At 65.9% G+C, this 230686-nt stretch carries 208 protein-coding genes and 1 other RNA gene (2 of these 209 running past the window's edge); 81 read left to right on the forward strand and 128 right to left on the reverse strand.

Annotated features, from left to right (window positions below; all coding sequences use genetic code 11):
• A protein-coding gene (locus THITHI_RS0106695; RefSeq protein WP_018232305.1) for a VTT domain-containing protein crosses the window boundary here: on the forward strand, window positions 1–108 show its 3' portion. The gene continues 591 nt to the left of window position 1, outside the view; 108 of the gene's 699 nt are visible here — the last part of the coding sequence; the start codon falls outside the window, past its left edge; its stop codon occupies window positions 106–108.
• A gap of 73 nt (window positions 109–181) precedes the next feature.
• Here the strand turns inward: THITHI_RS0106695 and THITHI_RS0106700 are convergent, their stop codons facing one another.
• From THITHI_RS0106700 to THITHI_RS0106710, 3 genes are all read right to left on the reverse strand, one after another.
• Window positions 182–910 carry a DUF3581 family protein gene (locus THITHI_RS0106700; protein WP_026186121.1) on the reverse strand — a complete coding sequence of 243 codons (729 nt, stop codon included), beginning with the start codon at window positions 908–910 and terminating at the stop codon, window positions 182–184.
• 102 nt (window positions 911–1012) lie between these two features.
• Window positions 1013–3250 (reverse strand): EAL domain-containing protein, encoded by a 2238-nt coding sequence (locus THITHI_RS19750; protein WP_018232307.1) that lies wholly within the window; start codon window positions 3248–3250, stop codon window positions 1013–1015.
• A gap of 134 nt (window positions 3251–3384) precedes the next feature.
• On the reverse strand, window positions 3385–3597 hold the full coding sequence (locus THITHI_RS0106710) for a hypothetical protein (protein ID WP_018232308.1): 213 nt from the start codon (window positions 3595–3597) through the stop codon (window positions 3385–3387).
• Between the two features lie 284 nt (window positions 3598–3881).
• Here THITHI_RS0106710 and THITHI_RS0106715 point away from each other — a divergent pair, with 284 nt between their 5' ends.
• On the forward strand, window positions 3882–5102 hold the full coding sequence (locus THITHI_RS0106715; protein WP_018232309.1) for an MFS transporter: 1221 nt from the start codon (window positions 3882–3884) through the stop codon (window positions 5100–5102).
• Between the two features lie 190 nt (window positions 5103–5292).
• On the opposite strand, the gene THITHI_RS0106720 is transcribed toward THITHI_RS0106715, so the two are convergent.
• Entirely contained in the window at window positions 5293–5721 is a 429-nt protein-coding gene (locus THITHI_RS0106720) for a GlcG/HbpS family heme-binding protein (RefSeq protein ID WP_018232310.1), read from the reverse strand.
• A gap of 126 nt (window positions 5722–5847) precedes the next feature.
• Here THITHI_RS0106720 and THITHI_RS0106725 point away from each other — a divergent pair, with 126 nt between their 5' ends.
• Window positions 5848–6813, forward strand: a complete 966-nt coding sequence (locus THITHI_RS0106725; RefSeq protein ID WP_018232311.1) for a 2-hydroxyacid dehydrogenase — start codon at window positions 5848–5850, stop codon at window positions 6811–6813.
• A gap of 73 nt (window positions 6814–6886) precedes the next feature.
• On the opposite strand, the gene THITHI_RS0106730 is transcribed toward THITHI_RS0106725, so the two are convergent.
• The 5 genes from THITHI_RS0106730 to THITHI_RS0106750 all read right to left on the reverse strand — a co-directional run bounded on the left by THITHI_RS0106730 (window position 6887) and on the right by THITHI_RS0106750 (window position 9806).
• Window positions 6887–7168: a peptidylprolyl isomerase gene (locus THITHI_RS0106730; RefSeq protein WP_018232312.1), complete on the reverse strand. Its 282-nt coding sequence runs from the start codon at window positions 7166–7168 to the stop codon at window positions 6887–6889.
• Between the two features lie 81 nt (window positions 7169–7249).
• A complete protein-coding gene (locus THITHI_RS0106735; protein WP_018232313.1) occupies window positions 7250–7621 on the reverse strand; it encodes a glyoxalase/bleomycin resistance/dioxygenase family protein in 372 nt (123 codons plus the stop codon).
• Between the two features lie 78 nt (window positions 7622–7699).
• Window positions 7700–7942, reverse strand: a complete 243-nt coding sequence (locus THITHI_RS0106740; protein ID WP_018232314.1) for a hypothetical protein — start codon at window positions 7940–7942, stop codon at window positions 7700–7702.
• Between the two features lie 8 nt (window positions 7943–7950).
• On the reverse strand, window positions 7951–8688 hold the full coding sequence (locus THITHI_RS18585) for an FHA domain-containing protein (RefSeq protein WP_156820490.1): 738 nt from the start codon (window positions 8686–8688) through the stop codon (window positions 7951–7953).
• Window positions 8689–8792: 104 nt separating this feature from the next.
• Window positions 8793–9806 carry a LysR family transcriptional regulator gene (locus THITHI_RS0106750; protein WP_018232316.1) on the reverse strand — a complete coding sequence of 338 codons (1014 nt, stop codon included), beginning with the start codon at window positions 9804–9806 and terminating at the stop codon, window positions 8793–8795.
• 206 nt (window positions 9807–10012) lie between these two features.
• Here THITHI_RS0106750 and aceB point away from each other — a divergent pair, with 206 nt between their 5' ends.
• A complete protein-coding gene (gene aceB, locus THITHI_RS0106755; RefSeq protein ID WP_018232317.1) occupies window positions 10013–11602 on the forward strand; it encodes a malate synthase A in 1590 nt (529 codons plus the stop codon).
• A 68-nt stretch (window positions 11603–11670) separates the two neighbouring features.
• On the opposite strand, the gene rraA is transcribed toward aceB, so the two are convergent.
• Together rraA and aceA are read right to left on the reverse strand one after the other, a co-directional pair.
• Window positions 11671–12165: a ribonuclease E activity regulator RraA gene (gene rraA / locus THITHI_RS0106760; RefSeq protein ID WP_018232318.1), complete on the reverse strand. Its 495-nt coding sequence runs from the start codon at window positions 12163–12165 to the stop codon at window positions 11671–11673.
• Window positions 12166–12230: 65 nt separating this feature from the next.
• Entirely contained in the window at window positions 12231–13550 is a 1320-nt protein-coding gene (gene aceA / locus THITHI_RS0106765; RefSeq protein ID WP_018232319.1) for an isocitrate lyase, read from the reverse strand.
• A gap of 241 nt (window positions 13551–13791) precedes the next feature.
• Between aceA and aceK the strand changes: the two genes are divergently transcribed.
• Both aceK and THITHI_RS0106775 read left to right on the forward strand, forming a co-directional pair.
• Complete coding sequence (aceK, locus tag THITHI_RS18590) at window positions 13792–15546, forward strand: bifunctional isocitrate dehydrogenase kinase/phosphatase (protein ID WP_018232320.1); 1755 nt, start codon at window positions 13792–13794, stop codon at window positions 15544–15546.
• A 164-nt stretch (window positions 15547–15710) separates the two neighbouring features.
• The gene (locus tag THITHI_RS0106775) at window positions 15711–16199 is read left to right on the forward strand and encodes a nucleoside deaminase (protein WP_018232321.1); all 489 of its coding nucleotides are present in this window, start codon (window positions 15711–15713) and stop codon (window positions 16197–16199) included.
• A gap of 40 nt (window positions 16200–16239) precedes the next feature.
• Here the strand turns inward: THITHI_RS0106775 and THITHI_RS0106780 are convergent, their stop codons facing one another.
• Entirely contained in the window at window positions 16240–17874 is a 1635-nt protein-coding gene (locus THITHI_RS0106780; protein WP_018232322.1) for an HD-GYP domain-containing protein, read from the reverse strand.
• Between the two features lie 279 nt (window positions 17875–18153).
• On the opposite strand from THITHI_RS0106780, the gene THITHI_RS18595 reads away from it, so the two are divergent.
• Window positions 18154–20613 (forward strand): S8 family serine peptidase, encoded by a 2460-nt coding sequence (locus THITHI_RS18595; RefSeq protein ID WP_018232323.1) that lies wholly within the window; start codon window positions 18154–18156, stop codon window positions 20611–20613.
• Between the two features lie 230 nt (window positions 20614–20843).
• Here THITHI_RS18595 and THITHI_RS0106790 read toward each other — a convergent pair whose 3' ends face one another.
• Complete coding sequence (locus THITHI_RS0106790; protein ID WP_018232324.1) at window positions 20844–21167, reverse strand: hypothetical protein; 324 nt, start codon at window positions 21165–21167, stop codon at window positions 20844–20846.
• Window positions 21168–21299: 132 nt separating this feature from the next.
• On the reverse strand, window positions 21300–21677 hold the full coding sequence (locus THITHI_RS0106795) for a hypothetical protein (protein WP_018232325.1): 378 nt from the start codon (window positions 21675–21677) through the stop codon (window positions 21300–21302).
• A gap of 252 nt (window positions 21678–21929) precedes the next feature.
• Between THITHI_RS0106795 and THITHI_RS0106800 the strand changes: the two genes are divergently transcribed.
• On the forward strand, window positions 21930–23453 hold the full coding sequence (locus THITHI_RS0106800) for a CoA-acylating methylmalonate-semialdehyde dehydrogenase (protein ID WP_033336917.1): 1524 nt from the start codon (window positions 21930–21932) through the stop codon (window positions 23451–23453).
• A 115-nt stretch (window positions 23454–23568) separates the two neighbouring features.
• On the opposite strand, the gene THITHI_RS0106805 is transcribed toward THITHI_RS0106800, so the two are convergent.
• From THITHI_RS0106805 to THITHI_RS0106830, 6 genes are all read right to left on the reverse strand, one after another.
• A complete protein-coding gene (locus THITHI_RS0106805) occupies window positions 23569–23841 on the reverse strand; it encodes a SelT/SelW/SelH family protein (protein WP_018232327.1) in 273 nt (90 codons plus the stop codon).
• 5 nt (window positions 23842–23846) lie between these two features.
• On the reverse strand, window positions 23847–24869 hold the full coding sequence (locus tag THITHI_RS0106810; protein ID WP_018232328.1) for a class I fructose-bisphosphate aldolase: 1023 nt from the start codon (window positions 24867–24869) through the stop codon (window positions 23847–23849).
• Window positions 24870–25249: 380 nt separating this feature from the next.
• Window positions 25250–26824: a lipoyl protein ligase domain-containing protein gene (locus THITHI_RS0106815; RefSeq protein ID WP_018232329.1), complete on the reverse strand. Its 1575-nt coding sequence runs from the start codon at window positions 26822–26824 to the stop codon at window positions 25250–25252.
• Window positions 26821–27714, reverse strand: a complete 894-nt coding sequence (ubiV, locus tag THITHI_RS0106820; protein ID WP_018232330.1) for a ubiquinone anaerobic biosynthesis protein UbiV — start codon at window positions 27712–27714, stop codon at window positions 26821–26823. Before ubiV ends, THITHI_RS0106815 begins: the two co-directional genes overlap by 4 nt.
• Complete coding sequence (gene ubiU, locus THITHI_RS0106825; RefSeq protein WP_198005633.1) at window positions 27711–28706, reverse strand: ubiquinone anaerobic biosynthesis protein UbiU; 996 nt, start codon at window positions 28704–28706, stop codon at window positions 27711–27713. The genes ubiV and ubiU overlap by 4 nt, the downstream gene beginning before the upstream one ends.
• 11 nt (window positions 28707–28717) lie before the next feature.
• Window positions 28718–29719 (reverse strand): TIGR01212 family radical SAM protein, encoded by a 1002-nt coding sequence (locus THITHI_RS0106830; protein ID WP_018232332.1) that lies wholly within the window; start codon window positions 29717–29719, stop codon window positions 28718–28720.
• A 348-nt stretch (window positions 29720–30067) separates the two neighbouring features.
• On the opposite strand from THITHI_RS0106830, the gene ubiT reads away from it, so the two are divergent.
• Window positions 30068–30616 (forward strand): ubiquinone anaerobic biosynthesis accessory factor UbiT, encoded by a 549-nt coding sequence (gene ubiT / locus THITHI_RS18600; protein WP_018232333.1) that lies wholly within the window; start codon window positions 30068–30070, stop codon window positions 30614–30616.
• Window positions 30617–30710: 94 nt separating this feature from the next.
• Window positions 30711–31394: an alpha/beta hydrolase gene (locus THITHI_RS0106840; RefSeq protein ID WP_018232334.1), complete on the forward strand. Its 684-nt coding sequence runs from the start codon at window positions 30711–30713 to the stop codon at window positions 31392–31394.
• Window positions 31395–31400: 6 nt separating this feature from the next.
• On the opposite strand, the gene THITHI_RS0106845 is transcribed toward THITHI_RS0106840, so the two are convergent.
• Window positions 31401–31742, reverse strand: coding sequence for a hypothetical protein (locus THITHI_RS0106845; protein WP_018232335.1), 342 nt, complete (start codon window positions 31740–31742; stop codon window positions 31401–31403).
• 291 nt (window positions 31743–32033) lie between these two features.
• On the opposite strand from THITHI_RS0106845, the gene nosR reads away from it, so the two are divergent.
• The 6 genes from nosR (at window position 32034) to THITHI_RS0106875 (ending at window position 39782) form a co-directional block, all read left to right on the forward strand.
• Entirely contained in the window at window positions 32034–34190 is a 2157-nt protein-coding gene (gene nosR, locus THITHI_RS0106850; protein WP_018232336.1) for a transcriptional regulator NosR, read from the forward strand.
• A 29-nt stretch (window positions 34191–34219) separates the two neighbouring features.
• Window positions 34220–36112, forward strand: coding sequence for a TAT-dependent nitrous-oxide reductase (gene nosZ / locus THITHI_RS0106855; protein WP_018232337.1), 1893 nt, complete (start codon window positions 34220–34222; stop codon window positions 36110–36112).
• Between the two features lie 64 nt (window positions 36113–36176).
• Complete coding sequence (locus tag THITHI_RS0106860) at window positions 36177–37475, forward strand: nitrous oxide reductase family maturation protein NosD (protein WP_026186124.1); 1299 nt, start codon at window positions 36177–36179, stop codon at window positions 37473–37475.
• Complete coding sequence (locus THITHI_RS0106865; protein WP_018232339.1) at window positions 37472–38404, forward strand: ABC transporter ATP-binding protein; 933 nt, start codon at window positions 37472–37474, stop codon at window positions 38402–38404. The genes THITHI_RS0106860 and THITHI_RS0106865 overlap by 4 nt, the downstream gene beginning before the upstream one ends.
• Window positions 38397–39227, forward strand: coding sequence for an ABC transporter permease (locus THITHI_RS0106870; protein WP_018232340.1), 831 nt, complete (start codon window positions 38397–38399; stop codon window positions 39225–39227). The genes THITHI_RS0106865 and THITHI_RS0106870 overlap by 8 nt, the downstream gene beginning before the upstream one ends.
• A gap of 45 nt (window positions 39228–39272) precedes the next feature.
• On the forward strand, window positions 39273–39782 hold the full coding sequence (locus THITHI_RS0106875; protein ID WP_018232341.1) for a nitrous oxide reductase accessory protein NosL: 510 nt from the start codon (window positions 39273–39275) through the stop codon (window positions 39780–39782).
• A 277-nt stretch (window positions 39783–40059) separates the two neighbouring features.
• Here the strand turns inward: THITHI_RS0106875 and THITHI_RS0106880 are convergent, their stop codons facing one another.
• The 4 genes from THITHI_RS0106880 to mog all read right to left on the reverse strand — a co-directional run bounded on the left by THITHI_RS0106880 (window position 40060) and on the right by mog (window position 42688).
• On the reverse strand, window positions 40060–40566 hold the full coding sequence (locus tag THITHI_RS0106880; RefSeq protein WP_018232342.1) for a copper chaperone PCu(A)C: 507 nt from the start codon (window positions 40564–40566) through the stop codon (window positions 40060–40062).
• Between the two features lie 4 nt (window positions 40567–40570).
• Complete coding sequence (locus THITHI_RS0106885) at window positions 40571–41200, reverse strand: SCO family protein (RefSeq protein WP_018232343.1); 630 nt, start codon at window positions 41198–41200, stop codon at window positions 40571–40573.
• A gap of 6 nt (window positions 41201–41206) precedes the next feature.
• Window positions 41207–41686 carry a hypothetical protein gene (locus tag THITHI_RS0106890; RefSeq protein WP_018232344.1) on the reverse strand — a complete coding sequence of 160 codons (480 nt, stop codon included), beginning with the start codon at window positions 41684–41686 and terminating at the stop codon, window positions 41207–41209.
• Window positions 41687–42133: 447 nt separating this feature from the next.
• Window positions 42134–42688, reverse strand: a complete 555-nt coding sequence (gene mog, locus THITHI_RS0106895; protein ID WP_018232345.1) for a molybdopterin adenylyltransferase — start codon at window positions 42686–42688, stop codon at window positions 42134–42136.
• Between the two features lie 432 nt (window positions 42689–43120).
• Between mog and THITHI_RS0106900 the strand changes: the two genes are divergently transcribed.
• The 4 genes from THITHI_RS0106900 to THITHI_RS0106920 all read left to right on the forward strand — a co-directional run bounded on the left by THITHI_RS0106900 (window position 43121) and on the right by THITHI_RS0106920 (window position 47490).
• Entirely contained in the window at window positions 43121–43738 is a 618-nt protein-coding gene (locus THITHI_RS0106900) for a TatD family nuclease-associated radical SAM protein (RefSeq protein WP_018232346.1), read from the forward strand.
• 606 nt (window positions 43739–44344) lie between these two features.
• On the forward strand, window positions 44345–46405 hold the full coding sequence (locus THITHI_RS0106910) for a ribonucleoside triphosphate reductase (RefSeq protein ID WP_018232348.1): 2061 nt from the start codon (window positions 44345–44347) through the stop codon (window positions 46403–46405).
• A 17-nt stretch (window positions 46406–46422) separates the two neighbouring features.
• On the forward strand, window positions 46423–46590 hold the full coding sequence (gene nrdD / locus THITHI_RS21085; protein WP_018232349.1) for an anaerobic ribonucleoside-triphosphate reductase: 168 nt from the start codon (window positions 46423–46425) through the stop codon (window positions 46588–46590).
• A 180-nt stretch (window positions 46591–46770) separates the two neighbouring features.
• Window positions 46771–47490: an anaerobic ribonucleoside-triphosphate reductase activating protein gene (locus THITHI_RS0106920; protein WP_018232350.1), complete on the forward strand. Its 720-nt coding sequence runs from the start codon at window positions 46771–46773 to the stop codon at window positions 47488–47490.
• Between the two features lie 63 nt (window positions 47491–47553).
• Here THITHI_RS0106920 and THITHI_RS18605 read toward each other — a convergent pair whose 3' ends face one another.
• From THITHI_RS18605 to rluD, 6 genes are all read right to left on the reverse strand, one after another.
• Window positions 47554–48360, reverse strand: a complete 807-nt coding sequence (locus THITHI_RS18605; protein ID WP_156820492.1) for a TorD/DmsD family molecular chaperone — start codon at window positions 48358–48360, stop codon at window positions 47554–47556.
• Window positions 48361–48363: 3 nt separating this feature from the next.
• Complete coding sequence (locus tag THITHI_RS0106930; RefSeq protein ID WP_018232352.1) at window positions 48364–49197, reverse strand: ethylbenzene dehydrogenase-related protein; 834 nt, start codon at window positions 49195–49197, stop codon at window positions 48364–48366.
• A gap of 11 nt (window positions 49198–49208) precedes the next feature.
• A complete protein-coding gene (locus THITHI_RS0106935) occupies window positions 49209–50336 on the reverse strand; it encodes a 4Fe-4S dicluster domain-containing protein (RefSeq protein ID WP_018232353.1) in 1128 nt (375 codons plus the stop codon).
• Window positions 50337–50347: 11 nt separating this feature from the next.
• The gene (locus THITHI_RS0106940; protein ID WP_018232354.1) at window positions 50348–53851 is read right to left on the reverse strand and encodes a molybdopterin-dependent oxidoreductase; all 3504 of its coding nucleotides are present in this window, start codon (window positions 53849–53851) and stop codon (window positions 50348–50350) included.
• Between the two features lie 340 nt (window positions 53852–54191).
• Window positions 54192–55409 carry an IS256 family transposase gene (locus THITHI_RS0106945; RefSeq protein ID WP_018232355.1) on the reverse strand — a complete coding sequence of 406 codons (1218 nt, stop codon included), beginning with the start codon at window positions 55407–55409 and terminating at the stop codon, window positions 54192–54194.
• Between the two features lie 139 nt (window positions 55410–55548).
• On the reverse strand, window positions 55549–56517 hold the full coding sequence (gene rluD, locus THITHI_RS0106950; RefSeq protein WP_018232356.1) for a 23S rRNA pseudouridine(1911/1915/1917) synthase RluD: 969 nt from the start codon (window positions 56515–56517) through the stop codon (window positions 55549–55551).
• 215 nt (window positions 56518–56732) lie between these two features.
• Between rluD and THITHI_RS18610 the strand changes: the two genes are divergently transcribed.
• Both THITHI_RS18610 and THITHI_RS0106960 read left to right on the forward strand, forming a co-directional pair.
• Window positions 56733–57497 (forward strand): outer membrane protein assembly factor BamD, encoded by a 765-nt coding sequence (locus tag THITHI_RS18610; RefSeq protein ID WP_018232357.1) that lies wholly within the window; start codon window positions 56733–56735, stop codon window positions 57495–57497.
• A 40-nt stretch (window positions 57498–57537) separates the two neighbouring features.
• Complete coding sequence (locus THITHI_RS0106960; protein WP_018232358.1) at window positions 57538–58059, forward strand: nitroreductase family protein; 522 nt, start codon at window positions 57538–57540, stop codon at window positions 58057–58059.
• Between the two features lie 77 nt (window positions 58060–58136).
• Here the strand turns inward: THITHI_RS0106960 and THITHI_RS0106965 are convergent, their stop codons facing one another.
• The 6 genes from THITHI_RS0106965 to THITHI_RS0106990 form a co-directional block, all read right to left on the reverse strand.
• The gene (locus THITHI_RS0106965) at window positions 58137–58475 is read right to left on the reverse strand and encodes a P-II family nitrogen regulator (RefSeq protein ID WP_018232359.1); all 339 of its coding nucleotides are present in this window, start codon (window positions 58473–58475) and stop codon (window positions 58137–58139) included.
• Between the two features lie 216 nt (window positions 58476–58691).
• Entirely contained in the window at window positions 58692–60332 is a 1641-nt protein-coding gene (locus THITHI_RS0106970; protein WP_018232360.1) for an NAD+ synthase, read from the reverse strand.
• A gap of 115 nt (window positions 60333–60447) precedes the next feature.
• Window positions 60448–61314 carry a succinate--CoA ligase subunit alpha gene (gene sucD / locus THITHI_RS0106975; RefSeq protein WP_018232361.1) on the reverse strand — a complete coding sequence of 289 codons (867 nt, stop codon included), beginning with the start codon at window positions 61312–61314 and terminating at the stop codon, window positions 60448–60450.
• Between the two features lie 62 nt (window positions 61315–61376).
• Window positions 61377–61793: a four helix bundle protein gene (locus THITHI_RS0106980; protein WP_018232362.1), complete on the reverse strand. Its 417-nt coding sequence runs from the start codon at window positions 61791–61793 to the stop codon at window positions 61377–61379.
• 56 nt (window positions 61794–61849) lie between these two features.
• Window positions 61850–63010 (reverse strand): ADP-forming succinate--CoA ligase subunit beta, encoded by a 1161-nt coding sequence (gene sucC / locus THITHI_RS0106985; RefSeq protein ID WP_026186130.1) that lies wholly within the window; start codon window positions 63008–63010, stop codon window positions 61850–61852.
• A 400-nt stretch (window positions 63011–63410) separates the two neighbouring features.
• Window positions 63411–63851 carry an REP-associated tyrosine transposase gene (locus THITHI_RS0106990; RefSeq protein ID WP_026186131.1) on the reverse strand — a complete coding sequence of 147 codons (441 nt, stop codon included), beginning with the start codon at window positions 63849–63851 and terminating at the stop codon, window positions 63411–63413.
• Between the two features lie 252 nt (window positions 63852–64103).
• Between THITHI_RS0106990 and THITHI_RS0106995 the strand changes: the two genes are divergently transcribed.
• The 9 genes from THITHI_RS0106995 to zapD all read left to right on the forward strand — a co-directional run bounded on the left by THITHI_RS0106995 (window position 64104) and on the right by zapD (window position 74205).
• On the forward strand, window positions 64104–64343 hold the full coding sequence (locus THITHI_RS0106995; RefSeq protein WP_018232365.1) for a PP0621 family protein: 240 nt from the start codon (window positions 64104–64106) through the stop codon (window positions 64341–64343).
• Window positions 64344–64355: 12 nt separating this feature from the next.
• Window positions 64356–65954: a sensor histidine kinase gene (locus THITHI_RS0107000; RefSeq protein WP_018232366.1), complete on the forward strand. Its 1599-nt coding sequence runs from the start codon at window positions 64356–64358 to the stop codon at window positions 65952–65954.
• A complete protein-coding gene (locus THITHI_RS0107005) occupies window positions 65951–67291 on the forward strand; it encodes a sigma-54-dependent transcriptional regulator (RefSeq protein ID WP_018232367.1) in 1341 nt (446 codons plus the stop codon). The genes THITHI_RS0107000 and THITHI_RS0107005 overlap by 4 nt, the downstream gene beginning before the upstream one ends.
• Window positions 67292–67776: 485 nt before the next feature.
• Window positions 67777–68223 (forward strand): pilin, encoded by a 447-nt coding sequence (locus THITHI_RS0107010; RefSeq protein ID WP_018232368.1) that lies wholly within the window; start codon window positions 67777–67779, stop codon window positions 68221–68223.
• A 393-nt stretch (window positions 68224–68616) separates the two neighbouring features.
• Window positions 68617–70332, forward strand: coding sequence for a type IV-A pilus assembly ATPase PilB (gene pilB / locus THITHI_RS0107015; RefSeq protein ID WP_018232369.1), 1716 nt, complete (start codon window positions 68617–68619; stop codon window positions 70330–70332).
• A 4-nt stretch (window positions 70333–70336) separates the two neighbouring features.
• Window positions 70337–71548 carry a type II secretion system F family protein gene (locus THITHI_RS0107020; RefSeq protein ID WP_018232370.1) on the forward strand — a complete coding sequence of 404 codons (1212 nt, stop codon included), beginning with the start codon at window positions 70337–70339 and terminating at the stop codon, window positions 71546–71548.
• A gap of 91 nt (window positions 71549–71639) precedes the next feature.
• Window positions 71640–72506, forward strand: a complete 867-nt coding sequence (locus THITHI_RS0107025) for a prepilin peptidase (RefSeq protein ID WP_018232371.1) — start codon at window positions 71640–71642, stop codon at window positions 72504–72506.
• A gap of 201 nt (window positions 72507–72707) precedes the next feature.
• On the forward strand, window positions 72708–73346 hold the full coding sequence (gene coaE / locus THITHI_RS0107030) for a dephospho-CoA kinase (protein WP_033337112.1): 639 nt from the start codon (window positions 72708–72710) through the stop codon (window positions 73344–73346).
• A gap of 16 nt (window positions 73347–73362) precedes the next feature.
• Window positions 73363–74205, forward strand: a complete 843-nt coding sequence (gene zapD, locus THITHI_RS0107035) for a cell division protein ZapD (protein WP_018232373.1) — start codon at window positions 73363–73365, stop codon at window positions 74203–74205.
• Between the two features lie 307 nt (window positions 74206–74512).
• Here the strand turns inward: zapD and THITHI_RS0107040 are convergent, their stop codons facing one another.
• From THITHI_RS0107040 to THITHI_RS0107055, 4 genes are all read right to left on the reverse strand, one after another.
• Window positions 74513–75493, reverse strand: a complete 981-nt coding sequence (locus tag THITHI_RS0107040) for a Nudix family hydrolase (RefSeq protein ID WP_018232374.1) — start codon at window positions 75491–75493, stop codon at window positions 74513–74515.
• 40 nt (window positions 75494–75533) lie between these two features.
• On the reverse strand, window positions 75534–76745 hold the full coding sequence (gene argJ / locus THITHI_RS0107045) for a bifunctional glutamate N-acetyltransferase/amino-acid acetyltransferase ArgJ (protein ID WP_018232375.1): 1212 nt from the start codon (window positions 76743–76745) through the stop codon (window positions 75534–75536).
• Between the two features lie 201 nt (window positions 76746–76946).
• A complete protein-coding gene (secA, locus tag THITHI_RS0107050) occupies window positions 76947–79730 on the reverse strand; it encodes a preprotein translocase subunit SecA (RefSeq protein ID WP_018232376.1) in 2784 nt (927 codons plus the stop codon).
• Between the two features lie 138 nt (window positions 79731–79868).
• On the reverse strand, window positions 79869–80780 hold the full coding sequence (locus THITHI_RS0107055) for a M23 family metallopeptidase (protein ID WP_018232377.1): 912 nt from the start codon (window positions 80778–80780) through the stop codon (window positions 79869–79871).
• A gap of 99 nt (window positions 80781–80879) precedes the next feature.
• Here THITHI_RS0107055 and THITHI_RS0107060 point away from each other — a divergent pair, with 99 nt between their 5' ends.
• Window positions 80880–81320: a DUF721 domain-containing protein gene (locus THITHI_RS0107060; RefSeq protein WP_018232378.1), complete on the forward strand. Its 441-nt coding sequence runs from the start codon at window positions 80880–80882 to the stop codon at window positions 81318–81320.
• Between the two features lie 193 nt (window positions 81321–81513).
• Here THITHI_RS0107060 and lpxC read toward each other — a convergent pair whose 3' ends face one another.
• The 18 genes from lpxC to rnpB form a co-directional block, all read right to left on the reverse strand.
• Window positions 81514–82428 carry a UDP-3-O-acyl-N-acetylglucosamine deacetylase gene (lpxC, locus tag THITHI_RS0107065; protein WP_018232379.1) on the reverse strand — a complete coding sequence of 305 codons (915 nt, stop codon included), beginning with the start codon at window positions 82426–82428 and terminating at the stop codon, window positions 81514–81516.
• Window positions 82429–82646: 218 nt separating this feature from the next.
• Window positions 82647–83816 carry a cell division protein FtsZ gene (gene ftsZ, locus THITHI_RS0107070; RefSeq protein ID WP_018232380.1) on the reverse strand — a complete coding sequence of 390 codons (1170 nt, stop codon included), beginning with the start codon at window positions 83814–83816 and terminating at the stop codon, window positions 82647–82649.
• Window positions 83817–83935: 119 nt separating this feature from the next.
• Complete coding sequence (gene ftsA, locus THITHI_RS0107075; protein WP_026186134.1) at window positions 83936–85171, reverse strand: cell division protein FtsA; 1236 nt, start codon at window positions 85169–85171, stop codon at window positions 83936–83938.
• 27 nt (window positions 85172–85198) lie between these two features.
• The gene (locus THITHI_RS0107080) at window positions 85199–85966 is read right to left on the reverse strand and encodes a cell division protein FtsQ/DivIB (protein WP_018232382.1); all 768 of its coding nucleotides are present in this window, start codon (window positions 85964–85966) and stop codon (window positions 85199–85201) included.
• Between the two features lie 19 nt (window positions 85967–85985).
• Entirely contained in the window at window positions 85986–86915 is a 930-nt protein-coding gene (locus tag THITHI_RS0107085) for a D-alanine--D-alanine ligase (protein ID WP_018232383.1), read from the reverse strand.
• Window positions 86912–87826, reverse strand: a complete 915-nt coding sequence (gene murB, locus THITHI_RS0107090) for a UDP-N-acetylmuramate dehydrogenase (RefSeq protein WP_018232384.1) — start codon at window positions 87824–87826, stop codon at window positions 86912–86914. Before murB ends, THITHI_RS0107085 begins: the two co-directional genes overlap by 4 nt.
• Entirely contained in the window at window positions 87826–89268 is a 1443-nt protein-coding gene (gene murC / locus THITHI_RS0107095; protein WP_026186135.1) for a UDP-N-acetylmuramate--L-alanine ligase, read from the reverse strand. Before murC ends, murB begins: the two co-directional genes overlap by 1 nt.
• On the reverse strand, window positions 89265–90350 hold the full coding sequence (gene murG, locus THITHI_RS0107100) for an undecaprenyldiphospho-muramoylpentapeptide beta-N-acetylglucosaminyltransferase (RefSeq protein ID WP_018232386.1): 1086 nt from the start codon (window positions 90348–90350) through the stop codon (window positions 89265–89267). Before murG ends, murC begins: the two co-directional genes overlap by 4 nt.
• Window positions 90347–91552, reverse strand: coding sequence for a putative lipid II flippase FtsW (ftsW, locus tag THITHI_RS0107105; protein ID WP_018232387.1), 1206 nt, complete (start codon window positions 91550–91552; stop codon window positions 90347–90349). Before ftsW ends, murG begins: the two co-directional genes overlap by 4 nt.
• Window positions 91549–92877, reverse strand: a complete 1329-nt coding sequence (gene murD, locus THITHI_RS0107110) for a UDP-N-acetylmuramoyl-L-alanine--D-glutamate ligase (protein WP_018232388.1) — start codon at window positions 92875–92877, stop codon at window positions 91549–91551. Before murD ends, ftsW begins: the two co-directional genes overlap by 4 nt.
• 20 nt (window positions 92878–92897) lie before the next feature.
• Window positions 92898–93980 (reverse strand): phospho-N-acetylmuramoyl-pentapeptide-transferase, encoded by a 1083-nt coding sequence (gene mraY, locus THITHI_RS0107115; RefSeq protein WP_026186136.1) that lies wholly within the window; start codon window positions 93978–93980, stop codon window positions 92898–92900.
• Window positions 93961–95340 carry a UDP-N-acetylmuramoyl-tripeptide--D-alanyl-D-alanine ligase gene (locus THITHI_RS0107120; RefSeq protein WP_018232390.1) on the reverse strand — a complete coding sequence of 460 codons (1380 nt, stop codon included), beginning with the start codon at window positions 95338–95340 and terminating at the stop codon, window positions 93961–93963. Before THITHI_RS0107120 ends, mraY begins: the two co-directional genes overlap by 20 nt.
• Window positions 95337–96842: a UDP-N-acetylmuramoyl-L-alanyl-D-glutamate--2,6-diaminopimelate ligase gene (locus THITHI_RS0107125; RefSeq protein WP_018232391.1), complete on the reverse strand. Its 1506-nt coding sequence runs from the start codon at window positions 96840–96842 to the stop codon at window positions 95337–95339. The genes THITHI_RS0107120 and THITHI_RS0107125 overlap by 4 nt, the downstream gene beginning before the upstream one ends.
• A complete protein-coding gene (locus THITHI_RS0107130; protein ID WP_018232392.1) occupies window positions 96839–98545 on the reverse strand; it encodes a peptidoglycan D,D-transpeptidase FtsI family protein in 1707 nt (568 codons plus the stop codon). The genes THITHI_RS0107125 and THITHI_RS0107130 overlap by 4 nt, the downstream gene beginning before the upstream one ends.
• Window positions 98546–98553: 8 nt before the next feature.
• Window positions 98554–98823 (reverse strand): cell division protein FtsL, encoded by a 270-nt coding sequence (gene ftsL, locus THITHI_RS0107135; protein ID WP_018232393.1) that lies wholly within the window; start codon window positions 98821–98823, stop codon window positions 98554–98556.
• Window positions 98820–99770 (reverse strand): 16S rRNA (cytosine(1402)-N(4))-methyltransferase RsmH, encoded by a 951-nt coding sequence (gene rsmH, locus THITHI_RS0107140; protein WP_018232394.1) that lies wholly within the window; start codon window positions 99768–99770, stop codon window positions 98820–98822. The genes ftsL and rsmH overlap by 4 nt, the downstream gene beginning before the upstream one ends.
• Window positions 99767–100219: a division/cell wall cluster transcriptional repressor MraZ gene (mraZ, locus tag THITHI_RS0107145; protein ID WP_018232395.1), complete on the reverse strand. Its 453-nt coding sequence runs from the start codon at window positions 100217–100219 to the stop codon at window positions 99767–99769. The genes rsmH and mraZ overlap by 4 nt, the downstream gene beginning before the upstream one ends.
• 531 nt (window positions 100220–100750) lie before the next feature.
• An RNA gene (rnpB, locus tag THITHI_RS19895) (RNase P RNA component class A) lies at window positions 100751–101100 on the reverse strand.
• A 243-nt stretch (window positions 101101–101343) separates the two neighbouring features.
• Here rnpB and THITHI_RS0107150 point away from each other — a divergent pair.
• Window positions 101344–101601: a hypothetical protein gene (locus tag THITHI_RS0107150; protein ID WP_018232396.1), complete on the forward strand. Its 258-nt coding sequence runs from the start codon at window positions 101344–101346 to the stop codon at window positions 101599–101601.
• A 282-nt stretch (window positions 101602–101883) separates the two neighbouring features.
• On the opposite strand, the gene THITHI_RS0107155 is transcribed toward THITHI_RS0107150, so the two are convergent.
• The 6 genes from THITHI_RS0107155 to rsmI all read right to left on the reverse strand — a co-directional run bounded on the left by THITHI_RS0107155 (window position 101884) and on the right by rsmI (window position 115551).
• Complete coding sequence (locus tag THITHI_RS0107155) at window positions 101884–103539, reverse strand: diguanylate cyclase (protein WP_198005585.1); 1656 nt, start codon at window positions 103537–103539, stop codon at window positions 101884–101886.
• Between the two features lie 703 nt (window positions 103540–104242).
• The gene (locus tag THITHI_RS20570; RefSeq protein ID WP_156820494.1) at window positions 104243–104998 is read right to left on the reverse strand and encodes a hypothetical protein; all 756 of its coding nucleotides are present in this window, start codon (window positions 104996–104998) and stop codon (window positions 104243–104245) included.
• Complete coding sequence (locus THITHI_RS0107165; protein ID WP_232199392.1) at window positions 104985–108032, reverse strand: transglutaminase-like domain-containing protein; 3048 nt, start codon at window positions 108030–108032, stop codon at window positions 104985–104987. Before THITHI_RS0107165 ends, THITHI_RS20570 begins: the two co-directional genes overlap by 14 nt.
• A 129-nt stretch (window positions 108033–108161) precedes the next feature.
• Complete coding sequence (locus tag THITHI_RS0107170; protein ID WP_232199393.1) at window positions 108162–111797, reverse strand: NF038132 family protein; 3636 nt, start codon at window positions 111795–111797, stop codon at window positions 108162–108164.
• Complete coding sequence (locus THITHI_RS0107175) at window positions 111794–114526, reverse strand: carboxypeptidase regulatory-like domain-containing protein (RefSeq protein WP_232199394.1); 2733 nt, start codon at window positions 114524–114526, stop codon at window positions 111794–111796. The genes THITHI_RS0107170 and THITHI_RS0107175 overlap by 4 nt, the downstream gene beginning before the upstream one ends.
• Before the next feature lie 164 nt (window positions 114527–114690).
• Window positions 114691–115551: a 16S rRNA (cytidine(1402)-2'-O)-methyltransferase gene (rsmI, locus tag THITHI_RS0107180; protein ID WP_018232401.1), complete on the reverse strand. Its 861-nt coding sequence runs from the start codon at window positions 115549–115551 to the stop codon at window positions 114691–114693.
• Between the two features lie 88 nt (window positions 115552–115639).
• Here rsmI and THITHI_RS0107185 point away from each other — a divergent pair, with 88 nt between their 5' ends.
• The 3 genes from THITHI_RS0107185 (at window position 115640) to THITHI_RS0107195 (ending at window position 119453) form a co-directional block, all read left to right on the forward strand.
• Window positions 115640–117571: a penicillin-binding protein activator gene (locus THITHI_RS0107185; protein WP_026186138.1), complete on the forward strand. Its 1932-nt coding sequence runs from the start codon at window positions 115640–115642 to the stop codon at window positions 117569–117571.
• The gene (locus THITHI_RS0107190; protein ID WP_018232403.1) at window positions 117568–117924 is read left to right on the forward strand and encodes a YraN family protein; all 357 of its coding nucleotides are present in this window, start codon (window positions 117568–117570) and stop codon (window positions 117922–117924) included. The genes THITHI_RS0107185 and THITHI_RS0107190 overlap by 4 nt, the downstream gene beginning before the upstream one ends.
• A 140-nt stretch (window positions 117925–118064) precedes the next feature.
• On the forward strand, window positions 118065–119453 hold the full coding sequence (locus THITHI_RS0107195) for an FAD-binding oxidoreductase (protein WP_018232404.1): 1389 nt from the start codon (window positions 118065–118067) through the stop codon (window positions 119451–119453).
• 25 nt (window positions 119454–119478) lie between these two features.
• Here THITHI_RS0107195 and THITHI_RS0107200 read toward each other — a convergent pair whose 3' ends face one another.
• The 6 genes from THITHI_RS0107200 to THITHI_RS0107225 form a co-directional block, all read right to left on the reverse strand.
• Window positions 119479–119868: a ClpXP protease specificity-enhancing factor gene (locus THITHI_RS0107200; RefSeq protein ID WP_026186139.1), complete on the reverse strand. Its 390-nt coding sequence runs from the start codon at window positions 119866–119868 to the stop codon at window positions 119479–119481.
• A 26-nt stretch (window positions 119869–119894) separates the two neighbouring features.
• Window positions 119895–120521: a glutathione S-transferase N-terminal domain-containing protein gene (locus tag THITHI_RS0107205; RefSeq protein ID WP_026186140.1), complete on the reverse strand. Its 627-nt coding sequence runs from the start codon at window positions 120519–120521 to the stop codon at window positions 119895–119897.
• A gap of 254 nt (window positions 120522–120775) precedes the next feature.
• Window positions 120776–121525, reverse strand: coding sequence for a cytochrome c1 (locus THITHI_RS0107210; protein WP_018232407.1), 750 nt, complete (start codon window positions 121523–121525; stop codon window positions 120776–120778).
• On the reverse strand, window positions 121525–122919 hold the full coding sequence (locus tag THITHI_RS0107215; RefSeq protein ID WP_018232408.1) for a cytochrome b: 1395 nt from the start codon (window positions 122917–122919) through the stop codon (window positions 121525–121527). The genes THITHI_RS0107210 and THITHI_RS0107215 overlap by 1 nt, the downstream gene beginning before the upstream one ends.
• A complete protein-coding gene (gene petA / locus THITHI_RS0107220; RefSeq protein ID WP_018232409.1) occupies window positions 122919–123515 on the reverse strand; it encodes a ubiquinol-cytochrome c reductase iron-sulfur subunit in 597 nt (198 codons plus the stop codon). The genes THITHI_RS0107215 and petA overlap by 1 nt, the downstream gene beginning before the upstream one ends.
• Window positions 123516–123716: 201 nt before the next feature.
• Window positions 123717–124469 carry a Nif3-like dinuclear metal center hexameric protein gene (locus tag THITHI_RS0107225; RefSeq protein ID WP_018232410.1) on the reverse strand — a complete coding sequence of 251 codons (753 nt, stop codon included), beginning with the start codon at window positions 124467–124469 and terminating at the stop codon, window positions 123717–123719.
• 58 nt (window positions 124470–124527) lie between these two features.
• Between THITHI_RS0107225 and THITHI_RS0107230 the strand changes: the two genes are divergently transcribed.
• The gene (locus THITHI_RS0107230) at window positions 124528–125679 is read left to right on the forward strand and encodes a Do family serine endopeptidase (RefSeq protein ID WP_018232411.1); all 1152 of its coding nucleotides are present in this window, start codon (window positions 124528–124530) and stop codon (window positions 125677–125679) included.
• A 62-nt stretch (window positions 125680–125741) separates the two neighbouring features.
• On the opposite strand, the gene hisC is transcribed toward THITHI_RS0107230, so the two are convergent.
• The 11 genes from hisC to THITHI_RS0107285 all read right to left on the reverse strand — a co-directional run bounded on the left by hisC (window position 125742) and on the right by THITHI_RS0107285 (window position 135315).
• Entirely contained in the window at window positions 125742–126833 is a 1092-nt protein-coding gene (gene hisC, locus THITHI_RS0107235; protein ID WP_018232412.1) for a histidinol-phosphate transaminase, read from the reverse strand.
• A 9-nt stretch (window positions 126834–126842) separates the two neighbouring features.
• A complete protein-coding gene (gene hisD, locus THITHI_RS0107240; RefSeq protein WP_018232413.1) occupies window positions 126843–128141 on the reverse strand; it encodes a histidinol dehydrogenase in 1299 nt (432 codons plus the stop codon).
• 233 nt (window positions 128142–128374) lie between these two features.
• Window positions 128375–129433, reverse strand: a complete 1059-nt coding sequence (aroG, locus tag THITHI_RS0107245) for a 3-deoxy-7-phosphoheptulonate synthase AroG (protein WP_018232414.1) — start codon at window positions 129431–129433, stop codon at window positions 128375–128377.
• A gap of 18 nt (window positions 129434–129451) precedes the next feature.
• Window positions 129452–130102, reverse strand: a complete 651-nt coding sequence (gene hisG, locus THITHI_RS0107250) for an ATP phosphoribosyltransferase (RefSeq protein ID WP_018232415.1) — start codon at window positions 130100–130102, stop codon at window positions 129452–129454.
• A gap of 15 nt (window positions 130103–130117) precedes the next feature.
• Entirely contained in the window at window positions 130118–131377 is a 1260-nt protein-coding gene (murA, locus tag THITHI_RS0107255) for a UDP-N-acetylglucosamine 1-carboxyvinyltransferase (RefSeq protein ID WP_026186142.1), read from the reverse strand.
• A gap of 94 nt (window positions 131378–131471) precedes the next feature.
• Entirely contained in the window at window positions 131472–131783 is a 312-nt protein-coding gene (locus THITHI_RS0107260; protein ID WP_018232417.1) for an STAS domain-containing protein, read from the reverse strand.
• Complete coding sequence (locus tag THITHI_RS0107265; protein ID WP_018232418.1) at window positions 131780–132445, reverse strand: MlaC/ttg2D family ABC transporter substrate-binding protein; 666 nt, start codon at window positions 132443–132445, stop codon at window positions 131780–131782. Before THITHI_RS0107265 ends, THITHI_RS0107260 begins: the two co-directional genes overlap by 4 nt.
• Window positions 132446–132482: 37 nt before the next feature.
• Window positions 132483–132941: an outer membrane lipid asymmetry maintenance protein MlaD gene (gene mlaD, locus THITHI_RS0107270; RefSeq protein ID WP_018232419.1), complete on the reverse strand. Its 459-nt coding sequence runs from the start codon at window positions 132939–132941 to the stop codon at window positions 132483–132485.
• A 20-nt stretch (window positions 132942–132961) separates the two neighbouring features.
• Entirely contained in the window at window positions 132962–133744 is a 783-nt protein-coding gene (gene mlaE / locus THITHI_RS0107275) for a lipid asymmetry maintenance ABC transporter permease subunit MlaE (protein ID WP_026186144.1), read from the reverse strand.
• A 1-nt stretch (window position 133745) separates the two neighbouring features.
• On the reverse strand, window positions 133746–134546 hold the full coding sequence (locus tag THITHI_RS0107280) for an ABC transporter ATP-binding protein (RefSeq protein WP_018232421.1): 801 nt from the start codon (window positions 134544–134546) through the stop codon (window positions 133746–133748).
• 151 nt (window positions 134547–134697) lie between these two features.
• Entirely contained in the window at window positions 134698–135315 is a 618-nt protein-coding gene (locus THITHI_RS0107285) for a DUF72 domain-containing protein (protein WP_018232422.1), read from the reverse strand.
• A gap of 154 nt (window positions 135316–135469) precedes the next feature.
• On the opposite strand from THITHI_RS0107285, the gene THITHI_RS0107290 reads away from it, so the two are divergent.
• The 15 genes from THITHI_RS0107290 (at window position 135470) to THITHI_RS0107360 (ending at window position 147180) form a co-directional block, all read left to right on the forward strand.
• Window positions 135470–136570 (forward strand): LLM class flavin-dependent oxidoreductase, encoded by a 1101-nt coding sequence (locus THITHI_RS0107290; protein ID WP_018232423.1) that lies wholly within the window; start codon window positions 135470–135472, stop codon window positions 136568–136570.
• Window positions 136567–137544 (forward strand): NAD-dependent epimerase/dehydratase family protein, encoded by a 978-nt coding sequence (locus THITHI_RS0107295; protein WP_018232424.1) that lies wholly within the window; start codon window positions 136567–136569, stop codon window positions 137542–137544. The genes THITHI_RS0107290 and THITHI_RS0107295 overlap by 4 nt, the downstream gene beginning before the upstream one ends.
• A gap of 76 nt (window positions 137545–137620) precedes the next feature.
• Window positions 137621–138592, forward strand: a complete 972-nt coding sequence (locus THITHI_RS0107300; protein ID WP_026186145.1) for a calcium/sodium antiporter — start codon at window positions 137621–137623, stop codon at window positions 138590–138592.
• Window positions 138593–138735: 143 nt separating this feature from the next.
• Window positions 138736–139713: a KpsF/GutQ family sugar-phosphate isomerase gene (locus THITHI_RS0107305; protein ID WP_018232426.1), complete on the forward strand. Its 978-nt coding sequence runs from the start codon at window positions 138736–138738 to the stop codon at window positions 139711–139713.
• A 135-nt stretch (window positions 139714–139848) separates the two neighbouring features.
• Complete coding sequence (locus THITHI_RS0107310; protein WP_018232427.1) at window positions 139849–140376, forward strand: KdsC family phosphatase; 528 nt, start codon at window positions 139849–139851, stop codon at window positions 140374–140376.
• Complete coding sequence (lptC, locus tag THITHI_RS0107315) at window positions 140373–140933, forward strand: LPS export ABC transporter periplasmic protein LptC (RefSeq protein WP_018232428.1); 561 nt, start codon at window positions 140373–140375, stop codon at window positions 140931–140933. Before THITHI_RS0107310 ends, lptC begins: the two co-directional genes overlap by 4 nt.
• Window positions 140914–141432 (forward strand): lipopolysaccharide transport periplasmic protein LptA, encoded by a 519-nt coding sequence (gene lptA, locus THITHI_RS0107320; RefSeq protein WP_156820495.1) that lies wholly within the window; start codon window positions 140914–140916, stop codon window positions 141430–141432. The genes lptC and lptA overlap by 20 nt, the downstream gene beginning before the upstream one ends.
• Entirely contained in the window at window positions 141429–142154 is a 726-nt protein-coding gene (gene lptB / locus THITHI_RS0107325; RefSeq protein WP_018232430.1) for an LPS export ABC transporter ATP-binding protein, read from the forward strand. The genes lptA and lptB overlap by 4 nt, the downstream gene beginning before the upstream one ends.
• Window positions 142155–142336: 182 nt before the next feature.
• A complete protein-coding gene (locus THITHI_RS0107330) occupies window positions 142337–143833 on the forward strand; it encodes an RNA polymerase factor sigma-54 (protein WP_018232431.1) in 1497 nt (498 codons plus the stop codon).
• Window positions 143834–143878: 45 nt separating this feature from the next.
• Window positions 143879–144202: a ribosome hibernation-promoting factor, HPF/YfiA family gene (hpf, locus tag THITHI_RS0107335; protein ID WP_018232432.1), complete on the forward strand. Its 324-nt coding sequence runs from the start codon at window positions 143879–143881 to the stop codon at window positions 144200–144202.
• Window positions 144203–144211: 9 nt separating this feature from the next.
• Window positions 144212–144682, forward strand: coding sequence for a PTS sugar transporter subunit IIA (locus THITHI_RS0107340; RefSeq protein ID WP_018232433.1), 471 nt, complete (start codon window positions 144212–144214; stop codon window positions 144680–144682).
• A 2-nt stretch (window positions 144683–144684) separates the two neighbouring features.
• Complete coding sequence (hprK, locus tag THITHI_RS0107345; RefSeq protein ID WP_018232434.1) at window positions 144685–145632, forward strand: HPr(Ser) kinase/phosphatase; 948 nt, start codon at window positions 144685–144687, stop codon at window positions 145630–145632.
• Window positions 145629–146489, forward strand: coding sequence for an RNase adapter RapZ (gene rapZ, locus THITHI_RS0107350; protein ID WP_018232435.1), 861 nt, complete (start codon window positions 145629–145631; stop codon window positions 146487–146489). The genes hprK and rapZ overlap by 4 nt, the downstream gene beginning before the upstream one ends.
• Before the next feature lie 26 nt (window positions 146490–146515).
• Complete coding sequence (locus tag THITHI_RS0107355) at window positions 146516–146911, forward strand: PTS sugar transporter subunit IIA (RefSeq protein ID WP_018232436.1); 396 nt, start codon at window positions 146516–146518, stop codon at window positions 146909–146911.
• On the forward strand, window positions 146911–147180 hold the full coding sequence (locus THITHI_RS0107360) for an HPr family phosphocarrier protein (protein WP_026186147.1): 270 nt from the start codon (window positions 146911–146913) through the stop codon (window positions 147178–147180). The genes THITHI_RS0107355 and THITHI_RS0107360 overlap by 1 nt, the downstream gene beginning before the upstream one ends.
• A 19-nt stretch (window positions 147181–147199) precedes the next feature.
• Here the strand turns inward: THITHI_RS0107360 and THITHI_RS0107365 are convergent, their stop codons facing one another.
• Window positions 147200–148333 carry a GGDEF domain-containing protein gene (locus tag THITHI_RS0107365; protein ID WP_018232438.1) on the reverse strand — a complete coding sequence of 378 codons (1134 nt, stop codon included), beginning with the start codon at window positions 148331–148333 and terminating at the stop codon, window positions 147200–147202.
• Between the two features lie 254 nt (window positions 148334–148587).
• On the opposite strand from THITHI_RS0107365, the gene THITHI_RS18615 reads away from it, so the two are divergent.
• Window positions 148588–149139, forward strand: coding sequence for a TIGR02444 family protein (locus THITHI_RS18615; protein ID WP_018232439.1), 552 nt, complete (start codon window positions 148588–148590; stop codon window positions 149137–149139).
• 26 nt (window positions 149140–149165) lie between these two features.
• Here the strand turns inward: THITHI_RS18615 and pepN are convergent, their stop codons facing one another.
• A complete protein-coding gene (gene pepN / locus THITHI_RS0107375; protein WP_026186148.1) occupies window positions 149166–151802 on the reverse strand; it encodes an aminopeptidase N in 2637 nt (878 codons plus the stop codon).
• A 233-nt stretch (window positions 151803–152035) separates the two neighbouring features.
• On the opposite strand from pepN, the gene THITHI_RS0107380 reads away from it, so the two are divergent.
• The 6 genes from THITHI_RS0107380 to THITHI_RS0107405 all read left to right on the forward strand — a co-directional run bounded on the left by THITHI_RS0107380 (window position 152036) and on the right by THITHI_RS0107405 (window position 155567).
• Complete coding sequence (locus THITHI_RS0107380) at window positions 152036–152257, forward strand: hypothetical protein (RefSeq protein WP_018232441.1); 222 nt, start codon at window positions 152036–152038, stop codon at window positions 152255–152257.
• Between the two features lie 164 nt (window positions 152258–152421).
• The gene (locus tag THITHI_RS0107385; protein ID WP_018232442.1) at window positions 152422–152742 is read left to right on the forward strand and encodes a BolA family protein; all 321 of its coding nucleotides are present in this window, start codon (window positions 152422–152424) and stop codon (window positions 152740–152742) included.
• A gap of 7 nt (window positions 152743–152749) precedes the next feature.
• Window positions 152750–152935, forward strand: coding sequence for a hypothetical protein (locus tag THITHI_RS0107390; RefSeq protein ID WP_018232443.1), 186 nt, complete (start codon window positions 152750–152752; stop codon window positions 152933–152935).
• A gap of 144 nt (window positions 152936–153079) precedes the next feature.
• Window positions 153080–153838 (forward strand): WecB/TagA/CpsF family glycosyltransferase, encoded by a 759-nt coding sequence (locus tag THITHI_RS0107395; RefSeq protein WP_018232444.1) that lies wholly within the window; start codon window positions 153080–153082, stop codon window positions 153836–153838.
• Between the two features lie 281 nt (window positions 153839–154119).
• A complete protein-coding gene (locus THITHI_RS20770; RefSeq protein WP_018232445.1) occupies window positions 154120–154404 on the forward strand; it encodes a PqqD family peptide modification chaperone in 285 nt (94 codons plus the stop codon).
• On the forward strand, window positions 154401–155567 hold the full coding sequence (locus tag THITHI_RS0107405; RefSeq protein ID WP_018232446.1) for a nucleotidyltransferase domain-containing protein: 1167 nt from the start codon (window positions 154401–154403) through the stop codon (window positions 155565–155567). Before THITHI_RS20770 ends, THITHI_RS0107405 begins: the two co-directional genes overlap by 4 nt.
• Before the next feature lie 4 nt (window positions 155568–155571).
• Here the strand turns inward: THITHI_RS0107405 and THITHI_RS0107410 are convergent, their stop codons facing one another.
• From THITHI_RS0107410 to THITHI_RS0107450, 9 genes are all read right to left on the reverse strand, one after another.
• Window positions 155572–156066 (reverse strand): DUF192 domain-containing protein, encoded by a 495-nt coding sequence (locus THITHI_RS0107410; RefSeq protein ID WP_026186150.1) that lies wholly within the window; start codon window positions 156064–156066, stop codon window positions 155572–155574.
• A gap of 11 nt (window positions 156067–156077) precedes the next feature.
• The gene (locus THITHI_RS18620; protein ID WP_018232448.1) at window positions 156078–157859 is read right to left on the reverse strand and encodes an O-linked N-acetylglucosamine transferase, SPINDLY family protein; all 1782 of its coding nucleotides are present in this window, start codon (window positions 157857–157859) and stop codon (window positions 156078–156080) included.
• A complete protein-coding gene (locus tag THITHI_RS0107420) occupies window positions 157840–158247 on the reverse strand; it encodes a DUF6165 family protein (RefSeq protein ID WP_018232449.1) in 408 nt (135 codons plus the stop codon). Before THITHI_RS0107420 ends, THITHI_RS18620 begins: the two co-directional genes overlap by 20 nt.
• Entirely contained in the window at window positions 158244–161414 is a 3171-nt protein-coding gene (locus tag THITHI_RS0107425; protein ID WP_018232450.1) for a tetratricopeptide repeat protein, read from the reverse strand. Before THITHI_RS0107425 ends, THITHI_RS0107420 begins: the two co-directional genes overlap by 4 nt.
• Window positions 161415–161497: 83 nt before the next feature.
• On the reverse strand, window positions 161498–162001 hold the full coding sequence (locus THITHI_RS0107430) for a hypothetical protein (protein WP_018232451.1): 504 nt from the start codon (window positions 161999–162001) through the stop codon (window positions 161498–161500).
• Between the two features lie 107 nt (window positions 162002–162108).
• A complete protein-coding gene (locus THITHI_RS0107435; protein WP_018232452.1) occupies window positions 162109–162327 on the reverse strand; it encodes a hypothetical protein in 219 nt (72 codons plus the stop codon).
• A gap of 453 nt (window positions 162328–162780) precedes the next feature.
• The gene (locus THITHI_RS0107440) at window positions 162781–163260 is read right to left on the reverse strand and encodes a hypothetical protein (protein WP_018232453.1); all 480 of its coding nucleotides are present in this window, start codon (window positions 163258–163260) and stop codon (window positions 162781–162783) included.
• A gap of 88 nt (window positions 163261–163348) precedes the next feature.
• Entirely contained in the window at window positions 163349–163567 is a 219-nt protein-coding gene (locus THITHI_RS0107445) for a hypothetical protein (protein WP_018232454.1), read from the reverse strand.
• Between the two features lie 123 nt (window positions 163568–163690).
• On the reverse strand, window positions 163691–164554 hold the full coding sequence (locus THITHI_RS0107450; protein ID WP_018232455.1) for a hypothetical protein: 864 nt from the start codon (window positions 164552–164554) through the stop codon (window positions 163691–163693).
• A gap of 107 nt (window positions 164555–164661) precedes the next feature.
• Between THITHI_RS0107450 and THITHI_RS18625 the strand changes: the two genes are divergently transcribed.
• Window positions 164662–165783: an NAD-dependent epimerase/dehydratase family protein gene (locus THITHI_RS18625; RefSeq protein ID WP_018232456.1), complete on the forward strand. Its 1122-nt coding sequence runs from the start codon at window positions 164662–164664 to the stop codon at window positions 165781–165783.
• 188 nt (window positions 165784–165971) lie between these two features.
• Here THITHI_RS18625 and THITHI_RS0107460 read toward each other — a convergent pair whose 3' ends face one another.
• Entirely contained in the window at window positions 165972–168143 is a 2172-nt protein-coding gene (locus THITHI_RS0107460) for an HAD-IIB family hydrolase (RefSeq protein WP_018232457.1), read from the reverse strand.
• Window positions 168144–168338: 195 nt separating this feature from the next.
• On the opposite strand from THITHI_RS0107460, the gene msrB reads away from it, so the two are divergent.
• Window positions 168339–168755: a peptide-methionine (R)-S-oxide reductase MsrB gene (gene msrB / locus THITHI_RS0107465; RefSeq protein WP_018232458.1), complete on the forward strand. Its 417-nt coding sequence runs from the start codon at window positions 168339–168341 to the stop codon at window positions 168753–168755.
• 143 nt (window positions 168756–168898) lie between these two features.
• Here msrB and THITHI_RS0107470 read toward each other — a convergent pair whose 3' ends face one another.
• From THITHI_RS0107470 to THITHI_RS0107485, 4 genes are all read right to left on the reverse strand, one after another.
• Window positions 168899–172015, reverse strand: coding sequence for an efflux RND transporter permease subunit (locus THITHI_RS0107470; protein WP_018232459.1), 3117 nt, complete (start codon window positions 172013–172015; stop codon window positions 168899–168901).
• On the reverse strand, window positions 172012–173094 hold the full coding sequence (locus tag THITHI_RS18630) for an efflux RND transporter periplasmic adaptor subunit (protein ID WP_018232460.1): 1083 nt from the start codon (window positions 173092–173094) through the stop codon (window positions 172012–172014). The genes THITHI_RS0107470 and THITHI_RS18630 overlap by 4 nt, the downstream gene beginning before the upstream one ends.
• 80 nt (window positions 173095–173174) lie before the next feature.
• Window positions 173175–174146: a glutathione S-transferase family protein gene (locus THITHI_RS0107480; protein WP_026186151.1), complete on the reverse strand. Its 972-nt coding sequence runs from the start codon at window positions 174144–174146 to the stop codon at window positions 173175–173177.
• Window positions 174147–174285: 139 nt separating this feature from the next.
• On the reverse strand, window positions 174286–174672 hold the full coding sequence (locus tag THITHI_RS0107485) for a DoxX family protein (protein ID WP_232199395.1): 387 nt from the start codon (window positions 174670–174672) through the stop codon (window positions 174286–174288).
• A gap of 124 nt (window positions 174673–174796) precedes the next feature.
• Between THITHI_RS0107485 and THITHI_RS0107490 the strand changes: the two genes are divergently transcribed.
• From THITHI_RS0107490 to THITHI_RS0107505, 4 genes are all read left to right on the forward strand, one after another.
• Entirely contained in the window at window positions 174797–175705 is a 909-nt protein-coding gene (locus THITHI_RS0107490; protein WP_018232463.1) for a LysR family transcriptional regulator, read from the forward strand.
• Between the two features lie 142 nt (window positions 175706–175847).
• Window positions 175848–176000 (forward strand): hypothetical protein, encoded by a 153-nt coding sequence (locus tag THITHI_RS20995; protein WP_232199396.1) that lies wholly within the window; start codon window positions 175848–175850, stop codon window positions 175998–176000.
• Entirely contained in the window at window positions 175997–178603 is a 2607-nt protein-coding gene (locus tag THITHI_RS0107500; RefSeq protein ID WP_018232465.1) for a protein kinase domain-containing protein, read from the forward strand. The genes THITHI_RS20995 and THITHI_RS0107500 overlap by 4 nt, the downstream gene beginning before the upstream one ends.
• A 174-nt stretch (window positions 178604–178777) precedes the next feature.
• Window positions 178778–180301, forward strand: a complete 1524-nt coding sequence (locus THITHI_RS0107505; RefSeq protein WP_018232466.1) for a methyltransferase regulatory domain-containing protein — start codon at window positions 178778–178780, stop codon at window positions 180299–180301.
• Between the two features lie 42 nt (window positions 180302–180343).
• Here THITHI_RS0107505 and gshA read toward each other — a convergent pair whose 3' ends face one another.
• Window positions 180344–181921, reverse strand: a complete 1578-nt coding sequence (gene gshA, locus THITHI_RS0107510) for a glutamate--cysteine ligase (RefSeq protein WP_018232467.1) — start codon at window positions 181919–181921, stop codon at window positions 180344–180346.
• A gap of 145 nt (window positions 181922–182066) precedes the next feature.
• On the opposite strand from gshA, the gene THITHI_RS0107515 reads away from it, so the two are divergent.
• Window positions 182067–182807 carry a M90 family metallopeptidase gene (locus THITHI_RS0107515; RefSeq protein WP_018232468.1) on the forward strand — a complete coding sequence of 247 codons (741 nt, stop codon included), beginning with the start codon at window positions 182067–182069 and terminating at the stop codon, window positions 182805–182807.
• Between the two features lie 146 nt (window positions 182808–182953).
• On the opposite strand, the gene THITHI_RS0107520 is transcribed toward THITHI_RS0107515, so the two are convergent.
• From THITHI_RS0107520 to THITHI_RS0107550, 7 genes are all read right to left on the reverse strand, one after another.
• The gene (locus tag THITHI_RS0107520; protein WP_018232469.1) at window positions 182954–183580 is read right to left on the reverse strand and encodes a MarC family protein; all 627 of its coding nucleotides are present in this window, start codon (window positions 183578–183580) and stop codon (window positions 182954–182956) included.
• A 198-nt stretch (window positions 183581–183778) separates the two neighbouring features.
• Window positions 183779–185668: an ATP-binding cassette domain-containing protein gene (locus tag THITHI_RS0107525; RefSeq protein WP_018232470.1), complete on the reverse strand. Its 1890-nt coding sequence runs from the start codon at window positions 185666–185668 to the stop codon at window positions 183779–183781.
• Between the two features lie 181 nt (window positions 185669–185849).
• Window positions 185850–186995 (reverse strand): NAD(P)/FAD-dependent oxidoreductase, encoded by a 1146-nt coding sequence (locus THITHI_RS0107530; RefSeq protein ID WP_018232471.1) that lies wholly within the window; start codon window positions 186993–186995, stop codon window positions 185850–185852.
• 126 nt (window positions 186996–187121) lie between these two features.
• Window positions 187122–187292 (reverse strand): rubredoxin, encoded by a 171-nt coding sequence (locus tag THITHI_RS0107535; RefSeq protein ID WP_018232472.1) that lies wholly within the window; start codon window positions 187290–187292, stop codon window positions 187122–187124.
• Window positions 187293–187375: 83 nt separating this feature from the next.
• Entirely contained in the window at window positions 187376–187870 is a 495-nt protein-coding gene (locus THITHI_RS0107540; protein WP_018232473.1) for a rubrerythrin family protein, read from the reverse strand.
• 268 nt (window positions 187871–188138) lie between these two features.
• The gene (locus tag THITHI_RS0107545) at window positions 188139–189068 is read right to left on the reverse strand and encodes a hydrogen peroxide-inducible genes activator (protein ID WP_026186152.1); all 930 of its coding nucleotides are present in this window, start codon (window positions 189066–189068) and stop codon (window positions 188139–188141) included.
• 94 nt (window positions 189069–189162) lie between these two features.
• The gene (locus THITHI_RS0107550; protein WP_232199397.1) at window positions 189163–189507 is read right to left on the reverse strand and encodes a DUF3301 domain-containing protein; all 345 of its coding nucleotides are present in this window, start codon (window positions 189505–189507) and stop codon (window positions 189163–189165) included.
• 52 nt (window positions 189508–189559) lie between these two features.
• Between THITHI_RS0107550 and THITHI_RS0107555 the strand changes: the two genes are divergently transcribed.
• From THITHI_RS0107555 to THITHI_RS0107575, 5 genes are all read left to right on the forward strand, one after another.
• Entirely contained in the window at window positions 189560–190411 is an 852-nt protein-coding gene (locus THITHI_RS0107555) for an inositol monophosphatase family protein (RefSeq protein ID WP_018232476.1), read from the forward strand.
• Window positions 190408–191868 (forward strand): adenylate/guanylate cyclase domain-containing protein, encoded by a 1461-nt coding sequence (locus tag THITHI_RS18635; RefSeq protein WP_051079919.1) that lies wholly within the window; start codon window positions 190408–190410, stop codon window positions 191866–191868. The genes THITHI_RS0107555 and THITHI_RS18635 overlap by 4 nt, the downstream gene beginning before the upstream one ends.
• 336 nt (window positions 191869–192204) lie before the next feature.
• On the forward strand, window positions 192205–194241 hold the full coding sequence (locus tag THITHI_RS0107565; protein ID WP_018232478.1) for a sodium-translocating pyrophosphatase: 2037 nt from the start codon (window positions 192205–192207) through the stop codon (window positions 194239–194241).
• A 358-nt stretch (window positions 194242–194599) separates the two neighbouring features.
• Entirely contained in the window at window positions 194600–195661 is a 1062-nt protein-coding gene (locus THITHI_RS0107570) for a hypothetical protein (RefSeq protein WP_156820498.1), read from the forward strand.
• Window positions 195662–195877: 216 nt separating this feature from the next.
• The gene (locus tag THITHI_RS0107575) at window positions 195878–197080 is read left to right on the forward strand and encodes a TraB/GumN family protein (RefSeq protein ID WP_018232480.1); all 1203 of its coding nucleotides are present in this window, start codon (window positions 195878–195880) and stop codon (window positions 197078–197080) included.
• Window positions 197081–197208: 128 nt separating this feature from the next.
• Here THITHI_RS0107575 and THITHI_RS0107580 read toward each other — a convergent pair whose 3' ends face one another.
• From THITHI_RS0107580 to THITHI_RS0107595, 4 genes are all read right to left on the reverse strand, one after another.
• Window positions 197209–198057: a pentapeptide repeat-containing protein gene (locus tag THITHI_RS0107580; protein ID WP_018232481.1), complete on the reverse strand. Its 849-nt coding sequence runs from the start codon at window positions 198055–198057 to the stop codon at window positions 197209–197211.
• A 180-nt stretch (window positions 198058–198237) separates the two neighbouring features.
• A complete protein-coding gene (locus tag THITHI_RS0107585; protein ID WP_018232482.1) occupies window positions 198238–198732 on the reverse strand; it encodes a Slp family lipoprotein in 495 nt (164 codons plus the stop codon).
• Between the two features lie 156 nt (window positions 198733–198888).
• Window positions 198889–199434, reverse strand: coding sequence for a Slp family lipoprotein (locus THITHI_RS0107590; protein ID WP_232199398.1), 546 nt, complete (start codon window positions 199432–199434; stop codon window positions 198889–198891).
• Between the two features lie 62 nt (window positions 199435–199496).
• Window positions 199497–200348 (reverse strand): dienelactone hydrolase family protein, encoded by an 852-nt coding sequence (locus THITHI_RS0107595; RefSeq protein ID WP_018232484.1) that lies wholly within the window; start codon window positions 200346–200348, stop codon window positions 199497–199499.
• A gap of 121 nt (window positions 200349–200469) precedes the next feature.
• Between THITHI_RS0107595 and hrpB the strand changes: the two genes are divergently transcribed.
• Window positions 200470–202983 (forward strand): ATP-dependent helicase HrpB, encoded by a 2514-nt coding sequence (hrpB, locus tag THITHI_RS18640; protein WP_018232485.1) that lies wholly within the window; start codon window positions 200470–200472, stop codon window positions 202981–202983.
• A gap of 54 nt (window positions 202984–203037) precedes the next feature.
• Here the strand turns inward: hrpB and THITHI_RS0107605 are convergent, their stop codons facing one another.
• Complete coding sequence (locus THITHI_RS0107605; protein WP_018232486.1) at window positions 203038–203364, reverse strand: hypothetical protein; 327 nt, start codon at window positions 203362–203364, stop codon at window positions 203038–203040.
• Between the two features lie 279 nt (window positions 203365–203643).
• On the opposite strand from THITHI_RS0107605, the gene THITHI_RS0107610 reads away from it, so the two are divergent.
• Both THITHI_RS0107610 and THITHI_RS0107615 read left to right on the forward strand, forming a co-directional pair.
• Complete coding sequence (locus THITHI_RS0107610) at window positions 203644–204165, forward strand: hypothetical protein (RefSeq protein ID WP_026186156.1); 522 nt, start codon at window positions 203644–203646, stop codon at window positions 204163–204165.
• Window positions 204166–204395: 230 nt separating this feature from the next.
• Complete coding sequence (locus tag THITHI_RS0107615; RefSeq protein WP_018232488.1) at window positions 204396–205187, forward strand: dienelactone hydrolase family protein; 792 nt, start codon at window positions 204396–204398, stop codon at window positions 205185–205187.
• An 88-nt stretch (window positions 205188–205275) separates the two neighbouring features.
• On the opposite strand, the gene THITHI_RS0107620 is transcribed toward THITHI_RS0107615, so the two are convergent.
• Complete coding sequence (locus tag THITHI_RS0107620) at window positions 205276–207069, reverse strand: response regulator (RefSeq protein ID WP_051079921.1); 1794 nt, start codon at window positions 207067–207069, stop codon at window positions 205276–205278.
• Window positions 207070–207260: 191 nt separating this feature from the next.
• On the opposite strand from THITHI_RS0107620, the gene THITHI_RS0107625 reads away from it, so the two are divergent.
• Together THITHI_RS0107625 and THITHI_RS0107630 are read left to right on the forward strand one after the other, a co-directional pair.
• Entirely contained in the window at window positions 207261–207587 is a 327-nt protein-coding gene (locus THITHI_RS0107625; RefSeq protein ID WP_051079983.1) for a hypothetical protein, read from the forward strand.
• Window positions 207584–208285, forward strand: a complete 702-nt coding sequence (locus THITHI_RS0107630) for an SDR family oxidoreductase (protein WP_018232491.1) — start codon at window positions 207584–207586, stop codon at window positions 208283–208285. The genes THITHI_RS0107625 and THITHI_RS0107630 overlap by 4 nt, the downstream gene beginning before the upstream one ends.
• 41 nt (window positions 208286–208326) lie before the next feature.
• Here THITHI_RS0107630 and THITHI_RS0107635 read toward each other — a convergent pair whose 3' ends face one another.
• The 3 genes from THITHI_RS0107635 to metH form a co-directional block, all read right to left on the reverse strand.
• Entirely contained in the window at window positions 208327–209613 is a 1287-nt protein-coding gene (locus THITHI_RS0107635) for an OmpP1/FadL family transporter (RefSeq protein ID WP_018232492.1), read from the reverse strand.
• Window positions 209614–209832: 219 nt separating this feature from the next.
• Entirely contained in the window at window positions 209833–211398 is a 1566-nt protein-coding gene (locus THITHI_RS0107640) for a GNAT family N-acetyltransferase (protein WP_018232493.1), read from the reverse strand.
• Between the two features lie 379 nt (window positions 211399–211777).
• The gene (metH, locus tag THITHI_RS0107645) at window positions 211778–215530 is read right to left on the reverse strand and encodes a methionine synthase (protein ID WP_018232494.1); all 3753 of its coding nucleotides are present in this window, start codon (window positions 215528–215530) and stop codon (window positions 211778–211780) included.
• Window positions 215531–215790: 260 nt separating this feature from the next.
• Here metH and THITHI_RS0107650 point away from each other — a divergent pair, with 260 nt between their 5' ends.
• Window positions 215791–216498, forward strand: coding sequence for an arginyltransferase (locus THITHI_RS0107650; protein ID WP_018232495.1), 708 nt, complete (start codon window positions 215791–215793; stop codon window positions 216496–216498).
• Window positions 216499–216859: 361 nt separating this feature from the next.
• Here the strand turns inward: THITHI_RS0107650 and THITHI_RS0107660 are convergent, their stop codons facing one another.
• Window positions 216860–217624 carry an inositol monophosphatase family protein gene (locus THITHI_RS0107660; protein ID WP_018232497.1) on the reverse strand — a complete coding sequence of 255 codons (765 nt, stop codon included), beginning with the start codon at window positions 217622–217624 and terminating at the stop codon, window positions 216860–216862.
• 196 nt (window positions 217625–217820) lie between these two features.
• On the opposite strand from THITHI_RS0107660, the gene THITHI_RS0107665 reads away from it, so the two are divergent.
• Window positions 217821–218366, forward strand: coding sequence for a hypothetical protein (locus THITHI_RS0107665; protein ID WP_018232498.1), 546 nt, complete (start codon window positions 217821–217823; stop codon window positions 218364–218366).
• Window positions 218367–218533: 167 nt separating this feature from the next.
• On the opposite strand, the gene THITHI_RS0107670 is transcribed toward THITHI_RS0107665, so the two are convergent.
• The gene (locus THITHI_RS0107670; RefSeq protein ID WP_018232499.1) at window positions 218534–218962 is read right to left on the reverse strand and encodes a secondary thiamine-phosphate synthase enzyme YjbQ; all 429 of its coding nucleotides are present in this window, start codon (window positions 218960–218962) and stop codon (window positions 218534–218536) included.
• A 44-nt stretch (window positions 218963–219006) separates the two neighbouring features.
• Here THITHI_RS0107670 and THITHI_RS0107675 point away from each other — a divergent pair, with 44 nt between their 5' ends.
• Window positions 219007–219618 carry a Crp/Fnr family transcriptional regulator gene (locus THITHI_RS0107675; protein ID WP_051079922.1) on the forward strand — a complete coding sequence of 204 codons (612 nt, stop codon included), beginning with the start codon at window positions 219007–219009 and terminating at the stop codon, window positions 219616–219618.
• 70 nt (window positions 219619–219688) lie between these two features.
• Window positions 219689–220111, forward strand: a complete 423-nt coding sequence (locus tag THITHI_RS0107680; protein WP_018232501.1) for a cytochrome c — start codon at window positions 219689–219691, stop codon at window positions 220109–220111.
• A gap of 136 nt (window positions 220112–220247) precedes the next feature.
• On the opposite strand, the gene THITHI_RS0107685 is transcribed toward THITHI_RS0107680, so the two are convergent.
• The 11 genes from THITHI_RS0107685 to THITHI_RS0107735 all read right to left on the reverse strand — a co-directional run bounded on the left by THITHI_RS0107685 (window position 220248) and on the right by THITHI_RS0107735 (window position 228926).
• The gene (locus THITHI_RS0107685) at window positions 220248–220829 is read right to left on the reverse strand and encodes a histidine phosphatase family protein (RefSeq protein ID WP_018232502.1); all 582 of its coding nucleotides are present in this window, start codon (window positions 220827–220829) and stop codon (window positions 220248–220250) included.
• Window positions 220830–220979: 150 nt separating this feature from the next.
• A complete protein-coding gene (ampE, locus tag THITHI_RS0107690) occupies window positions 220980–221870 on the reverse strand; it encodes a regulatory signaling modulator protein AmpE (protein ID WP_018232503.1) in 891 nt (296 codons plus the stop codon).
• A 490-nt stretch (window positions 221871–222360) separates the two neighbouring features.
• Window positions 222361–222861 carry a FixH family protein gene (locus tag THITHI_RS0107695; protein WP_018232504.1) on the reverse strand — a complete coding sequence of 167 codons (501 nt, stop codon included), beginning with the start codon at window positions 222859–222861 and terminating at the stop codon, window positions 222361–222363.
• A 109-nt stretch (window positions 222862–222970) separates the two neighbouring features.
• The gene (gene ccoG, locus THITHI_RS0107700) at window positions 222971–224368 is read right to left on the reverse strand and encodes a cytochrome c oxidase accessory protein CcoG (protein WP_018232505.1); all 1398 of its coding nucleotides are present in this window, start codon (window positions 224366–224368) and stop codon (window positions 222971–222973) included.
• A gap of 42 nt (window positions 224369–224410) precedes the next feature.
• Window positions 224411–224671 carry a hypothetical protein gene (locus THITHI_RS0107705; RefSeq protein ID WP_018232506.1) on the reverse strand — a complete coding sequence of 87 codons (261 nt, stop codon included), beginning with the start codon at window positions 224669–224671 and terminating at the stop codon, window positions 224411–224413.
• Window positions 224672–224686: 15 nt separating this feature from the next.
• Complete coding sequence (ccoP, locus tag THITHI_RS0107710) at window positions 224687–225601, reverse strand: cytochrome-c oxidase, cbb3-type subunit III (protein WP_018232507.1); 915 nt, start codon at window positions 225599–225601, stop codon at window positions 224687–224689.
• Entirely contained in the window at window positions 225594–225776 is a 183-nt protein-coding gene (locus tag THITHI_RS0107715) for a CcoQ/FixQ family Cbb3-type cytochrome c oxidase assembly chaperone (protein ID WP_018232508.1), read from the reverse strand. The genes ccoP and THITHI_RS0107715 overlap by 8 nt, the downstream gene beginning before the upstream one ends.
• Before the next feature lie 4 nt (window positions 225777–225780).
• Entirely contained in the window at window positions 225781–226389 is a 609-nt protein-coding gene (gene ccoO / locus THITHI_RS0107720; RefSeq protein ID WP_018232509.1) for a cytochrome-c oxidase, cbb3-type subunit II, read from the reverse strand.
• Between the two features lie 18 nt (window positions 226390–226407).
• Window positions 226408–227826, reverse strand: a complete 1419-nt coding sequence (gene ccoN / locus THITHI_RS0107725) for a cytochrome-c oxidase, cbb3-type subunit I (RefSeq protein WP_018232510.1) — start codon at window positions 227824–227826, stop codon at window positions 226408–226410.
• 198 nt (window positions 227827–228024) lie between these two features.
• Window positions 228025–228594, reverse strand: a complete 570-nt coding sequence (gene ampD / locus THITHI_RS0107730; protein ID WP_018232511.1) for a 1,6-anhydro-N-acetylmuramyl-L-alanine amidase AmpD — start codon at window positions 228592–228594, stop codon at window positions 228025–228027.
• On the reverse strand, window positions 228591–228926 hold the full coding sequence (locus THITHI_RS0107735; RefSeq protein WP_026186159.1) for a thioredoxin family protein: 336 nt from the start codon (window positions 228924–228926) through the stop codon (window positions 228591–228593). The genes ampD and THITHI_RS0107735 overlap by 4 nt, the downstream gene beginning before the upstream one ends.
• A gap of 135 nt (window positions 228927–229061) precedes the next feature.
• On the opposite strand from THITHI_RS0107735, the gene rep reads away from it, so the two are divergent.
• Window positions 229062–230686: the 5' portion of a DNA helicase Rep gene (rep, locus tag THITHI_RS0107740; protein WP_033336922.1), read on the forward strand. The gene runs 391 nt beyond the window's last position; the window shows 1625 of its 2016 coding nt (coding positions 1–1625); the start codon lies at window positions 229062–229064; its stop codon lies beyond the right edge, outside the window.

A 230686-nucleotide genomic window follows, 5' to 3' on the forward strand; every position in this document is an offset into this window, starting at 1 on the left:
AAATCCGGCATGGAGAACGAAGGCATCAGCCCGGCATCTCTTCTGCCCCTGCTGGCACTCGTTGCTTTACTGGCCGGCGGGCGCTGGCTGCGGGGCAGACTCGCGTAGGCCAGTGTCGTGTCCCACAAATAACTTGCCTTTCAGAGCCCCGCTGTCTGATTCATCCCTAATCCTTCAACCTTCATCCCTCATCCTTCATCCCTGACCTGCGGTTTGCCGCCTTCGACTCTGCATACTGGTCCACCAGCGCCTGCATCGTGGCGTCGTCATAGGGCCTCAATCCGCTCAGCACCAGCTTCTTGGCGCCGGTCCCCACCGCCCGACCCCCGGCACGGATTACGAAATCAAGGCTCACGTCGCCCCGCTTGCCGTTGACCATGAGCGACGAGTTCTCCAGCTCCAGCTCAGGCTCCCGGATGTCCAGATCTTCAAGATCGAAACTCATGCCCTCGTAGATCACCAGCGGCCGCTGCGGGTTGATCATCACGTCGTGCGCGCGCATCAGCGGCACCAGCACATGGGGGAAGGTCTGTCCGGAAAATGACACGTACGCCAGCGTGAATCGTTCCAGCAGCGACATGTCGCGTGTCCTGCGTCCCTCGCGCCGCACCTTGAGGCACACGCGGCCGGTCGCATCGGCGATCTCGAACGACGGCGCGTCGGTGTCGGGGAAATCCAGGTCGGTATCCGCACCCACCATGTCGGTGAAGGAAAAGGCCATGCATTCGCTGAGCCCATAGCGCTCCAGCACCAGGGAGAACAGGAGGTCGCCGGGCACAACGAAGCGTTTGGCGCCCGGATTGTGGATGGGATTGAAATCCCCGGCGATCTCCTTGGCGAACCTGCTGCCCTGTTGCGCGGTAATTCGGGTGAGTCCGTCCTGCGTGTCGTGGAAAGCATCCAGATACATGGTGATTGTGCGTCGCAATGGGGTGAAATGGCCCGGCATTCTACAACGGCCGAGGGGTGCCCGGTATCGGTGTCCATGCGGCGTCCTTTTCCGCCCCCGGGTTCAGTTTGTGCCCCGGTCCCGGAGCCAGCGGGCCAGTGCCTCGGGCGCCATGGGGCGGGCGATGTGGTGGCCCTGGGCGCTGTCACAGCCAAGGATCTCCAGGAGCTGGAGCACCTCGGCGTCCTCCACGCCCTCGGCCACCACCGAGTAGCCCAGGTTATGGGCCAGATCCACGGTGGAGCGCACGATCACCGCGTCGTTCTCATCCTGACACATGTCGATCACGAACGACTTGTCGATCTTGAGCGTATGCAGCGGCAGCTGCTTGAGATAGGCCAGCGAGGAATAGCCCGTGCCGTAGTCGTCGATGGCGATCCTGATACCCCGGCCCGCCAGGCGCTCGAGCACCGCGGAACTCGTGGCGATGTCGCTCATCAGCAGATTCTCCGTGAGCTCGATCTCCAGGCAGTCGGCCGGCGCGCCGATCTGCCCGAGCAGCACGCCGATGCGCTCGGCGAGATCGCAGTGGTGAAACGACAGCGCATCGTCGACGTTGACCGCCACGCGCAGGGCAAGGCCCTCGGCGCGCCAGGCCATGCACTGCGTGAGCGCCTCGCGCAGCACCCAGTCGGTCATGGGGTGGATCAGCCCCGTGCGCAGGGCCGTGGGCAGGAACTCCTCCGGATACATCAGACCGCGCCGCGGATGCGCCCAGCGCACCAGCGCCTCCACCCCGCTGACCCTGCCCGAGGCGAGATCCACCTTGGGCTGATAGTGCAGGCGCAGCTCATCGCGCTCGAGCGCGCCGCGCAGCTCCGCCGCGAGCCTGAGCCGCTTCGTGGTGTGGGGGTTGGTGCCTGCGTCGTAGAAACCGTAACCGAGCCCGGCACGCTTGACCTCGTACATGGCCACATCGGCGCGGCTCATCAGACTGTCCACGCTCTCGCCATGCTCCGGGAACATGGCAATGCCGATGCTCGCCCCCAGATAGAGATTCTGGTTGGCAACACAGAACGGCTCGCTGAAACAATCAAGCAGCTTGCCCGCCACCTTCTCGGCGGTGTCCCGGGCATGCTCCATCTCCGGCAGCAGGACCGCGAACTCGTCGCCGCCCAGGCGCGCAAGCGTGTCGGAGTCGCGCAGCTTCTCCGAGAGACGCGCCCCCACCCTGCGCAGGACCTCGTCGCCCACCGGATGGCCCAGGGTGTCGTTGATCTCCTTGAACTGGTCCAGGTCCATGAGCATCAGCGCCACCTGCCGGGGCACCCGCCCGCGCCCGGCCGCGGCAATCGCCCGCTCGAGCCGGTCGAGCAGCACCGTGCGGTTCGACAGCCCCGTGAGACTGTCGGTGGTGGCCAGCACATTCAGGCGTTCCAGATTGTGCTTGGCATCGGTGGCATCCTCCATGAGCCCGTCGATGCGCACCACGCGACCGCTCTCGTCGGTGAAGGGGTGAAACACGCGCCGGAACCAGCGCAACTCCCCGTCCGGCGCCCTGACCCGGCTCTCCACCTCTACCTGACGCCCCGCCAGCGCCTCGCGCCAGGCCTGGCGCACCGCCTCGCGGTCCTCCGCCACGGTCCAGTTCAGACAGGGAATCGGTGTGTCCACGTCCATGTCGCAGATCCGCCTGCTGCTGGGGCTCACGTACAGCGGCTCGTTGCGCACCACGTCCACCGACCACAGCACCTGGGGCAGATTCGCCAGCAGACTGGTGATCTGCTCGCGCAGCGCCTGCGCCTTGTTGCGCTCGTCCTGCACCTGGCGCACGGTCGCATCCCAGTAGCCCTCGAGCATCAGCCCCATGTCGCGGAACAGGAACTTCGTCACCGCGTTCTCCAGGGCGGTGCACTCGGGCTCCGGGACATCCGCCAGGCGCGCATGCAGGTGATCCCAGTACAGCAGGTAGGCCCCCATCACCCACACCGGCTCCACGCCAAAGCCGTAGTGCACGTCACCGATATGGGCCAGACGACGCGCCGATTCCCGGTCCACTCGCCCGGAGAGCAGCTGCCACAGGTGACCCAGCTGGGAGTTGATCAGCGCACGCAGCTCCCCGCCGCCTTTCTGGTATCGGGCCAGGATCTGTGCGGTGACCGGGTAGCTCAGCAGATAATCGTAGAAGATCTCGGCAAAACGCTCGCTCTCGCCGATCAGCACCTCGTGGTACCTGACCAGCAGCCGCTGATCCTGCTCCGTGATGCCCAGAAACTGCGCGAACGCCTCATGGATGGTCTGATCCGAATATACGCGCAGACGCGCTGATCCCGCCTCTTCACCGGAGGATTTCGAAGACAAATGAATACCCCTGAGCTTATATACGTAGTTTTTTCTGGTTATATGAACAAGTTATGATGATGTCAATGATCACTGTCCGGCCACGGCCGCGCACCTCCTGCCCATACTTGCCACGGACGCGCCGCACCGGGCGCTCAGGATCCCGACGATACCGTGCCGAACAGGTGCCAGAGCATGTAGCCGCCATAGACCGCCAGCATCACGCCCGCCAACAGGGTCACTGCCCGGGGCCCCTTCTGCTCGGGGACTTCCACCCCTTCCCGGCGTAATCGCCGGTGCCACAGATAGCGCCGGAACCGCCACCAGGCGAAGGCGAGCAACACCAGCAATGTCACGATCTTGAGCATCGTAAGAATCAGCCCTTGGCCATACGCATCCTGAATCGGCGCCCCATGATAAGGCATCGCCGTGCACACATCATGAGACGCCGGCCCTGAGGATCCGGCCGCCGCTGGTTCTCAGCCCGGGGAGAGGCCGAACGCCTCACGAGGACAGGTCTGTCGACGGGACCTTACCGGCATCGGCGTCCCGGCAGGCCGAAGACCGCCCGCATGACCCGCCCCTGGTCCATGGCGTAAAGTCCCCGCTAAACCATCACGCCGGAACAACACCTCACTTCACTGCTCTCCAGATGCCGACCCCCGCAGCCCAAGCAGGACCGCCCGCCGGCTGGATCGGCCGGCATCCCGTGACCGTGATCGTACTGGCACAGCTTTTCGGCACTTCGCTCTGGTTCAGCATCAACGGCGTGGCGGTCTCACTGCACCGGGAAACCGGCCTGACCGAAGCCGGCCTGGGCCTGCTCACCGTGGGCGTGCAGGCGGGTTTCATCACCGGTACGCTGTTGCTGGCGGGCACGGGCCTGGCCGACCGCGTCCGCGCCAGCCGGCTGTTCGCGGGGGCCGCGGTGGCCGGCGCGCTGGTCAATGCCGCCTTCATCCTCACCGCCCACGACCTGACCGTGGCATGGCTGCTGCGCTTCGTCACCGGCCTGTGCCTGGCGGGCATCTATCCCCTGGGCATGAAGCTGGTGGTGAGCTGGACGCCGAAACATGCGGGCGCGGCCCTGGGCTGGCTGCTGGGCATGCTGACCCTGGGCATCGCCCTGCCGCACCTCCTGCGCGGGGTCACCCTGGACCTGCCCTGGCAATGGCCGATGGCCATCTCCTCGCTGCTCGCGCTGCTGGCCGCGGTGATGGTGCATCGTCTGGGTGACGGCCCCCACCTGCCCGCCACCGCCGGCCCGGGACGCCCCTGGGCCGGCCTCGTCGCCTTCACCCGGCGCCCGTTTCGCGCCGCCGCCCTCGGCTACTTCGGCCACTGCTGGGAGCTGTTCGCCTTCTGGACCCTGGTCCCGCTGCTGGTCCTGCGGGAAATGCTGCGCCTGGAGTGGCCCCTGCCCTGGCTGCCGTGGCTGGCCTTCGCGGTGATCGGTGTGGGCTCCGCCGGGTGCGTGCTGGGTGGCCGCCTGAGCCGGCGAACGGGCAGCCTGCGCGTGGCCCGCTGGGCACTGGGCATCTCGGGCACCCTTTGCCTGGTCTATCCCTTCCTCGGACACCTGCCGCCGGCATTCCTGCTTCTGCTTCTGGCCCTCTGGGGCCTGACGGTGATCGCCGACTCGCCCCAGTTCACCGCGCTGGCCTCCCTCAGCGCGCCCGGGGAACGCCTGGGCGCGGCGCTGGCCATGATGAATGCCGTGGGTTTTGCGCTCACCATCCCGTCCATCGCCGTGGTCACCCGCCTCTGGCCGAGCCAGGAACTGGCCGTGCTGTGGCTGATGCTGCCGGGTCCCGTGCTGGGTCTGTGGGCGCTGGGCCGTGTACGGGCATCGGATTACGTCACGCGGCGCTGATCCTAGCCCGCATATCTCACCACCGTTCGTGGCGAGGGCGTCGAGGCGCCGCTGTGACGGGGCGCGCGGACCGGAGGACGGCGCAGGCGTAGCCGACACTACGTCAAGCCGGCTGGAGGGAGCACGCCCCGTCACAGCGAGCGGATCGGCGGCCGCAGTAGAAGGGTGGTGAGATATGCGGGCTAGCGGCCTACTTCAGGCCGGCGGCCTTGATGCCCGCCCGGGCACAGGTTTCGTCGTCATCGGATGCGGCGCCGGCAATGCCCACGGCCCCCAGGATCCGGCCCGCCTGATCGTGGATCAGCACGCCGCCGGGCAATGGCACAACCCGGCCGCCGCTCATGGCGTTCAGCCCGTCGATGAAACCTTGCTGAAGACCGCCCTGCTCGTAACGCTCCGCGATGCGCCTGGAGTCCACCGCCAGCCCCAGCGCACCCCAGGCCTTTGCCTGGCAGATGCGCACGCGCAGGAAGGACACCCCGTCCTCGCGCTGCAAGGCCTTGAGGTGCCCGCCGTCGTCGAGCACGGCAACCGCGATGGGCGGCAGGGACAGTTCGCGCGCCCTGGCAAGGGCCGCTTCGATCAATCTGTTCGCCTGTTCAAGAGTCAGTGGCTGCATGGAGGCTTCCGGTACGTAAAGGAATGATGGTGCCCCGGCGATCCCCCGACCACGGGCCCGGTGAACAATAGTTCCCGATCGGTCTATGATGGGTCAAACCCATCCTCGTCAAGGAGCTCAAGGATCATGACCGACAGACCGGCCGTTCTGGTGACCCGCAAACTCCCACGGGCCGTGGAGGAACGCCTGGCGCGTGACTACGAGGCGCACTTCAACCGGGACGACAGGGTCTATCCGGCCGATGAGCTCGTCGAGCTTGCCGCCGGCGCCTTCGCCATCATGCCCTGCCACACCGAGAAGCTCGACGCCGGGGTGATTGCCCGTCTGCCGGACACCGTGCGCGCCATCTGCAGCTACTCGGTGGGATACGACCACATCGATCTGGCGGCGGCCAAGGCCCGCGGGATCATCGTCACGAACACGCCGGAGGTCCTCAGCGACGCGACCGCGGAGGTGGCCATGCTGCTGCTGCTGGGCGCCGCCCGCCGGGCCTTCGAGGGCGAACGCCAGATCCGCACCGACACCTGGGCAGAATGGAGCGCCGTCCATCAACTGGGCGTTCAGGTCACCGGCAAGCGTCTCGGCATCCTCGGCATGGGGCGGGTGGGCCGGATCATGGCCCGGCGCGCACGGGGTTTCGACATGGAGATCCACTACTACAACCGCCACCGCCTTGCGCCGGAACTCGAGGCCGGGGCCACGTATCACGAGAGCGTGGAGGCGCTGCTGCCCCATTGCGACTTTCTCTCCATCCATTGCCCGGCCACCCCGGAGACACACCACCTGCTCGACGAGGCACGCATCGCGTTGCTCCCGGATTCGGCGGTGGTGATCAACACCGCCCGCGGCGCCGTCGTGGATGATGATGCCCTCATTGCCGCCCTGCGCTCGGGCCGATTGTTCGCCGCGGGACTCGACGTGTTCAACAATGAACCGAACATCGATCCGCGCTACCGGGCCCTGGACAACACCTTCCTGCTCCCCCATATCGGCAGCGCCACCCGGGAAACCCGCGACGCCATGGGGTTCCGGGCGCTGGACAATCTCGATGCCATCGTCGCCGGGCGCGAGCCCCGGGACCGGCTGGCCTGACGACACCTTCCCGCAACGAAAGGGGCCCGGCCGGACATGCGCCGGCCGGGCCCCTCGCGATGCCTCTTCAGGGTCAGTCCTGGCGGGAGGTCACCTCCAGCAGATGGTAGCCGAACTGGGTCCTGACCGGCCCCTGCACCTGGTTCACCGGCGCGGAGAACACGACCTGGTCGAACTCGGGCACCATCTGTCCGCGCCCGAAGGAACCCAGCTCACCTCCCTGCTTCCCGGAAGGGCAGGAGGAGTATTCCCTGGCCAGGGCGGCAAAATCCTCGCCCCCTTCAATGCGCGTCTTCAGTTCGTTGCACAGGTCTTCGGAATCCACCAGGATGTGTCGTGCGCTTGCCATGGCCATGGAATCTTGTCCTCGAAAATTGAATCGAGGGGCCATTGTGGTGGATACGCCGCCATCAGGGAACCCCCGGCGCCGGGGCGGCTATCCGGTGTCGGTGTCGCGGCACACCAGGTGGATGATTGAGGCCGGACTCGAGATCCAGAACCCCTCGAAACCCTCGGGCAGCGCCTCGATCTCGTCCCTCCGAACCACGCCGGAAGCCTGCAACGCCGACGCGGCGGCCGCTACATTGTCGGTATTGAGCTCCAGCCACACCTCCGCCTGGCTGAGGCCGTCGACGGAATCGATCCAGAGCCGGCTGGCGCCGAACTCGAACACCACCGACGGGGCCAGGTGTTCGATGACCGGCAGGCCGGCCACGTCCCGATAGAACCGGATGGTGGCGTCGTAGAGATGGGGCGGCACCTTCATGGCGATGTTGCGGCCGCCGGTAAAGCCCGGCTTGTTGCGCATGATGCACTCCTGGTCTGATCCGTCCGTGCCACCGCCCGGTGCCGGCCATCCGGCACCGGCACGCTCACCCCGCGCCCGTCACTCGAGCCAATCCAGCAGATAGAAAAGGTACTGCCCCTCCGACGATTTGGACGGGCCAAGCACCCGTGCGGGGAACCATTTTCCCTGCGGGTCCGCCGCCGCGACGGCCGCCTCCGCTGAATCCATCAACCGCACACACCCGGCGGGAAAGCGCTTGCGGGTACGGCCGGGCATGTAGACCAGCGCATGATGTGCGGCGGAGACGTCGGTCTCGGGATCGGGTGGAACAATGCCTCGCATGCTCTTCCTCACTCCAGGGTCCATAGCCCGGTATGGGCATCCGTCGGGTCCGGTCCAACGACTATCAGTATGCGCAGGTCGCCCACATGAATCACGTCGTTGTGCCTGAGCGGTACCGCTTCGGCTTCGAGTGCGACGTCGTTCACCCGTACGCGGCCCGGGTCACCCTGTACCTGCCGGATGGAGAGTTCATCGCCACTGCGCAGGAACACCACCACTTCCTGCCCGGGCTCTCCGAGGGCGGTCACCGGCCCCAGCAGGTCCAGTTGCCGCCCCTGGTTGCAGCCGCTCATGATGCGCAGGGCCATCTGGCGATCCGCCGCCTGCCCGGCCTGGCGGGCGGCGGCCCGCAACTGCCTGATCCGCCGGGTGCAATGCTCATCCGCCAACCCCGGCGGCATACCCGGGCGGTCGACCCGGAGGATCTGCGTGGGCGGGCCCGGATCCTGGACGACGACCTCGCCCCTGCCGAAGCCCAGGCGATAGTTGCCGATGGCGATCATGTCTCCGTCCCGCAGCGAATGCGTGGTCACGCGCCTGCCGTTGACGAAGGTACCGTTGGTGCTGTCGAGATCCTGGATCGTGACCTCGCCCCCGGTCAGTTCGATACGCGCGTGCCGGCCGCTCACGGCCCGATCACTCAGCACGATGTCGTTGTCCGGCCTCCGACCGATGGTGGTGACCCCGTCGGACAGATCCAGTTCGCCCAACGGCTTGCCGCGCTTTCGCAAATACAGCTTCATCATGGCCCCGTTGCGCATTCTTTCGAACGCCCGGACAACAGGAGAGCCCTGTCGGGCATTCACATAGCCGAAGGCGGAGGGAGCGTCAACTCCCGCCGCTGCCGGCCTCACGGCAGCGAGCGGTCATGGCCCGTGAAATCCACCCGCCCTTCCACGGCATCTGCGATCCGGCTGCCCGCCTGCGACCGGGCCCGGGCACCATCCGGGTCACGGGGAAAATCCGGATCCATCAGTTCCAGGAAGGAACAGGCCTGCGGCGACAGGAACTTGCCCTTGCGCATCACGACACCGTAGGTGCGCCTGGGGAAATACTCGCTCAACGGGATGGCCGCCAGCTTCTCCTGCCCGGTCAGGCAGATACTCGTGACGATGGACACGCCCAGGCCCAGTTCCACGAACTTCTTGATCACCTCCCAGCCGCCGGCCTCCAGAACCACGTGATAACTCAGGCCGTGCTGATGAAACACGAGATCCACGATCTGCCAGGTGGAAAGGTGGCGTGGCGGCAGGATCAGTCCACAGGGCGCCACCTCTTCCAGGGTCACCTTCTTCTTGCGCGCCAGGGGGTGGTCCAGCGAGGTGATCAGCATGGGCTCGTAGGTGAATATGGGGTGATAGCTCATGTCGTCGGGCACATCGATCATGGAACCCACGGCGAAATCCACCTCGCCGGCGCGCAGCATCTTCAGACCGTCGCGGCCCGTGACGTTGTGCATGTGCAGTTTCACGTTCGGATAGCGCTCGCTGAAGCGTTTTACGTAATCCGGCAGGAGATAGAGGATGGTGGATTCCCCGGCCGCCAGATCCAGCGCCCCCTGGCCGACCTCACCCAGACGCGCGGCGAACACCTCGGGCAGGTGGTCCATGCCCTCCACCAGCGGCAGGCTGGTCTCCAGCAGCACCTGACCCGCCGCGGTCAGATCGATGCGGGGGCCCCGGCGATCGAACAGGAGCACACCCAGATCCTTTTCCAGGGCCTTGATCAGCAGGGACACCGAGGGCTGGCTGACACACAGGCGCTCCGCGGCCTTGGAGATGCTGCCTGTCTGTGCCGCCTGGCAGAATGCGCGCAGCTGTCGCAGCCGGTTGGGCGTTGCGGCGAGTGAATTGTTGCGGGCCATGGACTAAACCTATAGTGAATGCCACCGGTGCCACGAAACCTCGCGGTCTCATTGTGGAATTTAATATTCATTATTTGGTTAATAACCTAGTCAAATACTACGCAGTTTTCTACCGTAGGGCCAGACAGACCCGGGCGGCCCGGGCGCCGATCCCGTAAAGATCAGACCGGCCCCGGTCCCGGGACACGCCACAGGAGGAGACGACCATGCCGAACTACAGCGACGCCGTCGCGTTCAACGGCCCCATCGAGGGCTTCGAGGACCTGCTCACGCCCGAGGCGGTGGAATTCCTGGTGTCGCTGCACGATCGCTTCGCCGAGCGGGTGGAAGCCCTGCTGCAGGCGCGCCGCGAGCGCCAGGCCCGCTTCGACGCAGGCGAATTGCCGGACTTCCTCCCGGAGACCCGCGAGATCCGCGAGTCCGACTGGACCGTGGCGCGCATCCCCGAGGACCTCCTTGACCGGCGCGTGGAGATCACCGGCCCCACCGACCGCAAGATGCTGATCAACGCGCTCAACAGCGGCGCGAAATGCTTCATGGCATGCCTGGAGGATGCCCATTCCCCCACGTGGCGCAACTGTCTCGAGGGGCAGGTCAATCTGCGCGATGCGGTCAACCGCACCATCGACTTCACATCGCCGGAAGGCAAGGACTACCGCCTCAACGACGATACCGCCGTGCTGATCGTGCGCCCCCGCGGCTGGCACCTGCCGGAAAAGCACATGGCCGTGAACGGCAAACCCATCCCGGGCGCCCTGTTCGACTTCGGCCTGTACTTCTTCCACAACGCTCGCAACCTGATCGACCGGGGCACCGGTCCCTACTTCTACCTGCCCAAGATGCAGGCGCACCAGGAGGCTCGGCTCTGGAACGATGTCTTCGAGTTCGCGCAGCAGGCACTGGGCATTCCCTCGGGCACCATCAAGGCCACGGTGCTGATCGAAACCCTGCCGGCGGTGTTCGAACTGGACGAGATCCTGTGGGAACTCAAGGACCACATGGCCGGCCTCAACTGCGGGCGGTGGGATTACATCTTCAGTTACATCAAGACATTCCGGAGGCACCCGGACCGCATCCTGCCGGATCGGGGACTGGTCGGCATGACCGTGCCGTTCATGCGCGCCTACTCCCTGCTGGTGATCAAGACCTGCCATCGCCGCGGCGCTTTCGCCATGGGCGGCATGGCCGCCCAGATTCCGGTGCGCGGTGACGAGGACGCCAATCGGGAGGCCTTCGACAAGGTACGCGCCGACAAGGAGCGGGAGGTGAAGGACGGCCACGACGGCACCTGGGTGGCGCACCCGGGCCTGGTGCCCGTGGCCATGGAGGTGTTCGACAGGCACATGCCGGACGCCAACCAATTGGCGCGCCAGCGGCCTGACGTGGACGCCGACCGGGACACGCTGATCAGACCGGCCGAGGGCGCCATCACCGAGGCCGGGCTGCGCAACAACATCAACGTCGGCATCCAGTACATGGCCGCCTGGCTGGGCGGACGCGGCGCCGTGCCCATTCACAACCTCATGGAGGACGCCGCCACCGCCGAGATCTCCCGCTGCCAGGTCTGGCAGTGGATCCGCCACCCCGGCGGCGTGCTGGACGACGGGCGCCGGGTGACGCTGGCGATGGTGGAACAGCTCATCCCCGAGGAGTTGGAAACGATCCGCAAGGAGGTGGGCAACGAGGCCTTCGAGTCAGGCCACTACAAGCTGGCCGCGAAACTGTTCGAGGACATCACGAGTGCGGAGGAGCTGGTGGATTTCCTCACCCTGGTGGCATACCAGCATTTGGAGTGAGGCGTCAGGCGTGAGGGGATAGGCGTGCAGATCGACCTTCAGGCCGTCCACGCCTCACCCCTGACGCCTCACCCCTCACCCTGCAAAACAATCACCCCGTCCTCGTCCGCGAACACCCGCTCGCCCGGCGTGAACGTGACGCCGCCGAAGGCAACCGGTACGTCCACCTCACCGCCGCCCCGCTTTTCGCTCCTGCGCGGATGGGTGCCGAGCGCCTTCACGCCCAGGGGCAGCGTCGAGAGCACGGCCGCATCACGCACGCAGCCGTACATCACCACGCCCGCCCAGCCGTTATCCAGGGCCAGCTGGGCGAGGTTGTCGCCGAGCATGGCGCAACGCGGTGAGCCGCCGGCATCCACCACCAGCACCCGGCCATGGCCCCCGGTCTCGAGGACCGTGCGCACCTGCGTGTTGTCCTCGAAGCAGCGGATGGTGGCGGCGGGTCCGGAGAAAGCGGTGACACCGCCGAAATCCCTGAACGGTATCTCACAGACACGGGCCGCCTCCCCGTGGGAATCGCACAGATCCGCGGTCGCGGTCAGTCCATAGGATGCGGGTTCCATGATCACCTCCTGGCCCGGGACTGAATGAACGGCGCCGGGGACTCCGTGCCCCCGGCACGCCGGTCTCACTCCTTGGCGTCGTCGAACTGGGCCTCCTCGGTGGAACCGGTCAGCGCCGTGACCGAGGACAGCCCGCCCTGGATGGTGGTGGTCACGTCGTCGAAGTACCCGGCGCCCACCTCCTGCTGATGGGATACGAACGTGTAACCCTTCTCGCGCGCGGCGAATTCCGGCTCCTGCACCTTCTCCACGTAATGGCGCATGCCCTCGCCCCGGGCATAGTCGTGGGCCAGGTCGAACATGTTGAACCACATGCTGTGGATACCCGCCAGGGTGATGAACTGGTACTTGTAGCCGTACTCGGAGAGCTTGTCCTGAAACCCGGCGATGGTCTTCATGTCCAGGTTCTTCTTCCAGTTGAACGACGGCGAGCAGTTGTAGGCCAGCAGCTGGCCGGGATGCTTCTCGCGCACCGCCTCGGCGAACTCCCGGGCGAAACCCAGATCCGGCGTGCCCGTCTCGCACCACACCAGATCCGCGTAGGGCGCATAGGCCACACCCCGGCTGATGGCCTGCTCCAGACCGTTCTTCACGCGGTAGAAGCCCTCGGCGGTACGCTCCCCGGTGATGAACGGCTTGTCGTTCTCGTCCACGTCGGAGGTCAGCAGGTTTGCCGCCTCGGCATCGGTGCGCGCCAGCAGCAGGGTGGGCACCCCCATCACGTCGGCCGCCAGACGGGCAGCCACGAGCTTCTGAACCGCCTCCTGGGTGGGCACCAGTACCTTGCCGCCCATGTGACCGCACTTCTTGACCGCAGCCAACTGATCCTCGAAGTGCACACCGGCCGCGCCGGCGACAATCATGTTCTTCATCAATTCGAAGGCGTTGAGCACGCCGCCGAAACCAGCCTCGGCGTCCGCCACGATGGGCAGAAAGAAGTCCACGCCGTTTTCGTCTTCCGGCGCGACACCCCGGCCCCACTGGATCTCGTCGGCGCGCTTGAAGGTGTTGTTGATCCGGCGCACCACGGTGGGCACGGAGTCGTAGGCGTACAGGGACTGGTCCGGGTACATGGTCTCGGAGCTGTTGTTGTCCGCCGCCACCTGCCAGCCCGACAGGTAGATGGCCTCCACGCCCGCCTTGGCCTGCTGCAGCGCCTGACCGGCGGTGAGCGCACCGAGGCAGTTCACGTAACCCTTCCTCGCCTCGCCGTTGACCAGCCGCCAGAGTTTCTCTGCACCCCGGCGGGCGAGGGTTTGCTCAGACTGAACCGAGCCCCTCAGCCGCACGACATCCGCGGCGCTGTATCCACGGGTCACGCCCTCCCATCGCGAATTCTCCGCCCAGTCACGTTCCAGGGCCTTGATCTGCTGTTCTCTCGTCATCTTCTCAATCCTCTCCGCGATGGTGGCTGGTCTGGTTATCGGATCCCGGGGTCCGGCCCCGGGACGGCTCGGTTCAATCTCCGGCCCATGTACGCTAACTGACCTTCAGGCGCAGCGAAAGGGCCTTAATTTCAATGATATGAATTGAAAAACTTAATATAGCGGCGTGGCGTGTACGCCATGATTGAATGGTATAGTGCAGGCACATGCAGTTGAGGGACGCGAACTTTCAGGCCTTGCCATGAGCGATCTTGCCCGACAGCTTGCCCGCTCGATACTGACCGGTTTCGAACGCCATTTCTCGTTCTTCCAGGAGATCACCAGCGTGGCCCGGGAACGTTTCGAGGAATCGGACTGGGACGGTGTGCGCACGGCTGCCGCCAAACGCATCAGTTTCTATGACAAACGGGTGCGCGAAACGATCCACAAGCTGCGCGACAGTTTCGGTATCGAGCGCCTGGACGAGCCCCTCTGGCAAGAGGTGAAAGGCATCTACACCGGGCTGCTGGCGCACCACAGCCGCCCCGAACTGGCGGAGACCTTCTACAATTCGGTGTTCTGCCAGCTCTTCGAGCGCAAGTATTTCAACAACGACAACATCTTCGTCGAATCCGTGGTGGATCGCCGGGCGCTGGCGCAACGCTATCGCGGGTTCATGTCCTTTCATCCGCGCGACGGGGGCCTGGAAACCAGCATCTGGGAGATCCTCTCGGCCTTCTACTTCAATGTCCCCTACGAGGACGTGGACCGGGATGCCAAGCGCATTGCAGACGCACTGCTCAGACGCTCGCGGTTCGGCTCCTCGGACATGGAAGAGTTGCGCATCGACGTGCTCGAGTTTCCGTTTTTCCGCAACAAGGCAGCCTACCTGATCGGACGTGTCGTGCGGGGCGAGGACTCCCACCCCTTCATCGTGCCGCTGGTCAACAACGAGCAGGGAGGCATCTACGCCGACACCCTGCTCACCACCGAGGACGAGGCCGAGGCGGTGTTCAGCTTTGCCCGGGCATACTTCCTGGTGAAAACACCGGTCCCCGCGGCGACCGTGGCCTTCCTGCAGGACATCATGCCCGAGAAGCCGATTGCCGAGATCTACATGAGCATCGGCTTCCAGAAGCAGGCGAAGAACGACTTCTACCGGGATTTCCTGAATCACCTGCAGGAAAGCGACGATACGTTCCAGGTCGCCCCCGGCACACGCGGGCTGGTAATGGCCGTCTTCACCCTGCCGTCCTATCCGTATGTGTTCAAGGTGATACGCGACCGCTTCCCGCCCCAGAAGCAGGTCACTCCGGAACTGGTGAGAAAGCGATACCTGCAGGTCAAGATGCATGACCGCGTCGGCCGCATGGCCGATACCCTGGAATACTCCGACGTGGCCTTCCCCCTGAAGCGCTTCTCGCCGGAGTTGCTGGCGGAGCTCAAGGAGCAGATCCCGGAGAAGATCGAGATCGAGGGGAACGTGCTTTTCATCCGGCACCTTTACATCGAGAAGCGCATGGCCCCGCTCAATGTCTTCCTGGAACAGGCCAACGAGGAGGAGGCCCGGGACGCCCTGGATGACTGGGGCCGCGCCATCCAGCAGCTCATGGCGGTCAATATCTTTCCGGGAGACCTGCTCTTCAAGAACTTCGGGGTGACCGGCAGCGGCAAGGTGGTGTTCTACGACTACGACGAGATCTGCTATCTCACGGAATGCAACTTCCGCAGGATCCCCGCGCCGCGCACGCCGGAGGACGAGCTGAGCTCGGACCCCTGGTATTCGGTGGGACCCCACGACATCTTTCCCGAGGAGTTCCCCACGTTCCTGACCACGGACGTGCAACAGAGGCGGCTGCTGAAGGAGCTTCACCCGGAGCTGTTCGATTACCGGTACTGGCAACAGCGCCAGAAGGAAGTCGAGCACGGCATATACGGAGATGTGTTTCCCTACCCGAGGCGACTGCGCTTCCCGCGCCCGGAAACCGTCCCGCCGGAACCGGCTACGGTCGAGTAGTTCAACCGCCCGTCGCGGGAGTCACCGGGCCACGGCGGGCCCCCTGGTCCCGCGGCCCGTGCCGATACCCGGTCACCGGCAGGCCCGAAGGCGGTTGGCGCGGACCCTGAAGGGGACAGTGCACAGGAGGCTGCCGCCACCCCGGCGACCCGAGGAGACCCCCGATGACGACCGACAAACCGAGGACACCCGAGGATTTCATGCGCCGGGCGATCGCCCTCAGCCGCGAGCGCATGCGCACGGGAGACGGCGGACCCTTCGCGGCCATCATCGTACGCGATGGCGGCATCCTCGCCGAAGGCTGGAACCAGGTCACCAGCCACAATGATCCGACTGCGCATGCGGAGATCGTCGCGATCAGACGCGCGTGTGATGCCATCGACGGCATCTCGCTCGAGGGCGCCGAGATCTACGCGACCTGCGAGCCGTGTCCCATGTGCATGGCGGCCATCTACTGGGCACGGATCTCCCGGCTCTACTACGCGAACACCACGGAAGACGCGGAGGCCATCGGGTTCGACGACGGGGCGATCTATCGCGAAATCGCCCTGGCGCCCGAACACCGCACGATGCCGGCCGAGCGCCTGCTGGGGGACGAGGCGCTGGAAGTCTTCCGGGAGTGGGAGGCATGGCCGGGCAAGCAGCGGTACTAGCCCGCATATTGCGTCTGCATTGTGCCCGAAGAAAGGGATCTCAACCGGCCAGCCAACCCGCCACCCGCAGCGACGCCGCGTCCACGTCGTCGATCTGCTCGGGCTTCAGGTGGGTTCGCGCATAATCGAGATAGACCTCCCGCTGCAGGAACACATCGAACAGCGCCGCATCCAGGTGCCCTTCGGCGGCCATGCGGGCCATGATGCCGAGCGTCTCCGACAGTTTCTTCGCCGGCTTGTAGGGGCGATCCCCGGCGGTGAGCGCCTCGAACACGTCGGCGATGGCCATGATACGGGCCTGGACCGACATCTCGTTGCCGGTTAGCCCCTTGGGATAGCCTTTGCCGTCCACCCGCTCGTGGTGGCCGCCGGCAAACTCCGGGACATTGCGCAGGTTCTTGGGAAAGGGCAGCCGCTCGAGCATCTGCAGGGTGACGTCGATGTGGCTGTTGATGATCTGCCGCTCGGCGGCAGTCAGGGTCCCCTTGGGAATCATGAGGTTGGCCAGTTCATCGCCATCAAGCAGGGCAACCCTGTGCCCCGCGTGGTCCAGGAAATGCCGCCGGGCAATACCGGCAAGGCGCGCCTGCTCCGCCGGCTCCATGTCCTCCCCCCCGGGATTGCTTCGCCGCACGAGCGCCTGTTCCTCGGCCAGGGTGGAAAGCGTCGCATGGAGTTCACGGTCGAGGGCGGCGGTATCGGGGACCAATCCCTCTCGGAGCGTCTCCAGTTCCCGCCGCAGCCGCGCGATCTCGGCATCTCGACGGAGCACTTCGAAGCGGGTATCGACTGCGTGAATGCGATCATAGATGGTTTCCAGCTTGGTCGCCTTGTCGATGACGTGCTCCGGCGTTGCGATCTTCCCGCAATCGTGGAGCCACGCCGCCGTCTCGAGTTCATAACGGTCGTCTTCGGTCATCACGAAGTCGCTGAACGGACCCTCACGGGTCCCGGCCACCGCATCAGCGAGCAGCATCGTGATGACCGGCACCCTTCGGCAGTGCCCGCCGGTATAGGGGGATTTCTCATCGATGGCATCGGCAATGAGCTGGATCAGGGAATCGAAGAGCCCCCGAAGATCACTGATCAGGCGCTTGTTGGTCAGCGCGATCGCAGCCTGGGAGGCGAGTGACTGGGCGAGCCGTTCGCTTTCGGGCGAGAAAGGCACGATGGCGCCCGTCGCCTCGTCCACCGCATTCAGGAGCTGCAGTACACCGATGATCGCGCCTTCGTGGTCCTTGAGCGGAACTGTCAGAAACGATTGCGATCGGTAGCCGGTCCGTTCGTCAAAGGCGCGGGTGCCCGAGAAATCGAAGACCTCGGTGTCGTAGGCATCGGGGATATTGACCGTGCGATCGTGGTGAACCGCATAGGTGACCACCATCGAGTCATCGGGACGGCCCGATTCGTCATAGAGGGGGATCGCCGGAAAGGGAATGGGCTCGCCGGTACTCCCGCCCATGGCGAACGCCATGGAGTCGGTGCGCACAATGGCCATGCGCAGTGACCGCGCTTCCTCTTCCATCAGGTAGAGGGTGCCGCCGTCGGCCCCTGTGATGGTCTTGGCGCCCATCAGAATCGTCTCCAGCAGCCGATCGGTATTCCCTTCGGCGGAGAGCGCGACACCGATTTCGACCAGACGTTCGATGCGCCCAAGGAGCGACTTCGAATCCATGCCGGTCTTTCTCATGAGTAGCCCGATTGCATTGTAGGCCGATTGGTTTGGTCGGGCAAAATGGCGCCGCCCGGGCCCATGACAGCCATGGAAAGGCCGGCAGAACCTCCAGCGGCCCGGCGGCGCGATGACCCGGGACACCTTGCCGGACCCCATGGTATAACAGTTTCCGACATGGTCAGGCCAGCGATTGTTGCGGTAATACTGAGCCTCTTTCTGGTTGCGTGCAGCGGCGGAGGCAGTGGCGGCGGGGCTGCGGTTCCTCCGTCAGGCTTCACCGTGACGGGCGTGATCCAGCCGGACGCGCTGAACCGCGTCGACGCCGACACGAATGACCCGGAGTCTCCCACGGACCGGAACAATCACCCGGACCAGGCACAGGTGGTCCTCACGCCGGCGATCATCGGCGGTTTCGTGGCCGCGCCTGGCACGGTCAGCCGCTTCGGTGCCGCGGGCGACGAGTTCGATTTTTTTGACGTGGAACTCCGCGCCGGTCAGCAGATCATCCTGCAGTTCCCCGACCCGTCCGTGGCCGACCTCGATCTCTACCTGGTGAATCACGAAGGTCAGATCATAGACGGCTCGATCGGCCTGGGTGCCACGGAAACCCTGTCGGCGCCGGCCGATGGCCGGTACTTCGTCGGCGTACACGCATTCTCGGGACATTCGAATTATTCGCTGCGGCTCGCCACCGACCAGGACCCGCGGGTCGAATCCCGCCGTGGTCCGCGTCTCTCCGATGATTTCGTGCCCGGCGAGATGATCGTCCGTGCGGACGCCGGTCCGGGGAAGTCGGACGCAGCCACCGATCTCGATGCGCAGAGCCTGGGCCTGCAGGCGGTGGCCGGGGCTCCGGACCGGGAACAGCTCTGGCGTATCCCGAAAGGCTACGAGGAACTGGTCATCAGCGTACTGGGTGTCATGCCGGGCGCGGCGGACACCCTCTCCTGGGCCAGCCCCGGTTTGCGCGAACGGCACCGGACGCTGGTGGCAATCAAGGGACTGCAGAGACGGCCCGGGGTGCTCGACGTTTCGCCCAATTTCCGCTTGCGGGCACAGTTGCTGCCGAACGATCCGCTCCACGGGCTCCAGTGGCACCACGCCACTCTCGATCTGCCTGACGCCTGGAGTATCAGCACCGGCCGTGCGCCGGATGCCGATGTAATCATCGCGGTTATCGACACGGGGGTGTTCCTGGATCACGAGGACCTGCGCACGCGGCTGGTTCAGGGCTACGACTTTATCTCCGACCCGAACATATCTCTCGATGGTGACGGCATCGATCCGAATCCGGATGACCCGGGCGACTCGACGCACCCGGGGGAGAGCACATGGCATGGCACCCATGTCGCGGGTATCGCCGCGGCTGAGAGCAATAATGCCATCGGGGTGGCGGGCATCTCCTGGGGCGCGCGCATCATGCCGGTGCGTACCCTGGGCAAGGAAGGGCTTGGCACGCAGTACGACACACTCCAGGGAATACGCTGGGCGGCCGGTCTTCCAAACGACTCCGAGACCGTTCCGGCACGCCCGGCCGACGTGATCAATCTCAGCCTGGGCGGCGGAACCTTTTCCACGATCGCGGCCGCCCTGACCCAGGAGATCCGCGACCGCGGGATCTTTATCATCGCGGCCGCCGGCAATAGAACGGGAACGGTGGATTTCCCCGCCGCCCATGATGCAGTGTTTGCCGTCGGGGCCACCGATGCCATCAACCAGCTTGCGCCCTACAGCGGCTTCGGCGACCAGTTGGATCTGGTCGCGCCGGGCGGAAACATGCGCGTGGACCACACCGGGGACGGCTACCCCGACGGCATCCTGAGCACTCTGGTCGATGACACCAGCGGCACCCGCCGGTCCGCCTATGCATTCTACCAGGGCACTTCCATGGCGACCGCCGTGGTTTCGGGCGTGGTAAGCCTGGCCCGATCCATCGACCCCGGCCTCACGCCGGACACCTTCGCCTTCCTGCTGGAGTCCGGCCGCCTGACCGACGACATGGGTCCGCCCGGTTGGGATCCGGAGACGGGCTGGGGGCAGATCAACGCATTAAAGACGCTGGGCGCCGTCAGGGGGCTGGCGGACGACGGCGAGATTCCACCGTTGTTGTCCGCCGCACCCCAGCGGCTGGAGTTCGGATTCACGGAGTCCGTGCTGGATCTCCTGCTGCGCAATTCCGGGGGAGGCACGCTGCAGGTGACCGGGGTCAGCGCCGATGCCTCATGGCTTTCGGTCACGACACAGTCCGTGGACGGGGACGGGCTTGGCACGTATCGCGTGCGGGCCTCGCGAGATGATATGGAAGCACGGGAACATTCGGCATCGGTCCGGATACAAAACGATGCCGGACCCGACCTGGTGATTTCCGCCCGCCTTCGGGTAGCGGCGCCCGAACTCGCCGTTGACACGGTCGGGCGCATCTATGTGTTGCTGGTGGATGAGACGGGCGATGCGGTTGCGGCACAAGGGGTGAACCCGGAGGACGGGCGGTACCGCTTCCGTTTCGATGAAGTGCCCGGAGGCCGGTACCGGATCGCTGCCGGTACGGACATGAGCGGTGACGGGCGGATCTGCGGCCCTGGTGAGGCCTGTGGCGCCTATCCCACACTGTCGGTTTTCGAAAGCATCGATGTGAACAGTGACCTGAGCGACCTGGATTTCTCCGTGGGGTTCCGCAGTCAGCCGGATATCTCGGACCTGCCCCGGGACACGCGGCAGACATCTGACGCCGCCCCTTGACCGGGTTTCACCGGTGGCGATCGAACACATGGTTCCGGGTCGTCCGGCAGCAGGCAAAGGCATCCGTATGACCGGCTTTGTGTGGATGTCCTGAGCCGGACCGGCCTGCCCGCGGTAATCAGGCCTTCAGCCCTCGCACGGCAGGACTCGGTTTGGGGGTCCCCGTACAGGGGTGCCCGTACAGCGGGGATCCGCGGCCTTACTTCAAATGACCCGCGCAGGACGGACGATCAGCGGTAACGCAGTTCGCTGTTGCGGATCTCTCCGGCGGTATCCAGCGTGAGCGTGTCCAGATCGGGGGCGCGGTTGAGAATGTAGGCGGCCATTACCCGGCCCATATCATGGTCCTCGCGTTCGAGCGCGGTGAGAAGCTTGTCGCCCACGATGCGGATCCGGTCCTCGAGTCCGGGGCTCTCCACCCAGTCCCGGCCCATCTGCCAGCCGTTGTCCAGTTCCCGGTCGATCCTGTCGAAGGCATCCGTCGCCCCCCGTACAATCTCCTCGGGTACGTTCAGCGTATACAGCTCGTCGTCGATGATGACTTTCAGATCCATGGTCTCGCGTGATTCCGGTCTTGCGCGTCCGGGCAACGGACGCCGGTGCATGTCTCGATACGGGAGAAGCATATCAGGATGCGCCTGGCAGGGTCCCCCGCAGCGACGTCCCGAACCTGGCCGACCGGTCCTTCAATAGGTGAGTATCCGGCACTCGTCATCCAGCATCTCCGCCACATACTCGGTGACGGCGGTGACCCCATCGCATTCGGGAATCAGATCGGCCTCGGTGAAACTGTATAGCTCGAAGGTGGAAGCGCACATCAGGAAACGTGCGCCCGCCTTGTGGCTCATGCGGATAAAATCACCCACCGTACGGCCCGACTCCGGCTTGATGAAGATGCCGTCAGCCACCCCCTTCTTCATCAGTGCCCCCGAGGCGCCGGCGCAAATGACGTCCACGGCATAGTCCATGGACGCCGCCGCGGCCGCCTGAAACAGCGGAGCACCCAGTTCGATGCTGCGTTCCGGATCGGTATTGACCAGAAGGATGACAAGCTTTTTCGGCATGACTGTGTCCGGTCCCCCAGCATCACTGGCCAGCGGCCGCGCATGGGCCTGTCTTTCAGACATAGCACATCGGGGGCGCCCGCGTCACTCGGCTCCGCGTCCGGCCGGATGACTGAACCGGCCAACCGCCTTGACCTGCCACGGATGCGGTGACAGGCTTCGAATCATCCAGAGGTCATGCATCGCATCCGCAGTTTCGCGGGTCCTGTGCGCGGCCAATCCGCGGCAGTGACGCCGCCACGGGAGCACACCATGACATCCAGACTCTATGACGAATCCACGCCACGGCAGCTCACCCATTTCATCGGGGGCGAGCCGCTTGCGGGCGCTTCCGGCAGGCTCGGCGACGTGTTCAACCCGGCCACCGGAGAAGTGACCGCCCACGTGCCCCTGGCGAGCCCGGGCGAGGTGGACGCGACCCTCTCGGCGGCGGCCGCCGCCCTGCCCGGCTGGGCCGATACCTCTCCCCTGCGCCGCGCCCGGGTGGTGTTCCGCTTCAAGGAGCTGCTTGAGAAGAACGCCGACGAGATCACGGCGCAGATCACCCACGAGCACGGCAAGGTGCTCTCCGATGCCCGGGGCGAGTTCACCCGCGGCCTGGAGGTGGTGGAATTCGCCTGCGGCATCCCTCACCTGCTCAAGGGCGAGTACTCGGATCAGGTCGGCACGGGAATCGACAGCTTCTCCCTGCGCCAGCCCGTGGGCGTATGCGTGGGCATCACGCCGTTCAACTTCCCGGTCATGGTGCCCATGTGGATGTTCCCGGTGGCCATCGCCTGCGGCAACACGTTCATACTCAAGCCCTCGGAGCGCGACCCGGGCCCCGCCCTGATGCTGGCCGAACTGCTGCGCGAGGCGGGCCTGCCCAACGGCGTGTTCAACGTGCTCAACGGCGATGCCGAGGCGGTGAACGCCCTGCTCACCGACCCGCGCGTGGCCGCCGTGAGTTTCGTGGGATCCACACCCATTGCGCAGCACATCTATTCCACGGGCGCCGCCCACGGCAAGCGGGTCCAGGCCCTCGGCGGCGCCAAGAACCACATGGTGGTGATGCCCGATGCGGACCTGGAACAGGCCGTGGACGCCCTGGTGGGATCCGCCTACGGTTCGGCGGGTGAGCGCTGCATGGCCATCTCCGTGGCGGTGGCGGTGGGTGACGTGGCGGACGAACTGGTGGCCCGCGTGGCGGACCGGGCGCGCAACCTGCGCATCGGCCCGGGGACGGACCCGGAGGCGGATATGGGACCGCTCATCACCCGCGCGCATCTGCAGCGGGTGACGGATTACGTGGACACGGGCGTCTCCGAGGGCGCGGAACTGGTGGTGGACGGCCGGGGGTTTCGGGTCGACGGCCACGAGGGCGGCTTCTTCCTGGGCGGCTGCCTGTTTGACCGGGTGGAACCGTCCATGCGCATCTACCGGGAGGAGATCTTCGGCCCGGTGCTCTCGGTGGTGCGCGTGCCGGATCTGGACCATGCCATCGGACTGGTCAACGCCCATGAATTCGGTAACGGGGTCGCCGTGTTCACCCGAAACGGCGGCGTGGCGCGCGAGTTCGCGCGCCGCGTCTCCGCCGGCATGGTGGGCGTGAACGTGCCGATTCCCGTGCCGCTGGCCTTCCACAGCTTCGGCGGCTGGAAGCACTCCCTGTTCGGCGACCACGCCGTCCACGGGCCCGAGGGCGTGCACTTCTACACCCGCCTGAAGACCGTCACCTCGCGCTGGCCGTCGGCGGGCGACCTGTCCGCCAACTCGTTCATCATGCCGACGCATTGAGTGGTTCGCTGTTTAACCGCGAAGCGCGCGACGTCCCGATCGGTGAACCCGGCCGCGCCAGCCGGACGAGGCGCAGATGGATCGCCGGGTCGCCCATGCGGGTCACCCGGCGGGTTCACCGGTCGCTGTGGCCCAGCGACCGTCCGGGGTCGATGTGATCACGCAGTCGCTGCTTGAGTTCCTTGGCGTCGGGGTGCCGGCCCTCGATCTTGCGCGACCACAGGGTCACGTCGTCACAGCGGACCTCGAAGACGCCGCCCGTGGACGGGACGAGGGCCACCTCGCCCAGATCCTCGCCGAAGGTGAACAGCAGCTCCTGGGCCAGCCAGCCCGCGCGCAGGGTGAAACGGCATGCAGTGCAGAACTCGATCTCGACGCGCGGCTTCATGGGGCTCAGGCAGCCTCCTCCAGCGATTCATCGTACCGGCCGAGCGCGGCGAGGCTGTTGCACTTTTCGCGATGCAGCAGCGCCGCCTGCGCGGCCTCGACGTTCTCCGGGCGGCCGGCCCATGCCTTGAGGCTCGGCTCCTGCAGCGCGCGGCCATAGGAGAAGCTGAGCGGCCAGGGCAGGTCGGGATATTTCCTGTTCATGGCATCGAGGTGCACTGTGGCATCGCGCGCGCTCTGTCCGCCGGAGAGGAACACGACCCCGGGCAGCGCCGCGGGCACGCAGTTCTTCAGGCAGCGCACGGTCAGATCGGCAACCTGCTCGACACCGGCCTGGTCCGGGCATTTCTTCCCCGGGACGACCATGTTGACCTTCAGGATCGTGTGTTCTGTGACGACACGCTGCCGGTGGAGCTCGCTGAAGACGGTCCTGAGCGTGAGCTCCGTCACCTCGTAGCAGCGCTCGATGGTGTTGTCGCCGTCCATGAGGGTCTCGGGCTCCACGATGGGCACCAGTCCGGCCTCCTGGCACAGGGCCGCGTAGCGGGCCAGCGCGTGGGCGTTGGCCTCGATGCAGCCCGATGAAGGAATGCCCTCGCCGATGGTGATCACGGTGCGCCACTTGGCGAACTTCGCGCCCAGTTGCGCGTATTCGGCCAGGCGCTCGCGCAGCCCGTCCAGCCCCTCGGTGACCTTCTCGCCGGGATGCCCCGCCAAGTCCTTTGCGCCGGCGTCCACCTTGATGCCGGGCAGGATTCCCTGATCGGCGAGCACCTGTACGAACGGCACGCCGTCACGGGTGTGCTGGCGGATGGTCTCGTCGAACAGGATCATGCCGCTGATGTACTCGCCGCCGCCCGGGACCGTGATCAGCAATTCCCGGTAGGCGCGGCGATTCTCCTCGGTGGACTCCACATGGACACTGTCGAAGCGCTTGCGGATTGTGCCCAGGCTCTCGTCGATGGCCAGGATGCCCTTGCCCGGGGCGACCATCGCCTGCGCAATGGATGCAAGATCGTTTCCGCTCATGAGCCACCTCCCGCGGTTGAGGCCCGCAGCGCACGGCCGATGGCGATTTGTCACGCGCTGCGGGTGGTTCGCCGACCGCCTTGCCCTGAGTGTATTGCCCCGTGCCGGCAATCGCCAGTGGTGCCATTCCGGCCAGGTTCAAGGGCAATCGAACTACGAAGAACACGAAGAAAGAATATGTCTCTCGCAACGCGCGCAAGGAGAATCGGGAATCAGGTAGGTTGGGGTGAGGATCGAACCCCAACACGCGATACCTGGTCCGGGCCAATGCTGTTGGGGTTCGCGCTGCTCACCCCAACCTACACACTCTGCAGGCGGTTCGCCGTCAGCGTCCTTTGAGTGTATTGCCCCGTGCCCTTCGTGGTTCAAACCAGACATTTTCACCGAACCCGCGGCACCCAGCGCATGACCTTCTCCACCACCTCGCCGTTGAGGCGCGCCTCGGCGGTGAACTGCCCGGCGTAGGCCTGGTCCTCCTGGCGCAGCTCGTAGCAATTGGCGCCGCTGATGTCCATGAGCACCGCGGGCATGCCGGCCTCCCGAAAGGCCTGCATCCGTTTGAGGTAGAAATTGCCGCAGCACATGCCCACGTAGGCGGGCTCGCCGTCCTGGCGCATCTCGTCCAGCACGGCGCACAGGTGCTCGTAGCGGGTAATGGTGACCACGCGCATGCCCCGTTCCCGGGCCATCCGATAGGCCTCGCCCACCTCGCACAGGCCGCATTCGGGGCAGCCGTCCCTGTGGCGCCACTTGCACCAGGCGGGCTTCGCGCAGTAAGGCACCAGCATGACCGTCGCACGCTCGAGAATCTGCCGCGTGGAATCGGTCGTGTTGGCAGGATGCACCATGAGGGTGTTCGCCTGCGCCGTGCTCAGACCCAGGCTCTGCTCGGCATCCCGGTTCAGGGCACGTCGCAGCAGTCGGTACAGATCTCCCGCCTCGAACCCGAGCAGTTGAGCCTTTCCGTCGCCCAGGTATCGACGCCAGCGCGCCTCGGCCGCACCGGGTGCTGCCACCGTCAGTTCCCGGGCCAGATTCGCGAGCAGGGTGGGCGGCGCTACGTGCACGGCACCCGCGAGGGTCGCGTGGCGGATACGGGCGCCGTCTGCGTCCGGGTTCAGGAGCAGGTGAAGCACCCCGCCGGGGGTGGCCTCGAAGGCCTGCCAGGTGCGATCCCGGATGTCATTCCAGTCCTCTTCGAGTTCGTCCGCCACGGGCTCCGGCGCGGGGCTCGGAAGCCCGGCTGCCTGCACGTCGCCCGGCACGGCCTGCAATGCGAACTCCTCGCAGAGCGCGGCCTTCAGGGCACCCTCCAGGTCGACCCCGGTCCCCGGCCGGGGCAGGCGGTGTTGTTCCACCAGTTCGGCGAGCGTGGTGAAGCGCTCCCGGGCGCTCTGCACACCGCGGGGACTCAGCTTCTCGCGGGGTGCACGCAGCACGGTGAGCAGGGTCTCCGTGTCCAACGGGTGCTCCAGGAGCACCGCCTGGTAGAGCACCGCGTCCGCCCGCAGACACAGGAAGCCGGCGCCGAGTTTGCGACCGCCCCCCTCCAGATCGTTGGGCATGGTTGCCTCGGCGGGTATCCCCAGGCGCCTCAGCGCGGCGATGACTGCGCCGTTGCAGCGGGCCATGAGGTCGCCCAGAGAGTGGGCGGTTTTCAACCAGACACGGGGGAGCACAAAAGTCAGGCAGCACTGCCCTGGATCCAGGTACAGGGCACCGCCTCCGGTGAGGCGGCGCACCACGGGAATGCCCGCTTCCCGGCAGTAGTCTTCGCGCACCGCGTGGCAGACGGCCTCGTCACGTCCGAGGCTGGCGGTGGGCAGATAGCGATGAAACCGCAGCCACGCCGTCCCGCGCGCCTCGCTGTCCGCAAGCATGGCCCTGTCAAGTTCCGCCTGTCGCGGCCCCGGCGCCGGGCCCTGTCGCAGGACCAGACACGTGCGCGCCGTCATGGCGCCAGCGCACCCCGCCAGTCCAGCCCCGCACCTCCGTGCCAGTAACCGTCGCAGAAACCCGCGAAAAGGGGCGCAATCCGGGCCAGGGCCTCCCCGGCCGTGGACTCCCCGTCGGCACATGCGCGAAAGGCGCGGACTACCGTCTCCGTACCCTCCGCCTCCGGGTAGATACGCAGCACCTCCACCCCGGCCTCGTGAAGGCCCGCCACCTCGGCGATCAGGTTGACCGGATCGGCGGACTGGAGCTGGATGCCGTTGACCGTGAGAAAGTTGCGCCCGTCCTGGGTCGCCAGGGGCATGCCGGCCGGATCATCGCGGCAGGCCAGCTCGCAGGCGTCCTTGGGGCGATCGTGCGCACGGGCGGTGAAGCACCGGGCGGAGAAGGTCAGCGGCAGTCGGCCGAACACCATGACCTCGGTCTCGAGCCCCGCGGGACGGGCCCCGTGCAGGGCGGTCAGCGTGTCACGGGGCAGTTCCACCGGCGCAACCCAGCGCACCGCACCCAGATCCGCCAGTTCCGCCAGGGTACCCGGGTTGTAGGTGTTGATATGCGGTCCGGCGATGAAGGGCCGGCCCGCCAGCAGTCCCAGGGCGGTGGCGTCGTTGCCCTCCATCGGAAAACGGCCCTGCTTCACCTGCCTGCGAAGCGTGAGGCGTTCGGAGTCCGCCTCCAGGAGCGCCAGTGACGAGAGCACCACCGACTTGCCGGCGGCGGCAAGGGATTCGCCCAGTGCCAGCCAGTCATCGAAGCGCAGTTCACGTCGCTTGGAACAGACGGTTTCGCCCAGGTAGACGATGTCCACCGGCCAGTCGGCCACGGCCTCGTAGAAGGCCAGCACCCGCTCCCGGGGCCAGAAGTACTGCAACGGTCCCAGCGCGAGCTTCATTGCCATGCCCTGTGAAAGGCGCCCAGGGTGTGGGTGCGTCCCTCGGCCATGTCGGCGAGCGCGGCGGTCCACTCCGGAAGGGGAACGAAGAGTTCCGGGTCCGCCTGGCAGGCATCCAGCGCCTCACGCATCACCCGGGTCACGCGGCCCACGTAGGCGGGGCTGCGCTGGCGTCCCTCCAGCTTGATGGCCCGCACGCCCAGGTTGAACAGCTCCGGCAGGATATCCAGGGTGCTCAGGCTGGTGGGTTCCTCGATGGCATAGAAGACCTGGTCACGAACCTTGAATCGGCCTTTGCATACCACCGGGTAACCGGCGCTCTCGCCCGGGCCGAAGGTGTCGATGAGCACACCGTTCAGGCGCGCCTCGCGTCCCGTCGGGGTCTCCTGCCAACGGACCGCATGGGCGGGCGAACACACGCCGCAGGAGTTGGGGGATTCCCCGGTGGCATAGGACGAGAGCATGCAGCGCCCCTCCACCATCACGCACAGGCTGCCGAAACCGAACACCTCCACGTCCACCCCGCAGCCGTCAATCACCTGCGCCACCTGCCTGATCGACAGCACCCGGGGCAGTACCGCCCGCCGGATGCCGTAGCGCTCGCGGTAGAACTCGAGTGCATCGCTGGTGGTGGCCGAGGCCTGCACCGAAAGATGCAGGGGCAGATCCGGGTGATGGTCGACCGCATAGCGCATGAGCCCCATGTCGGCCACGATCAGGGCATCCACACCTTCGGCCGCGGCGATGTCCACCACCTCGGTGGAGGATGCCCAGCCATCGGGCTGCGGATAGGTGTTCAGGGCCATGAACACCTTGACGCCCGACGCCCGGGCATACGCGATTCCCCGACGCAGTGTGTTGACGTCGAAGTTGAGCCCCGGGAAGTTACGCGCATTGCTGCGCCCCTTCAGGCCCACGTAGACGGCATCGGCGCCGTTGTCCACCGCGGCCCGCAGCGCGGGCAGTCCGCCCGCCGGACAGACCAGTTCCATGGGTCGGGTCGTCATAGGCTGGATACCTCGTGATTCGTGAATTCCGAAGGCCGGTTGAGGCGCGATCCCTGCCGGGTGCCGCGCCGCGCGAGCTCGGCCTCAATGGCATTGAGTACCTGCCACTTGCCGCTGCACCACTGCGGCGCCAGCAGCAGCGGGGCACGGGCGGTGGCCGTGAGTCGGTGGAAGATCACCTCGGGCGGCGTCATCTCGATCAGGTCGGCGGCCGTGGCCACGTAGGCCTCCCGCGACCAGGGACGGTACGCGCCGGCCCGCCAGTCCTGGGCGAGCCGGGTGCCACGCACCACGTGCAGGGGATGCAGCTTGATCCCCTCTGTACCGGCCTCCAGCACACGTGTCAGGGTTTCGCGGGCGTGACCATCGGTTTCCCCCGGCAGGCCGATGATCAGGTGGGTGCACACATCGAGACCCCGGGCATGGGCGCGGTGCACCGCATCCAGATACTCGCCGAAACCGTGTCCCCGGTTGACCCGCGCCAGGGTTTCATCGAAGGCGGATTGCAGGCCCAGCTCCAGCCAGATTGCGTGGCCACGGTCCCGGTAGGCCGCCAGCAGATCCAGCACCCGGTCCGGTACGCAATCGGGGCGGGTGCCGATGGCCAGACCGAGGACCCCGGGCTGCGCCAGGGCCTCGTCGTACAGGGCCCGCAAACGCTCCAGTTCCGCGTAGGTGTTGGTGTAGGCCTGGAAGTAAGCCAGGTAGTGCCGCGCACCGGTGCGCCGGGCGATCACCGCACGGCCCGAGGCCAGCTGCCGAGCCACGGCACCGCCGTCATACCCATGGGGAGAGAAACTGGCATTGTTGCAGAAGGTGCAGCCCCCGCGCCCGCGGGTGCCGTCCATGTTCGGGCAGACAAAGCCCGCGCTCACGGTGAGCTTGTGTACCCGTGTACCGTGGCGTACCCGAAGCGCGGCACCCAGGGTATGGATCCGATCGGTCAGCGCCATGGCGTCATGCCGGTCGCCCCGGAACCCGGATGGGGCCGGCGACATCGATGCAACGCTTGCCGGAGCGCGCATTGCCCGTCATGGTGTGCCTGCATTGATCCGCACTGAACATTTGATCCACTCTAATGGTCGGGTTCCTGATCCCGGCCATTCCAACCCGTCGGGCATACACCCGCCATGACTTCGATCAACTGAACCCGGGGCAACCTGCGGGCCGCGTCACTGAACCGGCCGCTTTGGGTGCATCATTGCAGGCGCAGGTGCCATCGTTCACGAGACACACGACACCGCGCGGGGCAGCCCCGGCAACTCGGCACTTGTGCGCGCCCCCCCGGATACAGCAGACTGCCGGGCGTCGGCAAAGTCGTCACGGCACTGATGAGGCGTCACTCCATGCAGCCACCCATACCCCTGAGCAGCCGTGCCCTGGCACTGCCCGTGGACACGGCGCTGCGTGTCCTTCCGGATGCGCTGCACACGCGATTCTTCTCTATCCTGATCAACCACTTGCTGAAGGGGCAAGCCCTCGCGGACGAACTCGGACCGCTGGAGAACAAGCGCATCTGCCTGTCGGTGGCCGACACCGGCAACGAGATCGCATTTCTGGTCCGCGCCAACCGGACGCACGCCTATCGTTGCCGGGATGACCGGGACTGGGACGTGCGCATTCGGGGCCGTCTGCGGGATTTCTGGCGCCTGGCGGCGCGCATCGAGGATCCGGACACCCTGTTCTTCCACCGGGATCTGGAACTGGAGGGCGAAACCGAGGCGGGGCTTTATCTCAAGAACCTGCTGGACGGGATGGAGTTCGACTGGGAGGGCCATGTACGGGCGGTGCTGGGTTCCGGGCCAGGCGGCGTGCTGATCGCGGCCGTACGCCGGGCAGGACTGGACCGCATGGCGCAGCGCCCGGGTATTCCGCCAGCCGTTACCCGCCGGTGAGGCCGACGCCCACCCCGGTTGCGTCGTGTCAAGGCACGCCGGTGCGGAGATCGGGCATAATCCCACCATCCCCGGAGCCCTTACAGGAGTGCGCATGAACAGGGAGCAGGAAGACCTCATCGAGCTGTACACCCGCCCGGAACTGGTAGCCTGCACCGTCTGGCTGCACGGACTCGGCGTGAACGCCACGGACATGGACGCCATCATCACCAACATGCAGAAGTCACGCGAACTGGGCCTGCATTACCTGGCGCCCAACGCGCCTCTGCGGCGCATCACCGTCAACAGGGGGCAACCCATGCGGGCCTGGTTCGACGTGACAGGGGATCCTGCGGAGGTGCCCGAGGACCGTGCCGGCATCGAGGAGAGTGCCCAGCGCATCACGGCGCTGCTGGATAAGGAACGGGCGCGCGGTATCGTATCGGAACACACGGTGATTGGCGGCTTCTCCCAAGGGGCATCACTTGCGCTGCACACGGCGCTGCGCTACCCGCACCGCCTGGGCGGGGTCATCGTGCTTTCCGGTGAACTGGTGCTGGCAGACAGCCTGTCCGGGGAGCGCCATCCCGCCAACGCTGACCTGCCCATCCTGATGATGCATGGCGCCGACGACGAGACCGTCCCCCTGGAGGACGCACGCCGCAGCCGGGACCGGCTGCGGGAACTGGGTCATGCAGTGGACTGGCACGAGTTTCCCATGGGCCACACGGTCTGTCCGGAGGAGATCGATATCCTCGATCAGTGGACCTGCCGCATCCTCGAGCCGGCGCGCGTATGAATCCCTTCAGACGAAATCGCGGTTCGGCAGCAGCCAGTTCACATCCGGCCGGTGCCCAGCCTTCACGGCGCTCTGATACCCCTCGGTAAAACCGTGAAGCACGTCGTCGAGCGCCTCCTCGCGAGAGCTGTAGCGCCCGGTCTCGGACACCACGGGCGAAGCCATCCCCGGCGTCTGCAGGTAATGGCTCTGCTCCATCTCGATCCATTGCTCTCCCACCACCCGGTAGAGGCGTACCCGGATCATCTCGGGGATACCCTCCAGCGAGAAGGCGTACTCATCCACCAGCCGCCTGGCCCAGTCGATCCCGGACCGCCTGAAAATGTCCCTGCCGACGTCGTCACTCACCCTCTCGCTCCCATGTCACAGGTGAAGTTACAGTTTATATGCATCTTTCCGGACAATGCTTGACCAGAATCAAGGCCGCCATGCATGTGCGCTGATTACGATGATCGCATGTTTGATACGCGGCGTCGCCATGACTCCGACACCGCCCCGAGGGAAACAGATGTCCCGCAGCCGTCTTTCCAGATTCTCCGCCACGGGCCGTGGCTGTCGTGCCGGTGCGAACCTCATGTCCTCCATCGCCGCCATACAGGTTGGAGCACCCCTTTCGGACAGCGCCAGAGGCCCACAGGCATGTTCCTGAAATGGCTGCCCACCTGGCTGTGCCTGGTGCTGCTCCTGATGGCCACGGGGGCACCCGCAGGAGCCGATTGGGAGCGATTCTTCGCGGAAGCGGATCGCCTCGGGGAACCCGCCGGGGATCCGCCGGCCCGGGCCGTCTACCGGGGTGAAGAGCAGATCGGGCTGCTGTTCGAGACCAACGACGTGGCCCCCATCCCCGCCTACTCGGGTGAGCCCGTGAACATGCTGGTGGCCCTGGACATGACCGGCATGATCGTCGGCGTGCGTGTCCTTGAGCACAGCGAACCCATCATGCTGGTGGGCATCCCGGAACAGCGCCTGGTGGACTTCGCCAACCAGTATCTGACGCGCACCATCAAGGATCGGGTGCGTGTCGGCATCTCACCGCGCCAGCGCGAGGGATACCAGTACGTGGACGCCGTCTCCGGGGCCACGGTCACGGTGGTGGTCATGGGCGAAGGCATTATGCGCAGCGCCCGGCGCATCGCCCTGGCCCACGGCCTGGTCGACCCCGCCGCACTGGCCGTCCGGGAACCGGCCAGCGTGCGCGAGGACGTGTTCGAACCCGCCACCTGGAACGAGCTGCTCGAAGCAGGCGCCGTCGGACGCCTGGATCTGACCCGCGGCGAGGTGGACGAGGCATTCATCGGCACCGAGGCCGAGGGCCGGGAGACCGCCCCACCGGGGGCCGAGGACGAGACCTTTATCGATTTCCACGCCGCCTATCTCAACGCGCCCACCGCGGGCCGCAACTTGCTCGGCGACGCCCATTACGAGCGGGTCATGGACCGTCTGGAACTCGATGAGCACGCCATCCTGCTCATGGCCTCGGGCCGTTATTCGTTCAAGGGCTCCGGGTTCGTGCGTGGCGGCATCTTCGATCGCATTCAGTTGATGCAGGGCGACCGCGCCATCCAGTTCCGCGACACCGACCTGATCCGTGCCCCGAGCATCGCCGCCGAAGGTGCGCCCCATTTCATCGAGCGCGACATCTTCGTGGTGCGCGCCGAGCACGGCTTCGACCCGGGACGCCCCTGGGAAGTCGAGCTGCTGGTGCGCCGGCAGGTGGGGGCCCTCGACTCCGCCTTCGTCAACTTCCCGCTCATGTATACGCCGCCGGAGGCCTGGTTCACCTATCCTGATCCGCCCGAGCCCGCCATCGCAGTCGACGAAGACCGGCCGCTGTGGGTGACGGTCTGGGAAGACCGCGTCATCCATATCGTGGTGCTGGGCATCGGACTCACGCTGCTGGTATTCATCCTGATGTTCCAGGACGTGCTGGCGCGGCGTCCGAAGCTTCTGCTGCGGATTCGTCATGTCTTCCTGATCTACACCGTGGTGTTCATCGGCTGGTATGCCCTGGCGCAGCTCTCGGTGGTCAACATCTTCACCTTCACCAACTCGCTGGGCCGTGATTTCAAGTGGGACACCTTCCTGATGGATCCCATGATGTTCATCCTCTGGACCTTCGTGGCGGCCACCCTGCTGCTCTGGGGGCGGGGAGTCTACTGCGGCTGGCTGTGCCCCTTCGGTGCCATGCAGGAGCTGATCAACGAGGTGTCGCGCAAGCTGAAGGTGCCGCAGTTCGAGTTTCCCTGGGCGGTTCACGAGCGGCTCTGGGCGATCAAGTACATGATCCTGCTCGTCCTGTTCGCCATCTCGCTTCATTCGCTCTCCACCGCCGAGGTCTATGCCGAAGTCGAGCCGTTCAAGACCGCGGTCACACTTCGCTTCCAGCGCGAATGGGGATTCGTGCTCTACGCAGGGATCCTGCTCGCCATCTCCGTGGTGAACCGCAAATTCTTCTGCCGCTACATGTGCCCACTGGGCGCCGGCCTGGCCATACCCGCGCGTATCCGCCTGTTCGACTGGCTCAAGCGCCACAAGGAGTGCGGGACACCCTGCCAGATCTGCGCCAATGAATGCGAGGTGCAGGCCGTCCACCCTGACGGGCGCATCAATGCCAACGAATGCCACTACTGCCTGGACTGCCAGGTGACCTACTGGAACGACCGCAAGTGCCCGCCCTTGATCGCCCGCCGCAAGCGGCGAGAGAAGGCGGCCAGCATCTCGGCGGGAAGGGCGAAAGGTGGCGAATATCCGGTCATCCGGATCGAGGAACAGGCTGCATCAACCGCAAAGAATTAGCAGCCTTTTAACCATAGAGAGGTGACGTCATGACAGACCGAAACGATGAAAATAAGGCCCTGGAAAGCCCGGGACGCCGGCGCTTTCTGGGGGCCACGGCCGCCGTCGGCATGATCGGTGCAGCAGGCGGAGGCGCCGCGCTCATGAAGAGCGGAGAGGCAACAGCGGCGCGCAACAGTGGTGGCGGGCAGAGCCCCCACGTTCCACTGGGCGAACTGGACGACTACTACGGCTTCTGGAGCGGCGGGCAGTCGGGTGAAGTGCGCGTCTACGGTGTACCGTCCATGCGCGAGATCATGCGCATTCCGGTATTCAACCACTGCTCGGCCACCGGCTGGGGCATGACCAACGAGTCCAAGCGCATCATGGGCGACAGCTGGCGCTTCACCAACGGCGATGCGCACCATCCCCACGTGAGCTACACGGACGGCAGCCACGACGGCCGCTACATGTTCATCAACGACAAGGCCAACACCCGCGTGGCCCGCATCCGCCTGGACGTGTTCAAGACGGACAAGATGGTGACCGTGCCCAACGTCCAGGCCATCCACGGTCTGCGGCTTCAGAAGGCACCGCGTACCGGTTACGTGTTCGCCAACGGCGAGTTCCTGATCCCGCAGCCCAATGACGGCACAGGCATGGACGATACGGAAAACTACCGGACGCTCTACAGCGCAATCGATGCCGACACTATGGAGGTGAAGTGGCAGGTGCTGGTGGACGGCAACCTGGACAACACGGATGCCGACTACACGGGCAAGTATACCGCCTCCACCTGTTACAACTCCGAGCACGCGGTGACCCTGGCCGGCAAGATGCAGGCAGAACGCGACCACGTGGTGGTGTTCAACATCTCCAACATCGAGCAGGCTGTGCGCGACGGCAACTTCACCACCATCGGCAATTCCGACGTGCCCGTGGTGGATGGCCGCAAGACGTCCGACCTCAACGTCACCCGCTATATCCCGGTGCCAAAAAACCCGCACGGGCTCAACACCTCCACCGACGGCAAGTACTTCATCGCCGCCGGCAAGCTCTCGCCCACCGTCACCATGATCGAGATCTCGCGGCTTGACGCCCTGTTCAACGGGGAGCTCGAGAACGAACGTGACGTGGTCGCAGCGGAACCGGAGTTGGGGCTGGGGCCGCTGCACACGACCTACGACGGCAGGGGTTTCGCCTACACCACCCTGTTCCTGGACAGCCAGGTGGTCAAGTGGCACATAGAAAACGCCGTGCGCCATTACAACGGCGAGAACGTGGACTACATCGTCCAGAAGATCGACGTCCACTACCAGCCGGGCCACAACCATGCCTCCCTGGCGGAGTCCAAGGATGCGGACGGCAAGTGGCTGTTCTCGCTCAACAAGTTCTCCAAGGACCGCTTCCTGCCGGTGGGCCCGCTGCACGCGGAGTGCGACCAGATGATCGACATCTCGGGCGACGAGATGGTGCTGGTGCATGACACCCCCACCTTCGCCGAGCCTCACGACGCGGTCATCGTGCGCCGTGACCAGATCCAGACCAGGCAGATCTGGGACCGGGATGACCCCTACTTCGCCGAGACCATCGAGATGGCCCGGCGCGACGGGGTCAACGTGGACACCGACAACAAGGTCATCCGCGACGGCAACAAGGTGCGGGTCTACATGACCGCGGTCGCCCCCGCTTTCGGCATGGACCAGTTCCGCGTCAAGAAGGGCGACGAGGTGACCGTGGTGGTGACCAACCTCGATCAAATCGAAGATCTCTCCCACGGCTTTGTCGTCATGGACCATGGGGTGAGCATGGAGATCAGCCCGCAGCAGACCGCCTCGGTCACCTTCACGGCCGACAAGGCCGGGGTGTACTGGTACTACTGCAGCTGGTTCTGCCATGCCTTGCACATGGAGATGGCCGGTCGCATGATTGTCGAGGCTTGACCACCCTGTAACGGAGGGCGTGGCGCGGGGGCGGTGCGAGTACGCCGCCTCCGCGCCCATCCCCATGAGAACTATCCGAATACTCGCCTTGCTGGCCCTGTTCTGGACCGGCAGTGCACATGCCGTTGACACCCCATTGCGCATCGCCCCGGGCCAGCTTGCCACGGCGCTTGCGGACGCGCGGCCGGGTGCCTGGCTGCACCTCGAATCCGGGTCCCACCCGGGCGGTGTGCGCGTCGAAACCCCCATGAGACTCACGGCCGAGGCCGACGCCGTACTCGACGGCGACGGAAAGGGCCGCGTACTGGTGGTAGCGGCCCCGGACGTGGTGATACAGGGCCTGACCCTGCGCAACGGCGGCGCCGATCTCACCGCGATGGACGCCGCCATCTTCGTGGAAAAACAGGCCGAGCGCGTTCGCCTGATCGGCAACCGCATCCACGCCCGCGGCTTCGGCATCTGGCTGGACGGAACACCCCACGCGGTCGTGGCGGACAATCGCATCAGCGGAGACACGGCGCTGCGCTCCCAGGATCGCGGAAACGGTATCCACCTGTTCAACGTCAACCACGCCATCGTCGCGGGGAATGTCGTCCGGGAGACCCGCGACGGCATCTACATTGACGTGAGCGACCACAATCGGCTGCTGGGCAACACCCTGCATGACCAGCGCTACGGCATCCATTACATGTTCTCGCATCACAACGAGGTGATGGGCAACCGCACCCGGGACAACAGGGCGGGCTTCGCCCTGATGGCCTCCCGGAATCTCAAGGTGGTGGGCAACCGCGCGATGGGCGACGAGAACTACGGTTTCTTGCTCAACGACATCACCTACTCCACCATCGAGGGCAACACGGCGATCGGCATTCGCCACGGCACCACACCGGGCACCGGCGGGCAAACCATCGCCGGGGCCGAGGGCAAGGCATTGTTCGTATACAATTCCCAGCACAACGTCATCCGCGACAATCTCGTGGCGAGCACCGACATCGGCATCCACCTCACCGCCGGATCGGAGGGCAACCGCATCCACGACAATGCGCTGGTCAACAACCGCAGCCAGGTCATGTACGTGGCCACGCGCCAACAGGAATGGTCCGTGGAGGGCCGCGGCAATTACTGGAGCGACTATGTGGGATGGGACCTGAGCGGCGACGGTATCGGCGACGTGCCCCACGAACCCAATGACTCGGTGGACCGGCTGCTCTGGAAATACCCCATGGCGCGTGTACTGATGAACAGCCCCGCCATACAGCTCCTGCGCTGGGTGCAACGCACCTTTCCCGTCCTGCGCCCGCCGGGCGTGAAGGACAGCGCCCCCCTGATGCGCCCGACCCGTTCTCTGGAGGAACTGGGATGAGCCCCATCGTATGTCTGGAACAGGTCGAGCGCCGCTTCGGCGCGGTGCAGGCACTCAAGGGGCTGAGCCTCACGGTGGAGGCCGGCGAGGTGCTGGGCCTGCTGGGGCACAACGGCGCGGGCAAGTCCACCATGATGAAGCTGGTGCTCGGCATCCTGGCGCCCACCGCCGGACGGGTGAGCGTGCTCGGCGAGGATCCGCGCGGCCACCACGCCCGCAACCTGCGCCTGCAACTGGGTTACCTGCCGGAGAACGTCAGCTTCTACGACAACCTGAGCGGCTGCGAGGTGCTGCGCTATTTCGCACGCCTCAAGCGCGTGCCGGTGCCCGAGGCGGACCGGCTGCTGGAACGCGTGGGCCTGGGTCACGCCGCCAGGCGTCGGGTGCGCACCTACTCCAAGGGTATGCGCCAGCGCCTCGGGCTCGCCCAGGCCCTGCTTGGCGAGCCGCGCCTGCTGCTGCTCGATGAGCCCACCGTGGGGCTGGATCCGATGGCGGTGCGCGACGTCTACGGCATGATCGACCAACTGCGCGGCAAGGGCACCAGCGTGATCCTCAGCTCCCACGTGCTGCCGGGGGTGGAGCGCCACATCGACCGGGTCGCCATCCTGTGCGAGGGGCGGCTGCTGGCATGGGGCACCATCGACGCCCTGCGCCAGGAGGCCGGCCTGCCGCTGCGCATCCACGTGCGCAGCGAAGAGATCAGCGAGGCGCTGCGCGGCCGGCTCGTGGAACGCGGCGTACAGGTGATGACCAACGGTGACGGGCGTGCGCACCTGAACACCGCGCCGTCGGAGAAGCTGGACGTGCTGCGCACCCTGCTGGCCGAAGAGCAACTCAGCGACATCAGCATGGAGCCGCCCACCCTCGACTCGCTCTACGCCTACTTCGATGCCAGAGGCCGCAACGGAGGACAAGGCGATGCGTGAGATCTTCATCGTGGCCGGCAAGGAGTTCCGCGACGGCATGCGCAACCGCTGGATCCTGGCCATCACCCTGGCCTTTGCGCTGCTGGCCATGGGACTGGCATGGTTCGGAGCCGCCGCCTCCGGGGAGGTGGGCTTTACCCGCATCTCCACCACCATCGTCAGTCTGGCGAGTCTCGCGGTATTCCTGATCCCGCTCATCGCCCTGATGCTCGCCTACGACAGTATCGTCGGCGAGGACGAGCAGGGTACGCTGCTGCTGCTCATGACCTATCCGCTCAGCCGCACCGGCCTGCTGGCCGGCAAGTTCCTGGGCCACGGGGCCATCCTGGCGCTTTCCACGGCGCTCGGCTTCGGTATTGCCGCCGTCCTGATCGGACTGCTGGCGGAACAGGCCACGTTCGCGAATCTCACGGGCCCGTTCAGCCTGTTCATCGCCAGTGCCATCCTGCTGGGGCTGACCTTCCTGGCACTGGCCTACCTGGTGAGCGTGGTCACGCGGGAGAAGGCCAGGGCGGCGGGGCTCGCCCTGCTGGTGTGGTTCCTGTTCGTACTGGTCTACGACCTGGTGCTGCTGGGCGTGCTGGTGGGCACCGAGGGGCGTGTCGACGGCGGAGTGTTCCGCCTGCTGCTGCTGCTCAACCCCACCGACGTGTTCCGCCTGGTCAATCTGATCGGCTTCGAGGAAACCGCGACTAGCAGCGGCCTGCTGAGCGTATTCCAGGATCAGGACTACCCGCTTTCGCTGCTGCTCGGCATCCTGGTGGCCTGGATCGCGGTGCCGCTGGGGGCGGCCGCGGCATTGTTCGCCGCGCGGCGTACCTGAACGTTCCCTTGTCCGCGTCTTCCCTCGCACAGGAGATTCATCGCCATGCCCACACGACGTCAGGTCCTCGCTCTGCTCGCCGCCCTGCCCACACTGACTCTGGTGGCCTGCGGCGGTGACCGGGAGAGCGCGGCCACGGGCTGTTCACCGATCCTGCTCACAGACGAGCACGAGTGCGCCCTGTGCGGCATGACGATTGTGCGTTTCCCCGGCCCCAAGGGCCAGGCTTGCCTGCGCGACCGCCGCCTGTTGCCGTTCTGCTCCGTGCAGGACATGCTGGCGTGGTCCTGGCAGCCGGAATCCGTACCCGCCATCGATAGACTCTTCGTGCATGATCTGTCCCGTACCGACTGGGACGAGCCTTCCGACGATATCTACATGGAAGCCCGGGACGCCGTCTACGTGATGGGCCACGACCGTCAGGGCGCCATGGGGCATTCCCCCGCACCGTTCTCGCAGCGGGCCGATGCGGAGGCCTTCGCGCAACGCCACGGCGGACAGGTCCTGGAATTCGACCAGCTCAACTGGGACAATCTGCGCGGCAACCTGGGCTGACGCCGGGAGGCATTTGTTTCACCACGAAGCGCAATTGTTCTCGCGCCAAGACGCAAAGCGCCCCGGGAAAACCGGAAATCAGGTAGGTTGGGGTGAGGAACGAACCCCAACATGCGATGCCTGACCCCTGCCGATGCTGTTGGGGTTCGCGCTGCTCACCCCAACCTACGCATCCTTCGAGTTCCTTGGCGGACTTTGCGCCTTGGCAAGAGAAATATTCCTTACAACTTCGTGCGCTTCGTGGTGAAAAGCCATTGGCCGGTGAAGAAACGAACCGCTAATGGTTCATGCCGTGGCCATGCCCTTGGCCCGGCATCATGTCGCCGGGATCACGCACCGGGGCGTGGATCATCTGGCGCGAACCGTCATCGTAGACCAGGGTCACTTCCACCACCTGCCCTTCCTGCAACGGCTCGTGCAGGCCGATGAGCATCACGTGCAGGCCGCCGGGCTTGAGCTCCGTGCGCGCGCCCGCCGCGACCTCGATGCGCTCGATCTCGCGCATGCGCATCACACCCTCGTGCATGGTATGGGTATGCAGCTCCACCACGCGGGAGACGCCGCTCTCGGCGGACACCACGGCCAGGTCCTTCCCGCCGGTGTTCTCCAGGGTCATGAAGGCGGCGGTATTGGGCTGGCCCGGCGGCATCAGGCGCACGAAGGGCATGTGCACCTTGACCGGGTGGGAGGCGCCCGCGTCATGGCCGTGGCTGCCCGCCTGGACCGCGCCGACTGAAAGCAGCAGCGCGGCCGGCAGTAGGGTGTGCATCAGAAATCGCTTCATCTATCTAGTCCTCTGTCAGCAAGGGAAGAACGGTTGCAATAATCTGTTCGGCGTCGCTCCCGTGGGGCAGGATCTCCACGAGCCGCCCGTCGCGGTCGATCACGTAGGTGTTGGAGCTGTGGTCAACGGCATAGCCCATGGCGGACCCGGTCTCCGTGCGCTGCCAGGCGGCGCCGTAGAGGCGGCCTGCATGCTGCAACTGCTCGTGGGTACCGCTCGCGCCCATGATGCCCGGATGAAAGAAGCGGGTGTATTCGTCCAGGCGCGCCGGGTCGTCGCGCTCGGGATCAACGCTGACGAACAACCCCTGAACCTGTTCGAGCTGATCGGGCTCCAGTTGCTCCAGGGCCTGGCGCATGAAGACCAGTGAGGTGGGACAGACATCCGGACAGTAGGTGTAGCCGAAGTAGAGCAGCACCACCTTGCCGCGATGCTCGGCCAGCTCGAAGGACTCCCCCTCCCGAGAGAGGCGGAAATCCCCGCCCACCGGCTCGGCGGCCAAGGGCAACGCCCGATGAGGGGGTTGAGCGGTCTCCTCCGCCTCGGGCAGAAAGAATGCCACCCACACCACCGCAACCAGCAGGGCCGCCACCAGTATCCACAAACCGCGTTCAAGCATGATTCGACCGGCCATCGTTCCTCAGTCCCGGGTTGTCTCGAAGTGATACACGGCCACACCACGGCCCGCCGCACTGTCCATCAGCACCTGCACCCGCCAGGTCATGCGCTCCAGCACGCACATGGGCAGCAGCCCGTCGCCGCGGAAGATGCCGGGCTCCACTGGTTGAAGCCGCGGGCGGTTGAAGCCCATCTCCATCTCCTTGCCGCTGAAGTCCACCGACACGGTTTCTGCGGCAACACCCTCGTGGCGCACCTGGATGGTGAACGGATACAGCATGCGGATCGGGCGCGGCTCGATCTCCAGTTCCACCCAGCCGCCGCCTTCCAGGGACACGCGGCAGGGGCCGGCGTGCAGGTCACAGTCGCCGTCGGCCTCCGCCAGCCACGCGGGCGGCTGGTCGCCGTCATCCAGCAGAGCCGCCAACCGGGGCTGGAGCAACCAGGCCAGCAGCACGAGCAGGATCAGGGCGGCAAACGAAAGGACAGTGAGACGGGGCATGGGGTTTGTTCCGGTTCGTCATTCGGGAAAACCATGGTCCCCGCAATAGACTGCTCCATCGCGACGGCGGTTCGGTTCAGACACCCCGGCAGACTTCGCCAGTATCACATTGCGAGAACCATGCCAGACTCCTACCCGGGAGAAGCGCCCGGGAAACAGTCACTTGAGACCGATCACGCATCCGGCCCGGCGCATCGATGGGGCATCTGCCACGCCGTGGTGTGTGATTTGCCACAGAAGGCCCCGCAGTGCGTGGCGGCCATGGGTATGCTGATTTTGGCCACAGAGGTCACAGAGGTCACAGAGGACACAGAGGAAAGAAGAAACAGGGATTGTTCGTTCGCTGGCCATGCCACGCGGACTGGCAGGCACCCCGACCCATGCTTTTCTCTGTGCCCTCTGTGACCTCTGTGGCAAAAAAACACTCCCTCGTATAACACCCAACCCTCAAGCCCCGCGCCGGGCGTGGGCCGGACGGAATGCCTGAACGAAGTCCTCCCGCGTCTCCAGATACGGCCCCTCGATCAGGTCGATACAGTAGGGCACGGCGGGGAAGACCGCCTCCAGGCATTCTGCGATGGCCGAGGGCTTGCCCGGCAGGTTGATGATCAGGCAGCGGCCGCGGATGCCCGCGGTCTGGCGGGACAGGATGGCTGTGGGAACATGTTGCAGGGAGACCGAGCGCATCAGCTCCCCGAAACCGGGCATGAGCTTGTCACACACCTGTTCGGTGGCCTCCGGGGTGATGTCCCGCGAGGCCGGACCGGTACCCCCCGTGGTCACCACCAGGCAGCAGCCCTCCCCGTCAGCCAGGTCGCGCAGCGCCCCGGCCACCAGGTCTGTCTCGTCGGGCACGATGCGCGCCGCCGGCGCCCAGGGGCTGGCCAGCGCCTGTTCGAGCCATGCGCGGATGGCGGGACCGCCCCGGTCCTCGTACTCGCCGCGACTGGCGCGGTCCGAGACCGTGAGAATGCCGATTCGTGCGGGTGACGACTGCTGCATGGATACGTCTCTCCGGGCATGTAGCGAAACCATACCCGCTACGATGGCCGGAGCGGTGACCCGGGTCAATCACGGCGGCTTGACCTGGCGCAAGGCGGTTACCGTCGCCGGCCGGATAATATGTGAAGTTACGAACATCACGACGGGCGCGAAATAAAGCTTCTTTCTCGCCAGGAACGCCGCGCACGCCCGGAAACCCGGCCAACAGGTAGGTTGGGGTGAGGAACGAACCCCAACATCCGATGTCTGATCCCGGCCCATGCTGTTGGGGTTCGCGCGGCTCACCCCAACCTACGCATTTTCTGATTCCCGGGCGTGCGCGGCGTTCCTGGCGAGAGATCGTCCCGTAACCTTCACGCCCTTTGCCCCTTCGTGAGCCTCGTGATGGCGCCATGTTTTCCAGTGCAATCCCGGCACCCCGCGGAGAAACCCATGCATGAAACTCACGCGCCCGTGGTGGGCTACACCATCCGCAACCAGCGTTACATCAACGTCACCAACCGCTGCACCCTGCGCTGCGCCTTCTGCCCCAAGTTCAACAAGGTCTGGGATGTGAAGGGGCACGGCCTGCGCATACGCGACGAGCCGGACGTCGGGGAGATGATCGCCGCCGCGGGGCAGGATCCCGGGACGTGGGACGAGGTGGTCTTCTGCGGCCTGGGGGAACCCACCCTGCGCCTGGACGAGGTGCTCCGGGTGGCCGCCGCCGTGCGGGCGGCGGGCGCCCGCCGGGTACGCATCAACACCGACGGCCTCGCCAACCTGGTGCACGGGGAGGACGTCACCCCCCGCCTGGCCGGCCTGGTGGACGCCCTGTCGGTCTCCCTCAACGGCCAGAATGCCGCCGTCTACGACCGCCACTGCCGACCGCTGCATGCGGGCGCCTGGACGGCCGTGCAGGATTTCGTGCTCCGGGCGCAGCGCCACGTGCCGGAGGTAACCCTCACCGCCATCGACGGCCTCCCGGGGCTGGATATCGCTGCCTGCGAGGCGATTGCCCGGACTCTCGGCGTCCACTTCCGCCGCCGCGTGCTCGATGACGTTGGCTAGTGTCGTGTCCCGTAAATATCTTGCCATTCAGCGCGGCTGTGCAATTCCACCAGGTTGTTCACAGAAAAACTGAGAGCCGCAGGGCGGACAAGCGAAGGGCATCCGCCGGGCACCTTGCCCATGGCGTGAAAGGCAAACACCCCCCCCGCACCATAGGTGCCCAGTCCCCTGGGCGATCCGGGCCGGCACCGGTGGATCATTCTTCGCCCGGGGGACCGGGCTCCTACGGGGAGACCCCGGCAGCCGTAGGGCGGATAAGCGGAGCGCATCCGCCGGGCACCTTGCCCGCCATCCGCGGCCGAGGCATGCCCGGCGGCCCCCGAATGGCGCGGATGCAAGGCGGTGCCTGTCGTCGTTTCCAATCGGCCGTGCGGCCTCGAAGCACAAGGCACCCAGCGGGCGCGGCGGGTGCGTACTCCGGACAGGTCGGGGTGAACTTCCGGGCCCGGAAACCGGCATGGACAGGAAACACGCCTGGCAGTTGATCCAGATCAATGAACCCAAGATATTGGGGTGCAGGAGCGTCTCGACCCCACTATATAGTCTCTTCCAAGAATGGCCCGGCACGAAACCGACCGGGCCGCACCACCTCAAGGGGGAGACGCGATGACACCCAGTACCGCCCACGCACAGGGGGCCGGCGCCCCGGTCCACCTGCCCACCAGCGTCGTCAAGCGCAACGGCCAGCGGGCATCCTTCAACGGGGAGAAGATCATCTCGGCCATTCGCCGCGCGGGGGCGGCCACGGAGGAGTTCGACGCGCAAGAGGCACGCCGCCTGGGCACGCAGGTGGTCAAGGTCATCGCCCACCGTTTCCAGGGCGAGGCGCCGGCCATCGAGCAGATCCAGGACGTTGTCGAGCAGGTGCTCATCAGCGCCGATCACTTCCGCACCGCGCGGGCCTACATCGTCTACCGGGAACAGCACAAGCAACTGCGCCAGGATCGGCGCACCCTGGTGGACGTGGCAACCTCCGTGAACGAGTACCTGCACCGCCAGGACTGGCGCGTGAACGCCAATGCCAACCAGGGCTATTCCCTGGGTGGACTGATCCTCAACGTGTCGGGCAAGGTGATCGCCAACTACTGGCTGAGCCACGTCTATCCCGCCGAGATCGGCGAGGCCCATCGCGAGGGCGACATCCACGTCCACGATCTCGACATGCTGGCAGGCTACTGCGCCGGCTGGTCGCTGCGTACCCTGCTCCACGAGGGATTCAACGGCATACCGGGGAAGATCGAGGCGGGACCCCCGAAGCACCTTTCCAGCGCCGTGGGCCAGATGGTCAACTTCCTCGGCACCCTGCAGAACGAGTGGGCGGGCGCCCAGGCCTTCAGCTCCTTCGACACCTATCTGGCCCCCTTCGTGCGCAAGGACCAGCTGCCCTTTGATCAGGTCAAGCAGTGCATCCAGGAGTTCATCTACAACCTCAACGTCCCCTCGCGCTGGGGCAGCCAGACGCCGTTCACCAACGTCACCTTCGACTGGGTGTGTCCCGAGGACCTGCGCGAGCAGGTGCCGATCATCGGCGGCGAGGAGATGCCGTTCACCTACGGCGATCTGCAGGAGGAGATGGACCTGATCAACCGGGCCTACATCGAGGTCATGACCGCGGGTGATGCCCGGGGCCGGGTGTTCACCTTCCCCATCCCTACCTACAACATCACCCCCGACTTCCCCTGGGAGTCGGACAACGCCGACCGCCTGTTCCACATGACCGCCCGCTACGGCCTGCCCTACTTCCAGAACTTCCTCAACTCGGAACTCAAGCCCAACATGATCCGCTCCATGTGCTGCCGGCTGCAGCTCGATCTGCGCGAGCTGCTCAAGCGCGGCAACGGCCTGTTCGGCTCGGCGGAGCAGACCGGTTCACTGGGAGTGGTCACGGTCAACTGCGCGCGCCTGGGCTATCTGTTCCGCGGCGACCGCGAAGGGCTTTTCGCCCGCCTCGATGCCCTGCTGGAGCTGGGGCGCAACAGCCTGGAGATCAAGCGCAAGGTGATCCAGCACCACATGGACGCGGGCCTGTTCCCCTATACCCGGCGCTATCTCGGCACCCTGCGCAACCACTTCTCCACGCTGGGCGTGAACGGCATCAACGAGATGATCCGCAACTTCACCCACGACGAGCACGACATTGCCAGCGAGTGGGGCCATGCCTTCGCCGTGGAACTGCTGGACCACGTGCGCGCCCGGCTGACGGAATTCCAGGAAGAGACCGGCCACATGTACAACCTGGAGGCCACCCCCGCCGAGGGCACCACCTATCGCTTCGCCAAGGAGGACAAGCGCCGTTTCCCGGACATCCTCCATTCGGGCAGCGACGATGGGCCCTACTACACCAATTCCAGCCAGCTCCCGGTGGGCTACACCGACGACCCCTTCGAGGCCCTGGAGATGCAGGACGCCCTGCAGACCCGCTACACCGGAGGCACGGTGCTGCACCTCTACATGAGCGAGCAGATCTCCAGCGTCGAGGCCTGCAAGGCGCTGGTGCGGCGGTCACTGGAGCGCTTCCGGCTGCCCTACATCACGGTGACGCCCACCTTCTCCATCTGCCCGACCCACGGTTACCTCTCCGGGGAACACGCGTTCTGCCCGAAATGCGACGCGGAGATCCTGGAACGCAAACGAGCCGAAAGCGCCGAGAGCGCCCATCTCAACTGAAAGAGGAGACGAGAACGATGCAGCAAGTGACCATGCAACACTCCGAACTGCGTGACGAGGAACGCCAGCGCTGCGAGGTCTGGACCCGCGTGATGGGGTATCACCGCCCCGTGGCCGAGTTCAACCCCGGCAAGAAGAGCGAGCACGGGGAGCGGCAACACTTCCGCGAACACAGGGCCGCGTAAGCGCAATACGTAGGGCGGATAAGCGCAGCGCATCCCCCGGCCACTGCCCGGGCATGCCGGATGCGGTTGCGCCTTATCCGGCCTGCAGATCGACCAACGTGCGTTCCCTGTATGCCTGCCATCCCGGCGAGCGCGATGCCCAGCAAAGTTTCTTCATGTCTGAACAGCCGGATTCACCCAATGTCATCACCCGTCACGGAGTTCCACAAAGCCATGGGCCGCCCCGGTGAGGTTCCGGAACTCTCTGTGGGCGGACTGACACAGCTCACCACCCTGGACCTGCCAGGCCGCCTGTCGGCGGTGGTCTTCTGCCAGGGCTGTCCCTGGCAGTGCGGCTATTGCCACAACCCGCACCTGATCCCCCGGGGGACCGGCGACCGCCCCTGGTCCGATGTGCTCCATTTCCTCGAACGCCGCCGCGGCCTGCTGGACGCGGTGGTCTTCAGCGGTGGCGAACCCACGCTGCAGTCCGGCCTTGGGCAGGCCCTGCGGGAGACGCGCGAGATGGGCTTTCTCACCGGCCTGCACACCGGCGGGCCTTACCCCGAGCGCCTGGCCCGGGTGCTGCCCCTGGTGGATTGGGTGGGTTTCGACCTGAAGGCCCCGCTGGAGGAGTACGCGCGCATCACGGGCGTGCCCGGCAGCGGCGCGCGCGCGGCCGAGAGCGCCCACCTGCTGATGGCGAGCGGCGTGGATCACGAGTTTCGCACCACCGTGGACCCGTCGCTGCTCGATGGAGTACAGCTCGAAAAGATGACCCGCTGGCTGGCGGCGCGGGGCGTCATGCGCCACGTCCTGCAGCGATGCCGACCACCTCCGGTGCACCTGGCGGACCCGCTGGACGACCCCGCCCTGCTGGAGCGCCTGCGGGCCCATGTGCCCGAGGTGGAAGTGAGATGAAGGCAGTGGCAAGTCTCAAGTGGCAAGCCCCCCAACCCTCCCCCGCGTCGTGGGGAGGGGGTCTTATACTCCTCCCTCTCCCTCAGGGAGAGAGCCGGGGTAAGGGTGACTCTCCTTGCCACTTGAGACTTGAGACTTGCCACTGCCTTTATCAGGGCAGACCAGGCAATCCGACTGCATGTGATCGTCCACCGGCTCGCCGAAGGGTCGCGGCACCACATCACGAACGCGGCATTCCCGCTCCAGGAAACGATCCAGCCACCGGGCGGCCTCCGGGAAGGGTGAGGCGGCATCGTTGCGTACCAGCCGCGCGGTCAGCGCGCCCTGCCAGCGCCCCAGGTGATCGTTGAGAAAGTCCCGCGCGGCATCGCGGGTCACCGACTCGCGCTCGGACCAGCCGTTGAAGCACGCGTACGCCTCCTTGGCCAACAGGGTGGCGTAGAACTCCAGTTGCACGGCCAGGTGGTCCGGCCGCTCGGGGGCGTCCTCGCGGACATCAATACCGAATGCCTGGTAGAAACCACTCACGTCCGCCAGTTCGGCGGAGGGTCCCGCAAGCATCCCGGCACTGCCGTAGGCCGCGGAGTGCAGCGGACAGGGTGTGCGCCCGAGAAACAGTCGTGCATACTCGGCACGCAGTGCTTCACCCTCCCCGTCATCCCAGGCGGACACGAACGCGGCCAGGGCGCGCCGGGCTTCGCCCTCTTCCGCGTCCCAGCGTGTCATGAACGTTGCCAGCGACCTGTAGAGGGCTTCGCTTTGTCCCGGCTCCGGATAGGCGAACAAGGGGGCCAATGTGCCGCACCGGTAGCTGCGATCAAGCATTGCCTGAACCTGCATCGACGAATCATCGCGCGCTTCGACTCTCACGGATCATTCCCCGACGGTCAGCGGCACCCAGTTGGACCACGCCTTGCGCGCGCCCACCTCGCCGCGAGTGCCGTTCCATACCGCAAAGGCGGCCGTGGTCTCGATACCGGGCGAGAACTCCGGGTCACCGGGGTTCTGGGGCGTCATAGGGCGCGTGATGGCCACCCGCCATCGACCGTCCTTCCACACGCCCCAGCCGTCGGCCTGCTGGACCGGCTTGACCGTGAGCGTACCCCAGCCCTTGGCCACCTGGTCGAGCACCGGGCTGTCGAACGGACGGGAGACGGGATTGTCCACGCCGAGCCCGCCCGTATAGGCGCGCGCATCCGTGAGGTTGAGCACCTCGTCCGGGTAGACGTCCACCAGCGCATAGGGATAGAGATCCCGGATATCCGCCTGGCCCTCCGAGAGGTCGCGCTGGAAGGCGGCCCGCCACTGCAGGATGTTCACCAGCCCGCCGGGGTTGCCCATCATGGGGCTGGCAGGGGACTGCACGGGAAACTGCACCGCCACCTGGTCGCCGAAGCTGTCGGAACGCAGGATGTCTTCCGGCTTCGGATCCTGCCACTCCACGAGCACGCCGATCCAGCGGCCGTTGTGCACGGCGCGCACGGCGAGCTCGGTGACCGCGATGTCCGGGTGATGCGGCAGGGTCACGATCTGGGGATGCATGGTCACCTGCGCCGCGGGGGCGTTCGCCCAGTAGGCCGCCTCCGGGTCCTTGAGCGGCCCGGGCGCGTCCACGGCGACGGCGCTGATGCCGTTCGCCCCGGCTGCCGCTGCGAGAAACAGCGCCGCAAGCGCCGCGGTTCCCTTTGCGAGTGTCTGCTGCAACATGTGCGTACACCTCAGGTCACATTGGTCCGCCAGGTGTCGAAGCGCGCGTCATAGGCCTCCCGGATGTACGTCGGCTCCTTCATGGGCACCCGGACCACCTCCGCGCCCTTGTCATTGAAACCGATCACCGTGCCGCCCTCGATCCGGAAGTGATGGATGATCTCCGCCGTGGCGCCGAAGAGCAGCATCGCGGCGAGCAGCTTCGGGTCCTCGTGCGCGCGCCGGTAGGTATCGATGGCCTCCTCCACGCCCCAGCCGAACATCTGCCGCAGGTACTCCGGCGGTACGTGCACCGGCGGGATGTAGTAGGTGTTCGGTTCAAGGCCGAACTGGGGATAGAGCGGCCTCGCCACCTTCGCCACGTGGATGATGTAGTCCATGGGATTGTCTTCCCGGGCCTGATCCGGTGTGGTGATAAACCCCTGCAGGCGGATCTTGCCGATACAGGTGATGGTGCACTGGGTCTGTCGATCGTTCTCGATGGCGGGGTAGCAGCCGATGCACTTCTCCGATACCCGCGTCATCGGGTTGAAGAAGACCTTCTTGTAGGGGCAACCGGTCACGCACTCCCGGTAGCCGCGGCAGCGGTTCTGATCCAGGAGCACGATGCCGTCCTCCTCGCGCTTGTAGATCACCTTGCGAGGACAGGCGGACAGGCAGGCGGGATAGGTGCAGTGGTTGCAGATGCGCGGCAGGTAATACATCCACTGCATGTGCGGCATGCTCAGCCATGCCCCCTGACCCATCTCACCGGTACAGTCGTCCTCGCCGACGTTCGGGTAGGCGTAGTCCTCGTCCTTCGGCCGGTAGCCCAGCACGACCTCGCCCTCCGGGGCCGCCTCGAACAGGGTCTTGCCGTGGTAGACGGGACCGTCCATCGTCTGCACACCCTGGCGGTCGAGAATGTTCACGTCCCATCCCAGCGGGTAGTAGCCGTAGGGCTTGGTCTCGACGTTGTTCCAGAGCATGTACTCCTGGCCGCGGCCCGCGGTCCAGGTGGTCTTGCAGGCCACGGTGCAGGTCTGGCACGCAATGCACTTGTTGGTGTCGAGGATCATGGCAAACTGCCGGCGCGGGCGCATGCCCTCGTAGGGGTATTCCATCTCCCGGCCCAGTTGCCAGTTGTAGACGCTCGGCATATCGGATCTCCTCAGGACTGTCGCTTCGCGACGGCCTTCACGTAGCCGCCCGACAGGTAACGTTTCAGGGCCTCGCTCTCGGAGGCGGGCCGAAGCCCGAGGGTCACCGGCCGCCACAGGCCCTCCCCGCCGATACCGCCCGGCTCGGCCCGCGTGATCTTCGCCATGGCCTCGCGGGGCGCCCCGGTGACGCAGTGCACGTCCGCGGCGAAGCCTTGGCCCTGCACATGGCTGAAGAGCTTGCGCCACACCAGGGTGTTGGTCTGGTGCGTGGGCTTGAGCCAGGAGCGGGTCAGGCTCTGGTGTCCGCCGTAGCGGAACATGGCCTGGTAGTTGGTTTCCGGGTTCTTGGCGATGCCGTCCTCGCGGGTGCTGTGACCCTTCACGGAACCCGGCGTGGACATGTAGCCGTTGAACCACATGCGCGTGATCCCGGGCGGCGTGCCGGGGTAGTAGCGCGCCCGCGCCATGAGCCGCGCTACCCGGTAGGCCTCCTCCTTGCCCTCATCCTGCCAGCCGCGGAAGGGCAGTTCCTCGGGATCCCCGTCGATCCATACGTAATCGCCATCGGCGATGCCCAGCGCCTGCGCATCGGAGGGGTTGATGTCCACGTACATCTCGCTGGTGCCGGGGATGCGCTTGTCGCGGCGGTAGATGTCCCCGAAGGGCCCGAAGAGCATCATCATGTAGTCGGTATCGATGGGCGTGGTGTGCGCCCCATGCCGGTACTTGGGCGTGTGGAACACGTAGCGAAAGCCCTGATCAAGCAGCGGGTGCTTCGTCTTGAGGAGCGCCTCGCCGTCGAACAGGGCGTTGCGCATCTGCCGGGACTGGTGACCGCGATCATCGGCAGCAATCCCCCAGTCCGCCGGCTGTTTCGGTCTCAGCGCCGGATGATCCTTCGCCAGGATGGCGCAGGGTTCATGGAAGGTGGCATCAGAAGGCTCCCGGTAGACCACCAGGTTCTCCCCCGCCTCGATGAATTCGGGCTCGGGGCGGTAGAACTCCAGGCGCCCCGTCTTCGTGTACCAGGGCTTCGATTCGCTGACCTGCTCGTAACTGAAGATGCGCGGATAGGTGCGGTTGTTCACCAGCGCCGGAATGCCCTGCCGCGCCAGACCGTTGAGGTTGTGGAAGCGGTAGCCGCGCAGGTTGGCCGAGTGATCCAGGATCCGCTGCAGGTAGACATCGACCCGGTTTTCCTCCACGAAATGCCACATGTCGGTGAAGCGCCGGTCGCCGGTGACCCCGGTGAGCGCGCGGCCCACCAGCAGGTAGGTCTCCAGGTCGTGCACGGTCTCGTAGGTGCGCCGCAGCGGCGTCGCCGGGAAGACCTGCAGGAACGGGTTGGTGTTGGACGCCGTCATGTCCGGATACTTGAACTCCATCCAGGAGTCCACGCCGTAGACGATGTCGCTGTACTCGCAGGAGGCCGTCCACCACCAGTCGTTGTAGACCACCACCTCGCAACTGGGCAGCGTGTTGTTGACGACGTCGTAATGGCCCTTCTGGTTACCGAGGCTGGAGTTGGAATTGGTCTGCCAGATGGCCTTGGTAGGCGTGGGCACGTGGCCGCCGGTGGTGATGACCTTGTCGCCGGCCTGCATGATGCGTTCGCCGTTGGCCCAGTAATGCAGCGATTCGTAGCGGATGGTGCTGCGCGTGGACACCGTGCCGTGCGCATCGAGCTGGACGTTGAAGGGATCTTCCGAGGTCCACTGGCCGGCCCCTGAGAACAGGGTCACGCGGTAGTTGCCCGCGTAGCTGCCGATGTTGCCGCCGTGGCGGCCCACGCTGCCGGTGAGAGCCACCAGCATGAAGATGGCCCGGTCCTTGTTGTCGTTGTTCCAGAACTGGTTCGGGCCCATGCCGCACGGAATCAGTGTCTTGCCCGCATGCCTTGCGATGTCGCGCGCCAGGCTTTCCACGGATTCCTTCGGGGCCCACGTGATCGCCTCCACCTGCGCGGGAGTGAGATTGTCATCGATGTACTGCCGTGTCAGGTCGAAGACGGGACGAACCTCGACTGTCCCGCCGTCCGCCGTCTTCACCTGGAAGCTGCCTTCGAGCGCCGGATCGACCCCCAGGGCATCGAAGTGGTCGCCCAGCTGGTCCGTGCCCACGGCCACCGGCTTCCCGGTCTTCCTGTCCCAGACAACGAAATCGGAGAACTCGTCCTTCAGGGCATGGGGGATGTAGCGGCCGTTCTGCTGGTGGACAGGGGGTTCCTTTTCGGCTTCGCTGAGGATATGGGTCCAGTTGTCCGGCTTTCTCTCCTTGTGACCGGGAAACACGTCGCGGGCCTTGAGATGTTCCAGGGTATCCATGCGCACCAGTGCGGGCAGGTCGGTATAGCGGCGCACGAAGTCCTTGTCGTAGAGGCCCTCGCGCATGATCACGCCGGCCATGCCCAGTGCCAGCGCCGGATCGGTGCCGGGGCGGATCACCACCACCTCATCGCACTTGTTGGCCGTGGCCGAATATTCCACGGTGACCGCGACAGTCTTGGTCCCCTTGAGGCGCGCTTCAGTAAGCCAGTGGCTGTCCGGCATCTTGGTGCAGATCCAGTTCATGCCCCAGATGACGATCAGCTCGGCGTTTTCTGCGTCGTGGAACTCGAAGTCGTTCGTCTGGTCGCCGCACACCATGGTGTGCCCCGGCGGCAGATCCGTGTGGAAGGAGTAGGAATCCCAGGCCCCGGCACCCTTCGCCTCGCCGGGCCCCACGCCGCGCACGTGATGATCCAGCAGCGCGAGGCTGTTTCCCATGCGGAAGGTGCCCAGCAGGCGCGCCGCGCCCAGCTTCGCCATACCACCGCGGACCTTCATGGTGCGCGTGCCCGCACCCTCCATGGCATCGATCATGGACGGGTGATAGCCCTGCGCCTCCAGGTAACTCCGCCCGGCATCCCCCGAGTACGTCTCGGCGATATTGGCCAGCGCCTTCGCGTGATAGCGGGCCGCCTCCTCGTGGGACACCTTGACCCAGGAATCCCAGCCGCGGTTGAGCATCTCCTTCGGCGGCATGCCCGTACGGCGGTCGCGGGGAAAACCCTTGTCCACCCATTCCTTGAACCCCTTGCGCAGGAAGGCACCGCGTACGCGACGGTCACCGTAGAGCCGGCGCGTGAGCACCAGCCCCTTCTGGCAGCAGCGCGGATCCCAGCGGGAGGAGGCGGTGTTGCCGTAGAGGTCGGTGGCCTTGCTGTAGCCGTAGGTGGGCTCGATGCGCGTGAGCACCTTGTTCTTGTAATAGGCACGCAACAGGCAGTTGTGGGTGTCGTTGGGGGCGCAGGTGAAAACGAAGGAGCCATCGCTGCGGTAGATGTCCCGGTAGATCTGCTCCCAGCCGCGGTCCGGATACGCGGCCAGCGGATTGTCCACCTTCACCGGCGCCAGATAGCGAAACTGTGCCAGCAGTTCACCAGGCGCCGCCAGGGCCCCGAAGCCCGCGACGCCCGCCAGCTTCAGGAAACGGCGGCGTGAAAGGGATACCCCATCGAAACGGTCAACCATGGTCGCAATCTCCGGTCAATCGTTTTTCTTATACGCAGATAAGGCGCACGCATCGGAAGTACCTAGCAGGTTGCATGGAATCCGGGGACACACCCGGCCGGATTGTTGACCTAAGTCAATTCAGGGACGGCAGAATGCCATGAGACGGGAGATGAGAAATGGGAAGTGTTTAAGGGCAGTGGCAAGTGGCAAGTGGCAAGTGGCAAGTGGCAGGTGGCAGGTGGCAGGTGGCAGGTGGCAGGTGGCAGGTGGCAGGTGGCAGGTGGCAGGTGGCAGGTGGCAGGTGGCAGGTGGCAGGGCAGGATGATAATGGAGTCTGTAATTCTTTTTGTGTAACTGCCTATCCCTGAGTGGCCCGGATTCGCTCGCCATGTTCGATTTCGAATCGATGCATGGCGGCCTTCCAGTTCTGGATGGGCCGGGTCCAGCGCTTTGAGGCGCTCTGCACGGCCAAGAATACCACCTTCATCGCCGAGGCATCGCTGGGGAAGACACGCCGGTTCTTGGTGGCCTTGCGGATGACGCTGTTGAGCGATTCGATGGCGTTGGTGGTGTAGGTCACCTTGCGGATCTCGGGCGGATAATCAAACAGCGGGATCACCTGTGCCCAGTGCCGGCGCCAGATCGGCCCAATGCTGGGATAGCGCTCGCCCCAGACGGCCTCAAAGGCAGCAAGCTGCGCCTCGGCCTGCTCGGCGCTCGCGCTGTGGTAGATCTGGCGCAGGTCTCGGCACACCGCCTTGCGCTCCTTCCAGGAGACGTAGCGCACGCTGTTTCTCACCATGTGCACCATGCACAGCTGCACCCGCGCATGGGGGAAGGCCGCCTCGATGGCATCGGGGAAGCCGCTCAGCCCGTCCACGCAGGCGATGAAGATCTCCTTGACCCCCCGGTTCTTAAGCTCGGTGAGCACCGAGAGCCAGAACTTCGCCCCCTCGGTTTCGGCCAGCCACAGCCCCAGCAACTCCTTCTCGCCCTCGGTGTTGATNCCCAGCGCCAGGTACATCGATTTATTCACCATGCGCCGGTCCTGGCGCACCTTGAGCACCACACAATCCAGAAAAACAATGGGATAGACCTCGTCGAGCACCCGGTTCTGCCAGGCCTCAACCTGCTCGATCACCGCCTCGGTGACCCGCGAGACCAGGTTCGCAGACACTTGCGCCCCGTACATCTGCTCAAAGGCCGAGACAATGTCGCGCGTGCTCATGCCCCGGGCATAGAGCGCCAGGATCTGATCATCAAACTGTGTCAGCCGCGTCTGGCCCTTGCCCNCCAGCCGCGGCTCGAAGCTGCCGTTGCGATCCCGGGGCGTGGCAATCTCGACCTCCCCGTGACTGCCCTTGAGCGTCTTGCGGCTGAATCCGTTGCGACTGTTGCCGCTGTGGTGCCCAGCCGGGTCGTGCTTGGCATAGCCCAGGTGCGCCTCCATCTCCGCGCCCAGCGCGGTTTCCACCACCAGCTTCATCAGCTCAGCGCTGAAATCACTGAGATCCTTCTCCGTCTTGATCCCCTTGGCCAGGCGCGCCGCCAACTCCTTCTTCTCTTGTTCTTGCATCTGCTTGCCTCCCGTTTCAGCTACCATAAACAGAAACAAGCAGTTACACAGATTTAATTACAGTCCCGAGTGTAGCCGGTAATACCCCGCCCCTCATGGCGGCGCCGGCTGCCCTCTTTCAACCTTCAACCTTCAACCTTCAACCTTCAAGGCTCCGAAGGAGCCTAGAAATGTCTTCCGGCATCGGTGCTTCCCAGGCCATCGATTCGCCTGTTTTCGGGTGAACCAGTTCGAGGCGCGCCGCGTGCAGGGCCTGCCGGCGAAAGGCCTTGAGCGCTCCCCGGGCGGCTGCCGACAGGCCGGCAGGTAGTTTCAGGCGTCCCCCGTAGACAGGATCGCCGACGATGGGGTGATGGATATGCGCCATGTGCACCCGGATCTGATGGGTGCGCCCGGTCTCCAGGTTCACACGCAGCAGCGTATGCGCGGCAAAGCGCGCCTGCACGCGGTAGTGGGTGACGGCAGGCTTGCCGCCGGTCACCACGGCCATGCGCTTGCGATCCACCGGATGACGGCCGATGGGGGCCTCCACCGTGCCGCCGGCCACCACAACCCCCTGGACCAGCGCCAGATACTCGCGGCCCACGGCGCGTGCCTGGAGCTGGCGCACCAGATCCGTATGGGCCTCCAGGGTGCGCGCCACCACCAGCAGTCCGGAGGTTTCCTTGTCGAGACGATGCACGATGCCCGCCCGGGGCAGGACCGCCAGGTCGGGGGCATGGTGCAGGAGGGCATTGACCAGGGTCCCGGCCCGGTTGCCGGCGGCCGGGTGCACCACCAGTCCCGGCGGCTTGTTGATCACCAGCAGGGTATCGTCCTCGTAGATCACGTCCAGGGGAATGGGCTCGGGCAGGTCACGGGATGCCGCCTCTGTCCGGGCCCGGATGACCACCCTTGCCCCGGCGCGGGCCGCATCCCGGGGGCGGGGAATCTCGCCGTCCACGCGCACCCAACCGGCCTGGATCCACTGCTGTATGCGGCTGCGGGAATAGTCCGGGTACATGCGCGCCAGCACGGCGTCCAGCCGCTGCCCGGCCATGTCATCGGGCACCTGTCCCTGCAGATCAATGATCTCGTGTTCGCCCGACAAACTGGCGCCCCCCTGCATCGTGTTTATCCTGCCCCTATCCTACCGCGCAGCGCGGCTGTACGGACCCGCCGGGGCGTTGCGTCCGCGGCCTGCAGGGTCCTGCGCCCATGCAGCGCGGAGGCGCCTTTCCCCCGCCCATCGGGCAGGCCCCGGGGAGCAGCATCTCTGTGGGACCGGACACGGGTGCGGTATACTGCACCACATTACTTCAGCCCCGGTGCCCCATGACTTCCATGCGCCAGATCACCCTCGCCGCCATTGCCGCCCTGCTCTCCATTTCCCTGATCGCCGGCTGCGGGACCAACCGCCAGGATCCCACCCGGGACTGGTCACCGAGCCAACTCTACAGCGAGGCCCGGGCAGCCCTGGACCGCGGCAATTTCGATCAGGCCGTCGGGTACTACGAGAGCCTGGAGGCCCGCTACCCGTTCAGCCGCTTCGCCCAGCAGGCCCAGTTGGAGGTGGCCTATGCCTACTACCGGGCCGACGAGCCCGACATGGCGCTTGCCGCTGCCGACCGCTTTATCCAGATCAATCCGCGCCACCCCTACGTCGACTATGCCTACTATCTCAAGGGCCTGGTCAATGCCAAGCGGCATCAGGGGTTCGTTGACCGCTGGTTTCCACGAGACGTCCGGGAGCGCGACCCGGAGCCCCTGCGCCAGGCCTTTGAGGATTTCAGCACCCTGGTGCGCAACTTCCCGGACAGCCCGTACGCGGATGACGCCCGGCAACGCATGATCTACCTGCGCAACATGCTGGCCGGCCATGAACTGTACGTGGCGGAGTTCTATATGCGCCGGGGCGCCTGGCTCGCGGCGGCCCAGCGCGGACGCATGGTGGTGGAACGCTACCACGAAAGCGACGTCACGCTGGACGCCCTCGAGATCATGGTGCGCGCTTACCGGGAACTGGAGCTGGATGACCTGGCCGAGGATGCGCTCCGAGTACTGGAGGTAAACGACGCAGCGCGGGCCGCACGCCTGCGGGGCAGCTGAGACAAAGCCAACCGCCGCATCAGCCACAGGGGCCGGGATCATGTGGGATTTCTTCAAGACTGTCCGCCATCGCCACTCCATCCGTCGCTACCAGGCAGACATGCCGGTGGAAGCCGAGAAGCTTCACGCCATCCTCGAAACGGCCGTCGCGGCCCCTTCCGCCGGAGACCTTCAGGCATACCGCATCACGGCCGTGCAGGATCAGGCCTTGCGTGATGCCCTGTGCCGGGCCGCCCACGATCAGGCGTTCATCGCCGAAGCGCCCGTGGCCCTCGTGTTCTGCGCCGAAGGCGAGCGCTCAGCCCGCAAGTACGGAGATCGCGGCCGCAACCTGTACGCCCTTCAGGACGCCACCATCGCGGCGGCATACGCACAGCTGGCGGTCGTGGCCGCGGGGCTGGGCTCCACCTGGGTGGGTTTTTTCGATGAAGAGGAAGTGCGCCGCGTGCTCGGACTTCCCGGTGACCGGCGCCCCATCGCGCTCCTGTGCGTGGGCTATCCTGCCGAGCTTCCGGAGGTAACACCCCGGCGCCGGCTGGATGAACTGGTGTCCTACAGGTAAGTCGGAAGTGCGAATTGGGAAGTGGGAAGTCAGGTCAACGTCGACTTCGCACTTCCCAATTCCAACTTCTCACTTCGTCAAAGCGCTTCGCTCCCCTCTTCCCCCGTACGGATCCGTACCGCCCGATCCACGGGGGTGACGAAGATCTTGCCGTCACCGATCTTGCCGGTGCGGGCCGCCTTGACGATGGCATCGACGCAGATCTCCACACGATCGTCGTCCACCACCACCTCCAGCTTCGCCTTGGGGATGAAATCCACCACGTACTCGGCACCCCGGTAGAGCTCCGTGTGGCCCTTCTGCCGGCCGAAGCCCTTCACCTCGGTGGCGGTGAGGCCCGTGACGCCGATCTCCATGAGCGCTTCGCGTACGTCCTCCAGCTTGAAGGGCTTGATGATCGCCTCGATCTTTTTCATGCGGTCTCTCTCCGAAGTAAATGCCGAAACCCGACCTGGCCGGTGAACTGGAATTCTTCAAGAATGCGTTTTGAGCCACAGAGGGCACAGAGGTCACAGAGAAAGAATCAGGGAACGTAATACGGGCTCGTTTCAAACGCCCCGAGGTTGGACTTCCAAGCCTTCAAACCTCTGTGACCTCTGTGCCCTCTGTGGCTGAAAAATGTTCCACTCCTGCTAGCTTAGCAATCTTCCGTACCCCGATGTAATGGGGAAGCGCCGATCCTTGCCGAATGCGCGCCGTGTCACACGCACGCCGGGCGGCGCCTGCCGGCGTTTGTATTCGTTGCGCAGCACCATGAGGGCCACACGCCGCACGGTCTCTTCCTCGAACCCGGCGCGCACGATCTCCTCCACCGACTGATCCTGCTCCACGAAGCGCTCCAGGATGGGGTCCAGGATCTCGTAGGGCGGCAGGCTGTCCACGTCTCGCTGCCCGGGCGCCAGTTCCGCCGACGGCGGCCGCTCGATGACCCGCGCGGGGATCGCCGGGGAGACGCCGTTGCGGTATTCCGCCAGGCGGTAGACCCAGAGCTTCGCCACGTCCTTGAGCGGCGCGAAGCCGCCGGCCATATCCCCGTAGAGGGTGCTGTAGCCCACCGCCATCTCGCTCTTGTTGCCGGTCGTGAGCAGCATGCGGCCGGTCTTGTTGGAGATGGCCATGAGGATAATGCCCCGGCATCGCGCCTGGATGTTCTCCTCGGTGGTATCGGCCGGCAGACCCTCGAACTCGCCGGCGAGCGACGACAGGAAGGACTCCACCATGGGGCCGATGGGAATCTCCCGGTAACGCACCCCGAGGGTGCCGGCCTGGGCGCGCGCGTCCTCCACACTGATGGACCCGGTATAGCGGTAGGGCATCATCACCGCCTCCACCTGGTCCGCACCCAGGGCGTCCACGGCGATGCACAGGGTCAGCGCGGAATCGATGCCGCCGGAAAGCCCCAGAACCACCCCGTGAAAGCCGTTCTTGCGCACATAGTCGCGCACCCCCATGACCAGGGCCTCGTAGAGTTCCTCCGCCTCCCCGTGCTCCGGGGCCAGGTCGCCCGGCAGCGGTTCCAGGGGCGCGTCCTGCCCGGGTATCGCCACCCGCGCCAGGGAGAGGGACTCCCGCCACGCGGGCAAGCGCTGACAGATCTGTCCGTCGCGCCCGACCACCAGGGACTGCCCGTCGAAGACCAGCTCGTCCTGGCTGCCGACCGTGTTGAGATACACCACCGCCAGTCCGCACTCCCGGACCCGGGCCTGCAGGGCCTGCAGGCGCTCGTCGTGCTTGCCCCGATGATAGGGCGAGGCGTTGATGTTGAGGATGAGCGAAGCACCCGCGTCGCGGGCCCGGGCGACGGGCTCGGGCTGCCAGATGTCCTCACACACGGTGAGGGCCACGGGCATGCCGCGCACGCGGATCACGCACGCATCGTGACCCGGAACGAAGTAGCGCCTTTCGTCGAATACGCTGTAGTTGGGCAGCACCTGCTTGTCGTAGCGGGCGGCCACCAGACCGTCGCGCAGGAGCAGGGCACTGTTGTGCAGACCACGCCCGTCGCCCATTGGCGCACCGAGGATCACGTCGATCCCCCTGACTTGCGGCGCAAGTGCATGCAGCGCGCGTTGGGTGCGCGCGTGGAGACTGGCGCGCAGCAGCAGATCCTCCGGCGGATAACCGGTGATGGCCAGTTCGGGGAACAGCACCAGATCGGCGCCGAGTTCGTCACGTGCCTTCAGCGCCCAGTCCCGGATACGCTCCGCGTTGCCCTCCACGTCTCCCACCAGGGTGTCCACCTGGGCCAGGGCGATCTTGAGGGTAGCGTTCATGGGGAAGGGCTGTTCAAGGTTCAAGGGGGGAGACGCATACTGTAACGGCAGTCGTGACATCAAGATCGATACCTTGAACTTTGAACTTTGAACCTTGAACTTTGAACTCACCGTTTCAAAGCAGCGACCTCATGCGTTCGCCCATGTCGGCCGGCGAACGCACCACGGAGACGCCGGCGGCCTCCAGCGCGGCGAACTTCTGTTCCGCCGTACCCTGGCCGCCGGAGATGATGGCGCCGGCGTGTCCCATGCGCCTGCCCGGCGGCGCGGTGACGCCGGCGATATAGGCGACCACCGGCTTGCTCACGTGCGCCTGGATGAAGGCTGCGGCCTCCTCCTCCGCCGTGCCGCCGATCTCGCCCACGAGAATCACGCCCTCGGTCTGGTCGTCGGACTGGAACAGTTCCAGGCAATCCACGAAGTTCATGCCCTGTATGGGGTCACCACCGATGCCCACGCAGGTGCTCTGGCCCAGGCCCGCGTCGGTGGTCTGCTTGACTGCCTCGTAGGTGAGCGTACCGGAGCGCGACACGATGCCGATACGCCCGGGCTTGTGGATGTGGCCGGGCATGATGCCGATCTTGCAGCCGCCGGGGGTGATGACACCGGGGCAGTTGGGGCCGATGAGCCGCGCAGGGCTGTCGGCGAGCGCCGCCTTGACCCGGAGCATGTCCAGCACGGGGATGCCCTCCGTGATGCATACGATCACGCGGATCCCCGCATCGGCCGCTTCGAGGATGGCGTCGGCGGCGAAGGCAGCCGGCACATAGATCATGGTGGCATCGGCGCCGGTGGCGGCGACAGCGTCATGCACGGTGTCGAACACCGGCAGGTCCAGGTGGGTCTGCCCGCCCTTGCCCGGGGTGACGCCCCCCACCATGCGCGTGCCGTAGGCGATCGCCTGCTCGGAATGGAAGGTGCCCTGCTTCCCGGTGAAGCCCTGGCAGATTACTTTCGTTTTGCTGTCGATGAGAATGGGCATGAGAGGCGCTTCGCTTGGATTCAAAGTTCAAAGTTCAAAGTTCAAAGTTCAAAGTTCAAAGTTCAAGGTGCGTCTACCCGATCCGGCTTGGTGTGTCGAAACTTGTAACCCTTGTACTGACTTTGCTGCAGATACCTGATGAAACCCGCCAGCAAACGACTGAGTGCGAGGCAATCAGATCTCAGCCTCGCCGCACACTGTTTATCGAGCAGGGCCGAATCTTCAGCCACGTAAACCTGTGAGCGCAGCTCCCCGACCGACCCCTTTGCGATAGAGAGAAAGTTGACCAACTCTCGATTCCCACCACGCTCATAGCCTTCGGCGATGTTCGACATCACTGAAACCGCTGCACGACGCATCTGGCCGCACAGCGCAGGATCTGAAACAAGCGCGTCACTACGCGTCAATCTGTATATCGCGGCCGTCAGTTCCCTTGACCGCTTCCAGACTTGAAGATCCTCGAATCGCGTCCCGGACACTCCCTGTCCTCCCGTCAATGCTTGAACCCTGAACTTTGAACTTTGAACTTTGAACTCTATCTCACTGCCGCCACAGCCTTGCGGGCGCCGTCGGTGAGTGACTCGGCGGGCGTGATATCGAGACCGCTGTCCGCCAGCATGCTGCGCCCCTGCTCCACGTTGGTGCCCTCCAGACGGACCACCACGGGGACATTCACGTGCACTTCCCTTACCGCGTTGATGATGCCCTCGGCGATCAGGTCGCAGCGCACGATGCCGCCGAAGATGTTCACGAATATCGCCTTTACCGAGTCGTCGGAGAGGATCAGCTTGAAGGCCTCGGTCACACGGGCGGCCGTCGTGCCGCCGCCCACGTCCAGGAAGTTGGCGGGCTCGCCCCCGTGCAGCTTGATCAGATCCATGGTGGCCATGGCCAGGCCCGCGCCGTTGACCATGCAGCCGATACTGCCGTCGAGGCGCACATAGTTGAGCTCATGCTCCCGGGCCCGCGCCTCGCGCTCGTCCTCCTGGGTGGCGTCGCGCATCTCCGCGAGCTTCGGGCGGCGATACAGCGCGTTGTCGTCCAGGTTGACCTTGCCGTCCAGGGCCACCAGCTCGCCGTCACCCGTGACCACCAGGGGGTTGATCTCCACCAGGCTGGCATCGGCGTCCATGAACAGGGCGTAGAGGCGCGCCAGCAGCTTCACCAGTGCCGAAACCTGCGCCCCTTCGAGACCCAGGGCAAAGGCGACACGCCGCCCCTGGTAGGGCATGAAACCGGCGGCGGGATCCACATGCAGGGTAATGATCTTCTCCGGCGTCTCGGCGGCCACCGTCTCGATGTCCATCCCGCCGGCGGCGGAGGCCATGATGGCGACCCGGCGCCGGGCCCGGTCCACCAGCAGGCTGAGATACAGTTCACGGGAGATGCCGGTCAGGGATTCCACCAGCACATGGTTCACGGGCAGGCCTTCGGCGCCGGTCTGGTGGGTGACCAAGCGGCTGCCCAGCAGGTCCTCCACGGCGTCGCGCAGGGCCTTGACGCCCTCCACCCGGCGCACGCCGCCGGCCTTGCCGCGGCCTCCCGCATGTACCTGGGCCTTGACCACCCAGGCATCACCGCCCAGGGCTTCGACCGCCGCATCCACGCCGGAGGCCCGGTCCATGGCCACCCCTTCGGGCACCGGGATGCCATGTTCGCGAAACAGGGCCTTGGCCTGAAACTCGTGCAGGTTCATGAAGGGAAAGATACCCCCGTGCACTGCAGTGCACAAGGACGGCCTTGCGGCCGCAGCCCGGACGATACCGTAGTGCCGCTTGCCGGCGCCCCATGCCGGGTACAGGCCCGATTCGGCCCGGGGCCGGGCCTCCTGCACATCACCACCCCGTAGGAGCGGCGACCCCGCCGCGAACCGGCCTTACCCGGGGTGCCGCCTCCATTCGGCCCGGGGTCGGGCCTCCTACGCAACACCACCCCGTAGGAGCGGCGACCCCGCCGCGAACAAACCATGCCAAGGGCCCACCCCCTTTCGGCCCGGGGTCGGGCCTCCTGCACACCACCACCCCGTAGGAGCGGCGACCCCGCCGCGAACAAACCATGCCAAGGGCCCACCCCCTTTCGGCCCGGGGTCGGGCCTCCTACAGCCAGATCGCATCCCAATGGGGGTAATCCCGTGCACTTTGGACCAATCCGGCACGGACCGGATTGGCAACCACATAACGCGCAAGTCCTACCAGATCCTCTTCATGGCGAACGGCGTGGTCGTAAAACCCAGCTTGCCAGATGCAACCATTCAGGCGCCGCGCGGATATGGACTTGACCCGACCCACGACCCGCTGGAGCGCGTCCGAGCCATGGAGCTGCATCAGCCAATGCAGGTGATCCGGCATCACGACGAAGGCGAGCGTAAGCGCCTTTTCGCGGATCTGCTCCTCCCGGAGGATCTTGATGAGCATTCGAGCAGCGCAGAAATCCAAAAAGATCGGTTTACGATCCAACGTGACCGTAGTGATCAGGTACGCCCGGCCCGACTCCGAACAGCGCCCAATGCGCAGGTTTCGCCCCTGAAATCTTGACATGAATGCACCCCCTTTCCTTGGGAAGGAAGAAATGAACTCACCCCGTAGGAGCGGCGGCCCCGCCGCGAACCGGCCTTACCCGGGGTGCCGCCTCCATTCGGCCCGGGGTCGGGCCTCCTACGCAACACCACCCCGTAGGAGCGGCGACCCCGCCGCGAACCGGCCTTGGCCAATCCCGGTGAGACAGGCCAGACAGGCCATCAGACGCATTTTCTTGTATCTTGTCTCTGAATTCCTGTATCTGACGCCCTCATGCGCATCCTCTTCCTCATCGCCGCCGTCGTGCTGGTCTTCCTGATCGTCCGGACGCTGGTTCGCAAACCCCTGGGCCATTCCCGGCCCGAGAAGCGCCCGTTGCCCTCGGGCAACATGGTGCGCTGCGACTACTGCGGCCTCCATGTACCGGACGAAGAGGCCCTGTTGTCCGACGGGCGCCGTTACTGCAGCCAGGAACATCGCGAGCTCGATCGGCTTCCCCGCCGGGACGACTGAGCCCCACGGCCCGTGCCCGCCCTGCCCACCTCACGGCCCGAACTCAACTGGCGATCGCTCCGCGTCTTTTCCTTCTACCGCCTGTTCATCGCCGGGTTGCTGCTGGCGGTGGAATGGCTGGGTACCGGCCCGATCGTCCTGGGCCAGGCATTGCCGGAGGTGTTTCTGGCGGCGGCGGGGATCTACGTGATCGCCGCCCTGCTGCTGGGCTTCTGCGGGCGCCTGCGCCGGCCCGCCTTCGAGACTCAGGTGGGCCTTCAGGCGGCGGTGGACATCCCGCTCATCACGGCCCTCTCCTACGCCAGCGGCGGCATCGCCAGCGGGCTCGGCATGCTCATGATCCCGGCCATTGCCGGCCTGAGCCTGCAGATGCCCGGCCGCTGGGGCCTCCTGTTTGCGGCCCTGGCGGCCCTCTCCCTGCTGGGCGCGCAGATCCAGGGCATCGTTATCGGAGTCTTCGATGACGGGGCCTTTACCCAGACGGGTCTGCTGGGCGCCGGACTGTTCGCCACCGCCCTGCTGGCCATGGGGCTCTCCTGGCGGGCCCGGGAAAGCGAGGCCCTGGCCATACGCCACAGCATCGATCTGGCCAACATGGCCGAACTCAACGCCCATATCATCGACCGCATGCAGGCGGGGGTCATCGTGGTCAACGACGAGGGCCACATCCACCTGATCAACGAGGCCGCCTGGAGCCTGGTGGGCAACCCGGACCCGGAGAACCCCAGCAGCCTCGCCAATCTCTCCCCCCGGCTGTTCGCGGCCCTGCAGGAATGGCTCAGGGAACCGGGCAACGGGACGCCGGTCACCCTGCCGGGCAACAGCCAGGGTCCGGAACTCCGGGTCCGGTTCACGCGCCTGGGCGTGGACCGGGCCGTGGGCACGCTGCTGTTCGTGGAGGACACGGCAGAACTCCGGCGCCAGATGCAATCCGCCAAGATGGCCTCCGTGGGCCGGCTCACCGCCAGCATCACCCACGAGATCCGCAACCCGCTCGGCGCCATCAGCCATGCCGCGCAGTTGCTGGCCGAGTCCGAGTCCCTGGCGCCGCCGGACCGGCGTCTGAGCGGGATCATCCAGACTCAGAGCCAGCGCATGAACGCCGTGATCCAGAGCGTGCTGAGCCTGTCCCGCAAGGAGGAGCCCCGCCGCGAGGAGATCCGGCTGCTGCCCTGGACCACGGCCTTCGCCCGGGAGTTTCAGGGCCACCGGAACCTGGAGATGGACCAGGTCGCCATACGCATCACCCCGGCGGACACCCGCGTGTACTTCGATCCCGATCACCTGCACCAGATCCTGTGGAATCTGTGTGACAACGCCCTCACCTATGGCAAGGCGCCCGACGGACGCGCCCGGATCGAGTTGCGTGGCGGCGCCCATCCCGCGGGCGGCCATGCCAGCCTCGATGTGCTGGACAGCGGTCCCGGCGTGGATCCAGGCATTGCCGGGCAGTTGTTCGAGCCTTTTGTCACCTCCAGCAGCAGCGGCACCGGACTCGGCTTGTATATCTCCAGGGAGTTGTGCGAAAACAACGGGGGCAGCCTGGAGTATCTGCCCCTGCCGAGCGGCGGAAGCTGCTTCCGGATCCTGTTCCCGGTACCCGAAGCATGAGCATTCAGCACGTACTGATCGTCGACGACGAACCGGATATCCGCGAACTGCTGGAGATCACGCTCGGGCGCATGGACCTGTCCACGTGCGCGGCCGGGACCGTGGCGGAAGCCCGTACGCTCCTGGAGGGCCGCCACTTCGACCTGTGCCTCACCGACATGCGCCTGCCTGACGGCAGCGGCATCGAACTGGTCGAGTACATCCAGCAACGCCGCCCCCAACTCCCCGTGGCGATGATCACCGCCTACGGCAGCATGGACACCGCCATCGCCGCCCTCAAGGCCGGGGCCTTCGATTTCGTCTCGAAACCGGTGGACCTGAAGATGCTGCGGGACCTGATCAACAGCGCCCTGTCGCTCGCGCGGTCACGGCCCCCGACGGACGGAGACGCCCCGGACAGCAGACTGCTGGGCGAGGCGCCCCCCATGCGCCAGCTCAAGGAGACCGTCCGCAAGCTGGCCCGCAGCCAGGCCCCCGTGTGCATCCTGGGGGAATCCGGCAGCGGCAAGGAGCGGGTCGCCCGGGAGATTCACCGCCTCGGCCCCCGGGCGGAGCGTCCGTTCGTGCCGGTCAACTGCGGCGCCGTGCCCACCGAACTCATGGAGAGCGAGTTCTTTGGTCACCTCAAGGGTGCCTTCACCGGCGCCGCCGGTGACAAGGAAGGGCTCTTTCAGGCTGCCCAGGGGGGCACCCTGTTTCTGGACGAGGTGGGGGAACTGCCCCTGCATATGCAGGTCAAGCTGCTGAGGTCCATCCAGGAACGGGCCGTGCGGCCTGTGGGCGGCAACCGCGAGACCCCCGTGGACGTGCGCATCCTCTCCGCCACCCACCGGGACCTGGCCGCCCTGGTGGCCGAGGGGCAGTTCCGGCAGGACCTGTACTACCGGCTCAACGTGATCGAACTTCGGGTCCCTTCCCTGCGCGAGCGCCTGGAGGACCTGCCCCTGCTGGCCGGGCATATTCTGTCCCGTATCGCCCGGGACTGGGAATCCACCGGCTTCCGGCTCGCGTCCGACGCCCTGGAACTGCTTCGCGCCCACACGTACCCCGGCAACATCCGCGAACTGGAGAACATCCTCGAGCGCGCCGCCACCCTGTGCGAGGGAAACACCATCCGCGCCGCCGATCTGCAGATGCCCGAGTCGCATGATGACCTGCAACCACTCCGCACCGATGCGCCCGGGCAGGGCCTCGAGGACCTGCTGGAGGACCGCGAGCGCCGCGCCATCCTCAAGGCTCTCGCGCAGACCGGCGGTAATCGCACCGCCGCCGCCCGCCTGCTGGGCATCAGCTTCCGGCAGATGCGCTACCGGTTGAAGAAGCTCGGCATCGAGTAAGGGGGAGAGGCGGGAGGCGAAAGGCGAGAGGCGCAAGACGCAAGACGCAAGACAAGATTGATGAGCCACAGAGGACACAGAGGTCACAGAGGGTCAAAGAGAAATCAGGCAAACGCTGTTTGTCTATCCGCATCCCCGCCGTAGCCACCGGACGGCGCATACGGCCTTCTCGCTCTTAACTCTGTGCCCTCTGTGTCCTCTGTGGCCAACACGCCTTTCCGACCCGAAGCTTCGCCGCGCATGGCACAACGCAGGCGCCCTGCGACCCACGGTTCCGAATCCCCCCGAAATCTGCCGCCCCTTGTCACCCGGAGTGACAAGATTGGTCACCCCGTTCCGCGCATTCAATGGTAGGTGTACCGTTCGTCCCCCCATACCATCCGGCTATCCCGAATCAGGGACCTGGCACGTTGTCTGCATTACTGACGTCCGAGAGTACTCACGATTCCACCGCGGACAACCGCTGCATCCTAAGGAGCTTCACCATGCAGAACATGAAGAGAACGGCACAGCAGGGCTTCACCCTCATCGAACTGATGATCGTGGTGGCCATCATCGGCATCCTGGCGGCCATCGCGCTGCCGGCCTACCAAAACTACACGGCCCGGGCCCAGGCGTCGGAAGCGCTCAGCTCCACCGCGGGCCTCCGCGCCGACATCGCCGTCTACGTATCCGAGAACAATGGCGCTCTCAACGTTGAGACCGATCCGGCCATTGTGGCCGTAGCGGGTGGCCTGAATGGCAAGTACATCTCAAATGGCAACGTCGATGTTCTTGCAGGCGGCGTGATCTCTGTGCCCTTTGACGCGGGCGTGCTGGACACCCAGACCATGACCCTCACGCCGACCATTGAGGCCGGCACCAGCCAGATCAGCACATGGACCTGTGCGGGCCTCGCAAACCAGGCCCATATCCCCTCCGGCTGCCAGTAACTGGCTGTAGCAATAGAGGCAACCTCAGGGATACTCCGGGTTCCGTCGCCGCCTCACAAACAGAGTGAGCGGGACACGACGGATCCCGCCTTACAGGGCCGCAACCGCGGCCCTGTTCTTTATTAGGCCATGGAGAGACGCCAGGATGCTTGCCCCAGGGCAAGCCCCCTCGCCGCTCAACTTACTCCTGACGGCAACCGGACACCCGATCGGCAGGAGTGCTCGTCACCCTGCACCAACCCATGACTCCGGGCAACAGGAGGTCCGTGCTATTCTCCCAAGCACATGTCGAGACAGGCCGCACAAAGCCGGACCATTTGCATTGACTTCACAGATGCTTCCGCTAACATGCTGTCCAGATAGGTATTTTATAAACCTACGCACAGGGAATCCATGTCGACACCCGCAGCTTCCATTCCGCTGAGCGGCCTTGCGCGCCGCCTGGTGCAGGACGGCCTGCTCAGCGAGGCCGACGCCGGCAACGCGTTGGCGCAGGCCCAGAAGAAGCGCGTCCCCCTGGTCGCCCACCTGGTGGATCAGAAGCTCGTGGAACCCCGGCGCGTCGCCCAGGCGGCCGCCGAGGAGTTCGGCAGCCCCGTGTTCGACCTGGACGTATTCGACCGGGAACTCCTGCCCAAGAAGCTGGTGGACGAGAAGCTGGTGCGCAAGCACCACGCGCTGCCGCTGTTCAAGCGGGGCAACCGCCTGTTCGTCGCCCTGTCCGACCCCATGAACCTCAATGCCCTGGACGAGATCAAGTTCAACACGGGCATTGCCACCGAGCCGGTGCTGGTGGAGCAGGACAAGCTCGCCAAGCTCATCGAGGACAGCCTCAACGATTCCACCTCCGTGATGGACGGGCTGTCGGACAGTGACCTGGACAACCTGGAGGTGGTGGCGGGGGATGAGGACAAGGGGCCTGACCTCAGCGAAAGCGACGTGGACGACACCCCGGTGGTGCGTTTCGTCAACAAGGTGCTGCTGGATGCGATCAACCGCAAGGCCTCGGACATTCACTTCGAGCCGTACGAAAAGGAGTTCCGAGTACGCCTGCGCATGGATGGGGTGCTCCACGAGGTGGCCCACCCCCCGGTGAGCCTGTCGCCCCGGATCATCGCCCGCATCAAGGTGATGTCGCGCATGGACATCTCGGAGCGCCGCATCCCCCAGGACGGGCGCATCAAGATGCAGATCTCCAGGAACCGGGCCATCGATTTCCGTGTCAGCACCTGCCCGACGCTCTATGGCGAGAAGGTGGTGCTGCGAATCCTCGACCCGACCAGCGCTTCCCTCGGAATCGACGTGCTGGGCTATGAGGAGGATCAGAAGCAGCTTTATCTGAACGCCCTGGCAAAGCCCTACGGCATGATCCTGGTCACGGGGCCCACGGGTTCCGGAAAGACGGTCTCACTCTATACGGGCATAGGCATACTGAACACGGCGGACCGCAATATATCGACTGCGGAGGATCCGGCGGAGATCAATATGCCGGGGATCAACCAGGTCAACGTCAATCCCAAGGTGGGGCTGACATTTGCATCCGCCCTGCGCGCCTTTCTTCGTCAGGACCCGGACGTGATCATGGTCGGCGAGATCCGGGATCTGGAAACCGCCGAGATCGCCATCAAGGCGGCCCAGACCGGACACCTGGTGCTTTCCACCCTGCATACCAATGACGCGCCCCAGACCCTGACCCGGTTGGCAAACATGGGTGTACCCCCCTACAACATCGCTTCTTCCATCCTGCTGATCATCGCCCAGCGTCTGGCCAGGAGGCTGTGCACCCAATGCAGGGCGGTGGATGACGTACCCAGGGATGTATTGATCCAGGAAGGATTCACGGAAGAGGAAGTCGACGGGGGGATGAAGATCTACAAGGCCGTGGGCTGCGACCAGTGCACCAACGGCTACAAGGGACGCGTGGGGGTCTACCAGGTGCTGCCCATCACCGAAACCATGCAGCGCCTGATCCTGGAAGGGGGCAACTCGATGCAGATGGCCGAGCAGGCCGAAGCCGAGGGTGTCGCGGACCTTCGGCGCTCCGGGCTGCTCAAGGTCAAGGCGGGCATGACCAGCCTTGAAGAGATCAACCGGGTAACCAAGGACTGAACCAATGGCCCAGGTGCAGAATACCAGCTTTGTATGGGAAGGCCTCGACAAGAAGGGGAGCAAGGTCAAGGGGGAGACCATGGCCGCCAGTGAAGTGCTGGCACGGGCCGAGCTCCGTCGTCAGGGCATCAACCCGCTCAAGATGCGCAAGAAGCCGAAACCCCTGTTCGGCGGCAAGAAGAAGATCATACCCAAGGATATCGCCGTTTTCCTGCGCCAGATGGCCACCATGATGGAGGCCGGCGTGCCTCTGGTGCAGGCATTCGACATCGTCGGCCGGGGCCACGAGAACCCCTCCATGCAGGAACTCATCATGGCCATGAAGGCCGACGTGGAGGGTGGAACGACATTCTCGGCGGCACTGGGCAAGTACCCTAAGTACTTCGACGACCTGGTGGTCAACCTGGTCAACGCGGGCGAGCAGGCCGGCGCGCTGGAGACACTGCTGGACAAGATCGCCGTCTACAAGGAGAAGACGGAAAGTCTCAAGGGCAAGATCAAGAAGGCCCTGTTCTATCCCGCGGCCGTGCTGGTCGTGGCGTTTATTGTCACGTCCATCCTGCTCATCTTCGTGGTGCCCCAGTTCCAGGATCTGTTCGACGGTTTCGGCGCGGACCTGCCCGTCTTCACCCTCTTCGTCATCGGCATCTCGCGCTTCTTCCAGGCCTACTGGTGGGTGATCTTCGGCGGGATCATCGCCGCCGTTTTCGGGTTTCGCCAAATGCACCGGCGCTCACCGGCGTTTCGCCGCCGTCTGGATCTGCTGTCCCTCAAGATCCCGGTGATCGGCGAGGTGCTGCGCAAGGCGTCCATCGCGCGCTTCGCCCGCACCCTGTCCACGATGTTCGCCGCCGGCGTGCCCCTGGTGGAAGCCATGGACTCCGTGGCCGGAGCAACGGGCAATGCGCTCTACCAGGAAGGCACGTTGAGGATTCGTGACGAAACCGCCTCCGGCACGCAACTGCAGCAGGCCATGCGCAACACCGGATTGTTCCCCAACATGGTGGTGCAGATGGTTACCATCGGCGAGGAATCGGGCGCCCTGGACGACATGCTGGATAAAGTGGCCGACTTCTACGAGGAGGAAGTGGACAACATGGTGGACAGCCTGTCCAGCCTCCTCGAGCCCATGATCATGGCCTTTCTCGGCATCGTGGTGGGCGGTCTGGTCGTGGCCATGTATCTGCCCATCTTCCAGCTCGGAGCGGTGGTTTGAAAGGCGATTCAAGATTCAAAGTTCAAAGTTCAAAATTCAAGGACAGGGGGCCGGGTTGATCGTTCACCGGCCCCTCTGAGTCGGGGAACCCATGATTGAACTGCTGCAAGCCAGCATGCCCGTGCTGCTGATCCTGACCGGGCTATTCAGTCTGCTGGTGGGCAGTTTTCTCAACGTGGTCATTCACCGGCTGCCGCTCATGATGGAAAGGCAATGGCGGCAGGAGGCCACCGAGATGCTGAGCGCCGAAGGCCATACGCTTCCGCCTGTCGAGGACAGCGGCCCCTACAACCTGTGGGCCCCGCGTTCCGCCTGCCCGGATTGCGGCCACCGCATCACCGCGCTGGAGAACATTCCCCTGCTGAGTTACCTGTTGCTGCGCGGCCAGTGCAGCGACTGCGGCGCGCGTATACCGCTGCGCTATCCGATGGTGGAGGCGGCCACGGCGCTGCTCTCCATCCTCGTCGTATGGCATTTCGGATTCACCTGGCAGGCGGGCGCGGCACTCCTTCTCACCTGGGCCCTGCTGGCGCTTTCCGTCATCGACCTGCGCACCACCCTGCTGCCCGATGCCATCACGCTTCCCGTGCTGTGGCTCGGACTGATCCTGAACCTGGGCGGCATGTTCACGGATACCACCAGCAGTCTCATCGGTGCCGTCGCCGGATATCTCAGTCTCTGGCTTTTGTATCACGGCTTCCGGTTGCTCACGGGCAAGGAAGGCATGGGATTCGGCGACTTCAAGCTCTTTGCGCTGATCGGTGCCTGGCTGGGGTGGCAGATTCTGCCGCTGGTGATTCTGCTCTCGTCACTGGTGGGGGCGGTGGTGGGCATCACCCTGATCGTTGTATACGGGCGCGACCGCGCGCAACCGATCCCCTTCGGACCCTACCTGGCTGCGGCCGGCTTCATCGCCCTGCTCTGGGGCGACGCGATCATGTATCTATACCTGGGGTGAGGGGGGCTCGAGAAATTCAAAGTTCAAAGTTCAAGGTTCAAAGTTTAAAAGGTGGGCTCGGCGGGTTCGAACCGGCACAGTGGAACCGGCCACCAAAGCACTTCCCTTGAACCTTGAACCTTGAACCTTGAACCTTGAACCTTGAACGTTGAACCTTGAACCTTGAACCTTGAACGTTGAACTTTGAACCTCGACTTCCTCATGTTGCGCATCGGACTGACCGGCGGCATCGGCAGCGGCAAGAGCCTCGTCTGCGATCTGTTCGCGAGACGGGGGGTACCCGTGATCGACAGCGATGCGATCGCGCGGGAGATTGTCACCCCGGGCAGCGAGATTGCGGAGGCCGTGATTCGCGAATTCGGGGAGACATACCGGGATGTCACGACGGGTGGTCTGGACAGAAAGGCCCTTCGTCGGCTAGTTTTCGGGAACATCCGGGCACGTCACAGACTGGAGGCTATACTGCACCCTAGAATCAGGCTGGAATTGAGCCGGCGCCAGATCGGCCTGGACGCACCCTACTGCATCCTGAGCATCCCCTTACTGATCGAGTCAGGCTTCGGGGATCTGGTCGACCGTATCCTCGTGGTCGACTGTCCGGAATCCCTGCAGGTGCAACGGGTCATGTCCCGGGACGGGGTCACACAGGAGGAGGCTCAGGCCATCCTCGCCAGCCAGGCCTCCCGCGAGCAGCGTCTGGCTCAGGCGGACGATGTCATTGATAACACCGGCCCTCCGGGGGACCTGGAAGACAAGGTGGAAAGGCTGCACCGGCAGTACCTGGTATGGGGAAGAACGACCCACAGGAAGGACCCCGCTCCGGACCTGCCGGAATCATGATGAGGAGGTTGTCGACATGTTTGTGAATTTTGCACTCAAGGTAGAGAATAACGAATATGTCCTCCATGAATCCCCCACGGCTTCCTCGGTGAGCGACACCATCACCTACGAACAACCCCTGCTGGAGCGCATGCGCCTGTTCATGCGTATCGAGGAGCTGATGCATCGCTTCCGATTCTCTCTTGAAGGCAAGAGTGGATGGGAGACCCATTGCGCGCTCACCACGCTGATCGAGGTCCTCGATCTGACCAACCGGGTGGATCTGAAGCGGGAACTGATGAAGGAACTGGAACGCCAGATCGCCAACCTGAGTCATCTGATATCGGAACCCTCTGTCGACCAGGATCGCCTCAACCGCATCATCAACCAGCAACGTGAACTGATCGAGGAAATTCACACGATCAATGGCCAGCTGGATCAGCATATCAAGGCCAACGATCTGTTCGGCAGCATTCGTCAGCGCAACGCCATACCCGGAGGCACCTGCGACTTCGATCTGCCCGCATACCACTTCTGGCTGGCGCGTCCCGCCAGTGAGCGGCGCGAGCTTCTGCACAGTTGTTCCCGGCCCTTCCAGGAGATCAACGAAGCAGTAAGTCTGGTGCTCAAGCTCATCCGCAACAGCGCCGAGCCGCGTACCACCGTGGCGCCCCAGGGATTCTACGAGCAAGCGCTGGACAGTTCCGTTCCCTGGCAGATGATCCGCATCACCCTGCCATCCGACACGCCCTGTTATCCGGAGATCAGCGCCGGACGCCAGCGGTTCTCGGTGCGCTTCCTGAAACCGGGCGACATGACCCAGCGCGCGAGACAGTGCGAACAGGACATCACCTTCCAGCTCGCCTGCTGCGCGCTCTGACAAGGGACATTACCGGGGCCGGCGGTCACGCCGATACCCGGGGAATTCCGAACCCGCATACCTGCCCCGAAATACCGCCCGCGCAATCCGGATGTGCGGCTCTCGGCATCGTCGCCGCTCACGAACCAACCTCGCATGAACCCTCCCGGCGATCCTGCCCGGGCCAAACCCTGTTCGCCCGGGGGACCGGGCTCCTGCAGGGGGGATCAGGGTACGCGTAGGAGCCCGGTCCTCCGGGCGAATCTGCCGTTGCCGACGAATGCTTTCGATTCGAGACGTCAAAGAACCGGGATTCATGGGTGCCCCATCAGCCGGTCACAGACCCCTTCACTTCCCTCTCCCAGAAGGCCCGAATCCCGGCGACTCCCTGACCTCCACAGGTCCGGGCCCGTTCCACGTCGCCGGGACCAACTCCACCCAGCGCATAGACGGGCATGGTGGCGGCCTCGGCCAGGGCGGCGAATCCTTCCCATTCCAACACCCTGGCTCCGGGGTGGGACACTGTGGGCAATACCGGTGAGACGACAGCGAAGTCCACGCCGGCATCATTGGCCAGATCCATCTCGCGCCGATCGTGCACCGAGGCGGATACCATGAGGCCATCACGCCGCGCGTCCGCGCGCCATCGGGTGAGCCGCTGGCTGTTAAGGTGCACACCGTCCGCAGCGACGGCCCGCGCCATGTCCGGGTCGGCATTGAGCATGACGCGCACATCCAGGGACCGGGCCAGGGGCATTACCCGCTCGGCCAGTCGTGCCAGGCGATCCGGACTCAGGGAAGGCGCTCTCAACTGCATCAGATGAATGCCGCCTCGTTCCAGCCGATCCTCGAGTCTCCGGAGAAAACCCGGTTCATCGTTGGACGGATCCGGCGTGATCAGACAGCAGTCGGGCAACTGCAGGGCGGCAACGATGGCGTGATTCGCCGCGGGGAAGTCGTAGTTGGACAAGGCGGGCGCGGATACCCAGCGCAGGGACTGTCCCTCGCATCCGCGGGGTTCGCCCGCGAAGGCGTCCACAACACTGACGCGCAGGCAAACGCGCTTGTCGCCGTAGTCGTGATTGATATTGATGAGCGGCTGAAAACTCTGGACGCGTATGTCCAGTTCTTCCCGGAGTTCCCGGTACAGGGCGTGCTCCAGCTCCTCCCCCGGCTCGAACTTCCCGCCCGGAAACTCCCATAGGCCGCCCTGATGCACGTGATCCGGGCGGCGCGCGATGAGGTATTCGCCGCGTGCATTTCGAATGGCAGCGACCGCCACCGGAACCGGTGTCAGGTCGGGCGACATGGATGACGAGCAGACAGCGGCATCGCTGCCCCCGGCACGGTCATGACCGGTACTCCGCGTTGATCCGCACATAGTCAAAGGAGAGATCACAGGTGTGGATCCGTGCCTCGGCCGATCCCCGCGCCAGATGGATACGGATCGGGATCTCCGCCTCGCCCATGACCCGCTGCCCCGCCTCTTCCGAATAGTCCGGGGCGCGCCCGCCCTTCTCGACTATCAGGACGTCACCGAGCTCGATGCGCACCCGTGAAACGTCCAGGTCCGCTACACCGGCGCGGCCCACGGCGGCCAGGATACGTCCCCAGTTGGGGTCCGAGGCGAACAATGCGGTCTTCACCAAAGGTGAATGGGCCACCGCATCGGCCACCTGCCTCGCCTCCCGCGGAGTCGCGGCGCCGGTGACATGCAGCGTGATGAACTTGGTCGCGCCCTCTCCGTCGCGCACGATGGCCTGTGCCAGGTGATCGCAGACAGCCTGCAACGCAGTCATGAATCGGCGACGATCATCGGCATTGACCAGTCGGATGCCGCTGGCGCCGGTAGCCGCCAGCACACAGGCATCGTTGGTGGAGGTGTCACCGTCGACGGTGATGCAATTGAAGCTGCGTTCGACCGCGCCCTCCAGCATCGCCTGCAACTCGGCGGTGGGGACGGATACGTCGCTGGCGAGAAAAGAGAGCATGGTGGCCATGTCCGGATGGATCATGCCCGAGCCCTTGGCGATGCCGGTGAGCGTGACCGTCCCGCCCAAAAGCGTGATACGGCGGCTGATGCCCTTGCCCACGATGTCGGTGGTCATGATGGCGCGCATCGCCTCGATCCACGTGTCCGCCGAAAGCCGCGCGGCAAGTCCCGGGATTGCCTCCCGGATGCGCGGAACGGGCAGGGGCTCCCCAATCACACCGGTGGAGAAAGGCAGCACCTGCTCCGGCCGGCAGCCCATCACCTCCGCCACATGGGCGCAGCTCGCCTGCGCATCCCTGAGCCCGCGTTCCCCGGTGCCTGCATTGGCGTTTCCGGCGTTGATCAACAGACAGCGCGCACCCCCTGCCGCCAGATGCTCCCGGGCCACGACCACCGGCGCAGCACAGAAGGCATTACGCGTAAACACCGCCGCCAGGCTGGAACCGGCCGCCAGTTCCATGAGCACCAGGTCATCGCGTTCCCGGTAACGAATCCCCGCCGCCACGGTACCCAGGCGCACGCCGGGCACGGCAAGCAGTTCAGCAGGTTCGGTCAGATGGACGGGCATGAGGGCGCTGGAAGGTCAAGGTTCAAAAGTTCAAAGTTCAAAGTTCAAAGTTCAAAGTTCAAGGGACAAGGGACAAGGGACAAGGGACAAGGGACAAGGGACAAGAAGAGACGCCAATCGTGTCCAGTTTGTCGCGACAGTACTGAACCCCGCCGAGATCCTTCACTTTGAACTTTGAACTTTGAACTTTGAACCTTGAACTCACAGTTTCCCATGACAGTGCTTGAACTTCTTGCCGGAGCCGCACCAGCAGGGCTCGTTGCGGCCCAGCTTGGGGCCCTCACGGCGAAACGGCTGTGCCTCGCCGCCGCCCTGGCCTTCCGCGCCCTCCTTGTGCAGCGCGCTCTCGGGCTGGGAGTGCTGGAAGCGCATCCCGCCGACCCCGGCCCGCTGCTGGCGTTCCAGTGTCTCCGCGTCTTCCGGGGAGCGAACCTGCACCCGCAGCAACAGGGCGGTAACGTCATGCTTGATGCGCTGTAGCAGCGCCTCGAACATCTCGAAGGCCTCGCGCTTGTACTCCTGCTTCGGATTGCGTTGCGCGTAGCCGCGCAGCCCGATGCCCTGGCGCAGATAATCCATGGCCGCCAGATGTTCCTTCCAGTGGTTGTCCAGCACCTGCAGCATCACATCCTTCTCGATGCGGCGCATGGTCTCGGCACCCACCTTCTCCTCCTTCTCCCGGTAGGATTCGGCGAGGCGCTCCTGGATACGCTCGCGCAGGGTCTCCTCGTGGAGATCGTCCTCACGCTCCAGCCAGCCGGCAATATCCATCCGTGCGCCGAACTCCTGTTCCAGGGCATGGGTCAGACCGGGCACGTCCCACTGCTCCTCGATACTGCCTTCGGGGATGTACTGGGAAATCACGCCATCCACCACATCCCGGCGTACCGCCTCGACGGTTTCGTAGATATCCTCTGAATCGAGCAGTTCACGACGCTGCTCGTAGACCACCTTGCGCTGATCATTGGCCACGTCATCGTATTCGAGCAGGTTCTTACGAATGTCGAAGTTGTGAGCCTCCACCTTGCGCTGGGCATTCTCGATGGCCTTGGTCACCCAGGCATTCTCGATGGCCTCGCCTTCCTGCATGCCCAGCTTCTGCATCAGTCCCTTGACGCGGTCCGAGGCGAAGATGCGCATCAGATTGTCTTCCAGGGACAGGAAGAACCGGCTGGAACCCGGGTCACCCTGGCGCCCGGCGCGCCCGCGCAGCTGGTTGTCGATGCGCCTCGACTCGTGGCGCTCGGAACCGATGATGTGCAGCCCCCCGGCCGCCAGTACGGCGTCGTGGCGCTTTTTCCATTCATCCTTGACCTGCTCCTCCTCCTTGGCCTTCAGGTCGTCACCGAGGGACTCAAGCTCGGCCTCCAGGCTTCCGCCCAGCACGATGTCGGTACCGCGGCCTGCCATGTTGGTGGCCAGTGTCACCGACCCGGGACGTCCCGCCTGGGCCACCACATGGGCCTCGCGCTCATGCTGCTTCGCGTTGAGCACCTCGTGGGGGATCTTTTCCTTCTTCAGAAGGCCCGACAGGAACTCCGAGGTTTCCACGGAGGCCGTGCCCACCAGCACCGGCTGCTGGCGCTCCCGGCAGAAGCGGATCTCCTTGATGATGGCGTCGAACTTCTCTTTCTCGGTCAGATAGACCAGATCCTGCATGTCGTCCCGGACCATGGGCCGGTTGGTGGGGATCACCACCACCTCCAGACCATAGATCTGCTGGAACTCAAAGGCCTCGGTGTCGGCGGTGCCGGTCATGCCGGAAAGCTTGTCATACAGGCGGAAATAGTTCTGAAAGGTGATGGAGGCAAGCGTCTGGTTCTCACTCTGGATCGGCACCCCTTCCTTGGCCTCGATGGCCTGATGCAGTCCTTCGGACCAGCGCCGGCCCGCCATGATGCGCCCGGTGAACTCGTCAATGATCAGCACCTGGTTGTCGCGAACCAGATAATCCACGTCCTTCTGGAACAGGACCCGGGCGCGCAGCGCCGCATTCAGATGATGCAGCAGCGCGATGCTGCCCGCATCGTACAGGCCCTGGTTCTCGTCCAGCATCCCCGCCTGGCGCATGAGCTGTTCGGCCTTCTCCTGGCCGTCCTCGGTGAGGAACACCTGCTTGAGTTTCTCGTCGACGCTGTAGTCCCCGGGCCCCTCCTCTTCCTCCTGGGGTTCGAGCTTGGGCACGATGCGGTTCATGGCCTCGTAGAGGTCCGCATTGTCCCCGGCCGGTCCGGAGATGATCAGCGGCGTGCGCGCCTCGTCGATCAGGATGGAATCCACCTCGTCCACGATGGCGAAGTTCAGTTCGCGCTGGACACGGTCCTGCAGCCGAAAGGCCATGTTGTCGCGCAGGTAGTCGAACCCGAATTCGTTGTTGGTCCCGTAGGTGATATCGGCGCCATACGCCTCGCGCCGGGTAACCGGACGCAGGTGCGTATAGCCGCCCTCGCCCCCCGGGTAATCCGGGTCATAGACAAAGGAGGCCGAATCGGGGCCGCCTCCACCGGTGGAATTGATCACACCCACGGTGAGCCCGAGCCCGTGATAGACGCGCCCCATCCACGCCGCGTCGCGCCGGGCCAGGTAATCGTTGACCGTAACCACGTGCACACCCGTACCGGGCAACGCATTGAGATAGGCCGCAAGGGTTGCCACCAGGGTCTTGCCCTCACCGGTGCGCATCTCCGCGATGCGCCCGCTGTGCAGCACCATGCCACCCACCAGCTGCACGTCGAAATGGCGCATGCCCATGAACCGGCGACCGGCCTCGCGTACTGCCGCAAACGCCTCCGGCAGCACATCATCCAGGCTGCTGCCGCCCGCCACCTGCTCACGCAACGCGTCGGTACGTGCGCGCAGGGCAGCATCGTCCAGCGCGGACAGATCGGGCTCCAGCTCGTTGATCCGTGCCACGGTCCTGCCAAAGCGTTTGATCAGCCGTTCGTTGCGACTGCCGAAGATTTTCCTGACAAAACTGGTAACCATGGGTTCGGGAGGTTCTTCCAGAGTAGTGGGACTGACCCGAATAGGGCGCCATAAGAGGCGCCTATAATACCCCATGGAGGGGGAATCGGTCAGCGCGTGGCGCACCGCAGGCCCTCAAACGGCCCGTCCGGCACGGGGTCAGCGGGAAGCCTTGATGAAACGCGAAGGATTGATGTGCCGGCCGTTCTCCAACACTTCAAAATGAACGTGGGGGCCGGTGGCGCGGCCGGTCTGCCCCAGCAGCGCGATCACCTGGCCCTTGCGCACCGTATCCCCTTCCTGGACCTTGAGGTCCTTGTTGTGCGCATACCGGGTGACGAAACCGTTGCCGTGATCAATCTCCACCAGCTTGCCGTACACATTGCGGTCCCCGGCCCAGGTGACGATTCCCCCGCCCACGGCCACCACGTCGCTGCCGGGCCGGCCGGCGAAATCGATCCCCCGGTGATACACCCGGCGCCCGGTGAACGGGTCATTGCGCATGCCGTAACTGGAGGAGATCCAGCCCTGGGTGATGGGGCGCCCTTCCGGGGTCACCTCCTCCTGAAGCTGTCTGGAGATCATCAGCCGGTCCAGCAGCCGCAATTGCGATTCCTGCTCCGCCATGATCCCGTCCAGGGCATCCAGCTGGGCCATCAGGTCCGGTGCATGGCCGATGCCGATCTCCGCCTCGGGACCGCCGATACCCGGCATCGCGGCGAAATCGAACTCGCCGTCGTCCAGACCGGCCAACCGCACGAGCCGCTCCCCCAGGGCGTCCAGACGGGTGGCCCGGACCTGCAACTCGGCGAGACGTATGGTGAGCGCGTCGATATTGGCCTGGGCGTTGTCCCGGGCAGATTGCAGGCCTTCCCGCTGGGCCTGCAGCCGGTCTTCCCAGGAGGAAACGAAGGCGGCATCCCCATGGCGCACCCCGGCGGCAAAACCGGCCACCACCAGTGCGCCCAGCAGAAACGCCACGCCCGCGCCGGCCACGAGCCAATGGTACCAGCGGCAACAGTTCAGGTTGTGGCGGCGGGCGCCATTGTGGCTGAGCAGGATGATGTTCATCTTGACCCGGTGCTAAGATGGCGGTCGGGCCGATGATAGCCCCTTCCGCGGTGGTTTGAGAACCCTGATGCCCATTGTAATTGACGCTCAATCAAGCAGATGCGCCGCGTTCGCCAGCTGATCGATGAAAGCCTGGTATCCCGCGCCCGGCAGATGGGCGCGCTGACCCAGAGCCTGCGTCAACTCCTGCCCCCGGCCCTGGCCCCCCATTGCCGGGTTTCCGGAGTGACGCCGGAGCACCTGATTGTGGCGGCGGACGGTGGGAGCTGGGCCACGCAATTGCGCTATCTGCAGCGCGAGATTGTCAAGCACATGAACGCCCACCATGGCCTGAGCGTCGTCAGGGTCCGGGTTCAGGTGTCGGCACCCTCGTCCGGGGACGAGGCGGCCCGGTCCTGCGGCACGCGCCCCGCCCGGCCTCGGCCCCGGGTCCCGGCCGGCGCCGGGGCGGTCCTTCGGGAAACGGCGCGCACCCTGGACGACCCGCAACTGGCCGGTGCACTGAAGCGGCTGGCCGAGCGGGCCGGCCGGAAGTCCTAGCCCGCGTATCTTACCGCCGTTCGTGGCGAGGGCGTCGGGATGCCGCTGTGGCAGGGCGCACACAGCGCGCAGACCGGCGGCCGGAGCAGAAGGGGGGCGAAATATGCGGGCTGGCTGGCGGACTTGGGGGACCTGCGGGAGGCGGGCGCGGACAGGGTCCGCGCGCGCCGCGTCAGATTGATCTGCATGCGGGCTAGAAGGCGGTGACAGGCTGGGCATAGGAGATCGGCGCGGCCACGCCCTCATCCTCGAAGGTGATGCATTCCCACGCGTCTTCCTGGGCAATGAGGCTGCGGATCAGCCGATTGTTCAGGTCGTGACCCGACTTGAACCCGGTGAAGGCACCGATCAGGCTGTGACCCAGCAGGTACAGGTCGCCGATGGCATCCAGGATCTTGTGTTTGACGAATTCGTCGTCATAGCGCAGGCCGTCTTCGTTGAGAATCCGGAAATCATCCAGCACGATGGCGTTGTCCAGACTGCCGCCCAGTGCCAGCTGCCGTTCGCGCAACATTTCTATATCGCGCATGAACCCGAAGGTACGGGCCCGGCTCACCTCCTTGACAAACGAGGTGGTGGAAAAGTCCAGTTCGGCGGTCTGTACGCCATTGCTGAAGATGGGGTGCTGGAAATCGATGGAGAAACCCACCTTGAACCCGTCGAAGGGCTCGAACCGGGCCCACTTGTCCGCTTCCCGCACCTCCACGGCACGCTTGATTCGGATGAATTTTTTGGGGGCCTCCTGCTCCACGATCCCGGCCGACTGGATGAGAAACACGAAGGGGCCGGCGCTGCCGTCCATGATGGGCACCTCGGGGGCACTCACGTCCACGTAGACGTTGTCGATGCCGAGACCCGCAATGGCCGAAAGCAGGTGCTCCACGGTGGATACCCGGGCGGCACCGTCCACCAGCGTGGTGGATAACCGGGTATCCCCGACGTTGTCCGGACTCGCCTTGATCTCCACCGGTGGATCCAGATCCATGCGCCGGAAGACCACGCCCGTATCCACGGGGGCCGACCGCAGCATCACGTAGACCTTGTCGCCGGTATGCAACCCGACACCCGTGGCCCTGATATTGTTCTTAAGCGTACGCTGTTTGATCAACGCGATAGTCCCCTTTGATTCGGAAATACCGAATCCCTATTCGCTCGCTACTGGCCATCGGTGAGAGCGCTACCCGGTCGCCCGGATGTACAAAAAACCGCGACATTATGGCACCAAGTTGCCCAGGATGCATGTTTTTAGTGCAAAACGGGTCCCGGCGGACCTGCCCGACCGACCGGCGGCAGGCTGGCCATGGCCCCGCCGCCCCGGCCCGGCGCTCAGTCCGCCTGCTTCCTGAGGAAGGCCGGGACGTCCAGATAGTCCATGTTCAGGCCGCCGTTGAGGTCCACCGCCGCATTGCCCTGGTTCTTGCGGATGACCGTCGGGCGCTCCAGGTGGCCATAGTCCGGCTCCAGTTCGGGCGGGGTCTCCACGAGCTTGACCTTGGGCTTGTCCTCGATCACGGTCCGGGTCGTGGCGGCGGCCTTGATGCTGCTGCCCAGCCCCGTGGCCACCAGGGTCACCCGCAGTTCGTCGCTCATCTCCGGGTCAATCACGGTACCCACCACCACGGTGGCATCCTCGGAGGCGAACTCCTTGATGGCATCGCCCACCTCCTCGAACTCGCCGATGGACATATCCAGACCGGCGGTCACGTTCACCAGGATGCCCCGGGCACCGGCGATGTTGACGTCCTCCAGCAGCGGGCTGGAGATGGCCGCTTCCGCCGCCAGCCGGGCACGGTCCTGCCCTGAGGCACTGCCGGTGCCCATCATGGCCATGCCCATCTCCGACATGACCGTGCGGACATCGGCGAAATCCACGTTGATCAGGCCCGGGCGGGTAATGAGCTCCGCGATCCCCTGCACCGCGCCCAGCAGGACATCATTGGCGGCCTTGAAGGCGTCCAGAAGGGAGATGTTCTTGCCCAGCACCGTGAGCAACTTCTCATTGGGAATGGTGATGAGAGAATCCACATACTTGGAAAGGTTCTCCATCCCGGCCTGGGAGACCGCGAGGCGCTTCTTGCCCTCGAAGGGGAAGGGCTTGGTCACGACGGCCACCGTGAGAATGCCCATCTCCTTGGCGATCTGCGCCACCACGGGGGCGCCGCCGGTGCCGGTACCGCCGCCCATGCCGGCCGTGATGAATACCATGTCAGCACCTTCGATCACCTCGCTGATGCGGTCCCGGTCCTCCAGTGCGGCCTCCCGGCCCACCACCGGGTCGGCACCCGCGCCCAGGCCCTTGGTGATGTGCCCGCCCAGCTGCAGCAGCGTCTTGGCGGTATGGTTCTTCAGCGCCTGGGCATCGGTGTTGGCACACACGAAGTCCACGCCCTCGATGCTGGCGTTGACCATGTGCTGGACGGCATTGCCGCCGCCGCCGCCGACACCGATCACCTTGATCACCGCGTTTTGCGGGAATGTATCCATGAGTTCAAACATTGTCTTACCTCCTCAACCCAGTGGTTGATCCGATGCATGAAACGCCGCCCCGACCCGGGGCCACGAAAATTCCCTCTCCAATCCCCAATTCCTGATCCCCGATCCCCGATCCCGATTCATTAGAAGTTGCCCTGAAACCAACTCTTCATGCGCTTCCAGATGGCCTGAAGGCTGCCCGACTGGCGGCTTTCCGCCCCACGCCCCAAGCGGCTCTGGTGACCGAAAAGCAGCAGACCCACACCGGTGGAGTGGATGGGATTTCTCACCACGTCCACGAGGCCACTCACGTGCTGGGGCAGACCCAGGCGCACCGGCATGTGAAACACCTCCTCGGCCAGATCGATGACGCCTTCCATCTTCGATGAACCACCCGTCAGCACCACGCCGGCGGCCACCAGTTCCTCGCAGCCGGAGCGGCGCAGTTCCGCCTGAACCAGCGACAGCAGTTCCTCGTAGCGGGGTTCCACCACTCCGGCGAGCGTCTGCCTGGACAGGCGCTTGGGCGCGCGATCGCCGACGCTCGGCACTTCGATGGTGTCGTCCGGATTGGCAAGCTGACGCAGCGCACAGGCGTACTTGACCTTGATGTCCTCGGCATACTGCGTGGGTGTGCGCAAGGCCACGGCGATATCGTTGGTGACCTGATCGCCGGCAATGGGAATCACCGCCGTATGGCGGATGGCACCGTCGGTGAACACGGCGATGTCAGTGGTGCCGCCGCCGATGTCCACCAGGCAGACGCCCAGTTCCTTCTCGTCCTCGGTGAGGACAGCGTGGCTGGAGGCCATCTGTTCCAGGATGATGTCGTCCACCTCCAGCCCGCAGCGGCGCACGCACTTGACGATGTTCTGGGCGGCGGACACGGCGCCGGTCACCAGGTGCACCTTGGCCTCGAGCCGCACACCCGACATGCCCACCGGCTCGCGGATACCCTCCTGCTCGTCGATGATGAATTCCTGGGGCAGGATGTGCAGGATGCGCTGATCCGCCGGTATTGCCACGGCGCGGGCGGCATCGATCACCCGATCCACGTCCGCGGGCGTGACCTCCTTGTCCTTGATGGCCACAACGCCAGTGGAATTGAGGCTTTTCACATGGCTGCCGGCGATACCCGTGAACACCGAGTGGATCTGACAGCCCGCCATCAGTTCGGCTTCCTCCACCGCCCGCTGGATGGACTGCACGGTGGACTCGATGTTGACCACCACGCCCTTTTTCAGGCCCCGGGAAGGATTGGAGCCGATTCCGATGATCTCGATCTGACCCTCCTCGTTGATCTCGCCCACAATGGCCTCGACCTTGGAGGTGCCGATGTCCAGCCCCACAATCATTCCCTTATCGGATCGCTTCGACATAGAGCCTCTCTTTGTCCTCACTGTCGTTCACTGCCCCGCCCGGGCGTCTTCGTCCCAGGCAACGGCGATGCCGTTGGTGTATCTCAGGTCCATCGTGCGGATGGGTACGTCCCGGTGGGCAGCCACCCGGGGGTAGACACGCAGCAGGCGCTCCAGGTGATCCGCACCCGTGTCACGGCCCATCAGGATCCGTGCCCCGCCCGCCAGATCGATGAGCCAGGCCTGGCGGGCATCCTCGCGGATCCCCTCCACCTGTATCCCCACATCCGCCAGACGCGCCTGGACAGCCAGGTAGCGGCGCATGAGCGTGCGCTGACGCCCCGGCCCGCCCTCAAGCGCGGGCAGCCCCCCGGGCAGACTGTCCGGGGGTGGCGTGAACACATCCCCGAAGCGGTTCACCAACTCTGTGTCGCCCCAGCGCGCCACCGGCACCTGTTCGGTCACCCGCACCACCAGGGTGTCCGGCCAGTTGCGACGTACGGAGACGCCGTAGACCCAGGGCAGTGTCCTGCCCGCATGCTCCACCGCGTTCAGATCCACACTGAAGAAACCGCCCGTCACATGAGGGGCAAGCACGTCCTCCAGTTCACGCCGGTCCAGATGGCGAAATTCACCTTCGATCAGGACTGCGCGCACGGGCAGAGTCCCCGGTTGCAGCGCCCAGGACATGCCGGCGGCCATGGCACCCAGCGTCACCACGAGCGCACCTGCCGCCGCCATTGCGCGCAGCATCCGGCGAAGGCGCAGCCCGCGCCACCAGGGCGCGGCCGCCTGGTTGCCCTTGCGCCTTGCCATGGCATTCCGGTTCGCCACGTCATTGCCGCTCCCCGTTGTCCAGGGTCTGCGCGAGAATGCGCAGGACCAGGGCATCGAAGTCCATGCCCGCGGCCCGGGCCGCCATGGGCACCAGGCTGTGATCGGTCATCCCGGGCACGGTGTTCACTTCGATGAACCAGGGCACACCCACCCGGTCCACCATCAGGTCCACCCGGCCCCAGCCGGATGCGCCCACGGCCCGGAAGGCCTGCAGCGCCTGGTTGCCCAGGCGCCGTTCCTCGCTCTCCTCCAGGCCGCAGGGGCAGTGATAGCGGGTGGTGTCCGACTGGTACTTGGCGTCAAAGTCGTAGAACGCGCGGGGCGTCTCAAGCCGGATCAGCGGCAGCACCTCATCACCGAGGATCGCCGCGGTATACTCCTCGCCCGCCACCCATCGTTCCGCGAAGACGGCCCCGCCGCAGGCGACCGCCCGCAGGTAGGCCTCCGGCAACTGTTCCGCCGACTCCACCTTCGTCATGCCGATGCTCGAACCTTCGAGCACGGGTTTCACGATCAGGGGCAGGCCCAGTCCGGAGGCCACGGCGGACCAGTCGCAATCCCCCTCCAGCACCTGGTAGTCCGGGGTGGGCAGTCCGGCGCCCCGCCACAGGCGTTTGGTGACCAGCTTCTCCATGCCGATGGCGGAACCCAGCACGCCGCTGCCCGTGTAGGGCAGCTCGATCAGATCCAGCGCACCCTGGATCACGCCGTCCTCCCCGCCCCGCCCATGCAGCATGATGAAGGCCCGATCGAACCCGCCCTGCCGAAGCACCGCGATCACGTCGCGGCCCGTATCGACGCCGTGCGCATCCACCCCTGAACGCTGAAGGGCCTCAAGCACCGCCCATCCGCTGATGAGCGAGATCTCCCGCTCCGCGGACCAGCCGCCCATGAGCACCGCCACCTTGCCGAACTCGCCGGGATTCACGACGCATCCTCCCCGGGGGCGGATTCGCCCACGATGCGCACCTCGGTCTCGAGCCTCACACCGAAACGGTCCTCTACCCGGGTCTGGACGTGCCGGATGAGGGCCTCCAGGTCAGCCGCCGTGGCATGTCCGGTGTTGATAATGAAATTGGCGTGCTTGTCCGAGACCTGTGCGCCACCCACGGCACACCCCTTGAGACCGGCCGCTTCCACCAGCCGCCCTGCATGATCGCCGGGCGGATTGCGGAACACGGAACCGCAACTGGCCACGCCGGTAGGCTGTGTCTCGGCCCGCTGGGCCAGCAGTTCACGGATGCGCGCGCGTCCCGCCGTCCCGTCACCCGGCTCAAGCTTGAGGGTCGCGGCCACGAACCATTCCTCCACCGGCGTGATCACACTGCGGTAACCCACTTCGTATTCCCCGGCCTCGCGCAGATGGCGGCGCCCGGTGCGTTCCATGGTTTCCACGGTCTCCACGCAGGACCAGGTTTCGCCCCCCCACGCGCCCGCATTCATGGCCAGTGCGCCGCCCATGGTGCCCGGAATCCCCGCCAGGAATTCGGCGCCGGTCAGGTCGCTGTCGGCACAGAAGCGGGCTACCTTGGCGCAGGCCACGCCGGCCTCGGCGCGAACCCGGTTTCCGGGCAGGCGTTCCAGCCCATCGAGCGCACCGGACAGGGCGATCACCGTGCCCCGCAGTCCGCCGTCGCGCACCAGCAGGTTGCTCCCGAGGCCGAGCCACAGCAGGGGTTCCCCCCTGGGCAGCGTGGACAGGAACAGGGCCAGGTCGTCCATGTCCGCGGGCCGGTACAGGCGCTCGGCCGGGCCGCCCACCCGCCAGGAGTTGTAGCGGGCGAGGGGCTCGTTCTCGCGCAGTTCGCCCCGCAGGGCTTGCAGGTTCTCGGCGGTCATCATGGATGTTCCTCCCCGGATGCGGCGGCGAGGGCCACGGGCAGCGAGGCGGCAAGGGCGCCCACGTTCCCGGCCCCCTGGGTGAGCAGCACGTCCCCGTCGCGAAGGACCCCCTGCAGGGTCTCCACAAAACGATCGGGAGACTCCACGAATACCGGATTCACGCGTCCGCGGGCCCGGATGGCGCGGGCCAGGGTGCGGCCGTCAGCCCCGTGGATGGGCGCTTCACCGGCGGCATACACGTCCAGCAGCACCAGCACCTCCGGTTCGGACAGCACTTCCGCGAAGTCCTCGAACAGATCCCGGGTACGGGTGTAGCGGTGGGGTTGAAAGGCCAGCACGAGGCGCCGGCCGGGCCAGGCGTCCCGGGCGGCGGCCAGGGTCGCGGCAATCTCCGTGGGGTGGTGGCCGTAGTCATCCACCAGGGTCACCGTCCCCGAAGGAGTCAGGATGTCCCCGTAGACCTGGAAGCGACGCCCGATGCCCTGGAACCTGTCCAGGCCGCGCTGGATGGCGTCGTCACTCACCCCCAGTTCGTGCGCTACGGCCACCGCGGCCAGGGCGTTGAGGACGTTATGCCGTCCGGGCATATTCAGCGCCACGGCCAGCGGGTGATCACGGCCGGGTAACGTGATGTCGAACCGGGTGCGGGTGCCGTCGGCGCGCAGATGGCTCGCGGCCACGTCGGCGGCCACATCGATGCCGTAGGTAAGCGTCGGCCGCCCGACCTCTGCCAACATGTCCGCCAGGTGCCGGTCATTGATGCAGAGCACCGCCAGTCCGTAGAACGGCAGGTGATGCAGGAACTCCAGAAAGGTGGCCCGCAGTCTGTCGAAATCCCCCTGATAGGTGGCGAGATGATCCGCGTCGATGTTGGTGACCACGGCGATCATAGGCTGCAGATGAAGGAACGAGGCATCGCTCTCGTCCGCCTCCGCCACCAGATAGGCCCCCTGGCCCAGGCGGGAGTGGCTGGCGGTGCTGTTCAGCCGGCCGCCGATCACAAAGGTCGGGTCCAGACCCCCCTCGGCCAGCAGGCTTGCCACCAGGCTGGTGGTGGTGGTCTTGCCATGGGTGCCGGCCACGGCGATGCCGTGCCGGAAACGCATGAGCTCGGCCAGCATTTCCGCGCGGCGAACCACCGGGATGCGCGCCTCCCTGGCGGCCAGCAGTTCCGGATTCCCCGGCTCGATGGCGCTGGAGATCACCAGCACGTCCGCGTTGCGCACATGCGCTGCATCGTGACCCCGGTGGACAGCCACGCCCAGACCCTCCAGGCGCCGCGTCATGGCATTCTCGGCCATGTCCGAACCGCTCACCCGGTAACCGAGATTGGCCAACACCTCGGCGATGCCGCCCATGCCGGAGCCGCCGATGCCCACGAAATGGATGCGCCGGATGCGGCGCATGGGCAGGGCGGCGCTTGCGGGAGGCGCGCTCATGGCCTGCCTCCCGGTATCAGATCGAGACAGTGACCGGCCACCACCCGGGTGGCATCGGGCGTGGCCAGCGAACGGGCCGCCTGCGCCATGGCGAGGGCGCGCGTACGATCCATGCGCGAGAGCTCGGCGGCCAGGCGCTGCGCATCCAGTTCGGCGGGGGGGATCAGCACCGCCGCATCGGCCCGGGTGAGAAAACGGGCGTTCACGGTCTGGTGGTCGTCCACCGCGTGGGGATAGGGCACCAGAATGGCACCCACTCCCGCGGCGGCCAGCTCCGCGACGGTCAGGGCACCGGCGCGGCAGACCACCAGGTCGGCCCAGGCGTACGCGGCGCCCATGTCCTCGATGAAGGCCGTGATCTCCGCCCGCACACCCGCATTGCCGTAGGCCTGCGTGGCCTGCTCGAGGGTGCGCTCCCCCGTCTGGTGGCGCACCAGGGGACGGGCCTCCACCGGCAGGCGGGCCAACGCGGCGGGCACCGTCTCGTTCAGGGCAAGGGCCCCCAGACTGCCCCCCAGCACCAGTAACCGCAGGGGGCCCCGGCGTCCCTGGAAGCGCTGGTCCGGCAACGGCAACCCGGCAATCTCCCCGCGCACCGGATTGCCGGTGTGGAGGGCCCCGACCTTCTCCGGAAAGGTGCCCGGGAAGGCTTCCAGCACCCGATCGGCGACACGCGCAAGCCAGCGGTTGGTCAGGCCCGCCACGGCGTTCTGCTCGTGGATCACCAGTGGTATGTTCAGGGCCGAGGCCACCAGGCCGCCGGGGCCCGAGGCGAAACCGCCCATGCCCAGTACCAGCCGGGGTTTCACGCGCATCATCAGCAGCAGGGCAGCCCACAGGGCAATGCCCAGGCGCCACGGCGCCAGCAGCCAGTTGACCAGCCCCTTGCCGCGCAGCCCGACCATGGGCAACGTGTGCAGCACCATACCCGCCGCCGGCACGACCCTGGCCTCCAGCCCCCTCGCCGTACCCAGCCACTGCACCTCTTCACCTCCGCCGCGCAGGTGTTCGGCCACCGCAAGACCCGGGAACACATGCCCCCCGGTGCCGCCGGCCATGACCAGGATGGGACGCCCGCTCATGACGCCCGCCTCCCGCGCAGCACCCGGCTGCCCCGCAGCGCCCTGCTCTCCACGGTCTCCCGATGCACGCGCAGCAGCAGGCCCACGGCGGCGCAACTGACCAGCATGGAGCTGCCGCCATAGCTCATGAAGGGCAGGGTCAGCCCCTTGGTGGGCAACAGGCCCATGTTCACGGCCATGTTCACGAAGGCCTGCAGGCCGATCCACACGCCAACCCCGTAAGCCGCGTAGGCCCCGAAGGTCTGTCCGGCCGTTTCGGCGGCTCGGGCAATCGCGAAGCTGCGCCACAGGAACCCGCCGAACAGCAGAATCACCACGGCAATGCCGGCCAGCCCCAGTTCCTCGGCCAGAACGGCGAACAGGAAATCGTTGTGGGCTTCGGGCAGGTAGAACAGTTTCTGCACACTGGCCCCCAACCCGGCGCCCAGCCAGGAGCCGCTGCCGATGGCGATCAGCGACTGGGTCAATTGAAAGCCGCTGTTGAAGGGATCCGTCCAGGGATCCACGAAGGCGGTCAGACGTGCCATGCGATAGGGAGTGGTGACCGCCAGGGCAACCAGCGCACCCGCCACGGTGCCCAGCAGCAGGCCGAACTGCCAGAGCCGGGCGCCGCCCAGGAAAAGCAGCGTGAGACCGATGGCCATCAGCACCACGGCGGCGCCGAAGTCAGGCTGCATCAGCAGCAGCACCGCCACCAGGGAAAGCACCACCATGGGGCGCAGGAACCCGGAGAACCGTTCCCGCACCGCACGGGCGTGGCGGCACAGATAGCCCGCCATGTACAGGGTGATGAGCAGCTTCACCACCTCGGAAACCTGCAGATTGAACAGGCCCAGGCTGAGCCAGCGGGTGGATCCGTTGACCGTGACGCCCACCCCCGGAATCAGCAGCAACCCAAGCAGCAGGAAGGCGAGCACCAGCAGGAGTGCCGTGGCCGCAGCCCAGTAGGCAAGGCGAATCCGGTACATCGCGGCTGCGGCCAGCAGGCCAAGGATCACGTACACGGTCTGGCGATAGAGGTAGTGGAAGGGATCACCCAGATTGCGCTCCGCGATGCCCACGGACGCCGAACCCACCATCACCAGCCCCAGCCCCAGCAGCGCCGCCACGCACACCACCAGAGTCGGGTCGAGACGCTGCGCCAGTTGCACCCGCAGCTGCTGGCCGGCGTCACGGGTGGCCTGAAGATCCGCGGCGCTCACGGGGCCAGCTCCCGCACCGCGGCCATGTAGGCCTCGCCCCGGTGCATGAAGTTTTCGAACATGTCGAGACTTGCGCAGGCCGGCGAGAGCAGCACGCTGTCACCGGCGCGGGCGAGTCGTGCCGCCTCGGCCACAGCCGCGGGCATGTCCGCGGCCGTCACCACGGGCACCGCATCCCCGATGGCCGCGGCCATGGCCGGCGCATCCTCGCCGAGCAGCACGACGGCACGGGCCCGGCCGGCAAGGGCATCACGAAGCGGCGCGAAGTCCTGCCCCTTGCCCTGCCCGCCCGCGATCAGCACCAGGGGGCCGGAGAATCCGGCCAGGGCGGCCAGCGTCGCGCCCAGGTTGGTGCCCTTGGAATCGTTGTACCAGGATACGCCGTGAATGCGGGCGACCCACTGGCAGCGATGCGGCAGTCCCTGGAAGCTCATGAGCGCCTCGACCATGGCGGGGCGCGGCAGGCCAACGGCCTCCCCCAGAGCCAGCGCGGCCAGGGCATTGGCGGTGTTGTGGCGTCCGGGGATGCGCAGCCGGGATTCCGCGATCCAGGGGATCTCCCCGCAGGCCAGCCAGATCTCACCATCGCGCGTCACCAGCCCCCATTGCCCGGGTGCCGGCTCGTCCAGGCCAAAGCTCACGCGGCGCTCGCCGCCGGACATGGCAGCCACCCTCGCGTCGTCCCGGTTGATCACCGCCGTGGCTGCCCGGGACAGGATCCGGGCCTTGGCGGCCGCGTAACCTTCCAGGTCCCCGTAACGGTCCAGATGATCCGCCGACACATTGAGCACCGCCGCCGCCGCCGGTGCCAGGCTTTCGGTGGTTTCCAGCTGGAAGCTGGACAGCTCCAGCACGTAGAGGGCGGGTTCCGGCTCGGTGATCAGGTCCAGTGCGGGGGTGCCGATGTTGCCGCCCACGCCCACGCGGATTCCAGCGGCGCGGGCCATTTCCCCCACCAGGGCCGTCACCGTGCTCTTGCCGTTGGAACCGGTGATGGCCACCACCGGAGCGGTGGCGGTGCGCGCAAACAGCTCGATGTCACCCAGGATCTCGGCACCCGCCGCCCGGGCCGCCGCGACGGCCGGCTCACGCACGCTCACCCCGGGGCTCACCACCAGGCGCCGCGCAGCGGTGAAGACGCCGGCATCAAAGGGGCCGGCATGCACGGCAATCCCGGGGGCAAGGCGTGTCAGTTCCTCGCGTCCGGGCGGCTGCGCGCGGCTGTCCGCCACGCGGAAGGACTCGCCGCGCGCCAGCAGGTGGCGCGCTACCGAGAGTCCCGTTGTGCCCAGTCCCACGATCAATGTCTCATCCGTCCCGCTCATGCAATGAAGAAGTCCTGCGCCTAACGCAGCTTCAGGGTGGCCAGACCCACCAGCACCAGGATCACGGTGATGATCCAGAACCGCACGATGACCCGGGGTTCGGGCCAGCCCTTGAGTTCGAAGTGGTGATGCAGCGGCGCCATGCGGAAGATGCGCCGCCCGGTGAGCTTGTAGGAGACCACCTGCAGGATCACCGACAGGGTCTCCACCACGAACACGCCGCCCATGACCACCAGCACGATCTCCTGGCGGGTGACGATGGCCAGCACCCCCAGCGCGGCGCCCAGCGCCAGCGCTCCCACGTCGCCCATGAACACCTGCGCGGGGTAGGCGTTGAACCATAGAAACCCGAGGCCCGCGCCCACCAGCGCGCCGGTGAACACCACCAGTTCGCCCACCCCGGGTACCGAGGGAATGCCCAGGTAGTCGGCAAACACCGCATGGCCCGCCGCGTAGGCGAACACGCCGAAGGCGCCCGCCACCATCACCGTGGGCAGAATGGCCAGGCCGTCGAGGCCGTCGGTGAGATTGACCGCGTTGCTGGTGCCCACGATCACGAACCAGGCCAGCAGGATGAACCAGGGACCGAGCTGGACCGCCACATCCTTGAACAGGGGCACGTACAGCGTGGTTTCCACCGGCGTCTGGGCGGAGTAATAGAGCAGCGCCGCCACGGCGAAACCCGCCACTGACTGCCAGAAGAACTTTTGCTTCGCGCTCAGGCCGCGGGCATTGCCGTAACGCAGCTTGCGGTAATCGTCCACACCGCCGATGAGCCCGAACAGCAGGGTGACCAAGAGCACGATCCACACAAAGCGGTTGCTCAGGTCGCTCCACAACAGGGTGCTCACCCCCACCGCCACCAGGATCAGGGCACCCCCCATGGTGGGTGTGCCCGCCTTGGTCAGATGGGTTCGGGGCCCGTCCTGGCGTATCTGCTGACCCACCTTGTAGAGGCTCAGGCGCCGGATCATGGCGGGTCCCACCACGAACGCGATCAGCAGGGCGGTCAGAACGCCCAGGATGCCGCGCAGGGTGAGGTACTGGAATACGGCGAATCCCCGGTAATACTGCATCAGGAACTCAGCGAGACTGAGCAGCATGGGCATCCCCCCCGGCGTTATGGTTGTTGTGGTGATGCCCTGCCTGCAGGGCCTGGACCACCCGCTCCATGCGCTGGCTGCGCGAACCCTTGACCAGCACGGTCATGTCCGGGTGCAGCGCGGGGCCCAACGCGCCGATGAGCGATGCGCAATCCTCGAAATGCCGCCCGCCCTCACCGAAGGCCTGCACGGCCTGCACACTCAGAGGCCCGGTGGCCAGGAACCGCTCGATGCCAAGCTCCCTTGCCCGGCGTCCGACTTGCGCATGCAACGCACCGGCCTCGTCGCCCAGTTCCCCCATGTCCCCGAGCACCACGCAACGCTCCCCCGGACAGGTCGCCAGGACGTCCAGGGCCGCCAGGGTCGAGGCGGGATTGGCGTTGTAGCTGTCGTCCAGCAGCCGGGCGCCGTTCAGACCCGGCAACGGCGTGAGACGGCCGCTGACCGGATGCACCCGGGCAAGTCCGCCGAGGATGGCATCCACGGGGATTTCCGCCGCCAGGGAGGCGGCCGCGGCGGCCAGGGCGTTCATGGCGTTGTGGCGCCCGGCGAATGCCAGCGAAAGATGCCGCTCCTCGCCGGCCAGCCGGAGGGACAACCGGTTCGGGACCTCCCAGACACCGCTCACGTCCGCGGGGCGCTCGAGTCCGAAGGTGATGATGCGGCGCCCCCGGTTGAGTGTCCGCCAGTAGTCCGCGTAGGCGTCGTCGGCGTTGATCACCGCCACGCCGTCCGCGCGCAGCCCCTGGAAGATCTCGCCCTTGGCACGGGCCACGCCCTCGATACTGCCGAACCCCTCCAGGTGCGCGGGGCCCGCGTTGGTGATCAACGCGACGTCAGGGCACGCCAGGGCGGTAAGACAGGCGATCTCCCCGGCGTGATTGGCGCCCATCTCCACCACCGCGAGGCGGTGGTGCCGGCTCATCTGCAGCAGGGTGAGGGGCACACCGATATCGTTGTTGAGATTGCCCCGGGTCGCCAGCACGGGGCCGCTCTCGCGGGCAATGGCCGCCAGCATCTCCTTGACCGTGGTCTTGCCGTTGCTGCCGGTCAGGGCGATCACCTTCGCCGGCATCTGTGCCCGCCAGGCCTGCGCCAGCCGTCCCAGGGCGAGACGTGTATCGTCCACGACGACCTGCCCCAGGCGCGTGGGCAGGGCACGATTGACCATGACCCCGGCCGCGGGCAGGGCATCGTCCACGAAGGCATGCCCGTCATGGCGCTCCCCGGACAGGGCCACGAACAACTGCCCATGGCGCAGGCTCCGGGTATCGGTGCTCACGCCCTCCGCGATGGCATCCGGACCCTCCACGTATCCGCCCACCATGCGGGCGATCTCCGACAAGGCGAGGATCATCATGTGCAATCCTCCGTGAGGCTTCGTGCCAGGCCGCGATCGCTGTACGGGCGCTGCTCATCGCCGACGATCTGCACGGTCTCGTGGCCCTTGCCGGCCAGCAGCACCACGTCCCCGGGCGCGGCCCCGCGCCAGGCCAGTTCCACGGCCAAGCGGCGATCCGGTTCCAGGTGCGCCCGCTCCGGATGTTTGAAACCGGCCATCACCTGCCGGGCGATCTCCTCGGGGTCCTCATGGCGGGGGTTGTCGCTGGTCACCACCACGTGATCCGCGTACTGCTCGGCGGCCCGGGCCATCAGGGGGCGCTTGCCCGGATCCCGGTCGCCGCCACAGCCGAACACGCACCAGAGGCGCCCCTGGCAATGAGCCCGCAACGCATGGAGCACATGGGCCAGGGCGGCCGGGGTATGCGCGTAATCCACCACCAGGCTGGCGCCGGAGGCCCCGGCAAAGCGCTCCATGCGGCCCGGCACCGTGCGCACCCCGGACAGTCGCTCCAGGGCCTCGGACAGATTCAGACCCAGTTGCAGCAGGGTGGCCAGGGCCCCCAGCAGGTTGTGCACGTTGAAATCACCCAGCAGGCCGGCCTCCAGCCGGCCGTCACCCCACGGGGTATGCACGTGAAATGACAGGCCTTCGGCCCGGAAGCGCACGTCCGATGCTTGCACGCAATCCTGCCCGGGTACCGCCCCGCCCGTGCCGTAACCCAGGATCGACACGCGCTCCGCCAGGCGGTCCGCCAGCCGGCGGCCGAAGGCGTCGTCGGTATTGAGGATGGCGGTGCCCAGCCCGGGCCACTCGAACAGCCGGGCCTTCGCCTCGGCGTAGGCGGCCTCGTCGGCGTGGTAGTCCAGATGATCCCGGCTCAGGTTGGTCAGTACGGCGAGGTCCAGGGCCACGCCGTTGATACGCCCCTGCACCAGGGCGTGGGAGGAGACCTCCATGACCGTGTGGCGTACTCCCCGGCCATGCAGATCCGCGAGGCAACGGTGCAGGGAAACCGCGTCCGGGGTCGTGTGTCCGGTGTCGGACAGTGCGCCGTAGACACCGGCGCCCAGGGTACCGATCACGCCGCAGCGTCCGGGCTCCCGGTCAAGGGCCTGCGCCAGAAACTGGGTGACCGAGGTCTTGCCGTCGGTGCCCGTGACACCCACCAGCTTCATGGCCCGGGACGGGTGGTCGAAGAAACGGTCCGCCATTTCGCCCAGGCGCCAGGAGAGCTCCGGCATCGCCACGCAGGGCACGGGCAGGCGGTGGGGCGGAGCGACGCCAGGGGCCGGTTCCCAGACCACCGCGGCGGCGCCACGTTCCAGCGCCGCGTTCACATGGGCCAGCCCGTGGCTGCGGTGACCGGCCAGGGCAAAAAATGCGGCGCCGGGCTGGGCCCGGCGACTGTCGATGCAGAGGTCGGTGATCTGGGTGTCCTGCCCCGGCGGCACCGGGGCCAGCCCCTCGAGCAGGGCGGCCAGATTCCAATGTGACCGGGGAGACAGGGCTGCCATCATGCGGGGCCCTCCCCGGCTGAGACCCGCCGCAGTTCCGGCAGGTCATCGGGGGCGATGTCCAGCAGGCGCAGCGCGCCCTGCATGACGCGGGAGAACACCGGCGCCGCCACCTGCCCGCCGTAGTATGCCTCCCCGGTCGGCTCGTCGATGGTCACCACCATCACGAGCCGCGGCGCGCTGGCCGGTGCCATGCCCGCGAACACCGACATGTAGCGGTCCTCCGCGTAGCCGCCGGCTCCGCTCTTGCGCACGGTGCCGGTCTTGCCGGCCACCCGGTAGGCCTCCACCGCGGCCCGGTTCCCGCTGCCCTCCGGTGCCACCGCTGCTTCCAGCATCCGTCGTATCCGCTGCGCCGTCTCGGCCGACATGACACGCTCCGGATCACGCACCCGCTGACCCGCCACGAACCGTGGCGCGGGCATGAGGCCGTCGTTTGCCAGCGCCGCGTAGGCCTGGGCCAATTGCAGCGGCGTGACGGACAGACCGTAGCCGAAGGCGAGCGTGGCCCGGTCCACTTGGCGCCAATAGAAGAAGTCACGCAACAGGCCCGCCGCCTCGCCCGGGAAACCGCTGCCGGTGCCGCGCCCCAGGCCGGCCCGGTGGAAAACGCTCCAGAGCGCCTCCGATTCCATGTCCAGGGCCAGCTTCGTGGCACCGATATTGGAGGACTTGGCAATGAGCGTGGTGAGATCGATGCGGCCGTAGTTGCGGATGTCCCGGATGGTATGCCGGCCCACCCGGAACTGCCCCGGCGCGGTGTCCAGGAGCGCGTCCGGGCGCACCGCGCCGCTTTCCAGTGCCGCGGCCACGGTAAAGGGCTTGATGGTGGACCCCGGCTCGAACACGTCGGTCACCGCACGGTTGCGGGATGCTTCCACGCTCAGACCGGCCCGATTGTTGGGGTTGAATGCGGGCTGGTTGACCATGGCCAGGATCTCGCCGGTGCGGGCATCCATCACCACCAGGGATCCGGCCCGGGCACCGTGGGCCTGCACGGCGGCCTTGAGCTCCCGGTAGGCCAGGTACTGGACCCGCTGATCCAGGGTCAGCGTCACGTCCTTGCCCGGGCGGGCGGGCCGGATGTTCTCCACGTCCCGGATCACCCGGCCCAGGCGGTCGCGCAACACGCGCTTGGCACCGGGCTGCCCGGTCAGCCGGTCATTGAAGGCCAGCTCGACGCCCTCCTGCCCCTGATCGTCAATATTGGTGAAGCCCAGTACATGGCCGGCCACCTCACCCATGGGGTAGTAACGGCGAAACTCCCGCTGCAATCCGATGCCGGGCACCCCAAGGGCCTGCACACGCTGCGCCACGTCGGGATTCACGTGGCGGCGCAGGTACACGAACTCGCGGGAAGCACGCTCGGTGAGCCGGCTCCGCAGGTCCCGAGGGTCCAGACCCAGTTCCTGCGCCAACTCGGCGATGCGCTCCGGTGCCTGAAGGGTCTCCCCGGGATTGGCCCACACGGACTCCACCGGGGTGCTCACCGCCACGGGCTCCCCATGGCGGTCCAGCAGCATGCCGCGGTGGGCCGGAATCGAGACGACCCGCAGGTGGCGCGCATCGCCCTCGCCGCGCAGGAAGTCCTGCTTGAGGATCTGCAGGTCGAAGGCGCGCGCCACCAGCATCACGAACGCCAGGCAGAAGAGGCCCAGCACCGTGTTGCGGCGAATTGCACTCACCTTGTCCGGGGCATCCGACATGCAGTCATTCACTCCAGCAGGATCACGGTGGATCGGGCGTCCGGCAGCGTCATCTCCAGGCGCCCGCGCGCCACCTCTTCTATACGGCCGTGGGTGGCCCAGGTGCTCTGCTCCAGTTGCAGCTGACCCCACTCCACGTTCAACTGGTCCCGCACCTCGGTCTCCGCCTGCAACGCGGTGAACAACCCGCGGCTGTGGTGCTTGCTGTAGACCACGCCGAGGGCCGAGCCGATCACCGCCAGAAACAGCAGCGAGAGACCGAACAGGCGCAGGTTCACGGCAGGCGCTCCGCCACCCGCAGCACGGCGCTGCGCGCGCGGGGGTTGCCCGCCACCTCGGCTTCCCCTGCACGAACCGCGCGCCCGACCAGCCGCAGGGTCTGGCCGCGCCGGCTCTCGCGGACCGGCAGACGCCGGGGCAGGCGTTCGCCTTCGACCTGCTCGCGCATGAACCGCTTCACCAGCCGATCCTCCAGGGAATGGAAACTGATCACCGCCAGGCGCCCGCCCGGAGCCAGCAGCGCGGGTATGCTGGCGAGGCAGCGGCGCAGCATGTCCAGTTCGTCATTCACGTGGATACGGATTGCCTGGAAAGTGCGCGTGGCCGGATGCTTGTGGCGCTCCCGGGTGGGTACCGCCGCCGCCACGAGGTCCGCCAACTGCCCGGTGCGCTCGATGGGCGTGTCGCTTCGTGCCTCCACGATCCGCCGGGCGATGCGCCGGGCGAAACGCTCCTCTCCGTAGTCCTTGAGCACCCGGGCAATGTCATCCTCCGGGGCACGGGCCAGCCAGGCGGCCGCCGACTCGCCGGAATCCGGATCCATGCGCATGTCCAGCGGCCCGTCGCTCTGAAAGCTGAAGCCACGTGCCGGGTCGTCCAACTGGGGGGAAGAGACCCCCAGGTCCAGCAGGACCCCGTCCAGCCGGCCAGTGACTCCCAAGCTGTCTGCCACCTGCTGCAGCATGTCGAATGAACACCGCTCAAAGTGAAAGCGTTCATCGCCGCCGAATCGTCGTGCCGCCTCGGCGGCGGCCTGCGGGTCCCGATCCAGGGCGATCAATCGACCGCCCGGCCCGAGCCGCTCAAGAATCCTGCCGCTATGCCCTCCCCGGCCGAAGGTGGCATCCACATACAGCCCTTCGGGGCGTACCGCCAGTGCCTCCGTGGCCTCATCCAGCAACACCGCGCGATGACTGTCGGGCGCCGGATTGGAGCCCCCGGTCACAGGGAGAGGCTCTCCAGTGCCGCGCTCAGATCGCCGGCCTCATCCTCTTCCCGGAACCAGTCCTCCCTGCGCCGGACCCAGGTATCCTCGTCCCACAACTCGAACTTGTTACCCTGGCCCACCAGCACCGCGCGCTTGTCCAGCGCGGCGTACTCACGCAGCGGGGTGGGCAGCAGAATTCGGCCCTGCCCGTCCAGTTCGCATTCGGTGGCATGGCCCACCAGCAGACGCTGGAGGCGTCGGACCTGCCGGTCCATGTTGGGGCGGGACATGAGCGCCTGTTCGATGCGCTCCCACTCGGGCTGTGGATAGACCAGGAGGCAGCCGTCCCGATCCACGGTGAGCACCAGTCGCCCTTCACAGGAATCCACCAGGCGATCGCGATACCGGGACGGCATGGCCATGCGCCCCTTGGCATCCAAATTGAGATTGGTCACGCCTCGAAACACGCCCGGCTCCCATTGGGGAGGGAAAACCACTTTCCCCCACCATTCCCCACATTTCTACACTATAGGTACGGTTCCGCCATGGTGTCAAGGAAAAACAGGGCCTGCCGAGCAAAAATAGTGCTTGTGTCACAAAGACTTAGAGCGGGGTCCTAATGGTGGGAGCAGTGCGTCCAGGCGAGCTCGAAACAGCGCATTGGGTTCACGGAGTTGGGGCCGACTGTTCACAAGTCACTTTAACTGAAGCGGGGTCCTCACCCCTGGGTTCCCGGTCCCGGGGACCCAAGGGTGCTTCATGCTTTGGAACCGCGCCGGCCGGACGCATCCATAACCGGGTCCCTCGCGAGCAACGAAGCCCTCGAGGACCTGTACGGAACTCGCGAATACCGTACGGACAGGCCGAACACGAGACAACCAATTGATCCTTCGATAATTTCCGTCACGAGCATTCTGGCGGGACCCGGCCGCATGTTGGCCCGGAGCCCTCCAGAACACCATAAAGAGCGCCCCGGGGTCTGCCGGGGCGCGAAATTCAAAGGGAGCCGGCCTGTAAGCCGGGTTCTGTCGGGGACAGTCATTCATCTGGGACGCGCGTCACCGCGCGCCTCAAGCAGCCTACCCGGGTGCGATGCGGGCCACACCGATGCACCCCTATTTGGCCTTGCTCCGGGTGGGGTTTGCCGTGCCGCGGCGTGTTGCCACCCGCGCGGTGCGCTCTTACCGCACCATTTCACCCTTACCTGTGCCCGAAGGCCATCGGCGGTATGTTTTCTGTGGCACTTTCCGTCGGCTCGCGCCGCCCAGGCGTTACCTGGCACCCTGCCCTGCGGAGCCCGGACTTTCCTCGACGGCGCAAGCACCGCCGCGACTGTCCGGCCGACTCCGGGTGGTTAGACTACCGGGGTTTCGGAAAGTTACAAGAGGCTGTTGGAAACAGGGAGGGAGAACCGCGCATCGAAGAGAACCGCTATCACTGGGCGCGCAACGGAAGGCCTGGCCCCTGCGTGCGACACCCCGCCGCATCTCTGGCATTTCATTGACCGGGGTCATGCCCGGACGCAGTGGCACTGTTAACCTGATCACAAGAAAGAGACTCAATCTCCGAAAGGGAAACTCCAGGTGGCCACATGAGTATCGGGATACTCGTCCTATTCAGCGTCTGGCTCGCCCTGTTCATCTCCATCGCGTGGGGATTCCTGGCCCGTGTGCGCCATAGCAGGCGCGTTCACGCCCAGGCAACCCGTTGCGTCGAGGCGCTGAGGGCTCAGCGCCGCGTGCTCGATTGCCTGCAATGCCCCGAACGGGCGACCTGCGCGGAGGCTCATCTGCCCAACCACTCGCCCTGGCCCGAGGACGACTGCCCGCTGCGGTCACGCGGTGCTTAGATCAGCCGCGGCGGCGAGCGATGCCGGGGAGTCGGACCGGAACAGACCTCCGCCTGGATCAGAAAAACACCATCAGAACCGTCAACAGTCTGTTGTGAAAGTCTCCGGTGGATGCCAGGCAAGGCGCAAAGCAAGCAACAGCGCAGCGCAGCGCACAGGTGGGTACACGGGCATGCTGGACGTTTTCCAACGCAGCATGGCGCCAGCCGAGAGTCATTCAACAGCCTGTCAAAGGGAACGGAGTGTGAAGCCTACACCCCCCCGGCCCTTTTCCTACCTTCTTCAGGCGGGTGCGGGCGGCCGTAAACCAAGCTGCTCGTCACCTGCCTCATGCACCTTGACACAGTTGCGACCCGCATCCTTGGCGCGGTACAGGGCAGCGTCTGCCGCAGCGATCAGGCGCTCGGGGCTCAATGCGTCGTGCGGCACCCGGGTGGCCACACCGACGCTGACCGTGACATGAGGCATGGGTTGCCCTTCGCACGCCTCCAGGTTCAGTCGGGACGCCATTTCGCGGACACGTTCCGCGACGGCTCTCGCACCGTGCGCGCCGGTATCGGGCAGAACCACGACGAACTCCTCGCCGCCGAAACGCGCCGGCAAGTCCCCCGGCCGCTGCACGGCCGAGTGGAGCACGGCCGCCAACTGCCGCAGACACTGGTCCCCGGCCAGGTGTCCGTAAAGGTCGTTGTGCCGCTTGAAATGGTCGATGTCCACCATGAGCAGGCTCAAGGGCATTTCCTGGCGTTCGCAGCGGGCCCATTCCCGGGCCAGTACCTCCTTGAAGTGCCGGTGGTTGGCGAGCCCGGTCAGGCCGTCCTTGACGGACATTTCCTGGAGCACCCGGTTGGATTGCTCGAGTGCGCCGGCGAGTTCCACCAGTTGCGTCTGTGAGTGACTCAGCCTGCGATTGATGCGCATGATGTAGCCTGCTGCCCCGATAACCATGACCAGCAGTCCGAACAGCAGCAGGAGCCAGTGCCAGTAGTGGCGCAGCAGGGTCTCCAGATCGACGCGGTCCAGGTCCGCATAGGGGCCGATACGCAGTTCCCGCAGCAGCTCGTGCACCGGCGTGTAATCCAGCGGCATGGTCCAGCCGGCGGACTGGCTGGCGCGCGCCTCCGGGCTGTCCGGCGCGAGCTGCAGCAGCGCCACGCCCACCTGGTGGGCAAGCTGTTCCGGAACGTGCGCACTGCGCGCGAAGGCCCATTCCGGATACAGCCGCGTGCTGAGCAGGAAGGGAAAGCCCGTCACCTGCCTGCGATTGATCACCTTGAACCGTTCCATGTGCACCACCCCTTCGGCGGCCATGCGCTCCAGGGTGTCCGTACGCACGGTACCCGCATCCACTTCGCCCGCGGCGACGGCCAGCACGATCTGGTCCTGGGGCAGACCGACGTACTCGATGCGGGTGAAATCCCGCTCGGGACGGATGCCGGCCTCACGGAACTCGCGCAAGGCCATCAGATAACCCCCGAAGGCGTCTGCGCGCACCGCCATGACTGACCTGCCGCGCAGATCCCGGAGGGTTTCGATGTCATCGCGGTCCGCACGCGTGAAGATAACCGCGCCGAACTGTGTATGGACACCATCATCGCGCAGGTTGCGCAGGGTGAGGATGCGCGTCACACCGTACGTTGCCTCGAGTATCGCGTAGGAACCAGGATTGGTGATGACGAAATCCACCGTGCCGGCGGCCATGGCCTCGTCCAGGGAGATATTGTTGAGGGGAACAACACGAAACTCCCGCCCCGGCACGGCGCGGGTAAGGTACTCTGCGGTAGGTGTCCATGCCCGCACCGCCGCCTCCGGGCCGCGATGGGCCAGCACGCCGATACGCACCTCCTCGCCTGATTTTGCTTCGTCCCCAGAGGCCGTCAGTGGCAACAACGCCATGACAGCCAGGAGAATTGTCCTGCGCACTGACTGCACACGCACCCCTGCTCTGCGCGCGCCCGCTCATGGTCATTCCGATGCGGGCCAGCGCGTTCTTCTTGTTTGTCCGCGTGGGCAATGGCGGTCGTCGTCCCTGTGTCGGGCGGCGCACACCTTGAACTCCCCACGCCATACTATCCGCAAACGCGGGGTACGCCACTCTTTCCCACAACCCTCTTAAGGAATAATCCTGATACAGACGACCGCGCAGCAGAGGGCGCTCGGGTGGGTCGCCCCGGGTTCTTCCCAGACTTCACGGACACATCGATCAAGCCTCACACTGAGCGCGGATGTGTGTCATGGCAGGTAGAAGACCATTCTCACCGGAGTTCAAGCGGGATCCGGTCCGGACTGGTGCGATCCGAATCGCGCGTTGCCGAGCCGCCTTCCCGATTCGACGGATCGGTACGTACCTGAAGGTCTCGCCCAGTGGGTAACTACGGCTGGCGTGAGCGAGTGCCGGGAGTGCCACGCCTCCTCAGTATGCGCGTGGTCCCCGCGGACCGAACCATGTTGCCCGGGTGATGCGGATCAACGCAATTCAGGGTGCCCCGCCGCGGGCACGGTGGCGCATCCGGCATTTGTCTCAATGTTGCACACCTTCAATCAATCATTCCGAAGCACGACACCGATGTGGAAAAAGAGGCGGTATGATCATCTGCCGGATACCCCTTGTGTCGGGTAATTACCAAACTTGTACATACACTCATTGGTCACCAACACCGTTTGCTTTGCTCAATACTTCCATTACTTCATCATCAAAAATATAAGCCATTGACCAGACAAGCTTCCTTTCAAACGTCTTCCCCTCCCATGAGCCACTTCTAAAGCGAATGACCACGACGTCCTCGTCAAAAGACACCTCCCAATCACCGGGGTCACACCCGAACATACCATTCAGCTTCTCGACGACTTCAGCGGTCTCCCTCCCCCCGTATTCGGCACCGGCTCCAGAACATAAGCGAACCCGCCGACAAGCGCTCCCAGGAACGTCTCTCCACACTGTTACCGATGCAAGCCTCCGCATATACCTTGGATTAAATCCACCAAAGCGCCGAACGACGGTCCTCCCACACACGACATCTTCACGCGTCCCTCGTGGACTTGGCCAATAATCAAGCAGAGGTCTATCAATTGACACCTCAATGCTCGAACTATCAAAAGACCCACGGATCTTTCCGCCCACATGACTTACCTTCCACCCAGCCGCTCTGACCGTTCGTTCCACATCTGACTTTAGGAACAAACATAGACGCCACGTCACCGTGACAAAAGCAAGCGCCACCAGAATCAACGCGGCGTCACGATGGCCAACCATTTTAGGAGTGGATGGATGATCAGGAAGGAACCAGTTCTGGACCGAGACAACAAATATTAAAATAGACCCAATCGCCAGAATATATGAAACATACCAAGTCACCGCGAGCGCGCTCGGCGGAGCATCGTATCTACAAAGACCCATGTAACGCCTTCTTGCCAATCGAGGCTATTCTGTTGGCCTCCAGTTTCGAGGCCGCATAGAGTTTACCATTCAGCACGCCATACATAATTCGATCAAATTCGGAGAAAATTGCACCAAGAATCCAGTTCTTAAGTATTGAGATCACGAATGCGACTAATAGAGCAACAAATATGGCGACGAGGATCGGAGACGCGAATCCAGACAAGAAACCAAAGGCTATTGCACCCAAATAACCCGAAAGGACGGTCAAGGCCAAATCAATTGCCCCCGCACCAAGCGCGCTCCATGGATTTCCGGTAGCCGAGTACGTTAAGTATGCAGTTAGCATAGCACTGAGCCCTGCTAACACATTACTAACGTCTTTAATTGCTGTGACATAATGGGCAAGAGCGACGCCAGCCTTAGCGAGAAAGCTGGCAAGATCAGCAACCACACTCAGTATGGATAGACCGGCGCTTGCAAGGTCAGTCTCAGAATACGAACCATTCCCTCCACCCCCAATCTTCCAGGCCCCCGCTCCAGTCTCCGCATCAAAGATCACATACCCGGCCCCGCTCCACCCCGGCACGCTGACGGGGTCGGTGTGCACGATCACTTCCTTGCCCACCGCCAGTGCCGCGCGGATCTCGTTCATGGTCAGGCTGTTCTGACGGATGTGCGGCAACGCCTCGGCCTGGTTGGCCGGGGTAATATGATAGATGCGCTGGCCCTGTTGGGAAGCCTTCTGCAGCGCCTTGACCGCCGAGACCGCCTCGCCGGGGTTCTCGGGCGTCACGAACATCTGCTCGGGTACGGCGTGCTCCAGGGCGGAACTCAAGGCACCCAGCTGGAAGTTGAAGTTCTTCCAGGTCTCATGGCCCTGCCCGTCGACGCTCGAGACGTGCGCCACCCGGTCCAGGTCCATCTCCACGCCGCCGGGGGTGATGCTTCTCGGAATACCGAAGAAGTAGGTGACGTTCGGCACGTAGCCGTAGGTACCGACCGAGGTGGCCAGCTGGAAGTGGCTCTGCTGCGTCAGGGCGGACAGATGCCCCAGGGCCAGATACTGGGCGAAGTAGCCCAGCAGCCCCGCGTGGAACATGTCTCCCAGCAGCTCTTCTCTTGTCAGGCCCTCAAGCAGTGCCTCATTCTCGGATTCGAGGATGTCCCGGGTCTGTTCCAGGCGCGTCTGCGCCTCTTCCAGGCTGCCTACCGCCACGCTGCCGCCGATCACGCCCACCGCCAGGTAGGAACCGGCCACCACCTTGTTGGGGTAGTGGCGGGTGCCGTGCACGGGGTCCCGGACGCTGTAGCGGAATGCGAGTTCCTCGCCCAGGCTCATGGGCGAGCCGGTGAGTACGGTTTCCCCTTTCACCTTGAGCTCGGGCACCACCTGGATGAGATAGGCCGGGATGCTGGAGGGCAGCTGGCTGATGTTGATGTCGGTGATCTCGCCCTCGGGCAGCAGCGCAATAAGGGCATCTTCATCGGCCTGGGTCGCGGGGCGGAACGAGAGGGTGATGCGCGCATTGTTGACCTGGGCCCAGGGGAAGCTGGTCTGGGCCAGGGGATCACCCAGGATGTCGGCTCCGAGGCCGAAGCTGATGCGCGGCTGCAGCGCCTGGGGCAGGACCGCGTAGCGCACGCCTTCAACAGCCCGCGGATAGGGCAGTCCGCTCGGCAGGATGGGCTCCTCCCGCACAATGACCTTTCGACCGCCGATGACCTCGCCCACGGTGGGTTCGTGCATCTGTCCGATGCACGCCTCCAGCGCCTGACGGGCATCCTCCTGGGCTGCCTCAAGCAGGGTGGAATCAAGCCCCTGGACCCAACCCTCGGATTCGTTGACGGCACCGCTTTGTAAAAATCTGTCGGTCAGGGCTTGGGCGTCGATCCCGGCGATGGCCGCCACGTCCAGGCCTTCCAGGAATTCGTATTGCTTGAAGCTCGCATCCAGGGCAAGCCAGGTGTCGGCGCCGCGCATCACCGCGCCCCGCGAGGGCAGGAAGTCGATGGCCGCCTCGGCCCAGACATGCTCCATGCGCACATGGGTCACACGGCCGCCCTGGATGAGCCCGGTCACCGGGATGCCTCCGGAGGCGGCATAGTCCATGGCCTCCTCGATACTCTCGAAACCACCCGCCCAGTTGCGGAACCTGTCCTCGGGCACCTCGATGGTGCCGTGGACATAGCGGGCGGGCACGTCAGAGGCCCGCAGCAGGGCCACCAGCAACCCGGCGATGTCCATGGCGTTGCCTCGTTGCGCCGACAGCGTCAGGTCGCTGTCCTGCACGGCGCCCCAGGTGGGCAGCCATTCGACGTTGTTGCGCACCCAGTGGTAGATCTCCACCGGCTGGTGATTCAGTTCCGCCGCCTTTGCGCGGATCTCCGGACTGAGCCGGATCTCGATGGTTTCATCCAGGTAGGCCGGATCATCGGCACCGGGAAGCAGATCGTAGGTGTAGCCTTCCAGGCCCGCCCATTGCGCCAGCGGATTGTCCAGGAGCCCCGCGCCCAGAAAGCCGTCCCGGCCTTCCCGCGGCAGATTGTCCGGGTTGGGCCGCTGGGGGCCGTGGGGCAGCTGCTGCGGGTCGAAGGGATGCTGGGATCGCTCGAGTTGTCGCGCTGAGAGACGCCGTTCGGCGCGTTCGATGCGATCGCGCAGTTCGCCTTCCGATTCGATGGTTTCGATGCCGGTGAGGTCCTCAAGGAGGGATCTCATTTCCTCCCGGTAGGCGGCGACCGTTTCGTGATGCCGGGCGACGATTTCCCCGGGCACAGCGCGCTCCCGCAGACGGGCCTCGATCCCGTCGAACTCGTGCAGGATGCCCTGGTCCAGGGCGGCGATCTGGCGGCGCAGGTCGGCGAGTGCCCGGCGTTCTTCGGCGATGGCCCGGCCCTGGCCGATACCGCGTTCAGCGGAGCGCAACACCTCTCGGGCCTCACGAAGCGAGGCCGCCAGGCGTTCCCCCTTGGTCGGGGCCCTGACGCGCTCTTCCTGGTGCCCGTGCGAATCGGCATGTAACGCCGCGGCCAACGGTTGGGTGATCAACATGGTGAATGCAACGATCACCACCATCGCGACCGTTCGACAAAAGAGGGTGTGCCGGAAGATCAATGGAAAACCTGCTGTGGTACACATCGAAGTCGATCCCTCGAAAAAACCGTTTATTCCGTTCAGAACTCAGATCTCGCCGGAGATCCCGCGAATCAGCCAGGAGAGGGCTTCGCGCAACTGGCGCGCCTCCGGCTCGTGAATACGCGCTAGCCAGTCCGCCACCTTCAAGAGATGGAACACGGCCTTCTCCGGATCGCCACGCTCATGGAAGGAGTAGGCTTGGTCCAACTTCTCGAGGGCCCGCCCATAGTCCGCGTGGAACTCCAACCGGCCCAGAAGCCCAACCCGTACCTCATCGAACGATGGCGGCGACGAAACCTGGAAGCGGTGTCGGCTGGTGCCGTATTCCACCAGGCTCACCCCCTCGCGCAGTTCGATTTTTGCGCTGACCCAGGCATCCTCGACGTCGTCCGGCAGCAACCACCAGAACACCCGCTCCAGTTCCTCGCCGGCTGCAAACTCAAGGTCGAACACCACGGTGTACGGATCAAGCGGAACGCCCACCCCAGGATCAAGAAGCACCCCGTCGGCCGTCTCCAGGGTCAGGCGAACGGATGCCAGGTCGCCCCGGTTGAGGATCCGCCAGTGGACCGGAACGGCCATCCCGGCGCGATGCAAACCTGGTGCTGGCTGGACGTGTTCAAGGGCATCAAGCAACAGCCGGGCAAAGACGCCCTCCGCGCCCTGCGCGTGGGCCTGTGCCAGCATGTCGAATCCGGCAATCACGGCCCTACCGGAACCGAACTGATGAACCGCCATGGCCGTGCCATCCTGTGGCCGACCCCGGGGCACCCTGTACTCGGCCACCGGCACGGCACCCACAAGTCGAAGCGCCAGGGACCACTCACTGTCCGGGAAGCCCGCCTCCGGCACATCGATCGGCGCGCCTGCGACCGGCTCGATACCGGTCGCCTCCGGCAACATGCCTACGATCCGGACCCCGAACACGTCCAGAGAATCGCCGTCCATCATCAACTGCTGATTACGATGATCCCGGCCACCGGCCATGACGATGCCTGCGCCCCCGTAGATCGCTTCGCGAAGCTCGCGCTCCACCTGCGGCTTGAGGGCCACATCGGACGAAAGCAGCAGGTAGGCGCTGTAGCCACCACTCCGCAGTTCTCGTGCAAAAGCATCACGGTCGGTCACGATGGTGTGGAACCAGCCCGCATCCCGGAGCAGGGACGTCAGAAAATCACGCTGTTCGGCGACTCCATCAGCTGACAACGGATGTACGCCTGCAAAGGTGAACGCACCCAACTCCATGCCCGTCTCGGGATAATCGCCACACGCCGTCTCGACAAGACCGGTGTCAAACTCCCGCACGGTTCCATCCTCCTGCTGAACGGTGGCCAGCAATCGAACATGGCCTGTGAGCGCTTCACCGGCCTCGGATGCCTCCACAAGCAGCCGGATACCATTCACCGTGAGGGCCTGGATGCCGAGATTGGCCTCCTGCCCGGGATTCCGGTCAACGGGGAAGCCGTCTCCGATGCGAGCGGTCTCCGTGTCGAGCAGGAGCCCTGATCCATCAAAGAGACTCACCTGCAAGGTGTCACCATGAATCAACCCGCCGGGCGGCATCAGATCCCACTGCATTCCGCCGACGCCTTCACACTGCTCCCTGCGCGGCGCGTCCATCAGGACCAGAAGCCGTCCACGCCCACCCAACGCAGGTGTTGATAGGAATTTCTCCTCCACACCAACGGCGGCATGGTCAAGGACCCGAACCTCTCCCTGGATCTCCGCACTGAGTACGGCCATCAACACAGTGCCCGCCGGTTCGAGCGCCGACCAGGAGCCCGTCAGGCTGGCGACGCCGTCACGGGGAAGGTCCAAGGTCTTCGACCAGCTGGCCAGCTCCTGTTCGTTCTCCGGATCCAGCAACGTGAGGGTCACCGGCAGATCCACCAAGGCATCATTGCCGTGGTTGCTCAGCCGGGCTTCCAGGTACAGGGATTCGCTGCGCAACACGGGATCGGGCGTAGCCGAAACGCTGCCGGAAAGACCTGCACCCGTTTCACTGGTGGACAACACCCCGAACTCGGTACTGGTGACGGCACGGGACACCCCTTCGGCATCACGAACCGTCAGGACAACCTGATAAACGCCTGCCGGCGCGGACCCCAATGGCATGGACCGAACCATGTCCTGTTGGCTGCCCGGCATCAGCGTACGCAGTGCCAGTTCGTCACTCCACATCGGACTGCCGGCAACATCCAGCACCTGCAGACTCGCCGTATAGCCCTCCAACTGCAGGTTCGGTGCGGTATTGCGGAAGCGGGCGGTAATCACCACCGTCTCCAGGGGCGCGTAGACCGCCTGATCCGTATTCACCGAGGCGCCGAGCCCGGTGTCCTGCGGCGCATCGATTCTGAACGCCGAGACCACTTCGTGGCTGGATCCACCGTCCTCCTCAATCAACCGCAGCACGACCTCGTAGTCGCCAGCGTAAAGTCCCGAGGTATCGATCAGGCGCGGCGTCACGGAGACGAGCGCACCGGCCGCCACGGCCAGGGCATCGATGCCGGGCAGAACCGCCACCACGGCGCCGGCGCCATCCCGAACCTCGATGGTGGCGGTAGCTGTTGCGTCCACGGCATCGAGGTTGGCGATCTCGACAGAGACACTCACCGCTTCCCCGGGGAGATAGCTGCTCTTGTCCGTGGACAACGCGATGTCAAAGCCCGAAGGCAGAACGTCAACACCCTGGGGGCCCAGGAGGCGGGTATGCTCACGGCCTGTGAGATCGGTGTAGGTGATCACCACCTGGTCCACAACAGGCCGATGTTCCCCGGGCTGCGGATCCATGACGGTCACACCGAAATCGAGATCCTCGAGACGCCCTATGGTGAACGTTTCGAAGGACCACTCGATCTCGATGCGGTCCGCAAAGGTTTCCACCCGTTCCGGAGAGACAGCAAACGAGTCCGGATCCAGCTCGATGCCCTCACTCGACAGCGTGGCAATGACAGTGACATTCCGATAATCCGGGTCACCATCGATGGGTTGACCGCCGACCATGACCCCATCGAATGCCAGGCCTGATTGATAGCGCGTATCCCTCCAGTTGACCACGCCAAGCTCCAGGACGTAGTTTCCGATCTCAGGAAACACGTAGCCGGAATGAACCCACCCGGTGTAGCCGCACCCACTGCTGTAACAACGCCCTGAATCCGTCCCGAGCGGACTCCACGCCGGGCCACCCCGGATGATCTCCACGCTCTCGGGCGTGAGTTGTGCCTCCACCTCCGGCATACCGAAACCGGGCACGATGTTGCCCGTCGAGCGGGTACGTGCAGTGAACAACAGGGCGACCTGTTCCATGGACTCATCCAGAACCCGGGCCCATGCGTAATCGGCATATCCCCCGCCGTCGGTCGTCACATAGTTGAAGTAGAAGGCCAGCTCCTCCCCGGACTCTGCGGAGAACAGCGGGGAGCGCAGGCGAGAGCCATTGGTCCCCCCGATTCCAGGCAAGGTGGCGCCACGAAAGCTGCTCCCGGTGGTTGCCACCCAGCCGTACTGGGCCGCCCCCGTGGGCGACAGGGTGACCACCCCGTCCTCCGGGGAAGTGCCGCAGTTCCCCTCGCAGGTCCAACCGCTTGGGATCCCGTTCTCGAATCCGGCGCCCGGAACAGCGGCCGAGAGGCACGCGAGCAAGCCCAGCAACGCGATGCGCATCCATACGGATCGTGTCATGGGGAGTCCTCCACGCCTTCTATGCGCAGTCTTATGCGTACGCCCTTGCTTTCGCCCGGGGTGATACTTTCGGGTTCCGCTCCCAGGTGACCCTCAATCCGGATGTTCGGCGGCACGATCAGGTCGTCGGTACGCACTGAGCTCACGGTCATGCCCAGCACGTTCACGACTTGAATCGGGTAAGAACCGGCCTCTTCAAACGCTTGGGTGATCGTCCCCAAAGAGACAAGACTGGAGGATGCGGCAGCCATGACCGGGATGTGCGCGTCACCCTGATGTACCACGTTTCCATCAGGGTCAATCAAGGCATAGTCAAAGGTCAGCTCGGAGTCGACGTTCGAGAGGTTTTCCAAACTCGCCAGGAACTCGACCTCCACCTCCTCACCCCTGATCACCTGGGTCGGAACGGTATGGATACCCAGCGAGCGCAGACGGCTGGTTTCCACCACACGGATGAGCACCATCTCTTCGGACAAGAGAACGTCCCGATGCTCCGTGAGGACTTGCACATTTATGCGGTAATCCCCGGGCGGCCAGTTTCCGGGTGACCAGGTGAATTCACGGGTCACCAATTCGCCCGGATCGATGTCGAATCGTGCGTCACGAGGACCTCCCGGGACCGGGATCACGAAGTCCTCACGCAGGTCGTTATTGATCCCCAGCACGGTCGCCGCCATCACCACCCGCTGACTCTCATCCCCTTCGTTCTCGACCTCCGCCGAGACCAGCACCTCATCGAAGGCCTCATAAGCCACGCGATCCTTGACCACGCGCACAATTCCTATGCCATCCGTAGCGGCCTTCTGCAGCGGGATATCCAGACGAACGACACCATGCTGCTGGAGGACGAAACCATTGGATCCCGAGAGATAACCAACCGCGCTCGCGGACACCTCGAACGCCAGCGATTCTATGTCCGTGATCTGGTATTGCCCGCTCTCATCGGTCGAAGAGGACAAGCCACCCACTGTCACGGTCGCCCCGGCAACCGCTAGATCCGTCTCCACGTCATAGACGCGCCCGTGCAGCGTGGTGGCAGGATCCGGGAGCGGAATCAGGTGCAACGTGCCGATGGTCACCTGGGATCCGGGAACGGCAACCAGATTCACCGCAACGGATTGGTAGCCTTCCCGGGTAACATGCAGCACGAGTTCCCCGGCTTCCAGATCACCAAGGACGAATACGCCTGCACCATCAGTGGCGGCCGCTGCCGTCCCATCCTTGAGCGTGACCGATACACCTTCCATGGCAAGACCGGTATCCACGTCCACGATGGTCCCGGTGATCGAGACCGGCCCATCCGGCACCTGGCCATCATCCGGATGCAGCGCAGGGGAGAATTCCACCCGCTGCCCCGCCTGCACCGTCGCGGTTGCATTGACCGAATGGTATCCCGGGGCAACCACCTGAATGTGCACCAAACCCGGCGACACCGTTACCGCGTAACGGCCATCCATGCCTGTCGAGACCGACACATCGGCATCACCACTGAACCCGATTGTTGCTGTCACGGGCGAGCCGGTGCCAGCATCGCTCAGGCGTCCGGAGATCAGCGCGGTTTGAGGAGCAGCGGGAAGGCGCACCGCTCCCAGATCCAGGAACTGACCGGCCTGCAGGGAAATCGACTGGACGTACCCCGCGTATCCGGCGGCACCGTAACTTACGGTGTACCCTTGCGGCTCCAGGTCCTCGAGTGTGAACCGTCCGTCCGTTCCGGTGGGAAGGGTTATGCTCGAACCATCGTCACCCGCGGCAGTGACCATCACCCCATTGAGCGGCACCCCAGTGGAGTCATCAAGAACCCGGCCACCGATCGCCGCCAGCCTCGGTACCGGCGGACTTGTGACGGCTCGCGGCGCCTCGATTGCGCGCAAGGCCAAAGCCGTGGCCAACACACTGCCATCCCAGGATCCGTTCGCACCCTGCCTTGCGAGCAGCTGATTCAGCGCAGCATCGTATCTGGACGTGTCCGTGGTGAGGGGTATCAGGGCCAGAAGGGCTTCGGCGCTTTCCCAGATCTCCCCCCAGAGCCCCTGCTCCTGATTGTTCCAGAGAAAGTCTGCGGCACGCTGCAATGGCGCAGACAGGTTGTAGTCAAAGCGGTGGGGTTGAAGAACCGACAGCGCACGGGATGTCAGATAGAAAGACGGGAGACTCACAGAAGTGGCCGAGAAAGAACCGTCGGCATGCTGGCGTTGCAGCAGGTAGGCAATGGAAGGTTGAATCACGGCCCCGCTTGCGACTCCCGCAACCGCCAAGGCTTCCAGCGCGTCAAGTGTATCCAGAACACTGCTCTGATCACCCGGACGTCCGCCAAAACCGCCGTCCTCGTTCTGATGGATGAGCACTGCCTCGACTTCATCAGAACCGGACTGCCCTGCCAGTCTTCGCGCGATCAGCACACGGGACAGGTACGGCAAGGCGCCGTCCACGCTGGCCGCATCAAGGTATCCCAGCCCGCCTGCCTGCGCGGACTCCGAACCCCGCCCCGGGAGACGAAGCGCACGCAGGGATTCGCTGGTGGAGTGATACGGGAGACTCTCGTCAGAGGACGACGCGAATCGCCCATCGTCATGCTGTTGATGCAACAGCCACTCCACCGCGGCCTCGTTCCCCTTTGCGGGAGAAGCCAGCACGGCGCAGACAATGAGAGGGAAGAATACGGCGCCAGAAATGATGCGCCAGCAGAAATGCCCATCCGGCAATCGTGATCGAGCAGCCATGCTCATGTCCCTTGATCCACTCCTTGGATGCGCCTTTTTATATCATGCAGGGTACGTGGTCGCAACCTTGCAAGCATTCACCCCGACCGACGCGGATCGGGAAGGGCCACGCCCTCCAACCCTGTCCTTCCGACCACCACTCTGCGTGCACCGATGGACGAATGACCCCTTCATCCATCCGGGTCTCTCATCTTCACGGCCAAGGCATAGAGCTGGTTCCTGGACGCCCCGGTGACCTCGGCGGCCAGTTTCGCGGCCTTCTTCACGGGCAGTTCCTCAAGCAGCATTCGCAGCACCCGTTCCGCCTCGGGCGGTACGCCCGCGTCCCGGACCTCGGGGGCGCCGGCCGCAAGCACCACGAATTCCCCCTTACTGTGATCCTCGTGTGCGGCGAGCCACTCGCACAGTCCGGCGAGGCTGCCGCCCTGCACCTGCTCGAAGGTCTTGGTCAGTTCCCGGGCCACCACGGCGCGGCGCTCCGGGCCCAGGGTCTCGCGCATGTCCGCAAGGCAGGCGGCGATGCGGTGGCTGGATTCATAGAAGATGAGCGTGCGCGGATCGCCGGCCAGGGCCTGGAGCCGCTGGCGGCGGGCGGGGCCTTTCGCGGGGAGAAAACCCTCGAACACGAACCGGTCGGACGGCAGGCCGCTGACGGACAGGGCCGCCATGGCGGCCACCGGGCCCGGCACGGGAGAGACCCGGATACCCGCCTCCCGGGCGGCGGCAACGAGCCGGTAGCCGGGATCGCTGATCAGCGGCGTGCCCGCATCGGAGACCAGCGCCACGGTGGCGCCCGAGCGCAGGCGCTCGATCAGGCCGGGCACCTGCCGGGGCTCATTATGCTCATGCAGGCTCACCTGCCGGGCGCTGATGCCGAAATGGCTCAGCAGGACGCCGGTGCGCCGGGTGTCCTCGGCGGCCACCACGTCCGCCGCGCGCAGTGTCTCCAGGGCGCGCGCGGAGATGTCGCCCAGGTTGCCGATGGGCGTGGCCACCACGTAGAGGACACCCGCTTCAATTGACACATCCACCCCCGGTCCAGATACTGGCTCCTGCCAGCGACAGCGCCCGCCCGCCAGTCTACGCGCACCCACGGACACAAGACCAATCCCGACACCCATGACCCACCCATTGCCCCTCGCGCGGCTCCTGACCGCCCTGCTGATCAGCCTGACCCTGGCCGCCTGCGCCCCCGCTCCGCGCCCCACGGAACCGCCCGTCGATCCCGCCGAGGCCGTCGCGCTGGAACAGGCGGGGGAAACGCTGGAGGCGGCGCGCCTCTACCTTCGCCTGGCCGCCGGGACCCGGGAGCCGCAGCGCACGGAACTGACACTGCGGGGGCTGGAACTGCTGCTGGCGCAGGCGCCCGAGGCCGGGGATGAGGAGTCCGCGGAATCGGCCCTCGCGTACCTGGCCACGGCGGATCTGGCGCCCCAGGACCGGGTTCGCACCCGGCTGGCCAATGCCCGGCTGGCACTGTGGCGCGAGCGGCCCGAGGATGCGCTGGCGGCTCTGCCCGCGGAGGTGCCGGGGGTGCCGGCAGCCCTGGGGCGCCGGGTGGAAGAAACCCGCGCCGATGCCTACGCGGCCCTGGAGGACTGGGGACGGATGGTGGAAACCCATATCCGCCTGGAGGGGTGGCAATCGGACCAGGCCGGCATCGACGCCAACCGGGAGGAACTGTGGGATCGGATGCTTGCCCTGGACCGGGCCACCCTGATGCGCCTGGAAACCGAAGCCCGCGACCCGGTAAGCGCCGGGTGGCTGGCGCTGGCCCGGGCCGCCCGGGGCACGGCGCCGGTGACCGAGGCACTGGAGCGGGCGCTGGAGGCGTGGGCGGCCCGTTACCCGGACCACCCGGCCGCGCCCGCGCAGGTGCGCCTGTTGCGGGAACAATGGGCGGCGCTCGGCCGCTATCCCGACCACATCGCCGTGCTGCTGCCAATGAGCGGGCGGCTGTCGGTCGTGTCCTCGGCCGTGTACGAAGGGCTGACGGCGGCCTACTACGGCCTGCCCGCGGATGCGCGGCCGACCCTTCGCCTGTATGACACGGGCGAACAGCCCGAGGCCGCCTGGACCCTCTACCAGCAGGCCGTCGACGACGGGGCCGATCTGGTCATCGGGCCGCTGGACCGCCAGGCGGTGACCCTGTTCGCCGGGGCCGAATCCCTGCCGGTGCCCGTGCTGGCCCTCAATCATTCGGTGCAGGACACGGCACCGGAGCACTTCTACCAGTACGGGCTCAACCCGGAGGACGAGGCACGCCAGGCCGCCGAGCACGCGGCCATCGAGGGCCACCTCTTCGCCCTGGTGCTGGCGCCGCGCAATGACCTCGGAGAACGTCTCGGCCGGAGCTTCGCCGAGCGCTTCGAAGACCTGGGGGGCATGGTCCTGTCCACCGAGTTCTACGCGCCGCAGGCGTCGGATTTCGCCGGACCCATCACCCGCGGGGTCGGCCTCGAAGCGAGCAGCGCCCGGCACCGGCAGTTGCAGAACGTGGTGCGCCGGTCACTCGAGTTCGAACCCCGGCGCCGGCAGGACCTGGACCTGGTGTTCATGGTGGGGTCACCGCGGGAGGCGCGACTGCTGGCGCCGCAGTTGCGCTTTCACCGCGCCGGGGATTTACCGGTGCTGAGCACCTCCCACGCCTATGACGGCACCCGCAATCCCCAGGCGGACCAGGACCTGGACGGCGTGGTACTGGCGGACATCCCCTGGGTGCTGGACGTGGAAGTGGGGGACGCGCCGGGCCGGGAAGCCCTGTCACCCGTCCTCTCCCCCGCCAGCCGGCAGCTGCCGCGCCTGGTGGCGATGGGCCATGACGCCCTGCGCCTGGTGCCGCTGCTCAACCATCTGCACGAGCGTCCGGGAGAACGGTTCGCCGGGCTGACCGGCAGCCTCCACCTGGACGAGTCGGGCCGGATCCACCGGCAACTCCACTGGGCCCGGTTCCAGCGCGGCGAGCTGCGCCCGCTCATGGCCGTGGCACCGCCTGACAGGCCCGTACCGGACGCCGTGCCGGCCGTACTGAGAGAGCCGCCCTCGCCTTGAAGACGCAACGCCAGGGACGGCGCGCGGAACAGGAGGCCCTCGCCTTCCTGCAGGCGCGCGGCCTTCACCTCATCGAGTCCAACTACCGGTGCCGTGCCGGCGAGATCGACCTGGTCATGGCGGACGGCGAGACCCTTGTCTTCGTGGAAGTGCGCATGCGTATCAACAGGCGGTTCGGCGGCGCGGCTGCCAGCGTGACCCCGGCCAAGCAGCGGCGCCTGTGCGCCGCCGCGCGCCATTACCTCCTGATCCGCGGCGAACCGGAAGGACCCATGCGCTTCGACGTGGTGGCCCTCGAAGGCGGCTCGACCCCGCACTGGATTCCCAACGCCTTCGATGCGCCGGTGGATTGACTGCCGCAACTGCCGCCTGTCCGGCCGCTCACGGTCTGTCCCGACGGCCCGTCGACTTGCCGGGGCCCGGTCCCCTGCGCCCACGCGGGAACCGGGAGGGCGGAGAGACGCCGGCGCCCGTCCCGTGGCAAACTGAATCCATGAACGACGACACGCCCCTGATCGCCGCGCTGCGCCAGTGCATACCCGCCGAAGCCCTGCTCACGGAGCCCGGCGACTGCTGGCCCTACGGCTACGACAACTCCCGCCGGCAGGCCCTGCCCGAGGCGGTGGTGTTCCCCACCGATGCGGAGCAGGTGCGCCGGGTGGTGCGACTGTGCAACGAGTACGCCACCCCGGTGGTGGCCCGTGGCCGGGGCACGGGCACCACCGGCGCCACCGTTCCGGTCAGTGGCGGCGTGGTCCTCTCCTTCGAACGCATGGGCCGGATCCTGGAGGTGGACCCCGACAACCGGTTGATGGTGGTACAGCCCGGTGTCACCAACCAGGCGGTGCAGGACGCGGCCCGCGAACACGGTTTCTTCTGGCCGCCGGACCCCACCAGCGCAGCCGTCTGCACGGTGGGCGGAAACCTAGCCTACAACTCCGCGGGACCACGGGCGGTGAAGTACGGAACACCCCGCGAGAACACCCTGGGCCTGTGCGCCATCACCGGCGATGGACGCCCGTTGCGCACCGGCGTGTTCACGACCAAGGGGGTGGTGGGCTATGACCTGACACGCCTGATCATCGGTTCCGAGGGGACGCTGGCCATCATCACGGAAGCGACCCTCAAGCTGACTCCCCTGCCCGAGTCCACACTCACCCTGCAGGCGGTCTATGCCGACATGCGTGATGCCGCCCGGGCAGTGGCGGCGCTGATGGCCCAGCCGGTGATTCCGTGCGCCCTGGAATTCATGGACCGGAGCGCCATCGAGATGATTCGCTCGTACGCACAGGTGGATCTGCCCCGTGGCGCCGGGGCCCTGCTGATGATCGAGGTGGACGGTCCGGCGGACTGCGTGGAGGCGGCGGGCGATGCAGTGGCGCAGGCGGCCTCGGTGGACGGCGTGCTGTCGGTGACGGTGGCAAAAAGCGAGGAAGAGGTCAGGGCCCTGTGGGCCACGCGCAAGGCGCTGTCACCCGCACTGCGCAACGTGGCGCCCAAGAAGATCAACGAGGACGTGGTGGTGCCCGTCTCCTGCATACCGGAACTCATCGACGGGCTGCAGGCGCTGGGTGAACGTCACGGCATCACCATCGTCAACTTCGGCCACGCGGGCAACGGCAACATCCATGTGAACCTGCTGGTGGACCCGGACGACCCGGCACAGATGCAGGCGAGCGACCGATGCCTGGACGAGGTGTTCTCCCTGGTGCTGAACCTGCGCGGTAGCCTGTCCGGGGAGCACGGCATCGGCCTGGTGAAGCGCGAGTTTGTTGCTCGGGAGATCGAGCCGGACACCCTGGATCTGATGCGCCGCATCAAGTCCCAGTTCGACCCGGCCGGCATTTTGAACCCGGGCAAGGGCTTCCCGGATCCGGCCTGAGATTCCTTCCGGCAAACGGCGGGAGCTATTTCACCACGCGCAGGTGGCTTCCCTTGCCGTCACCCCCACCCCCGGAACCGGGGCCGTCACCCGAGGGCCCGTTGCCGCCCTCGTCGGTAAACATCATGCCCTGGCCGTTCTCGCGGGTATAGATGGCCATCACCCGGTGCACGGGGATCTGCACGCTCATCGGCCTCCCGCCGAAGCGGGCGCTGAAGGTGACCTCCTCGTTGCCCAGCGTCAGTCCCTGAACGGCCATGGGCGCAATATTCATGACGATACGACCGCCTTCCACGTAATCGGAGGGGACCATGACGTCATCATTGCTGGCGTCCACCAGCAGGTGAGGCGTGAGACCATTGTCCACAATCCATTGGTAGATCGCGCGAACAAGGTACGGCCGGCTGGAGGTCATGGGCTCGGTCATCGGGAGCCTCCCGGTCAGGAACGCAGTTCCCGTTCAGCCTCGGTCAGGCTGTGCATGAACGAGGGCCGGGCGAAGAGGCGCTTGGCATAGGACGCGATGGGCTTGGGAACGCTGCCGGATGGGATGCCGTAGGCGGGCAGTCGCCAGAGTATGGGCAGGATGGCACAGTCCACCAGACTGAACTCGTCGCTCAGGAAATAGGGCTTGATCGCAAACACGTCCGCCGTGGATACCAGACTCTCCAGCAGGATCTTGCGGCTCTTGGCGGACAGCTTGCGGCCGTTGGCCTCGGCCTCCTCCGCCAGCGTGTACCAGTCCCGCTCGATGCGGTACAGGGCGAGCCGGGCCGCCGCCCGGGACACCGGGTCCACCGGCATCAACGGCGGATGCGGGAAGCGCTCGTCCAGATATTCGGTGATCACCTGCGGCCCGTACAGGGCCAGGTCCCGATCCACCAGGGTGGGCACGGAATTGTAAGGGTTGAGATCGGACAGGTCTTCCGGCTTGTCATCCGGGTCGATATTGATCACATCGACGGTGATGTCCTTTTCGGCCAGGACGATGCGTACTCGGTGGCTTTGCACACAGAGGGGTGCGGAAAAGAGCGTCATTACGGACCTTCTTGCGGCGATCAACGCCATGTTGATTTCTCCCTGGGACGGTCCGGATCTCCGCTGGCGAGAATCCGCGAGTATTGGGGGTCGTGCCGGCGCAAACCCCGAATCCGGCAGGCCATTATAACGCGGCGCGGCGCTGATGGGGGCGTCCCTGCCCTTCACCCGACCAGACGCCGGGAATGCACCCCCAATCGGGAGCGCGTCCCGGGCGTGGGTAACGAGGCGAAAAGGCCATGCTGCATGACGACCCGCGGCCGCGACGCGAACCGTCACCCGCGCTAGTGGATGTCCTTCCAGTATTCCTTCTTCAGCAGATAGGCGAGCACGGTGAACAGCCCCAGGAACAGCATCACCCAGATGCCCAGCATCTTGCGCTCGTGCTGGATCGGCTCACCCATGTAGGACAGGAAGGTGACGATATCGCGCACCACGGCGTCATATTCGGCGCGGCTCAGACTACCCGATTCCGCCAGTTCCAGGCGCGTCACCTCGTTGCCCCTGGCGTCGGTCTCGGTGACCTTCTCCTGCCAGCCCTGCAGATCCCACAGCACGTGGGGCATACCCACGTTGGAGAATACCGTGTTGTTGACGCCGAACGGGCGATCCTTGTCCAGGTAGAAACTGCGCAGGAATGTGTAGAGCCAGTCCTCGCCGCGGGCCCGCGCCACCAGGGTCAGGTCCGGAGGCACCACATGGAAGGCTTCCTCCGCATCCGCTTCCGGGAAGGCGTTCTTCATCAGATCGCCCACACGGGTGGGATCGCCCTGCTCGTCACGGGTGAAGATCAGGTTGTCGCGAACCTGGTCCTCGGTCAGACCGAGGTCCTGACCGACGCGGGCGTAACGGCTGTACTGGGCCTGATGACAGCCCAGGCAGTAGTTGACGAAGTACTTGGCGCCTCTTTGCAGGGAAGCCTGGTTGGTCACGTCGATGTCGGCCTTGTCCACCTTCACGGAAGGCCCCGCGGCAAGGGATGCCGCGGGCACGGCCAGGCCCAGGAGAATCAGTATCAGGATCAGTTTCTTCATCACGCGGTCACCCTTTCCGGAACGGGCTTGTCCTGGCCTGTGCCGCGCATGAACGCGGGCAGCAGCAGGGTAATGGCCAGGTAGATGGTGGGAATCAGCCACACGCTCCAGACCAGCAGCGCGGTCTCGCTGTCCACGCGGGTCAGGTCGTAGACCGTGTACAGGCCCACCAGCACCAGGAAGGTCACCACGCTCATGACCATCGACCTTGCCCGGCTGTGGAACCAGAGCACGACGAAGAACACGAAGTACACGACGGTGGCGCGCAAGCCCAGTTCCACCAGCAGCGGGTCGGGCGGATTGGTGCCGAGCCAGGTCATCAGCATGAAGATCAGGCCGAAGAAGATCAGGTTGAACTTGTGCACCGGGCTGCGATAGCGGATCGACTTGACCGGGTTGCGGTCGATCCACGGCAGGAACAGCAGCACGAACACCGCGCCAAACATGGTCAACACACCCAGGAACGGATCCGGGATCACGCGCAGGGTGGTATAGAAGGCACCGTAATACCAGACCGGCGGAATGAAGTCCGGCGTGACCAGGGGATCGGCCATCACGAAGTTGTCCGCCTTCAGGAAATAGCCCCCGAACTCCGGCGCGAAGAACATCACGGCAAAGAACAGGATCAGGAACACGCCTACGCCGACGATATCCTTGACGGTGTAGTAGGGATGGAACGGGATGCCGTCGAGAGGCTTGCCATCGGGTCCCTTGAGCTTCTTGATCTCCACGCCGTCCGGGTTATTGGAGCCCACCTCGTGCAGCGCGATGATGTGCACGAACACCAGCATCACCAGCACCAGCGGCAGCGCCACCACGTGCAGGGCGAAGAACCGGTTGAGCGTGGCATCGGAGATCAGAAAGTCGCCGCGAATCCAGGTCACCAGATCCGGTCCGATGAAGGGGATGGTGGAGAACAGGTTCACGATCACCTGGGCGCCCCAGTAGGACATCTGCCCCCAGGGCAGGAGGTAGCCCATGAAGGCCTCCGCCATGAGCACCAGGAAGATCAGCCAGCCGAAGACCCACAGCAGTTCACGCGGCTGCTTGTAGGAACCGTAGAGCAGGGCGCGGAACATATGCAGATACACCACGATGAAGAACGCGGAGGCGCCGGTGGAATGCATGTAGCGGATGAACCAGCCCCACTGCACATCGCGCATGATGTACTCGACGGAGGCGAAGGCATACGCCGCATCCGGCTTGTAGAACATGGTGAGGAAGATGCCGGTGACCAGCTGGATCACCAGGACCACGATGGCCAGCGACCCGAGAAAGTACCAGAAATTGAAGTTCTTGGGGGCGTAGTATTCGGCCAGATGCTCGTTCCACCACTTGGTCATGGGGAAGCGCGCATCGATCCAGCCCGCCAGGGCGGTCAGTGACTTGCTCATCAGGCTGCTCCTTCGTCTTCACCCACCAGCAGCAGGGTGTCGGACAGGTAGAAGTGCGGCGGTATCACCAGGTTCGTGGGGGCCGGGAGATTGCGGTATACGCGCCCGGCCAGGTCGAACCGCGAACCATGACAGCCGCAGAAGAAGCCACCCCGCCATTCGGGCCCAAGATCATCCGGCGCCACTTCGGGCCGGTACGCGGGCGAACAGCCCAGATGCGTGCAGACCCCGACGACCACCAGGTACTCGGGCTTGATGGAGCGATGGATGTTCTGGGCGTAAGGCGGCTGCTGACTCTCCACCTCGGAGTCCGGGTCACGCAGACGCGGCGTCAGCTCAGCCAGGGAGTCGAGCATCTCCTCGGTGCGCCGCACGACCCATACCGGTTGACCGCGCCATTCCACGCGAATCAGCTGCCCCGGCTCGATCTGGGATATATCCACTTCCACCGGTGCGCCTGCCGCCTGGGCCCGTGCACTGGGCTGCCAGGACGCCAGGAAGGGTATCGCCGCCGCCACGACACCCGCGCCTCCGACCACCGTAGTGGCCGCAACCAGGAAGCGGCGCCGGCCCTGGTTAACGCCTTCGTTAGCCATTACAAGTCTCCCACTGAGAGTGCAATCATCATTCTTTATGCTGCCGCCCGAACTGGTGCCGGGCTTGTATCCACGGGGTGCGCTCCCGGACATACGGCAGCGCACCCCGTCCTTTGGCGGGCGAGTCAAGACGCGATAGGATTCCCGAACTGCGTGTTCAGGTCAAGCGCGCGCATGCGCGCGCGTGCGCAAGCAGCGGATTTATACCGGGTTTTCTATATCGATAAACTCATGCTGAAGATTGAATACGTCGGCCAGTCGGCTCCCGAGCGCGCGGGCGCCATCCCGCTCCGTGGCATGATGGCCCGCGGCGAAGTAGTGGATGCCGGCCTCACGGGCCACATGCACCGTCTGCTCGGAGATTTCACCGCTGATGTAGGCATCCAGCCCAAGGGCCGCCGCCTGTTCAATAAACCCCTGGGCCGCGCCGGTGCACCAGCCGATCCGCCGGATCTTCACGGGGCCGCCCTGCACCCACTGGGGCCTGCGCCCGAGCGCCGTCTCCAGGCGATCACACAACGCGGCGCCGTCCAGCGTCTCCGGCGGGCTTCCCACCAGACCCATGCCATCCTCGCGCAGATGCCCCTCTACCTGAAAACCCAGACGCGCGGCAAGTCTCGCATTGTTGCCCAGTTCCGGATGGGCATCCAGGGGCAGGTGGTAGGCCAGCAGACTGACATCATGGGTGAGCAGCAGACGCAGGCGCTCACGCTTCAGGCCCGTCACCCGGGCGTCCTCGCCCTTCCAGAAATAGCCATGATGCACCAGCAGCGCATCGGCTCCCTGCGCCACTGCCGCCTCGATGAAGGCACGGCTTGCCGTCACGCCGCTCGCCAGGCGGCGCACCGGACGCCCGCCCTCCACCTGCAGGCCGTTGGGGCAGTAATCGCTGAATCGACCGACGTCGAGCAGTTCGTCCGCGTGGCGGGCAAGCGCATGGATACTGGTCTCCACGGGTATACCTCCTTAAAACGCGCCACCATCGGGACACGGCTCATGCTATTGTAAATCCATGTCCAAGCTATCGCGATTCTTCGTCCAGGTGGTGGTGGTCGGCATCGCCGCGGCCGCAGTCATGGTCATTTTCTTCCCCGACCTCGTACGCGACAGCCGCCCGGTGGTCGAGGTGCGCCAGGGGGACGGGCCGGCGGTCGGGCCGCGCATGGAAGGACCGGTGTCCTACGCGGATGCGGTGGATCATGCCGCGCCCGCCGTGGTCAACATACACACCCGCAAGACGGTCACTCAGCAGGCCCACCCCTTCATGGAAGATCCGCTGTTCCGGCGTTTCTTCGGCGACCGATTCGACACGCCCGGCCAGCGCACGCAGACCAGCCTCGGCTCGGGTGTGATTTTCAGTCCCCAGGGTTACGTGCTCACCAACCACCATGTGATCCGCGATGCAGACGAGATCGAGGTGATGCTGGCCGACGGGCGCAGCCTTGACGTAGTCGTCGTGGGCACGGACCCCGATACAGATCTTGCCGTCCTTCGCATCGCCGCCGGCAACGGGGACCTTCCCAGCATCGCGGTGGGCGGCTCCTCGGACCTGCGGGTGGGGGACGTGGTGCTGGCCATCGGCAACCCCTTTGGCGTGGGTCAGACGGTGACACAGGGCATCGTCAGTGCCACGGGTCGGAGCCGCCTGGGGATCAACACCTACGAGGACTTCATCCAGACCGACGCGGCCATCAACCCGGGCAACAGCGGCGGCGCGCTCATCAACGCCCGCGGCGACCTGGTGGGCATCAACACCGCCATCTTCACCCGGTCCGGCGGATCCCATGGCATCGGCTTCGCCATCCCCGTGGATCTCGCCCGGGACGTCATGACGCAGATCATCGAGCAGGGCCAGGTGGTGCGCGGCTGGCTGGGGATCGAGGTACAGGAGATCACCCCGCAACTGGCCGAGTCGTTCGGCCTGGAAGACCGGCGCGGCGTGCTGATCGCCGGCGTGCTGCGCGAAAGCCCCGCGGGCCGCGCCGGCATGCAGCCCGGGGACATCATCACCCACATCGGCGGCGACCGGGTCACCGACGCCCAGGATGCGCTCAACTTCATCGCGCGGGCCCGCCCCGGCGACACCCTGCCCATGGAAGGCATCCGCGACGGCGAAAAGATCGAGATCCGCAGCGAAGTCGGCAAGCGCCCGGCGAGGCGGTAAAGGCTGTCAGTAGTCCGTTGTCAGTGGTCCGTTGTTCTGTGCCTTTCACAACTGACAACGGACTACTGACCAACAACCCTTCCGAGCGCAGCGAGGAAGCGCTCATTCTCCTCCGGCCGGCCCACGGTGACGCGCAGGCAGTCGGTCAGTGCGCCGCCCTGGCCGGACAGGTTCTTGATCAGCACGCCCGCCTCCTTAAGCCCCTGAAACACCGCATCCCCCCGCCCCGCCGGTACCCGGAACAGGATGAAGTTGGCCTCGCTGGGATAGGGCGTGACGCCGGGCAGACCGGCCAGCGCCCGGGCAAGGGTTTCACGGTCGCGACGGATGGCGGCGGCCTGCTCGTCCAGCACGTGGTGATGGGCGAGCGCGAAGTCGGCACTGGCCTGTGTGAGCACGTTGATGTTGTAGGGCAGGCGCACCTTGTCAAATTCCGACAGCCAGGCCGCGGGCCCGCACAGGTACCCGAGTCGAAGCCCGGCCAGGCCCTGCTTTGAGACCGTGCGCATCACCACCAGATTGGGATAACGGCCAAGGTCGGACAGGAAGCTGTCATCGGCGAACGGCGCGTAGGCCTCGTCCAGCACCACCAGCCCGGGCGCCGCCCGGATGACGGCCTCCACGTCCGGGCGGGAGAAACGGTTGCCCGTGGGATTGTTCGGATAGGCCAGGAACACCACGGCCGGGCGGTGCGCCTTCATGGCGGCCAGGAAGGCGGGCGTGTCCAGGGCAAAATCCTCGCCGAGAGGCACACCCACGTAGTTCATATCCGCATAGCCGGTAATCATGCGGTACATGACGAAGCTCGGCTCGACGGACATGACCACGCGTCCCGGCTCGGCGAGCGCCATGATGATCACCTGGATCAATTCGTCGGAACCGTTGCCCAGGATCACCGACTGCTCCGCCGGGATACCGGCCACCCGGCGCAGGGTGTCGATCAGCTGCGGGGAACGCGGATCCGGGTAACGATTGAGCGCCACCCCGCGCAGCACTTCCAGCCAGGCGTCCACCAGTTCCCGCGGCCAGTGGTAGGGATTCTCCATGGCGTCCAGCTTCACAAGTCCGGTGGCATCCGGTACATGGTACGCGGCCAACGCGCGGATGCCCGGCCGGATCCACTGGCCGACCAGTTCGTTGGCGGCATCGCTCATGTCCGGGCCTTACCTGATACGGTATTCCGCGGAGCGTGCATGGGCCACCAGGCCCTCGCCCCGGGCCAGCGACGAAGCAATGCGGCCCAGGGTGGACGCGCCCTCGGCGGAACAGTGGATCAGGCTCGAGCGCTTCTGAAAATCATACACCCCCAGCGGCGAGGAGAAGCGTGCCGTGCGCGACGTGGGCAGCACGTGGTTCGGTCCGGCACAGTAATCCCCCAGGGCCTCGGCGGTGTGGCGGCCCATGAAGATGGCACCGGCGTGACGAATCCGCGCGGCGAGCACCTCCGGCTGCGCCACGGACAGCTCCAGGTGCTCGGGGGCGACGTGGTTGGCCACCTCCACCGCCTCGTCAAGGTCCCTCACGTGCACCAGCGCCCCGCGGCCCTCGAGGGATGTGCGGATGATCTCCGCGCGGGGCATCTCCGCCATGAGCCGGTCCATGCTTTCCGCCACCCTGTCAAGAAACGCCTCGTCCGGTGAGACCAGGATCGACTGCGCGTCCTCGTCATGCTCGGCCTGGGAGAACAGATCCACGGCGATCCAGTCGGGATCGGTCTCGCCGTCACAGATCACCAGGATCTCCGAGGGCCCGGCGATCATGTCGATCCCCACGGTGCCGTAGACCATGCGCTTGGCCGTGGCCACGTAGATGTTGCCCGGACCCACGATCTTGTCCACGGCGGGGATGGTCGCGGTACCGTAGGCCAGTGCCGCCACGGCCTGGGCGCCGCCCACCGCAAACACCCGGTCCACGCCGGCCACGGCAGCGGCGGCCAGCACCAGCTCGTTGACCTCGCCGCCCGGCGTGGGCACCACCATGATCAATTCCTTCACGCCGGCCACCTTGGCGGGGATGGCATTCATCAGCACGGACGAGGGATAGGCGGCCTTGCCGCCGGGCACATACAGGCCCGCCCGGTCGAGCGGCGTCACCTGCTGGCCGAGCACGGTGCCATCGTCCTCCGTGTACTGCCAGGACTCCATTTTCTGGCGTTCGGCATAGCGACGAATCCGTATGGCGGCCGATTCCAGGACCTCGCGCTGGCCGGCCGGGATGGCGTCCAGGGCCTGCCGGAGCCGCGCGACGGGAATCTCCAGGTCGGCGGCGCTCGCCACCTCCCGGCGATCGAAGCGACGGGTGTACTCCATCAGGGCCGCATCCCCGTCGCGGCGCACAGCGGCCAGGATGTCGCGTACCGTGTTGAACACGGCCTCGTCGGACACACCCTCCCAGGCCAGCAGCGCGTCCAGACGCTGGCGGAAGTCGGGGTCTCGGGTACTCAGTCGGTTGATGGCAGGCATGGCGGTTCTGTTCAAATGTGGGAGGAAAAGCTCGTTATGCCACAGAGGGCACAGAGGTCACAGAGGAAAAACTCTCAGATCCACGTACCATGGCGTTTTTGCGCCTTGGCGAAAGCAAGGTCTTTGCCGTGACAGAGACAGGTTCATCCGCCGCAATGCCGCCGAGCCAAGGACCCCGTTCGATTCCTTTCCTCTGTGACCTCTGTGACCTCTGTGGCGCTCTTGAACCAGGTTCAGACCGCCTCACGGCGTGCGCGCACGGCGGTGGCCAGTTCGTTGAGCACCTTCTCCGTGTCATCCCAGCCCATGCACGCGTCGGTGATGCTCTGGCCGTAGGTGAGATCCCGGTCGTCGGAGACATCCTGACGCCCGCCCACCAGATGGCTTTCCAGCATGGTGCCGATGATGCGCCGGTCGCCGGCGGCAAGCTGCTCGCCCAGCGACCGGGCCACGTCCACCTGCCGGCTGGGTTCCTTGCGGCTGTTGGCATGACTGCAATCCACCATCAGGCTCGGCGGCAGCCCGGCCGCTTTGAGCTGCACGGCCGCGCGCTCGATGCTGGGGGCGTCGTAGTTGGGTTCCTTGCCGCCGCGCAGGATGATGTGGCAGTCGGTGTTGCCGGCGGTGGAAAAAATGGCCGAATGACCGGCCTTGGTCACCGACAGGAAATGGTGCGGGCGGGAAGCGGAGCGAATGGCGTCCACGGCCACCTGCAGGCTGCCGTCGGTGCTGTTTTTGAAACCCACCGGGCAGGACAGGCCCGAGGCCAGTTCCCGATGCACCTGGCTCTCGGTGGTGCGCGCGCCGATGGCACCCCAGGCGACCAGGTCCGCCACGTACTGAGGGCTGATGAGGTCCAGGTACTCGGTGGCTGCCGGCATGCCCATCTTGGCAAGATCGAGCAGCAGCCCGCGCGCCAGGCGCAGGCCCTTGTTGATCTGGAAGCTGCCGTCCAGGTTGGGGTCATTGATGAGCCCCTTCCATCCCACGGTGGTGCGCGGCTTTTCGAAGTACACCCGCATGACGATGTGCAGGTCGTCGGCCAGTGCGTCGCGCATGCGCTTCAGCCGCCCCGCATACTCCATGGCCGCATCCACGTCATGGATCGAACAGGGACCGGCGATCACCAGCACCCGATCGTCCTTGCCGGCGAGGATGTTGTGGGTGGTCAGGCGGGCGTCATGCACGGTGGCCGCGGCCTCGTCGGTGATAGGCAGCTCTTCGTGCACAAGCACGGGGGGCGACACCTCGCGGATCTCCAGGATTCGCAGGTCATCGGTCTGGTAGCGCATAGTCGGTTCTTCTTGCATTCAGGGGTTGGGGGTCGCCCGTTCCACCGCCTCGCCGAGAAGCCGGATCAGGTCCTTGACCCGTGCCGATTTCATCTTCATCGAGGCCTTGTTCACCACCAACCGGGCGCTGATGTCGGCGATGTGTTCCAGCGGCACCAGGCCGTTGGCACGCAGGGTATTGCCGGTATCCACCAGGTCCACGATGCAGTCGGAAAGACCCACGATGGGGGCAAGCTCCATGGAACCGTAGAGCTTGATGATCTCCACCTGCCGCCCCTGCGCGGCATAATGGTGTCTGGTGGTATTAACAAACTTGGTGGCAACGCGCAAGCGGCCGGCCGTTTCTGTGGCGCCCGGGCGCCCCGCCACCATGAGTCTGCAGCGGGCAATGCGCAGATCCAGGGGCTCATAGATACCTTCACCGCCGTGTTCCATCAGCACGTCCTTGCCGGAGACCCCCAGGTCCGCCGCACCGTACTGCACGTAAGTGGGAACGTCGGCGGCACGAATGACCACCAGCTTCACCTCCGGCAGGTTGGTGTCCAGGATCAGCTTGCGGCTGGTTTCCGGATCATCCACGGGGGTGATCCCGGCCGCGGCCAGAAGCGGCAGCGTGTCCTTGTAGATCCGCCCCTTGGACAGGGCAATGGTGAGGGATGCGTTGCTCATGACGTGTCGATCCCCTTATCCGGGCACACGGCGGATGCTGGCGCCCAGCTGGGAAAGCTTCTCTTCAATACATTCATATCCGCGGTCGATGTGATAGATACGGTCCACCAGGGTCTCGCCGTCGGCCACCAGGCCGGCCAGGATCAGGCTCGCCGACGCGCGCAGGTCCGTGGCCATGACCGGTGCACCGGTCATGCGCGGCACCCCCCTGATCATGGCGGTGTTGCCTTCCACGCGGATGTCCGCACCCATGCGCTGCAGTTCCAGAGCGTGCATGAATCGGTTCTCGAATACCGTCTCAGTGATGGCGCCGGTGCCATCCGCCACGGCATTGAGGGCCATGAACTGGGCCTGCATGTCCGTCGGGAACGCCGGATAGGGGGCCGTGTGCAGGTTGACCGCACGGGGTCGCCGGCCGTCCATGTCCAGTTCGATCCAGTCCTCTCCCGTACTGATGTGGGCACCCGCCTCCTCAAGCTTGGCCAGAACCGCGTCCAGGCTGCCGGGCGCGGTACTGCGCAAGCGCACCCGGCCGCCGGTGATGGCACCGGCCACCAGGAAGGTCCCGGTCTCGATGCGGTCCGGCAGCACGTCGTAGCGGCAACCGCTGAGGGTGTCCACCCCGTCGATCACGATGGTATCCGTACCGGCCCCGGAGATCTGCGCGCCCATGGTGTTGAGGCAGTTGGCCAGGTCCACCACCTCCGGTTCGCGGGCGGCATTCTCGATCACCGAGGTCCCGCGGGCCAGCGCCGCCGCCATCATCAGGTTCTCGGTGCCCGTCACGGACACCATGTCCATGACGATACGCGCGCCGTGCAACCGATCCGCCCTGGCGCGGATATAACCGCCGTCCACGTGGATTTCCGCGCCCATGGCCGCCAGCCCGTCGACGTGCAGGTTCACGGGCCGGGAGCCGATGGCACAGCCGCCGGGCATGGACACCTCCGCCTGGCCGAAGCGCGCCAACATCGGACCCAGCACCAGGATGGACGCGCGCATCGTCTTCACCAGCTCGTATGGGGCGACGAACTGGTTCGTGGTGGTCGGGTCCACCTCGATGCGCATGCGCTCGTCCACGGTGAGTGTGGCGCCCATGCGTCCCAGCAGTTCCATGGTGGTGGTCACGTCCTGCAGATGCGGGACATTCCCAATGCTCATGGGGCTGTCGGCCAGCAGCGTGGCCGCGAGGATGGGCAGCACGGCATTCTTGGCGCCGGAAATGCGCACATCCCCGGACAGGGGTTGACCGCCACGAATGATCAGCTTGTCCATCATCGATGTCTGGCGCCCCGCGGGGTCCCGTTCGGTGAAAAAAAGACGCCCATGATAGCGAATTTCGGCCCGCGACGGGACCTCGGAGGCGCCTTTACTGAAAAGAGGTGACAGGCAGCAGGTCCTGCAGGTCGGCCAGCTGGATCAGGTCCCGCATTGCCGGGGGAGCGCCGGTGATCCTCAGCACGGCGCCGCGTTCCCGGGCGAGACGCATCCATTCCACCAGCAGGGCGACGCCGGCGCTGTCGACGCGTTCGACCCTCGAGACATCCAGTTCACAGGGCCCGGATAGCCGGCGGAACAACGGCAGGCCCTCGTCCCAAAGGCCCGCAACGGTGGAAAACCCCAACGCGCCCCGGACCCGGAACACGCCGTCCTCGGCCCATACCGAAGCGTCAGCGCTCACGATCCCACTGCCCCTTCCACCAGGTCCCTGTCCCGCCGTTCCAGGCGCTGGATGAGGCTCTCCAGCCCTTCCGCCTCGGTTCGCGCACCCTCGATCTCCGCACCGAAGCTGGTGCGGAAATTGGTCACCAGGCTCCAGCTCTCCACCGTCAGGTTGAACGCCTTCCACTGGCCGTCCACGATGCGCAGGTCATAGACCACGGGAATGTTGGGCCGGCCCTGCCCGACCACGATCTCGGTGGCCACGGTGGCCCGGTTGCCATCAGTGCGGCTGCGCCGCTCATTGACCGTGATGCGCTTGTCGGCGTGTTCCGCCAGTTGGCCCGCATAGGCACGCACCATGGTGTCGCGAAAGGCTTCCACGAAGCGTTCCCGCTGCTCGGGGCTGGCCGTGCGCCAATGCCGGCCGAGGATGAGGCGGGACATGCCCTCGAAATCCACCAGGGGCAGGATCTCCTCCTCCACGAGCTCATAGACGAAATTGGAGTCGTTGCTGAGCCGTTCCTCGTTATCGCGCAGCAGCTGCATCACCCGGTCGGCGGATTCGCGCACCTGCTCCACCGGATCGCCGGGACCTGCCAATGCCGCGGGGGCCAGGAACAGTGCGCAGGACAGCGCAAGCATCATGGGCCAAAGCCGGTTGAAGCGGATGCCGGTCGTCATGGTTCAGGGTCCCTGTCTGCTTCCGGTTTGCGTCACGTCACTGGGTGGTGAGGTTGGTCATGATACGGCCGAGCACCTGTTCCAGCACCAGGGCGGACTGGGTGAAATATATCTCGCTCCCCTGGGTGAGGACATCATCCTCACCGCCCGGCTCCAGGGCGATGTACTGCTCGCCCAGCAGGCCCGCGGTATAGATGCTGGCCTGGGTGTCGGCGGACAGGTAGTCGTGCTGGGCGCTGATGGTCATATCCACACGAGCCTGGTATCGCTCCGGATCATAGCGGATGGCGCTCACCCGTCCCACCCGCACCCCGGAGACCGTCACCGGCGCGCGCACCTTCAGGCCCCCGATGTTGCTGAAATAGGCGCTGACCGTGTAGCCGTCGCTGTCGCGGTATTCCGCCAGGTTGCTCACCTGCATGGCCAGCATGAACAGGGCCGCCAGGCCCAGGGCAACCAGAATGCCCACGGAGATCTCGATGGTGCGCGTCGTCATGGCCCGTCCGCCTCTTTGTCTCAGATGTCACCGAACATCAGGCCGGTGAGAATGAAGTCCAGCGCCAGCACGGCAAGCGCGGTGTGCACCACCGTGCGGGTGGTGGCACGGCTCACCCCCTCGGAGGTGGGCACGGTGTCATAGCCCTCGAACACGGCAATCCAGGCCGCCACGAAGCCGAACACCAGACTCTTGATGATGCCGTTCATGACGTCCTCATGGAAATCCACGTTCGCCTGCATCTGGGACCAGAACGACCCGGAGTCCACGCCCAGAAGGCCCACACCGATGAAATAGCCGCCCATGATGGCCACTGCGCTGAAGATGGCCGCCAGCAGCGGCAGGGAGATGAACGCCGCCACGAAGCGCGGCACAATCACCCGCTTGAACGGGTCAACCGCCATCATCTCCATGCCGGAGAGCTGTTCCGTGGTCTTCATCAGGCCGATCTCGGCGCTGAGCGCCGAGCCGGCACGTCCGGCGAACAGCAACGCGGTGACCACCGGACCCAGTTCCCGCACCAGCGACAGGGCCACCGCCGAACCCAGCACCTCCTCGGCGCCGAAACGCACCAGGGTGATGTAGAGCTGATAGCCCAGCACCATGCCCACGAACAGGCCCGACACCGCGATGATCAGCAGCGACAGCACGCCCACCGAGTAGAGCTCCCGGATCACCAGCCGCGGGCGGGTGAACACCACGTGCAGGGACATCAGGACGTTCAGCAGAAACAGGTGGCCGCGTCCAAGGCGCTCGAACACGCCAAGCGCCCACCGGCCCAGCCCTGCCAGGGAGCCAAGCACCTCAGTCACCCTCCTTCGGAGCGGCCCTCATCAGGTCTGTGAGGTAGTCCGGTGCCGGGTAATGGAAGGGCACCGGCCCGTCCGGCAGGCCCTTCATGAACTGTCGCGCCCATTCGGAGTCCGTGTGCTCCATCTCCGCCGGCGAGCCGGAGTCCACGACCTGACCATCGGAAATCAGGTACATACGGTCGGCGATGGACGCCGCCTCCTGCACGTCGTGGGAGACCAGGATGCTGGTCAGACCCAGAATATCGTTGAGACGCTTGATCAGCGTGACGATGACCCCCAGGGTGATCGGGTCGAGCCCCGTAAACGGCTCATCGTACATGATCATCATGGGATCCAGGGCGATGGCCCGGGCCAGCGCCACCCGGCGCGCCATGCCCCCGGACAGTTCGCTGGGCATCAGGTGGCGTGCGCCGCGAAGCCCCACCGACTCCAGCTTCATGAGCACCAGGGTATGCAGCACGCCCTCCGGCAGGCGGGCATTTTCCCGAAGGGGGAATGCCACATTTTCGAACACGTTCAGGTCCGTGAGCAGCGCGCCACTCTGAAACAGCATGCCCATGCGCCGGCGCATGCGATAAAGCTCCGCGCGGCTCTGGCGGTGCACGTCCACCCCGTCCACCAGGATCTGTCCCCGGTCGGGACGCAACTGGCCGCCGATGAGCTTGAGGAGCGTGGTCTTGCCCGTGCCGCTGGGCCCCATCACCGCTGTGACGCTGCCCCTGGGGATGGACACGTTCAGACCCCGGAAGATGGGCCTGCCGCCCCGGGAGAAATGCAGGTCCCGGATCTCCACCAGGGTGTCGCGCCGGGACGGAGCCTGATTTTGGGCCTGGGGATCGATGACCGGTTCCCTGTGTCAATGGTCGAAAGGCTTTATCCGCGAAACGTGACCGGCCTGGCTTCGCGGGCGATTGCGGGCAGTCTCGGGGCGACCGGCAATGGAGTCAAGCCACCCCCAGCAACTGACCCACCACCCGGGCATCATCGAAGGTGGATACAGGGGCGCGCATGAACAGCACGGCCCAGGGCGCGTCCTGGCAATTCATGAATGCCTCCATGGTCTCCCGCAGCGCACGGGGGGACGGAGGTGCATCGAAGCTGACCAACCCCACAGGCCCGCAGGGGCAGGCGCTGTCCGGGCCGGTCCACAGGCGCCCGGGCCCTGCCTCGCCCGACGATGAGAACACCGGCATATCGCCCAGCCTGTCGCCCACGGCCTGCCGGGCCCCGACAGCGGGCCCGTCCAGCACGACGCCGCCGAGCCGATCCCCCAGCGCGCTGCACAGGGCCTCGAGTGCGTTCAGCCGGGTCTCGTCGGGCGCCTCTTCCAGCAACAGGTAGAACCAGAACTGGGACGGCAGTTCGCCCGCCCATGCCGCCCCGTCATCCGGCGTCGCGTCACGCCAGTCGGCCTCGGGCACCAGCACCGTGTCGAAATGACTCGCATAACAGGGCAGGCGCCACGACAGGGGCACGTCGTCCGGATACAGGCCCCGGACCACCTGCGGCTCGTTCCAGCCGACGGCGCCGAAGGTGAGGGTACGGATGGGTCTTTCGGACATTGGATCCTCATTGTACCTGCGGAAAGATCGATCGAAGTCTATAGCGTGTGACGCTCGGCGAATCTCGATCGCAAGCGGTCTTGATCTTCCCCCGTATGGCTCGCTCGCCCCAAAGCTTGCAGGCCACCCGCCCAGGCTGCAAGCTTCCACCGCCATGCAATGCGATCTCTTCCATGAACTTTCGGTGCCCCCATTCGGGGGCCGCACCGAGGCCCGGGTGTATGCCGACACCCTCGAGGAACTGTCCCTGGCCGACACTCTGGGGTTCACCACCGCCTGGGTGGTGGAACACCATTTCATGCGCGAATACTCCCACAGCAGCGCACCGGAGATGTTCCTGGCAGCCGCCGGCCAGTGCACCCGGCGCCTGCGCCTCGGACATGCCGTCGTCCCCCTCCCCTACCACCACCCGGTCCGGGTGGCGGAACGGTTGGCCACCCTGGATATTCTCACCAGGGGGCGCGCCGAGTTCGGGTTCGGACGGGGGTTTTCGCCCGCCGAGTACGCCACCTTCGGCGTAGACATGGCGGACAGCCGCAGCCTCACCGAGGAAGCACTGGCGGTGCTGCGCCTCAGTTTTAATCCGGAGCGGGTCAGCTTCCGGGGCCGTCACTTTCACTTCGATGAGCTCGACGTCGTGCCCCGTGTGGTGCAAAGGCCCCACCCGCCTCTGTGGACCGCCGCGGTCAGCCCCGAATCATTTGAAATGGCCGCCCGCCTGGGCGTCGGCACCCTGGTCGGTCCCTTCAAACCCTGGTTCATGGTGCGCGAGGACATCCGTCGCTATCGCGAGTCCTGGCGGGACCACCACGGCAACGGACCGCCCGGACCCGGGCTCAACAACCGAGTGGCCATGACCGTGGGTATCCTGTGCCTGGAAGACGGCGCCCGGGCGCGCAGGGAAGCCAGGCAACCCTTTGAATGGTTCTACCGGCAGCTTCTGGGGCAGACCCGCCCGGTCCTGGAAAGGCTCTATGACACCTACGAGTATTACCGGCGCATGGGCCGGTTTCGCGGCTTCATGGATCACGCCATCAACCTGAAACTCCTCGACACCCTCGGCATGGCGGTGGTGGGTGACCCCGAACATTGTGCACAACGCCTGCTGTCGCTCCGGGAAGCGGGCGTGGATCATGTGCTGTGTGCCTTCGGCGCCGGTGCCATGGACACGCGCATCGTGCGGGAATCCATGGTGCTGTTCGCCCGCGAGGTACTGCCCCGGGTCACGGCACCCCTGGACCCGGACGCGTCATGAAGGTGGTGATCACGGGCGCCGCCGGGCGTCTCGCCCGGGTGCTCATCCCCCGACTGCTGGCGGACCCGCGCATCACGGCGATCCACGGGGTGGATCTGAAACCCCTGCCCTTCGCCGCAGATCCGCGCCTGATCCCGGTACAGGCGGACATCCGCGATGCCGCCTGCGCGGAGCAGTTTGAACTGGCCGACGTGCTGATCCATATGGCCTTCGTACTCATGGGCGGCGGGCTGGGCCGTGCCCGTCATGACCGCGAGACCGTGCGAGCCATCAACGTGGCGGGGAGCCGGCACGTGATAGGCACGGCGATCGAGACATGTGTGGAGCGGGTGGTGTTTCTCTCCAGTGCCGCCGTCTACGGCGCCTGGCCCGATCTGCCGAACCCCGTTTCCGAGGACACCCCGCTTCGACCCCTGCCCGGCTTCGCCTACGGGGAGGACAAGGCCGCCGTGGAGGCATGGCTGGATTCACTGGAGACGCGCCATCCGCACCTGCACCTGATCCGGCTCCGCCCCCACGCGATCCTCGGCCCCCATGCCCATCCCCTGCTCAATCGACTGCTGCACCAGCCCTTCGTGCCGGCCCTGGTCAGGCCGCTGCCGCTGACCCAGTGCGTCGGCGAGGACGACGTGGCCCGGGCTATCCACCTGAGCCTGCGCAGCGCAGCGCGCGGCGCCTTCAACCTGGCCGCCGACCCGCCCATGAGCCTCAAGGCCATGATCCGGGAAAACCGCCGCTTCACCATCCCGGTGCCGCTGCCCCTGCTCTCCGCCGTCCACCGCATGGCCTGGTGGGCCACCCCGGCGGCGGGTGAACCCGGCTGGATCGACGGACTGCGCCACAGCCTCGTACTGGACACACAACGAGCCCGGGACGAACTGGGGTGGACGGCGCGGCGTGACACACGACAATGTTTGAAGTGGGAATTGGGAAGTGGGAATGGGTTAAGGGGTGAGAGCCATTCATCCTGGTAGTTGAGAAATGGGCGTAGAATCCCCCACACTTGCGACCCAGCGACCTCCCACCTCCCAATTCTCACTTCCCACTTCTGTGCTTACATCCCTTGCCGCCGTCATTTTCGGGTTTGCCGTGCTCATCTGGAGCGCGGACCGTTTCATCTACGGGGCGGCAGCACTGGCCCGCAACCTGGGGGTGTCACCCCTGCTGATCGGCCTGACGGTGGTGGGTTTCGGCACCTCGGCACCGGAACTGCTGGTCTCCGCCTTCGCCGCCGCGCAAGGCAATCCGGGGCTCGCCGTGGGCAACGCGCTTGGCTCCAACATCGCCAACATCGCACTGATCCTCGGGATCACCGCGCTGGTCTCGCCCCTGGTGGTGGGTTCGCGCATCCTGCGCCGCGAGATGCCCCTGCTGCTCGGCGTGATGGCGTTCGCGGGCCTGCTGCTGTTCCGGGACGGGTACCTGGGCCGGCTGGACGGCGTACTCCTGCTGGCCGGACTGGCGGGGGTACTGGCCTGGGTGATTCACGACGGGCTGCGCGGACGCAGCGACACCACGGACCCGATCCACGCCGAATTCGACAAGGAGATCCCGAGGGAGGTGCCGACGCCGCGGGCGCTTATCTGGCTGGCACTGGGCCTGCTGCTGCTTCTGATCAGCGCCCGGGTGCTGGTCTGGGGGGCGGTCAACGTGGCCGAGACCCTCGGTGTGAGCGACCTCATCATCGGGCTCACGATCATCGCCATCGGCACCAGTCTGCCGGAACTGGCGGCATCGGTGATGGCCGTCCGCCACGGAGAACCCGACATCGCAATCGGCAACGTGATCGGCTCTAACATCTTCAATCTCCTGGCGGTTCTGGCCTTCCCGGGCCTGCTTCACCCGGCAGCGGTGCCCGGGGAGGTGCTCACCCGCGATTTCCCGGTGATGGCCGGCCTCACTGTGCTGTTGCTGCTCATGGCCTTCCGCATCAGGCGCCCGGGGCGCATCGGACGCCCCGGCGGCCTTCTGCTGCTGGCGACGTTTGTGGGCTATCTGGTGTGGTTGGGATACAGTATGTAGGCAGTGGCGAGTGGCAAGTCTCAAGTGGCAAGGTTCCCTCCCCAACCCCTCTCCCTCAGGGGAAGGGTCGGGGTGAAGGTGCTTTTCCTTGTCACTTGAGACTTGCCACTTGTTACTTGCCACAACCGGACTCGACATCTTCCATGAAATTGCATCCCGACCAGACCCGTGAACTTGCTCTTGCGGTGCTCGATACCGAGGCCCGGTCCATCCTGGACCTGAAGGCCAGGATCGATGACCGGTTCATCCGTGCCTGCGAGTATCTGCTGGCCTGCACCGGGCGAATCGTGGTGACGGGCATGGGCAAGTCCGGTCACATCGGCAGCAAGATCGCCGCGACGCTGGCCAGCACCGGCTCGCCCGCATTTTTCGTGCACCCGGGCGAGGCCAGCCACGGGGACCTCGGCATGATTACCTCGGGCGACGCGGTGCTTGCCCTGTCCAACTCCGGCGAGACGGATGAACTGCTCACCATCCTGCCCATTATCCGGCGCCTCGGCGTACCCCTGATCGCCATGACCGGGAACACGGAATCGAGTCTCGCCCGGGAAGCGACGGTACACCTGGACATCAGCGTGGCCAGGGAGGCCTGCCCCCTTGGGCTCGCCCCCACCTCCAGCACCACCGCAACCCTGGCGCTGGGTGATGCGCTTGCGGTCGCGCTCCTGGAGGCACGGGGATTCACGGCTGACGATTTCGCCCGCTCCCATCCGGGCGGGCGGCTGGGCCGTCGCCTGCTGCTCCACGTGGCCGACATCATGCACACGGGAGACCGCATACCCCGCGTGCATGCCGAGGCTCCGTTGCGCGAGGCGCTGCTGGAGATCACCCGCCAGGGGCTGGGCATGACCGTGGTGGTGGATCGCAATGAGCATGTGATCGGCGTCTATACCGACGGGGACCTGCGCCGCACCCTGGACCGGGGCATCGATCTGTTCGCCACATCCATCGGCGACGTGATGACCCGCACCTTCAAGCGGGCGAACCCCGGCATGCTCGCGGTGGAAGCCCTGAAAATCATGGAAGACCACAAGATCAGCGCCCTGCCGGTGACTGACGAGAACGACACCCTGGTGGGCGCATTGAACATGCATGACCTGCTGAGGGCGGGCGTTGTATGAGTGGCAAGTCTCAAGTGGCAAGTGGCAAGTGGCAAGGGCCCCATCCCACAGGCGGAAGTTTGGGGTAAGCGTGTTCCTCCTTGCCATTTGAGACCTGCCATTGCCTTTCAACCGCTTTCATCAGCCTGATTTCCAATGACCGAAGATCCCACCCAACTCGCCAAGGATATCCGCCTCGTCCTGTTCGACGTCGACGGCGTGCTCACCGACGGCAGCCTGTTTCTTGGCGACGGGGGCGAGCAGTACAAGGCATTCAACTCCAGGGACGGGCATGGCATGCGCATGCTGGTGGACAGCGGGGTGAAGGTGGGCATTCTCACCGGGCGCACCTCGGACGTGGTGACCCACCGCATGCGCGATCTGGGCATCGACCTGGTGGTGCAGGGGCGGCGCGACAAGCTCGACGCCCTGGGCGGCCTGCTGCAGCAGGCGGGGGCGAGCGAGGAGACCACCGCCTTCGTGGGTGACGACATCGTCGACCTGCCGGTCATGCGCCGGGTGCGGCTGGCCATCGCCGTGGCCGATGCCCACCCCCTGGTACGACAGCATGCCCAGTGGGTGACGGCCCTGCCCGGCGGGAGAGGGGCGGCCCGGGAGGTGTGCGAGTTCATCATGCAGGCCCAGGGCAGCCTGGAGCGCATGCTGGCGCCCTACCTGAAATGAGCCTGCAGCGCATCACACTGGTGCTGGTGATCACCACCGTCGCGGCCGTCGGGTTCTGGCTGGGCCGGGATGCCGAGGAACGACTCGAGCTGTTCCTGGCACCATCCGCGCATACGCCGGAACTGTTCATGGAGCATTTCACCACCCTGGTCACGGGTTCCGACGGAGCACCGCGCTACCGGCTCTCCGGCGAGCGCATGGAGCAGTATCAGCTCGACGGCAGCAGCCTGGTGGACACGCCGGTGATGGTGATACACCGAGAGGACGGGGCGGACTGGACCGTGAGTTCGGAACAGGGATGGATCTCCCCCCGGGGCGACGAGGTTCACCTGCTGGGGACGGTGCACATGACACGGCCCGCCATGGAACAGGATCCCGCCCTGGACATCCACACCCGGGATGTCACGGTCTGGCCGGGCCCCCGGCGCGCGGATACCGAGGCCCACGTGGCAATCCGAAGCGCGCTCTACCGGGTGGACGGCACGGGCATGCGCGCCGACCTGGAAACCAGTGAACTGGAGTTGCTCCATGAGGCCGATGGCACGTACTTCCCTTGACAGACTCCGTTCACCACGCTGGCCGGTCCTGTGCCTGGCCGTGATTCTGGCCGCCACGTTCATCCAGGCCGCGGCCGGCTCGGAACGCGACCTCCCTGTCCGAATCCAGTCCGACACCGCCAGGCTGGATGATCAGCGCGGCGTGAGTGTCTACCGGGGTAACGTGGTGGTCACCCAGGGCGAGCTGGTCATCCGCTCCGACGTCCTCACCGTGTACACCCCGGGGCGCGCGCTCACACGCATGGAAGCCGAGGGCGATCTCGTCACCCTGCGAACCCTCACCGAAGACGGCCGCGAGGTCCATGCCGAATCCCGGCACATGGATTACCTGGCCGAGGATCGTCAGGTGGTCCTGACAGGGCAGGCGCGCATCTGGCAGGCGGAAGACGAATTCAGGGGCGATCGCATCGTTTACGATCTTGACCGGGAGACCCTGGATGCCGCCGCGGGTGACGCAGGCCGGGTGGAGGTCATCATCACTCCACGGGAAGCTCAATGAGCCAGTTGGCGGCCTGGGACCTGGTCAAGCGTTACCGCCGGCGCACCCCGGTCGCCGGCGTATCGCTGCACGTGGACAGCGGTGAAGTGGTCGGACTGCTTGGGCCGAATGGTGCCGGCAAGACCACCTGCTTTTACATGATCGTCGGGCTGGTGCCCAGCGATGCCGGCCGGATTGTGCTCAACGACCGGGATCTCACCCCTTTCCCCATGCATGCGCGTGCGCGAATGGGCATCGGCTACCTGCCCCAGGAAGCCTCCGTGTTCCGCAAGCTCTCCGCCGCCGACAACATCCTCGCGGTGCTCGAGACACGGCGTGACCTGGACGCCGAGCAGCGCGGCGAACACCTGGAAGCACTGCTGGAGGAACTCCAGATCGCCCACATCCGGGAGAGTCTCGGCGTCAGTCTCTCCGGCGGCGAACGGCGCCGGGTGGAGATCGCCCGGGCACTCGCCACGGAACCGGCATTCATCCTGCTGGACGAGCCCTTCGCCGGCGTGGACCCGCTGTCGGTCGTGGAGATTCAGCGCATCATCACCCATCTCAAGGACCGGGGCATTGGCGTTCTCATCACCGATCACAATGTACGTGAAATCCTGGGCATCTGTGACCGGGCCTACATCATGAACGAAGGAAGGATCTTCGCCGAGGGGCCGCCCGAGGCCCTGCTCGCCAACGAGCAGGTGCGGAAAACCTACCTGGGAGAACATTTCAGACTGTGAAACTCGGTTTATTTCCGGGTATGAGGATGCGAAGTACATGCCAATTTCTGCCTGCGCTACCCTATAATGGGCTCATGAACGCATGCATGCCGCTGACAACCAGCAAACGACCGCGCACCGGAGCCCGTCCGGAGCAACACACCCTGCCCACATGCGCCCGGGCAGATACTGCCTGACAAGCGATGCTCAAACCTTCCGTCCAGCTGCGTCTAGGCCAGAGCCTGACCATGACGCCCCAGCTGCAACAGGCTATTCGCCTGCTGCAGCTCTCCACGCTGGAACTCCAGGCCCAGATCCAGGAAACCCTGGAGACCAACCCCATGCTGGAAAGCGTGGAGGGCGAAGCCGAAAGCACCGAGCCCGACCACACCTCCGGTGCATCGGACAGCGCCCCCAATGGCGAGGCGGCGCCGGAGTTGGAAGGCCTCCCCGGCCCTGATGAGCGTGGTGCCGGCGAGGACATCCCCGAAGACCTGCCGGTGGACAGCAACTGGGAGGACATCTACGACGTCGCGCCCCTCGGCGCGTCCGGTAATCGGCCCGAGTACGAGGGTCGCGACCTGTTCGAGAACCAGAGCGGCGCGGGCGAGTCGCTTCGCGAGCACCTCATGTGGCAGCTCAACCTGATGCACATGAGCGAGGAGGACCGCGCCATCGCCATGGCACTGGTGGATGCGATCAGCGAAGACGGCTACCTGACCGAGCCCATGGAGTCCATCCAGGCGAGCCTGTCCGGCGACATGGAGATGGATCTGCCCGTGGAGGAGATCGAGGCGGTCCTGCACCTGGTGCAGCAACTGGATCCGGTGGGCAGCGGCGCGCGTGACCTGTCGGAGTGCCTGCTGATCCAGCTCCGGCAACTGCCCGCGGACACCCGCTGGCTCAACGAGGCGAAGCTGCTGGTTCGCGACCACCTGGAAAGTCTGGGTTCCCGGGATTACCGTCAGCTCACCCGGGCCCTGCACGTCGGCGAGCACGAACTGCAACAGATCATCAGCCTGATCCGGGGCCTCAACCCCCGGCCCGGCACACTGATCAGCAACGACACACCCCAGTACGTGATCCCCGACGTGTTCGTGCGCAGGCACGAAGGGCGATGGCAGGTGGAGCTCAATCCGGATATCGCCCCACGTCTGAGGGTCAACCCGCTGTACGCAAGTTTCGTGCGCCGCGCGGATTCCAGCCAGGACAACGTCTACATGCGCAACCATCTCCAGGAGGCGCGCTGGTTCATCAAGAGCCTCCAGAGCCGCAACGAGACGCTGCTGCGGGTAGCCAGCGCCATCGTCGAACAGCAGCGCGGCTTCCTCGAGCATGGCGAGGAGGCCATGAAGCCGCTGGTGCTTCGCGATATCGCCGAACAGCTGGACATGCACGAATCCACCATCTCCCGGGTCACCACGCAGAAGTACATGCACACCCCCCGGGGAATCTTCGAGTTCAAGTACTTCTTCTCCAGCCATGTGGGTACCGCGGACGGCGGTGAATGCTCCGCGACCGCGATCCGCGCCATGATCCGGAAGCTGATCTCCGAGGAGCCTTGCGGCAAACCCATGAGCGACAGCAAGATTGCCGCAATACTGGTGGAACGCGGCATTCACGTGGCCCGCCGGACAGTTGCCAAGTACCGGGAAGGCATGGCCATCCCGCCGTCCAACGAGCGCAAGCGCCTCGTTTGACCCAAATCCACCCTCTCTACATAGAAACTATCCAAGGAGCCCCCTATGCAGATCGACCTGACCGGACATCATGTAGACCTTACCCAGGCACTGCGCGATTATGTTCACGAGAAATTCGAGCGCCTGGAGCGTCACTTCGACAATGTCATCGATGTGCACGTGATCCTCACGGTGGAGAAGCTTCAGCACAAGGCCGAGGCCACCATGCTGGTAACCGGAAACAACCTGTTTGCCGACGCCACGCATCAGGACATGTACGCAGCCATCGACGCACTCGTGGACAAGCTGGATCGCCAGGTGGTCAAGCACAAGGAGAAACTGAAGGATCATCACCGCGCGGAAGGATCACACCGCAACCACGGGGAATAAGGTCCATCCATGAACATCAGTGATCTGTTGGCCCCCGACCGGGTCGTATGCAGCAACGAGGTCAGCAGCAAGAAGCGGGCGATCGAGATGCTGAGTGAACTGCTGGCATCCAGCAGTCCGGAACTCGCCGTCGGGGAGATTTTCGACAGCCTCCTGTCCCGTGAACGTCTCGGCAGCACCGGACTCGGCCGCGGCGTGGCGATCCCCCACGGCCGCGTCTCGGGCATCGACAACGCGGTCGCCGCCATGCTCAAACTTGACCGGGGCGTGGACTACGACGCCCCGGACAAGGAGCCGGTGGACATTCTGTTCGCCCTGCTGGTGCCCCGGGAGTCCACCGATGAGCATCTGCAGATCCTTGCCACGCTGGCACACATGTTCGCCGACTCGACGACCCTCGCCCACCTGCGCGACGCCGAGGACAGCGATGCCCTGCTCTCCCAGGTGAGTCGCTGGAAGGGCGGCGGGGAAAGCGAATAGCCATGAGCGAGTCGCTCACCGTTCGTTCCCTGGTGGACGCCATGGACGAACGACTGGGCCTGCAATGGGTTGCCGGTCTGAAGGGCAGCGAACGCAGGCTGGCACGGCACACCCAGATGGAGGGGCCGATCTCGCTGGTGGGCCATCTCAACCTGATCCATCCCAATCAGGTCCAGGTCCTGGGCAAGGACGAGGTGGCCTACCTGTCGGGCCTTCGCAGGAACTCACAACGCGATGTGCTCGAACAGCTCACCAGTGGTCAGTCCGTGCTGCTGATCATCGCCGACGGGCAGGAGCCCCCGGCAGCCCTTCGGGAACAGGCCGAGGACTGCAACCTTCCTTTGTTATGCACACCGCTTCCCAGCTATGAACTCATCAATATCCTGCGTTACTTCTTCAGCAACAAGCTGGCGGAAACCATCACGCTGCACGGTGTGTTCATGGAGGTCATGGGCATCGGCGCGCTCATTACCGGCAACAGCAGCGTCGGCAAGAGCGAACTGGCCCTGGAGCTCATCAGTCGCGGACACCGGCTGATCGCCGACGATGCCCCGGAATTTGCGCGCATCACCCCGGACACCCTGCGCGGAACCTGTCCGCCGGTGCTCCAGGATTTCCTTGAGGTGCGTGGCCTCGGGGTCCTCAACATCCGTTCCATGTATGGCGACAGCGCCATCAAGGACAGCAAATATCTGCGCCTGATCGTTCGGTTGTTCGACCTGGGCCACCCGGAAGAACCGGAAGGTGACCGCCTGCACGGGGGCCGGCAGACACGGGTCATCCTCGGTCTGGAGATACCGGTAATCAATCTGCCGGTCGCACCGGGCCGCAACCTGGCCGTGATGGTGGAGGCCGCCGTTAGAAATCACCTGCTGCGCCTGAAGGGCTATTATGCAGGTGAGGATCTGGCCGCCCGTCAGCGTCGCGCCATGCAGGAGGATGGCTCGTGAAACTGATCATCGTCAGCGGACTGTCCGGCTCCGGCAAGACCGTGGCCCTGCATGCCCTGGAGGATGCCGGCTATTATTGCGTGGACAACCTCCACCTGGGCCTGCTCACCGCCTTCGTACGCCAGCTCATGACGCCGAAGCTGCAGCTCTACGAAACCGCCGCGGTGGGCATTGACGCGCGCAGCGGCATCGAGGAACTGGACCACTTTGGAGAGATCATCGACGAGATCCGCAACCTGGGTGTTGATCTGCAGATCATCTTCCTGCGGGCGGATGAAGAGATCCTGCTGCGCCGCTTCAGCGAGACCCGCCGCAAGCACCCCCTGGCCCGGCGCGGCATGCCCCTGATGGAGGCCATCAATCTGGAGCGCAGTCTGCTGTCCCGGATCGCGGTGCGCGCTGACCTGATCGTGGACACCACGCGCACGAATGTGCACCAGCTCACCCATCTTGTCCGCGACCGGGTCGAGCAGGCGGGAGATCAGGCGCTTTCCCTACTGTTCCAGTCTTTCGGGTTCAAACATGGCGCGCCGGTGGACTCGGATTTCGTCTTCGATGTACGCTGTCTGCCCAATCCCTACTGGGAACCCATGCTGCGCCGCCTCACAGGACTGGACGCCGACGTGGCATCCTTCCTGGGGCAATACCAGGTGGTCGACAGGATGTTTGACAGCCTACGGGATTTTCTCGAACAGTGGATACCCTGCTTCGAGTCGGAGCATCGCAGCTATATGACCGTCTCCCTGGGATGTACCGGCGGACAGCATCGCTCGGTCTACCTGGCCGAGCGCCTGGCCCGGCACTTCAGGGAAAGTCGCGGCACCGACGTCAGCACGCGTCACCGCGAACTGAGTTGAACCCGAGCAGAAACGGGACCCCCATCATGGCAGTCGGCCTGTTGATCATCACGCACAACCATATCGGTGAGGACCTGCTCAGCACGGCCAGATCCATGCTCGGTCAGCTGCCGCTGGATACCGCCTGGCTGGCGGTGTCCCAGGCAGGTGATCCCGACGAACTGCTGACCCAGGCCCTGGTGCAACACCGTCGGCTCAATGCGGGTGACGGGGTGCTGGTACTGACGGACATGTACGGCTCCACACCGAGCAACATCGCCACCCGGCTGCTGCAACAGCCCAAGACCCAGGTAATCGCGGGGATCAACCTGCCCATGCTGGTGAGGGTGCTCAACTACCCGCAACTGCGCCTGCACGAACTGGTGAACAAGGCGATCAGCGGAGGCCACGACGGTATCGTGCTGTGCGAGACCGAGTGCTGATGATCGAACGCGAACTGACCATTATCAACCGCCTGGGCATGCATGCCCGGGCCGCCGCCAAATTCGTCAGCCTGGCCAGCCAGTTTCAGAGCGAGATCGAACTGGAGCGGGGCGGCCGGAGAGTCAACGGCAAGAGCATCATGGGCGTCATGATGCTGGCCGCGAGCCGCGGCTCCACCATTCGGCTGCTGGCCCGGGGTGACGACGAACAGTCCGCCATTGAGGCGCTGACAGAACTCGTCGAAACCCGGTTCGGAGAAGCGGAGTAACGACCGCCCGGCCGGCCGGTCACATCCGGAACCGGTCGTATATCTGCCCCGGTTCCCTCACCCCGTACCCGGCATGGGTGGTCAGCGACTGCCCGATGACGACCCGGTTGCGGCCCTCCTGCTTGGCGCGCAGAAGTGCCTGGTCAGCGGCATCGACCAGGGCGCGGCCGGCCGAGGCTGGATCAACGGCAACTCCATGGACCACCGCGCACTGAGCCGCACCCAGAGACACCGTCACCGACAGATCCAGGTCCTCCTCGACCACCACCGGATGGCCCGCCACGGCGGCCCGGATGCGCTCGGCCACCTCGAGAACCGCGCCAAACTCCAGGCGGGTGAGCAGCACCACGAACTCCTCGCCCCCGTAGCGGGCCAGCATGTCGAACGGCCGCACATGGCGCGCGATACGCTGGGCCACATCCCGGATCACCCGGTCGCCCACGGAATGGCCGTGTGCGTCATTGACCGTCTTGAAGTGGTCGATGTCCACGAAAAGGCACGCCAGCACCCCGCCCTCTCTCTGGGCCCGGGCACACTCCAGGGGCAGTTGCTCGTCAAAGTAGCGGCGATTGCGCAGGCCGGTAAGGGAATCGGTCAGCCCCAGTTCCCGCAGCCTGCGCAGGTTCAGGGCGTTTTCAATGCATACCGCGGTCACCGCCGCCAGCTCTTCCAGGAAGTAGGTATCCAGGCCCGCCAGATAACGCTGCGGATCCCGGCTGCCCAGGACCAGCGCGCCCAGGGGTTGCTCGCCGCGGCGCAGCGGAATAATGGCGAGGCTTGCCAGGTCGTGACGCCCGCCGCAGCGCTGCGCGTGCAGGCGGGGGTCGTAAGGCCCCACATAACTGCGCAGCGGCAGGCTGCCCGCGGGGTTCAGTTCCACCTGCCCCGGTTTTACCGGGATATTGGCCTCGGCGATGGCCAGCGCCACCTCGCCCGTAATGTCTTCCAGCAGGATACCCACGTGGTCCAGACGGGAGATCCTGGGCAGGTCCCGGGACAGCAGGCCGATGATCTCCGCCAGGCCCGCGGCGCCCATCAGCTTGAGCGCCAGGGATTGCACCCGGTTGAGCTTGCTTTCATTCTCCCGGACGCGGCGCAGCAGGTCATCCAGTTGACTGCGCAGCCGCCGGTTTTCCTTCGCCAGTTGATCCATCACTGCCGCTCCCCGCATCGGGCTCAAGGCCCGTTTCCCCCATGCCTCGGACACCGGTTCAGGGCATCCGGATCATGTGCACAAACCGCCCGCCGTCCCCCGTCCGGAGCCGTGCAGACGGCGCAATCATGCCCGTTCTGCATCCCGGGCACCCATACACCGGCCTCAATGACAGCCGATCCGGGCCGCCGGTGCAAGTGCAGCGTCCCCCGGACCGGCCCTCTGCGGGCCGCCGAGACCCGTATACTGCACCGATGCAGGCATCCAGCGAATCCGGATTTCCGGCCCCACTCTGGGATTACGCCTGTGCGCTTTATGCCCGGCCCGGCGTCCAGGCGCTTTGTCTGGACTGGCAGCTTCGCCATGCCGCGGACATTCCCCTGGTGCTGGCCCTGTGCTGGCAGGCAGCGCGGGCCCGTACGCTCCCGGATGCCGGCGGTCTGGATCGATTGTGCCGGGCGCTGGCGCCCTGGCGCGCATCCACCGTGCTGCGTCTGCGCACCCTGCGCAAGCGGCTGAAACCCTTGAGCCCGCCGGCCAGCCGCAGCGCCCGACTGCGTGCTGCGGTAGCCCGGGCGGAGTTGTGCGCCGAGCGCGTCCAGCTCGAGTATCTGGCCCTCGCCCTGCCGGCAAGGCGAGGCACCGGCGATCCCGCCAGCGCCATGCGCCGTGGCGTGGAAACCTACCTTGAACTGCTGGGTGTCAGTGCGCGGGAACGCGCACGGGAGACGGACAGACTGGCGGACGTGATGATTCGCAATTCAGGATTCAGGATCCAGGGAGGCGGTGGATCCCCCGGACCCTGAAACCCGCAACCAATTGCGCAGAGTTCTCACTCCAGGCTGCGGCTGGTGATCTCGTAGACATCCCGGGACAGACCGGACGTCTCCACGATTCGCTCCAGCGCCGCGCGCATGGCCGCCTGACGGGGCTTGTCGAAGCGTTTCCAGCGGCTCAGGGCCTTGACCAGACGCGCCGCCACCTGCGGGTTCAGCGGATCCAGGGACAGCACCTGTTCGGCCAGAAAATCGTAACCGGATCCGTCCGCCGCGTGGAAATGCACCGGGTTGGCGGTCACGAAGGCACCGATCAGTGCACGCACCCGGTTGGGGTTGCGCATATTGAAGCCCGGATGCGCCATCAACCCGCGTACCCGTTGGAGCGCGCCCGGAACGCTGGAAGCGGCCTGCAGACTGAACCATTTGTCCAGCACCAGGGGTTCGTCCTTCCAGCGCGCCTCGAAGGCCGCCAGCGCCGCGTCCCGCTCATCGCAGGCACAGTCCATCAGCGCCCGCAGGGCGCCCATGGTCTCGGACATGTTGCGGGCATCCCGAAACTGCCGATGGGCCAGTGACCGGCCCTCGACCGGGTTCGCCGCCACCAGATAGGCCAGCGCCAGATTGGCCAGACGACGCCTGCCCATGGCGTCGGCCTCCAGGCTGTGCGCATCGGTCGCGCTGTGGCGTTCATAGGTCTCTCGCCACCGGACCGCCAGCTGCTCACCCATGGCCCGGCGGGCGAACTGCCGGGCGGTATGGATGGCATCCACGTCCGCCACCCTCATGTGGTCCGCCAGGTAGCTTTCGCCGGGCAGGGTCAGGGCTTCCGCCACCAGGGCCGGGTCCACCGCGGTGTGGGTCAGCACCTGACCCACGGACTCGACGAACCGTGGCTCCATCACCAACGGCCTGCCGGCCTGGTGGTCCTCCACCAGTCTGAGCAACACGCGCACCGCATACTGCTGGCCCGCCTCCCAGCGGTTGAACCCGTCAGTATCCCCCGCCATCAGGAAGGCCAGTTCCTCGTCCGTGTACGGATAGCGCAGGGTCACGGGCGCGGAGAAATCCCGCAGCAACGAAGGCACCGGGGGCTCGTGCACCTCCTCGAACACGAACACGTGGTCCGGGGCGGTGAGCTCCAGCACCCGCTCCCCGCCCCCGGCGGCTGCCTCGCCCTCTAGTCTCAGCGGGATCTCCCGCCCCGCACGGTCAAGCAGCGCCACGGCCAGCGGAATGTGCAGCGGCAGCTTCTCCGCCTGTCCCGGCGTGGGCGGGCAGGACTGGCGCACGGTCAGGCGGAAGCGGCGCGCCCCGGCATCGTACGCTCCAGTGACGTTCAGCACCGGGGTGCCCGCCTGGTCGTACCAGCGGCGAAACCGGGATAGGTCCCGTGCGGCCGCATCCTCCATGGCACGCAGAAAATCATCCGTGGTCACGGCCTGACCGTCGTGACGATCGAAGTAGAGGTCCAGGCCGCGGCGAAAGAGATCCCGGCCCAGCAGCGTCTGAATCATGCGCACCACTTCGGCGCCCTTCTCGTACACCGTCATGGTGTAGAAGTTGTTGATCTCCATGTAGGACTGCGGCCGCACCGGGTGGGCCATGGGCCCCGTATCCTCCGGGAACTGCAGGCTGCGCAGGCGCTGCACGTCATCGATGCGCTTGACCGTGCGAAGGCTCTGATCCGCGGTGAACTCCTGGTCCCGGAATACCGTCAGGCCCTCCTTGAGCGAAAGCTGGAACCAATCCCGGCAGGTGACCCGATTGCCCGACCAGTTGTGGAAGTACTCATGGGCAATGACACTCTCGATGGCCACGAAGTCCTCGTCGGTGGCGGTGTCCGGGCGGGCCAGCACATACTTGGAATTGAAGATATTGAGGCCCTTGTTCTCCATCGCCCCCATGTTGAAGTCGTCCACCGCCACGATCATGTAAGTATCCAGATCGTACTCGCGGCCGAACGTGTCCTCGTCCCAGCGCATGGCCTTGATCAGCGAGCGCATCGCGTGATCGCACTTGTCCAGGTTGTGGTGCTGCACAAAAATGCGAAGCGCCACCTCGCGGCCGGAGCACGTCACGAAATGCCCCTCCTGACAGGCCAGGTCGCCGGCCACCAGGGCGAACAGATAGCTGGGTTTCGGGAAGGGATCGTGCCAGACGGCATAGTGACGCCCTTCCGGCAGGTCGCCGCTGTCCACGAGATTACCGTTTGACAACAGCACCGGGCAGGTGGCCTTGTCCGCCTCCATGCGCACGCGGTACTCGGCCATCACATCCGGGCGGTCCGGGAACCAGGTAATGCGGCGAAAACCCTCCGCCTCGCACTGGGTGCAGAAATTGCCGCCGGAGACATACAAACCCTCCAGCGCAGTGTTCCGGTCGGGATGGATCTCGGTCTCCACCGTCAACTCACAACGATCGGGCAGGTCCTGCACCCAGAGCTGCTCGCCCTCCTGGCGCCAGGCCCCCGCCGGCAACGGCCTGCCGTCCACGCTCAGCGCCACCAGCGTCAGATCCTGGCCATGCAGCATCAGGGGCTGATCCCCGGCACCCGTGCGCGCCAGTGACATGCGCGAACGCACACGGGTGCGGGCCGGATCGAGCTGAAAATCCAGTTCCACCCGGGACACCCGCCAGGCGGGGGGGACGTAATCCTTGAGGAAAACCATACGTGGCGTGGTGTCTTTCATGCGGCTGATCCGGGGAACTGCGTACAATCGATCTTCAGGCGAGGCATGCTTTCGACTATAGCTCCACCGGGCCGGTGGTTGCCATAACCCATAAGATGGATAAGGTGCTATCTCCGGGTCACGCCCCGGACTTTCAATACAGGAGACATCCGGCCGGCATCCCGGTTCCCGCATTGAAAACACGCGCCGAATCACCATACTCAGATGAGGCACCTCAACGACGGGAGCCAGTCATGTTCGTCAAAGACAGCAACAACGGCCACCTGGTGGAAGTCATGGACAGTGCCGCGCTCATGGACCCTGCCCGGCCGCAATTCGAGGGTCGCTACAACTGGGGCGAGGACCTGCCCGAGCCCGAGCAGTTCCGCAAGTCCGACGTGGTCTTCCCCTCCGGAGAACCCCTGCCCCGCTGCTGGCTGGATGTGCACTACCGGGACGATGAACTGCGCCGCTGACAAACCCCGCGGCCCGTGTGCTTGAAGCCGCGGGCAGGCGCGGGTGATCATTGCCCTTTGGAGACCGGGCATACGATTCGCCATGAAGGATTCCCGGAGTATCCTTGCGCAGGGGCTTTCGCGGCCCTTGCGGTGAAACCATCCCATTCGGACAGACGGAACACATGAGCATCCAGACAGACATCGAGCACAAGCTGCGCGAGGCCTTCAACCCGGTCCACCTGGCAGTGGAGAACGAAAGCGGCAACCACAACGTGCCGCCGGGTTCGGAGTCCCATTTCAAGGTCACCATCGCCAGCCGGGCCTTCGAGGGCGAGCGCCTGGTCGGGCGGCACCGCAAGGTCAATGAAGTCCTGGCCGAGGAACTTGCCGGGCGCATCCATGCCCTCGCCCTGCACACACTGACCCCGGACGAATGGCTCGAGCGGGCGGGCAAGGTGCCGAAATCGCCCCCCTGCATGGGCGGCTCCAAGGCCGGCGGATAAACCCGCCATGGGTGAGGTGCTTGGCTTCAAGCGGCCCAGGCCTTCCGAAAAGCACCGGGGCAAGACCCTGTGCCGCTCCAACTTTCACAAGTGGGAAGTGGTCAAGGACAAGCAGTTCGACGTCCGGCAGGGGCGGCTGGTCACGGTGCTGCGTTGCGCCCGTTGCGGCGAGATGAAGGTCGAGGCGACCTGAGCGGCATCATGTCGCGCACGCGCTTGCCTGTACGCCGCCAAAGGGCGTCCCGACAGACAAGGTCCGGGCAACCCGGCTTCGGTCACGACCGGCACCCGGGCGTGACGGGGCAAACCACGGGGGGAGACGGTGCGGGAAATCGGCTTGCTGGGTCTGCGTCTCACGCCGATGACCGGGGAGCGCCTGCTCGAACGCATTGCGGAATCCGTCGGCCTGCGTCGAAAGACGCTGATCATGCATCACAACCTGCACAGCGTGTACCTGCATGGCAGGGACGCGCGGCTGCGCCGATGCCATCGGCGGTCCGACATCACCTACATCGACGGCATGCCACTGGTCGGCCTGGCCAGGTTGTACGGGCATCGCGCCACCCGGGCCGAACGCAGCACCGCGCTCGACTGGGCACCGCAGCTGTTCCGCATGGCGGCCGAACGGCAATGGCGCATCGCCTTCCTGGGCGGCACGCCGGAGACCGGGGAACAGGCGGCCGCCCTGTTACGGCGCCGATTTCCCGGCCTGCACCTGACCACGCGGCCAGGGTATTTCGACATGCGGCACAACGGGCCGGAGAACCGCGCCGTGGTCGAACACATCAACCGGGAATCCCCCGATATCCTGCTGGTGGGCATGGGCATGCCCCGGCAGGAGTACTGGGCCGGCGACAACCTGGACGCCCTCGACGCCAGGGTCGTGATCACGGTGGGGGCACTCATGGACTACTACGCAGGCACGATCCCGACGCCCCCGAGATGGCTTGGCCGGATCGGGCTCGAATGGCTCTACCGGCTGGCATGCGAGCCCCGCCGGCTGGCCTTTCGCTACCTGATCGAACCCTGGTTCGTGCTGGCCGCCCTGATGAGGGATCTCATCCGGCGCCCGCGCAAGGGCGACGGAGATTCGTGAAGCGTCCAGCGGTGATTGGGATACCGGCGCGGTGACTTCGCGCAGCCGTGGGCATACACGGGGCGGCATCGGGGCGGCGATCCCTTGCCCACCGCGCCATCGCGGGCCACGATAGGGATCGCATGGGATATGATGGACCGCATGAACCGATCCGACACCGAATATGCGATCTCAACCCACTGGGATGATGCGGTGAGCCGGTGCGCCGCATCACTGAAAACCCCATCGCGCGACGGCGGGTTCGACTCGGCAACCAGCCCCGCCCCTGCGGGAGCGGCCCCATGAGCACGGTGACCGGCCGTCCGGTGCGCTGCGCCGGCATCGAGGTGCACGACGTCGAGGACGGCGCCGTGATCTACCACCCCGGCACGGACGACGTGCATTTCCTCAACGACACCGCGCGCTGCGTGATGATGCTGTGCGACGGGCAACACGACGTCGCGGAAATGGACGAGGCGCTGGCGCGCATGTGCAATGCCCGCGCCGTACCCGGCCTGACCGCCCCCATCCTGGAGCAGTTCGCCGCCGCGGGGCTGATCGAAGACGCCTCCGCGCGGACGCCGTGAACACCCGGGGGCCGGATCCCGAACTCGGACTGCTGCTCGCACTGGGGCGTTCGCGTCTCGCGGCGGACCGGGCAGTCGCCCTGGAGGCACGGCTGGCGCGGCCCTTCGACGCGCCCCGTCTGCATCGCCTGGCTGCCGAACACGGGCTGATGCCGCTGCTGTATCGCCATCTGGTCATGGAGCGGCCGGACGCCCTGCCCGCCGAAAGCGCCGCCGCCGTTGCGCACGAGTTCAGACAGCATGCCATCAGCCGCTGGCCCATGGCGCGGCGCCTGCGCGAACTCCTGCAGGTGCTGCGTGACGCCGGGGTGACGGCGATGCCCTACAAGGGGCCGGCGCTTGCGACGCAGCTGTTCGGCAACTACGCCATGCGCCAGTACGGCGATCTGGACATCCTGGTGCGGCCCTCGCAGGTCAGCGCGGCGGTGGAACGGCTGCAGGCCCACGGGCTGTCCGCCCCCCACGGCGTGCCCGCGGACTGGGACGGGTTCGTCCGGCGCACCCGCCACGACTACGCCATGCGCGACCGGCGCACCGGCACCCTGGTGGAGCTGCACTGGGGCCTGACCTACCGCTATCAGGGCTTCGGCGTCGATCCGGAGTGGCTGCTGAACGATCCGGTGGAGGTGGATTATCTCGGGGTACGCATCGCCTGCATGAATCCCTCCGCCCAGTTGCTGGCGCTGGCCGTGCATGGCGTCAAGCACCAGTGGGAGCGGCTGGGCTGGCTGGTGGACGTGGCGGAACTGATGTCCGGTCACGACCCGGACTGGGACTGGATCGACGCCCGGGCGCGGGCCATCGGCTTCACGCGTGCCTGGCGGTCCTCGCTGTTGCTGTGCGACACCATGCTCGGCCTGCCCGACACCGTGCCGATGTCCCAGGCACGGCGGGACCGCCCGGCCGCGCGCCTGGCCCGGCGCCTGGCCCGGGAGATCTCCCGTGACGATCCACGGCCCATCGGTTTTGTCACCCGGCTGCGCTTCGACCTGCTGGCCCGACCCGGGGCGGCGGCCAAGCTCGTCTACCTGTCCCGCCTGCTGACACTGCCCTCCGAGGCCGATCTCGCCGGGCGCAGGGTATCAACCGCCTGGGCGGCCACGTACGCCGTCACGCGCCCGCTGCGCCTGCTGCGCAAGATGCGGCGCCAGGGCCGTCGCTGAGGCCTCAGCGAACCGGCAGCGCGGACAGGTCGATGCGGTCGCCGGCCTGCACGCCGCGCACCTCGAACCAGCCCCGGTTCATCTCCAGCGCGTACATGGCGGGCCCCCGGGATGCGTGGCGCTGCTCGGAGAGTGGTTCCATGCGGGCGATGTTGAGTATCGTCCCGTCCGCGTCCATGAAGGCCACGGAGAGCGGGATACGGGTGTCTTTCATCCACATGACGATGCGCCGAGGCTGCCGGTACACGAACAGCATGCCGTGGTGCTCCGGCAGGTATGCGCGGTGCATCAGCCCGCGCCCCCGTGCCGAGCCGGTGGCGATCTCCACCGTGATGCGCTCTCCGCCCACCTGCAGTTCCACCGTGGGCAGGGGCAGATAACGGTTGACAGCCTCCCAGACACGCACCGGCGTCTGCCACAGGGCCACGGAGGCGGCCAGTGTCAGCACGGCGGCCGCCAGGACAAGGGCGCAACCGGTCAGCAGGCCACGGCGTGTCATGGGCGCCCGGCTCACGGCCGTGGCGACGCGGACGCGCACCGGTCCCGCCACGCACGGCGAAGCGCATCCTCCAGTTGTGCCACGAACAATGCGCCGTTGCCTGCCGGGGACGCCAGCAGGCGGTCACGCAGATCGCTGCGGATCCGGGCGAGCGCCGGCAGGTCCCGGGCATGGGCCACGGCCCTGCGCACGTAGTCGTCCTCGTCTACGGCGATCCACTCCCCGAGCCCCACCGCCCGGAGAAAGCTGGCCCCGTAGCGGCCGATCATCCCCTCGCGCCCCTTCAGGGTCAGCACCGGCACACCCATCCACAGTGTCTGGCAGGTGACCGTGCCGCCGTTGTGGGGGAACGGATCCAGGGCGATGTCCATGCTGCTCATCGCCCGGCAGTAGGTCTCGCGGGGCGCGCCACCCTCCAGCAGCAGCCGCGACGGATCGACGCCGGCCTGCGCGAAGGCCGCGCTCACCCGCCGGTGCACCGGGGGCAGATCCAGTTCCGGGGTCTTGAGCATCAGGCGGGCATCCGGCACGGCCCGCAGGATGCGCGCCCAGCAGTCGACCACCACCGGGTTGACCTTGTCCAGCCGGTTGAAGCAGCCGAAGGTGACCTGCCCGTGCTCGAGCGCGGGCGGCGCGCCCACCGGCAGGGGGGGCATCAGGGGATCGAAGCACAGGTGGCTGTCCGGCAGTCTCAGAGGCCGTTCCACGTAGAGCGGCGCCTCGTCCTCCGGTATCAGGATGTCGTTGGCGATGATGCCGTCCATGGACGGCAGGCCGGTGGTGTTCATGAAACCCATCCAGGTGATCTGCAGCGCGGCGGGTCTGCGCGCGAACAGGCCCAGGCGGTGATGATCGGTGTGGCCCGAAAGGTCCACCAGGATATCGATCCCCGATTGCCGCACCAGCGCGGCGGCGGCCTCGTCGGACATCTCCCGGATGACGTGCCACGCGTCGGCCCGTCCCCTGAAGCGCTCCGTCACCCGGTCCGATGCGGGCGATGTATCGAAGCAGTGCACCTCGAAGGCGGCCCGGTCGTGATGGATGAGCAGGGGCTCGATGAAATGGGCCAGCGCATGCTCGCGGAAATCCCCGGAGACATAGCCGATGCGAACACGGCGCGCGGGGTCCGGATCACAGGGAGGCGCCGTGGGCAGTATCCCGGGCGGCGTCAGTTGCCTGCCGCAACGCCGCGCCAGGGCGAGGATCTCCGACTGACGGGCGTCCCGGGCGAAGTGCAGGCGATACAGCACCATGCTTAGCACCTGTGACGTGGCGTCCGGCCGGGCGGCGGCCCGGCGGAACAGGTCCATCGCCTCGTCCACATGCCACAGCTTGATGAGCACCGCCCCCAGGTTGTGCAGTTGACCCGGATCCCCGGGGGACAGGGCCAGCGCCCGGCGGCAGCAATCGAGGGCCTGCTCGTGACGCCCGGCATCGAAATGCAGCGTGGCGAGATCCGCCCAGGCACCCACCAGCGTGTCGTCCAGTTCCACGGCGCGGCCGTAGGCGACCGCAGCGGCGTCCTCGTCGTCCAGGGCCAGGCAGACGCCGGCACGGGTCATGTGCAGCATGGCCCAATCGGGCGCCTGCGCCAGGGCCTGTTCCAGGAGCCGGCGCGCTTCACCGAGCTGCCCCCGGGCGACGCGGATCGTGGCGAGATTGTGCAGGGCGCGGGCATTGCCGGGCTCGTCGTCCAGCACCCGCCGGTAGATGCGCTCCGCCTGCGCCAGGTCCCCGGCGCGATGGATGCGCACCGCCTCGTCCAGGGCCGCGTCAGCCGCCGTCCCGGTCATCGTCGTAGGACTTTTCCTCGAACAGGGCGCTGCCCGCCAGCTCGTTGATGCGCCGCTTGCACAGGAAACGCCGGTCGTTCAACTGATACACGGAGCGGGCCAGGGCAATGAATGCATCGCCGAAGTCCCGTGTGCGCTCGCAGGCGCGGATGGCATCCTCCACCTCCCAGAGCTGCTCGTTGATGGCACGCAGATCCCCCTGCACCGCCAGTGCCTCGGGCGACAGGCCGCCCGCGCGCGCGAGCACGGCGCGCAGGCGCTGCAGCTCGTCGCGCACATGCGCCAGCTTCTGCGGATCGGCGATGCGCTCGGCCTTGATCTCCAGGATGGTGATCTTGTCCACCAGCTCTCCCCAGGAGACCGGGACCTCGGGGGTTGCCGCGCTCATGCCGGCTCCCCGCGCGGAAACGGGGGGACATCGTCCTGGCCCACGGGCCAGATGGCAGGCGCGTCACCGCGCAGCACCGCCTCCAGGCGCGCCTGCACATCGGCCACCACCGGGTCCCAGTCGTTGGGCCGCGCCTGGCGAAACAGGCGGAGACTGGGATACCAGGGCGTATCGGCGCGCCCCGTCAGCCAGCGCCAGTCGGCCGGCCTGGACAACAGCACCCAGGCCGGCCGCCCCAGGGCGCCCGCAAGATGGGCAACGGCGGTGTCGATGGTGATGACCAGGTCCAGCGACATCATCACCGCGGCCGTATCCACGAATGCGTCGCCGGCGCTGTCGAAATCCTCGCCCAGGGACTCGACCGGGCAGCCTGCCGGCAGGGCATCCAGCTGCTCCAGGCCATGGTGCTTCTGCAGGCTGATCAGCCGCACCCCGGGAAGTCCGGCCAGGGGGGCCAGCCGCTCCAGGGGGATCCACCGCCGGGTATTGCCGTGGTTGGGGTCCGTGTGCCAGACGATGCCGATGCGGAAACCGCCGCTGCCGATGCGATCGCCCCAGCGGCGCACCCGCCCGGCGTCGGCATGGATGTAAGGCACATCCGCGGGAATGGATTCGATCCCGGTAGCGTAGTAGCCGGGCAGACTGAGCAGGGAGACCTGGTAATCCGCCGGCGGGACCGCGTCCCGATACCCGAACACGCGCACGTTGTCGCCGAGCCACCAGGCCGTCCAGGTGATCGGATCCTGAAGCTGAAACAGGACCTCCCGGCATTCCCCGGCCAGCCGGCGGACATAACGCATGAAGTGCAGCGTATCGCCCAGCCCCTGTTCAGCGCGCACCAGGACTGCGGCATCGCCCAGGTCGGGCGGGACGCCCGCCTGGGTACGCGCATCCGGCAGCGAGCGCGGGCCGCGCAGTGCGCCCTCACGGCGGTCGTAGGCGGGCCAACCGCCTTCATAACGCCCCTGGCGCAACAGGACCATGCCCAGGTTCATGTGGATCTGCCCGTTGTCGGGCGCCAGATCGGCGCTGCGCGTGAGGCTGTCGACGGCCTCCTGTTCTTCCCCCAGTTCCTGCAAGGCGAAACCCAGGTTCGTCTGCAGGGAAAGGGCGTCGGACGAGTGCGCCAGCCCGCGCCGGAAGCTGTCGACCGCTTCCCGGTAGCGCCCCGCGCCGGAATGCACCAGGCCATCGACCTCGTGACGGCGCGCCGTGTCGGGCTCGAGTTCCGCCAGGCGGCCGGCCGCCTGCATGGCCTCATCGTGGCGCTCGGCCCGGGCGCATGCCAGGGCCAATGCGGCCCGGGCGGACGCGCAATCCGGCGACGCCTCCACCCACAGCCGGGCCGCGCACACCGCGTCTTCCGTTCGTTTCAGGGCATCGAGCACGGCCAGCAGCAGGTGGTTGGCCGCGTCGTCGTCCGGCAGCATTCCGGTCAGGCGTTCGGCCACTTCCAGGGCATCGGCATGGCGCCGCTGTTCCATCAGCACGCCCGCGAGGTTCCGCCACACCGCCGCGTCCGCCGGATTGCGCCGGGCCAGCGCCCGCAACAGCCCCTCGGCTTCCGCATAACGCTTCAGTCGGGCGAGCAGGATCGCCAGGTTGACCTGCGCGGATGCGCTGTCCGGTGCGCGCTTGAGGGCCTCCCGAAACGCCGCCTCGGCCTCGACCCCGTCACCGCGCTCGCTGAGCAGGATACCCAGTTGTTCGTGCGGGGCGGCTTCCCCGGGGCTTCGCCGGATGGCCTCGCGCAATGCGCCCTCGGCCAGGGCGGACTTCCCCTGCTGCCGCGCAAGGATGCCCAGACGCAGGTGGGCCAGGCCGAAATCGGGATGCTCGGTGACCGCCGCCTCCAGCACGGGCAGGGCCTCGTCGGCGCGCCCCAGCTGCGCCAGGGCCCGGGCGCGGGTGAGCGCGGCTTCCCGGGGCGGTGATTCCAGGGCGTCCAGCGCCGTGAGCGCCTTCTCCGCGTGGCCGGTCTCCAGCATCGCCTCGGCAAGTTCCGCCTGCCACGCATCGCACGGGGACAGGGACAGGGCCCGATCCAGACAGCGCCATGCCAGCGAGGGTTCGCCCGCCGTGCGCAATGCCGCGCCCAGCAGCCGCCAGGCCGTGGCCGCGTCGACGCCCGGCCCCGCACCGGGGATCAACGGCAGCGCCGCCGCCGTCTCGCCCCGGCGCAGCCGCGCCATGGCGAGACGCAGGCGGAAGGTGCGATGCGTGGCGCCCTGCTCCTGCGCGAAGGCCTCGCACAGGGCGTCGGCTTCGTCGAAACGGCGCAGGGACTCCAGCAGATCGAGCTGTTGCAGGGCCCAGTCGGGATTGGCGGGGTCGAGCCGTCGGAGTTCCTCCAGCCGCCCCAGCGCCTGCGCGTGCTCGCCCCGTGCCTCGTGCAGGCGCGCGCGCAGCGCCATCGCCGGAGCCAGCCGCGGCTTGCGCGCGAGGGCGTGCTCGACATCCGCCAGCGCGCCCTCGGGTTCGCCGTCGATCAGGCGCAGCAGCGCGCGGTTGGCGCGCGCCTCGGCCAGCTCGGGATGCGCGTCGATGACGCGGTCCAGCGCGCGCCGGGCGCCCCGGACGAGTCCGCAGCGATGCCGGATCAGGGCCTGCATGACCTGTCCTTCCGGGGCATCGGGGGCCAGCCGCAGCGCCTCCTCGCAAGCGGCGGCCGCCTCGTCGAGGCGGCCCTCGCGCAGCAGCCCGTGGGCCCGGTAGCGCCATGCCGCCGCCAGGTCGGGTCGCAGCGCGCGCGCCCGGTCACAGTCGGCAATCCCTTGCTCGCGCTGCCCCTGCACGATCAGCGCCAGCCCGTGGCCCGCCCGGGCATCGGCATGGTCGCCGTCCATGGACAGGGCATAGGCGTAGGCCGCCTGCGCCCCCCGCCAGTCTCCGGACTCGCGCAGGCACTCGCCGAGCAGATAGGTAGCATCGGGATCCCCGGGACGTGCGGCGCTCAGCTCGCGCAGGCGCGCCGCCGCCTCTTCCGGAAGGCCGCCATGACGGTCGAGAAGCGCGGTCACCAGGTCTTCGAGGGCGGCGGGCGCGTCCGGTCCCGCCCCGGAAACCGCTGCGAGGAGGCGGCACTCTATGCGCCCGAGGCCGGGCAGCAGGGGGCCGAGCCGTTGCAGCGGGTCGGGCGGGGGCGGCGCGCTCGGATGGACACTCACTGGGATTGGGTGTGGACGATCAGGGGCATGTGTTCACCCATGCGCCGGCAAATGCCCGGCGCATGGGTGATGTCGGGGTGCGATCAGATCGGGGTGCAGGCGGGCAGGCCGCGTACCCAGGTGAAGCTGTCGGAGCCGAAATACGAATGGATTTGATGGCCTCCCGAATAGAGCACCAATCCGTCCAGGTACTGATAGCCAGACAAGGTATCGGGATTCAAGGAGAAATATCCGGAAAACCCACCCGACGTGGCCGACAGGGCCGTGGCCCCCGTGAACGTCTGGCTGGACCCATCAGAAAAGGTCGCTCTCGTAACACCTGGCTCGTCGATCGACAGCTGCCCGGTCGGCATGAAGGAGACATAAGACGACACCCCGTCGTAACTGCCCCCGGCCACGGTCATCGTGAAATCGGGCACCGTCCCCACCGAGGTGCCGCCGACATACCGGGCACCCTCCCGCAGCCACATCACCCCCGAGAAGGTATCGCTGCCGTCGACATGGTTGAAGTCGGTGCAGAACCCGTTCCAGCGGTACTCAAGGCTCTGAGTGCCCGTCGTTCCCAGGAAGGCATAGAATGTCGGCATCGTTCCCCCTTGATCTCAAAGATCCGGTCTGCCGGCACCCGGCTGACCCGCGTGGTTGCGTTCGTGCGATTCAGACACCGACCGCACGCTCACGGCCGGTGATCCGATCAGCCAATGTTGTTGTCCGAGCTCCCGCCGAACCCGTCCAGAATCCCGCCGTTGACGGTCTGCGCCTTGGCGGCACTCAGCAGGATCCCCTGGCGCGACAGGGTCTCCATGGCAGGCACGGCCAGCACCGCGCCGCCCGCCGCCTTCATGAACCGGCGCCGCTGCGGATCCGCGGCCCGGGACGATCCCCGTGGATTGTCCTGGTTGTCGTGTTCCATCGTTCCCCCTGATGTTGTGGCAGGTGGTCGGCGCCCGCGCGGCGCGCGGACCCTATCTTCGGGTGCTTTTCTGTGAAACCTATCCCAGTTCTCACGATGGGTCAACCGGATTCGAGGGTTTCCTCCAGCGGCCCCGCCCGCAGGGCGAAACGGGGCTTCGGGGGCCAGAACGCAACGCCTCCTCACAACCGGCGACCGCCATGGCGCCAGAGGAGCGCGGCCACCACCTGTTCGAGGGACGCGGGCGCGTCCGGGCCACCCCGCAAACGGACGCGATGAGGCGGCGTTCGATGGGCCCCAGGCGCGGCAGCAGGAGGCCGACCCGTTGCAGCGGATCAGGCGGGGCGGCGCGCTCGGATGGGCACTCACTGGGGTTGGGTGTGAACGATCGGTTGCATGCGGTTCACCCTTGCGCCGGAAAATGCCCGGCGCAAGGGTGATGTCATGGTGCGACTAGAATGGGGTGCAGGCGGGTAGATTGCGTACCCAGGTGAAGCTGCTGCTTGCATCAGCGCCTTGCGATCCCTCTGGCGAGGCATACAGCACATCTCCCCAGGCGACGACGTAACCGCTGGTCATGGTATCGGCATTCATGAATGTTCCACTGAATGTCGCACTCGTCACGGTAAGGGACGTGGCGCCCGTGAAGGTGCCTCGCGTGACGTCCGGTTCGGTAATCGTCATGCCCCCGACTGCGTCAAACGTGGCAAAGGAGGCACCCTCGTCATAGCTGCCCATGGTAAGGGTCAGCGGAAAATCCGGCAATGCGGTGTCCGACGTACCGTTGACCAACCGTACGCCGTCCCTCAACCACATCGTGCCCGAAAACGTATCCTGGCCCTCCACGTGGTTGAAGTCTGTGCAGAATCCGTCCCAGCGATAAACGATGTCAAACGGCGATGAATTTCCAAGGTAAAAGCTGAATGTTGGCATTGTTCCCCCCTGACCCCGTACAGGCCGGTCGCCGGGCACCGTCCCGGAACCACCGATGCGCTGTCATTGTTCATGCGGCGCTGAACGATCAGACCTCTGTCTCTGTCGTACTCCCGCCGATCCCGTCCATGATCCCGCCGTTGACGGTCTGGGCCTTGGCGGCACGCAGCAGGATCCCCTGGCGAGACAGGGTCTCCATGGCAGGCACGGCCAGCACCGCGCCGCCCGCTGCCTTCATGAACCGGCGCCGCTGCGGATCCGCGGCTTTCGCCGGTTCCCGCGGGCTGTCTTCGTTGTCGTATTCCATGGAGCCCCCTGTTACGGATGTCGCAATATCGTCATCATCACGGCGCCGCATGCTGGACCCGGGCGGGCGAGCGCGGCCCGCTGAATCCTCACACCAGAAAACTAGACCACCCTGTGTGACGGGTCAAACGGAATCGAGCCCCGAGAGGGTGCGCCGCACGAGGTCCAGGGTGTCCTCCAGCGGCCCCACCCGCAGGGCGAAACACGGCGTACCGCGCACCAGGGCACAGACATCCCGGGCCTGCCGCCCGATGTCGGGGGCCTGGTCCAGGGTCTGGCACATGAGGCGCTTGACCATCTCGATCTGCGCGATCGACTCGATGCGCGGGGGCCCGTCGAATCCGGGCTCCAGATGCAGGATGGCCGCCGGGCGGGCCCGCACGCTGCGCCAGGCATGGCCCAGGTCCTCGGGATCCACGGGGTAGTACTTCACGCCGTTCCAGTGCTGCAGCAGCGGCTTGCGCCGGCATACGGCCGCCACCTCGGGCAGATGCGCCAGGGTGCCGGGCTTCACGTGCAGGGGGCGCGGGAAGGTGATCGCGAGGCCGTCGCGGGTCAGGACATACTCGTCGCAGTGGAAATCCGCTCCGGCCAGCAGCAGCCGGGCGAGCAGTGTCGTCTTGCCCGCCCCGCGGTCGCCGGTGAACAAGGCCAGCCGTCCATCCAGCGTCGCCGCGCCACAGTGCAGCGTGGTGTCCCCGGCATGCAGGTCGCGGGCGTAGCGGGTGAGCACGATGTGGATATGGGCCAGGGCCACGTCGGTGCAGCACAGCCGCCTGGGCCTGCCCTCGCCCATGTCGACCTGCAGCCCGTTGCCCGCCGGGACCACGCGGACATTCACGGTCCGCTCGACCGGCAGGTCGTCCCCGGCCCTGACCACCACATGCTGCAGGGGCTCCAGCAGGGCGGGCGGGTCGGCGTCGAGCCGGACGGCCAGGCCCAGGAGCCTGAAGTGATCCGTCAGCGGTGGCGGTTCATGGGTGGACATGTTGCAAGCTTAAATGAATCCGTCCGGAAACCGGGCATTTTGGTTGCCCCCCGCAATCCATGTAAGCTTGGCGCTACCCACGGGGGGGACCCGTGCGAGGGGGCGTCATGCACATTCTGATCACCGGCTGCGGCGGCTTTATCGGCAGCCATCTGCTGGAGCGGCTGCTGCAACGGGCCGATGTCACCGTATCGGGCTGGGATCACCAGCAGACCAAGATCGAACACCTCCTGGCCCACGAGCGGCTGAACCTGCGCGGCGCGGACCTGTATGCCTGCGGCAACGAGGCGCGCCTGCGCGAGGACGTGGCCGCCGCCGATGCGGTGATCAACCTGGCGGCCATCTGCAATCCGTCCCAGTACAACACCCGCCCCCTGGGCGTGATTCGCTCGAACTTCACCGACATGCTGCGCCTCGCCGACCTGTGCGCCGAACACGGCAAGTGGCTGATTCACGTGTCCACCAGCGAGGTATACGGGCGCACGCTGGCGAGCTACACCGGCGACGCGGCCTACGAAGACCCGGCGCTATATGAGCTTCGCGAGGACAGCACGCCGTTCACGCTTGGACCGGTGCAGAATCAGCGCTGGACCTACGCCTGCGCCAAGCAGCTGATGGAACGCTATGTGTATGCACATCATTACGAGCACGGCATGCCCTTCAGCATCATCCGCCCGCTGAATTTTTTCGGCCCGCGCATGGATTTCATCCCCGGTTTCGAGGGAGAGGGCATTCCACGGGTGCTGGCCTGTTTTCTGTCGGCGCTGCTGCGAAACGAGCCGCTGCAACTGGTCGACGGCGGACACGCCCGGCGCGTCATCACCGGCATCGACGATGCCGTCGACGCCTTCATGCTGCTGCTCGACAGGCCGGAGGCCGGGCAGGGACAGGTCTTCAATATCGGCAACCCCGCCAACGAGACCACCATCCGCGACCTGGCCGACACCATGCGCCGGCTGTTCGCCGAAGCGGTCGGCGATCCCGCCTACCGCGACCACCCCATGCGCACAGTGCCCGGGGAGACGTTCTACGGACCCGGTTACGAGGACAGCGACCGACGCCTGCCGAACATCGACAAGGCAAGAGACCTGCTCGGCTGGGAACCCGTAGTGCCGCTCGAGTCGGTACTCCGGGAGACCATCGCCTACTACGTGGAGAAATACTGGCACGTCGCGCCCGGAAAGCCACGCACCTCAACCACCCCGTCGTCCGCGACAGGCACCGCCTGAGCCACCCGCACCCGACCGGACGGGCTCACCGCCGCACCGGCCGGGCGAGGCATCTCGAGGTCGGTACGGGAAGACCCGATTTCAGGTTCAAGGTTCAAAGTTCAAAGTTCAAGGTTCAAAGTTCAGTGAACGAACCGGGTGGCAGCCCCCTTATTTTGAACTTTGAACCTTGAACTTTGAACCTTGAATCATCCTTCGTCGGGCACGATGCATCTGCTGAAGAAATCAAAGTGATCCAGCCCTTCGCCGATGCCGGCCGCGTGACCGGCCTCGGCGAAATAGATGCGCTCGAAGCCCCTGAGCCGGCGCAGTTCGGGATGGTGATTGCCCACCACCACGCCCAGCGTGCTGCCGCGCAGCATGTCCTCGTCGTTGCCGGAGTCGCCGGCCACCAGGGTGCGCTCCAGGGGAATGCCCCACTTGTCGGCCAGGTAACGCACGGCGAAGCCCTTGGAGGCGCGCACCGGCAGCAGGTCGAGAAACCGGTCGTGGGAGTAGATGATGTTGGCGTGCAGGTCCTGCTGGTGCAGCAGGCGTTCGATATCGTGTATGGAGGGCGCCTTCTCCGGATCCACGAAGAAGCTCAGCTTGTGGGGACGCTGATCGACTTCCGGCTGAAGATCGATGCCCGGCAGATCCAGGAGCTGCTCCATGAGCCCGTCCCGGTCCCAGCGATGATCGATGTGCCGTGACCAGCCCTGGTCCGGAGTGATCTCCGGGCCGTAGTGGATCTCGGAACCCACCGAGGTGATGAACAGGTCCGGCGTTGGGACGCCCCAGTCCTTGAGCACCTGCTGGGCGGATTCCAGCCGCCGGCCGGTGGCGACACCGAAGGCCACGCCCGGACCCTCGTCCTTGAGCCGCTGCACCAGGGCACGCAGGCTGTTGCGATCCCCCAGCAGGGTGTTGTCGATGTCCGAGATGATGGCCCGGTCCGCCTTGGCCAGCTTGCCGGAGAGACGCTGCTGGCCCCGGCGCACGCGGCTCGCCTCCTTGCGCAGGGCCTTCACCTTGCGGACATACTTCTGTGCATGCCCCTCCCAGGCATAGTGCGCACGCACGCCCTTCAGCCCGCTGTCGGAGTACTTCTTCCAGCGCTCCCGGTCGCTGATGATCTTCCAGATGGCATCGCCCATGGCCTTCTCGTCCAGGGGATCCACCAGCACGCCGTTGTTGCAGTGGCGCACGATATCCGAGGGGCCGCCGTCATTGGTGGCGACGATGGGGGCGCCGCACGCGGCCGCCTCGATCAGCGTCAGGCCGAAGGGCTCTGTCAGCGCCGGGTTGACGAACACGCCGCGGGTACGGGTCACCATGCGGTAGAAATCCGGCACATCGTCCGAGGCGTGATGTTTCGGGTAGGCCGCCTGCCCGTAGAGGTCGTACTCGTCGATGCGCAGCAGCACTTCGGTGAGGACCTCCCGGGATCCCTTGTCCAGATCCCGGATAGCATCGCGGTTGCCGGCGACAATGACCAGGTTGGCGTGCTCGCGCAGCACCTTGTGCCCGGCGAAGGCCTTGATCAGGGTGGGGATGTTCTTGCGCTCATCCGGCCGTGACAGGGCCAGCACCATGGGGCGGTCGGGCTTGTTGAGGAAACGCGCCAGTTCTTGCCAGACCGGCGGCCGGGGGGCACGGGGCCTGGGCGGCGAGAAGCGCCCGAGATCCGTGCCCGGCGGCACCACCACCATGTGCTCCGGACGGTAGTGGTCATAGAGTGCGTACTGCTCGTCCACCTCCTGCCGGGTGCTGGCCACCACCATGTAGGCATTGGCCAGGGTCTCCTCCTCGGCATCGATGCGCCGCGTCATGTTGTAGCGGGATTCGATGTCCTCGGGCTTGAGGCCCTTCTCCAGCAGGCGTTCGCGCTTGACACGGCCCAACGAGTGCCCCGTGTGCACCAGGGGCACCCCCAGCAGGTTGGCCAGCCGGGTGCCCACGAAACCCGCGTCGGCGTAGTGGCTGTGGACCACGTCGGGCCTGAGGCCCACCTTGCGTATATGCCCCAGGGCGTTGTCGGCGAAGCAATCCAGATAGGGCCAGAGGGTTTCCTTGCGCAGGTAACGGCGGGGACCCGTGGGCAGCCGGATGATCCAGGCGTTGTCCCCCAGGGGCTCCTCGGGCACGGCGTAGTCGTCGGAGACTTTGTTGTCGATCACCTGCCGGGTCAGGAGGTCCACCCGGCCCACCTCCGGGTTCGCCGCCAGTGCCCGGGCCAGTTCCACCACGTACTTGGTCTGACCGCCGGTATCCGCATCCCGGCCCAGTTCCAGGTTCTGTCCCCGGATCAGGCCGTGAATGCTGATCAGCACGATGTACAGCCCCTCGCCACGACGGGCCTTGCTTTGCGTCTTTTTCACGCCGATTTCCCTGTCGTTCCTGCGTGGGTGATCGGTTCGTCCTCATGGTAACGGATCGGGAGACGGAGGGCACTTTGCGAAGAATGAACGCGCGGTCGTCACCTCGGTATCATCCCGCCGGGAGAGGTCGATGAGGGGCTATACTCGTCCTTCATCCTTAATCCGTCCGGATACGGGGCGGCGGAGACGCGGTATATGAGCGATCCACAGAACGAGCGACCGGGCTACAGCGACGAGGAATGGCGCGAGCGGCTGACCCCCGAAACCTACCACGTGACGCGCCGGGCGGGCACCGAGCCGCCGTTCAGCGGCCGATACCACGATCACCATGAACAGGGCATGTACCATTGCGTGTGCTGCGATGCGCCGCTGTTCAGTTCCTCCCAGAAGTTCGACTCGGGCACCGGCTGGCCCAGTTACTGGCAGCCGGTCACGCCGACGGCCGTCCGCGTGGGCCGGGACCTGAGTCACGGGATGGTCCGGGACGAAGTGCGCTGCGCGCGGTGCGACGCCCATCTCGGTCACGTGTTCAACGACGGCCCGCCGCCCACGGGGCTGCGCTACTGCATCAACTCCGCATCCCTGAATTTCCATCCGGCTTCGGAAGACTGACAGGCCGGGTCGGAGATTCAAGGTTCAAAGTTCAAAGTTCAAGGTTCAAGGGTTGAAACAGCGTGGCCACTTGTGACGCTCTTTGAACTTTGAACTTTGAACTTTGAACTTTGAACTTTGAACTTTGAACCTTGAACTCCAACTCAGATCCTTGCCTCCCCGTGCTGCGCCTCCAGATCCCTGATGCGCCGGGCGGTCTCGCCGGGCGAGCCGCTGTAACGGGCCAGAGTCTGATAGGCCACCGGCACGACGAACAGCGTGAAGAACGTGGCGAACAGCACCCCGGAAAACACCACGGTGCCGATGACGAAACGGCTCTCCGCACCGGGGCCGCTGGCCAGGATCAGGGGCAGCGTGCCCATGACCGTGGTCAAGGCGGTCATCAGCACCGGACGCAGCCGCAGGCGGGCGGCATCGGTCAGCGCCCGGTGGAAGCCCAGGCCCGCGTCGCGCAGCTGGTTGGCGAACTCCACGATGAGGATGCCGTTCTTGGCGGCCAGTCCGATGAGCATGACGATGCCGATCTGGCTGTAGATGTTGAGCGTCTGGCCGGTCACGTACAGACCGAACAGCGCGCCGGCCACCGCCAGGGGTACTGTGAGCATGATCACCAGCGGATGGATGAAGCTCTCGAACTGGGCGGCCAGGACGAGGAAGACCACCAGCAGCGCCAGGGCGAAGACGAAGATCACGGCCCCGCCCGCCTTGCGGAATTCCAGGGACTCGCCCTTGTAGTCGATGCGCGCCGTCTCCGGCAGCAGTTCGGCGGCGACGCCATCCAGGTATTCCAGGGCCTCGCCCAGGGTGTAGTTGTCCGCCAGTCCCGCCGTGATGGTGATCGAGCGCATGCGATTGTAGCGATTGAGACTTGCCGCGTCCGCCTGTTCCACGAAGCTGACCAGGTTGGACAGGGGAATCAGTTCGCCGCTTCGCTGGGAACGCACGTAGATGTTGGTGATGTCGTTGGGCGTGCGCCGCTGGGCGCGCTCGCCCTCGAGGATCACGTCGTACTCCTCGCCCCGGTCGATATAGGTGGTGACCCGGCGCGAGCCCAGGATGGTTTCGAGCGTGCGCCCGATGCTCTCCACCGAAACGCCCAGATCCGCCGCGCGGTCCTTGTCGATGGTCACCATGAGCTGCGGCTTGGTCTCGTGGTAGTCCGAATCCAGATTCCGCAGCCCCGGGTTCTCCGCGGCGCGCGCCATGATCAAGTCACGCCACTCGGCCAGTTCGTCATAACTGGGGCCTCCGAGCACGAACTGCACCGGCTGACCCACCCGGCGTCCGCCCAGTCCCTGACGCATCACCGTCACCGCGCGCACGTCGGGAATGTCGTCCAGCGCCGGCTGGAGCGCCGACATGATCTCGCTGCCCGAGCGCTGGCGTTCGTTCCAGTGCTGCAACACCACGATGGCGATGCCGTTGTTGACCACCTCACTGTTGCCGAAGCTTCGCGGCGTGCGCGCCAGCACCCGGATGGCCTCGCCGGACTCCAGCAGGGGCAGCAGTCGCGCCTCCACTTCGCGCATGTGTCCGGTCATGGTCTCGTAGCTGGTGCCCTCCGGCGCCGTGGCGAACACGAAGAAAGCGCCACGGTCCTCCCGGGGCGCGTATTCATTGGGGATCACCTGGATCAGCACGGCAATGACGGTGAACAGCCCCACCAGCACCAGGCCCGTCACCAGGGGCACCTTGAGCGCCGCCTCCAGGATGCGGGAATAGAGGCGGCCCAGGCGGTCGAAGCCGACCGACATCACGTGGCTCAGACCGGAGTCCTGATTATCACGACGGATCAGACGCGCGCACATCACCGGCGACAGTGTGAGCGCGACGATGCTCGAAAAGGCCACTGCCGCGGCCATGGCAAGGGCGAACTCGGTGAACAGTCTCCCGATGTTGCCCTGCAGAAAGGCGAGAGGCACGAACACCGCGATCAGCACCAGCGTGGTGGCCACCACGGCGAAACCCACCTGGCGTGCGCCCCGATAGGCGGCGAGCAGGGGCGGCTCACCCAGTTCGATGCGCCGGTGGATGTTCTCCAGCACCACGATGGCATCGTCCACCACCAGACCGATGGCGAGGATCAGCGCCAGCAGCGTGAGCAGGTTCACGGAGAAACCGAGGGCGTACAGGGCGATGAACGCTGCCGTGAGCGAAACCGGCACCGTCACCGCCGGGATGAGCATGGCGCGCACGTTGCCCAGAAACAGGTAGATGACCAGGATCACCACGCCCATGGCGATGAACAGGGTGATGAATACCTCCTGGATCGCGCCCTCGATAAACACCGACGTGTCGTAGCTCATGTTGAGCGTGACGCCGTCGGGCAGCGTCGGCCGCAGCCGCTCGGCCTGCTCCTTCACCGCCCGGGCGGTCTCCAGCGTGTTGGCCGTGGACTGCTGGATGATCCCGAGCCCGACCATGGACTGCCCGTTTCCGCGCAGTTCCGTACGCTCGTCAGCCGGTCCGACCTCCACCCGGGCCACCTCGCCCAGGCGCATCAGGTGCCCGTCGTCGCCTTGGCGCACCACCAGGCGGGCGAACTCCTCCGGTGTGCCGTAGGCGCGGGCGACACGCACGTTGAACTCCCGGTCCACCGATTCCACGCGCCCGGCGGGCAGTTCCACGTTCTCCCGGCGCAGGGCCTGCTCCACGTCCTCCACGGTGAGCGTCCGGGCCGCCAGCGCCTCCCGGTCCAGCCAGATGCGCATGGAATAGGTGAGCGCACCGCCCACGCGCACCAGGGCCACACCCTCCACCACCGACAGACTGTCCACCAGGTAACGCTCGGCGTAGTCGGTGAGTTCCATGCGGTTGAGGCGGGTACTGGAGAGGTTCAGCCACATGATGGGGTCCGCGTTGGTGTCCGCCTTGAACACCATGGGCGGATCGGCCTCGTCCGGCAGCTGACGCACCACGCGGGCGACCGCCTCGCGCACGTCGTTGGCGGCGGCGTCCACATCCCGGTTCACGTTGAACTCCACGGTGATCCGGGACCGCCCGTCGGTGCTGTCGGACTGGATCCAGTCGATGCCCTCGATACCGCTCACCCGGTCCTCGATCAGCTGGGTGATCCTGGATTCGATGATGGCGGCATTGGCCCCCGGGTAGTCCGTGAGGATGGTGACCACCGGCGGGTTGATGTCCGGATATTCCCGGAGCGGGAGACGATCAAACGAGATGATGCCGAAGGCGACGAGCAGCAGGCTGAGAACACTGGCAAAGACCGGCCGGCGATTGGCCAGATCCGAAATGATCATGACGCGGTGTCCCCCGACCCGGACGCATCACGGGTGCGCACCTCCACCCGGGCGCCCGCGCCGATGCGGTGGGAGCCCTCCACCACCACCCGCATGCCTTCCTCCAGACCGTCCAGCACCTCCACCCGGCCCGGAGCACGGCGCCCCGTGACAATACGCAGGCGTTCGACCCGGTCATCCTCGCCGACGACAAAGACATATTGCTCGTCACGCAGGGGGACCAGCGCCGATTCGGGCACGGACAGGGATTCCGCCGGATCCTTCATCAGGCGCACGGTCATAAGCATGCCGGGGCGCAGCAAGCCGTCCGGGTTGGGAATCTCTGCACGCACGGTGCCGGCCCGCGTGCCCGGATCGACGCGCGTGTCGATGGAGGTCACCTTGCCGGAGAACGCCTCACGCGGGTACGCGGCGCTGCGGGCCACGATCTCCTGCCCGGCGGTGATGCCCGGCAGAAAGGTCTCGGGCACGGTGAAGTCCAGCTTCACCACGCTGACATCGTCCAGGGTGGTAATCAGCGTGCCCGGGCTGACCAGCGCACCGACGCTGACGCGACGCAGACCCAGCATGCCGCTGAACGGCGCGCGCACCTCCCGGTCATCGAGCCGGGCGCGCGCGGCCTCAAGCCGGGCCTCGGCCTCGCTGACCCGGGATTCCTGTTCATCCAGGCGCTGGCGCGGCAGGTTGCGTTCCGCCACCAGGCCGCGGATGCGCTCCAGTTCACGGCGCTGCTCGGTCAGGCGCACCTCCGCCTCACGCAGCTCCGCCTGCTCCTCCGCGGTATCCAACCGCACCAGCAGGTCGCCTCGGCGCACCTGCTGGCCGTCGGTGAACCCAAGGGACGCCACGCGTCCGGTCACCTTGGCGGCCAGGTCCACGGATTCGTTGGCGCGTACGGTGCCCAGGGACTCCAGGGTGGTCACGAACGAATCCCGGCCCACCGGCACGACCACCACCGGCGTGATCCCGCCGCCGTTGGACGCGCCGGGCGCGTCCCCCCGGGGTTCGAACTGATAGACAAAGGCGACCGCCCCGCCAATCGCCAGGATCAGCACCAGTGGCGCCAGAATCTTCTTCACGCTGTGGACCCTCTGTCAGTCAACCGGGAAAAGTCAGCACATTACACCACCAGGACCCGGTCGGACCACGCCCTCCCCGTTCAACCCCGTCCATGGGGCGCGCCGAAGTCCAGGACCGGGCCCCGGGGGATGATGCCGGAGGGATTGATCTGCCTGTGGCTGCCGTAGTAGTGAGTCTTGATCTGCTCCAGGTTGACCGTCCCGGCGATGCCTTCCACCTGGTAGAGCTCCCGGGTAAAGGCCCAGAGGTTCGGGTAATCGATGAGTCGCCGCCGGTTGCACTTGAAGTGGCTGTAGTAGACGGCATCGAACCGGACGAGCGTGGTGAACAGGCGCCAGTCGGCCTCGGTCAACCGGCCACCTACCAGGTAGCGCTGCCCCGCCAGACGGCCCTCCAGCCAGTCCATGGTGTCGAACAGGGCATCGAACGCCCGGTCGTAGGCTTCCTGGGATGCCGCAAACCCCGCCCGGTACACGCCGTTGTTGAGGGTGTCGTAGACACGTTCGTTGACCGCGTCGATCTCGGGGCGCAGCGCTTGCGGATAATAGTCCGCATCGCGATCCGTGAAGGCATCGAAGGCACTGTTGAACATGCGGATGATCTCGGCGGATTCGTTGTTCACGATGGTATCGTGCTGCTTGTCCCACAACACCGGCACCGTAACGATCCCGGTGTAGTCCGGATCGGCCCGGGTGTAGAGTTCGTGCAGGTAACGGGCGCCGTGGAGATGATCCGGCGTAGAGCCGGGATGGGCCTCGAAGCTCCAGCCCGGGTCGTGCATGAAGGGGTTGACCACCGATACGCTGATGAGCTTTTCGAGGCCCTTGAGCTGGCGGAAGATCAGGGTGCGATGCGCCCAGGGGCAGGCCCAGGACACATACAGGTGATAGCGGTCCGGCTCGGCGGGAAAACCGCCCTCGCCGCTCGGGCCCGGTGAACCGTCGGGGGTGATCCAGTGGCGGAACTGGGAATCCTTGCGCACAAACTCGCCGTTTTCCGTCTCGGCCTCCAGCCAGTCCTCGCGCAGTGCTCCATTGACCATCAGACTCATGAGAATCGACTCCGGTTGCCGTGCCGCGCCCGATGAAAGCGGAATGGGTCGGGCATCCGGCGCATCGTAGGTGTGACATGTGTCCGGCAGCGGGAGTTCATCCAGGTGCCGGCACACACGAAGGGTTGAAGGGCGGGGGTCATCCGCGCCGCGCATCCAGGCTCCAGGCACCGGCGCCCCGTGCGCCCACATACAGCAGCCCGCCGGTGATGGCCAGGTTCTTCATGAACAGGATCTGCTGCATGGAATCGCCGAAATCGAGATGGAAGATCAGGGTGGCGAGCAGCGTGAAGGCCGCCAGCAGCAGGGCCGCCCAGCGGGTCCACAGGCCCGCGATCAGCGCCAGGGCACCGCCCACTTCCAGCAGTATCACCAGGGGAAGCAGCAGGCCCGGCACACCGAACGCCGCCATGTACGCCTGGGCACCCTGGAAACCGCCGATCTTGTCCAGGCCTGCCAGCAGGAACATCACCGCCAGCAGCACGCGTCCCGCCAGCATTGCAATGGGTTGAATCGTGTTCATCATCGAGTTCCTTCCAGGTTGTCATCAGAATGAGCCCCCAGTATCAATAAATACGACAGATAAAAAAGCGCAAATATTGGGCTATATTGATCCAATGAATAGATATGTTAATGACCGGTAAAACGCCATGAAAGGGCCCCGAATCTCACTGGAACAATGGCGGGTGCTGCAGGCGGTGGTGGAACAGGGCGGATTCGCCCAGGCCGCCCGCCATCTGCACCGAAGCCAGTCCTCGGTGAGCTACACGGTCGCCCGCCTGCAGGAGCAGGCCGGTATCGCGCTGATGCGCATCGAGGGCCGCAAGGCGGTGCTCACGGAAGCCGGTGAGGTACTGCTGCGCCGCGCCGGGGTGCTGCTCCGGGACGCCCGGGTCCTGGAGGCACTGGCCGGGAACCTCGCGCAGGGCTGGGAGCCGGAGGTTCGCCTGGTGGTGGACGCGGCCTTCCCGGCGGATCTGCTCATGGCGGCGCTCGGGCATTTCGTGCCGGTGAGCCGCGGGACCCGGGTGCAGTTGGAGGAGGTGGTGTTGTCCGGCGCCGAGGACCGCCTGATGGGCGGCGAGGCGGACCTCGTCATCGGCATCCGGGTGCCGGCCAGCCACCTGGGGACCCACCTGGTGGACATCGGCTTCCGTGCCGTGGCACACCCGGACCACCCCCTGCACCGGCTCGACCGCCCCGTCACCGGCAACGATCTGAAGGGCCATCTGCAGGTGGTGATTCGTGATTCGGGCACCGGGAATCGCACCGACATCGGCTGGCTCGCGGCGGAACACCGCTGGACGGTGACCCACTTTGACACCGCACTGGCGGCCCTCGAGGCGGGACTCGGCTTCGGGTGGCTGCCGGAACATCGCCTGGCCGACGCGCTGGAGAGGGGCACGCTTGCGGCGCTGCCACTGGTGGCCGGCGGGCAGTACAGCGTGCCCCTGTACCTGATGTTCGGGGATGAGGACAACGCCGGGCCCGCGACGCGCGCGCTGGCCCGGGTCCTCACCGACGCCTGCCGGACCGCGCACCCGCCCTGCGGCGCATGATCGTGCAGCCGACCACGTCCACCACCCGCTCGACAAACGGGGGTGCCTCCGCGGTCCTTTCGGCTGATAATGTGGCGGGACAGGAATCTTTTGCGCCGGGGTGCCCGAGAGAACGCCCATGCATATACGAGGAGAGGATTCGATGATTCGGATGTCGTGGCGCACCCGCGGCTCCGCCACGACGACCGGCAGCGCCGGACGGATGCACACGGGCATCGGGCGGCGGATGCCCCGTATGCCGGCGTGTCGCCTGCACGACACCGTGCCCGCACCCCGGGAGCCCATGCAGCAGTGAACCACGACAGCCAGCAGGATGCGGGCAAGACGGATACAGGCGCATTTGAAGCCGATCCAGCCACCGGGGATCGGGCTTCCGCCGTCGCGCGGCGTCCCATTCTGCCCGGATGGCTGCGGGGTCAGACGGGCCAGCGCCGCGCCATCGTCATCGTGTTCGTGCTGGTGCTGCTGGGCCTGTCCTATGCCCAGTGGCCCCGTGGCCCGGACCTGCTTGCCTATGACCTGGCCGCGCGCCTCATTCCCGCCGAAGCGGGCCTTGCCGGCGTGGCACTCGTGGATACGGGCCCCGGCCCCGTTGACTATGATGTCCTCGCCCGTGCCGTGGACATCCTGGCCGCCCAGGGCGTGAACCGGCTCGGCATCTACCTGCCCCTGCATCAGCGTCAGTCCCCGCCAGACATGCAGTCCCTGATCCTGGAGTCCGACCGGGGCGCGCTCGGCGCGCCCGCCCCGGCATGGCTGGCACGCCTGGACCGGGATGCCCGCCTTGCCGACGCCCTGCGCCGCCACGGGGGGGCCGTACTGGCCGCCTTTCCGGACGTCACCCGTGACACGGCCCGTGGTGGGACGCTGAGCCGGATCAATGCGGCACCCATACCCTGGTATGCCCGGCCGTGGCTTGCCGTGTTCATGCGAACACCCGGTCCGGCCCGCCTGGAGACGCCCTTGCAGACCCCCCTGCCGGATCTCGCCAGCGTCGCGCGTGACGTCGGTGCCGCGCTGCCTGTCACCGCGCCCACCGGGGTCAGGCTCGCCGTCAACGAACCCGGCGGGCCCTGGGCCGGGTTTCTGCTGCCCCTGTTGAACCACGGAGACGCCGCGACCGCGCAGATCAGGCTCGAACCCGGCCGCGGGGTGCGCCTGGGCAATGAACTGCGCCCCCTCGGACCGGACCTGTCGGCCCATCCGATCCCCCCCCGCCAGGATCCCCGCGGGAACGGTCTGCTGGTGCACGACCTGGATACGCTGCTGGCCGGCAACGCCAGCCTGGAAGGACGCACCGTCATCCTCGGGCGCGCTGACAACCGGGCCCCATCGGTGAATCTGGGCGCGGGCGTGACACTGCCGGACGCCGTCTGGCAGACCTATGCCCTGGGCAGCCTGATGGACGAACGCGCCATATGGGTGCCCGCCTGGTTCCACGGCATCGAGCGGGTGCTGCTGGTACTGGTGGGGCTCTACCTGTTGGCCCTGCCCCTGCAACTGACCAGCCGCACCGCGGGCCTCCTGCTGTCACTCCTGATCGTGGTGGTGGTGTTCAACGCCGGCATCCTGATGCTGCTGGTGCACCACATGTGGTTACCGGTTACCCTGCCGGTCCTCGCCCTGCTGGCGGGTCACGGACTGTTATGGGCCTGGCTGCGCCACACGGACATCCTGTCCCGGGACCGCCGCGATGCCTCGGAGGCCCATTATCAGCTGGGCAGCCTGTTGCGATCCCAGGGACAGCTTGAGCCGGCCTTTGATCACCTGCGCCGCGTGCGCAATGTGGACGAGCCCCTTTGCCAGCAGCTGTACCAGCTTGGCCATGACCTGGTGCGCCGCCGCCAGTATGCCCGGGCCATGGCCGTGTACACGCATCTGGACACCGTCTCCCCCCGTTACCGGGACGTGCCGGTACGCATCCTGCGTTTGCGCGGCGTGTCCAAACCGGCCCGCAAGCGCCTGGGACAGGATCTCACCAGGATGGAGAACACCCTGATTGTCGATGGCGACACCCTGGAGAAACCCACCCTCGGACGCTACCAGATCGAGCGCCAGCTGGGGCGTGGCTCCATGGGCATCGTCTACCTGGGCGTGGATCCCAAGATCAGCCGCAAGGTGGCGATCAAGACCCTGGCCCTGAATCAGGAGTTCGAGACGGAACTGCTCGAGCAGGTGAAGATGCGCTTCTTCCGGGAGGCGGAGGCCTCCGGCCGCCTCAACCACCGCAACATCGTCACCATCTACGACGTGGGCGAGGAACACGACCTGGCCTTCATCGCCATGGACTACCTGGAGGGCACGGCCCTGGACGCCTACACACGGGCCGACAACCTGCTGCCCGTGGGCGAGGTCCTGGAGGTATGTGCCCAGGTGGCGGACGGGCTCGCATATGCCCATGGCCAGCAGGTGATCCATCGGGACGTCAAGCCCGCCAACGTCATCTATGACCGCGACAAGGGTTCGGTCACCATCACCGACTTCGGCATTGCCTGCCTGACGGACAACAACCGCACGCGCACCGGCACCATCCTCGGTACGCCCGCCTTCATGTCGCCGGAGCAGGTCGCCGGCAAGCCCGTGGACGGCCGCTCGGACCTGTTCTCCCTGGGCGTAACCCTCTACCAGCTGCTGTGCGGCCGGCTGCCCTTCAACGCCGAAACCATGGCGAGCCTGGTCTACCAGATCACGCAGACCCGCCACCAGTCCATCTCGGAGATACGCCCCGAACTGGGCCCCCTGGTGGCCCTGATCCTCAACCGCGCCCTTGAAAAGGATCCCGCACGGCGATACCAGGACGGCGCCGACCTGGCGAAGGCCTTGCGCGAATGCGCCGTGGCGCTGAAGCGCGGCCCGAAGCCCGGGCAATACAGCAGCCGGCACGCCATGACGCCCTGAGGGCCGGGTGCGGATCGGCTGCTTGATCGCCCGGAGGGAGGCCGACACAATAACCCGGATGACGGATTCGCAGAGATCACCCGACCAGCGGTGCCCGCAGGAATCGAATGAGCGGGCACCGCCGGGCGTACAGGCAAATGCGCCGTCTGCGGACACGCGCGCGGAGACAGGACCGTGACGAACCCGGTCGCTGAGAGCTACGACCAGATCCCCTACGAGAGCCACCCCGTCGCCGACACCCATCCGGACCGGATCGCGGCCATCGCGGGCCTGTTCGGCCTGCAGGCCCCCGACCCGGCCCGCGCCCGGGTCTTGGAACTGGGTTGCGCGGCCGGGGGGAACCTCATCCCCATGGCCTGGCATCTGCCCGACGGGCAATACCATGGCGTCGAGCTCTCCGGCGCCCAGGCCGATCACGGTCGGCGCATGGTGGGTCACCTGGGGCTGTCCAACGTGGACATTCTCCACGCCGACATCATGGATGTGCCCCTTGCCGGCGAGCCCTTCGACTACATCCTCGTGCACGGCGTGTTCTCCTGGGTGCCGGATGCGGTCCAGACACGCATCCTGGAGATCTGTGCCGGGCGGCTGGCCCCGGACGGGATGGCCTACATCAGCTACAACACGCAGCCCGGCTGGGGCCTTCGCGGCATGGTGCGCCAGATGCTCCTGCACCACACCCGCGGGATCGAAAGCCCCGTCGGCCGGCTCGCCGCCACGCGCGAACTGCTGGACTTCCTGGCCACGCCCGTGGAACACCCGCTACCGGGCCACGAGTGGCTGCGACAGGAGATCGGCTACCTGCGAAAGGCCCGGGACAGCTACCTCTACCACGAGTACCTGGAAGACTCGAACAGCCCCATGCTGTTCTCCGCGTTCATGGAAAAGGCGCACGGCGCGGGGCTTCAGTACCTGGGGGATTCGCAGTTGCACACCATGTTCCCCAGCACTCTCGGAGACGCGGTAGCGGAACGCTTCGAGGCCATGGACGATCTCGAACAGGAGGAACAGTACCTGGACTTCCTGCGCCTGCGCCCGTTCCGGCAAAGCCTGCTGTGCCGCGGGGGCGCGAACATCCGCCGGGAGATCGACCTGGGCTGGCTGGCCGGCCGGCGCTTCCACAGCGCCCTTCAGGCCGAACGTGGATCCGGGAACGATCATCGGTGGCGCAGCCCCGGCGGAATCTCCTTTCAGGTCCGGCACCCGCGGACACATCGCCTGTTGGGCGCCCTGTCCGCCGCCTACCCCCGCGCGCTCACCCTGGAGGAGTGCCTGGGCTCGGCCTCCCACGACGGCCCCCTGCTGAACGAACTGTTCAACCTGTTCGTCTCGGGCGCCGTGCAGGTGACACGCCTGGAGAATCCGCCGGTCCCAACATCGAGACCCGTGCGCCCCCGGGTATCCGGCCTCGCCCGCATGCAGGCCGAAATGGGGGAAGGCCACCTGGCCACGTTCCGTCACGAAAGCCTGGGCCTGGACCCGGTGTCCACGAAGCTGGTCACCCTGCTGGATGGCAGCCGCGATGTCGCGGCCCTGGTGGACGATCTGGCGCGGACCGCGGAAACGGACCCGGTCCTGGGGGCGGCCGTCGGTCTCGGGGAGGCGGAGATGCAGGACCTGCAAAAGCAGGTCAGAACCAACGTGGAACGCCTGCTGCAGCTGTTCGGCCGTCACGGGCTTCTCACGGGCGCCGACTGACGCACCGGTCGACGGATTGCCCGTGGACCCTCGGGTCCGTGCCTACACCGCCTGGGAGAAGTAGCGGCGCAGGTACTCCTCGAAGCTGACGTCATCGGAGGCCTCGATCTCGCGCTGGCGGTCCAGAGACGCGCGCGCTTCGGCCTCGAACACCGACTCGCGGTCGGGCGCAAGAGTGAGGCCCCGGAAGTGGGCGTGGTGCTGGCGGGACAGGCGCCGGGCGAATTCGTAGAAACCCTCACGCCGTTCGCCCATCTCGGCGAGCATGCGGGCCGACGGGGTCAACGCCGGATCGGCAACCTTCGCCCGCTGTCGTTCCAGCGCAGCGCTGTACGGCCGCCCCGGGTCATCCCCGTCCAGGGCGGCGCACAAGGGCGCCATGGCCGTCAGGATCTCGTCGGCCCATTCGCGCAACGGCACCTGATCACCATTGCGCAGCAGCTTCAACGCCGGATCGCGGCCGCGGTGGGCGGCCGCGCTCTGATTGTGGTCGATCTGCAGGCGTTCCACCTCCCCGATCACCGGGCTGTCCCTGAGCAGGCAGGCGAACATGAACGCTTCCAGAAACCGCAGCTGCGTCTCGCACACGCCCAGTGGTTCGAAGGCATTCACATCCAGTGAGCGCAGCTCCACATAGCGCACGCCCCGTCGGCGCAGTGCCAGTACCGGCTTCTCGTTGCCCTCCATGACGGGCTTGGGGCGCACGGAGCTGTAATACTCGTTCTCGATCTGCAGGATGTTGGCGTTGAGCTGGCGATACTCGCCGTCAACCACCACACCGAGCGCCTCGTACACCGGCGACGGTGTGGTGATGGCGCACTCCAGGCTGTCGGTGTAGGCCTCCAGGCTGTCGTAGGAGGCCTTGATGCCGGTCTCCTCCTCCTTGCGGTTCTGGTAGCCGATATCCCCCATGCGCAGGCTCGTGGCATAGGGCTCATAATAGGTGTTCTCGTTGAACTCCGGCATGTGCGTCGGCTTTCCCGCCAGGAAAGACTTGCACACCGCAGGTGATGCGCCGAACAGGTAAGGGACCATCCAGCCCAGACGCTGAAGGTTGCGGATCATGGCGAAGTAACCGGCATCGATGAACCGGCGCGGGTCACCGTCATCCCCTTCGAGCTTCTGGAGGACCGGCCAGAACCCTTCGGGCACGGAGTAGTTGAAGTGCACCCCGGCAATCACCTGCATGACCCGTCCATAGCGGTAACCGAGCCCCACGCGGTAGACGGTCTTCATGCGCCCGGCGTTGGACGTGCCGTAGCGCCCCACCGGGATGGCCGCCTCGCCCGCCACGACACAGGGCATGCTGGTCGCCCAGAGAAACTCCTCGCCGATGCGAGGGTAGGTGAAGGTCTGCAGGTCGCGCAGAAAATCGAGCGCCTGCACCGGTCCGTCAAACGGCGGCGTGATGAATTCCAGCAACGCCTCGGAATAATCCGTGGTGATCCAGGGGTGCGTCAGGGCCGATCCCAGTGCCTGCGGATGCGGGGTGCGGGCGATGCCGCCTTCCGGGCTGACCCGAAGGCTTTCCTTCTCAAGGCCCATCAGGCCGCCCCGAAAGAGGCCCTGGTGGCCGGCATCCAGCAGCCTCTGAAGCCGCGCTGAGAGGGTATCGGTCAAAGGGGTGTGCTCCGCAAGCAAAGGGCCTGAAGATACTCGCCTTGCCATGGCCCGGACAAGTCGAGGCGGTTTGCGGGGACTGTCACGGGCTGGCGCCGTGCCCCATAATGCACGGGCATCCCACTGACCCCGTGTATCCAGATCCGTGCTGTCAAGAATCAAGGCCTGGCGCGAAAGACGCATCCTCAGAAACGAGGCCATCGATGACGGGCTCTGGGAGGCGGGTTGCCGTGCCCTGCCCATGCTGTCGCGCCTGAGTCCCGAGGAGCTGCGGCGCCTGCGCCGCCTGACCACCCTGTTCCTTCACCGCAAGCGATTCCTGGGCGCGCACGGTCTCGAGGTGGAACAGGCCATGCGGCTGGATATCGCCCTGCAGGCCTGCCTGCCCATTCTGAACCTGGGGCTCGAGTGGTACGAGGACTGGGTCACCATTATCGTCTATCCCGAAGACTTCCTGCCAGAACACGAGTATGTGGATGAGGCCGGCGTGACTCACGTGGAGCGCAACCCCCACAGCGGCGAGGCGTGGGAACGGGGGCCGGTGCTGCTGTCATGGGACGAGGTGAACCACAGCGAGGGCCTGGCGATTCACGAGTTCGCCCACACCCTGGACATGCGCAACGGCCAGGCCAACGGCATGCCGCCCCTGCACCCGGACATGTCGCCCCGTGCGTGGTCCGACGCCATGAACAAGGCGTTCGATGCCCTCAATGACTGCCTGGACAGAGACGCCCCCCCGCCCATCGACCCGTACGCCGCCACCGACCCGGCGGAGTTCTTCGCCGTGGGCAGCGAGTATTTCTTTGCCGAGCCACAGACCCTGCAACAGGCCTTTCCGGCCGTCTATGACCAGTTCCGCCTCTTCTACCGCCAGGATCCTTCTTGATTTGTCAGTTGTCAGTTGTCAGTTGTCAGTTGTCAGTTGTCAGTTGTCAGTTGTCAGTTGTCAGTTGTCAGGAGCGTATCCTGCTCCAGTGGGCTGTCAATGGATTTTCTTGCAACTGACAACGGACCACTGACTACGGACAACCCTCAATCCAGATTCAGCCCCACGCGGACGCCGTCCAGGATGAACTGCACCGCCAGGGCCGCGAGGATCAGGCCCAGCAGGCGGTTGACCACGTTGATCCCCGTCTCGCCCAGCCCCCGGATGATGCTGGGCGCCAAACGGAAGGCCAGCAGGCACAGCGCCAGCACGAGCACCACCACCCCCACCAGGGCCGCCATGATCCCGGGCGGGTGGCCCGCGGAGGCCATGAGCAACACCGTGGTCATGGCCCCGGGCCCGGCGATCAGGGGAAAGGCCAGGGGAAACACCGAGATATCCTGCCGGCGTGAGGCCTCACGCTGTTCGCGCAGCGTGGTGGCGCGCATGCCGGACTGGCGGGCGAAGATCATGTCCAGGGAAAGCATGAACAACAGCACGCCGCCGGCGACACGGAAAGCCGGGATGCTGATGCCCAGCACGCTCAGCAGACCGTTGCCGACCAGCATGAAGGTGAGCAGGATGCCCGCGGCCAGGAGCACGCCGTTGCGCGCGATGCGCCGTTGCTCCTCCCGGGGCAGGTCATGCACCAGGGCGGCGAAGATGGCCGCCACCCCGATGGGATCCACCACGATGAACAGCAGCACGAAGGCGGACAGCAGGATCTCCAGCATAGCTGGCAGTATAGCGTCGCGTATTCCAGGAGACAGGGGAAAGACGGCAGGGATGGAGTCGCCCCGGCCTTCCTCATGAGTGCGAGGGCAATCCCTCCCCTGACCCCGGTCACCGCATGCTTCACAACTCGTGCTGCGCCCCGCTCTCGAGGCACGTTGGCCAGCAAACGTTCACAGCACCAGTTCACACTTCCCAATTCACACTTCCAACTTCAAAAGCGCATCCATCCACTCCGATTCCACCGCCTCCAGCTCCCGGGCCAGCGTTCCCTGCCGGGTGAGCAGATCCTGCAATTCGGCCTTGTTGGCCTCGTCGTAGATGTCCGGCTCCGCCAGCCGCGCCTCGATCCGGGACATTTCCGTCTCCAGCTCGCCGTGGCGCCTTTCGAGCCGCGTACAGGCGTCGCGCAGGGGTTTGAGGCGCTGGCGCGCCTCGGCGGCCTCGCGGCGCCGGGCACGGCGGTCCCGCGGTTCACTCTCCGGGGCGGCGCCCGCGGGGGCGGCATCGCCGGTTGCCGGTTCCCGCCGGGCCAGCCACTGGCGGTAGTCTTCCAGATCACCGTCGAACGGGGTCACGGCCCCATCGGCCACCAGCACCAGTTCGTCGCACACGGACTCCAGCAGGTGGCGGTCATGGGAGACCACCACCAGCGCCCCCTGATAGTCCTGCAAGGCCAACTCCAGCGCCAGGCGCATCTCCAGGTCCAGGTGATTGGTGGGTTCATCCAGCAACAGGAGATTGGGCCGCTGGTAGACCAGCATCGCCAGCACCAGGCGGGCCTTTTCTCCTCCGGAGAACGGCGCCACCGGGGCGAGCGCCGCGTCGCCGACGAAACCGAAACCGCCCAGGAAATTGCGCAGCGACTGCTCCGTGGCGCGGGGGTCGATGCGCTGCAGGTGCAGCAGCGGCGTGGCCTGCACATCCAGCTGCTCCAACTGGTGCTGGGCAAAGTAACCAGCCGCCAGGTCCGGCGCCGGGTCACAGGTGCCCGACAAGGACGCCTGTTCCCCGGCAAGTACGCGGATCAGGGTGGATTTGCCTGCGCCGTTCGGCCCCAGCAGGCCGATGCGGTCGCCCGGCCGAAGGGCCAGACACACGCCGTCCAGGACCGGGCGCCCCTGGTATCCGGCGGCAACTCCGTCCAGTTGCAGCAGGGGGTTCGACATGCGCCCGGGCGCGGGAAACGTGAACTGAAAGGGAGAATCCGCGTGTGCGGGCGCGATCCGCGTCATGCGCTCCAGTGCCTTGATGCGGCTCTGGGCCTGGCGGGCCTTGGTGGCCTTGGCCCTGAACCGCGCCACGAAGCGTTCCATGTGCGCGATATCGCGCTGCTGACGTTCATAGTACGCCTGCTGCTGGGCGAGCGCTTCCGCGCGCTGCGCCTCGAAGCTGCTGTAGTTGCCGGTGTACAGCGTGACACGCTCGCGCTCGATATGTGCCACGTGATCCACCACCGCATCCAGAAAGGTACGGTCATGGGAGATGAGCAGCAGGGTACCCGGATAAGCGGACAGCCACTGTTCCAGCCACAGCACGGCGTCCAGATCCAGGTGGTTGGTGGGTTCGTCCAGCAGCAGCAGGTCCGAACGGCACATAAGCGCCTGGGCGAGGTTCAGGCGCATGCGCCAGCCGCCGGAGAAGTCGGACACCGGGCGGGAGAGATCCGCATCGGGGAAGCCCAGCCCGTGCAACAGCCTGCCCGCCCTGCTCTCGGCGCTCCAGGCGTCGATGGCGTCCAGGCGTTCATGCGCACGGCCCATGCGATGGCCGTCCCCGGAAGCCTCGGCCCGTGTCAGCTCCGCCTGCAGGCGGCGCAGTTCGGTATCGCCGTCCATGGTGTAGTCCAGGGCGGAACGCGCCGTGGCCGGCATCTCCTGGGCCACCGAGGCAATCACCCACTCCCCGGGCAGGGTACAGCTGCCGTGGTCCGGCGACAGCTCCCCGCGCACCATGGCGAACAGACTGGACTTGCCGGTGCCGTTGGCGCCGGTCAGGCCGACACGCCATCCGGGATGCACGGCGAAGTCGGCCCCCGCGAACAGGATCCTCGGACCGCGGCGCAGGGTGAGATCGGTGAGTTTCAACATGGGCGCGCAGTGTAGCAGGCCCCGGCCTCCCCGCTCACGCCTCCGGCCGGGCCCGGGAATGCCAACGCCGGCTTCCCCTTGAACCTTGAACCTTGAACCTTGAACCTTGAACCTTGAACCTTGAACCTTGAACCTTGAACCTTGAACCTTGAATTTTGAATCTTGAATCTTGAATCGCCGTTCAGAGCACCGCCGGCACCTGTTTCGTCAGGGCCTGTTTTTCCTTCACCGCCTCGGCGCCCGTGAGCACAAAGCCGTTGAGTGCTTCGCCGTCACGGAACAGGGCGCGCACGCCATCGCCCACCGGTTCCACGATCCACTCGCCGGCGGCGCCGGACCCGGGCGGCGACACCACCACCGGATGGGCCGGGGTCTTCACCACCACCGGCATGGCCGGGTAGCTCACCTCCGTGGTCTCGCCGGCGAGCGTCTTGGCCAGCGCACGGGCGGCATGCATGATAGGCATGACGAACGGCAGCACCAGGCCAGCCACCTGGGCACAGTCGCCCAGGGCATAGACGTGTTCGGCCGAGGTGGCGAGCCCTCGGTCCACCACGATGCCGCGATCCACCTCGAGGCCCGCGGCCTCGGCGAGGCGTGTGTCCGGCCGCAGACCCACCGCCGAGAGGATGGCCCCCGCCTCCACGGTCTCGCCGTTGTCGAGTTTAAGCCGGAAGCGCGAGTCGACCCGGTCGATGCGTTCCACCACCGTCTCCAGGTGGAAGCGGATGCCGGCGCCCTCAAGCCCCTTCTGGAGGGCCCTGCCCGCCGCCTCCGGCACGAGACGCCCGAGGGGTGCGGTATCGGGGCCGATCACGTCCACCTCCCGGCCGCTGCCGTGAAGGTCGTTGGCGAACTCGCAGCCGATCAGGCCCGGTCCGATCACCGCCACGTGCTCCACGCCCCCGATGGCCTCACGGAAACGGGCGTAGTCCTGGCGGTTGTTCACCGAGAGCACCGCGTCGGCCCCGTCGCCCTCGTAGGACAGGCGGATAGGTTCGGCACCCACCGCGAGCACTAGCCGGTCGTAACCCAGGGCCTCGCCATCTTCCAGCATCACCTGACACGCCCCGGTGTCGATGGATTCGACGCGACGTCCGGGGAGGATGCGCGCATCGAGTTGCGCCGCCATGGCCACGGCCGTCTGGCTGATCAGGGCCGCGGCATCCTTGCCGGAGGCGAAGGCGTTGGAGAGCATGGGCTTGGAGTAGAACGCACCGTCGTCCGCGGTGACCAGGGTCAGCGGCGTGTCCTTGTCCAGCTTGCGAAACTCCCGCGCCAGCGTGTAGCCGGCAAGTCCCGTGCCGATGATGACGATTCCTGACATATGATTACGCTCCTTCGGGCGGGTGAGGGGGAGGGAGAAGAGTGAGGGGTGAGGAGTGATGGGATAGGCGTGAGGCGTAAGGCGTAGAAAGCCACGTGAGCTTTTCCGGGAACTACGCCTCCCCCCTCACGCAGCAATCTCCACCATCTCAAAGTCCGCCTTGGCCACGCCGCACTCCGGGCACTCCCAATCCTCGGGGATATCTTCCCAGCGCGTACCGGCAACGATGCCGTCCTCCGGCATGCCCACGGCCTCGTCGTAGATGAATCCGCATACCACACATTCCCACTTTTTCATGATCGAGCTCCTGATATTGAATCAGTCGGTTGTTTGAAAGTGGGGCTCACGCCCCGCCCACCTGTCTCTTGCCTCTGTCGCCTTCAGGCAGCCTTGCGCGCGGCTTCGACACGCGCGAGCGCTTCCCGGTAGTGATTGGCATGACGCTCTTCCACGCGGGCCAGGGCAGCGAAACGCTTGGCGGCCTTCTCCAGGACCCCCTGGAAGTAGTCGGCATGCTCGATGGATTCGCCGATCTGCTCGTCGAACTCGCGCACCGCCGCCTCGTTCTTCTCCTCCATGGCCATGTGGCGGAACTGCGGATACATCTCGCTGTACTCGTAGGTCTCACCCTCGATGGCCAGCTCCAGGCACCTGGCCGGGTTCATCCGGTCCCCGGGGAACAGCAGGTCCAGGTGGCCGAAGGCATGCTGCACTTCCTGGGCGGCCGTGGCCTCGAAGGCCCGGGCGCTGTCCTCGTCTCCCCGCTCACGGCAGATCTTCGCAAAGTACAGGTACTTGATATGGGCCATGGACTCGCCGGCAAACGCGGCTTCCAGATTCTGGACGGTGACGGAATCGTTCTCGGGCTGCTTCATGATATTGACCTCCGGGTTTGAATTGGGCGCCGCGCGGGTGCGGCCTGGAGGCGATATTAGGTATTGACTATCACATTATCTAATTTAATTTATCAAATTGATAAATAGCTTATGCCTATCAAAAGCCCATGGACCCGGCCCACCGGGAGACACGGGGCGGACAGGGTCAACAGGACCCACATGCCGTTCCAGGGGATACCGCCCCGGGCCTGAAGATGAAGATCCCGCGAAACCGGTCGGATCATCGGCATACGCGCCACCCCCGACCTTATGGAGCGATGAACGTCACGCAGCTCAGATCCGCGTCCAGGATGGCCTGGCGTACCGCCTCGATGGCGCGCGGCCTCGGGAAACTCACCCGCCAGGCCAGCGCCACCCGGCGGCTGGGCACCGGTGGACTGAAGCGGCGAATGGTGAGCAATCGCTGGGCGTACCGGTCAGCACCGGCGGCCGTACAGGGCAGGATGGTGATCCCCATACCCGAAGCCACCATGTGGCGGATGGTTTCCAGCGAACTGCCCTCCACCGAGCGCTGGATACTGTGATCCGAGGTCACCGGACGGTGACAGTTGGGACACAGTTCCAGCACCTGATCCCGGAAACAGTGACCCGCCCCCAGCAGCAGCAGGTTTCCCGAGGCCATCTCGTTGAGCTTGAGCTCTTCGCGCCCGCTCCAGGGGTGCCCGGCCGGCAGCACAGCCACGAAGGGCTCGTCGTAGAGCGGCAGGGTGACGACGCCCGGCTCGTCGAAGGGCAGGGAGAGGATGATGGCGTCCAGATCCCCCTGCTTGAGGCGTTCCGCAAGGCGCGCGGTATAGTTCTCCTCGATCACCAGCGGCATGGCAGGGGCCGACGCCCGAAGCGTCGGGATCAGATGCGGCAGGACGTAGGGCGCGATGGTGAAAATGGCGCCCAGGCGCAAAGGCCCGCTGAGCTGATCCTGTCCCTGCCGGGCCGCCAGGGCGACGCTGTCGGCCGCCTCCAGGGTACGCTGTGCCTGGGCCACCACCTGTTCGCCCACCGGGGTGACGGAGATCTCGCCCCGGCTGCGTTCAAACAGCGTGACGCCCAGCTCTTCCTCCAGCTTCTTCACCGCGACGCTCAGGGTGGGCTGGCTCACATGGCAGGCCTCGGCGGCACGCCCGAAGTGGCGTTCCCGGGCCACGGCGACGATGTATCGGAGTTCGGTTAGGGTCATGAGACAGGCGCTGGAGACAGGATGCAAGAGACAAGATACAAGAAAACCCGTTTCCCGGTCGTTCTCCTGCATTGTGCCTCCAACCTCGGCGCCTTCATTCGATCACCACGCGGCCCTCGGGATGGTGAAGGACCAGCGCCACGACCCGCTGGCCGAGGCAGGTGATCTGCCCGGCGTGCCGATCCGAGCCGTCGAGGCTGAAGTCGAACCGGTACTCGCGCCGCAGGCGCACGCGTCCGGTACCGTCGCGCCCCCAGCCCAGCCGGCTCTGCACCACGGACTGATCCAGAAACTGCACATGCAGGTCCGAGCACGCATTGCGGGCGGCCCGCAGCACCCGCTCCCGGGTCTTCAGGCTGTCATTCACATACCAGATCAGCAGTCCGGCCAGCAGGACCAGCAACAGGGGTGTCATGCGCCGGAGTCTACCACCGTTCATCCCCGCCCAAATCCCGCTTTTCCGGCGGGCCATACGGGTTAGAATCACCCCCATGAGCCTGTCCGACCACACCCTGCCAAGCCTGGAGACCGTGCAGACCCTGGTGCGTGCGGCGGGGCAGGCGGAACTGCTGCCCCGCTTCAACCGCATCGGTCATACGGTCAAGTCCGACGGTTCCATTCTCACCGAGGCGGACCTGGCGGTGGATCACAGACTGCGGGACGCGCTGGCGCGCTGCTGGCCGGACATCGGATTCCTGAGCGAGGAGATGGACGCCGCAGAACAGCGGGCCCTGCTGGCGGATCACTCCCGCCCCCTCTGGTGCCTGGACCCACTGGACGGCACCAGCAATTTCGCCGCCTGCCTGCCGCTGTTCGCTATCTCCCTGACCCTGCTGGAAGCCGGTGAACCCCGCCTGGCCGTTACCTACGACCCGGTTCGCGATGAATGCTTCAGCGCGGTCAGGGGCGGGGGCGCCTGGCTGCACCAGGATGGCGCCACGCTGCGTCTCGGCACACGGTATTTCCATGTGCCCCTGTCGCGCAGCGTGGCGCTGGTGGATCTCAAGCGCCTGCCGGCGCAACTGGCCGGGCGTCTGGCCCAGTCCCCGCCCTACGGCTCCCAGCGCAATCTGGGCAGCTGCGCACTGGAGTGGGCCTGGCTCGCCGCCGGCCGGGGCCACGTGTATCTGCACGGCGGGCAGAAACTGTGGGATCTGGCCGCGGGCAGCCTGCTGCTCTCGGAGGCAGGCGGCCGGGCTGAGACCCTGGATGGCGGTGAGCTCCGCTGCCGGGGCACAGGGCCGCACTCCGCGGTGGCCGCCCTGGACCCGGACCTGTTCCGCAGTTGGCGGGCATGGTTGCACGGACCGGACGGGGTCGGCGTACGGCGGACGCTGTCGTGAGTACACCGCGTCTGCCCAAGGGCCCGCGGCGCGGACCGGGTGAGACGTCGCCTTCCCATGTCCCGGTGGCTTTCAAGCTGGCGCTGGTCATCGCCGCGCTGGCGGTGGCAGTGATGGGCGTGCTGGGCGTGATTCTCATGAACCAGCAGACCCAGACCCTGCGCGCGCAGGCGGAAAGCTTCGGGGAAACCATGGCCCACCAGTTGGCCGGCGCGTCCGCCGAGCTGGTGCTGGCGGAGGACCGGCTGGCGCTCGGCGCGCTGGTCAATAATTTGAGCGCCAGCGAGGGCATACGGGGCGCGGCAATCTACAGCCTGGACGGCGATCGGCTGGCCGAGACGGGTGCCGACGGGGGCAATCCGGGGGAAGCCACGCGCTGGGGCCAGGGGTGGCGATGGCAGCTGCCCGACAGCAATGAACCCGTGGCCTCCTGGCAGGTGCCCATCCGCTTCCAGGGTCTCGAGGTGGGCCATGCGCGCGTGACGCACAGCCTGGCACCGCTGGAGGCCGCCACCCGGCGCGCCGTCTGGGTGCTGGTGGGTGCCACCCTGATCATGGCCCTGCTGGCCAGCATCGCGGCCGGAATCATCGGCAAGCGCCTTGCCCGGCCCATCGACGATCTCATGGACGCCAGCCGCGCCATCGGCGCCGGCAACTACGATTTTCGGTTCACCGAACGGCGTAACGACGAGATCGGCCACCTCATGGAGTCCTTCAACGAAATGGCCCAGGGGCTGCTTGAGAAGTCCCAAGTCGAGGCGGCCTTGTCACGTTATGTCTCACCGGGGGTTGCCCGGCAGATCCTGTCCAATCTGGAACAGGTGCAACTGGGCGGTCGGCAGGTGGAAGGGACGGTGCTATTCGCCGACATCGCCGGGTTCACCGCCCTGTCCGAACGACTCCCGCCGGCCGAAGTGGCCCATCTGCTCAACGAGTACTTCGGCTACATCACGCGCATCGCCACCCATTGCCACGGCACCATCGACAAGTTCATCGGCGACTGCGCCATGGTCGTGTTCGGTGTCACCGAGCCCGACCCCGAGCACCGTCTGCATGCCCTGACGTGTGCCGTTATGCTGCAACGCCTGGTGGGCCGCCTGAATGTGGACCGCAACATCCACAACGAACCGCCGGTTGCGTTCCGCATCGGCGTCAACAGCGGCCCGATGCTCGCGGGCAATCTGGGCGCCAGCGAACGGATGCAGTACACCGTGGTCGGTGACACGGTGAACCTCGCCTCGCGGCTCATGTCCCTGGCCGAGCCGGGCGAGACCGTGGCCTGCAAGGAGCTTGTGGAGGATCCGCGCGTGGCGCGCTACATCCGAAGCACCAGCAGTGACGAGATCAGGGTGCGGGGCCGGGAGACCCCGGTGCTGACCTGCCGCATCGGCGACATCGCGGCCGAGCCCGCCCTGGATGCGCGTATCGACAAGGTGCTTGCAGACTGCCGGCATTGAGCGATCAGAGCGCGACGGACGGGGACGCGGGCCCGCCTCCATTCCGGCCGGGCTCTGGGATCAAACCCGTAAATGTGATACATCATGACCTTTGTCAATGAATGGCGTCACATGGCAGGCCATGCTCGGCACACAGTCCCACAGACTGCGTCGCCTCTCTGGCCACCATTGAACCGTGCGATTGCCGGGTGTGGTTAGACCGCAGGCAAAGGGTATACAGTAGCCGGACCCCGCCACTGGGCCGCCCAGGGCAGGGGTTTTTATTGCCCGCTGCGCGGAATTTCCGCTTATGGGGGCATAAGGAAACAAACGCTTAACAAGCAAGGGGGAGAAGTCATGTCCGCAGGGCTCGTATTTGCCTTGGTCTGCGCCATCGCCGCGCTGGTCTATGGGGCCGTCTCGGTCAAGTGGATCCTCGCCAAACCGACCGGCTCGGAACGCATGCGGGAGATCGCCGCCGCCATCCAGGAAGGCGCGTCGGCGTATCTGAACCGACAGTACACCACGATCGGTATCGTCGGTGTGGTGCTGTGCCTGCTGGTGGGCGCCTTCCTCGGCTTGGCCACTGCAATCGGATTCGCCATCGGCGCGGTCTTCTCCGGCCTGGCCGGCTACATCGGCATGCACATCTCGGTGCGTGCCAACGTGCGCACCGCCGAAGCCGCGCACCACGGGCTCGATGCCGCCATGCAGGTGGCCTTTCGAGGCGGCGCCATCACCGGCCTGCTGGTGGTGGGGCTCGGTCTGCTGGGCGTGGCCGGCTACTACGCCATCCTGACTGCCATGGGCGTATCCATCGACGACGCCATCCATGCCTTGGTGGGTCTGGCGTTTGGCGGCTCGCTGATCTCCATCTTCGCCCGACTGGGCGGCGGCATCTTCACCAAGGGTGCGGACGTGGGAGCGGACATCGTCGGCAAGGTGGAAGCCGGCATCCCCGAGGACGATCCGCGCAACCCGGCGGTGATTGCCGACAACGTGGGTGACAACGTCGGCGACTGCGCCGGCATGGCCGCCGACCTGTTCGAGACCTACGCGGTGACCGTGATCGCCACCATGCTCCTCGGCACCCTGCTGCTCGGCGAGGTGGGCGAGGTGGCAGCGATCTATCCGCTGGTGCTCGGCGGGGTGTCCATCATCGCCTCGGTAATCGGCACCTTCTTCGTGCACGTGCGCGAAGGCGGCAAGATCATGAACGCCCTGTACCGGGGCGTGATCATCTCGGGCGTACTGGCGGCCGTGGCGTTCTACCCCGTTACCCTGTGGATGGTGGGCGACACCTTCACCATCGGCGGGGGCGAGTCCATCAGCAGCATGAACCTGTACTTCGCCGCGCTGATCGGCCTGGCGCTCACCGGTTTCATGATGTGGATCACCGAGTACTACACCGGCACGCAGTTCGCGCCGGTGCGCCGCATCGCCGAGGCCTCCACGACCGGCGACGGGACCAATGTGATCGCCGGCCTGGGCGTCTCCATGAAGGCCACCACGGCACCGGTGCTGGCGGTGTGCGTCTCCATCTGGCTGTCCTATGAACTGGCGGGGCTGTACGGCATCGCCATTGCGGCCACCACCATGCTCTCCATGACCGGCATCATCGTGGCCCTGGACGCCTACGGGCCCATCACGGACAACGCCGGCGGCATCGCCGAGATGGCCGAGCTGGACGAAAAGGTGCGCAACGTGACCGATCCGCTGGACGCCGTGGGCAATACCACCAAGGCGGTGACCAAGGGCTACGCCATCGGCTCCGCCGGCCTGGGTGCGCTGGTGCTGTTTGCCGACTATACCCACGCCATGGGCGGATCGGCGCAGACCGTGAACTTCAGTCTCGACAACCACATGATCATCATCGGCCTGTTCATTGGCGGTCTGATCCCCTACCTGTTCGGGGCGCTGGCCATGGAGGCGGTGGGCCGTGCCGCGGGCGGAATCGTCAACGAGGTCCGCCGTCAGTTCCGGGAGATGCCGGGCATCATGGATCACAGCCAGAAGCCCGATTACTCCAGGGCGGTGGACATGCTGACACGCTCGGCCATCCGCGAGATGATCATTCCGTCCATGATACCGGTGCTGGCGCCGGTCCTCGTAGGCGTCCTCCTCGGCAAAGAGGCTCTGGGCGGGATGCTGATCGGCACGATCATCACCGGCATCTTTGTGGCCATCTCCATGACCGCCGGCGGCGGCGCCTGGGACAACGCCAAGAAGTACATCGAGGACGGCAATTACGGCGGCAAGGGCAGCGACGCCCACAAGGCGGCGGTCACGGGCGACACCGTGGGCGACCCCTACAAGGACACCGCGGGACCGGCGATCAACCCGCTGATCAAGATCATCAACATCGTGGCACTTCTGATCGTTCCCCTGCTCTAGCGGGATGCGGGGGCAGGACCTCCCCGCCGTCGTCCATGCACCACACCCGGCCGGACTGTTTCAGGCATGTCACATGCCTGAAACAGTCCGGCCGGGTGCTTTCCGTTCGCCATGCGCCCGGGAGCGCAGTGTACACTTGCACAAGGCCCTCACACGCCATGACTGCCGGAGGGTCCGTTCCGGCAGGGTGTGCGCTGCGCAGCCTTGGGGACGGCGCATCATCAGCCCGAGCAGGGACCATCGAGGCTGAAGGATGGATAACCCGCCCTCCGGCCGATGGGACAAGCCCATCCAGTCCAAATGCCTCGTTCGGTGTCAATGGCCACACAGGCGCCGTCAACAGGGGGAAGCAGACAACGTGAGACGTCTTTGCGTAACGGCAGTGGTCCTCCTCCTCAGCCTGGGCGGCTGCGCCACCCTGGCCCCGCACGCCGTGGAAACGGAGCAGCGGGTGGAAGAACTCGCCGAGGCCGGTGAGTACGGCCGGGCCCTGGCCGCCCTGGACCGACTGATCGAGCGTGACCCGGACAACGAGGCCCTGCAATCCCACCGGGCAGACCTGCAGCGCCGGGCCGACCGGTTCGAGCAGACAATCCTCATTGAAGCGGCTGCCCATCTGCGGGTGGAGGACTGGGCCGCGGCCCGGGAACGCTACGAACACGGCCTGAACGTGTTGCCCGACAGTGAGGCGCTGCGGGCCGCCCGGGAAGCGTTCGAGACCGAGCGTCAGCACCATGTACGTGCCCTGCGCACGCGCCTGCTCCTGGCGCGCGCCCACAGCCTGATCCGCGAACGCCCCATGTACGACGAACTCCACCGGATTGCCCCCGGCAGCGCGCGCGCGCGCCAGCAGCATCAGCGGGCCGAGCGGGAGGCCCGTGAACTGGCGGAAGAACTGCGGGATCTGGGCGAGGCCGCGCTGGGTGCCGACGATCCCCTGCTGGCCGTGGAGGCCCTGACGCTGGCCCATGCCCTCTCACCCGTTCAGGTGGGTGCAGACCGCCTGGACGAGGCCGAGTCCGCCCGGCAGGCACGTCTGGGCATGCTTCAGGTTCAGCCCATTGCCGAACAGGACACCGACGGAACATGGACGGCACAGGATCAGGCCCTTCTGGAGCGTTATCGCAACGCCTTTCGCTCCGGCGACCTGGCGCTGGCCCGGCATCTGCTGGACGACCTCTCCCGCCGCCATCCGGACAATGAGGAAATCTACCGTCAGCGCCCGGTATTGAGCCGCGCCATCGACACCCATGTCAGCGCCGGCCTGGAGCGGGGACTGCGCCTCTACACCCACGGCCGCATCGAGGATGCCCTGGACGTCTGGCGCCCCCTCAAGGCCCTGGCACCGGAGAACCGGGAACTGGAAGCCCACGTGGAGCGCGCGGAGCGGGTGCAGCGGCGCCTGGAGGCGCTTCAATGACGTGGGAAGGGGGAGTTGAAGTGGGAAGGGGGAATTGAGAAATAGGAAGTGGGAAGCGGGAAGGCCCCTGCCTCGCGAGGCGGGGAGGGGTTGGGGGGGTGCCTTCCCCCTTCCCAATTCCCACTTCCCACTTCAATTCCCCCTTCCCACTTCAACTCCCCCTTCCCGCCCCAAAATTTGCTAATGTGCCGCCTCCACAGCCGCGAAGCTCACCCCATGTCGGAACAGACCAGCCAGGAGCCCCGTTTTACCACGCAGGTGGGCGATACCCGGATCACCGTGCTGGGCACGGCCCACGTGTCCCGGGCCTCCGCCGAAGCCGTGGAAACCCTCATCCGCAGCGGCGACTACGACGCGGTCGCGGTGGAGCTGTGCCCCAGCCGGCACAATGCCATCGTGCGTCCGGACGACCTTTCGCGCATGGATCTCTTCCAGGTGCTGCGTCAGGGCAAGGTGCCAATGGTCACCGCAAGCCTCGCGCTCGGGGCCTACCAGCAACGGCTGGCCGAACAGTTCGGTATCGAACCGGGCGCCGAGATGCGCGCCGCGATCCGGGAGGCCCGCAACGACCACCTGCCCGTGCTGCTCATCGATCGGGAGGTGGGCGTCACACTCAAACGCTGCTACCGCAACGTGCCGTGGTGGCAGCGATTCGGCCTCTTCGGCGGGCTGCTGGCCGGTCTCATGAGCCGGGAGCAGATCAGTGAGGCGGAGATCGAGCGGTTGAAGGAGGGGGACATTCTGGAATCCACCTTCAGCCAGTTTGCGCAGGAATCCCAGGCCCTCTTTCACCCGCTCATTGCCGAGCGGGATCGCTACATGGCCGCCCGGCTCCGGCAGGAAGCGGAACATGGCGCGTACCGCCATATCCTGGCGGTGGTGGGAGCCGGACACTTGAAGGGGATCCGGGAGAACCTGGAGGCCGCCGGTACCGATACACCCCAGGCGGTGATCAATTTCCTGGACCAGGAGCCGCCGCCGGCGCGCTGGCCCAGGGTGATCCCCTGGGTGGTGGTGGCGCTCATCCTCACGGGCTTTGCCATCGGCTTTTCCCGCAACCCTGACCTGGGCTGGCAACTGGTACTGGACTGGGTGCTCATCAACGGTGGACTGGCCGCCGCCGGCGCATTGATCGCCGCCGCGCACCCGGTCACGGTACTCAGCGCCGCGCTGGCCGCGCCGCTGACCTCGCTCAACCCGACCATCGGCGTCGGGTTTGTCGCGGCGGGGGTGGAGACATTTCTGCGCAAACCCAACGTGGGGGACTTTGCCCGGCTCAAGCAGGATACCAGTCACCCCGGCGGCTGGTGGCGCAACCGCGTGTCACGGGTTCTGCTGGTGTTCCTGCTGACTACCGTGGGTTCGGCGGTGGGCACCTACGTGGCGGGATTTCGGATCTTCGAACGGCTGGTGGGGTGAAGAAGGCGGTTCAAAGTTCAAGGTTCAAAGTTCAAGGGAGCGTCGGTGACATCGAGGACCGCTGGCATCCGAAGTTGCCACATGCTCCTTTGAACCTTGAACCTTGAACTTTGAACCTTGATTTCCCCTCACAAACATTCCCCCACCGATCCGTCCGCGCACACCCGGCCATCGGTCCAGATGGCCCGTTCCAGCCGGACACCTTCCAGATTCACCTCCTCCAGAGACGAGCCGCGCAGGTCAGCATAGGCGAGGTCTGCGCCGGTGAGCCGGACGCCGTCGAGGCGCGTATCCTGCAGGATCGCGCCCACCAGGGAGGCATGGGTGAGATTGCAGTGGCGCAGGTCAGCACGGCGAAGATCCGCGTAATCCAGGCGCGCGCCCGGCAGTTGCGCTCCGGACAGCTTCGCCTCCATCAGGTTGATGCTCTCGAGCCGCGAACCGGCAAGATTCACGCCCTGCAGGTCCAGCCCCGCCATGCGGCAGTGGCTCCAGTTCACGCCCGGGCCCGCCGGGGCCCGGCATGCGCGCTCGGGCGTCATCTCCCGGCCATCACCCTGGAGCATGAGCAGGCCCAGGGTCAGCATCACGGCCACACCGGCCAGCTTCCATGGCACGGATCCCGGGGCCTCATGCCGGGGTTCCGCCTGGACAAGCCGATGGCGCTCGATGCGATGGTGAATAAACTCCGCGGGCTCCGGGGCGCGGCGCTCCATCCGCCGCCGCTCGCCACGGCGATCGTGGTATTCGGCCCCCACCGGGGTGACGGCACGCCTCTCGTCCTCGCGCACCCGTGCCCGAATGCGGGCCTCCCGTCCCCGGGCGTCATCGGGCAACAGGAGTTCCGGCGGGATCAGGTCGGAATGGGTGGAGATCGGCGCCCAGGTCTTACGGTCCAGGCTGATCTGATCGTTCAGATCCAGGCGGCCCAGGATAAGATAGCGGGACACGAGCCGGGACGGATAGGGGCCGCTCACCGCCCCCCGTCTGCACGTGAACCACAGCTGTTGTCCGTAACCCGCCCGTGCCATGGCGCTATTAGACCACAGTGAGGGGTGAGGGGTGAGGGGTGAGGCGTCAGGCGTCAGGCGTCAGGCGTCAGCATAGCCCGCCCCTCACGGGAGGATCCGGGAGGGGTGGTTTCACGCCTCACCCGACTAACGGCCGAAGATCACGCCGACCCCGATGTGGAAGCGTGGCTGGCCGGGAGGCGCGCGGCGGGCCTCCGGCCAGAGATGGAGTTCGGTCGCGTGCACCACCGGATAGACGTATGGCGCCTCGCCCACGCGCCCGTCCACGTTCTCCCCGAGCGTACCGGTCACCGTGATGTGGCGTCCCTGTGCATAGTCCATCTCCTCCAGATACCCCGGCTTGCGCACCAGGAAGCGCCCGTGGGGGCTGCGGTTCGTGGCCGGCCGCTGGCTGCCCTCCAGCGGGTAGCCCAGCACCTCCATTTCCGTGTACTCGGCCAGATTCCGGGTCGCCACGATCATGCCGCCCCAGATCACCCGGCTGTCCCGATACACGCCGGGACTCGCTACCACCTCCGCGGGCACCAGATCGGTGGCCACGCCCGCGGTTTCGTATCGCGGCCCGGTGGCGCAGCCGGCCAGGAACGAGAGCGTCAGGACGAGGATGAGGACATGAGGCATGGGGACTCCACGAATGCGAATCAATACCCAGGATTCGAGATTCAAGATTCAAAATTCAAGATTCAAAATTCAAGGGGCGCAGCTTCCCGTGACGGCGAGTAACAGGCATCGGAGTTCCATTGGTTCTTTGAATCTTGAATCTTGAATTATCCCGTCTCACCACCGGCGCCATGGCCCGTAAACGGGATGATAGGGATACCAGGGGTCATACCACCAGGGTGAATAGTACGGATCACGCACCGGTTCACGAATCGCCCAGAGATGATGCAGCGCCACATCGACACGAACGTAGGGATAGGGATACTCGCCCACCGGCCGGGACTCGACGCCCGCCACGGTCCCGGAGACCGTCAGTTCCCGCCCGGGCGCATACACCGCCGGATCCAGGAAACCCGGCACCCGGGCCAGAAAGCGGCCATCGGTGAGGTCGGTCTCCCGGGGACGACCACTGCTGCCCAGTGGGCGCGACACCATCTCGACCAAGGTGTCTTCGGCACGGTTGCTCACTGTGGCGATGACGCCGCCCCAGCGCACCGTGCTGCCCTCGAAGCGGGATACATCGGCGCGCACCTCGTCGGGCCGCGGCTGGTCCGGCGGCGCGTCACGGATCGGCGCCGGAACCCCGGTCGCGCAGGCGGCCAGCCAGAGGGCTGCCGTGAACATGACCGGCGCCCGGAGTGCATGAAACAAATGCTTCATCATCTTTCTGACCGCCGCGTCCACTACAGATTCCCTTCCCGGGACCCGGGCCGTGCGTTCACCCGTCAGTCCAGATGCGCGCGCATGAAGCGGGTCGCCCGCTGGATGGCGTCCCTGGCGGCAAGGTCGTCGGCGAAGGTGCGGACTTCCGGGGGGCGAAAGTCGAAGGCCCGGCCCACGCCCGGATAGACCACCAGCTGGGCGGGCCGGTCCCGGTCTCGCAGGGTGGAAATCGCCATCTCGATGCCCCGCTTGCGCTGGTACTGTTCATGCTCACCCACGAACACCAGCGTGGGGATGGTCAGGCGATCCACCTCCGGGGCATAGCGGTACACCTGCATGGGTTCCGGGGCATTGGGGTCCTGCATGTGGGGATAATAGGACACGTAGCAGGCCAGGCCGCTGTCCTGGCGCCCGAAGGTGACCGCCAGCTTGAGCGCGTAGTACCCGCCGCGCGTGTGGGAATACACACAGGCCTTGCCGCTGCTCAGGTCGTCACGGGCCATCAGGTAGTCCAGACCGTGGTTGAGATCCTCCTCCAGGTCATAGTCATGCTCGATGGGCATCGCCTCGATGAAGCGCCCGGTATACAGATCCGGCGCCACCACCACGAAGCCGCGGGCGGCCAGCCTCACCACATGGGGTTCGATCAGGTGGTCCAGTCCGCGCCGGCCGTGCACGAACAGCACCGCCGGGTACTTCTCCCCGTCGTCGGGCCGGGCAATCATCACCGGCACGTCCACATCGTCGGCCGCGTAGCTGTCCCGGGTGACTGTCACCTCGTGATTGTCGGGTACTTCCAGTTCACCGCGTTCCCACCAGGCCTGATCCCACCACTCGTGCATCTCCTCCGCCTGGAGCGCGGCGGTACCGGTCGCCACAAGCCCGGCAAGCAGCCAGGAAATCGTCATGCGCATGTCGTCTCCTCCGGGGAAGAACCGCCCCTGTTATGATTATATTGTGGCTAATGCGCGCTCTTCGGTGCATCCCGCCACCACCGCGCACAAACATTTAACTTTAACAAGCCCCCTCCTCCCAATGCGAGCAACGGATCCCGCGCTTCCTGTCGAAAGCTGCCTGCCCGATCTCCTGGACGCCCTGCAACGGCGGGGCGTCGCGGTTCTTCAGGCACCGCCCGGGGCCGGCAAGACCACCCGGGTGCCGCTGGCGCTCATGGACCGCACCCGGGCCGGATGGCTGGCCGGACAACGCATCCTGATGCTCGAGCCCCGGCGCCTCGCCGCCCGCGCGGCGGCCAGGCGCATCGCCTGGCATCTCGGCGAAACGCCGGGCCAGTCCGTGGGTCTGGTGACCCGCCATGAGCGGCTCGCGGGCCCGGACACGCGGGTGGAGATCGTGACCGAGGGGATACTGACCCGGCGCCTGCAACGGGACCCGGCCCTTGCGGGCACGGGGATCGTCATCTTCGACGAATTCCACGAGCGCAGCCTGCAGGCGGATCTCGGACTTGCCCTGTGCCTGCATGCCCGCGACCTGTTGCGCCCGGACCTCAGGATCCTGGTCATGTCCGCCACACTGGACACGACGGCGGTCAGCACACTGCTGCATGACGCCCCGGTGATCACCAGCGAGGGGCGCAGCCATCCGGTGGAGATCCGCTGGAGCGGCCCCGCCCCGGATCTCCGGGCGATGCCGGCCGCCGTGGCCCGCACGGTGCGCGAAACGCTGGCAACGGAGCGCGGCAGCGTACTGGTGTTCCTGCCCGGGCGCCGGGAGATCGAACGGGTGGCCCGCACCCTGGCGTCAAAGGTGGACCCCTCCACCCGCGTCTGCCCGCTCTACGGACAACTGACCCCGGAGGCCCAGGACGCCGCGATCCTGCCGGCCCCCGCGGGCGAACGCAAGGTGGTGCTGGCCACGGACATCGCCGAAACCAGCCTCACCATCGACGGCATCCGCGTGGTCATCGACGCCGGGCTGGCGCGCCGGCCGGGCTTCGACCCCCGCACGGGGCTCACCCGGCTCAACACCGCGCGCATCAGCAGGGACAGCGCCGAACAACGTTGCGGGCGGGCGGGACGCCTGGAGCCCGGGATCTGCGTGCGCCTGTGGTCCGCGCAGGCCCACGCCCGCCTGCCGGCCCATACCCCGGCGGAGATCCTGGCAGCGGATCTGGCACCCCTGGTGCTGGCCCTGGCCTGCTGGGGCGCCGGGGCTGATGAGCTGGCCTGGCTCGATCCGCCCCCGGCCGGCGCCCTGGCGCAGGCCGGGGATTTGCTCCAGGGGCTGGGCGCCCTGGACCCTGCCGGGCGACCCACAGCCCACGGCCGGACCCTGGACGCGCTGGGGACCCATCCCCGGCTGGGCCATATGCTGCTCCGAGGCCGGGAAACGGGACTGGGCCGCACCGCCTGTCTGCTGGCCGCGCTGCTGGAAGAGCGTGACCCGATGCCGGCCGATGCCGGTGGCGACCTGCGCCTTCGGCTGCGTGTCCTGACAGGGGATGGCGGGGGCCGGGACATCCATCAGGGCGCCGCCCGGCGCATCCGTGCACTGGCTGAACGCTGGTGCCGGCAACTGGGGATCAATGCCGGAGAGAAGGTCGACGCGGAGGCCGCCGGCCTGTTGCTGGCCTTCGCCTATCCGGACCGTATTGCCCTGCGCCGGGCGGATGCCGGGGGACGTTTCCTGCTCTCCGGCGGCCGGGGGGCGCGGTTTCCGGTCGGCGAGGACCTGGCGGCCCAGGCATGTGTCGTGGCGGCCGTGCTGGATGACAACCAGCGCGAGGCGGTGATCCGGCTCGCCGCGCCCCTGGACAGGCATCGGTTGGAACAGAACCTGCCCGGGATGATCGCGAGCCGGGACTTACTGGGCTGGGAGGAGGCGGAACAGGCGGTGGTGGCCCGCCGGGAACGGCACCTCGGAGCGCTCATCCTGAGCAGCCGGCCCCTGGAATCCGTGGATCCGCAGGCGGTCACCGGCATCCTGCTGGACGCGATCCGTGCCCGGGGACTGCACTGCCTGCCCTGGAACGCCGAGAGCGAACGGCTGCGCAAACGCCTCGCCTTCGTGCATGTGCTGGAGAAAGGGACCGATTGGCCGGATGTCTCGGACGAGTCTCTGCTGGCGACCCTGGAACACTGGCTGGGGCCGTACGTCTCGGGCATGAGCCGCCTGAGCCATCTGCGCCGGCTGGACCTGGCTGCCGCGTTGCAGGGCCTGCTCGACTGGCCCCGCTCCCGGCGCCTGGTCGAGCAGGCCCCCACCCATATCCGCGTGCCCGGCGGATCGCGCCTGCCCATCGACTACAGCGACCCGCAGGCCCCTGTCCTGGCGGTTCGCATCCAGGAGGTGTTCGGCCTGACGGAGACCCCGCGCATTGGCGGCGGCCGGGTCCCCCTGACCCTGCACCTGCTGTCGCCCGCAAGGCGCCCGGTGCAGGTCACGCGGGATCTGGCGGGTTTCTGGTCACGCACCTACGCGGAGGTGAAGAAGGACCTCAAGGGGCGCTACCCGAAGCACCACTGGCCGGACGACCCTCTGGCGGAGGCGGCGGGGGGGGGTAAGAAAAGGATGAAGGATGAAGGATGAAGGATGAAGGATGAAGGATGAAGGGGTGCGGGTCGGCAAGCTTCCCCCTGCCCCCTATTGCGCGCGCCGCACTTCCTGGACCTGGATGCTGCTGGCCGGCGGCAGCATCAGGTTCTGGGCGCAGGCCACGTCGTAGCCGTAAAAGTTACGCAGGTGATTGTAGATGCGCTTGTCGCAGTAATCCCTGTCGTACTCGATGCCCTCGATCACCGCTCTGGCCAGTTCGGCCGCCTCGTGATCCGGGAGGTTGATGACAAAACGACGGCCGTCCAACCGGAACCCCGCCTTGATCATGCCCGACTGGATCTTGCCCCACAGCTGACGGCAGTTCTCGTAGGAATCATGTTCGTGATCCAGATCGATGACGACCGCGTACGTCATGGCAACCTCCTGTACCCCTGGCAGGGCAATTTCCTCCCCCTTCCTATCAAAGGTGAGCCACAATGGCAACACATTTTGTGATGTGCTTCACATGGCCGGACAGGGCTCCCGCTGCAAACCGCGCTGCGCTCTGTAGTTAATTCGACCCGGCGCCGGCGGACGAGTTCTCCAGGGCCGTGACCCAAGGCATGGGTGCCGGATGGTTCGGCACACAGAAAGCCCCTGTGTGAACTGCGGCGGGGTGTTGTGGCGTTTGCGTTTCGCGAATATGCTGTCGCCATGATCCTCAAGCCCCAGGACATCTTCATCTGCCTCAAGTTGGTGACCAAGGGCCGGCAGCCCTGGACCTACCAGCAGCTTTCCGCGGAGCTGTTCATGAGCGCTTCCGAGATCAACGCGGGGGTACGCCGTGCCAGGCGGGCCCGCCTGGCCGGGCCCGGACCGGACGGCGCCAGTCCCCAGCCCAATCTCCTGGCCCTGGGGGAATTCCTGATCCACGGGTTGAAGTACGCCTTCCCCCCCGACCGCGGAGCCTTCACCCAGGGGGTGCCCACTGCCCACGGCGCATCGCCGCTCGCCGGGGCACCGGGCACGGAAGGGGGTGACCCGGTACCGGTCTGGCCCCATCCCCAGGGTCCGGTGCGCGGCTACGCCTTCTCCCCACTGTACCGGTCCGTGCCCAGCGCGGCGCTGGCCGATCCCGCCTTGCACGAACTGCTGGCGCTGGTGGATGCCATCCGCGATGAACGCTCGCGCGTGAGCAATCTGGCGGTGCGGGAACTCACCGCGCGGCTGCGCTGACCACGGCAGGCCGTCGGGGCCGGGCGTCGAACCTTCACCGTGGTGAAATGTCATTCTTCGTATATCCCGCCACTGTCGGTCACAAGCGGACCCGGCAGCCCCGGCAGAACAGCGGCGGGAAAGTGGCAGCGAACCCGCCGGGGCCCGGCTATAGTTCTACATTCCGATGCCGCTACCCGCGCCCGGGTGGCGATCAGTCCAAGAACTCAGAATCAGCAAAGGAGATACCCATGACCCGTCTGTTTGTACTCATGACCCTGGCCCTCTCCATGGGGATGGCCCATGGCGCAGATGTGCGCGGGGAAGAGGTCAACTATTCCGACAACGGCACCGAGCTCAACGGCTATCTCGCCTATGATGCTTCCGCGGACGGACCCCGCCCGGGGGTGCTGGTCATCCATGAGTGGTGGGGGCATAACGAACACGCCCGTGAGCAGGCCCGGCGTCTGGCGGCGCTGGGGTATACGGCACTGGCCGTGGACATGTACGGAGAAGGCCGCCTGGCGGATCATCCCGACGACGCCCGCACCTTTGCCACACTGATCCGCGGAAACCAGATGCTGATGATGCAGCGCTTCGAGGCCGCCCGAAAGTTCCTTCACGAACACGAACGGGCCGATGCCGCACAGACCGCCGCGATCGGCTACTGCTTTGGCGGCTCGATCGTGCTGGAGATGGCGCGTGCCGGAGCCGACCTGAAGGCCGTGGCCAGCTTCCACGGCGCACTGGCCACGCAGAACCCCGCAGAGAGCGGCAAGGTGACCTCCCGCGTCCTGGTGCTGCATGGCAACGAGGATCCGATGGTGCCGCCGGAACAGGTCGAGAATTTCAAGAAGGAGATGGATGCAGCCGGCGTGGATTACCGCTTCGTGGGCTATGACGGAGCCACCCACAGCTTCACCAATCCCGGCGCCGATGAGGCTGCCGAGAAGTTCGGCATGCCCGTGGGCTACAACGCTGATGCCGACCAGGCCTCCTGGTCGGAACTGGAACGCTTCCTGGCGGACACCTTCGGCGGCTGATGCGGCGCGGCTGACCGGTGTCCGTTCATGACGGCACCGCTTGGCGCCGGCATCCGGGCAGCGGGTCCGGATGCCGGCGTATTCCGGCTCAGATCAGAAGGAAGAGAAGACCCAGGGCGGCAACGGCCGCCACCGCGACCAGGATCATCATCTGAAGGCGGCGCTGGCGCCGGCGCTCTTCCTCCCACTGCCGGATAATGGGATCCCCGCTGCTGTCGCGCACAGGCCCGGCACCATTGCCCCCGATGGCCGGTTCGGCGCTGACACCATCCGGCTCGACACGCGGTTCCGGCGCCTCCGCGTCGTCGAATCCTTCGGCTGTGGACTCCAACACCGGGACGTCGGCCGCTGCATCCGTGGCCGGACTGTCACCCGATTCCTCGACCGGTGGCTGTTCATCCGTTGGCAACTCTTCGAGGTCCGCGTCCTCCGGTTCCTCGGGGACCGGAGGCGGAGCAGCGGCACGCTCCCGCAGCTCGCGCCTCGCATCGGCCAGTTCCTGCATGAGCGCCCGCAACTCCTCCTCCGCTGCCACCCGGGCCCCTTCGCTGCGTTCCATCCTGGCCGCTATCTCCACCATCTCGTCCTCGAGCTGCAACTGGTTGAGTTCGGCATTCTCCGCGCGCACCCGAAGGGTCTCGAGCGCATCCTCATCGGGGATCTGCGCCTCAAGCGCCTCGGCACGCTCCCGCATACCGGCCAACTCGGCCTCCAGGTCACGCAGGCGTTCCCGCTCCGTTTCCAGTTCCCGCGCCAGGTCTTCTTCCCGGCCGGCCGCACCGCCCGGGATCTCGCTCCCCGCACGCTTGAGCGCCTGTTCCGCCTCACGGGCCCGAGCCTGCCATTCGGAGAGTTCCTGTTCGGTGCCGGCCAGCCGGGCGACCCGCTCCGACTCGTCCCCGTCAAGAGCCTGCAACCGGGCCTGTAACTCCACCACCTTGCCGCGTTCCAGTCCCAGCGCCTGCTCTACCGCCTGGTGTCCGGCACGGGTCGATTCCAGTTCACGGCGTAACGAACCCGCCTCTTCGCGTGCACGCTCGTGCTCCGAGAGCACGCTCTGCAAGCGTGCCTCCAGATCGTCTGCCCGGCCCGAGGCCTCGCTGGCCGCCTCCCGGGCAGCCGTCAACCCGGCCTCCAGATCCCCGGTTTCGGCGCGCAGGCGCTCCAGTTCGGACCGCTCTGCCGCCAGCTGGTCCTCCAGTTCGCGAATGCGGTCCGACACCCGTTTCTCGTCCACGCTCTGCTGGCGCAGGATGAGTTCCCTGCGCAGCCGGTCCCGTTCTTCCTGGGATTCGCGCAGCTGCTCGCGCATGGCATTGAGCGTCTGCTCCCATTCCTCGGAGGCCGAGAGCGACGAGGCCGCGGCCCGCTGCGCCTCCTCCTGCCAGCTCTGGAGCTGCTTTTTCATATCCAGCAGGGTTGCCTCCAGTTCGGAGACGCGCTCACGAAGACGCCCCGGCTCGGCCGGATCCCCGCCCGCCGGCGAAGCATCATCGGGGGGTTGGCCGCGCCGCGGGTCCACATGGCGGCGCGCGACTTCCAGGATATCGTCCGCGTTGAAGGGCTTCTGAACCACGCCGCTTGCGCCGGCGGACATGGCCCGTTCACGCGTGCCCTCGCTGTCTTCGTTGCCGGTGATCAGCACAATGGGCATCTCACGAACCCTCGGATCACCCGATTCGCGAATACGCCGGATCAGCCCGTAGCCGTCCAGGCGGGGCATGGACAGGTCCGTATACACACAGCATACGGCCGGATCCTCCAGAATCCGGGACCAACCCTCCTCCCCGTCGGCGGCCTCCACCACCCCGTAGACCTTTGCCAGGATCTTCTTCAGAGCCTGCCGCATCACCCTCGAGTCATCCACGACGAGGATGGTCAAGCCAGGTTCCGGGATCGTGTCCTGATCAGCCCCCATTCGCCCGAAGCCCCCTCAAGCTTGCCTGATGGGCGGATGCCCAGTGGCCGAGTGTACCGCCTCAAGGCCCCCCGACCCAACGCGGGCTTGATTCGGCCGTCCCGCGACAGTACGGTCTTGTGACCTTCCTCACGGTCAAGGGGCTCCAACCGGACATGTTTGCACGCATCAACCAGGCCTTGGGGCCGATGCGCATCGCCATGGGCGTGATCTCCGTGATCACCGCCATCCTGATGCCCGCGCCCCACACACCGCCGGACTATGAAAGCTGGCGAATCATATCCACCGCCGTGGCGCCGGCCATCGTGCCCATCCTGCTGACCCTGTATCTGCTGGACATCCTCATGTCGAGCCTGTATGCCCGGGAGCCCCGCAACACTCGAGGGCGGCACTTCGGTTTCATCATCCTTACGGACGTGGTGTTCATCGCCCTGCTCCTGGCCGTGTGGATGCCCATTATCCTGGCGCTGGCCGAACTATGACCCATACCGTCGTCATCACCGGCGCCAACCGCGGCATCGGACTGGAGTTTGCCCGGCAGTATGCCGCCGAGGGCTGGCGCGTCTATGCGGGATGCCGTCAACCCGAGCGGGCCGGCGATCTCAACCGGCTGGCCGCGGGGAGCAACGGGCGGGTCAGCGTGCATCCGCTGGATGTGACGAAATCCGCGCATATCCGGGCGCTCGCCGCGGTGCTGGGCGAGACCCCCCTGGACCTGCTGCTCAACAACGCGGGCAGCTACGGGCCGGACGGGGTGCGTTTTGGCCGCAACACCGACGAGGAGGCGTGGGTCGACAACTTCCGCACCAACGTGATCGGCCCCATGAAGATGATGGAAGCCCTGGCGGACAACGTGGCGGCGAGCGAACTGCGGCTGATTGCCTCGCTGAGCAGCAAGATGGGCAGCATGGCGGACAACGGCTCGGGCGGAGCGTACATCTACCGCAGCGGCAAGGCGGCGCTCAACGCGGTCATGAAGAGCGCCGCCATCGACCTCGCGCCCAGGGGTATCACCGCCGTGGTACTGCATCCGGGCTGGGTGCGCACCGCCATGGGCGGACCCCACGGCGAGATCGACGCCGAGACCTCCGCCCGTCGCATGCGTGAACTTCTGGCAAGGGTGGCACCGGACGACGCCGGAAGTTTCTTTGACATCGACGGCAGCATCATCCCCTGGTAACCGGCGCCGGTGGCCGTGTTCCCGCCGCGCCGCCGCAACCGTTACCGGTAGACGAGCATCATGTGGAAAGCGAGGACCTCGTGTACGGCCACCGCATCCGGCCCGAAGGGCAGCTCAGGATTGGTGAAACGGACCTTCTCGCGCCCGACGTACTCCAGACCGCCGTCGATCCGCCAACGGCCCGCAAGCCGATAACCGAGGCCGAGGGTGTAGGTGTGCCGCGCGATGGCAGCCAGCAGGGGGTTCATGTGCTGCTCGGGGACCGGGTTGCGCCCGTAGTTGTAGCCGGCCCGGAGAATCAGCTTGTCGGACCAGTCGTAGGCCATGCCCAGCGCGATCACATACTGGTCCCGCCAGTTCATGTCGGACTCCGCCGCGAGGACCGGGGGAGCGTCGGGATCGTCCGGCGCGGCCGCCGTCAGCGTGGTGCGCTTGACGGCCTTCGACCAGTCCAGCCAGTTCAGCTCCGCGGCGGTGAGCAACCGCGGGGTGGGCCGGAAGGCGACACCCACGCCCAGTTCCCGAGGCAGATCGGTCCCCGTCGCGCGCACGTCCCGATAGGTCACCTTGCCCAGACCCAGGGCGCTGAAATCCGAGGTGAGCGTGCCGCCGTTCATGGACAGGTCCACACCGGACGTGTAGGCGAGCCCCAGCGAGACCCGCTCCGAGGGCGTGATCATGGCGCCCAGCTTGAACCCCGGTGTCAGCACGTCCATGTCGCGCAGCGCATAGCCGAAGAAGCCCTCCTCCGGCGCGCCCCCCTCATGCACCGAGGTGTCGGGAAAGATCCGCTGGTTCAGGTCGGCGTAGAAGAGCGAAACGCTGCCGCCCAGCGCCACCGTCGGGGTGGCCTGCCAGGCGAGCCCGGTGGTCAGTTTCGCGATGCGGAAGGCGGCCGAGAGCTCGTCCTCCGTACCGAAGGCGGTGGTGAGATTGCGGAAATCGTTGCCCGCGCCCCCCTGGGCAAACAGCCCGATACCCACGGTCACGGGACGATCAGGCAGACGGCGGGCATATCCCAGGCTGCCCAGCAGGATGTTGCGATTGGAGACCTCCGCATCGTTGCCGAAGCCGTCCCGGTGGCGCACATCCAGGGCATGGGCCACGGTGTGATGCATGTCCATCTGCCGGTCGGCGATCCGCATCAGGCCGGCGGGGTTGGTGTTGAGGGCGCTGGTGTCGCGGGCCACCGCCAGGTCGGCCCCGCCCATGGTGATGGACTCCGCGCCGAAACCGATCAGGTTCAGACCGTTATTCGCCGCGACCGGAGTCGCCAGGCACAGCACAAGGGTGGCCGCAACGACGGCCGGGATCGGGCGCCTCGTCATCGGGGGATTCGCCTGTAATTGATGGAAAGGGATGGACCGCGGGCATTATTGTCGGTTTTTCTTACAGGATCCAGCCCGCATACTCACCACCGTTCACAGTGAAGGCATCGGGATGCCGCCTTGACGGGGTGCACCGGGCGAAGGGCAACGCATCGCCCGGGGGACCGGGCTCGTACGGAATCAAACACGGACCTTCATTCATCCTTCCCCCTTCATCCTTCATCCTTCCCCCTTCTTCCCCCCCACCCAACTCACCCGGTAGAGGTCCAGCCGCCGGTCGTGCAGGTTGCGTACGCTGCCATGCTCGCGCAGATCCTTCAGATTGTGCAGATCCAGGTCCACGATGAGGGTCATCTCGGTGTTGGGGGTGGCCTCGGCGGCGATGCAGTCGTGGGGGAAGGAGAAATCCGAGGGGGTGAACACCGCCGCCTGGGCATACTGCATGTCCATGTTCTCCACCCGGGGCAGGTTGCCCACGCTGCCGGAGATGACCACGTAGCACTCGTTCTCGATGGCGCGGGCCTGGGCGCAGCGGCGTACCCGCAGGTAGGCGTTCTTGGTGTCCGTCCAGAAGGGCACGAACAGGATCTGCAGGCCCTGATCGGCCATCAGCCTCGGCAGCTCCGGAAATTCCACGTCGTAGCAGATGAGGATGCCGATCTTGCCGAAATCGGTCTCGAACACCCGCACCTGATCGCCGCCCTGCATGCCCCAGTAGGACTGCTCGTCCGGGGTCGTATGCACCTTGTACTGCTTGTCCCAGGTGCCGTCGCGCCGGCACAGATAGGACACGTTGAGCAGGGCCTGGCCCTCGTATTCCGGCATGCTCCCGGCAATGATATTGACGTTGTAGGCCAGCGCCAGGCGCACCAGTTCCTGGCGGACAGGTTCGGTGTACTCCGCCAGGTGACGTATGGCCTCGGCGGGGTTCTCCTGGTTGAACTGGACCATGAGCGGTCCGTTAAAGAACTCGGGGAAAAGAATCACGTCGGCCTGATAACCGGAGACCGCGTCGACGAAATACTCCAGCTGCTGGAAGAGGTCATCGAGGCTTGGCATCGGCCGCATCTGCCACTGCACGGCACCCACCCGCACCGTCTGCTTGGCGCCGCCGATCAGTTTCTCCTTCTCCTCGTAGTAGATGTTGATCCACTCGATGAGCGTGGCGTAGGCCCGGGACTCCGTGTCATCGGGCATGTAACCCGTGATGATCCGGCGCACGTGGAAATCGTTGGAGAGTTGGAAGGTCAGAATGGGATCATAGAGCTCCTTGTTCTTCACCTGCTCCACGTACTGCTGGGGCGTCATGCTTTGCCGGTACTCCGCGTAGCCGGGGATGCGCCCGCCGGCCACGATCCGGCGCAGGTTGAGCTTCTCGCACAGTTCCTTGCGGGCATCGTACAGCCGCCGGCCCAGGCGCATGCCCTGGTAGTCGGGATGGACGAAGACATCCACCCCGTAGAGCGTGTCGCCGTTCGGGTCGTGGGTGGTGAGATAACCATTTCCGGTGATGGCCTTGTAGTTGTGACGATCACCCCAGCGGTCGTAATCGACGATCATGCTGATGGCCGCGGCCACCAGCCGGCCGTTGTCCTCGATGCAGATCTGCCCCTCCGGAAAACGGGAGATCTGTGACTCGAACTGCTCCCGGCTCCACGACCCGTCCAGTACCCGGTAGACCTTCTCCATGATCTCGTGCACGGCCTCGTAGTCCTCGGGCCGGGTGTTACGAAGTTTCAGGCGGTGTTCGTCGGCCTGAACGGTGTCGTCGGTGTCATCGACCATGGGCAAACCTCTTGCGGGGGCGGGGACAGTTCAGCATGGTTGAAACAGGGATGAGAGGAGACGAGAAGCATGACCCCAGTCACGGGCCACCACGGCAACCGCATGGGCACGCTTCGCTTTGCCCATCCTACGGGATACAGTGCAGACCGTAGGATGGGTCAAGCGAAGCGGACCCATGCCGACCGGATAGTGACGAGTGACGACATCAGAACTGCGCTGCCATTTGTCACTCGTCACTGACGCATCGACCATCAATGTCTCGCCGGGCGGGTTGCCATGCTCTCAGCATAGCACTGCGACGGAGAGGGGTGAGGGGTGAGGGGGAAGGCGCAGGTACGCTTCACGCCTCACGCCTCACGCCTCACGCCTCACTCACCAATCAGTCTTCCGGCTCATACCCCAGGTTCGGCGCAAGCCAACGCTCGGCTTCGGTGGGCTTCATGCCCTTGCGCCTGGCATAGTCGGCGACCTGGTCGCGGTTGACCTTGCCCACGTTGAAGTACCTGGCCTCGGGGTGGGCGAAGTACCAGCCGGAGACGGCGGCGGTGGGCAGCATGGCGAAGCTCTCGGTGATGCGCATGCCGGCATTCTCCACGGGATCGAGCAGCTCCCAGAGCAGACCCTTCTCCGTGTGTTCCGGGCAGGCGGGATAGCCGGGCGCGGGCCGGATCCCCTGGTACTTCTCCTTGATCAGGGATTCGTTGTCCAGCGCCTCGTCCGGCGCGTAGCCCCAGAACTCCCGGCGCACCCGCTCATGCATGCGCTCGGCCAGAGCCTCGGCCAGGCGGTCGGCGAGCGCCTTGAGCATGATGGCGTGATAATCATCATGAGCCTCCTCGAAGCGCTTCACATGCTCGTCGATGCCGATGCCGGCGGTCACCGCGAAGCCGCCCAGGTAATCGGGGATGGCCGTGTCCCGCGGCGCGACGAAATCCGCCAGGCACTGGTTGGGACCCTTGCCCCGTCGCTCGGTCTGCTGACGCAGGTGATGCAGGCGCATGAGCGGCTGCTTGCGGTCTTCGTCCCTGTAGAGCTCGATGTCGTCGGTCTCGACACTGTTGGCCGGGAAGAAGCCAATGACGCCGCGCGCCTTCAGCCAGCCCTCGCCGATGATCCTGTCCAGCATGGCGGTGGCATCCTTGAAGAGCTTCTTCGCCTCCTCGCCCACCACTTCGTCCTCGAAGATGCGCGGGTATGCGGCATGCAGTTCCCAGGCGTGGAAGAAGGGTGTCCAGTCGATGTAATCCTTGAGCTCCTCAAGCGGATAATCGTCGAAGCGGATAACCACGCTGTCGGGGCCGTAGGGGTGCAGCACGGTGATGCCGTCGCCGGCGGGCTCCGAATCCAGGACCCTGGGGCGCGGCGGCTCATAGCCTTGCCAGTCGATGGGGGCACGGTTCTCACGCGCCTGTTCCAGGGTCAGCCACTTCTGGGTCTTCTGCCGCCCGGCGTGATTGACCCGAACCTCCTCGTAGTCGGCACGGATCCCGGCCACATAGTCGTCGCGGGTACTTTCGCTGATCAGATTCTGCACCACGCCCACGGCCCGGGAGGCATCCTTCACCCACACGGTGGGGCCGGAATAATGGGGCTCGATCTTCACCGCCGTATGGGAACGGGACGTGGTGGCACCGCCGATGAGCAGCGGCAGTTTCATGCTGAGGCGCTCCATCTCCTTGGCCATGTGGGACATCTCCTCAAGGGAAGGCGTAATCAGGCCTGAAAGGCCGATCACGTCCACGTCCTGCTCCACGGCCGTGTCCAGGATCTTCTGCGCGGGCACCATCACCCCCAGGTCGATGACCTGGAAGTTGTTGCATTGGAGCACCACGCCGACGATGTTCTTGCCGATATCGTGCACATCACCCTTCACCGTGGCCATGAGCACCTTGCCGTTGGGGCGGTCGCCTTCCTTCTTGAGCGCCTCGATGAACGGGATCAGGTGGGCCACGGCCTTCTTCATCACCCGGGCGGACTTGACCACCTGGGGCAGGAACATCCGGCCGTCACCGAACAGGTCGCCCACCACGTTCATGCCGTCCATGAGAGGGCCCTCGATCACCTTGATGGGGTGGTCGACCTGCTGGCGCGCCTCCTCGGCATCCTCCACCACGTGGGCGTCGATGCCCTTGACCAGGGCATGCGCCAGACGCTTTTCAACGGGCAGGGAGCGCCATTCCAGATCCTCGGCCTTTGCCTCGCCGCCCTCACCGCGGTAGCGCTCGGCGGCCTCCAGCAGGCGCTCGGTCGCATCCTCGCGGCGGTTCAGCACCACGTCCTCGACCAGTTCGCGAAGCTCGGGATCCACCTCGTCATAGACCGCCAGCTGGCCGGCGTTGACGATGCCCATATCCATGCCCGCATGAATGGCGTGGTACAGGAACACCGCGTGAATCGCCTCACGCACCCGCTCATTTCCGCGGAACGAGAACGACACGTTGGACACGCCGCCGGAGACCAGGGCGTGGGGCAGCGTCTTCTTGATCTCGCGGGTGGCCTCGATGAAATCCACGCCATAGTTGTTGTGCTCCTCGATGCCCGTGGCGATGGCGAAGATGTTCGGGTCGAAGATGATGTCCTCCGCCGGGAAGCCCACCTGCTCGGTGAGGATGCGATAGGCGCGCTGACAGATCTCCACCTTGCGTTCCTTGGTGTCCGCCTGCCCTTGCTCGTCAAAGGCCATGACGATCACCGCGGCGCCGTACCGGCGCACCAGCTTCGCGTGCTCGATGAAGGTCTCCTCGCCTTCCTTCATGGAGATCGAGTTCACCACGCCCTTGCCCTGGATGCACTTGAGCCCCGCCTCGATCACCTCCCACTTGGAGGAATCGATCATCACCGGCACCCTGGAGATATCCGGTTCCGAGGCCATGAGATTCAGAAACCGCACCATGGCCGCCTTGGAATCCAGCATGCCCTCGTCCATGTTCACGTCGATGATCTGGGCTCCGTTCTCCACCTGGCTCGCGGCCACCTCGAGCGCCGTCTCGTAGTCGCCGTCCTTGATGAGGCGCTTGAACCGGGCGCTGCCGGTGACGTTGGTGCGCTCGCCCACGTTGACGAACAGGGACTCCGCGTCGATGTTGCAGGGCTCGAGCCCCGACAGCCGGCAGGCGGGCACGGTCTCCGGGACCGTGCGCGGGGTGATGTCGGCCACCGCATCGGCAATGGCGCGGATGTGGGGCGGCGTGGTGCCGCAGCAGCCGCCCACGATATTGAGGAAGCCGGACTCCGCCCATTCACGGATATGCACGGCCATCTGTTCCGGACTCAGGTCGTATTCGCCGAACTCGTTGGGCAGGCCCGCGTTGGGATGGGCGGAGACATGGCAGTCGGCCAGGCGGGACAGCTCCTCCACGTACGCCCGCAGTTCCTTGGGCCCCAGGGCGCAGTTGAGACCGAAAGAAAACGGCCGTGCATGGCGCAGGCTGTTCCAGAAGGCCTCGGTGACCTGCCCGGTGAGGGTGCGCCCGGAGGCGTCGGTGATGGTGCCGGAGATCATCACCGGCAGACGCTGGCCGGTCTCGTCGAACAGGGTCTCGACCGCGAACACTGCCGCCTTGGCGTTCAGGGTGTCGAACACGGTCTCGATGAGCAGCAGGTCCGCACCGCCCTCGATGAGCGCCTCGGCCGCCTCGCGATAGGACGCCACCAGCGTGTCGAAGTCCACGTTGCGAAAACCCGGATCGTTCACGTCGGGGGAAATGCTGGCGGTGCGGTTGGTGGGGCCCAGCACCCCGGCCACGAAGCGGGGCTTGGCCGGGTCCTTTGCGGTCCAGGCGTCCGCGGCCTCCCGGGCGATGCGCGCAGCCTCCCGGTTGATCTCCGGGACCATGTCCTCCATGGCATAATCAGCCATGGCGACGCGGGTGGCATTGAAGGTGTTGGTCTCGACGATATCCGCGCCGGCCTCCAGGTACTGGCCATGGATCTCGGCGATGATCTCCGGGCGCGTGAGCACCAGCAGGTCGTTATTGCCTTTCAGGTCGATGTTCCAGTCCGCGAAACGTTCCCCGCGGTAATCCTGCTCCTGCAGTTCATAGCCCTGGATCATGGTGCCCATGGCACCATCCAGGATCAGAATGTGGTCCTTGATGCGGGTTTCGAGCAGGCGGATGCGATCGTCAGTCATGGGGTCTGGAACCGTAGGTTGCAAGCGGATAAGCCGCCTATTTTAGCATGGCAGCCCGATTCACCCCCGGTGCACCCCCCCGCGAGCGAGCCGCCAAGCGGCTCCCGCCAGACTTGACACGGGTCGGCATCGGGCGGATATCACCCCGCAATGCAGTGGTCCAGGAGCCCTTGATCAAGAGGGACCATGGATGTCCGTATCGCCGGTCCGGGACACGGCTCCCTTGTATCCTGAATCCCGGTTCCCGAATACTGTTCCCCATGCGCACCGACACCGCCCCCCTGCATTTCTATGTGACGCCGCCCGAGCCCTGCCCGTACCTGGCGGACCGGCAGATGGTGAGCGCCTTTGCCGATCCCAGGGCTCCGATGAATGCAGGACTCTATGGCCGCCTGGCGCAGGTGGGCTTTCGCCGCAGCGGCCGGCACGTGTATCGTCATCAATGTCCCCATTGCCGGGCCTGCGTGCCGGTTCGCGTGCCCGTGGAGGCCTTCGAACCCAACCGCGCCCAGCGCCGCGTATGGCGTCGCAATACAGACCTGGAAATGAACTGTATCAAGCCCGCCCCCCGGGAGGAGCACTTCGAACTCTACCGCCGCTATGTGAATACCCGTCATCCGGGCGGCGGCATGGACGACCCCTCTCCCACGGACTACTGGCGCTTCATCGACTCGGATTGGTCGGACACGGACCTGGTGGAGTTTCGCCTGCACGGGCGGCTCGTGTGCGTGGTGGTGTGCGACCGGCTGCCGGATGGCCTGTCCGCCGTCTACACGTTTTTCGACCCGGCGGATGCCGCGCGCAGCCCCGGCACCCACGCCATCCTGTGGCAGATTGCCGAGGCCCGCCGCCTGGGGCTACCCTACGTGTACCTGGGCTACTGGATCGCGCAAAGCCCCAAGATGGCATACAAGACCGCCTTCCGCCCGGTGGAGGGGCTGCGGGACGGGGTTTGGGGGGTGTTGTGAAAGGCAGCGAGCGGGATGAACAGGGTCAGGACAGAACTTCCGGAAGGTTGCCCACCGGCGGCAGCATCTTTCCTGGCTCCTCGACGTTCCCGGTGGATTCGATCATCACAATGGGCATCTGCGCGATAACCCCACCCCGCGTGTGTAGGAGCCCGGTCCTCCGGGCGAATGGGGTTTGGTTCGGGCAGGATCGCCCAGGGGACTGGGCTCCTACGGGGTTTGTGACACCACCGGCCCTGTAGGAGCCCACACCCGTGGGCGATGGGCCAAGCTCCGGCATCGCCCGGAGGACCGGGCTCCTACACGCGGCCTTGATCCCGCCCGTCCCGTCCATGGGCATGGTTCTGATTGACGCAGCCCGCTAACCCGCGAGCGACTCCAGGGCCCGGGCGTGCAGCGCCGGGGTGGCGGCGGCAAGCACGCTGGTGGTGTCGAGGGTCAGTGCGCGGCCTTCCAGGTCCGTAAAAACCCCGCCGGCCTCCCGCACGATCACCGCGAGGGCGGCGATGTCCAGGATGTTCACGTCGGATTCGATCACCAGATCGATGCGCCCGGACGCCAGCAGGTGGTAGTGGTAGAAGTCCCCGTAACCCCGGGTGCGGTTCACCTGGCGCACGATCCGTGCGAGCCCGTCCCAGCCCTGGCCCGCGGCAAGCGTCTGGATATTGCCCACCGACAGGGTGGCGTCGGCAAACGCCTCCACCCCGCTCACACGCACCGGCTTGCCGGAGAGGAAGGCGCCCTGGCCTTTCTCTCCATACGCCATCTCCTCGAACTCCGGCGCGTTGGACACCCCCAACACCAGTTCCTCGTTGTGCATGAGCCCGATCTGGGTGGAAAAGAAGGGGTACTGACGCACGAAACTCTTGGTGCCGTCGATGGGGTCGATCAGCCAGGTGTAGGGGGCGCTCCCGCCGGAATGGCCGGTCTCCTCGCCATAGAAACCATGCGCCGGAAATGCCCCGGAGATGACGCCCCTGATGGTCTTCTCGGTCTCCACGTCGGCGATGGTCACCGGGCTCCGGTCCTCCTTGAGTTCCACCGGGATCTCCTGGCGGTAGTAGCGCTGAATGACCTTCTGGGCGGCCAGGGCGGCCTCGATGGCGGTCTGAAGAAAAGGGCTCATGAATCGTGTTCCGGATACGGATGTCTGTCGTGGAAAGGCCGCACAGATTAACATGGGCGGCACCGGCTCACATCCCGTGATACGCTCCGGCGCCTTGTCATGGACCGGCTGTCCTCACGGGAACCGGCAGGCAGAACGGCGCTGCGCGCGTGTTGTCCAATCCTTCGTACCGGTTGCTTCAGCGAGGTTCGCAGCAATGAAACGTATCATCGGGATCACCCTGACGGCCGGAATCCTGGGGGCCTGCGCGCCCCTGACCATGGAGCAGTGGGCGTCATCTCGTGCACACATACCCGTCGGTGCCACCGTGATGGTGAACGAGGCCCTGCCGATCCGCTCCGGGCATACCCGCGTGTTTATGCAGGACGGCCGGGTGGTGCCCAAAGGCGGCGTGAACATGTACCACCCCCACTGCAACTTCGAGGTCAACACGCTGAGCGACGGATCGGCGCGCATCGAACCCGGCCGATTCCTGGTCACCCGCCACCGCCAGGGCCACGTGGAGGTGGTACAGGAACGCGGGCCGATGCGGGTGGCATCCCTCGTGCAGGTTTCCGACGACGACGACGGCAGTGCTCCGCCCATCAGCCGCCTGGTCCATTACGAGCTGCAGTCGGACGATCAGACGGACGTGCGGCGACTGACCTGCCATGGAGGCTTTGCCGACGACTGGGAAGCGCAATACCCGACCCTGGCCGAGATGCACACCGTGCTGGGCGGGCTGGTCAGCTGGGAGGAATAGGTGAATTTCGTGAGGCGTGAGGCGTGAGGGGATAGGCGTGAAACCACTTTCTCCCTGGCTGCCTATGGAGGGGGAGGGGATTTCTACTCTGGACGCCTCTCGCCTTTCGCCTTTCGCCTTTCGCCTATCCCCTCACGCCTCTCCCCTTTCCCCTACCGCCTATCCCCTCACGCCTCGCCGATCAGGTGCATTGCCACCCGTCGCCGCTGCGGGGCGTGGCGGTGCTCGAACACGTACAGTCCCTGCCAGGTCCCCAGCGCGGGGCGACCGTCCATCACCGGGATGGACAGCTGCGTCTGGGTGAGCGTACTGCGCACATGGGCAGGCATGTCATCGGGGCCTTCCAGGGTGTGGTGGTAGATCTCGTCACCCTCTGGTACCAGGCGCGCAAAGAAACGCTGCAGGTCACCGCGAACGTCCGGATCGGCATTTTCCTGAATCACCAGGCTGGCCGAGGTGTGCTGGATCAGGAGGGTCAGGAGTCCGGTGCGGATGCCGGACCGGGCCACCCATCTGCACACCGGGTCGGTGAACATGTAGAGCCCCCGGCCCCGGGTCTCGACCTCAAGCCTGTGCGTGGTCTGCAGCATGGACATGGTGCGACAATCCCTCCCTGCATTCCCGTCATGTGACACGGACAATGGACCCTACACCATACCCGCCACCGCTTGAAGCACTGCGCCCCCGGTGCGAGGTGCGGGACTACGGCAAGGGCTGCGCGGTCTTCCGCCAGGGGGATCCTGCCAGCGCAGTCTTTTACCTGCTGGACGGCGAGGTGCATCTGCTGCGCAACAGCCCGGATGGGGGGACCGTGATATTGCATCGCGCCCTGCCCCGGGGGTTCTTCGCCGAGGCGAGCCTCAACACGGAAAGGTATCACTGCACCGCCCTGTGCGTGCGGCCTTCCCGGGTTCTGGTCCTGCCGCGGAATGTACTGCGCCGGCAGCTGGAACACGATTCAGCCTTCGCCCTGGACTGGGTGTCCGGCCTGTGTACAGAATTGCGCCGCCAACGCTCCACCGTGGAGCGATTGCAGTTGCGCGGCGCCGAGGCCCGCATCCGCCACTACCTGCTCACCGAAGGCGATGCCGCCGGTGGCCTGGAGCTGCGCTGTACGCTCAGCCACTGGGCCGACCTGCTGGGGCTCACCCGCGAGACGCTTTACCGGACCCTGGCACGCATGGAAGCACGCGGTGAACTCGATCGCTCCGGGAAGCGGCTGCAGCTGACCAAGGGATCCGAACCCGTATGATCCGGATCATACGGGGCCGGTCCTCAAGCCGTATATTCTGCTTCGATCACACATCGCACCGGAGAGCGCCATGAAGCAGTTCATGATCAGCACTCTGTTGACCCTGGGCCTTGTCCTTCCGGCTCTGGCTCAGGCCGACACCCGCGAGATGGTCGACATGCCACCCATGATGCAGGAGCACATGCTGGCAAACATGCGCGATCATCTGGCCGCCATCGACGAGATCCTGGCCGCCCTGAATGAAGAGGACTTCACCAGGGCAGCGCGGGTGGCCGAGTTTCGACTCGGCATGAGTTCACTGGAGAGCCACGGCGCCGCCCACATGGCCCAGGTGATGCCCGCCCCCATGCGCGAGATGGGCACAAACATGCATCGGGAAGCCAGCCGGTTTGCCCGCACCGCCGAGGAAGGCGATGCACTGCGCGCTTTCCGCGCGCTGCAGGGCGTGACGCAGACCTGCGTCACCTGTCACGCTGCGTATCGGATTCGTTGATGTTGTCAGTTGTCCATTGTCAGTTGTCAGTGGTCCGTTGTCAGTTGTCAGTGGTCCGTTGTCAGTTGTAGAAAACCCCTTGACACCCCCCCGGGCGGGGTCACGCTTCTGACAACTGACAACTGACAACTGACAACTACCGATTAACAAACTCCACCGACAGCCCGCGTTCGTCCAACCGCAGGCGGGTCAGCGCGGCATAGGGCATGCGCAGCCGGTAGAGTGCCGCGGGCGGGACGTTCATGGCATGCGTAACGGCGGCACGGATCACGCCGGAGTGTGCGATCACCAGCAGATGCTCGCCCCGATGCCCCTCGGTCAGCGCCCGCAAAGCACCGCGAACACGACGCGCAAACCCCTCCAGGGACTCGGCCCCGTCCGGCCGCGCACCCGCGGGGTCCCGGTAGAAGGCCAGATACGCGGCCTGATCCGCCGACCTGATCTCTTCCGGGCGCCGCCCCTCCCAGTCGCCGAACCCGACCTCCCGCAGGTCGGGATCCACGGCCAACGGCAACCCCCGCTCCCGGGCAAAGACCTCGGCGAAGTCCCGGCAGCGGCGCATGGGGGACGTGATGATGCGGGTCCAGGGCGTTTCCGAGCCGTTCACTGCGGCACGCATCTGCGCCCAGCCGTTCGCGGCCAGGGGGTCGTCGACACCGCAACCGCGGTACCGCCGCCCGCCTTCCGGTTCGCCATGACGCAAGAGATCAATCAACATGACTTCAGTAGCGAGTGGCAAGTCTCAAGTGGCAAGGAAGACCAACCTCACCCCGACCCTCTCCCTGAGGGAGTGGGAGAAAACACCCTCCCCCGCTTGCGGGCGAGGGTTGGGGAGAGGACCCTTGCCACTTGAGACTTGCCACTGCCCTCAACCTGTCCATCCCGCCAGGGTCATCAGCGCCAGCACCGCCAGAAACACCACCAGTGTGCGCATGATCAGTCCGTCGGCGCGTTCCGCCAGGGCATTGAGTTCGGCCGGGTCGTCCAGGTGGTCACCGCGCACGTGGTCCAGTTGCATGGCCTCGGCTCCGGCATCGCGCAGCAGTGCCCGGTTCTCCTCGTCCATGTGCTGCCAACTGCCGGGCAGGGCCCGGGTCAGGACGGAGAAGGCGGCATCGAAGCTGCCCACCAGGCCGTAACCCAGGGCGACCAGGCGTGCCGGGATCCAGTCCATGAGCGCCTGCAGGCGCGCCGCGGCCGCCATGAAACCTTCCGGCCGCTCCTCGGTGGGCGCCTTGAGCAGGCTGCCCAGGCGGTAGATGAGCGACCCCAGGGGTCCCAGCACCACAAACCAGAACAGCACGGCGAACAGCCGCCCGTTCGCCTCCGAGAAGATGGCCCCCAGCACGGCCCGGGTACGTTCGCGCGGCTCCTCCGGCAATTCCTCCTGCCCCAGCAGATCCCGCGCATGACGCAACTGGCGTTCCTCGTCATGCATGGCCCCCGCTTCCACGTAGGCCTCGATCTCGTCGTTGAGATCTCTGGGTCCGAGACACAGGAGGAGGATCACCACGCCCAGGACGATGTCCAGCAGGCCCAGGGCGACGCCATGCACGAGCAGGGCCACCAGGGCCAGCAGCAGGACCGGAGGCAGCAGCGTGAGCACGAACCCGGCGGTACCGTCGGTGATCCCGATCGCCTCAAGGCGCTCGCGCATCCAGTCCGCGTAGGCATCGAACCAGCGGAACTGGCGAAACTCGTCCAGTGTGCCGGCAAATCGCTCCAGGAACAGGGCGATGAGGATGGTGATCAGTGACATGGGCCGGTCCGGAAGGTTGGCATCAGCCAAGAGTTTCCGGCACGGAACGGCCCCGCGCAACCCCGGGGCCCGGGGCGATCAGGAATCGGGACCCGGCCGGACCGCCCAACTATCGCCCTTCATGCGGACATTCAGGCGGCCTGTAGGAGCCCGGTCCTCCGGGCGAAGAATGATCCACCGGTGCCAAGCCGGATCGCCCGGGGGACCGGGCTCCTACACTGCGAAGGTATTGTCGTACACGCCATGGGCAAGGTGCCCTGCGGATGCGCTTCGCTTATCCGCCCTACGGCTGCGGGGTCTTCCCGTGGGAGCCCGGTCCTCCGGGCGAAGGATGATCCACCGGTGCCAAGCCGGATCGCCCGGAGGACCGGGCTCCTACGCTGCGAGGGTATTGTCGTACACGCCATGGGCAAGGTGCCCGGCGGAGGCGCTTCGCTTATCCGTCCTGCATCTCTTCGCTTGCCGTGAACAACCTGTTGGGGTTACACAGCTAGCCCTCCGCCGACACGCGCACGATGAGCGCGCCAGGCTCCATGCGTCCGCGCAGGCGCCAGCTGCGATCCTCGGGCTCCAGATGCACGTGCCAGCGGGCATCGGGCAGCCGGGCCACCCGTCCCCGCCAGGCATTCAGCGCCTCGTCGTGGGTGAGGGTCAGCTCTTCATCCTTGTTGGCCCGGGTCGGATGCAGCAGGCGCAGGGTGAGCGGTGCCGGCGGCAGGGGCGTGCCTTCCATGCGCAGCACGAGGGTCTCTCCGTTTCGCTCAATCTCGCCGCCGAGACCCAGGCGCGCGGCGAAGCGCTCGCGCTCCAGCACCTCGTTGATGGCCCGCCCTTCCTGGTAGTAATCGGCCACCACCAGGCCATCAGGCTCCCAGGTGGCCGCCCGCAACAACACCATACCCACGATCACCGCCGTCACCGGCGGAATCATCAGCAGCCAGGGCCAGGGCTGACGGTACCAGGGACCCGTATCCTCTCTCACATAGCGCATGACGTCATTCCTGTATGGATTCCAGATTGTACAACCCGAAAGCCGCTTGCCACCGCACGCACATCAATGCCAATCGGCCGCCGGATTGAAAAACGAGCCTCCGATCCGCTTACTGCATCCGCCCGACGAACCGGCCCCGCCGTTCATTGCCTTCGTCCGGCAGCCCCTCCACACGGGCCTCGAAGATCACTTCGGCCGTCGGCATGTCGAGCAGGGCCGGATCGATGCGCACCCGGGCGGGAATCTCCACCACCCCGCCCGCCGGCACCGCAACGGGCATGGTCCGGTCGATCACCAGTTCCGCGCCGGGCAGTCCGCGGATCTCCACCCGGTAGTCGCGCACCGCATCGGTCTTGTTGAGCAGCTTGAGGATGTAGACATTCTCCACGCGCCCGTCGGGCAGCTCGCGGTAGAGCACATTGCGATCCCGGATCACGTCAATGCCCACCGGGTTCCGGATACCGATGCCGACCGCCAGCGCCGCGAACAGCACCAGCAGCAACAGGCCGTAGAGGATCACCCGCGGGCGCAGCACATGGGCGGGTTTGCCCTCCATGGCATTCTCTGTGGTGTAGCGCACGAGCCCTCTCGGGTACTCCATCTTGTCCATCACTTCATCGCACACGTCCACGCAGGCGGCGCAGCCGATGCACTGGTACTGCAGGCCGTCACGGATGTCGATGCCCGTGGGGCAGACCTGCACGCACAGAGTGCAGTCGATGCAGTCGCCGAGGCCCTTCTCTCTCGGATCCACCCCGCGCTTTCGGGAACCGCGGGGCTCTCCGCGCGCCGGGTCATAGGAGATGACCAGCGTGTCCTTGTCGAACATGGCGCTCTGGAAGCGGGCGTAGGGGCACATGTAGATGCACACCTGCTCGCGCATGAAACCAGCGTTGCCCCAGGTCGCAAACCCGTAGAACAGTATCCAGAAATTCTCCCAACCGCCCGTTTGAAGGGTGAAGAAACGCGGCATCAGCTCGACGATAGGCGTGAAGTACCCCACGAACGTGATGCCCGTAAACAGAGAGAAAAGCACCCAGATGGTGTGCTTGGTCCCCTTGATGGCCAGCTTGCGGGGCGTCCAGGGGCCCTTGTCCAGCTTCATCTGGCGGGCGCGGTCCCCCTCGAGACGTTGCTCGATCCAGAGAAACACCTCGGTCCACACGGTCTGCGGACAGGCATAACCGCACCACAGGCGCCCGGCCAGCGCCGTGAAGAAGAACAGCGACAGGGCCGCGATGATCAGGAGCAGCGCCAGCAGGAAGAAATCCTGGGGCCAGAACGTCCAGGCGAGGATATGGAACTTGCGCCCGGGCAGGTCGAACCAGATGGCCTGGCGCCCGCCCCAGGTCAGCCAGGGTGCGCCATAGAAGATGCCGAGCAGCACCACCACGCCCAGCAGGCGCAGGTGGGCGAAGATCCCGTGCACCTCGCGCGGGTAGACCTTTGCCCGCTTCTCGTAGAACGCCTGGTCGTTGTCTCCGGCGGATGGCGTGTGTTCTGACATGAATTACGTTCTGCGGGACGGGGCCTGCATCCCCGGCCCTTCTCAGCGGCCCGGCGGGCGGCCGAAGTAACAGGTGAGTGCGCTGGCCGTGGCGGCGAACAGCCACAGGATGAAGAAGCCCACCGAGTAGGCCTCCATGCGCGTGACTGCCGGCATGCCGTCCAGGCACTGGGAAAGCTCGGCGGGATCCACCCAGGTGAACAGCAGCACCGTGGCAACACCGGCAACCAGGAAGGAGGGCCACAGAACGGCGATCGCCCGCTGCACGAGCGGGCGCTCATCGACGTTGACCGATTCGGACATGCAGGGGCGGGGCGCCTAGCGCCCCTCCTCCGCCAGGCTGTAGACGTAGGCGGCCAGCACATGGGCCCGGTCCTCGCCGAGGAAGTCCCCGAAACCGGGCATGACGCCCTGACGCCCCTCCCGGATCGTCCGGGAGATGATGCCCGCGGAGCCTCCGTAGACCCAGATATTGTTGGTGAGATCCGGCGCGCCCAGCGCCGGTGTCCCCTTGCCCTCGGTGCCGTGACAGGCCGCGCACATGGTTGCAAACAGCGGCTGGCCCTGTTCCGCCAGCGCGGCATCGGCATCCGCGCGTCCGGCGAGGCTGAGCACATAGTGGGTCACCTGCTGCACACCGTCCGCGCCCAAGGCATCGCCCAATGCGGGCATGACCGCCTGCCGACCGTCGATAATGGTCTGCCGGATGGCGTCCGCAGACCCGCCCCACTGCCACTGGGCGTCGGTCAGGTTGGGAAACCCGGGGGCGCCCCGGGCATCGGAACCATGGCAGGTGGAACAGTAATTGAGAAACAGCCGCTGCCCCGTCTGAAGGGCCTCATGATCCTGCGCCAGCGCCGGAACCTCCCGGTCCGCGTAGGCCGCGAAGATGGGTCCGAAACGGCTCTCCGCGCGCGCCACCTCCTGGTCATAACGGCCCTCGGAGGTCCAGCCCAGAAAACCCGCAAAGCGCCCGAGCCCAGGGAACAGGGCCAGGTAAATGATCGAGAACGCGATGGTCAGGTAGAACATCCACAGCCACCAGCGCGGCAGCGGATTGTTGTACTCGGACAGGTTCTCGTCCCACACATGGCCGGTGACTTCGCCCTGAGCGGCCTCACCGGGCCGGCGCTTGCTGGTCCAGCGGATCAGCCAGAAGATGGCGGCGATATTGGCAACGGTCAGCAGCACCACCCACCAGTGCCAGAAGGCGCTCATGTCATGCTCAGTCATGTTTCGTCTCTCCTTTGCGGTGCCCATCCCGCTTGGCGTCATCTTCGGCGAACGGCAACATGGATGCCTCCTCGAAGCGTTTCTTCTGCCGGCCGCTGTACGCCCATACCACGATGCCGATGAACAGCACCATCAGCAGGATGGTCAGCAGGCCCTGTACGAATCCGAAGCTCATGGCGTCACCTGCGGTGGGGAATGGCGGTGCCGAGCACCTGCAGATAGGCGATCAGCGCTTCCATCTCGGTCTTGCCGCGCACATCGTCCGCCGCGCTGGCGATCTCGTCATCGCCGTAGGGCACGCCCAGTCGCTGCATCGCGCGCAGCTTGCGCGGGGTGATATCCGCGTTGATCTCCCGGCGCTCCAGGAATGCATAGGACGGCATGTTGGATTCCGGCACCACCAGGCGCGGATTGATCAGGTGGATGCGATGCCAGTCGTCGCTGTAGCGCCCTCCCACACGGGCGAGGTCCGGGCCGGTACGCTTGGAGCCCCACTGAAAGGGACGGTCCCAGACGAACTCGCCGGCCACGGAGAAGTGCCCGTAGCGCTCCGTCTCGGCCCGGAAGGGGCGGATCATCTGCGAGTGGCAGGTATAGCAGCCCTCGCGCACGTAGATGTCCCGGCCCTCCAACTGCAACGCCGTGTAGGGGCGCAGGTTGTCCACCGGCTCGGTGGTGCTCTTAAGGAAGAACAAGGGGATGATCTGCACCAGGCCGGCGATGCTGATGACCAGCAGGATGCCGATGGCCATCAGGCCGACGTTTTTCTCGAAGACTTCATGACTCATGATTGAATTCTCCCCTGATCAATGCGCCGGCTGCGGGATGGCCTGCACCGCGGGCCGCGCACCGGCCACGGTCTTCCAGACGTTGTAAGCCATGAGGAACATGCCCGCGAGGAACAACGCACCGCCCAGGAAACGCACGGTGTAGTACGGATACATGGGCACCAGGGTCTCCACGAAACTGTAGGTGAGCGTGCCGTCATCGTTCACGGCGCGCCACATGAGCCCCTGCATCACGCCCGCGATCCACATGGACACGATGTAGAGCACCACCCCGATGGTGGAGAGCCAGAAATGCCACTCCACCAGCTTCATGGAGTGCATGCGCTCCCGGCCGAAGAGCACCGGAATCAGCGCGTACAGCGCGCCGATGGAGATCATGGCCACCCAGCCAAGCGCCCCGCCGTGCACGTGACCGATGGTCCAGTCCGTGTAGTGGGAAAGCGCGTTGACCGTCTTGATGGACATCATCGGTCCCTCGAACGTGGACATGCCGTAGAAGGACAGGGACACGATGAGGAACTTGAGGATGGGATCGGTGCGCAGTTTGTGCCAGGCGCCGGAGAGCGTCATGATGCCGTTGATCATGCCGCCCCAGGAGGGCGCCAACAGCATGAGCGAGAACACCATGCCCAGCGACTGCACCCAGTCGGGCAGCGCGGTGTAGTGCAGGTGGTGGGGCCCTGCCCACATGTAGAGCGAGATCAACGCCCAGAAGTGCACCACGGAAAGGCGGTAGGAATAGATGGGCCGTCCCGCCTGCTTGGGTACGAAGTAATACATCATCCCCAGGAACGCCGCGGTCAGGAAAAATCCCACGGCATTATGCCCATACCACCACTGCACCATGGCGTCCATGGCGCCCGGATACATCGAGTAGGACTTGAACAGGGTCACCGGCATCGACATGTTGTTGACGATGTGCAGCACGGCGATGGTGAGGATGTACGCCCCGAAGAACCAGTTGGCCACGTAGATGTGCTGCACACGCCGTTTCATGATGGTGCCGAAGAACACGATGGCGTAGGCCACCCAGACCACGGCGATCAGGATGGCCAGTGGCCATTCCAGTTCCGCGTATTCCTTGCCCATGGTCATGCCCAGCGGCAGCGTGATGGCCGCCAGCACGATCACCGCGTTCCAGCCCCAGAAGGTGAATGCCGCGAGCCCGTCGCTGAACAGCCGCGCGTGGCAGGTGCGCTGGACGATGTAATACGACGTCGCGAACAGGGCCGATCCGCCGAAGGCGAAGATGACCGCGTTGGTGTGCAGCGGACGAAGCCGCCCATAGCCCAGCCAGGGAATATCGAAGTTCAGTTGCGGCCATACCAGCTGCGCGGCGATCAGTACGCCCACCGCCATGCCGACGATGCCCCAGACGATGGTCATGATGGCGAACTGCCTGACCACCTTGTAGTTATACGTCTGCTGTTGCTCCATGGAGCGCTCCCCGTATCGGACGTGCCCCGGCGGGCACGAGAACACTTGTTTAGACGTGAAGCACTATGCAGGGGAACGCGGATTTTTGGAATTGATCCAGGTCAAAAGACCCTTTGTCACATATGGAATTGCCCGGGCATCCCCGTCGGATATCTCCGGTTCGACGGGACGAACGCGGGCGCGTGACTTACAAACGGTTCATGCGGAGCCGGTGCCGGAATCCCTGAGCGCGGCCCGCAGTCGCGGCCATTCGAAACACGGACCCGGATCGGTCTTGCGCCCGGGCGCGATGTCCGAGTGGCCGGCCAGAGCATCCGGTGCGAGGGTGGGATAGGCCTGGCGCAACGCACGGATCACGGCCGCGAGCAGATCATACTGCACGGCCTCGAAAGGCCGATCGTCACAGCCCTCCAGCTCGATGCCGATGGAGAAGTCGTTGCAGCACTCCCTCCCCTGCCAGCAGGAAACCCCCGCATGCCAGGCACGCTTGTGAAAGGGCACGTACTGCACCATGACCCCGTCCCGGTGAATGAGCAGATGGGCCGACACGCGGAGACCGGCGATCCCGGCGAAGAACGGGTGCGCACGCGGATCCAGCGTATTAGTGAACAGGCGGCCGATCCACGGCCCGTCGAACTCCCCCGGCGGCAGGCTGATGGCATGGACCACCAGCAGTTCGGGCAGCACACCCTGGGGGCGCTCATCGTGATTGGGCGAGGGCACGTATGCCGCCGCATCCAGCAGACCGGTTTCCAGTTCCACCTTCATGGCGCCTCCCTCGGGGGCCGCACCAGAGCCTCCGCCACCGCCGAGCGGACGCGTTGCGGCAGGGGCTCCGCGTGCAGCGGTGCATGGTAATGCCCGTCATGGTAGAGAAACAGGCCGGGCAGATGGAACACCTCGAACTCCAGTGCCAGTCCCCCGTCGCGGGCCGCGTCCACCTCGTAGAGGGTCCAGGGCATCCCTTCGGCCACCATGCCGGACAACAGCCCCTTCCACCGGCGGCAGGCGCCGCAGTGCGGCCCGGTGAAGAGCACCACCGCCGTGCCCGGCGTCCCGGCAAGCACATGGTGGAAGTTGAACTGATCAAGCGTTTGCACGCATTGAAGTGTGAAGGGTGAATTGGGAAGTTGGAAGGGGCATCCAGGTGAGAAGTGTGAGTTGGGGCGTGGGAATCAATAACATTTCGCCCTTCCCGATTCACACTTCCAACTTCCTGTACAATCGCCGCGCCCATGACCTCCAGAACCCCGCCCCCGTTGAACCCCCAGCAGCGCGCCGCCGTGGAGCACGTGGACAGCCCGTTGCTGGTGCTGGCCGGGGCCGGCTCCGGCAAGACCGGCGTGATCACCCACAAGATCGCCCATCTGATCCGCGACCGGGGCATGGACCCGAAACGCATCGCCGCCATCACCTTCACCAACAAGGCCGCCAAGGAGATGAAGGCCCGGGCATCCAGGCTCCTGGACCGGGACGAGTCCAAGGGACTCACGGTCTCCACCTTCCACACCCTGGGCCTCAACTTCATCCGCCGGGAGCTGAAGGGCCTGGGCTACAAGGCGGGCTTTTCCATCTTCGACGCCGCCGACAGCCTGTCGCTGCTCAAGGAACTCACCTTCCGCGGCGAAGACCCCACGGACCCGGAACCGGCCCGCCACCGTATCAGCGGCTGGAAGAACGACCTGATCACCCCCGAGCAGGCCCTGTCCACCGCCGCCGATGAAAAGGAGGCCGCCCAGGCCCGGCTCTATGCCGCCTACGTACGCTCCCTGAAGGCCTACAACGCCGTGGACTTTGACGACCTGATCGTGCAGCCGGTGCGTCTGCTGGAGGAGAACCCCGAGGTGCGCGAGCGCTGGCAGAACCGCACTCGCCACCTGCTGGTGGACGAATACCAGGACACCAATACCTGCCAGTACCGGCTGGTGCGCCTGCTCGTCGGCGTGGACGGCGGCCTGACCGCTGTGGGCGACGACGACCAGTCCATCTACGCCTGGCGCGGCGCCCGGCCGGAGAACCTGGCGGCGCTCCAGCAGGACTTCCCGCGCCTGAAGGTCATCAAGCTGGAGCAGAACTACCGCTCCACCAACCGGATCCTGCAGACCGCCAACCAACTGATCGGCAACAACCCTCACGTGTTCGAGAAGCGCCTGTGGAGCGCGCTCGGCGAAGGCGAGCCCATCCGCGTGCTGCCCTGCAACGACGGTGACCAGGAGGCCGCCCGGGTGGTCTCCGAGATCATGAAACACAAGTTCAGGCACCGCACCGAATACCGGGACTACGCCATCCTCTACCGGGGCAACCACCAGTCCCGGGTGTTCGAGAAGCTGCTGCGGGAACATTCCATCCCCTACAAGGTGAGCGGCGGCCAGTCGTTTTTCGAGCGCGCCGAGGTCAAGGACGTGATGGCCTATCTCCGCCTGCTGGCCAACCCCGATGACGACACGGCATTCCTTCGCATCGTCAACGTGCCGCGCCGGGAGATCGGCCCCTCGACACTGGAGAAACTGGGCGAGTACGCCACCGAACGCCACGTGAGCCTGCTCACCGCCTGCTTCGAAATGGGCCTGGCCGAGCGCCTGTCCAACCGGGCGCTGACGCGACTTCAGGGTTTCGCCGACTGGCTGCTGGAGTTCGGCCGCCGCGCCGAGGAAGGCGACCCCGGCAATGTCGCCCGGGCACTCATCGATGAGATCAGCTACGACGATTGGCTGCTCGACCAGTCCCGCGACCCCAAGGCCGCCGCCCGGCGCATGGACAACGTCAACGAGGTGCTAGACTGGATGACGCGGCTCTCGAGGGAAGGCGCCGGGGGCGGCAAGGACATCGGCGAGATCGTGCGCCACATGACGCTGATGGA

It is taken from the genome of Thioalkalivibrio thiocyanodenitrificans ARhD 1, assembly GCF_000378965.1.
Classification (GTDB): domain Bacteria; phylum Pseudomonadota; class Gammaproteobacteria; order Ectothiorhodospirales; family Ectothiorhodospiraceae; genus Thioalkalivibrio_A; species Thioalkalivibrio_A thiocyanodenitrificans.

Excerpts from the sequence above, each read along its gene's own strand:
- THITHI_RS0106700 (WP_026186121.1), bottom strand. The coding sequence starts at position 910 with ATGTATCTGGATGCTTTCCACGACACGCAGGACGGACTCACCCGAATT.
- THITHI_RS0106710 (WP_018232308.1), bottom strand. The coding sequence starts at position 3,597 with ATGCTCAAGATCGTGACATTGCTGGTGTTGCTCGCCTTCGCCTGGTGG.
- THITHI_RS0106715 (WP_018232309.1), top strand. The coding sequence starts at position 3,882 with ATGCCGACCCCCGCAGCCCAAGCAGGACCGCCCGCCGGCTGGATCGGC.
- THITHI_RS0106720 (WP_018232310.1), bottom strand. The coding sequence starts at position 5,721 with ATGCAGCCACTGACTCTTGAACAGGCGAACAGATTGATCGAAGCGGCC.
- THITHI_RS0106725 (WP_018232311.1), top strand. The coding sequence starts at position 5,848 with ATGACCGACAGACCGGCCGTTCTGGTGACCCGCAAACTCCCACGGGCC.
- THITHI_RS0106730 (WP_018232312.1), bottom strand. The coding sequence starts at position 7,168 with ATGGCCATGGCAAGCGCACGACACATCCTGGTGGATTCCGAAGACCTG.
- THITHI_RS0106735 (WP_018232313.1), bottom strand. The coding sequence starts at position 7,621 with ATGCGCAACAAGCCGGGCTTTACCGGCGGCCGCAACATCGCCATGAAG.
- THITHI_RS0106740 (WP_018232314.1), bottom strand. The coding sequence starts at position 7,942 with ATGCGAGGCATTGTTCCACCCGATCCCGAGACCGACGTCTCCGCCGCA.
- THITHI_RS18585 (WP_156820490.1), bottom strand. The coding sequence starts at position 8,688 with ATGATGAAGCTGTATTTGCGAAAGCGCGGCAAGCCGTTGGGCGAACTG.
- THITHI_RS0106750 (WP_018232316.1), bottom strand. The coding sequence starts at position 9,806 with ATGGCCCGCAACAATTCACTCGCCGCAACGCCCAACCGGCTGCGACAG.
- aceB (WP_018232317.1), top strand. The coding sequence starts at position 10,013 with ATGCCGAACTACAGCGACGCCGTCGCGTTCAACGGCCCCATCGAGGGC.
- rraA (WP_018232318.1), bottom strand. The coding sequence starts at position 12,165 with ATGGAACCCGCATCCTATGGACTGACCGCGACCGCGGATCTGTGCGAT.
- aceA (WP_018232319.1), bottom strand. The coding sequence starts at position 13,550 with ATGACGAGAGAACAGCAGATCAAGGCCCTGGAACGTGACTGGGCGGAG.
- aceK (WP_018232320.1), top strand. The coding sequence starts at position 13,792 with ATGAGCGATCTTGCCCGACAGCTTGCCCGCTCGATACTGACCGGTTTC.
- THITHI_RS0106775 (WP_018232321.1), top strand. The coding sequence starts at position 15,711 with ATGACGACCGACAAACCGAGGACACCCGAGGATTTCATGCGCCGGGCG.
- THITHI_RS0106780 (WP_018232322.1), bottom strand. The coding sequence starts at position 17,874 with ATGGATTCGAAGTCGCTCCTTGGGCGCATCGAACGTCTGGTCGAAATC.
- THITHI_RS0106790 (WP_018232324.1), bottom strand. The coding sequence starts at position 21,167 with ATGGATCTGAAAGTCATCATCGACGACGAGCTGTATACGCTGAACGTA.
- THITHI_RS0106795 (WP_018232325.1), bottom strand. The coding sequence starts at position 21,677 with ATGCCGAAAAAGCTTGTCATCCTTCTGGTCAATACCGATCCGGAACGC.
- THITHI_RS0106800 (WP_033336917.1), top strand. The coding sequence starts at position 21,930 with ATGACATCCAGACTCTATGACGAATCCACGCCACGGCAGCTCACCCAT.
- THITHI_RS0106805 (WP_018232327.1), bottom strand. The coding sequence starts at position 23,841 with ATGAAGCCGCGCGTCGAGATCGAGTTCTGCACTGCATGCCGTTTCACC.
- THITHI_RS0106810 (WP_018232328.1), bottom strand. The coding sequence starts at position 24,869 with ATGAGCGGAAACGATCTTGCATCCATTGCGCAGGCGATGGTCGCCCCG.
- THITHI_RS0106815 (WP_018232329.1), bottom strand. The coding sequence starts at position 26,824 with ATGACGGCGCGCACGTGTCTGGTCCTGCGACAGGGCCCGGCGCCGGGG.
- ubiV (WP_018232330.1), bottom strand. The coding sequence starts at position 27,714 with ATGAAGCTCGCGCTGGGACCGTTGCAGTACTTCTGGCCCCGGGAGCGG.
- ubiU (WP_198005633.1), bottom strand. The coding sequence starts at position 28,706 with ATGGAACTGGTCTGTCCGGCGGGCGGACTGCCCGCGCTGCGGGCCGCG.
- THITHI_RS0106830 (WP_018232332.1), bottom strand. The coding sequence starts at position 29,719 with ATGTCGCCGGCCCCATCCGGGTTCCGGGGCGACCGGCATGACGCCATG.
- ubiT (WP_018232333.1), top strand. The coding sequence starts at position 30,068 with ATGCAGCCACCCATACCCCTGAGCAGCCGTGCCCTGGCACTGCCCGTG.
- THITHI_RS0106840 (WP_018232334.1), top strand. The coding sequence starts at position 30,711 with ATGAACAGGGAGCAGGAAGACCTCATCGAGCTGTACACCCGCCCGGAA.
- nosR (WP_018232336.1), top strand. The coding sequence starts at position 32,034 with ATGTTCCTGAAATGGCTGCCCACCTGGCTGTGCCTGGTGCTGCTCCTG.
- nosZ (WP_018232337.1), top strand. The coding sequence starts at position 34,220 with ATGACAGACCGAAACGATGAAAATAAGGCCCTGGAAAGCCCGGGACGC.
- THITHI_RS0106860 (WP_026186124.1), top strand. The coding sequence starts at position 36,177 with ATGAGAACTATCCGAATACTCGCCTTGCTGGCCCTGTTCTGGACCGGC.
- THITHI_RS0106865 (WP_018232339.1), top strand. The coding sequence starts at position 37,472 with ATGAGCCCCATCGTATGTCTGGAACAGGTCGAGCGCCGCTTCGGCGCG.
- THITHI_RS0106870 (WP_018232340.1), top strand. The coding sequence starts at position 38,397 with ATGCGTGAGATCTTCATCGTGGCCGGCAAGGAGTTCCGCGACGGCATG.
- THITHI_RS0106875 (WP_018232341.1), top strand. The coding sequence starts at position 39,273 with ATGCCCACACGACGTCAGGTCCTCGCTCTGCTCGCCGCCCTGCCCACA.
- THITHI_RS0106880 (WP_018232342.1), bottom strand. The coding sequence starts at position 40,566 with ATGAAGCGATTTCTGATGCACACCCTACTGCCGGCCGCGCTGCTGCTT.
- THITHI_RS0106885 (WP_018232343.1), bottom strand. The coding sequence starts at position 41,200 with ATGGCCGGTCGAATCATGCTTGAACGCGGTTTGTGGATACTGGTGGCG.
- THITHI_RS0106890 (WP_018232344.1), bottom strand. The coding sequence starts at position 41,686 with ATGCCCCGTCTCACTGTCCTTTCGTTTGCCGCCCTGATCCTGCTCGTG.
- mog (WP_018232345.1), bottom strand. The coding sequence starts at position 42,688 with ATGCAGCAGTCGTCACCCGCACGAATCGGCATTCTCACGGTCTCGGAC.
- THITHI_RS0106900 (WP_018232346.1), top strand. The coding sequence starts at position 43,121 with ATGCATGAAACTCACGCGCCCGTGGTGGGCTACACCATCCGCAACCAG.
- THITHI_RS0106910 (WP_018232348.1), top strand. The coding sequence starts at position 44,345 with ATGACACCCAGTACCGCCCACGCACAGGGGGCCGGCGCCCCGGTCCAC.
- nrdD (WP_018232349.1), top strand. The coding sequence starts at position 46,423 with ATGCAGCAAGTGACCATGCAACACTCCGAACTGCGTGACGAGGAACGC.
- THITHI_RS0106920 (WP_018232350.1), top strand. The coding sequence starts at position 46,771 with ATGTCATCACCCGTCACGGAGTTCCACAAAGCCATGGGCCGCCCCGGT.
- THITHI_RS0106930 (WP_018232352.1), bottom strand. The coding sequence starts at position 49,197 with ATGTTGCAGCAGACACTCGCAAAGGGAACCGCGGCGCTTGCGGCGCTG.
- THITHI_RS0106935 (WP_018232353.1), bottom strand. The coding sequence starts at position 50,336 with ATGCCGAGCGTCTACAACTGGCAACTGGGCCGGGAGATGGAATACCCC.
- THITHI_RS0106940 (WP_018232354.1), bottom strand. The coding sequence starts at position 53,851 with ATGGTTGACCGTTTCGATGGGGTATCCCTTTCACGCCGCCGTTTCCTG.
- rluD (WP_018232356.1), bottom strand. The coding sequence starts at position 56,517 with ATGCAGGGGGGCGCCAGTTTGTCGGGCGAACACGAGATCATTGATCTG.
- THITHI_RS18610 (WP_018232357.1), top strand. The coding sequence starts at position 56,733 with ATGCGCCAGATCACCCTCGCCGCCATTGCCGCCCTGCTCTCCATTTCC.
- THITHI_RS0106960 (WP_018232358.1), top strand. The coding sequence starts at position 57,538 with ATGTGGGATTTCTTCAAGACTGTCCGCCATCGCCACTCCATCCGTCGC.
- THITHI_RS0106965 (WP_018232359.1), bottom strand. The coding sequence starts at position 58,475 with ATGAAAAAGATCGAGGCGATCATCAAGCCCTTCAAGCTGGAGGACGTA.
- THITHI_RS0106970 (WP_018232360.1), bottom strand. The coding sequence starts at position 60,332 with ATGAACGCTACCCTCAAGATCGCCCTGGCCCAGGTGGACACCCTGGTG.
- sucD (WP_018232361.1), bottom strand. The coding sequence starts at position 61,314 with ATGCCCATTCTCATCGACAGCAAAACGAAAGTAATCTGCCAGGGCTTC.
- sucC (WP_026186130.1), bottom strand. The coding sequence starts at position 63,010 with ATGAACCTGCACGAGTTTCAGGCCAAGGCCCTGTTTCGCGAACATGGC.
- THITHI_RS0106990 (WP_026186131.1), bottom strand. The coding sequence starts at position 63,851 with ATGTCAAGATTTCAGGGGCGAAACCTGCGCATTGGGCGCTGTTCGGAG.
- THITHI_RS0106995 (WP_018232365.1), top strand. The coding sequence starts at position 64,104 with ATGCGCATCCTCTTCCTCATCGCCGCCGTCGTGCTGGTCTTCCTGATC.
- THITHI_RS0107005 (WP_018232367.1), top strand. The coding sequence starts at position 65,951 with ATGAGCATTCAGCACGTACTGATCGTCGACGACGAACCGGATATCCGC.
- THITHI_RS0107010 (WP_018232368.1), top strand. The coding sequence starts at position 67,777 with ATGCAGAACATGAAGAGAACGGCACAGCAGGGCTTCACCCTCATCGAA.
- pilB (WP_018232369.1), top strand. The coding sequence starts at position 68,617 with ATGTCGACACCCGCAGCTTCCATTCCGCTGAGCGGCCTTGCGCGCCGC.
- THITHI_RS0107020 (WP_018232370.1), top strand. The coding sequence starts at position 70,337 with ATGGCCCAGGTGCAGAATACCAGCTTTGTATGGGAAGGCCTCGACAAG.
- THITHI_RS0107025 (WP_018232371.1), top strand. The coding sequence starts at position 71,640 with ATGATTGAACTGCTGCAAGCCAGCATGCCCGTGCTGCTGATCCTGACC.
- coaE (WP_033337112.1), top strand. The coding sequence starts at position 72,708 with ATGTTGCGCATCGGACTGACCGGCGGCATCGGCAGCGGCAAGAGCCTC.
- zapD (WP_018232373.1), top strand. The coding sequence starts at position 73,363 with ATGTTTGTGAATTTTGCACTCAAGGTAGAGAATAACGAATATGTCCTC.
- THITHI_RS0107040 (WP_018232374.1), bottom strand. The coding sequence starts at position 75,493 with ATGTCGCCCGACCTGACACCGGTTCCGGTGGCGGTCGCTGCCATTCGA.
- argJ (WP_018232375.1), bottom strand. The coding sequence starts at position 76,745 with ATGCCCGTCCATCTGACCGAACCTGCTGAACTGCTTGCCGTGCCCGGC.
- secA (WP_018232376.1), bottom strand. The coding sequence starts at position 79,730 with ATGGTTACCAGTTTTGTCAGGAAAATCTTCGGCAGTCGCAACGAACGG.
- THITHI_RS0107055 (WP_018232377.1), bottom strand. The coding sequence starts at position 80,780 with ATGAACATCATCCTGCTCAGCCACAATGGCGCCCGCCGCCACAACCTG.
- THITHI_RS0107060 (WP_018232378.1), top strand. The coding sequence starts at position 80,880 with ATGCGCCGCGTTCGCCAGCTGATCGATGAAAGCCTGGTATCCCGCGCC.
- ftsZ (WP_018232380.1), bottom strand. The coding sequence starts at position 83,816 with ATGTTTGAACTCATGGATACATTCCCGCAAAACGCGGTGATCAAGGTG.
- ftsA (WP_026186134.1), bottom strand. The coding sequence starts at position 85,171 with ATGTCGAAGCGATCCGATAAGGGAATGATTGTGGGGCTGGACATCGGC.
- THITHI_RS0107080 (WP_018232382.1), bottom strand. The coding sequence starts at position 85,966 with ATGGCAAGGCGCAAGGGCAACCAGGCGGCCGCGCCCTGGTGGCGCGGG.
- murB (WP_018232384.1), bottom strand. The coding sequence starts at position 87,826 with ATGACCGCCGAGAACCTGCAAGCCCTGCGGGGCGAACTGCGCGAGAAC.
- murC (WP_026186135.1), bottom strand. The coding sequence starts at position 89,268 with ATGAGCGCGCCTCCCGCAAGCGCCGCCCTGCCCATGCGCCGCATCCGG.
- murG (WP_018232386.1), bottom strand. The coding sequence starts at position 90,350 with ATGAGCGGGCGTCCCATCCTGGTCATGGCCGGCGGCACCGGGGGGCAT.
- murD (WP_018232388.1), bottom strand. The coding sequence starts at position 92,877 with ATGAGCGGGACGGATGAGACATTGATCGTGGGACTGGGCACAACGGGA.
- mraY (WP_026186136.1), bottom strand. The coding sequence starts at position 93,980 with ATGCTGCTCAGTCTCGCTGAGTTCCTGATGCAGTATTACCGGGGATTC.
- THITHI_RS0107120 (WP_018232390.1), bottom strand. The coding sequence starts at position 95,340 with ATGATGATCCTCGCCTTGTCGGAGATCGCCCGCATGGTGGGCGGATAC.
- THITHI_RS0107125 (WP_018232391.1), bottom strand. The coding sequence starts at position 96,842 with ATGATGGCAGCCCTGTCTCCCCGGTCACATTGGAATCTGGCCGCCCTG.
- THITHI_RS0107130 (WP_018232392.1), bottom strand. The coding sequence starts at position 98,545 with ATGTCGGATGCCCCGGACAAGGTGAGTGCAATTCGCCGCAACACGGTG.
- THITHI_RS0107150 (WP_018232396.1), top strand. The coding sequence starts at position 101,344 with ATGAGTATCGGGATACTCGTCCTATTCAGCGTCTGGCTCGCCCTGTTC.
- THITHI_RS20570 (WP_156820494.1), bottom strand. The coding sequence starts at position 104,998 with ATGGGTCTTTGTAGATACGATGCTCCGCCGAGCGCGCTCGCGGTGACT.
- THITHI_RS0107165 (WP_232199392.1), bottom strand. The coding sequence starts at position 108,032 with ATGTTGATCACCCAACCGTTGGCCGCGGCGTTACATGCCGATTCGCAC.
- THITHI_RS0107170 (WP_232199393.1), bottom strand. The coding sequence starts at position 111,797 with ATGACACGATCCGTATGGATGCGCATCGCGTTGCTGGGCTTGCTCGCG.
- THITHI_RS0107175 (WP_232199394.1), bottom strand. The coding sequence starts at position 114,526 with ATGAGCATGGCTGCTCGATCACGATTGCCGGATGGGCATTTCTGCTGG.
- THITHI_RS0107185 (WP_026186138.1), top strand. The coding sequence starts at position 115,640 with ATGACCCACCCATTGCCCCTCGCGCGGCTCCTGACCGCCCTGCTGATC.
- THITHI_RS0107195 (WP_018232404.1), top strand. The coding sequence starts at position 118,065 with ATGAACGACGACACGCCCCTGATCGCCGCGCTGCGCCAGTGCATACCC.
- THITHI_RS0107200 (WP_026186139.1), bottom strand. The coding sequence starts at position 119,868 with ATGACCTCCAGCCGGCCGTACCTTGTTCGCGCGATCTACCAATGGATT.
- THITHI_RS0107205 (WP_026186140.1), bottom strand. The coding sequence starts at position 120,521 with ATGGCGTTGATCGCCGCAAGAAGGTCCGTAATGACGCTCTTTTCCGCA.
- THITHI_RS0107210 (WP_018232407.1), bottom strand. The coding sequence starts at position 121,525 with ATGAAGAAACTGATCCTGATACTGATTCTCCTGGGCCTGGCCGTGCCC.
- THITHI_RS0107215 (WP_018232408.1), bottom strand. The coding sequence starts at position 122,919 with ATGAGCAAGTCACTGACCGCCCTGGCGGGCTGGATCGATGCGCGCTTC.
- petA (WP_018232409.1), bottom strand. The coding sequence starts at position 123,515 with ATGGCTAACGAAGGCGTTAACCAGGGCCGGCGCCGCTTCCTGGTTGCG.
- THITHI_RS0107230 (WP_018232411.1), top strand. The coding sequence starts at position 124,528 with ATGTCCAAGCTATCGCGATTCTTCGTCCAGGTGGTGGTGGTCGGCATC.
- hisC (WP_018232412.1), bottom strand. The coding sequence starts at position 126,833 with ATGAGCGATGCCGCCAACGAACTGGTCGGCCAGTGGATCCGGCCGGGC.
- hisD (WP_018232413.1), bottom strand. The coding sequence starts at position 128,141 with ATGCCTGCCATCAACCGACTGAGTACCCGAGACCCCGACTTCCGCCAG.
- aroG (WP_018232414.1), bottom strand. The coding sequence starts at position 129,433 with ATGCGCTACCAGACCGATGACCTGCGAATCCTGGAGATCCGCGAGGTG.
- hisG (WP_018232415.1), bottom strand. The coding sequence starts at position 130,102 with ATGAGCAACGCATCCCTCACCATTGCCCTGTCCAAGGGGCGGATCTAC.
- murA (WP_026186142.1), bottom strand. The coding sequence starts at position 131,377 with ATGGACAAGCTGATCATTCGTGGCGGTCAACCCCTGTCCGGGGATGTG.
- THITHI_RS0107265 (WP_018232418.1), bottom strand. The coding sequence starts at position 132,445 with ATGACGACCGGCATCCGCTTCAACCGGCTTTGGCCCATGATGCTTGCG.
- mlaD (WP_018232419.1), bottom strand. The coding sequence starts at position 132,941 with ATGACGACGCGCACCATCGAGATCTCCGTGGGCATTCTGGTTGCCCTG.
- THITHI_RS0107285 (WP_018232422.1), bottom strand. The coding sequence starts at position 135,315 with ATGTCCGAAAGACCCATCCGTACCCTCACCTTCGGCGCCGTCGGCTGG.
- THITHI_RS0107290 (WP_018232423.1), top strand. The coding sequence starts at position 135,470 with ATGCAATGCGATCTCTTCCATGAACTTTCGGTGCCCCCATTCGGGGGC.
- THITHI_RS0107295 (WP_018232424.1), top strand. The coding sequence starts at position 136,567 with ATGAAGGTGGTGATCACGGGCGCCGCCGGGCGTCTCGCCCGGGTGCTC.
- THITHI_RS0107305 (WP_018232426.1), top strand. The coding sequence starts at position 138,736 with ATGAAATTGCATCCCGACCAGACCCGTGAACTTGCTCTTGCGGTGCTC.
- THITHI_RS0107310 (WP_018232427.1), top strand. The coding sequence starts at position 139,849 with ATGACCGAAGATCCCACCCAACTCGCCAAGGATATCCGCCTCGTCCTG.
- lptC (WP_018232428.1), top strand. The coding sequence starts at position 140,373 with ATGAGCCTGCAGCGCATCACACTGGTGCTGGTGATCACCACCGTCGCG.
- lptA (WP_156820495.1), top strand. The coding sequence starts at position 140,914 with ATGGCACGTACTTCCCTTGACAGACTCCGTTCACCACGCTGGCCGGTC.
- lptB (WP_018232430.1), top strand. The coding sequence starts at position 141,429 with ATGAGCCAGTTGGCGGCCTGGGACCTGGTCAAGCGTTACCGCCGGCGC.
- THITHI_RS0107330 (WP_018232431.1), top strand. The coding sequence starts at position 142,337 with ATGCTCAAACCTTCCGTCCAGCTGCGTCTAGGCCAGAGCCTGACCATG.
- hpf (WP_018232432.1), top strand. The coding sequence starts at position 143,879 with ATGCAGATCGACCTGACCGGACATCATGTAGACCTTACCCAGGCACTG.
- THITHI_RS0107340 (WP_018232433.1), top strand. The coding sequence starts at position 144,212 with ATGAACATCAGTGATCTGTTGGCCCCCGACCGGGTCGTATGCAGCAAC.
- hprK (WP_018232434.1), top strand. The coding sequence starts at position 144,685 with ATGAGCGAGTCGCTCACCGTTCGTTCCCTGGTGGACGCCATGGACGAA.
- THITHI_RS0107355 (WP_018232436.1), top strand. The coding sequence starts at position 146,516 with ATGGCAGTCGGCCTGTTGATCATCACGCACAACCATATCGGTGAGGAC.
- THITHI_RS0107360 (WP_026186147.1), top strand. The coding sequence starts at position 146,911 with ATGATCGAACGCGAACTGACCATTATCAACCGCCTGGGCATGCATGCC.
- THITHI_RS0107365 (WP_018232438.1), bottom strand. The coding sequence starts at position 148,333 with ATGGATCAACTGGCGAAGGAAAACCGGCGGCTGCGCAGTCAACTGGAT.
- THITHI_RS18615 (WP_018232439.1), top strand. The coding sequence starts at position 148,588 with ATGCAGGCATCCAGCGAATCCGGATTTCCGGCCCCACTCTGGGATTAC.
- pepN (WP_026186148.1), bottom strand. The coding sequence starts at position 151,802 with ATGAAAGACACCACGCCACGTATGGTTTTCCTCAAGGATTACGTCCCC.
- THITHI_RS0107380 (WP_018232441.1), top strand. The coding sequence starts at position 152,036 with ATGTTCGTCAAAGACAGCAACAACGGCCACCTGGTGGAAGTCATGGAC.
- THITHI_RS0107385 (WP_018232442.1), top strand. The coding sequence starts at position 152,422 with ATGAGCATCCAGACAGACATCGAGCACAAGCTGCGCGAGGCCTTCAAC.
- THITHI_RS0107390 (WP_018232443.1), top strand. The coding sequence starts at position 152,750 with ATGGGTGAGGTGCTTGGCTTCAAGCGGCCCAGGCCTTCCGAAAAGCAC.
- THITHI_RS20770 (WP_018232445.1), top strand. The coding sequence starts at position 154,120 with ATGAGCACGGTGACCGGCCGTCCGGTGCGCTGCGCCGGCATCGAGGTG.
- THITHI_RS0107410 (WP_026186150.1), bottom strand. The coding sequence starts at position 156,066 with ATGACACGCCGTGGCCTGCTGACCGGTTGCGCCCTTGTCCTGGCGGCC.
- THITHI_RS18620 (WP_018232448.1), bottom strand. The coding sequence starts at position 157,859 with ATGACCGGGACGGCGGCTGACGCGGCCCTGGACGAGGCGGTGCGCATC.
- THITHI_RS0107420 (WP_018232449.1), bottom strand. The coding sequence starts at position 158,247 with ATGAGCGCGGCAACCCCCGAGGTCCCGGTCTCCTGGGGAGAGCTGGTG.
- THITHI_RS0107430 (WP_018232451.1), bottom strand. The coding sequence starts at position 162,001 with ATGCCGACATTCTATGCCTTCCTGGGAACGACGGGCACTCAGAGCCTT.
- THITHI_RS0107435 (WP_018232452.1), bottom strand. The coding sequence starts at position 162,327 with ATGGAACACGACAACCAGGACAATCCACGGGGATCGTCCCGGGCCGCG.
- THITHI_RS0107440 (WP_018232453.1), bottom strand. The coding sequence starts at position 163,260 with ATGCCAACATTCAGCTTTTACCTTGGAAATTCATCGCCGTTTGACATC.
- THITHI_RS0107445 (WP_018232454.1), bottom strand. The coding sequence starts at position 163,567 with ATGGAATACGACAACGAAGACAGCCCGCGGGAACCGGCGAAAGCCGCG.
- THITHI_RS0107450 (WP_018232455.1), bottom strand. The coding sequence starts at position 164,554 with ATGTCCACCCATGAACCGCCACCGCTGACGGATCACTTCAGGCTCCTG.
- THITHI_RS18625 (WP_018232456.1), top strand. The coding sequence starts at position 164,662 with ATGCACATTCTGATCACCGGCTGCGGCGGCTTTATCGGCAGCCATCTG.
- msrB (WP_018232458.1), top strand. The coding sequence starts at position 168,339 with ATGAGCGATCCACAGAACGAGCGACCGGGCTACAGCGACGAGGAATGG.
- THITHI_RS0107470 (WP_018232459.1), bottom strand. The coding sequence starts at position 172,015 with ATGATCATTTCGGATCTGGCCAATCGCCGGCCGGTCTTTGCCAGTGTT.
- THITHI_RS0107480 (WP_026186151.1), bottom strand. The coding sequence starts at position 174,146 with ATGAGTCTGATGGTCAATGGAGCACTGCGCGAGGACTGGCTGGAGGCC.
- THITHI_RS0107485 (WP_232199395.1), bottom strand. The coding sequence starts at position 174,672 with ATGATGAACACGATTCAACCCATTGCAATGCTGGCGGGACGCGTGCTG.
- THITHI_RS0107490 (WP_018232463.1), top strand. The coding sequence starts at position 174,797 with ATGAAAGGGCCCCGAATCTCACTGGAACAATGGCGGGTGCTGCAGGCG.
- THITHI_RS20995 (WP_232199396.1), top strand. The coding sequence starts at position 175,848 with ATGATTCGGATGTCGTGGCGCACCCGCGGCTCCGCCACGACGACCGGC.
- THITHI_RS0107520 (WP_018232469.1), bottom strand. The coding sequence starts at position 183,580 with ATGCTGGAGATCCTGCTGTCCGCCTTCGTGCTGCTGTTCATCGTGGTG.
- THITHI_RS0107525 (WP_018232470.1), bottom strand. The coding sequence starts at position 185,668 with ATGTTGAAACTCACCGATCTCACCCTGCGCCGCGGTCCGAGGATCCTG.
- THITHI_RS0107530 (WP_018232471.1), bottom strand. The coding sequence starts at position 186,995 with ATGTCAGGAATCGTCATCATCGGCACGGGACTTGCCGGCTACACGCTG.
- THITHI_RS0107535 (WP_018232472.1), bottom strand. The coding sequence starts at position 187,292 with ATGAAAAAGTGGGAATGTGTGGTATGCGGATTCATCTACGACGAGGCC.
- THITHI_RS0107540 (WP_018232473.1), bottom strand. The coding sequence starts at position 187,870 with ATGAAGCAGCCCGAGAACGATTCCGTCACCGTCCAGAATCTGGAAGCC.
- THITHI_RS0107545 (WP_026186152.1), bottom strand. The coding sequence starts at position 189,068 with ATGACCCTAACCGAACTCCGATACATCGTCGCCGTGGCCCGGGAACGC.
- THITHI_RS0107550 (WP_232199397.1), bottom strand. The coding sequence starts at position 189,507 with ATGAACGGTGGTAGACTCCGGCGCATGACACCCCTGTTGCTGGTCCTG.
- THITHI_RS0107555 (WP_018232476.1), top strand. The coding sequence starts at position 189,560 with ATGAGCCTGTCCGACCACACCCTGCCAAGCCTGGAGACCGTGCAGACC.
- THITHI_RS0107565 (WP_018232478.1), top strand. The coding sequence starts at position 192,205 with ATGTCCGCAGGGCTCGTATTTGCCTTGGTCTGCGCCATCGCCGCGCTG.
- THITHI_RS0107575 (WP_018232480.1), top strand. The coding sequence starts at position 195,878 with ATGTCGGAACAGACCAGCCAGGAGCCCCGTTTTACCACGCAGGTGGGC.
- THITHI_RS0107585 (WP_018232482.1), bottom strand. The coding sequence starts at position 198,732 with ATGCCTCATGTCCTCATCCTCGTCCTGACGCTCTCGTTCCTGGCCGGC.
- THITHI_RS0107590 (WP_232199398.1), bottom strand. The coding sequence starts at position 199,434 with ATGATGAAGCATTTGTTTCATGCACTCCGGGCGCCGGTCATGTTCACG.
- THITHI_RS0107595 (WP_018232484.1), bottom strand. The coding sequence starts at position 200,348 with ATGCGCATGACGATTTCCTGGCTGCTTGCCGGGCTTGTGGCGACCGGT.
- hrpB (WP_018232485.1), top strand. The coding sequence starts at position 200,470 with ATGCGAGCAACGGATCCCGCGCTTCCTGTCGAAAGCTGCCTGCCCGAT.
- THITHI_RS0107605 (WP_018232486.1), bottom strand. The coding sequence starts at position 203,364 with ATGACGTACGCGGTCGTCATCGATCTGGATCACGAACATGATTCCTAC.
- THITHI_RS0107610 (WP_026186156.1), top strand. The coding sequence starts at position 203,644 with ATGATCCTCAAGCCCCAGGACATCTTCATCTGCCTCAAGTTGGTGACC.
- THITHI_RS0107615 (WP_018232488.1), top strand. The coding sequence starts at position 204,396 with ATGACCCGTCTGTTTGTACTCATGACCCTGGCCCTCTCCATGGGGATG.
- THITHI_RS0107625 (WP_051079983.1), top strand. The coding sequence starts at position 207,261 with ATGTTTGCACGCATCAACCAGGCCTTGGGGCCGATGCGCATCGCCATG.
- THITHI_RS0107630 (WP_018232491.1), top strand. The coding sequence starts at position 207,584 with ATGACCCATACCGTCGTCATCACCGGCGCCAACCGCGGCATCGGACTG.
- THITHI_RS0107635 (WP_018232492.1), bottom strand. The coding sequence starts at position 209,613 with ATGACGAGGCGCCCGATCCCGGCCGTCGTTGCGGCCACCCTTGTGCTG.
- THITHI_RS0107640 (WP_018232493.1), bottom strand. The coding sequence starts at position 211,398 with ATGGTCGATGACACCGACGACACCGTTCAGGCCGACGAACACCGCCTG.
- metH (WP_018232494.1), bottom strand. The coding sequence starts at position 215,530 with ATGACTGACGATCGCATCCGCCTGCTCGAAACCCGCATCAAGGACCAC.
- THITHI_RS0107650 (WP_018232495.1), top strand. The coding sequence starts at position 215,791 with ATGCGCACCGACACCGCCCCCCTGCATTTCTATGTGACGCCGCCCGAG.
- THITHI_RS0107660 (WP_018232497.1), bottom strand. The coding sequence starts at position 217,624 with ATGAGCCCTTTTCTTCAGACCGCCATCGAGGCCGCCCTGGCCGCCCAG.
- THITHI_RS0107665 (WP_018232498.1), top strand. The coding sequence starts at position 217,821 with ATGAAACGTATCATCGGGATCACCCTGACGGCCGGAATCCTGGGGGCC.
- THITHI_RS0107670 (WP_018232499.1), bottom strand. The coding sequence starts at position 218,962 with ATGTCCATGCTGCAGACCACGCACAGGCTTGAGGTCGAGACCCGGGGC.
- THITHI_RS0107675 (WP_051079922.1), top strand. The coding sequence starts at position 219,007 with ATGGACCCTACACCATACCCGCCACCGCTTGAAGCACTGCGCCCCCGG.
- THITHI_RS0107680 (WP_018232501.1), top strand. The coding sequence starts at position 219,689 with ATGAAGCAGTTCATGATCAGCACTCTGTTGACCCTGGGCCTTGTCCTT.
- THITHI_RS0107685 (WP_018232502.1), bottom strand. The coding sequence starts at position 220,829 with ATGTTGATTGATCTCTTGCGTCATGGCGAACCGGAAGGCGGGCGGCGG.
- ampE (WP_018232503.1), bottom strand. The coding sequence starts at position 221,870 with ATGTCACTGATCACCATCCTCATCGCCCTGTTCCTGGAGCGATTTGCC.
- THITHI_RS0107695 (WP_018232504.1), bottom strand. The coding sequence starts at position 222,861 with ATGCGCTATGTGAGAGAGGATACGGGTCCCTGGTACCGTCAGCCCTGG.
- ccoG (WP_018232505.1), bottom strand. The coding sequence starts at position 224,368 with ATGTCAGAACACACGCCATCCGCCGGAGACAACGACCAGGCGTTCTAC.
- THITHI_RS0107705 (WP_018232506.1), bottom strand. The coding sequence starts at position 224,671 with ATGTCCGAATCGGTCAACGTCGATGAGCGCCCGCTCGTGCAGCGGGCG.
- ccoP (WP_018232507.1), bottom strand. The coding sequence starts at position 225,601 with ATGACTGAGCATGACATGAGCGCCTTCTGGCACTGGTGGGTGGTGCTG.
- THITHI_RS0107715 (WP_018232508.1), bottom strand. The coding sequence starts at position 225,776 with ATGAGCTTCGGATTCGTACAGGGCCTGCTGACCATCCTGCTGATGGTG.
- ccoO (WP_018232509.1), bottom strand. The coding sequence starts at position 226,389 with ATGAGTCATGAAGTCTTCGAGAAAAACGTCGGCCTGATGGCCATCGGC.
- ccoN (WP_018232510.1), bottom strand. The coding sequence starts at position 227,826 with ATGGAGCAACAGCAGACGTATAACTACAAGGTGGTCAGGCAGTTCGCC.
- ampD (WP_018232511.1), bottom strand. The coding sequence starts at position 228,594 with ATGAAGGTGGAACTGGAAACCGGTCTGCTGGATGCGGCGGCATACGTG.